A 229,890-nucleotide genomic window follows, 5' to 3' on the forward strand; every position below is an offset into this window, starting at 1 on the left:
TCAGGAACAGCCCGTCGAGAATGAAGTCGGCACGAAATTTCTGCCGCCCCTGTGCCGCCAGCAATTGCTCGGCCGGCATCGCGCGCAACGCCGCCAGCGTCGGCGCGCCCGCCGCTTGTGCGAACGCAGTGCCTGCCTGCGCGGCCTCGGCGAGTGGCTTGGGATGGAAGGTCGGCGGCAGCACGCCGCCACTTTCGCCGATCGCCCGGGCAAAGTGTGTGCGCGTCAGTGGCGAGGTCATCAGCACGCTGACCGACATCGATCCCGCGCTTTCGCCGGCGATCGTTATCCTTCCGGGATCCCCCCCGAACGTCTCGACATTGCGCCGCACCCAGTCGAGCGCCGCGGCCTGATCGAGCAGCCCGTAATTCCCTGCGGCGTGCTGCGGCGACTCCGCTGCCAGCTCGGGGGTCGCCAGGAAACCGAACACGCCAAGCCGATAGTTGATCGTCACCACCACCATGCCGCGCCGCGCCATGCTCGCGCCGTCGTAGCGCTTCTCCGATCCGTCGCCCGCGATCGCGCCGCCGCCGTGGATGTAGAACAGCACCGGCAATTTCGCCCCTCTGGGCGTGCCGGCGGGCATCCAGACGTTGAGCGTGAGGCAATCCTCGCTCGGCGCCGGCGAGCGGAACATCATGTCGGCGTAAAGCGGCTGCTGCATGCAGCGCGGACCGAAGCGATCGGCTGCGCGCACGCCCTGCCAGCGGGCGACGGGCTGTGGCGGAGTCCAGCGCAGCGGATCCACTGGTGGCGCGGCGTAGGGAATGCCGAGAAAGGCGGTTACCGGTGCGGGTCCGGCGACCGCCGTGCCCCGCAGCATACCATCTGCCACCGTTGCTTGCTGCGCGAGAGCCGGTGCCGCGATCAGTCCGCCGGTCATAGCCGCCATGCGCAATATCCGTTTCATTCGCGCTCCTCGCTCCCCACCGACTGGTTTTGCTCTGATATCGCTGTAGCTAGCGACAATCGCCCGCTCCAGCCAGAACGATGGGCGAACGGCTGGTTCGACGACGGGCAAGGGGGGCGCATGGTGCCTGATATCAGGTCCGTGTCCGGGCAATTCGATACAGTCTATATCAGCTTATCTGTACCTCTGGCGAGCGGTCGATCAAGAGGGCGAGATCCTCAAGAGCGACATCACCAAAACCAGAGACAAGCGTGCAGCGCTCACCTTCATCAAGAAGGCTGAAGCGTCACGGCAGGGCCGAGAAGATCACCACCGGTCTCTGTCGTGCCCAGGCGTGTCGTTCCATTGCGCATGTCGGCGTTAGCGGCCTAGACGGGTTTTGTTGAGGACGAAGAGGGATGAATATGGCGATGTCAAAAGCTGCGAAGGCTGTCGCGCTGGTACTGAGCCTGACCTCCACGACCGTTTGTCCAACCGTCGCGTCTACCCAAACGCTAGCAGTCCGCAGTATCGCCGTCGATGTGCGCGGCCAGTCCAAGCCGCGGGATCGAATGGCGCAGCTGTCGATCGGTTCGGACTTTCCCGGCACGCTAATCCGGGACGACAGTCTGGCACAGCTGCGGACGGTGCAGAAAGAGCTTCGTTTCCGTTACATCCGTTTCCACAACATCTTCGCTGACCAGCTGGGCACGTATCGCGAAGTGAACGGCGAGCCCGTCTACGACTGGCGCCGCATCGACTCCCTGTACGATCAACTGCTCGGCATCGGGCTAAAGCCCTTCGTTGAACTTGGCTTTACGCCCGACGCGATGAAGCAGTCCGACCAGACGATTTTTTACTGGAAGGGGAACACGTCCCATCCTCAGCCCGAGAAGTGGACAGCGTTGGTAGATGCGTTCGTCCGGCATCTGGTGGCACGGTACGGCGCCCATGAGGTCCGAAGCTGGTATTTCGAGGTCTGGAACGAGCCGAACCTGGACGGCTTCTGGGAAAAAGCTGACCAGTCCGCCTATTTCGATCTTTATGGTCGTACGGCGCGCGCCATCAAAGCGATCGACCCGCAGCTGCGCGTCGGCGGCCCTGCCACCGCTGGCGCAGCTTGGGTTCCCGAGCTCTTTGTCTATGCCGATAAGAACAAGCTGCCGGTCGATTTCATTGCTACCCACACCTATGGCGTAGAAGGTGGCTTTCTGGACGAGAAGGGTGAAGGCGACAACAAGCTGTCGCGCAACCCGGACGCTGTCGTACAAGATGTCCGCAAGGTGCGCGGTCAAATTGAGAGGGCGGGGCACTCCGGTCTACCGCTGTTCTTCACCGAATGGAGCACCAGCTACAATCCGCGTGATCCAATCCATGACGATTATTTCGGCGCAGCCTATATTCTGTCCAAGCTTCGCCGCACCGAAGCACTGGCGCAGGGCATGAGTTACTGGACGTTCAGCGACCTGTTTGAGGAGCCCGGCCCGCAGACTAGACCATTTGACGGCGGTTTCGGGCTGATGACGCCTCAGGGAATCCGCAAGCCTACCTGGTTCGCATACAAGTACCTTGCTGACCTCGGCGACCGCGAACTGCCGACACGGGACGACCAGAGCATCGCCGCGATGAAGGGCAACACGGTACAGGTGCTGGCATGGAAGGATGTGCTGCCGGATCAGCCCGTCAGCAATCGGCCGTTCTTCACCAAGGTGCGTCCGCCCGCCAAGGCGAAACCACTCACCGTTAGCGTTGCCGGCCTGAAACCAGGATCGTATCAGTTCCGGGTGCGTCGCACCGGCTTCAAGCAGAATGACGCTTATACGACGTACCTGGAGATGGGGCGCCCGGCCAAGCTGAGTGACGCGCAACTCCGCCAGCTGCAGTCACTGACAACCGATTCCCCGAAGGTCAGCACGGTTCGTGTGCGGGCCGACGGTAGGGCCGAGCTGAACCTGCCGATGCTCGACCATGATGTCGTCATGGTCGAGCTCAGTCCGCGCTGAGGACTGCGTCAGCTTTCGCCTTGACACTCCTGCTGCGGCGACGAACCCTGCCTTTTCCCCGACGTAATTTGCTCAAAGCTATGCTGGCCGGCTCGCTAGCGCCCGCCGCGCCGTTCCTCGCGGGCAACGCGGCTGATTCCCGTTCGGCCGGCCGGCGCCGCAACACCGGCACCGACGGGCAACGGAAGGCAGACCTCGGCGCGGCATGTTCCGCAACCCGATCGTCGCCGGTGACTATCCAGATCCCACCATCCTAAAGGATGGAGGTTGCGGCAGCGAATTGTGCCGGTGTTCCTCCGTCCACTTCTTCAGCAGCCCGCTGACCGGCCGAGCGTGGCTTGCTTACGTGCAATTTCGACAACGGCCATTCCTTCCTGGACAAGCTTCGCATGCCACTCGGCGGCGAAGTCTCAGCGAACGGTGGCTCAATCAGGTTTGTACCAAGTGAAGATGCCATATCTCATCGCGCCGCACCGGTATGCCAAAATCAAGCGGGGAAGGCTGAACACGAATAACCGGTTGCGCGAAGCCATTACTCGTGAGCGGGTGTTTCGGTCTGTTAAGACCGCGCGCGCAAACCGGCCGATGCAGATTGTCCAAGTCCGCGCCACCTGCCGCGAAACGTCCTGATACCCGATCGACAGCAGGCCGGCTTCATTTGCCCAACACTCATAGTCTTCGCGGGTACCCATGGAAGGCAAGCGACCTTCATGGCAGATCGGTTCCAGCAGATAGCGAACTCGCCGGACAGAAGCGTTCGATTCTGCCAGCCAGGCACATACAACGAGCCGCCCCCCAGGCTTCAGCACCCGTGCCGCTTCGGCGAAAAAGCGAGGCTTGTCGACCATGTGTTCGGTGCTCTCGATAGCATAGCCATGGTCAAATGTGCCAGCGGCCAAACCGTTGTCGAGCCAGTCGCGGACCAACAAATTCACGCCTGGATGTGCTGGCGCGTAGGAGGCCTGCATGACGGACAAGGTCAAGCCGGTGATCTCTGCCGAACGTGCTTGGGCGATGCGCCGCGCAGTGGCGCCATATCCGCACCCAATGTCGACCAGCCGATCGCCCGGCATCGGATCAAGAAGGTTAGAAACCCGGTCCGACAGGGCTTCTACTGCAGTTTCAGGAGGCTCGTTTCCCGTGATCCACAGTCCGTGATGGACATGTTCGCCCCAAAGAGCACGGTAGAAAGGATCAAGTTCATTGTAGTGATCGGCAACTGCGTGGGCGTCGGGATTGGAGCGTGCGACGATCATGCGCCTAGCTTAGCATCCTTCGAGATCCTGTCATCTATCAGTTACCGCTGACGATCCAGATTGACATCAGGCAGCGAGCATTTCATTTTCTAAGCTTATCGCGATATAAGAGCCGCGCTTACCAATTGATTTGCCTCGTTTACAAGCGCGACCCAGAAATTGATACTCGGGGACCGCTTTTGCCTGCGCAACTCCGCCCGTTTGTTCAGCTGCCGGTCCGTCCAACCCTACTGCGCCGCCAGATCGCGGAGGCGATGAAGACATGCTAAACAATCGTCCCGATAAGGGGAGTAGGACTATGCGGTTGATCCGACGAGTATCACGGCTGGCTGCCGTCGGCATACTTGCGCTGCTTTCCGAAGCCGCCGCCGCGAAAGCTGAGTACGAGATTGCGTTTGCAAGCTTCGCGCCCCTCGACAGCGACGTCTTTATAGCCGACGCGGACGGCACGAACGCCCGCCCGCTGCTGCCGCATCCGGAGTCGGACAGCAACGCAAGCTTTTCGAGCGACGGCAAATGGATCGTCTTTACCTCACGAAGATTTGGCTCCTCCGACATCTACCGCGTCCGTCCGAACGGGTCGAAGCTCGAAAAGCTGGTAGATCACCCGGCCTATGACGATCAGGCAGCCCTCTCGCCCGACGGGCAAACAATGGCCTTTGTCTCGAGCCGCAGCGGCAATGCCGACGTCTGGTTGCTCGACATGCGGACCCGCAAGGCCACGAACCTGACGGCCGCCGCCGGCGGTGATTTCCGCCCGTCCTGGTCCCCCGACGGTCAGTGGATCGCCTTCTCGTCGGACCGCACATCGTCGAATCCGCGGATTCCCGCCGGTGACTTCACGATCCGGCACTCTACCGAAATCTACATCATTCGGCGCGACGGTACGGGCCTCCGGCGCCTGTCGGTCGACGATGCATTTGCCGGGAGCCCGTCCTGGTCCCCCGATGGAAGCAGGCTGGTTTTCTATATCGCCCCGATCACCGAGGTCGCCAAAGTGACAGGCGCGCGCCGCTTGCGCGGCACGACGCAAATCGCGGCCATGGACATCGCCAGCGGCCAGCGAACGATCCTGACAAGCGGCGAGGGCGAGAAATGGTCGCCGCGTTGGGTGGTCGGGCAGTCCATCGCTTATGTCTCCGGCGGACCTGAAGGCGGGATCGAGCGCTCATCGGGAGTCCGAGGGGCACGCGGCGTCTTCACCAATCCGGCCTGGTCCCCGGATGGCAGCAAAATGGTTTTCCATCGCGACGTTGCGACGGCTTGGCCGCCCCACCATCGATGGGTCTCGCTGGATCCGCGGTTCGGGCTGGTGCGTACGGGGATCTTTCCATCCTATCGGCGTGATGGCACCCGGCGTGTGAGCAACGATCGGACCGCCGGCATCCTTCACAACGCGCTCCTCACCATGGACGCGGACGGATCGAACAGTACCGTCCTGTTCCGCGATGCCGACCGCAGCGCATTGGCCCCGGACTGGTCGCCGGACGGCCGCCGCATCGCCTTCGGTCTCGGCGGCTTCTTTCAGAACCAGACCGGTCCGGCACAAGCAGACATCGCGACCGTCAACGTCAGCGGAAAAGACCTCCAGCTTCTGACCAACGGCGACGGCAATTACGGGCTGCCGAGTTGGTCTGGCGATGGCCGACATATCGTCTTGCGCAAGGCGGGGAGCGACGGCAACGCACTTGAGATCGTCGACATCGCCAGCCGCTCCAAGCGCTCCCTGCTCGCCGGCGCCGCGCATTACAACTTTCCCGCATGGTCGCCTGTGACGGATCGGATCGCATTCACTGCCGACATTGGCGGGGATTACGAGATCTGGACAATTGGCGCTGATGGCACCGACCTGACCCGGCTGACTCATTCGCCCGGCAACGACGCCCACAACAGCTGGTCGCCGGATGGCAAGTGGATCGCGTTTGCCAGCGCCCGGCAAGGGTTCAAAGACGAAGCGCTGCTACACCGAGCGAACCCACAACCCTATGGCGAGATATACGTTATGCGTTCGGACGGAAGCGAGGCACACGCCTTGACGGACGAGCCTTACGAAAAAGGGACACCGGCTTGGCGACCGATCAGCCGTCATCGGTAAGCACTGTCACTTGCGGCGCCGCGGCTTGCTCCTCAAGCGGTGCCTGACGGCGGGACAGTCGCCGCCGCAGTAGGAAATAAGCGGCTCGGCATCGCACATATCGGATCATGTTTCATCGTTGGCTTCCTTGTTGTCGCCGGGTGTCGCTCACTGGGCTTGATCCCGTCCATCGCTATTATGCCGATCAGCCAGATCGCGACGCTACTCACGGTCGTATCCATGGCGGCGCTGGGTCTTGGAGTAGATGTTCGCACCGTCGCCAAGGCTGGTGGCCGCGTCACCGGGGCCGTGATCCTGTCGCTAATCGGATTTGGCGGAATCAGTTTTGGGTTGCTCGTGCGACTGCGCATAAATCGAGACTGAATAATAAATCGTTGGAAGCTACAATCGGCATTTGCGATCGCTGAGCAAGCGACGCCCGCTGAACCATTATGGTGTTTGACGGCGAGACCTTGTCTGACGCTACATCATAAGGGCTCAAGCGGGCACTGTCAGACCAAATGCACCGATCGTTAGGGGCGGGGCGGTAGGGGCGGCGAATGCCCCGCCCGCGCAAACCCGCCAGTCCGTTTCGCTACTTCAACTCGTCGCGGAGGTAATCCGGCTGCTGATAATGATGTACGTCCGCTTTCACTGAGCTTGCGCAACGTCGAGGACCTGCTGTTCGAGCGCGGGAGCGACATTTGCCACGAGACGGTGCGCATGTGGTGGAACAGGTTTGGCCCGATGTTCGCGGGCGATATCCGTCGGCAGCGCGCAAGTGCAATGCGCGGGTTCCGCCATTGGCGATAGCACCTGGACGAGATGTACGTGAAATTGAACGGAGAGATGGTCTACCTTTGGCGAGCGGTCGATCACGAAGGCGAGATCCTTGAAAGCTACATCACCAGGACCAAGGACAAGGAAGCGGCGCTTGCCTTCATGAAGAAGACGCTGAAGCGGCACGGCAGGACCGAGGCGATCACCACCGACAGGCTTCGCTCCTATGGGGCGGCGATGAAGGAGCTCGGCAACCCGGACAAACAGGAGGTCGGCCGCTGGCGCACAACTGCACTGCAGTAATGCGCGCATGTCAGTCATTCCGCAGCCACAGGCCAAAGCCTGAGACTTGCCGTGTCGAAAAACACCTGTTTGTCGCACATTCAAGGATCGCATAGCGCGGCTGCGATCGGGGAGGCATTTCCGATTAGGATCGACAATCAAGAAGGTTGGCGTCCTTCCGATGGATCCCATCAAGAGGATATATCGCCAACACCTGCCTATGGTTCGTTACCGAAAGTCACCCTAAAATGGATGGATGATATCGTACGGCAAGGTCGTATGGGTAACGGCGTCAACGCGGAGATGACAATGCTGGGTAGCATGAAGCGGATTTCACCCTTGGCGCTGTTCGCGACCATCGCAATGACTAGCGCCGCGTGGGCGCGTGATCTTCCGCAACTCGTTGAGAAGGAAGGCCGGCACGCGCTGATGGTCGACGGTGCACCGTTCCTCATGCTTGGCGTTCAGGCCAACAATTCGGCAAACTACCCGTCTCAACTCCCGACGGTGTGGCCCGCTATCAAGGCTGCGCACGCCAACACGTTGGAAATGCCGGTCGCTTGGGAGCAGATTGAGCCGATCGAGGGGAAATTCGATTTCTCCTTCGTCGACGAGTTGCTGAAGCAGGCGCGGGCGAACGACGTCAGGCTGGTCCTCCTGTGGTTTGGTACCTGGAAGAACAACAACCCGGACTACGCCCCGGAATGGGTGAAGCTGAACAACGCACGCTTTCCGCGTGTCATCAATGCGAAGGGCGAGGTGAAGAACTCGCTCTCGCCGCATTTCCGGGCGACACTGGAAGCGGATAAGCGCGCGTTCGTTGCCCTCATGCAGCACCTTAAGGCCGTTGATCAGGACCATAGTGTCATCATGGTCCAGGTCGAGAATGAGACCGGCACGTACAGCGCGGTGCGGGATTTTTCGCCCACGGCGCAGCGGCTGTTCAACCAGCCAGCGCCGGCCGAGTTGGTCAAGGCGATGCGCGCCAAGCCCGGGACCTGGCGTGAAGCATTCGGCAAGGACGCCGACGAGTATTTCCACGCTTGGCATATTGCCCGGTACGTCGACGAGGTCGCAGCAGCCGGCAAGCGCGCGCTTGCGCTACCGATGTACGTCAACGCCGCATTGCGCGATCCTTTCAAATACCAGGATCCGTTTACTTACTCCTCCGGCGGTCCGACATGGAACGTTCTGGACGTCTGGAAGACAGCGGCGCCCTCTATCGATGCCATCGCGCCGGACATTTACGACCGCGATAGTGCAAGGGTTCGCAAGACGCTGGACCAATACGGACGTGCGGATAATGCCTTGTTTGTTCCCGAAATCGGCAGTGACAAGGGCTATGCACGGCATTTTTACGATGTCCTTGGCCGGCAGGGCATCGGCTTTGCGCCGTTCGGCTTGGATTACTCAGGGTTCTCGAACTACCCGCTAGGGGCGAGGGTCGTGAATGCCCAAACCGTCGACAACTTTGCGGTCCATTACCGTCAATTTGCCCCGATGGCGCGAGAATGGGCTAGAATATCGTTTGAGAACAAGGTCTGGGGGGCGGGCGAGGCCGATGATCGCAGACCCGAAACGTTGCAGCTGGGCGATCGCTGGACGGCGACACTCACCTATGGCGAGTGGCAGATGGGAACGGTCGGTGACAGCTGGCTGGGCAAGGCCGATCCGGTACCCGATCGCGCAGACCCGGATGGCGGGGCGGTGATCGCGCAATTGTCGGCGAACGAGTTCCTCCTCGTCGGGCACCGCGTGCGCGTCCGGTTCGGCTCGGCAAAGGACGAACGGTTCATGCTCGCCAGGGTCGAGGAAGGGCATTTTCAGGATGGTCGATGGATCTTCGACCGCGTCTGGAACGGCGATCAGACCGGTAGCGGCCTCAACCTCACGACATTGCCGCAGGTGCTGAAGATCAAGCTGGCGAGCTATTAGCCTGCAGCGGCAGTGGGCCTTAATGCTCTGCCTGTAGACTGAGGTGGTTGGTATCTCGAAGCGGTGGCTTTCTAGATTGTAAACAGCGGGCGAGACGGCATCGGCGTTTCCAGAAACGACCAAATTTCGGGAATGTTCGCGTTGGCGGGAGGGAAACGGACAGCCAGCGTAAGGGAAACGGACAGCCAGCTTAAGGGAAGGCTGACGGCGCTAACCGACGGCGGCACCTATGAATAAGCGCGCGCGGATGGGTATCATGACCTAACGGTCGCGCAGGGCGCGTCTGACAATGCGTCAATCGAAAAGCGCCAGGGGCTACACGGGCGTCAGTAAATTGCCGCTGCGCTGCAACTGTTCGATGTCATGACGTGGGGGAGCCCCAAATAGGCGGGCATACTCGCGGTTAAACTGCGATGGGCTTTCATACCCTACGGCAAAACCCGCGCCGCTTGCGGTGGTGGCAGCTGACAGCATCAGGCGTCTAGCCTCTTATAATCGAAGTTGTTTTTGATACTCCAACGGCGTCATCTTCGTCACCGCCTTAAAATGTTCGTGCAGGGACGATGTGCTCATACCCGCGGCGTTGGCGATGTCGTCAATGCGCAACGGCCGGTCGAACCTCGAAGCGCTTGCGGCAGAGCTTGGCGCGAATGTCGCGTGGCACCGGTTGGATGTGACCGACGCGGCAAGCTTCGCCACGTTCGCCGATGCCGCGCAAGCCCGGTTCGGGCGCGTGGACGTGCTGATCAACAATGCCGGTGTGATGCCGTTGTCGCCCCTCGCCGCGCTGAAGCAGGACGAGTGGACACGGATGATCGACGTCAACGTTCATGGCGTGCTTAACGGGATCGCTGCCGTACTTCCTCGATTCATTGCGCAGAAGGCCGGCCACGTAGTGAACGTCGCATCGATAGCCGCGCATTTCGTGATGCCGAGCGCGGCCGTCTACTGCGCCACCAAATACGCGGTCTGGGCGATCACGGAAGGGTTGCGCCAGGAGCATGATGATATCCGCACGACTATCATTTCACCCGGGGTCGTGGCAACCGAACTGGGCAATGACATCACCGACCCGGATATCGCCTCGGCGCTGTCCACGTGGCGGCAGAAGTCCTTGACCTCCGACGCGATCGCGCGCGCAATCCGCTACGCACTGGAGCAGCCCGAGGGAGTGGACATCAACGAGGTCATCGTGCGCCCTACCGCAGCCGGCATGTAGGCGGCATGGCGGAACTCAGTCCGGGCAGACTTTCCGTCTGCCCGGACTGGTTGTCGAGGTTCGCGGCCGTCTGCTTTCGGCTAATGCATCGACCGGGTTCAGCAAATCTGGATCATCGAGGCGACTTGCGGTCAAGCCGCTGGCGACGCGTAGGAGCGTAGCTCATCGAGGATCGAATGCCGCGACGGGCGCCAACCAAGCGCACGTTCGGCGTGTTCGCCCGAGACCAGTTGATCCACGCAATCGCGTCCGCGAAGCCCCCCAACGCCTGCCGTGCCTCCTCCAACGGCCATGCCGCCACCCGGCCCTCGGTGCCTGCGCCCTCGCTGTCGGCGCGTGCAATATCGATCAGCGGGGTAGCGGCGCCGTGAGCGCCGTTGAATATCGGGGCTGCTGGCGCTTTTTCGAGCGCGAGCAGATAGAGGTCGGCTAGGTCATCGACATGCACGCACGTGCCAGGAGGGTAATTGACCGCGGTAAACATGCGGTTCGAACATATGGTTCATGTCCCTTCGGCAGGACGCATGAATGATTGGCCATACCTGGGGAGGGCGAACGCACTGCCCAAGGGCGTTTCCTGGGTCGTTTCGGACCCGCCGAGCGAGTGTTTACTGACCAATTATCTTCAGTGCTGCGGCCAGCGCATCCATATCGGCCATCGTGTTGAACAACGCTGGTGTCACCCGCACGCACGCGCCCGCTGCGGGGCCGTCGCGATAGACCGTGAAGATCCGAAACTCCTCCAGCAACCGCTTCGCCACCGCGATATTGTCTGCAGCGCTCGTCCTTCCCTTGAAGCGGAAGGACGTGATCCCGCCATGGAGCGCGGCATCGTCCTGGGTCAGGATCTCGATGCCGGCGAAAGGTCTGACCTGATCGACCCAGCGATTGCGGAGCGCAGCGAGGCGATTTGCACGGCGCTTGCTGCCGATCGTGTTTTGAAATGCCAGCGCCGCGGGGATCGTCAACGGCGCGGCGAAATCCACCGTGCCGGTGTGGATACGCGCGTTGATGGTGTCACGGTCGGACGCTGGGTTGGCCGGATCGCAATCGATCGCAGCGAGTGCGCCCTGCCGGATATGGATCGCGCCGACGCCCAGGGGCGCGCCGAGCCATTTGTGGCAGTTGATGCCGACATAGTCGCAATCGAGATCGGCAAGCGTCATGTCGAGCTGGCACCAACTGTGCGCCGCATCGACGATCGTGGCGATGCCGCGCGCGCGGGCCATCGCGGCGATCTCGCGCACCGGCAAGACAAGGCCGGTGCGGTGGCTGAGATGCGTCAGCAGGATCAGTTTCAGGCGCGGATTGGCCTCCATTGCGGACGCATAGGTGTCGATGAGCGACTGGCGCGTGGCGGGCTGGGGTAGGGCGATCTTGATGACCGACACGCCGCGATGGGCCTTGAGGCTGTCCATGCACGCCTGCATGCTGTCGTAATCGAGATCGGCATAGAGAACTGCGTCGCCGGGCGTCAGCGCGTTGTAGCCGAGGATCAGCGCCTTCAATGCCTCGGTCGCGTTGCGGGTGAAGGCGATTTCCTCTGCGGGCACCCGTACCGTCGCGGCCAACGCGTCGCGCGCGGCCATCCAGTCCTTCATCATGCCCCGGCGGGTGTAATAGCTGGTGTCGCGGTTCACCCGTTCGAGATTGCGTTCATATGCTTGCAGTACCGGCCGGGCCATCATGCCCCAATTGCCGTTTTCGAGCTGGATCACCTCGCGAGTGACGTCATACTGTGACGCTACGCCCTTCCAGAACGCTTCGTCCTGGGTCGCCGCCGGACGGGGAAACGCGCTCGCCGGAACCGCCGCGACGGCGGCGGCTCCGGTCAGGAACAGGCGGCGATCCAATGTAGCTGCGACGATACCGGACATCAGAAGCTCATCCCAATCCGCACATAATATTGCCCGCCATCGGTATCGTAGGGTGCGTTGCGCGAATAGATCAGGCCACGCACCGCCTGGTTCGTCGCCTCGTCCGGATAGGTGTTGGCGACGTTCTCCGCACCGACCCGCAACGTGAAATGCTGATCGAATTTGTAGGCTGCCGATACGTCGAACAGCGCGATCGATCCGAAGCGCTGGAACAGCTCCCCAATCGCGTTGCCGGTGACGTCGGTCCAGGCGCCGTAATAGCGCGCCCGTGCAACGAGCGAGAGCGCGCCGATGTCGTAGCCCAACGTCGCGGTACCATTATGCTTAGGCAGGCGCTCCTCGAAGATCCGCCGCTGGGTGTCGTTGGGGATCGCCGCGCTGGTGCCGCTGCGCACCTTGGTCTGGTTGTAGTTGTAGGCGAGGCTGAGATTCGCGCGGCCCGGCCCGACGCGGTGACCGTAGCCGATCACCGCATCGATACCGCGCGTGCGCGTATCGAAATCGTTGGTGAAATAGCTGACCGCGGTAAAGCGCTGCGGGTTGGCGAAGCTGGCTGGCACCGCAAATGTGCGCGACTGGCTGAAGCGGTTATCGACGTCGATCTGATAGAGGTCGACGCTCGCCGTCAGGCCGAAACGGCTCTGGAAGGTGAGGCCTGCGGTCCCGGTCTTCGACGTTTCGGGTGTCAGCGGCGTGGCACCCAACGCGATTGCGAGCGGATCCCTGGGTGACAGACGGCCCTGGTTAAAGACCTGCAACGTCGTCGTATCGAGCCCCTGCGTGGTCTGCGAGGTATTGAGCTGCGCCGGCGTCGGCGCGCGGAAGCCGGTGGAATAGGTGCCACGCGCTGCGATGCCCTTCACCGGTTCGAACCGCGCTGAAAGCTTGTAGTTGAACGTGTCGCCGAATTCCGAGAAATCCTCGTAGCGGCCAGCGGCCCCCAACGTCACCATCTCGATCGGCTGCCATTCCAGATCGACGTAGCCGGCGTAGCTGGTCTGGTCGAAGGTGCCGGCAAGCGCGGGGCTGAAGCCCGGAAAGCCGTTAGAATTGGGCGCGAGGCCGGTCGCCGCGCCGGCGCCGATGGCGTAGGATGCGGGATCGCCCGCCGAAACTTGATAAGTTTCGCGGCGACGTTCGGCACCGAACGCGACGTTGACCGGCTGTGCCGTGCCGACCGGAAGGCGATAGACGAAATCGGCGTTCAGATTGAATTCGCGCTGTTCGAGGCGACCGAGATAGAAGCTGGTCGGGCTTACCGGCCCGAGCGAGGCATTGAGGCTCTCGTTCAGCGTATAATCGATCCGGCTACGCCCGAACGCCGCGCTGAGATCGTAGCTGAACCGGTCACTCAGATCGCCGCGCAGACCGGTGTCGCCCTGATAGTCGCTGTACGTCGTGCCGAAGCGCGGCGAGAAGCCCAGCGGATAGACGGTGTTGAACGAAAAGCCCGGAAACGCGCTGCTGGCGCCGTACACGCTGCTGGTCCCGGCGGGATTGCGCCAGTTGAAATCGGTCACGCCTTCGCCGCTTTGCGCGGTGCCGAAGACGTACAGCTTAGCGGCGTCGCTGAACGCATAATTGGCATCGAGAGCGCCGCGGATACGCTCCTCATCGGGCTGGCCCCAGCGCTGTACCGGGGCCGGCACGGACAGGGTGGGGTTGGCCGCCTGGAACGCGATGGCGTCGGGACGTTGGCGCGTGCGCGATGTCGCTTCGCTATGATCATATTCGCCGGTGACGACCAGCGTGCCACGATCGCCGAGCGCGATGCCGCCCCGTGCGCCGGTCTGATATTCCTTACCGTCGCCCTTATAATACTGAGAATATTGGCCGAACGCATCCATGCCGGCGGTGTCGTCGAGGATGATATTGACGACGCCGGCGATCGCGTCCGAGCCATATTGTGCGGACGCGCCGTCGCGCAGCACTTCGATCCGCTTGATCGCGAGCGAAGGGATGCCGGCGAGATCGGGTGCCTGCGCCCCGCGCGTACCGAGCAGCGCGGAACGGTGATAGCGCTTGCCGTTGACGAGCACGAGCGTCTGGTCGGCGGACAGGCCGCGAAGGCTGGCGGGCCGCACGAACGCTTGCCCATCCGCCGCGGGAAGGCGCTGGACGTTGAACGAGGGCAGCAACTGCGCGAGCGTGTCGGACAGGTCGCCGGAAACGCTCGATCGCACGGCGTCGGCTGACAGGACGTCGACGGGCGCGAGCGTATCGAACTGGGTGCGCGAGCGATCACGCGTGCCGGTGACGACGATCTGGTTCTCGGTATCCGCCTGGTCCGAGGACGACGGCGAGGGCAGGTCCTGCGCCGTTTGTGCAAGCGCGGGCGTGCCGGCGAGCAGCGCGATCAGCGCGCTGCTGGTGATGAATTTCATGATGCCCCTGAATGTTGCCGACTTGGGTCCGTCGGTTCGAAGGGCAGCTAGGCTGGGCGCATTTCATCGTGATGGCGGGACGGCGGCGTTTCGATGACGCAGCGATCGCCGCTTATACCAGCTTCGAGGTCGCTGATTCTAGATGAACGAGCGTCCGGAGCCGGCGCGCGCTGCAAGGGCCTTGAACGTCCGCTACTGGGTCAAGCCGGCGGTGCCTGCCATTAGCTCAGACCCGATCTGCTGATCGACCGGCTATGCATTCTCGCTGCGCTCGCCGCAAACCTCTATAAACGCTCGAAGTGGCGGTGATGCGAGCCTGTTGGGATAGTAGAGCCGCGGGCCGTCGAACTCCGGCCAATGCTCAGGCAGGACCGGGACGAGCGATCCCCGGCGTAGGTCGTCTTCCAGCCAGTTTCGAAAAACGCAGATGATCCCCAAACCGGCTCGAGCATAAGCCAGGCCGGAATTGAGCGCATTCACGCCGAGCACCAGCTTCGTGACGGGCGTCACTTCGGCAGCAGCGCCGCCCTGCTGCAACCTCCACGGGATCAGCGAACCATTCAGCAGCCGGTAGCGGATCGCATCATGATAGGTCAGATCCTCAAGCGACCGCGGCATCCCCCTATGTGCGAGATAGTCCGGCGAGGCAGCCAGCCCGACCTCTTGTCGACGCGGGCCGATTGGCACCGAGATCATGCCCTGTTCCAGCGCGGTGCCGTAACGGATGCCTGCGTCGCACCCGTCGGCAACGATATCGACGAGACCGTTCTCGACGAAGATCTCGACGATGACGTCCGGGTGACGTTGCTGATATGCGGTCAGCAGTCGAGGAAGGATGTCCGGCATGACGGCGCCCGGCACGTTGAGCTTCAGTCGGCCGCGAACATGCTCTGCGCCGCCGGCCGTGTCGGCACAGGCGAGGTCAATGTCTGCAAAGAGCGGCGCGATACGATCCGCGAGTGCCCGCCCTTGATCGGTCGCGCGGACGCTGCGCGTGGTGCGCAGTAAGAGCGGTGTACCAAGTTCCCGCTCCAGCCGAGAGACGGTCGTGCTCACCCTGGACACCGCCATTCCCAAGCGTTGCGCCGCAGCACGGAAGCCACCGTCGTGCAGCACGGCAAGAAAGACTCTCAGATCATCGGCGCGGACATTGTTCGGCATGGAGAACGACCTGTTCCGGATTGCCCGGCTTATCATATGCCTGTGGATCAATCACTTCTGACCGCATCATCAGCCGGAGGCAATATGCTCATCATCACCGGAGCGACAGGACAGTTGGGGAAGAGGATCGTCGCCAATCTCCTGCGGCGTGTTCCTGTGCAGCGGATCGGCGTCAGCGTTCGCTCGCCTGACAGGGCAACCGACTTGGCCGCGCAGGGCGTTCGAGTTCGGCAGGGCGACTATGATCGGCCGGAAAGCCTGCGACATGCCTGGGAAGGCGCGGGGCAGGTGTTGTTGATCTCCTCCAACGCAGCGGCTTATGGCGGCGATCCGATCGCGCAGCACGCCAACGCCATCGCTGTGGCCAGCGACCTGGGTGTCGAACGCATCTTCTACACCAGCCAGATTTCCGCCTCGCCCACGTCGCTGTTCCCGCCGGGGCGGGATCATGCGGCAACGGAGGCGCTGCTGGCGGGGTCCGGAATCGCATGGACCGCGCTCCGCCACGGCTTCTACGCGCAAAGCCTGTTGGCGATGCAGGCAGAAGGGCTTGCGAACGGCAGGATCACGGCGCCTGCGGACGGCCCGGTAGCGTGGACAACCCACGACGACCTCGCTGCGGCGGACGCAGCGCTGCTTGCCGGCGATCAGGTCATTGACGGTCCGACCCCGCCACTGACCGGGCCGGAGGCCCTGAACCTTGCCGAGATTGCGCGTCTCGCGAGCGAGGTGCGGGAGATGCCAGTCGCGCTTACCCTGATCAGCCTGGAGAATCTCGATCTTCGCGCACGTGAGAACGGCGTTCCCGCCGGTGCTCGCGCGGTCATGCTGGGGTATTTTCGCGCAGCTGAGGCAGGCGAGTTTGCGGCGGTCGATCCGGCGCTCACCGCCATTCTTGGACATCGGCCGACTGGCATGCGTGAGTTTCTCGCAACGCACCTGCCAGGCGCGAAGCCGCGATGAACCTGCGCAACTTAGGGGTTTATCCCTGATCCTCGGCCGCCGTGGCGCTGCGCAGGAGGTCTTGAAGGGCAGACGATAGAAGGTCTGCGACACGCCTGATCCGGGCATTGCCGCGGACCTCCTCGCTCATCACCAACCAGACCGGCAACGCGCCCAATGTGATGTCGGCGTCCACCTGTTCGAGATCGGGATAGCGATTTGCCAGGACCACTTGCGCGATCGCGATGCCGGCGCCCGCGAGCAAGAGGTTCCAGGAAAGCATCGCATCATCGGTTCGAACAGCGAAGTCCTCGCGCGTGAGCGGAATGATACGCTCGGCGAAGGCGCGGATCAGAAAGTCGCCCCGATCGAGGCCGATCATATCATGGCGACGAAGGTCCTCGCTTGATATGACACGACCGCGCCGATCGAAATAGGACCGGGTCGCGAACAGCCCCAGTGGCGTATCGCCCAGCTTGCGGGCGATCAGCGCGTTCTGCGTCGGATCGGCCATGCGGATGGCGATGTCGGCGTCTCGACGCAGCAGGTTCTGGTTGGTGTCCGAGGCGACGATCTCGATCTGGATGCTCGGTTCCGCCTGCCGCACGGCTGCGACAATCGGTGGCAGCATCAGGTTGGCGACGATGACCGACGCCGTGATCCGCACGGTTCCAAACAGCTGTTGCGAGCGGCCCTGCGCCTTCAGGTTCAGCGCCTCGGCCGCCGCGCCCATGGCCCGGGCATCCTCGATCAGGCCCAGGGCCGCCGGTGTCGGGTCAAGTCCCTGCGCTGACCGCGTAAACAGGATCACCCCGAGCCCCGTCTCCAATTCCCGGATGTGTCGGCTCAATGTCGGCTGGGTTGCACCGATGCGCTTCGCGGCCGTCGATAGCGAGCCGCCCTCGACGACGGCGAGGAAGGAGCGGAGCAGCGCCCAATCGAGGCTATTCATTTTTGAAACGACCTAATGCCGAAATGCCGAATTACCCTGCGAAATTAGAGGGGCTACTTCGAGTAGGTCAACAACGAAGATCGCGGGGCCAGACCGGTGATCGATAAGCGAGAAGCGAGCACGCCATGAACATTGTCAGCACCAAGACCCAGTTCATCGAAACCGAAGGCGGCCGCGTCGCCTTCGAAGACACCGGCGGCAACGGCCCCGCCATCCTCGCAATTCCGGGCATGGGCGATCTGCGCTCTGAATACCGCATGATCCGGCCGCTCCTGCAACAGGCGGGCTACCGTGTGATCACGATCGACGCGCGCGGCTTTGGCGAGACCTCGGCAAAATGGAGCGACTATTCGGCTCGAGCCGTCGGCCGCGACGCCGTTGCGGTGCTCAAGCATCTTGGTACCGGTCCGGCGACGATCCTTGGAAATTCCTTTGCGGCCGGTTCGGCGCTCTGGGCGGCGCAGGATGCGCCGGAGCAGGTCACGGGTGTCGTGCTGCTGGGGCCGATCGTCCGCGATCTGGAGGCATCCTTCATCCAGAAGCTGTCGCTCAAGATCGGGTTCGCCGGACCGTGGAAGGTCGGGTTCTGGACGATGTACTGGAACACGCTGTTCCCGACGCACAAGCCCGCCGATCACGCGCAGATCAAGGCGGCGATCACGCAGAACCTGCGCGAGCCGGGACGTATGGACGCGCTGATGGCGATGCTCGCTTTGTCGAAGGCCGACACTGCCGCGATTCTCGAGCAAACCAAGGTGCCGACTCTTGTCGTGATGGGCACCAAGGATCCGGATTTTGCCGACCCGATCGAAGAAGCGCGCATGCTCGCCGGCAAAATGAAGGCGGAGACCATGATCGTCGATGGTGCCGGGCATTATCCCCATGCCGAGATGGCGGATCTCGTCGCGCCAAGAGTCGTGGCATTCATCGGCGGCCTTCCGGGGAACAGCTCCAAAGCTGCCGCACGCACGGCTTGAACCCGTCGCGCAAGACTCGAAGGAGGACCTGACTTGAGCACTTCACCCTATGGCGGCAACACGCTTCCCGGCGGCGTTCGCTCGCGCATGATCCACGGGGTCAACGGCCTCGACGTCCACATTCTCGAGGCAGGGTATCAGAGCCGGGGTCGGCCGCTTGCGCTGCTGCTGCACGGCTTTCCAGACCTGGCATATGGTTGGCGGCACCTGATGCCGATTCTCGCCGATGCCGGCTATCATGTCGTGGCACCCGACCAGCGCGGTTTCGGTCGCACCGCCGGCTGGGTGAACGACTATGACGCCCCGTTAGCGCCCTTCAGCCTCCTGAACGTCACGCGCGACGCGCTCGGCCTGGTGTCGGCGCTGGGCTACCAGCGAACGGCGATGCTGGTCGGGCACGATTTTGGTTCACCCGTCGCGGCCTATTGCGCGCTGGCCCGGCCCGATGTTTTCCCTTCAGTCGTGCTGATGAGCGCGCCGTTTCCAGGCGCGCCGGCGTTCCCGTTCAATACGGCGGAGAGCGGCGCGTCACCGGCTCAGCCGAACACTGCTGGTCAGCTGGCGGCCGCGCTGGCGTCGCTCAGCCCGCCCAGAATGCTCTACCAACAGTATCTGAGCACACGCGAAGCGAACGACGATCTTTCACGCCCCGCTCAAGGCGTGCACGCGTTTCTGCGGACGTTCTTCCACGTCAAAAGCGCGGACTGGTTGGGCAACAGCCCTCGACCGCTGGAAACGCCGACTGCCGAGGCGTTCGCGCAACTCCCCACATATTACATCATGGAGCGCGGCAAGACGTTGCCCGAGAACGTCGCCCCGTTCGAACCTTCGGCGGCCGAGGTTGCGGCGTGCCAATGGCTCACCGAACCGGAACTGGCTGTCTATACCGAGGAGTATAGCCGCACCGGTTTTCAGGGCGGCTTGCAGACGTACCGCGTCTATACCGATCCCGTCCTGACGGCTGAGCTACGCTTGTTCTCGGGCAGAACGATAGACGTCCCGTCGCTGTTCGTTGGCGGAAATAGCGACTGGGCGACTTATGTATCGCCGGGCGCCCTCGAAATGATGAAGACGAATGCGACAACGCGGCTGAACGCCATCCACCTGATCGAGGGTGCGGGCCATTGGATTCAACAGGAGCAGCCGGCGCGGCTCGGCGCGGTTCTCGTCGCTTTCGCCAATACGGTGCCCTCCGGATAAGCTGCGAGCGCGAAACGCTGCGGAGAAGGGCAGTGGCTCCGACTGCGCCGGCCTCGTTGATCGACAGGCGACGACCGATCTACTTATCAAGAATGCACAACGCCCCGATCAGCCTGTCGTACTTACGGAACGGGGCAGATGCCTATCCAGACAGGCTATTCAGGCGTGTGGCACGCGTCACAGACGAAGCGCCTCAACGCGCAGTGAGCCGGCTCAGCCGATCACGCCATCCGTCATATTGTAGTGATGCCGCGTGCCGAACGGCCCGTCGCCGACGACGTGCGGTCCATCGACTGACGTTCGGTAGGTGAACTCGGCATCTCCGCACCCGACTAAGGCACTCTCGTTACAACACGCTGATCGATCTTGCCGAACAATGGCACCCCATCCTCACTGCGAGCCTCCATGCGCAAACGGTCGCCGAACCGCATGTACTGCGTCACCGGCGCACCCTGCTCGATGATCTCGATCCCGCGACGCTCGGCGATGCAGGTCGATCCGACGGCGGCGTGATCCGCGTTCGATACCGTGCCCGAACCAATGATCGTGCCTGCGGGCAGGGCGCGCGTGCGCGCCGCGTGCGCGATCAGCTCGTGGAATCCGTAAGCCATTTCGCGGCCGTTCGGGCGGCCGAACAGCGCGTCGTTCCAATGCACTTCGAGCGGCAGGCATACCCGCCCGTCGCGCCACGCAGGTCCGAGCGCGTCCGGAGTGACCGCGACCGGCGCCATGCTGCAGGCGGGCTTGCCGTGGATCCAGCCGAACCCCGTCTTCATCTCGGGCATGGCGAGCGTCCGCAGCGACCAGTCGTTGATCTGCACGACGAGCCGGATGCGATGCAGCGCGTCCGCCGCGCCCGTGCCCATCGGCACCGCGCCGGTGACGACGCCGAACTCGCCCTCGAAGTCGATGCCGTGCGCTTCGCTCGGCAGGGGAACGTCGTCGTGCGGCCCGAGGAACTGGTGGGACATGCCCTGATACATCAGCGGCAGGTCGGTTTCGATCGGCGGCTTGTTGAAGGCGCGGTCCATCAGCGCGCCGTGGCTCGGGAAGGCCGACCCGTCGAGCCACTGCCAGGCGCGCGGGAGCGGTGCCGCCAGGCTGGCCATGTCCAGCGGTTCGCCGTCGCCTGCGTCGAGCCGGGACGCAATCGCGGCAAGCGCGTCGTGCTGCGTGTCCCAGGCGTCCAGCGCCGCCTGCATCGTCGGTAACGGCGCGGGCAGAAAGCGCGCATGGTCCGCGGAAACGATCACCAGCCGTCCGTCGGGGCCGCCTTCGCGCCGTGTCGCAAGCCTCATCATCGCGTCCCTTGTCTGTTCGTGCTTCGCCGACCCGACCGGCCGATCAGTCCTCGATGATGGCGACGGCGCGCGTCCACCCGGCCGAGGCGCCGCGGATCTTGTGCGGGAAGCAGCTGACGGTGAAGCCGTGCGCGGGCAACGCTTCGAGGTTGTGGAGCTTTTCGAGGTGGCAATAGCCGATGTCGCGCCCGGCCTTGTGGCCTTCCCAGATCAGCGAGGTGTCGCCGGTCTTGGCGACGCGCTTGGCGGTGTAGCTGAACGGCGCGTCCCAGCTCCACGCATCGGTGCCCGTGACCCGCACCCCGCGCGAGGTGAGATACATCGTCGCCTCATAGCCCATGCCGCACCCAGCGTTGAGGAAGTCGGGGCTGCCCAGCGCGCTGCCTGCGCGGGTGTTGATCAGGACGATGTCGAGCGGCTGGAGATCATGCCCGATCCGCTTCAGCTCCGCCTCGACATCGGCCGCGGTGGCGACATAGCCGTCCGCAAGGCCGCGAAAGTCGAGCTTGACGCCCGGCCGGAAACACCAGTCGAGCGGCACCTCGTCGATCGTGATCGCGCGCTCGCCGCCGTCCATCGTCGGATGATAATGCCATGGCGCGTCGAGATGCGTGCCGTTGTGCGTGGTCAGCGTGACGGTCTCGGCCGCGCCGAAGCCCTGTCCGCCCGGCAGCTGTTCGGCAGTGATGCCAGGGAAGAAGGGCTGCATCTCGGCCACCGTCTCGAGATGCGTCTGGTATGTGATCTTCGGTCGCATGAAGGGCGGATCGGCGACGGTCTCGTTGTCGAGCGTGATCGACAGATCGATGAAGCGACGGCTCATGATTCACCTCGGGCAGGGGCGGCGAGCGCGCCGCGGACCGCGATCGGCGTCACGATCGCCGACAGTACGGCCGAGAAGACCACCTTGATCGCAAGACCGGTCGTCGGCGGTATCGGCGCACCGTTGGCGAACAGCAGATACGCGCCGCCGCCGCCGATCGCCAGCGAGGCGAGCGCCAGCAGGAGCGCGCGCATGACGATCGGCGGGATCGCAGCCTTGCCCTTGCGCCCGATCAGGATGCCCGGGATGATCGTGCCCATCAGCGCGACCATGAAGGACTGCGGCACGAAATCGAACGCGAAGGCTTGCGGCGCGATCGGCCCGGACAGCCCGAACATCGCGAAGAAGAAGCCGAGCGTGATGGCGACGTTGATCGCCATGCTGAGCAGCGTTTCGCGCAGGATGATCGCCCGCGCGGTCATGCCGTCCGGCCGCCCAGCCGCTCGGCGAACCAGTCGGCGATATAGTCGCGGGCAAAGCTCATATTGTCCGCGCCGACATGCTCGACACCGCCTTCGCGCGGCGTGAAGATCTTGAGCTCGCGGTCGGGGCTGTTGACCAGCTGATCGAAGGATTGATGCGCGTATTCGAGCGCGATCTGGCGGTCGCGTTCGCCGTGGGTGACGAGGAACGGCACGCGGATCCGCTCCATCACGCCGTCCAGCGTCATGCCCTGCGCCTTTTCCAGAAAATCCTCCATGCCGTCGGCCCCGAAGACCCAGTGCACGTGCGACCAGTAATGCGGCACCGGGTTCTCGCCCTCGCGGCGCATCCGCTTCTGCTGCACTTCGGCCCAGTTGTGGTTGGCGCCCCACACCGCACCGGCGGCGAAGCGCGGCTCGAACGCGACCGCGCGCGGGGCGAAATAGCCGCCGAGCGAGATCCCGGTCATGCCGATGCGGCTCGCATCGACGAAGGGCTGCGTTTCGGCCCAATCGACCCAGCGCGACGCCCAGGCCTCGGCCTCGTGCGTCACCGGCAGGTCGTGCAGCCGGATCGCCTCGCCCGTGCCCGGCTGGTCGACGCAGAGGCACGATATCCCGCGCGCCGCCAACGCATGCGGCAACCACGAGAAGTACAGCAGCTCCTTCGTGCTATCGAGGCCGTTGCAGTAGATCACGAGGGGCGAGGGGCCATCGCCCGCCGCGCGCGTCAGCAGCGCCGACAGCTCGGCGCCCTGATAGGGGATCGTCACCGGCTCGACATTGTCCTTCGCCATGCGCGTGCCGCGGGCAAAGGAGTCGAGCCCTTTGGCATAGGTTTCCTGCCGGCCGTCGGAGCCATGCGCCTGCATCCGTTCGGCCACGCCGAAATAGAGTGCGGCGCGCTTCAGCTTCTCGCCCGCCGACAACAGCCGCCCGAGTGCCTCGTCCTCGGTGGCGAGCCCGACCAGCTTGTCCGCCATCTCGACCCAGGCGCGCATGAACACCGGCGTGCCGGCGTCGCCGCCCTGTGCTGCCGCCTCGCGGATCGGCTGGCACATGTCGATGATCTCGCCGATCCGCCCGCCGCTCTCCAGCGCGATCGCCAGGCTGAGATTCCAGATATAGTTCGGGAAATATTCGAACAATGCCATGGCTCAGACCGCCGCCGGCACGAACAGCCCGGCATCGGCTTCGGGATGCGGCATCGCCTGCGGGCCGCCGGTGCCGATCGACCACTGGTCCATCGTGCCCGGTCCGAGCGGATGCACGGTGTCCTTGTGGGATTCGAAATCGACCTCCTCGAGATCGGACGTGTATTCGACCGCGAAGCCGTTGGGCGTGGTGAAATAGCTGAAGGTGTTGTTCCCCGCGGTGTGGCGGCCGGGGCCCCATTTGATATCCGTTCCCATCTTCCGCAGGCGGGCGATGCCGCGCATCATGTCGTCGACCGTCGGCACGTCATAGGCGACATGGTTGAGGCAGGGCGGGCCGGGCAGGAACGCGATGCGGTGATGCGACGTACCGCAGCGCAGGAAGCACATGAAGTCGCCGAGCCAGTCGGACACCTTGAAACCGAGCACGTCGACGAAGAACGCGACCGCGGCCTTATGGTTGGGCGAGTGCAGGACGATATGGCTGATCTTCTTGGGGATGCCCTCCCAGCGGACCACGTCGCGCGCGGTGCCGCGCTCGACGTCGCTCGAAATCTCGTACGGCAGGCCATCGGGCGAGAAGAAGCGGAAGCCGTAGCCGCCGCCGGGGGCGGTCAGTGCCTGGGGCGGGAAGATCACCGTGCATCCCGCCTCGACGACCTTGGCATGCAGCGCGTCGACCTCGTCGCGGGTCGCGGCCGCCATCGCGATCACGTCGATACGGCGATCCTCCGACGCCCGGAGCCGGACGACGTGGTGTTCGTCATGCCCATGGCAGGCGAAATAGACCATGTCGTCGATCTCGCCGACTTCGCGCAGCTGCCAGGCATCGCGGTAGAATTCGCGCTCCAGCGCGACGTCGGGGACGCCGTAGCCGACATATCGAATATCATTCACTCGTGCCATGATGCTTGTTCCCGATACTGTGTGTCAGCGGTGATCAGATTGGTTGGGCGGTCAGTGCGAACATTTCCGCGGTCGCGCGGGCGTTGTCGACCGGCGGCGCCTGCCCCAGCTGGCCGCGGCAGATCGACAGCGACGTATCGACGATGTAGCGGCAGCGGGCGTAGCGACGCTCGCGATAGGCGGTGAACGCCGCCTCCGGATCGTCGTGCCGGTCGAGTTCTTCGGCGAGGACCAGCGCATCCTCGATCGCCATGCCGGCGCCCTGGCCGAGATGCGGGGTCGTCGCGTGTACGGCATCACCCAGCAGCGCGACGCGGCCCTTGTGCCAGTCGCCCTCCAGCATGAGCGTTTCGAGCGGGCGATACACCACGCCGTCATTGTCGGTGATCAGCGGGATCAGCGCCTGGATGGCGGGCGCGTGCCCGGCCAGCTTCTCGCGCATCGCCGCCGCCAGTTCCTCGCGCGGGTAGCGCGGGTTGCCGGGTTCGGGCGTGGTGACGTACAGATACATCAGCGTCGCGCTGATCGGTACCAGTCCCGCGCCGATCCGGCCGTTATAGACATGCAGCGAGTCCATCCCCGCGGGGCGCGGGAGATTGTAGCGCCAGACCGCCTGTCCGGTGAATACGGGCTTCGGCCCGTCGGGGAACAGCAGCGCGCGGGTCTGCGAATACAGGCCGTCGGCGCCGATCACGATGTCGAACCGGTCCTCGCGCCCGTCCGCAAAGCGCACGTCTACGCCCGCACCGTCGTCGACGAGCATCTCGACGGTCACGCCCAGACGGATGTCGACCCCGTCGGCGGCGGCGCGATCGCCCAGCACCTTGTGCAGCGCCCGCCGGCTGACGCCCACATTGGCGGGATAGCGCTCGATCAGCCGCGGCGACGGCACCTTGGCCACCATCGTCCCGTCGGGGGCATGGACCGACACCGTGTCGAATCCGACGCCCGCCGCGAGATAATCGTCGATCACGCCCAGCTCGGCCATCGCCCGCAGGACATTGCCCTGCTGGATGATGCCGACGCCGTACACCGTCCAGGTCGGGTCACGCTCGATCAGCGTGACCCGGTGGTCGCTGCGCCGCAGCGCGATCGCGGCGGTCAGCCCGCCGATACCACCGCCGATGACGAGAATGGAAAGCTGGCGCATCGTCAATTGGCTTCCTGCAGGGCGATCGGGGCGACGTCGGCGCGGTGCAGCGGAGATTGCGGGAGGCGCATCGCGTCAGAACTTCGCATTCACCCGCACGCCATAGGTGCGCGGTGCCGAGGTGGTGGCGGTCAGGGCAGAGGCGAGGCCGTAGATCGGCGTGTTGAGCACGATCCGGCGATCCTCGATGTTGCGGACGAACGCCGTCAGCTGCCACCGGTCGTCCGCCGGGCCGACACCGATCTGCGCGTTGGTGGTCCAGGTCTCGCCGACCAGCTCCTGCGGCAGGAACTCGACCTGAACGTAGCGGCTGGAGCGATATTGCGTGTCCACCCCGCCGACGAGCTTGAAGTCGCCGACGTTCACCGTTTGCTGCGCGCCCAGGTTGACGGTCCATTTGGGCGCGTTGAACGCCGGGAAGCCCGAACAGTCGATCGTGTAGATATTGCCCGTCAGCGTCTGTCCGCAGCCGGTTAGCGGTGGCGAGGTTCCGACCGGCTGGGTGAAGACGAAGCTGTCATAGCGTGTGTCGAGATACTGGACATTGGCGCTCAGCAGCGTGTCGCGGAACGGCAGGAACTCGATGTCCGCCTCGGCGCCCTTGATCGTCGACTGGCCGATATTCTGGCTGAACTGGCCCTGGTTGCCGTTGGCGTCGACCCCGACCCGACCGATCTGCTGGTCCTTATAATCCCACCAGAAGGCTTCGAGGTTCAGCTGCAGCTTGTTGTCGAACAAGCGGTTCTTCATGCCGATCGTGTAGGCGGTGATGAACTCCGGCGCGTAGCTCTCATACCCGGCGGCGAGCGAGAAGCCGCCCGAGCGATAGCCGCGCTCGACGCTGGCGTAGAGCAGCGAGCGGGCGGACACGTCGAACTCCGCGGCGGCGCGCCACGTCACCTCGTTGTTGCCGAGCGTCGTGTCGACCGGTGTCGCGACCCGCGTCAGGATCGCGCCGGTATTGCCGATCGGACGCGCCTGGCCGATCGGCGGCACGATGAAGGGCGCGGGCAGCTGGTCCATCGTCGCGGTGACCGGGAGCAGCGGCACGGTCGGGCAGCTGGGCACGCCGAAGGCATTGCGCGCCGTGCACACCACCACCAGCACGTCGGCCTGGCCGGCGAAATCCTTCTTGTCGTGCGTGTAGCGAACGCCGCCGATCAGGCGCGCGCGATCCGTGAGGTTCGCGGTCAACCGGCCGAACAGCGCAGCGCTCTTGGTCGACGAGTCGAAGGTCTGGTACGTATTCAGCGCCTGTTGCGCGAAGGTGTAGTTTCCCTTGATCTGCTCGTCGTACAGGAACGCGCCGAGGATGTAGTCGAAGGCGCCGATCCGCTTGCCGGCGAAGCGCGCCTCGAGGCTGAACTGCTCGTCCTTTTCGCGCAGATAGCCGACGAACGATGGTGCCGCGAACTTGTAGTCGAGCGAGGCGCGGCGATAGGCCGGGATGACGGTGAGCGTGCCCGCGCCGGTGTCCCAGGTCGCCTCGCCGTTGAAGCCGTAGAAATGGTTGTTCTGGTAGATGTCATCGTCGAGCGGCGCCGCGTTGCGTCCCGAGACGCCCAGGAACAGGGTCTGCCGGTAGGCCTGCGCCGCGGGATCGAAGATGCCGACCGAGCGATCCAGGCCGGAGGGGACGAAATTATAGGCGCCGGTCGCGCGGTTGAGCGCGTAGGATCCTTCGTAGGACGAGCCGATACCCTTGCCGCCGCTATGCGCGAAGTCGCCGCCGAGGCGGATCTGCAGGTCGGGGGTCAGCTGTACCAGGAGCTGCGCGCGCCCGGCCTGCGTCTTTTCGTCCGACGTGCCGTCGCTCAGATAGCCGCTACGGTCGGTCACCGTGCCCGACACACGAAGCGCGGCATTCGTGCCGAGCGGCACGTTGAGCGCGCCCTGCGCGGCGATCGCGTCGTAATTGCCGTAGCTCGCCACCACGAAGCCCGACGTCTCGCCGAGCCGGGGCTTGGCCGGCAGAATGTTGATCGCGCCCGCGGTGGCGTTGCGCCCGTACAGCGTGCCCTGCGGACCTTTCAGCACTTCGAGCCGCTCGAGATCGTAGAACAACCCCGATGTCGAGGTCGGGCGGCCCAGATACACGCCGTCATAGTTCACCGCGATCGCCGGATCCGAATAGCCGTTGACCGTGAAGTTGCCGACGCCGCGCAGGAAGAACGTCTTGTTCGCGCCGCCCGCGTCCTGGACGTTCAGCGACGGCACGATCCGGTTAAGGTCCGACGGCTGGGTAACGCCCTGGTTGGTCACCTCGCTGCCCGACACCACGTCGATCGCGATGCCGGCGCGCTGGGCGGTCTCCGAACGGCGCTGTGCCGTGACGATGATATCGGCCAGGCCCTCGTCTGGCGATGTCTGCGTTTGGGCGTCTACTATACGCTGACTAGTCCCGCTCCCGACGTCCTGCGCCTGGGCTGCGTGAAGCGACGAAAGCAGCGCAAGTGCACTACTCGCCATAAACCGGATCATCATCCCCACTCTCCTTTTGAGCCGATGTTTCCCGGCTTCGCATCTCATCTTGCAAATGCACCCATATCAGTCCAATTCTTACTTTTGATGCAAATGAAGAAACAAGATTGATACATGCGGCTCGACCGATTTGATCTGAATCTGCTGGTGGCGCTCGAAGTCCTGCTGACCGAGCGCAGCGTGACGCGTGCCGCCGCGCGGCTGAACGTAACGCAGTCGGCGATGAGCGCGTCGCTCAAGCGGCTGCGCGATGCCTTTCAGGACGATCTCCTGATCCTGCATGGCAAGATGATGGTGCCGACGCCGCACGCCCTCGCGCTGGCGCCTGAGATCGGCGCGGCGATCGCCATGCTGCGCAACCTCATCGCCTCGGGCTCGCGGTTCGACCCGGCCACGTCGGAGCGTCGCTTTCGCATCGCGGCATCGGATTACATCACGACGGTGCTGATCGTGCCGCTGCTGAAGGCACTGGAGACCGTCGCGCCGCGCATCCGCCTCGACATCACCTTGCCCCGCGAAGACACGTCCGACGGGCTGGCGAACGGCGTCTACGACCTGTCAATCACGCCGCCCGAATTCTCCGATGCGCGGCATCCGACGGAATTGCTGTTCGAGGAGCGCCACGTCGTCGTCGGAAGTGCGACGAACCCGTTGTTCCACCGTCCGCTGACGATGGAGGACTTCCTCGCCGCCGGCCATGTCGCCGTCCAGATCGACGGGCGCAACCCGCACATCGAGAACACGCTGCAGGACATCGGCGTCGTCCGCCGCGTCGAAGTGAACGCGCCGTCGTTCATCCAGGTGCCCTGGCTGCTCCCGGGCACGATGCGGATCGCGTTGATGCACGAGCGTCTCGCCCGGCTGATGGCGCCCGGGCTATCGCTTGCGCTCGCCGACCCGCCGTTTCGAATCCCGCAGATGCGCGAGATGATGCAATATCATTCGACCCGCGAACGCGACGAAGGGCTCAGCTGGTTGCGCGCGACGCTGCGCGACATGGCCGCGGACGGCGCCATCAGTTCGGGCCAGTAGAGCCGCATCGGATTGTCGATCAGCAATTTGTGCCGAAGCGCCGCGGTCGGCGCGATCCGCGGGATCATGTCGACCAGCGCGCCGTCGTCGGGGATCGATCCTTGCATGTTCGGATGCGGCCAGTCGGTTCCCCACAGCACGCGGTCCGGATAGTCGGCGACCAGCGGCGCGACCGCATCGGCGAACGCGGTCCATGGCGGCCCGGACGCGTCGAGCCGGTCGGGGCAGGTCACCTTCACGCTGATGTCGGCGCGGCCCTCCATCAGGTCGCGCAGCGCGCGCATGTCGGGACCGGCCGGGCCCTGAGCCACGTCCGGCCGGCCCATATGGTCGATCACGATCGGCACCGGGATCGCCTCCAGGAACGGACGCAGCTCGGCCAGGATATCCGCCTCGAAATAGACGAGGATGTGCCAGCCGAGCGGCGCGATCCGCCGCGCGACGTCGAGCAGGGGGGCCTTGGGCGCATCGTCCACCAGGCGCTTGAGGAAATTGAACCGGACCCCGCGGATGCCGCCGGCGTCGAGCATCGCGAGCGCGGCATCGTCGATCGCCGGATCGACCACCGCGACGCCGCGCGCGCGTCCGTCGGACCGCGCGATCGCATCGATCACCGCGGCATTGTCGGTGCCATGACAGCTCGCCTGGACGATGACGTTTCGCAAGAAGCCGAGCCGGTCGCGCAGCGCGAACAGCTGGTCCGGCCCGGCATCGGCGGGATGATATTTCGCCTTGGGCGAGAAGGGGAAGCGCGCCGCGGGACCGAAGACATGGCAATGCGCATCGATCGCCCCCGGCGGCGGCACGAAGCGCGGCGCCGACGGATCGGGATGCCAGCTGACGATGCCCCCCTTCATGCGAAGACCAGCCCGTCCATCAGCTTGCGCGCGGTGCGCAGCAGCGCCGCGCCGGTGACGGCGCCATCGGCATCGGTCTCGACAACAACGCTCATCTCCCCGGTCGGGTGTTCCACCGACAGCGTCTTTCGCGTGCCTGGCGGCACCACCGCGACCTCGGCGGCGGGCGATCCGGCGATCAGGCAGGCGGTCGCGACGCTGACCGCGCCGAGCACGCCGATCGTGGCATGCGCGCGATGCGGGATGAAGCTGCGCACGGTTATCGCGCCGCCATGCCGGGGGGCCGCGACGAGCATCATCTTGGGCACCGTCGCGTCGCGCACGTCGCCGAGGTTCATCAGCGGGCCAGCCGCCAGCCGGATCGCCTCGATCCGCGTCTTCAGCGCGGTATCGCCGTCCAGTTCGTCGCGCGTCTCATAGCCGCTCGCGCCGACATCGCTCGCCTTCATCACGACGCACGGCATGCCATTGTCGATCAGCGTGACGGGCACGCCCTCGATCACGTCCACCGCCTTGCCGGTCGGCAGCAACGCGCCGCAGGAGGATCCGGCGGTGTCGCGGAATTCCAGCGGGAGCGGCGCGGCGCTGCCCGGTACGCCGTCGATCCGCGCGTCGCCGTCATAGGTCGGAACGCCGCCCGGGGTCTGCACCGTGGCGACCGCGATCTGCCCGGTATTCTCCATGAAGATCGCGACCCGCGTCGTCCCGTCGGTCGCCGCCACCAGCCCGCGCTCGATCGCGAACGGGCCGATCCCGGCGAGGATGTTGCCGCAATTCTGCGCGTCGGACACGAGCGCCTGATCGACGAACACCTGCAGGAACAGGTAATCGATGTCGACGCCCGGCCGCTCCGATCGCGCCACGACCGCGACCTTGCTGGTCAGCGGATCGGCACCGCCCATGCCGTCGATCTGGCGCGGATCGGGCGAGCCCATGATCCTGAGCAGGACCGCGTCGCGCGCCGCCGGATCGGCCGGCAGATCCTCGCGCACGAAATAGCCGCCCTTGGACGTGCCGCCGCGCATCCACATGCAACGGATACCCTCAGACATAGGTCAGCCCGAGCGCGGCGAGCTTGCCGCGCATGTCGTAGATGTCGAGGCCGAGCTCGCCCGCCGCGAGGCGCTGGCGCTTGCTCTCCTCCAGCACTTCGCGAGCACGCGACTTTTCGGCGACCGCGACGGCCTGCGCGCGCGGTACGATGCACACGCCGTCATCGTCCGCGACGATCACGTCGCCGGCCTGCACCGTCGCACCGGCGCAGACGACGGGCACGTTGACCGATCCCAGCGTCGCCTTGATCGTGCCCTGCGCATGCACCGCGCGCGACCAGACGGGAAAGCCCATCTGCGTCAGATCGCGCACGTCGCGCACCCCGGCATCGATCACGAGGCCGCGACAGCCGCGCGCCATCGCGGAGGTCGCCAGCAGGTCGCCGAAATAGCCGTCGGTGGACAGCGATATGGGCGCGAGGACCAGGATGTCGCCCTCACGGAGCTGTTCTATCGCGACGTGCACCATCCAGTTGTCGCCCGGCGGCGCGGAGATCGTGACCGCGGATCCCGCGATCCGCGCCCCGGCATAGATCGGCCGCAGATGCGGCGCCATCAGCCCGGTGCGGCCCTGCGCCTCGTGGACCGTCGCCACGCCGGCGCGTGCGAGCGCGTCGATCGCCGCCTGCGGCGCCCGTTCGATAGTCCGCACCACGATCCCGCCCATGCCTGCTCCTTGCGCCGTCGTCGGTGCGGCATGACGCGCGGATCGTGCCGCGGGCCAATTCGGAATTGCCTGCCCACGATAAGATACTGTTATATCCGGCGCATGACGGTCGCGCTCGAGCATCTCAATCTGCGCCATCTGCGCGCCGTCGTCGCGGTCGGCGCGCGGGGCACGGTGACGGCGGCGGCGAACGATGTGGCGCTGTCGCAGCCGGCGCTGACGCAGGGACTGGCGAAGCTCGAAACGGCGCTCGGGCAGCCGCTGTTCGATCGCCACGCCGACGGGATGCGCGCCACCGACGCGGGCGCCATCGTGATCGCGCGCACCACCGCCGCGGCACGCTTGCTGGCCGATGCGACCCGTGCGATCCGCGGGCGCGGTGCGGCGCACGGCTTTGCGCGCGCCGACCTGTTGTTGACGATGACGCAGTTGCGCGCGCTCGCCGCGCTGGCGCGCGAGGGCAGCTATGTCGCGGCGGCGCGCGCCACCGGGGTGACGCAGCCGGCGGTGCACCGCGCAATCCGCGATATCGAGCGATTGTGCGGCGTGGCGCTGGTCGAACGACGCGGGCGCGGCGTGATGCTGACCGCGGCGGGCGTGCGGCTCGGTCGCGCGGTGCGGCTCGCGCTGGTCGAGATCGGCGCGGCGCTCGACGAAGTGGCGGCGCTGTCTGGGCTGGATCACGGACGTATCGCGATCGGGGCGATGCCGCTGGCGCGCGCCTGGCTGTTGCCAACCACCATCGCGCACTTCCACCGCGACGAGCCGCACATGGTGTTCGACGTCGCCGAGGGCGCCTATTCGGAACTGGTCGAGCCGTTGCGGGATGGCGAGTTCGACCTGCTGCTCGGCGCGCTGCGCGAGTCGCCCCCCGGGCCCGACCTGATCCAGCAGCCCTTGTTCGTCGATCGGCTCGCGGTCGTGGCGCGGGCGGCGCACCCCGTAATGCGCGACGGCCTGCGACCCGATCTGGCGACGCTCGCGACGCAGGCCTGGCTCGCGCCGCGTCGCGGCACGCCGCTGCGGCATTTGTGGGAAGGATTGTTCGCCGAATCCGGCCTGCCGTTGCCGCCGGTGTGGATCGAATGCGGATCGGTGATGATGCTGCGCGCGCTGATGCTGTCCGGCGATTATCTGACCTTGTTGTCGCCCGAACAGGTCGCGCCCGATCTCGACGGCGGCGTGCTGCGGCGGATCGAGCTGGACTCGCCCAGCATGCGGCGCACGATCGGGCTGACGGTGCGTGCCGGCTGGCGGCCGACCGCCGCGCAGGACCGCTTCCTCGCGCGACTGCGCGCCGTGGTCGCGACGCGGACTTCAGCATAATCAATGGCGGGGCGGCGCATCCTATTTGCCGGCGGCAGGCAGCGTGCGCCACGGACGAACCGCAGGCGATACCCGCGCTCTCGAACCGCGCCGGATCGCAACTGCCAAGCGTAGGAGACGGCATGCCCCTGGTGATCGATTGCCACGGCCATTACACCACGGCCCCCGACGCGCATACCGCGTGGCGCAGTGCGCAGCTCGCCGCCTTCGAGGCCGGCGTGGCGGCACCCGACTATCCGGTGATCACCGACGACGAAATCCGCGCCACGATCGAGCAGAACCAGCTTCGCCTGATCCGCGAGCGCGGCGCCGACCTGACGCTCTTCTCGCCCCGCGCCTCGGCGATGGCGCATCATGTCGGCGACGAAGCCGTCAGCATCGGCTGGTCGCGCGCCTGCAACGACCTGATCGCCCGCGTGGTCGCGCTGTACCCCAGCACGTTCGCCGGGGTCTGCATGCTGCCGCAATCGCCCGGTGCCGGGCTCGACGGGTCGATCGCGGAGCTGCACCGCTGCGTGGAGCAGCTCGGCTTCGTCGGCTGCAACCTCAACCCCGATCCCGGCGGCGGTCATTTCCGATCACCGCCGCTCACCGATCGCTTCTGGTCTCCGCTGTACGAGGCGATGGTCGCGCTCGACGTGCCGGCGATGATCCACGTCTCGGGCAGCTGCAATCCGGCGCTGCATGCGACCGGCGCCTATTACATCGCCGCGGACACGATCGCGTTCATGCAATTGCTCGAAGGCGACCTGTTCGCCGACTTCCCGACGCTCAAGTTCATCATCCCGCATGGCGGCGGCGGCGTGCCCTATCATTGGGGGCGCTATCGCGGGCTGGCGGACATGCTGAAGAAGCCGGCGCTGGCGGAGCATCTGATGCACAACGTGTTCTTCGATACCTGCGTCTACCACCAGCCCGGCATCGATCTGCTGGCCAAGGTGATCGACCATCGCAACATCCTGTTCGGCTCGGAGATGGTGGGCGCGGTGCGCGGCATCGATCCCGAAACCGGGCAGTATTTCGACGATACGAAACGCTATGTCGACGCGCTGGACGTGGATCCGGCGGCGCGCTCGGCGATCTTCGAAGGCAATGCCCGCCACGTCTTCCCGCGGCTGGACGCGGTGCTGACCCGGTTGGAGCAGGCTGCATGACCGATCCCAGCCCGGTGCGTATCGCCCTGGTCGGCGCCGGCGCGTTCGGCGAGAAGCATCTCAACGGGCTCCAACGGATCGACGGTGCGACGATCGCCGGCGTGGTCAGCCGGCCGGCCGAGCAGGCCGTTGCGGTCGCCGCAAAATACGGCGCGGCGTGGAGCTGCGCGGATCTGGACGAGGCGCTCGCGCGCGACGATGTCGATGCGGTGATCCTGTGCACGCCGACGCCGCTTCATGCGGAACAGGCGATCGCGTGCATGCGGGCGGGCAAGCATGTGCAGGTCGAGATTCCGCTGGCGGACAGCTGGGCCGATGCGCAGGCCGTGCTTGCGGCTCAGCGTGAGACCGGGCGGATCTGCATGGTCGGGCACACCCGGCGCTTCAATCCCAGCCACCAGTATCTGCACCGCAAGTTCGCCGCCGGTGATGCGCATCTGCAGCAGATGGACGTGCAGACCTATTTCTTCCGCCGCACCAACATCAACGCCAAGGGCGAGCCGCGGTCCTGGACCGATCACCTGCTCTGGCACCACGCGGCGCACACGATCGACCTGTTCGCATACCAGTCCGGGCGGATCGTCGCGGCGCATGCGCTGCAGGGGCCCCCGCACCCCGATCTGGGCATCGCGATGGACATGTCGATCCAGTTGCAGAGCGAAAGCGGCGCGATCTGCACGCTGTCGCTGAGCTTCAACAATGACGGGCCGCTCGGCACCACCTTCCGCTACATCTGCGACACCGGGACGTGGATCGCGCGCTACGACGATCTGGTCACCGGCCGCGAAGAGCCGGTCGATCTGCGCGGCGTCGCCGTGTCGGACAACGGTATCGAACTGCAGGATCGCGAATTCGTCGCGGCCATCCGCGAACGGCGGCACCCCGAGACATCGGTCGAGCGCGTGTTCGACTGCTACCGGGTGCTGGGCGAACTGGACCGTCAGTTGACCGGCGCAGCGCAGGCGTGCGCCACCAAGACGAGGGACCCAGCATGACCATGATCGCGACGAGCCATGTCGGCAGCCTGCCGCGCGGCCCCGAACTGACCCCGCTCCTGCTCGCGCGCGATGCGGGCGAACCCTATGACGCGCAGGCGTTCGATACGATCGTGCAGGCGGCGGTGGATGCCGCGGTCGCGGCGCAGGTCGCCGCCGGGGTCACGATCGTCAGCGACGGCGAACTTGGCAAGGTCGGCTATTCGACTTACATCATCGAACGCCTGTCGGGGTTCGGCGGGCATAGCGACCGCAAGCCCGCGCTCGATCTCGCGCCGCTGCCCGAGCTGCGCAAGAAGCTGGCGGCGATCATGGGCGCGCAGGAATTCACGCGTGCCGATTGCATCGCACCGGTCCGACTGGTCGATCTGCAACCGCTGAACGACGATATCCGCCGCTTCCGGACCGCGCTCGACCGGCACGGCGAGGGTACGCGCGCCTTCCTCAATTCCGCTTCGCCCGGGCTGATCACGGCGTTCCAGGCGAACGCCTTCTACCCGACGCACGAGGCATATCTGGCCGATCTGGTCGACGCGATGCGCCCCGAATATGAAGCGATCGCGGCGGCCGGGTTCGAGCTGCAGCTCGATTGCCCCGATCTCGCAATGTCGCGCCACACCGGCTATCAGGACATGGACGAGCGCCAGTTCCTCCGCACGATCGAGGCCAATGTCGAGGCGCTGAACGCCGCCACCGCCGGCATCCCGGCGGACCGCCTGCGGATGCACATCTGCTGGGGCAATTACGAAGGCCCCCACGACCACGATATTGCGCTCGAGCGGATCATCAATATCGTGCTCAAGGCGCGCCCGGGGACGATCCTGTTCGAGGCGGCGAATCCGCGGCACGAGCATGAATGGACGGTGTGGCGCGACGCCGGGCTTCCCGACGACAAGATCCTGGCGCCGGGGCTGATCGATACCTGTTCCAACTATGTCGAGCATCCCGAGCTGATCGCGCAGCGCGTCGAACGCTTCGCCGGCATCGTCGGCGCGGATCGGGTGGTGGCGAGCACGGATTGCGGCTTCGGCACCTTTGCCGGTTACGGCAAGATCGATCCGGCGGTGACCTGGGCCAAGCTGCGATCGCTCCGCGAAGGCGCGGACATAGCCGCCGCGCGACTGGGTTAGCGCATGCCGACACATGTTCGCGCTTGCGGATCGCAGGCGGCGGGACTAGCATTTCGCGTAAGTGAACGGTTCGCATACTAGAATTCACAAATGGCGCCCATCGGCTCGTTCGAAGTCGCGGTGCTGCGGGCGGATGGCTCTCTGGGAGGATCAGGATGAACAATGTGACGCCCGGCCTGGGCTATGACCCCGACGACCTCGCGGACATCCCCGGCACAACGATCTTCACGACCGCGAGTTCGCGCAAGGCGTATCATCTGCATCGTTTCTGTCATTCGCTCGGCAAGGCGGAGGGGCGCGCGGCGTTCAAGGCGGACGAAGCCGGCTATCTGTCCGGCTATGCGATGACCGAGCAGCAGCGCGAGGCCGTGCTGGCGCGCGATTACAACCGGCTGATCGCACTCGGCAGCAACTTCTACTTCCTGATGAAGCTGGCCAGCACCGACGGCTGGAGCGCGCAGCGCGCGGTCAGCACGATGAGCGGCATGAGCACCGAAGACTATGCGGCGATGATGATCGCCGGCGGCCGCTCGCCCGAGGGCAATCGATCGATCAAGGGGAAGTACTGACATGGCACGCATCACGGCAGGCGTCGCGACCAGCCACGTACCGGCGATCGGCGCCGCGATCGACCTCGGCAAGACGCGCGAGGACTATTGGCAGCCGGTCTTCGCGGGCTACGAGGCGAGCCGCGAGTGGGAGCGCGAGGCCAAGCCCGACGTCGTCATCCTGGTGTTCAACGATCATGCCACCAGCCTGATGCTCGATATCGTCCCGACCTTCGCGATCGGGTGCGCGGACACCTACAAGGCCGCCGACGAGGGCTGGGGGCCGCGGGCCGTGCCGGTCGTGCAGGGGCATCCCGAGCTGGCTGCGCACATCGCGCAGAGCCTGATCATCGACGAGTTCGACATGACGATCCTCAACGAGATGGACGTCGATCACGGCATGACCGTGCCGCTGTCGCTGCTGTTCGGCGAGGTCGATGCCTGGCCGGTGCGGGTTGTGCCGGTCGTGGTCAACGTCACGCAGTTTCCGCCGCCCTCGGGCGATCGCTGCTGGCGGCTCGGCGAGGCGATCGCGCGCGCGGTGGCCAGCTTCCCCGAAGATCTGAACGTCCAGGTCTGGGGCACCGGGGGCATGAGCCACCAGCTGCAGGGCGCGCGCGCCGGGCTGATCAACCGCGCGTTCGACAACGCCTTTCTCGACAATCTCGTCGACGATCCGCAGGCGCTCCGCCGGATCACGCATTATGATTATCTGCGCGAGGCGGGATCGGAGGGGATCGAGCTGATCATGTGGCTGGTCATGCGCGGTGCGCTCGGCCCCGACGTGGTGCAGCGGCACCGTTTCTATCACGTGCCGGCATCGAACACCGCGGTCGGGCATATGGTGCTGGAGGCGGCGTGACCGCGGTGCTGGACGACGCCGCGTGACCGCGGCACTGGACGACGCGCGGCGCCGGGCGATCGAGCAGGACTGCGCGCGCCTCGTCCATCTCTACGCGAATCTGAACGATGCGGCCGACTGGGCCGGCGTCGCGGCGCTGTACGACGAGCACGGCATGATGACGCGGCCGACCGCGCCCGATGCGCCGATCACCGGACGCGCCGCGATCCTCGCCGCCTTCGAGGCGCGGCCGCCGCGCGTCACGCGGCACATCTGCGCCAATGTCGTGATCGACGTCGACAGCGCGGACACCGCGCGCGGGGAGAGCGCGATGCTGCTGTTCACCGGGGCCGCGCTGCCGATCGTCGGGTCGTTCCACGATCGCTTCGTCCGGACCGACGCGGGTTGGCGCTTCGCCGAGCGGCGGGGATCCCTGCTGTTCCAGCCATGATCTGGTCGGGGCGCCGCGCCGCGGTATAAGCGGGCATGGCAGACACATCCGCACCGGCGACGGTCAAGTCGGCGATCCGCACGCTCGACATCATCGAATATATCGTCGCCCGGTCGCGACCGATGATGGCGCAGGAAATCGCCACCGCGCTGGCGATCCCGGTCAGCAGCTTGTCCTACCTGCTCGTCACGCTGACCGAGCGTGGCTATCTGACGCGTGAGGGGCGGCGGTACAGTGCGGGGCCGGGGCTGGAACGGCTGCAGGCGCACGCGCCCGCCTTCACGTTGACCGAGACGGTGGCGCCGCTCGTCCGCACGTTGCGCGTCCACCTGAACGAGACCTCATCCTTCTTCGTCCGCCGCGGCTGGCAGGTGGAGGCGCTGGCGACCGAGCCGAGCGAGCATGCGTTGCGCTATGCGGTGCAGACGGGGGCCACCGCGCCGCTGCACGGCTTCTCGGCGGGAAAGGTGCTGCTGGCGGCGTTGTCCGACGCGGATCTCGATCGCTATTTCGCTGAGACCGACCGCCAGGCCTTCACCGACACGACGATCGTGTCGGAAGCCGCGTTGCGCGCCGACATCGCGCAGATCCGCGAAAGCGGCATCGCGCGGACCCGCGAAGAGCATACGCCGGGCATTTACGGGCTGGGCCGGGTCGCGCGGATCGACGGGGCGGTGGTCGGCGCGTTCAGCGTGGCGATCCCCACGGTACGGTTCGACACCGATATCGAACGCCGCGCGACCGCGCTGTTGATCAAGACCGCCGACCTGCTGGCGTCTGGATAGCGCGGGGCGGGGTAGGGCGGGGGACGCACGCTGCGCCCCCGTCATCGTCTTCAGGCCGGCTGGCGGGTCCGCCAGCTGTCGGCATAGCTGTCGCGTGCGACTTCCGAATAGGGCACCGAGGCCACCGTCGTGTGGATCTCGGTCTGCACGTGCCGCTCGACGGTCGGCTTGCGCGTACCGCCATCGGGCTCGCCCCACAGCAACGTCACCTTGGTGCCGGGTTCGGCATGCTCCGCATCGAGCATCGCCAGCGTCAGCATCTTGCCCTCGTTGGCGCTGTAGCCGATCCAGGTCGACACGCCGACGATCTCGCCGTCGACCAGCACTGAGTCATACGGGTGCATCGAATAGACCGCGGACGGGAACTCCATGTATTTGGCGCGGTCGCCCTTCTGCAGCGCCGAACTGATCACGCGCAGCGCATCCTCGCTGTCGAGCGCCAGCGTCACCTTCTTGCGGTGCGGCTGGCCGGCCATCTTTTCCAGCGCCTCGCGACCGATGAAGTCGTGGTCGAACTTGACGAATGGACCGTATCCGAGATCCCACGGCGTCAGATAATAGCCCTCGACGCTGTCGGGAACGAAGCTGCCGCCGATCGACGCCTTGGCTTCGTAGGAATTCGCCCCCAGCCATTCGCGATAGGGCTTCAGCGCGTCGCCGGTGTAGATTGCCGGCAGCGGGGAGGGGATCCAGCCCGATTCCAGCGTGTTCGACGAATAGGTCCGGCCACCGACCAGCGCCATCCCGAAATCCTTGCCCGCCGCGATCAGCGCCTGACGGACCGTCTCGCCCTCCGCCCAGGGACCGAACAGCTCATAGCCCGGCTGGCCGGCCATCCCGTGACGCAGCGCGCGGACCGTGCAGCCCGCGATCTCGATCTTCGCCATGTGGAAGAATTTCAGGTCGGGCGGGGTCTGGCCCATCGCCTTTTCCAGCGTCTGCATGGCGTTGGGGCCCTGCAGCTGGAAACGGTAGGATTTGCGGTTTTCCGGATCGGGGCGGACCGCGGTGCGCTCGTCGCGCTCGGCCTTGACGTCCCATTTGCCGGTCTGGGCATGGTATTCGACCCATTCGATCACCGGTGCGCGACCGACCAGGTTGAACCGGTTCTCCTCGAGATAGAACAGGATCACGTCGCCGATGACATAGCCGTCGGGCGTGACGGGCACGAACTGCTTGGCGCGGTCCGGCACGAAGCCCTTGAAGCTGTTGACGCCGAGATGGTTGAGCATCGCCATCGCGTCGGGGCCGGACACTTCCAGGTCGACCATGTGATAGGACTGGTTGAACAGCACGCACGTCTTGGCCCAGGCCATCTGTTCGCTGCGCCAGTTCGAATATTCGGCGGGCACGCCGGGATAGGCGTTGGGGCCGGTCTGCTGGTTGCGCAACAGCTCGACGATGTCGCCGCTGTCGGCGAGCAGGCTCTCCAGGCTTTGGTCGGTCACGGACACGTTCCTCTCTTGATATGGACGTCGTTGGATATGGGCAGGGCGAGCCACTCCGCGACCGCGGCATCGAAGGCCTCGGGCGCCTCGGCGGGCAACATATGGCCGGCACCCGGGATCATGCGCAGGCGCGCGCCGGGAATTGCGGCGGCGATCTCGGCATGCTGGGGGGGCGGGCTCCACGCGTCCTCGCCACCGACCAGGACGAGCGTCGGGCAGCGGAGCGACGGCAGCAGGGATTCCACTTCGGGCCGACCGAGCAGCGCGGCGATCTGCGCGGCGAACGTGTCGACGCCCGCCTGGACGCACATCCGGTGCAGCGGTTCGACCAACGCCGCATCGCCGATGCGCTCGGGGGCGACCATGCCGGGCAGCCACCGATCGACCAGCGCCGCGGCGCCCTGGCGGCGACCGATCTCGAGCAGCGCGTGACGCCGCGCCGCCTCGCCGTCGCGCGGTTCGTGCACGCCGGTGCTAACCAGCGCCAGTCGCTCGATCCGGTCCGGCGCCAGGCGGATCATCTCCAGCGCGACGCGCGCGCCCATCGAATGGCCGAGCAGCGATATCCGCGGCGGGGCGGCGGCCAGCGCGATTTGCGCCATCCGCACGAGATCGTCGACCGGTCCGAACCCGTCGATCACCTGCGCATCCGGGAAGGACGCCCTCTGCGCGGCGAACATGCGCGCATCGCACAACAGGCCGGGGAGCAACATCAAGGGTGCCGCCGAAGCGCCGTGCATCGTCATCCTGTCCATCGGGCTTGTGAATTATTCTTGTATACGAAATATGTATCATCCATTATCCGGCTGGCAAGCAAAACATTGCGGTCGCCCGCTAGAAGGCGGCTGACGGACCTGGGGAGAGGATCATGCACATCACCGCGGCGCTGCACCCCGCCTGGGAACGATCGGCCCCCGACGTGATCACCGACGGCTATTCGCTCGAGATGACGGCGAAGGACGTCGCCGCCCTGCGCGCCGCGGCACCACGCATCACGCCCGACACGCCGATCGCAATCACCTTCCTGCCCGGCGAGACGATGGCCGCGCGGATCGAGGCGGCGGTGCTGGTCCGGTCGCTCGGGTTCGAGCCGATGCCGCATCTGTCGGCGCGCCGGATCACGTCGCACGCGGAACTGGAGACGATCGTCCAGCGCACCACCGCCGAGGCGGGCGCCAGGCGGATGTTCCTCGTCGCGGGCGATCCGCCGGTCCCCGCCGGTCCGTTCGCGGATACGCTGTCGCTGCTGCGGACCGGCCTGTTCGAGCGCCACGGGATCAGGGTGATCGGTATCGCCGGGCATCCCGATGGCCATCCGGCGATGAGTGGCGAGCAATTGTGGAGCACGCTGGAGCAGAAATGCGCCGACATCGCCGTGCGCGGCATGGCGCCGCTGATCGTCACGCAGTTCGGCTTCGATGCCGACCCGTTCCTTGCCTGGCTCCGCGAGTTGCGCCGCCGCGGCATCGACGCGCCGGTGCGGATCGGCGTACCGGGTCCCGCCGGCATCAAGACGCTGCTACGGTTCGCCGCGCATTGCGGCGTCGGCGCATCGGCGAGCGTCATGGCGAAATATGGCATCTCGCTCTCGCGCCTGCTCGGCACCGCGGGGCCGGACATGCTGGTCGACGCGTTCGCGCGCGGCATCGGCGCCGAGCAGGGACCCGTGCGGCTGCATTTCTACCCGTTCGGCGGGCTGGAGCGCACCGTCGACTGGATCGGCGGATACACCGCCGCCCATGCCCGGTGACGGGCACGCACATTCCCAGGAGGATGGTTTGACGGATATCTGTACACTGACCTTGTCGTGCGACGACCGGCCGGGGCTGGTCGCGACCGTGGCGACGTTCCTGGCGACGCGCGGCGGCAACATCCTCGACGCGCAGCAATTCGACGATCAGCAGACCCGGCGCTTCTTCATGCGCGTCGTGTTCGCGCTTACCGATCCGGCCTGGACGATCGACCGGGTCCGGGACGCGTTCGCCGCGACCGGCGCGCAGCACGCGATGGACTGGCGGCTGCGCAGCGCCAAGGACCGGCAACGCGTCCTACTGCTGGTCTCCAAATTCGACCATTGCCTGGGCGACCTGCTGTACCGGCGGCGGATCGGCGAGTTGCAGATGGACGTGGTCGGCATCGTCTCCAACCATCCGCAGATCGCGCTGCAGACGACGATGATCGGTGACACGCCCTATCACCACCTGCCGGTGACGCGCGACACCAAGCCCGAGCAGGAGGCGCGGATCAAGCGGATCGTCACCGACACCGGCGCCGACCTGATCGTGCTGGCGCGCTACATGCAGATCCTGTCGGACGATCTGGCGGGCTTCCTGGCGGGCCGCTGCATCAACATCCACCATAGCTTCCTGCCCGGCTTCAAGGGCGCCAAACCCTATCACCAGGCGCATGAGCGCGGCGTCAAGATGATCGGCGCGACCGCGCATTACGTCACCGCCGACCTCGATGAGGGCCCGATCATCACGCAGGACGTCGAGCCGATCAGCCATGCCGACACCGCCGAGGATCTGGTCCGCAAGGGGCGCGACATCGAGCGGCGCGTGCTGGCGGCGGCGGTCAGCCATCACCTCGACGACCGCGTGCTGCTCAACGGGTCGCGCACCATCGTCTTCCGGAACTGACGGTGCTGCGCATCGACGGCAAGGTGCTTGCCGGCACGGTCTCGGCCGAGACCGCCGCACGCGTCGCGGTGCTTGGCGACCGTCACGGCGTGGTCCCGGGGCTCGCCGTGGTGATCGTCGGCGAGGATCCGGCTAGCCGGGTCTATGTTGCCCGCAAGGTCGCCGAGACGGTCCGGGTCGGGATCCGATCTATCGAGCACCGGCTGGACGCGGCAACCGGGCAAGCCGATCTGCTGGCGTTGATCGCGGCGCTGAACGCGGATCCGGCAGTGCACGGGATACTCGTCCAGCTGCCGCTGCCGCCACAGATCGACGCTGCGCGGGTGCTCGATGCGATCGATCCGGACAAGGACGTGGACGGGCTCCATCCCGTCAATGTTGGCCGGCTGTCGACCGGTACCGGCGGACTGGTGCCGTGTACGCCACTGGGCTGCATGAAATTGCTCGACACGGTGATCGACGACTATCGCGGATTGGCGGCGGTGGTGATCGGCAAGTCGAACATCGTCGGCGGGCCGATCGCGATGCTGTTACTCGAACGCGAATGCACGGTCACGGTGACGCATATCGCGACGCGTGGACTGCCGTATATCATGTGCGGGGCCGACATCGTGGTGGCCGCCGCGGGCAGCCCACGACTGGTGCGCGGCGACTGGGTGCGGCGCGGCGCAGTGGTGATCGACGTCGGGATCACCCGTATCAGCGACGCGGCCGGTCGCCAGCAGCTGGTCGGTGACGTCGCGTTCGACGAGATCGCCCATGCCCGCGCCGCGACGCCGGTGCCTGGCGGGGTCGGGCCAATGACGATAGCGTGCCTGCTGGCCAACACGGTTCAGGCTGCCGAACGCGCCGCCTGCCGCTGAGCAGGCCGTGATCCGCGTTTCGACGTGTGCGAAACGCCGATACTGGGCGTCGCAGTGAGTAGTAGAAGAGTGCTTTCCGGTGCGAACTTCGGTGCGCCACAAGTAACCTGGTCTACTATATCTTATCTTGCCAACCTCCAGATCGCCGCTCGGAAAATCATGTAAGCGAACAATTCGTATATTGGAACTCGGAGAGGATGTTCGACTTTATCGGATCAGCGATGGCGAACCAGCGATCGACGCGATGACCGCGCGTGCGGTTCACGTCGCGCCGATCGCGACCCTCGATGGTTCGACGGTGCGCAGCGTCGTGATGTGGCAACTTGCTCAGTTCCGCATGACGACGATCTTCATTAATCCCGGATCGACCGAACTGCCCATGTTCCGCGACCTGCGGACGAGTTGCGCTACATATTGGGTCTTCAAGGGTCAGTCGTGCTGGGCATGGCCGACGGGTACGCGCACGCCAGCGGGCGTGCGGCGCTGGTCAACCTGCACAGTTCGGCCGGGGTTGGGCACGCGATGGGCCACCTGTTCACCGCATACAGCAACAATACCCCGCTGGTGGTGGTGTCCGCCGGGCAGCAGGCGTTCGATCCTGCCGTACGAACCGTTCCTCTACGCCGAACGGGCCACCAAAATGCCGCGTCCGTTCGTCAAATGGTCGGTTGAACCTGCGCGTGCCGAGGACGTGCCCGCGGCGATCGCGCGGGCCCACCTTCGTGTCGATCCCGATCGACGATTGGGATCGCGCATGTCCGCGATCGTGCCTTCACGCGTGGTGGGTCGCACCGCGCCCGACCCGTCCGCACTGGCTGAGGTCGCTGCAACGATCGCGGCAGCGCGACACGTTGCGATCGTCGCCGGGGCAGGGGTGGCCAATAACGGCGCGCAATCCGTTTCCCAAGGACCATGCGCTGTTCCGCGGTTTCCTGGCAGCGTCGCGCGAGGCGATCGTGCGCGATCTGCCGACGCGGATTGCGTGCTGGTGCTCGGCGCACCGGCCTTCACCTATCATGTCGAAGGCCGTGGGCCGTTCCTGTCCGCCGGTACGATGCTAATCCAGCTTGGTGACGATCCGGCGATCGCGGCGCGTGTCCCGGAAGGGCTGGCGATTATCGGCGATGCGCGCTAGCGCTTGAAGCGCTGGTTGGGGAGGTGCCGGCACGGGTGGGGACGCCGATTGGCGGAAGGCCGGCGGCGGTGGCGTCGGCGAGCGGTACGCTGACCGCTGCGTTGCTGATGGCGCGGCTTGCCAAACTCCGTCCGGAACGACTGGTGATCGTCGAAGAAGCGCCCAGCACGTGCGGGGCGATGCACGACCTGTTCCCGCAGGGCTCGAGCTACGTGAAGCGCGAGCGCACCGGAGTGGTGACCGCAGGCGCGATCGAGGCGCCGACTCAGCCGGCTTCTGACGAACCACTCCACTCCGCTGGCAAGTAACGGTCTTGATCGGACCGCTCACCTATTCCTCGGGTGTGCTCTTTAGCAATGTGCTCCGGGATTACGACCTTGGCACGCTGGCAGGCACCGGCAATGCAGCCGGACGCGGCAATCCGGCGGGGTGAAGAGTGTGACGCTGCCCAATAAGAGGCTTGTCGTCTCAGTCTCGCCGACGCTCACCCACTCGTGCCGACCGGCTTCACGATCGCGATAGACCCGGCGATTGCGCCGGCGCCGGTAGCGCGGGCCGAGAATTTCCTCAACGGGCAATGGACTTGGCTGACCGTTCGCTGCGCGACGACGATCGCGCCGACCCCGGCTCCCACGCTCTCCCATCCGGAACCGCCGCACCCGCCCTCCGATCCCGAGCCGCCGCAGTTCGTCCTCGCCAAGACCGAAGAGGACGCCGGCAAGGATTTCGACAAGACGGCTTTGCGAGCCTCGGCATTTCGTCCGACCGCCAGGCCGATGAGACGGCGTGGGACATCGACGCTTATCTTGGTTTCGATGCGCCGTTCCTGGGCCTTGGCAGCGAGCTTGAGCTCCAGCCCTTCGCCTCGCTCCAATATCACACTCAGAAGAAGGGCGATGACTTGGCCTTTGGTGGGGCGCCGATGTGGTATCCTGGCAATTCGGGCCACCTCGTGCGCCTCAAGGGCGCCTGGGAAAGCGACATCAATTTTCGTTCGAGCGTGTGGCGCAGCGATCTGGCCTTGACGCCGCCGCTGCTCGACTGGTGCGAGGAACAGAGCGTGCCGGGCAGCCGACCTGGCGCGTGCCAAGCTCCAGCCGAGCAAACCTGCGGACGCCGACTGGGAGGCAGACGCCCTGTGGTCGATCACCTGCACGTCGATGACGGCATCGCCCGGGCCACGGCTCAACTGGCGAAGCTCGTCGCGACCGGCGTGCAGCTCGGTGGCCGTGCGGTGATCAACACCTACCCGCTCGCTGCGTAACCGGTCCCGCGATGAACCAGACGGAAAACATGATGACCATGACCTACAACCTGACGTGGCTGGCCGCCGTTCCTGCGGGATGGCGGCCGACGCTGCAGGATACGGTCGAGCGGCTGCATGCGATCGATCCGACGATCCGGATCAGCCAGGCCAAGGAGAAGTTCGGCAGCCTGCGCATCCATATCGGTAGCGGCAGCGCCGAGGCCCATGCGATCTTCGATGCCGCCCGCGCCAAATCGGAACGCAGTTGCGAGCTCTGCGGTGCCGATGCCCGGCTCATGCGCATGCCCGACGGCTATTACTCGATCCGTTGCGCCTGCCACGCGACTGGTCTTGGGCCAGCTGAAGAGCCGCCGACAGTGACGTTCCGCATCGTGATCGACGGCGGCGGAAAAGACCCTGAGACGGAAGGAGATAACGAGACCTCCGACGACGGAGAGCGGTCGTGATGCGGCAAGGTCACCGCCGCCTAGGCGCGGACAGCGGCGCCGGGCGCAACCGATGGTGCAAGCGTCGAAGCACATCACGCGCACCGCAGCGATGACTGTCCTGTCGACCCGACCAGGCTTGGCGGCCAGCGCCCTCGACCCCGATGGAAACCGTCGTTCGCCTAAGCGTATCGTTGTGTTTGATCGAACAAGCCACGTCTGGATCGGCGGTCCCCGTGTGTACGGTTCAGTGCGCCAAGAGGTCGCAAGCGATCGTCATCTTGGCTGTACCCCAACATACCTGTCAGCATTCGACCCATATTGGCTTGTCGTCCGACGCAGCAGATAGGCAATTCATTTGTCTGCGCTCGGTCACCGCGTACAAACTCGGTTATCTCAGCATTCCGCTCGGGCGTTACGCCAACCCCTGGCAAAAGATCGGGCCGAGCTCGTCGCTGTCAGTTAGCCCGGGCTGAAATACCGGCGGCATCTGCCGTTGCGCGACGCAGGGGGCGATTGCGGTCTTTAATGCGCGAAATACTACGCCAAACATATGCGAAACCCCGAAATCGATCTCGAATTGCTATGCGACCAAGGCCTAATTGGGTGTCCTCGCGGGTTCGCTGATCAAAGACGGTCGGCGAAGATCGCGTGCCTATGGGGACACATATGTACGATCTTCGACTTGTTGCGGCGCTTGGCGTTCTGGCCGCAACCGCGACGCCGGCCTTGGCGCAGGACGCGGCCGATACCGCGCCGCCTTCGCCGATCACGATCAGCGGCTCGGCCACGATTGCCACCGATTATCGCCTGCGCGGCGTGTCGCAGTCCGACAAGGGCGGCGCGATCCAGGGTGGCCTGACGGTCGCGCACCAGAGCGGTGTCTATGTCGGCGCCTGGGGCTCGAACCTGTCGGGCTGGGGCACGTTCGGCGGCTCGAACATGGAGCTCGACCTGATCGGCGGCTACAAGCACAAGCTTGCCGACAACGCGACGCTCGACGTCGGGCTGACCTGGTACATGTATCCAAGCGGCGCGTCGAAGACCGACTATGCGGAAGGGTACGCGAAGCTCAGCGGCACCACGGGGCCGGCGACGCTGACCGCCAGCGTGTTCTACGCGCCGCCGCAGCAGGCGCTGGGCAAATGGTATCGTACCGGCGCCGATGCCGCCGCCGGCGTCTATACCGATGCGGGCGACAAGGAGGACAATCTCTACCTCACCGGTGACGGCGCGGTCGCGGTTGCCGGCACGCCGCTGACCGCCAAGGCGCATATCGGGCATAGCTGGGGCAATGACGGCCTCGGCCCCAACGCGACCAGCGCGGCACCGACCGGCGAATACTGGGATTGGTCGCTCGGCGCGGACGCCACGTACAAGAACCTGACGCTCAACGTAAGCTATGTCGACACCGACATCACGCGCCGCCGTGCCGCCTACCTCCAGCCGAGCTTCAGCCGCGGCCAGGACGGCAGCGGGTCGATCGCCGACGGCACCATCGTCGCCTCGTTCACCGCCGCCTTCTGAAAAGGATCATCCGATGCAGGATCTACTCTGGATAGCCGTGATGGTCGGGCTGGTGGCGGCGACGCTCGCCTATGTCCGCCTGTGCGACAACGCCTGAAGCCAAGGACGACATCATGAATCTCGACCTCTGGCTCGCCGCGATCGTCGCGCTCGGGCTGCTGATTTATCTCGTGGCGGTGCTCATCCGCCCCGAACGCTTTTAGGAGCGCGTCGTCATGACTATCCAGGGATGGATCCTGATCCTGGGCTTCGTCGGCATCCTGCTGGCGCTGACCAAGCCCGTCGGCCTGTGGCTATTCGCCCTCTACGAAGGCCGGCGTACGCCGCTGCACGTCGTGCTCGGCCCCGTCGAGCGCGGATTCTACAAGCTTGCGGGTATCGACCCGGCCAAGGAGCAGGGCTGGCGCCGTTACGCGCTGCACATGCTGCTGTTCAACGCCATGCTGATGGCGCTGACCTATGCGGTGCTGCGCCTGCAAGGCGTGCTGCCGGGCAATCCGCAGGGGCTGCCGGGGCTGCCCGAGCATCTCGCGTTCAACACCGCGGTCAGCTTCACGACGAACACCAACTGGCAGAGTTATGGTGGCGAATCCACCATGTCGAACCTCAGCCAGATGTTCGGCCTGACGATCCACAATTTCCTGTCGGCCGCGACCGGCATCGCGCTCGCCTTCGCGTTGTTCCGCGGCTTCGCGCGGCGCTCCGCGACCACGATCGGCAATTTCTGGGCGGATGCGACGCGCGTCACGCTGTACCTGCTGCTGCCGATCTGCGTCGTCTACACGCTGTTCCTGATCGCCAGCGGCGTGCCGCAGACGCTCGCGGGCACGGTCGACGTCGCCACGCTCGAAGGCGTCAAGCAGACGCTCGCGCTCGGCCCGGTCGCCAGCCAGGAAGCGGTCAAGATGCTCGGCACCAATGGTGGCGGCTTCTTCAACGCCAACTCGGCGCACCCGTTCGAGAACCCGACCGCGCTCACCAATCTGGTGCAGATGCTGTCGATCTTCGTCATCGGCTTCGGCCTGACCTGGACGTTCGGCAAGGCGGTCGGCAACACCCGGCAGGGCTGGGCGATCCTGTCGGCGATGCTCGTGCTGTTCCTGGCGGGCGTCACTGTCACCTATTGGCAGGAGGCGGCCGGCAACCCGATCGTCCACCAGCTGGGTGTCGCGGGCGGCAACATGGAGGGCAAGGAGGTCCGCTTCGGGATCGCCGCGTCGTCGCTGTTCGCCGTCGTCACCACCGCCGCATCGTGCGGCGCGGTCAACGCGATGCACGACAGCTTCACCGCACTCGGCGGCATGGTCCCGTTGATCAACATGCAGCTCGGCGAGGTCGTGATCGGCGGCGTCGGTGCGGGCATCTACGGCTTCCTGCTGTTCGCCATCCTCGCGGTGTTCGTCGCGGGCCTGATGGTCGGGCGCACGCCGGAATATGTCGGCAAGAAGATCGAATCCCGCGAAGTGAAGCTGGCGGTGCTCGCGATCGCGATCCTGCCGCTGGTCATTCTGGGCTTCACCGCGATCAGTGCCGTGCTGCCCGCGGGGCTGGCCGGGCCGCTCAACAAGGGACCGCATGGCTTCACCGAGATCCTCTACGCCTTCACCAGCGGCGTCGGCAACAATGGCTCGGCCTTTGCCGGTCTCACCGCGGCGACGCCCTATTATGACGGGTTGCTGGGTGTCGCGATGTGGCTGGGGCGGTTCTTCGTGATCGTGCCGATGCTGGCGATCGCCGGGTCGCTCGCCGCCAAAAAGTACACGCCGGAAAGCGCGGGGTCGTTCCCGACGACGGGCGTGCTGTGGGTCGGCCTGCTGATCGGGATCATCGCGATCCTGGGTGGTCTCACCTTCCTGCCGAGCCTCGCGCTCGGCCCCATCGCCGATCATCTCGCGATGATCAGCGGCAAAACCTTCTGACGGGATTGGCCAAAATGGCACGCACCCCTACCAAGTCGCTGTTCACGGCCGAGCTGATCGCACCTGCGATCGGCGACGCCTTCCGCAAACTCGATCCGCGGCAGCTGATCCGCAACCCGGTGATGTTCGTCACCGCCGTCGTCGCCGCGCTGATGACCGTGCTGCTCGTCATCGGGCAGGACGGGCTCAGCACCGGCTTCAAGCTTCAGCTCGTCGTCTGGCTATGGCTGACCGTGCTGTTCGGCACCTTCGCCGAGGCGCTGGCCGAAGGCCGCGGCAAGGCGCAGGCCGCGTCGCTGCGCGATACCAAGGCCGAACTCCGCGCCAAGCTGCTGACCGGGGTCGGCAAGACCTGGGAACTGGTCCCGTCCAGCCGTCTGACGGTCGGCGACATCGTCCTGGTCGAGACCGGCGACCTGATCCCCTCGGACGGCGACGTCGTCGCGGGGGTCGCGTCGGTCAACGAGGCGGCGATCACCGGCGAGAGCGCGCCGGTGATCCGCGAGGCGGGCGGCGATCGCTCGGCGGTGACCGCGGGGACGCGCGTCATCTCCGACGAAATCCGCGTGCGCGTGTCGGTCAATCCGGGCGAGGGGTTCCTCGACCGCATGATCGCACTGGTCGAGGGCGCCGAGCGGCAGAAGACGCCGAACGAGATCGCGCTGACGCTGTTGCTCGTCGGGCTGACGATCATCTTCCTGATCGCGGTCGGCACGATCCCGGGCTTTGCGGCCTATGCCGGCGGCAAGGTGCCGATCCCGATACTCGCCGCGCTGCTGATCACGCTGATCCCGACCACGATCGCGGCGTTGCTGTCGGCGATCGGCATTGCAGGGATGGACCGGCTGGTGCGCTTCAACGTGCTCGCCAAGTCGGGCCGTGCGGTCGAAGCCGCGGGCGACATCGACGTCCTGCTGCTCGACAAGACCGGCACGATCACGATCGGCGACCGCCAGGCGAGCGAATTCCGCAGCGTCGGCGGCGTCAGCCAGCAGGAACTGGCCGAAGCCGCCAGCCTCGCCAGCCTCGCCGACGAAACCCCTGAAGGCCGCTCGATCGTCGTACTGGCGCGCGAGAAGTTCGGCGTCACCACGACGGCGCTGCCGGTCGGCGCCGAGATCATCCCCTTCACCGCGCAGACCCGTATCTCGGGCGTGAAGGTCGATGGCGCGCTGATCCAGAAGGGCGCGGTCGATTCGATCCTCAAGGCGAACCCCGGGGCGGGCCAGACCGCGGCGGCGACCGAACTGCGCCGCATCACCGACGAGATCGCGCGTGCGGGCGGCACGCCGCTCGCAGTCGCACTCAACGGCCGGCTGCTCGGCGCGATCTTCCTGAAGGACGTGGTCAAGGCGGGCATCCGCGAACGCTTCGGCGAGCTGCGCACGATGGGCATCCGCACGGTGATGATCACCGGCGACAACCCGCTCACCGCCGCCGCGATCGCGGCGGAAGCCGGCGTCGACGACTTCCTCGCGCAGGCAACGCCCGAGGACAAGCTGGTGCTGATCCGCAAGGAACAGCAGGGCGGGCGACTGGTCGCGATGTGCGGCGACGGCACCAACGACGCGCCCGCGCTCGCACAGGCAGACGTCGGCGTGGCAATGAACACGGGTACGCAGGCGGCGCGCGAGGCGGGCAACATGGTCGATCTCGACAGCGATCCGACCAAGCTGATCGAGGTCGTGGGTCTGGGCAAGCAGTTGCTGATGACCCGCGGGGCGCTGACGACCTTCTCGGTCGCCAACGACGTCGCCAAGTACTTCGCGATCATCCCGGCGATGTTCGTCGTGCTCTATCCGGGGCTCGGCGTGCTGAACGTGATGCGACTGGGGTCGCCGGAATCGGCGATCCTGTCGGCGATCATCTTCAACGCGGTGATCATCCCGATGCTGGTGCCGCTGGCGCTGAAGGGCGTGGCGTACAAGCCGATGGCCGCAGGGCCGCTGCTCGCGCGCAACCTGGCGGTGTACGGCCTCGGCGGGCTGCTCGCGCCGTTCGTCGGGATCAAGCTCATTGACTTGCTGGTCGGTGGGTTGGGGCTCGCGTGAACCCAAAACCGCTCCGTCATGCCGGACTTGGTCCGGCATCCATGGTGCCGCGAACTCTCAGGCCTTTGAGTTTGCGGCACGATGGACTCCGTCATGCCGGACTTGGTCCGGCATCCATGGTGCCGCGAACTCTCAGGCCTTTGAGTTTGCGGCACGATGGACCCCGGAACAAGTCCGGGGTGACGGGTACGTTGCGACTGCGTTTTTCTAAAAATTCGAGGATTCTTCGATGACATCCGACTTCACCTCCGCCCTTCGCCCGGCGTTCGTCCTCACGATCCTGTTCGCGATCCTGCTCGGGATCGTCTATCCCCTCGCCATGACCGGTATCGGACAGGCGATCTTCCCCTCCCAGGCGAACGGCAGCCTGGTCACGGCCGGCGGCAAGGTCGTCGGCTCGACCGTGGTCGGCCAGGCCTTCACCAGCGACCGCTATTTCCAGACCCGGCCGTCGGCTGCCGGCAAGGGCTATGACGGCCTCGCCTCGTCGGGCTCCAATCTCGGGCCGACCAGCCAGGCGCTGGTCGACCGGATCAAGCCCGACGTCGCCAAACAGCGCGCCGGGGGCAATGCCGGGCCGCTCCCCGCCGACATGGTGACCGCATCGGGCTCGGGCCTCGACCCCGATATCTCGCCCGACACCGCGATGCTGCAGGCGGCGCGCGTCGCACGGGTCCGTGGGCTGCCGGTCGAGCGCGTCCGCGCGCTGGTCACCGCCAACACCGAAACCGCGCTGTTCGGCATCCTCGGCGAGCCGCACGTCAACGTCCTCGCGCTCAACCGCGCGCTCGACGCGAGCGGCACCGCGCGTTGAGCGAGACGGCGGCCAGACCATCTCCCGAGGCCCTTCTGCGACAGGCGTCGCAGGAGGGCCTTGGCCGTTTGAAGATCTTCCTCGGCGCGGCACCCGGCGTCGGCAAGACCTATGAAATGCTCTCCGAAGGCGCCGAGCGACGGCGCGCGGGCGTCGACGTGGTGGTCGGCGTGGTCGAGACGCACGGCCGCGCCGAGACAGAGGCGCTGACCCGCGGGCACGAGATCGTCCCTCGTCGCGGCGTCGCATATGAAGGCCACACGATCGACGAGATGGACCTCGATGCCATCCTGGAACGCAGTCCCCGGCTCGTGCTGGTCGATGAGCTTGCGCATACTAACGCGCCGGGCAGCCGCCATCCCAAACGCTATCAGGATGTCGAGGAGCTGCTGGCGGCCGGGATCGACGTCTATTCGACGATCAACATCCAGCACATCGAAAGCCTGAACGACGTCGTCGCCTCGTTCACCCGCGTCCGCGTGCGCGAGACGGTGCCCGACAGCATCCTCGAGGCGGCCGAGATCGAGGTCGTCGACATCCCGCCGGATGAACTGATCGAGCGGCTGAAGGCGGGCAAGGTCTATCTGCCGCAGGAGGCGACGCGCGCGCTGTCGCACTTCTTCTCCAAGTCGAACCTGTCGGCGCTGCGCGAACTCGCGTTGCGTCGCGCCGCGCAGGCGGTCGATGCACAGATGCTCGACCATGTCCGCGCGCTGGGCGTCGGCGGCACCTGGGCAGGGGGCGAGCGCATCGTCGTCGCGATCAGCGAACTGCCCGCCGCGCCGGGGCTGGTCCGCGCGACCAAGCGGATCGGCGACGCGATGCACGCGCCCTGGACCGCAGTGTACATCGAGACACCGCGCGCGCAGACCTTCGGCGAGGCGGAGCATCGCAGCCTTGCCGCGGTCTTCAACCTGGCGACGCAGCTCGGCGGGGCGGTCGCGACCGTGCCGGCGGCATCGGTGGTCGACGGCCTGAAGACCTTCGCGACCGAAGCCCGCGCGACCCAGCTGGTGGTCGGTAAGTCGACCCGCTCGCGCTGGTTCGAACTGCGCCACGGCTCGGTGGTCGATCGGATCGTCCGCGAGACACCGGGGGTCGCGGTCCACGTCCTGCCGACGGAGACCGGCGCCGCCGCGCCGACCGCGGGCAGGCGCACCGGTGGCTGGGGCAGCAAGGCTGGCTACGCCTGGACGACGGCGATGGTGGCCGGCGTCACGGGTGTCGCCAGCACGCTGTTCCACGTGCTCAACCTCGGCAATGTCGCGCTGCTGTATCTGTTGCCGGTGATGGCCGCGGCGAGCCTGTTCGGCCTGCGCACCGGGCTGTTTGCAGGCGTGGCCTCGTCGGTGGCGTACAATTTCTTCTTCCTGCCGCCGACCGGCACGCTGACGATCAACAATCCCGAGAACGTGATCTCGATCCTCGTGCTGCTCGGCATCGCGTTCGTCACCAGCCAGCTCACCTCGCGGGTCCGCGCGCAGGCCGATATCGCCGCTGCGAGCGCGCGGACCAACGCGGCGCTCGCGGGCTTTCTGCGCCAGCTGACGTCGCTCAACGAACCGGCCGCGCTCGCGCGCGCGATCTGCGAAGAGGTCGGGCGACTGTTCGGCGTGCGCGCGGTGACGCTGGTCGCGGAGGATACCGGGCTGACGGTGCAGGCGGCCAATGGCGTGGACTATCGGCTAGAGACGATGGAGATGGCCGCCGCGCAATGGGCGTACGACACCGGCACGCCCGCGGGTCGCGGATCGAGCACGCTGGCAGCGTCGGAATGGTTCTTCCAGCCGTTGCGCGCAGGCGAGCGGACGCTGGCGGTGCTCGGGCTGGCGCGCGAGGCGGGGGGCGATCCGGTACGGTCGGACCAGTTGCCGCTGCTGATGAGCCTGGTCGACCAAGCCTCGCTGGTACTCGAACGCGCGCGGCTCGAAGGCGAGATGCGCGATGTCGACGCGGTCCGCGAGCGCGATCGGTTGCGTGCGGCATTGCTGTCGTCGGTCAGCCACGACCTGCGCACGCCGCTGACCTCGGTGATCGCCGCCGCTGCCGAACTCCACCGCGGTGCGACGCCCGAGTTGATCGCGACGATCGAGAACGAGGCGGCACGGCTCAATCGCTTCGTCGGCAACCTGCTCGACATGGCCCGTGTCGAGGCGGGCGCGTTGCGCCTGCGCGTCGAAGCGACCGATCTGACCGATGCGGTGGCCAGCGCGGTGCACGATACCAAGCGCGTCCTCGAAGGGCATGCGATCATGTTGGAGGTCCCGCCCAACCTGCCGCTGGTCAACGTCGATCCGCAATTGCTGCATCACTGTCTGCTCAATCTGCTCGACAATGCCGGGCGCTACGCCGACCCGGGTACGCCGGTCATCATCCGCGGCGAACACCGCTACGACGTGCTGACCTTGTCGGTGATCGATCAGGGGCTGGGCCTGCCGCCCGGCCGGGAAAAGGAGGTCTTCGAAACCTTCCGCCGGCTGGAGGGATCGGACCGGGCGATGGGCGGGACGGGCCTTGGCCTTGCGATCGTGAAGGCGTTTGCTGAGGCCATGGGCATGACCGTGGAAGCGGCCAATCGCGACGACGACGTCCGCGGCGCGCGATTCAGCCTGTGCTTTCCCAAGACTCTCGTGGTTCGCGACAGCGACGGAGGAATGATCCTGTGAACGGGCTGACCGTGCTCATCGTGGACGACGAGCTCTATATCCGACGTCTGTTGCGCAATACGCTGGAGCGCGCCGGCTACACCGTCAGCGAAGCCGCGAATGGCGCCGATGCCCTGGCCGCTGCCGGGACGCTCCATCCCACCGCGATACTGCTGGACCTGGGTTTGCCCGACCGGGACGGCCTGGAACTCGTCGGGCTGCTGAAGCGGCTGGGAGACCCCATCATCCTGGTCGTGTCCGCGCGTGAGGCGACCGACCAAAAGGTTGCGGCGCTCGACCTGGGCGCTGACGATTACATTACCAAGCCATTTGATTCCGAAGAGATTTTAGCGAGACTGCGGGTCGCGCTGCGCAATCGGGGCGCAACGCCCGCCATGCCGACGATCCTTCGGTCGGGCGACATCGAGATCGATTTCGAACATCGCGTCGTCCGTAGGAACGGCGAGGAAACGCATCTCACGCGCAAGGAATACGACGTGCTGGCTACCCTGGCGACGGCGCCCGGCAAGGTGATCACCCACCAGCGGATCATGGATGTCGCCTGGCCGACCGAACAGGAAAAGCGCGTCGAGTATCTGCGAATCGTCGTCCGCAATCTCCGGTTGAAACTCGAGGGTACATCCGGAGTTGGAACCGTGATCGCGAATGAACTCGGAATTGGCTATCGTCTCCTACTTGATCGTTGATGAGGTGTTGCACACGGCGCCAAGCGATCGAAGGCTCTTAGTTTAGGGTACTTGTTGATTGGGATTCCGACGGCAGCAGCCAATCGACCGGCGCATCGAGGAGCCTTGATCGCAGGGGGCGTGTTTCGGTTCGGGCGAACATGACGGATTGTTCATAATAGCGCGTGCGGTATGATGGAGCATCATTCCGAGGACGTCGCCGATGCGCATTGCTCTATCCGCCCTTTTATTCTGCCTGCCGGTAGCCGCGCAGGGGCATGAGATTTGGATCGAACGCGATGGAGTGGGCGCTGCGCGGATCTATTTGGGAGAGCCGGGTGAGCCGATGCCGCCCGGTGGCGACCCCGAATTCGCAAAGTTGAAAGCGCCACATTTGCTATCGCATCCCAACGCGGTGCTCGTGCGCCGCACCGGGTTTCTCGAGGCCAAGGTGCCACCCGGCGACGTTCGCGCGTGGGACGATACGGTCTTCGCGCCCTGGGGGAAGGACGGCCAGAAGGAGGCTGTCGTCTATTACGCCCGCGCCGGGCGCGCCGAGGCCGTGGCCAAGCTGGCGTTCGAACTGGTTCCCCTGACTGCCAACGGATCGCGCTTCGCCCTTCTGCGCGAGAACACCCCGGTGGCTGGTGTCGAAGTGACAGTGTTCGCACCCGATCGGTCCAAGACCGTCCTGAAGACGGACGCTGCGGGAATGGTCGATGCGCGTCCCGCCGCGCGCGGTCGATATCTGTTGGTCGCCAGCAAGAAGGAAGACGGCGAAGCGACGCTTCCGGTCGGCGTGGTTCAGACCGTTTACCACATCACCACAACGTCTTTCGTCGTGCGTTGAGATAGCATTAGACCGATCGCGACCCGTCAATTGTGCGATCTGTTCTCTCGGTGGCGCTGGGCCCGACAATATTTTTCCTGACCTGTGCTCATCCCCACGTTCCGCTATGCGCGGGCGGGGCGGCGATCTGGGTTCGGCGCGCGGAGGAACGGACATGATCAACGAACAGCGGCCGGTATCGCGAACGCAGGCGACGCAGATCGCCACGGCTGGCGACGCTGCCTGGTTCGGCAGCCACGCCGACCGGCGTCTGCGGATCCGCAACATGGTGCCCGGTGAGTTCGACGACGTCACGGGGCCGGCTCCGGTCGGGATGGCCTGGCGAACGATCGTGCTCGAAGCGCAGCCCGGGGCGCGGAGTCGGCAGGCGATCGCCTTGCCGATCGGCACCGCGATCGACGACCTGGCGGACGAGGACCTGTTCGACCTGTTCGTGCAGGTCGCCCCGCCTGGTGCCCGCGACGTCATCGCCACACTGCGGCGGGTGAAATTGCCGCGAGTGTGAGGCGCCACGAAAAGTGCTCCTTCGGTGCTGCCGCGAACCTGTCACAATAGCGCTCTACTCGCGCGGCCGGGGTAGCGTACCGTCGCGCGATCGAACGACGTAGACGGAGCAGGGGCGCCCCGCGACCAAATCGAAGGGGAATTTCGTGACCAAACTCGCCGCCTTGCGGACCAGCTTCCTGTTGACCGGCGCGCTGACTGCGTTGGCGCTGTCCGGCGCCGCGCACGCGCAGGATACCGCCGCCCAGACTGACGCGGGCCAGGCTTCGACCGCCGAAGACGGTGTCGGCGACATCGTCGTCACCGCCGAGCGTCGGTCGGAGAACCTCCAGAAGGTGCCGGTATCGGTCGGCGTGATCGCGGGCGACCAGCTGCGCGATTACACCGCAGGCGGCGATGATACGCTGCTGTCGCTGTCGGGTCGCGTGCCCGGCCTGTATGTCGAGACGACGACCGGCCGGATATTCCCGCGCTTCTACATCCGCGGGCTCGGCAACATCGATTTCTACCTCGGCGCGTCGCAGCCGGTGTCGATCATCCAGGACGACGTCGTCCTCGAGCATGTCGTGCTGAAGTCGAACCCGGTCTACGACGTCCAGCAGGTCGAGGTGCTGCGCGGTCCGCAGGGATCGCTGTTCGGGCGCAACACGACCGCGGGCATCATCAAGTTCGATACCTACAAGCCGACCCAGACCTTCCAGGGCCGGGCGACGATGTCGGTCGGGACCAACTACACGACCAACCTCGACACCGGCTTCGGCGGGCCGCTGATCAAGGACCTGCTCGCATTCCGCATCTCGACTTTGGTCCAGCACCGCGCGAACTTCGTCGACAACCGCTACAACGGCCCGCTCAGCGCCGACAACACCCAGACGCCGCGCAAGAACGCGATGGGCGGCTTCGACGACCGCAACGTTCGCGGGCAGCTGCTGTTCACGCCGGGCGACAAATTCTCGGTCGACCTGTCGGGGCATGCGCGCTGGTATGACGGCACCTCAACGCTGTTCCACCGCGGCGCGCTCGTGAAGGGCTCGAACAATGTCAAGAACGAGCCGCGCGGGTCGGTGTCGCTCGACGAGGGTAACGACAACCCGCAGAGCTACAACACCTATGGCGGGTCGGCGCGGGCATCGTATGACTTCGGGGGAGCGGTGCTGACCTCGATCACCGCGTACGAGACCACCTCGGGCTTCAGCCGCGGCGATACCGATGGCGGCGCGGCGGCGAACTTCCCGGGTCGGCCGTCTTACGGTGAGAGCCAGGGCCAGATCCGCGATCTCGATCAGTGGACGCAGGAAGTGCGGCTCGCCAGCCCCGGCGGCGACCGTTTCAACTGGCAGGTCGGCGGGATGTATTTCGACAGCCGCGACATCACCGATTTCTATCAGCGCGGCTATTTCCTGGTTCGTCCCGACCTCAACGGCACCGGGCCGAACCCGAACAACTGGGTGCGGCTGCACAACGTCAACACGTCCTGGGCGGGCTTCGGTCAGGCCAGCTACAAGCTGGACGACCGGCTGACGGTCACCGCGGGCGGCCGCATCACCGAGGACAAGAAGCGCACCCAGCTGCTCAAGACCTCGGCAACCGCGTTGGGCGTCAACCAATATCCCGCAAGCGGCCGCCGCGACGTGACGCTGAAGGACACCCAGCCGAGCTGGGACGTCAGCATCGCTTATGAGGCAAGCCCGAACGTCAACCTGTACAGCCGCGTCGCGCGCGGCTTCCGCGGGCCGACGATCCAGGGGCGCTCGGCGGTTTTCAACTCGGACTTCACCACCGCGAAGTCGGAAACGATCCTGTCGTGGGAGACGGGCATCAAGACCAAGCTGCTCGACGACACGCTGACGCTCAACGGCACGATCTTCGGCTACCGGGTCAGCGACATTCAGCTGAACGGCAACGATGCCAACGGCAACGGCGTGCTGTTCAACGCCGACAAGGCGGATGCGTACGGCTTCGAGGGCGAGGCGAACTGGCGCCCGACGCGTAACCTGACGCTGGGGCTGGGTCTCAGCCTGCTCCACAGCGAGATCAAGGACACGCGCGTCTATGCGCAGGTCTGCGCGCTCAACGGCGTGGTGGTCTGCACGGTCGAGGATCCGACGATCAACCGGACGATCTTCGGGTCGCCCGCGGTGCTGGCGCAGATCAACGGCAACCCGCTGCCCAACGCGCCCGAGTACAATGTCGATATCACCGCGCGCTACGACCAGCCGATCGGCAATGGCGGCAACGTCTTCATCGCAGGCGACTTCAACATCCAGGGCTACACGCAGTTCGTGCTGTACAAGACCAAGGAGTTCACCGCGAACGGCAACTTCGAAGGCGGCTTGAAGGTCGGTTACGCAGCACCGGACGATTCCTACGAACTGTCGGTGTTCGCACGCAACATCACCAACGAGAAGAACCTGAAGGGTGTGATCGAGAACTACATGGCCGCAGTGTTCAACGAACCGCGCGTCATCGGCGTACAGCTGAGCGGCAAATTTCGCTGAACGAACAGGCGCGGTCGTGACAGCGACCGCGCCTTACTTTCCAAGACGAGACAATGACCGAGAAGCGCGACATGGGTCTGCGCTGATCGGGCTGTTCGCGTTTGCGTGGTAATGTCGGCGGCTGTGCCTGCCTGGCGTGCCATATGGGCACTGCAACTCTCCGGCAACTGGCTCCCTGAGTAGGATTCGAACCTACGGCCACTCGATTAACAGTCGAGAGCTCTACCGCTGAGCTATCAGGGACCGTTGCCGGAGGCGGCTCTATAACTGGCCGACCGGAGGATGCAAGCGGGTTTCCCCAAAAACATCGTTCGCGCGGCTCACGCCACGAACTGTTCCATCGTGATCCGGTCGTCGAGCGCGTGTTCGGGGTCGAACAACAGGGTCAGCTCGCGGGTGCGGTCCATGCAGATGTCGACTTGCGCAACGTCGCGGATCTCGCGCTGGTCGGCGACCGCGGAGACAGGCCGCTTGCCGGCGTCGAGCACGCGGATGCCGATCCGCGCCTTGTCGGGGAGGATCGCGCCGCGCCAGCGCCGCGGACGGAACGGGCTGATCGGGGTCAGCGCGATCATCCCCGAACCGAGCGGCAGGATCGGCCCCTGCGCCGACAGGTTGTACGCGGTCGAGCCGGCCGGGGTGGCGGCGAGAATGCCGTCGCAGGCGAGTTCGGGCAGTACGATGCGGTCGTTGACCGTCACCTCGAGCTTCGCGGTCTGGCGGGTTTCGCGCAGCAACGAGACCTCGTTGATCGCGGGCAGCGTGTAGGTGCGGCCATCGACGCCGACCGCGGTCATGCTGAGCGGCACGACCTTGAACGATTTCGCGCGCTCCAGCCGCCCCTCGAGCCCGTGGTGGCGCCATTCGTTCATCAGGAAGCCGACGGTGCCGAGGTTCATGCCGAACACCGGCACGACGGGCTGGCGACGGGCCAGCATCGCGTGGAGCGTCTGCAGCATGAAGCCGTCGCCGCCGAGTGCGATGATGACGTCGGCCTCCTCGACGCTGACCCACTCGCCCATATCGGCAAGCTCTGTCTGCGCCGCATGCGCGGCCGGGGCCGACGACGCCACCAGCGCCCGCCGCAGATAGGTCGTCATCCGCCGGTGACGCTCATGTGGCGCGCGACTGCGGGCGTACCGATCTGGAAGTCGTGGCGCTTGGGCTTGGCGTACAGCCCGGCGTCGATCGCGGCGTCGAGACCGGGGATACCGCCGTCGCGCAGCGCCGCCTTCAGGTCGACCTGGTCGTCATGGCCCAGACACATGTACAGCTTCCCCTCGGTCGTCAGCCGTACACGATTGCAGCCGTCGCAGAAATTGGCGGTGAGCGGCGAGATCAGCCCGAGCCGCGTCGGGCCGCCATCGACCGACCAGTAGCGCGCCGGACCGCCGGTGGTCCGCGCATCACGGGTCAGCGTGAATTGGGTGCCGAGGTCTTCGAACACCTTGGTCAGCGGCAGGAAACGGTCGGTCCGATCCTCGTCGACCGCGCCGAGTGGCATCGTCTCGATCAACGACAGGTCGAAGCCTTCGTCGCGGCACCAGGCGAGCATCGGTGCGATCTCGTCCTCGTTGAAGCCTTTGAGCGCGACCATGTTGATCTTGATCGCGAGGCCGGCGTCGCGGCCCGCCATGATCCCGGCAAGCACCTGCGAGACGTCGCCGTGGCGGGTGATGTAGCGGAACCGGTCGGGGTCGCGGCTGTCGATGCTGACGTTGACGCGGCGGATACCCGCATCGACCAGTTGGTCGGCATGCTCGGCGAGACGCGTGCCGTTGGTGGTCATCGTCAGTTCTTCGAGGCCAGCGCCGACGTGGCGCCCGAGCCGCTGGACGAGCTCGCCGACATCGCGGCGCACCAAGGGCTCGCCGCCCGACAGGCGGATCTTGGTCACGCCGCGGGCGATGAAGCGTTCGGAGACGACCGCGATCTCTTCCAGGCTCATGAGCTTGGATTTGGGCAGGAACGTCATCTTTTCGGACATGCAATATCGGCACCGCAGATCGCAGCGATCGGTCACCGAAATTCGCAGATAGCGAATGGTCCGGCCATGCGTGTCCACCATCGGCGTGGCGAGCGTGGCGGGGGCGGTGTTCATGGTATCGGAGCTAAGCTGCGCTGAGGGATCGAACAAGTGCGTTCCTGCATTGGCGGAGGCCGATGCCGCGGCTAGGCTCGCACCGATGGAAGACGGTGCGATCGAGTGTGTAGACATGCCTAAGGCAACGTCGCTGTTCGCGGTATCGTTCCGCAATCGCGACACCATTGCCGATCTAGCGGCGGGCGCCGGGTGGCAGGCGGACGTTCGCGAGACCGAGGATGACGTCGCTGCGGCCTATCTGGCGAGCGGCGCGGCGGTCGCCGTCGTCGACGCGCGCGGCGCCCTGGACCTGGGGCTGGCGGCGACGCAGGCGCTCGGCGGGCCGGTCGCGGCGAACGGCGATGCGCTGGTCGTGCTGGTGTCGGAGGTCGATGCCGATGCGCTCGGCGAATTCTTCGAACTGGGCGCGACGCAGTTCCTGCTGGATCCGATCGGCGACGGCGAGCTGGTCCAGGCGCTGCGCTTCGCCGGACGACATGCCGCGCGTGCGGCGGGAGTGCCGATCGAACGGCGGGTGGTGCCCGGCGGCTGGCGGCACGACCGCGATGCCGGCGACGCCCGGCGCTGGATCGCCGAGCGGCTTGCGGACGGGCGTCCGGTGGCGGCGGTGTTGATCGCGCTGTCGCGGCTGGATATCGTCAACGCCGCGCACGGCCGCCCTGCGGTCGATGCGCTGATCGAGGCGGCGATCCGGCGCGCGGATGCGGTCGTGTGCGAGCATCTGGGGGCAGCGGGCATGGTCGCGCGGCTCGGCGGTGCGGAGTTCGTGCTGGTGGCGGAGGCCGCGGGACCAGCCGTGACGCGGACGATCACCGCGCTCGACGCGGCGCTGGCGCGGCCGTTCGCGGTGGCGGATGCGCTCGCGATCCTGGGGTGCCGGTTCGGCGTGGCGGAGGCGCAGGCTGGGGAAGACGCGGCAGCACTGCTGCGACGGGCGAGCGAGGCACTGGTCGCGGCCAAGGCGAGCGACGGTGCGATGCTCCACATCGCGCTGCCCGACGGCGTGGTGCCGCTCGACGCGCTGGCGATCGACCTGCATCATGCGATCGAGCGAGACGAGATCGACATCCGCTTCCAGCCGCAGGTCGAGATCGCCAGCGGACGCGTCACCGGGGTCGAGGCGCTGGCGCGGTGGAATCACCAAAAGCTCGGGCCGCTGGGTGCCGACGCGCTGTTCGCCGCCGCCGATCGCGCTGACCTGGGCGTGGCATTGTCGGATCATATCCAGCAGCTCGTGCTCGCGCGCGCGACGGCGTGGCCCGCGGTGTTGGGCACGCTGAGAGTCTCGCTGAACCTGTCCGCCGCCGACATCGCGCGGCCGGGGTTCGGCGCGCTGTTCCTGGCGCGCGTCGATGCCAGTGGTTTCCCGCGCGGGCGGCTGACCATCGAGATCACCGAGACGGGGCTGATCGAAGACCTCACCGCGGCGTCGGCGCTGCTGGCGGAGTTGCGCGGGGCGGGGTGCCGGGTGGCAATCGACGATTTCGGGACCGGCTATTCAAGCCTTGCCTATCTGAAATCGCTGCCACTCGATTACGTCAAGATCGACAAGGCGCTGGTCCGCGACATCGACGGCAGCGCGCGCGACCGCGTCATTGTCGCCGCGGCGATCACGATGGCGCGGTCGCTGGGGATGGCGGTGATCGCCGAAGGGGTGGAGACGCCCGCGCAACTGGCGCTGCTCGCGGCGGGCGGGTGCGAGATCTATCAGGGTTTTTTGTTGTCGGAGCCGGTCGCCGAGGACGCGCTGGTGGAGTTGATGGCGCGGTGATTCTCGGTGTTACCTAATTCCGTCACCCCAGCGCAGGCTGGGGCCTTTTGCGGCTCCTGTCGCGCCCCTGCGGCATGAGATCCCAGCCTGCGCTGGGATGACGAATTTGGGGCGGGCTACCCCGCCGCCTTCGCCAACCCCTTCGACAGCTGCAACGCGCCGTGCAGCCGCGCCTTGGGGTCGCCCCAGGCGCGCTGGAGGACCAGCTTGCTGTCGGGCCTGAGCCGCGCGACCCCGTTGAGCCGCTCGACATAGGCGAGCAGCTTCTCGATGTTCGGCGGCGTGTCGTTGTGGAACGACACCAGCACGCCCTTCGGGCCCACATCGATCTTCGACACGCACGCCTTCTTGGCGTTCAGCTTGATCTCGATGACGCGGATGAGATTGTCGGTGGCGTCGGGCAGGGGGCCGAACCGGTCGATCATCTCGGCGGCGAACGCCTCGATCTCGCGCCCTTCCTCCAGCTCGTTGAGGCGGCGGTACAGCCCCATGCGCAGGTCGAGATCGGGGACATACTCCTCGGGGATCAGGATCGGCGCGTCGACCGTGATCTGCGGCGAGAAATCCTTCGGCCGCGTCGAGGCCAACCCGCCGGACTTGGCGTCCAGAATCGCCTCCTCCAGCATCGCCTGGTAGAGTTCGAACCCGACCTCCTTGATATGCCCGGTCTGCTCGTCGCCGAGCATGTTGCCCGCGCCTCGGATATCGAGATCGTGGCTGGCGAGCTGGAAGCCGGCCCCCAGCGAATCGAGATCGGACAGCACCTTCAGCCGCTTCTCCGCGGTGACCGTCATCTGCCGCTCGGGCGGCGTCACGAGATAGGCATAGGCGCGGGTCTTCGATCGACCCACCCGCCCGCGCAGCTGGTACAGCTGGGCGAGGCCGAAGCGGTCCGCGCGGTGGACGATCATCGTGTTGGCGCTCGCGATGTCGATTCCGCTCTCGATGATCGTGGTCGAGACCAGCACTTCGAACTTCTTGTCGTAGAAGGCCGACATCCGCTCCTCGACCTCGGTCGGCGACATCTGGCCGTGCGCGACAACGAAGCGGATCTCTGGCACCTGCTGGCGCAGGAAATCCTCGATATCGGGCAGGTCGGCGACGCGCGGCGTGACGACGAAGCTCTGCCCGCCGCGATAATGTTCGCGCAGGAGAGCCTCGCGCAGCACGACCGGGTCGAACGGCATGATGTAGGTCCGCACCGCGAGGCGATCGACCGGCGGGGTCTGGATCACCGACAGCTCGCGGATTCCCGACATCGCCATCTGCAGCGTGCGCGGAATCGGCGTCGCGGTCAGCGTGAGCATGTGGACGTCCGCGCGCAGCGCCTTCAGCCGCTCCTTGTGCGTCACCCCGAAGCGCTGCTCTTCGTCGACGATGACGAGGCCGAGCCGCTTGAAGTCGATGTTCTTCGCGAGCAGCGCGTGGGTGCCGATGACGACGTCGATCGTCCCAGCCGCGAGGCCTTCCTTGGTCGCCTTGGCCTCGCCCGCGGTGACGAGCCGCGACAGGCGCCCCATGTTCATCGGAAAGCCTTCGAACCGGCTCACGAAGTTGTTGTAATGCTGGCGCGCGAGCAACGTCGTCGGACAGACGACGGCGACCTGCTTGCCGCCCATCGCTGCGACGAACGCGGCGCGCAGCGCGACCTCGGTCTTGCCGAAGCCGACATCGCCGACGATCAGCCGGTCCATCGGCTTGCCCGCGGAGAGGTCGCCCAGCACGTCCTCGATCGCGCGGTCCTGGTCCTCGGTCTCCTCGTACGGGAAGCGGTCGACGAAGCTGGGATAGCCGCTCGAATCGGGTTCGAGCACGTCGCCGGGATGCAGCGCGCGTTCCGCCGCGGTCGCGATCAGTTCGCCCGCGATCTCGCGGATGCGCTCCTTCATCTTCGACTTGCGGCGCTGCCAGCCTTCGCCGCCGAGCTTGTCGAGTGACGCGCCTTCCTCGGACGAGCCGTAGCGCGACAGGACGTCGATATTCTCGACCGGCACATAGAGCTTGTCGCCGCCGGCATAGCTGAGCGCGACGCAATCGTGCGGCGACTTGCCGACCGGGATCGAGGTCAGCCCCTCATAGCGGCCGATGCCATGCTCGGTATGCACGACCAGATCGCCCGGCGTCAGCGTCGCCAGCTCGGCGAGGAACGCGTCCGCCGATTTCTTGCGCTTCTTGCGGTGGACCAGCCGGTCGCCGAGCATGTCCTGTTCGGTCAGGATCGCGACGCCCGGCGCGGTGAAGCCGTGGTCGAGCGGCAGCACGACCAGCGCCACGCCCGCGGTCTTGGCGGTATCGGCGACGGCGAGCGCCTCCTGCCAGCTCTCGGCATGCTTGCCGCCCTTCAGCCCGTGATCGGCGAGCAGATTGCCGAGCCGCTCCCGCGCGCCGATCGAGTAGCTGGCGAGGATCGGCCGCCTGCCGAGCTTCCGCAGCTTCGACAGGTGATCGACCACCGATTCATAGACGTTGCTTTGCGCGGCGCGCTCCGGCCCGAAATCGCGCGGGCCATCGACGCCGAAGTCGAGCACCGTCGCGCTCTCGGGTTCGTGGAACGGCGTCGTCACATGCGCGACCGTCACCGCAAGCCCGGCGGCCCATTCCTTGTCGTCGAGGTAGAGCGACTTGGCGTTCAGCGGGCGGAAGCTGCCCGGTTGCCCCGCCTCGGCGCGGCGGCGGTTGTCGTAATAGTCGGCGACCGATTCGAACCGGCTCTCCGCCGCCGCCGCGACGCCGGTGTCGCGGACCACGACGTCGTCGCTGCCGAGATGGTCGAACAGCGTCGCCATCTTGTCCTCGAACAGCGGCAGCCAATGCTCCATCCCGGCCATGCGGCGACCTTCGGACACCGCCTGGTACAGCGGATCGCCGGTCGCGGTCGCGCCGAAGGTTTCGCGGTAACGGCCACGGAACCGCTTGATCGACTCCTCGTCGAGCAATGCTTCGGACGCGGGCAGCAGGACGAAACCGTCGAGGCGCCCGGTGGTGCGCTGGTCCTGCGCGTCGAAGGTGCGGACCGATTCGATCTCATCGCCGAAGAAGTCGAGGCGCAGCGCCTGCTCCTCGCCGCTCGGGAACAGATCGACGATGCCGCCGCGCACCGCATATTCGCCTTGGTCGTGCACCGTGTCAGTGCGGACATAGCCGTTCGCCTGCAGCAACGTCGCAAGCGCGTCGCGACCGATCCGCTCGCCGGGCGCCAGCCGCGCGACGAGCTGGCGGACGCGGAACGGCGTCAGGACGCGCTGCGTCACCGCGTTGGCTGTGGTGAGGAGAAGCTGCGGGCCCTTCAGCTTACCCTGTAGCCTGTAAAGCGCGGCGACGCGCTCGGCCATGATCCGCAACGTCGGCGAGGCGCGGTCATAGGGCAGGCAGTCCCAGGCGGGGAACTGGACGATCTCCAGGTCAGGCGCGAAGAACGTCGCGGTCGACGCGATCGCGCGCATGGCGGATTCGTCGGGCGCGACGAACACCACGCGGGACTTCGCGGCGCGGGCGAGGTCGGCGAGGAGCGATGGCTGGAAGCCGGTCGGCACGCCGGACAGGGTGAGCGGGGCTTGCGCGGAAAGGATCGTCGTCAGGTCGGGCATAGGTTCTTCTCGTTCCCCGGCGGAGGCCGGGGCCCAGTTGGGAAGGCAGTCGTAGCTAGGTGCGGACGTCAATCATCGACGCCCCCCAACTGGGCCCCGGCCTTCGCCGGGGAACGGCTTTAGGCGGCTACTTTACCACCGTCACGTAATCGATATCGCGCATCGCCTGCATCATCGGGCCTTCCCATTCGGGGGGGCAGGGGATCGATCCGATCGCCCAGCCCATGATGTCGACGTCCTGTTCCTCCATCAGCGCCTCGAACCAGTCGAGTTGCTCGGGCGTCCAGCCCCGGCCATGGGTGGCGAAGAACCCGCCGATCATCATGTCGGCCTCGCGGGTGCCGCGGTGCGAGCTGCGAAAGCCCAGGCGCTTGAGGCGGGTCTCGTAATCCATGCGAACTCCAAACGCGAAGAGCCGGCGACCACTGGAAGGTGGCGTCGGCTGGGCTATAGGACGCAGATAGTCATGCGACCCGAAATCCTCAATCCGCTGTTCGCCGAATCGACTGTCCTCAAGGGCGTCGGCCCCGCGCTCGCCAAGCCGCTCGACCGGCTAGGGCTCGCGCGCGTGGTCGACGTCGCCTTCCATCTGCCTACCGGGTATGTCGACCGCCTGCCGCGCACCGAGCTGATGGCGAGCGACGCCGGGCGGATGATCACGATCACGCTGACCCCGCGCGACTATCGCAGCAGCGCGGGGCGGGGCCCAACGCGGGTCCAGGCGACCGACGTCCACGGCAACTATGTCAGCCTCGTCTTCTTCGGTGGCAGTTCCGGCTGGGCCAAGAAACTGCTGCCGATCGGCGAGGCCAAGCGGATCTCCGGCCGGCTCGACCAATATGGCCAGGAGCTGCAGATCGTGCACCCCGAGCTAGCCGAGGCGGACGATGCGCTGCCCGAGCGCGAGGCGGTCTACCCGCTGTCGGAAGGGCTGACGTCGCGCAAGCTGGCGGCGCTGGCGACGCAGGCGGTCGCGCGCGCCCCCGATCTGCCCGAATGGATCGAACCCGGGTTGAAGGCGAAGCGTGATTGGCCGGACTGGCATGCATCGCTCGTCCGCATCCACGCCGACCCGGCGGATGCGAAGGCACGCGAACGGCTGGCCTATGACGAGGTGTTCGCCAACCAGCTGGCGATGACGCTGGTCCGCGCGGACACGCGCAAGCGCAAGGGGAGGGCGTTGCACGGCGACGGTCAGCTGCGCGCGATGCTCGACCTGCCCTACACGCTGACTGGCGCGCAATCGCGTACCGTCGCCGAGATCGAGGGCGACCTGGCGCAAACCGCACCGATGCTGCGGCTGCTACAGGGTGATGTCGGGTCCGGTAAGACATTGGTCGCAGCGATGGCGATGCTGGTCGCGGTCGAGGCCGGCGCGCAGGCGGCGATGCTCGCGCCCACCGAGATCCTCGCCCGCCAGCATTACGAGACGCTGCGCAAACTCCTCGGCAGCCTGCCGGTCAACGTCGGCGTCCTCACCGGACGCGACAAGGGCCGCGTGCGCGAGGCGACATTGATGGGGCTGGCGTCGGGCGAGATCGACATCCTGGTCGGCACGCACGCGATCTTCCAGGACGCGGTCGGCTACCGCGACCTCGCGCTGGTGGTGGTCGACGAACAGCACCGTTTCGGCGTCGCGCAGCGGATGACGCTGCAGGCCAAGGGCATCGCCCCGCCGCATCTGCTCGCGATGACCGCGACGCCGATCCCGCGCACGCTGACGCTCGCGCAGTACGGCGAGATGGACGTTAGCCGGCTCGACGAGATGCCGCCCGGCCGCCAGCCGATCGAGACGCGGGTGATCTCGGAGGAGCGGCTCGACGACGTCGTCAACGCGCTCGGTCGGCATCTGGCGGACGGTGGCCAAGCCTATTGGGTGTGTCCGTTGGTCGAGGAAAGCGAGAAGAGCGACCTCGCTGCTGCCGAAATGCGCGCGGAAACGCTGCGCGCGCGGTTCGGCGAGAAGGTGGCTTTGGTCCATGGCCGGATGAAACCCGCCGAGAAGGACGCGGTGATGGCCGAGTTTTCCGCCGCGCGCACGGCGGTGCTGGTCGCGACGACGGTGATCGAGGTCGGGGTCGACGTCCCCAACGCGACGCTGATCGTGATCGAACATGCCGACCGCTTCGGACTCGCCCAGCTCCACCAGCTGCGCGGCCGGGTAGGGCGGGGGACGGGGCGATCGATCTGCCTGCTGATGCGCGGATCGTCGCTCAGCGAAACGTCGCGCGCACGGCTCGCGCTGATGCGCGAGACCAACGACGGCTTCCGTATCGCCGAGGAGGATCTTCGCCTGCGCGGTGCGGGCGAACTGCTCGGCACGAAGCAATCGGGCGAGATGGCGTTCCGTCTGGCGACGCCAGACATGATGGCCGACCTGCTGCAATGCGCGCACGACGATGCCCGGCTGCTCATCGACCGCGACGGCGGGCTGGAAGGGCCGCGGGGGCAGGCGGCACGCACTGCGCTGTACTTGTTCGACCGGGATGCTGGGGTGGCGCTCTTGCGATCGGGCTGACCGCGTCCCCCGTTCGTGCTGAGCGCAGTCGAAGCACAGGACGCAAGCGGAGGTCCTTCGATTTCGCTCAGGGCGAATGCCTGGGGGCGATGCCCTGCGCTAGGCGCGCAGCAGCGTCGACAGCATCCCGTAATAATCCGCCAGCGGGATTGCCTCATCGAAGGCGCAACCGATCCGTCCCCCGAGCACCCAGCGCACCGTCGCCGGTACTAGTCCGAGGATCGGCAGCTCGATGCCCAACGCATCGCCGACATTCGGCGCCGTCTCGCACCGCGCCATCAACCCGGTCGCCGAGATGTTGACGATCACTAGCTTCATCTCTGCGCTGTCAGCGGACGTCCCCCGCGTGCGATGCATGACCTCATCGCGCGGCGCACCGCGCGCATCCTTGTACGTCATCGCCGTCTGGCTCGACACCATGTCATGTCCCGCGTGATTGCCCCACCCCAGCGATACGGACCGGGATGTGAAGCAGGTCGGAACAGGCATGCTTAACGCGCTCTTCACCCCATTTGCGGTGCATTAGGTCGAAGGCGTCAGCATGCCGTGGCGCTTCTTGCCGAGGCTGAGCCGAACCGGTCCGGCGACGGTGATCGTCGCGGTCGCTTCGCGGAGAGCCTCGCCATCGACCCGCACCGCGCCCTCGGCGATCTTTCGGCGCGCTTCGCCGTTCGACGCGACGAAGCCGAGACTGACCAGCGCCTCGACGAGCCCGATCGACCCGCCGGCCACCACGAAGCTCGGCAACGCATCCCCTGACGCGCCTTCCTCGAACGTCTTGCGCGCGGTCTCAGCGGCCTGATCCGCGGCAGCCTGACCGCGGCACATCGCGGTCGCCGCATTGGCGAGCACGATCTTCGCCGCGTTGATCTCGGCGCCCTCGAGCGTCTCCAGCCGCGCGATCTCGTCGAGCGGCAGGTCGGTGAACAGCCGCAGGAAGCGTCCGACATCGCGGTCGTCGGTGTTGCGCCAGAACTGCCAATAATCGAAATGCGGCAGCTGGTCTTCGTGCAGCCACACCGCGCCCGCCATGGTCTTGCCCATCTTGCCGCCGTCCGCGGTGGTGATCAGCGGCGTGGTGATGCCGTACACCTCGGTTGAATCCATCCGGCGCGCGAGCTCGATGCCGTTGACGATGTTGCCCCATTGATCCGACCCGCCCATTTGCAGCCGGCAGCCGACGCGACGCGACAGCTCGAGGAAATCATAGGCCTGCAGGATCATGTAGTTGAATTCGAGGAAGCTGAGCGACTGTTCGCGGTCGAGGCGGAGCTTCACCGAGTCGAAGGCGAGCATCCGGTTGACCGAGAAATGCTGCCCGACGTCCCGCAGGAACGGGATATATTCGAGCGCGTCGAGCCACTCGGCGTTGTCGAGCATCACCGCATCGGTGGGGCCGTCGCCGAACGTCAGGAAGCGTTCGAAGATGCGGCGGATCGACGCGACGTTCGCCTTGATCCCGTCCTCGCCGAGCAGTTTCCGGGCCTCGTCCTTGAAGCTCGGATCGCCGATCTTGCCGGTCCCGCCGCCCATCAGAACGATCGGCTTGTGCCCGCTCTGCTGCAGGCGGCGCAGCAGCATGATCTGCACCAGGCTGCCGACATGCAGCGACGGCGCGGTCGGATCGAAGCCGATATAGCCGGGGACGACGCCCCTGGCTGCGAGCGCATCGAGCGCGGTCGCATCGGTCATCTGGTGGACATAGCCGCGCGTGGCGAGCGTCGTGAGCAGGTCGGATTGGTAGGTCATGCAGAGGCGGTTAGCATCGCGATGCCCGTCCCGTCACCCCACCCCTGATCGCTATCCTTTCCCTCGCTCGTCATCCCAGCGAAGGCTGGGATCTAAGGAGAAGTTCGCGACCGACAACCGGAAGATCCCAGCCTGCGCTGGGATGACGGAGTAGGCGGGGTTGCGGGGCGTTACGTTCGCGGCAGCTGGCTGGTCGGATCGACCGGCGTGCGGCCCTTGCGCAGTTCGAAATGCAGCTCCGGCCGATCCGCGAACCCGGTGTCGCCCGACAGCGCGATCGTCTGGCCGCGTTTCACCGCTTGGCCGCGCTGCACGAGCAGTTTGGACGCATGGCCGTAGATGCTGGTCCAGCCGCCGCCATGTTTCACGATCACCAGCCCGCCGAGCGCGGCGATGCCGTCGCCGACATAGGCGACTACGCCGTCCGCGGCGGCATGGATCGGAGTCGCCACCGGCACGGCGATCTTGATCCCGTCGTTGCGCTCGCCGCTTGCGCCGGACCCGAATCGCTTCACGACGCGGCCATCGACCGGCCACAGGAAGCCGCCGCCCGCGAGCCTGGCAGGCGCGGTCACCACCGCGTTGGAGGGGAGCACGCGGCGCGGCGTTCCGACCGGTCGGGCCGGCGCCTGGTTGCTGGCGAGCGCCGGCTCGCCGCCGGTCAGGATGTCGTCGATGTCGAGCTTGAACGCCGCGGCACGCTCGCTGCGGCTGGGGGCGTCGCCGTCCTCGCCGGGGATGACGATCCGCTGGTCGGCGCGCAGCACATAGGGTTCGGGCAGCGCGTTGGCGGCGACGATCTTCGACCATTCGACGCCGTACGCGCGCGCGATCGCGATGCCGGTCTCGCCGCGGCGGACCTGATGATAGCGTCCGGCTGGAATCGTCAGCCGCTGGCCGGTGCGGATCGTGTACGGCACCGCCAGCTCGTTGGCGCGCGCGATCGCCTCCAGCCCGGCGCCGGTACGTTCGGCCACGCGGCGCAGCGTATCGCCGGACCGGACGACATACACCGACTGATCGATGCGCTGCGCGTCCGCGCTGACCGGCCGCGCCTCCCAGGCGGGGCGCGGGGCGGGAAGAGTGGCGACGTCGCTACCGTCTCTGGCGACTGAGTCCTGGGCCGGTACGTCCTGCACCATCCGCGGCGGCGCGCGGTAGGGGCGGGTGGGCTGCGCCTCGCGCGGCGGACGATCGACGCTCGGAATACACGCCGCGAGCGCCAGAACCGGCAAGACCGCGGCGGCGCGCTTCACCGCGGGGTCAGCCGATCGAGCCCGCCGAGATAGGGCTGCAGCACTGCCGGGACCGCGACCGAACCGTCCGCCTGTTGATAATTCTCGATCACCGCGACCAGCGTGCGGCCGACTGCGAGCGCCGAGCCGTTGAGCGTGTGCACGAACCGCGTACCCTTCTCGCCCTCCGGCCGGTAGCGCGCGTTCATCCGCCGGGCCTGAAAATCGGTGCAGGTCGAACAGCTCGAAATCTCGCGATAGCGCGCCTGCCCGGGCAGCCAGACTTCGAGATCATAGGTGCGTGCCGCGGAAAAGCCCATGTCGCCGATGCATAGGAGCATGCGCCTGAACGGCAGCTGCAGCGCGTCGAGTACGCCCTCGGCACACTGCGTCATCCGTTCATGCTCGGCGTCGGACTGGTCGGGGGTGACGATCGAGACCATCTCGACCTTGTCGAACTGGTGCTGGCGGATCAGCCCGCGCGTGTCGCGGCCAGCGGCACCTGCCTCCGACCGGAAACAGGGGGTCAGCGCGGTGAAGCGCAGCGGCAGCTCGCCTTCGCCCAGGATCTTCCCCGCAACGATGTTGGTGAGGCTCACCTCAGCGGTCGGGATCAGCCAATGCCCCTCGGTGGTGCGGAACAGATCCTCGGCGAATTTCGGGAGCTGGCCGGTGCCGAACAGCGCCTCGTCGCGCACCATCAGCGGCGGCGCGACCTCCTCGAAACCATGCGCTGCGATGGTGTCGAGCATGAACTGGCCCAGCGCGCGCTGCAGCCGCGCGGCGGGACCGCGGAGCAGCGTGAAGCGCGCGCCCGCCATCGCCACGCCCGTCTCGAAATCGAGGCCCAGCGCCGGTCCGATCGTGTCGTGCTCGCGCGGTTCGAACGCAAAGTCGGGCTGCGTGCCGCGGGTGTGGACCAGGACGTTGTCGTCTTCGCCGCCACCCTGCGGCACGTCGGCGAGCGGCGCGTTGGGGATGATCGCAAGAGCGCCATCGAGCTCCTGACCGAGCCGGGCCTCGTCCGCTTCCAGCTTCGGCAATGCGTCCTTGAGCCCCGCGACTTCGGCCATCAGCGCGTCTGCGCGGGCGGAATCCTTTTGCGCCTTGGCTTGGCCGATCGCCTTGGACAGCTCGTTACGACGCGCCTGCGTCGCCTGCGCCTCGGCGATCAACGCGCGGCGCTGTTCGTCTAGCGAGGCCAACGCTGCCGCCTGGGGCGGCAGGTCGCGGCGGGCGAGGGCGGCGTCAAAAGCGGCGGGATCGTCGCGGATCAGGCGGATATCGTGCATGTCCGCGCTATGCCCAGCCACGCGTGGGCGCGCAACCCGGCCGACCGCCGAGGCGTTGAGGACGCGAGATGCACAGCCAAAGGAGAACTTCCCCGTGCAGATTCCCCCTAATTCCGTCGTACTCGTCGCGGACGGTCGCAAGCTGCTGTTCCTGCGCAACGAAGGCGACGCGGAATTCCCGAACCTTGTCGTTGAGACGGCGCAGGAGCAGGACAATCCGGCGACGCGCGACCAGGCGACCGATGCCGCCGGTGGTGCTTCGTCGACGCAGGGCGCCGCGCGGAGTTCGTTCGAGCCGACCGACTTCCATCAAATCGAGGAAGACCGCTTCGCCGCCGATGCCGCCGATATGCTCAAGCGCCGCGCGCTGGCCAACGACTTCGACTCGCTTATCGTCGTCGCGCCGCCGCGGACGCTCGGCGAGCTGCGCAAACATTACCATAAGGAGGTGAGCAGTCGGCTTGCCGGTGAAATCGGCAAGGACTTCACCGGACATCCGATCGCCGACATCGAGAAGGCGGTAAAGGCGGCCTGAACGCAAAGGGCCCGCCGGGGCGACCGGCGGGCCTTGTTATCGTAATGCCGGCACCGGTCCGGCAGGCGAATGGGTTAGGCCGCGACCGCTGCGGTCTTGGCGAACCGCTTGCGCGCGACCAGCGCCGCGGCGGCCGCGCCGAACAAAACCATCATCGGTGGAGCGGGAACCGGCGCCGGCGGCCCGCCGGTCGACCCGGTGCTCCCCGAACCGCTGCTCGATGCGCTCGACGCACTGCTGGCCGAGGACGCGCTGCTTGCTGACGAGGCGCTGCTGCCGTTCGAGCTCCACCCGCCGGTCGAGCTATAGCCGCTGGAGCTCCAGCCCTTGCTGCTCGAACCATAGCCGCTTGATCCGCTGCTTGCCGACGATGCGGACGAAGCCGAACTCGCGGACGATGCCGAACTGGCCGAGGACCCCGAGCCGCCCGAGGCGCCGCCGCCATGGCCGGGCTTGCCCGGATACCCTGGCTTCCCGGGATAACCCGGCTTCCCGGGATGCCACGGCTTGTCGGGGTAATCGCCGCCCGACGCGCTCGACGAACTGCCGCTGCTCGACGCGGACGATGCCGACGACGCACTGCTGCTCGATGCCGACGACGACGAGGAAGACGAGACGTCACCGCTGCTGGAGACGTTGCCGCTGCTGCCCCCGCTGGCGGACGAGACGTTGCCGCTGCTGCCGCCGCTGGCCGACGAAACGTTGCCGCCGCTCGATGTCGACGAGATGACGATGCTGCCGCTCGAGCCGCCGCTGCCGCCGAAGCCGCCGCCAAAGCCGCCCCCAAACCCGCCGCCGCCAAAGAAGCCACCGCCGCCGCCGACCACGACCGGAACGCCGCCACCGCCGCCCGAGAAGCCTTCGCCGATCGGTGCGGGCACGGGTACCGGCGCCTGGTTGGCGACGGTGACGACCGTCGGCGCGCATGCCGTGCGAGTCGTCGTGGTCACGACACGCCGCCGCGGCTTGCTCACCGAGGCGACGCGCACCGGGCGGTGGACGACCCGCTTGGTCATCTTGGTGTTGACCGTTCGCTTGGGCGTTTCGGCGATGTGCACGGCGCCGCCGCCGATCACTGCACCGCCGCACGCGCACGCGCACAATTTCGCCAAGGCCATCCGCACTGACATATCGTCACTCTTTCGTTGCTGGCGTTGGCGCCAGATCCCGGTTCACGGCATTGAAAGCCGTATCCGACCAAGTGCAAAACAAACCATTAAGTGCAACCGAATTAACCGTGTTTCGGCGGTTCGGCGCACCTATTTGCATCGATAACCAGCCATTCGGAGCGTTAACGTGCCGAGCTGGGACAGATTCGGCCGCAGCCGTTCAGCCGCAGTGCGGTAGCGAGATCGATAGCAAACGCAACGCATCCGCGCTGTGGCGCACGAATTGATCGTCAAATCGGTTCTATGTGCAACTTCCACAGCTTGTGATCATGGTTCGGGACGCCTATAGGCGCTTTCACCATTTGGGGGCGGTTCCACGGTCGGCGTCGCCGACGCGACGGGGCCAGAGGGAGAGTGGTATGGCGACCGTGATGAATCGGGTTAACGACACCAAGGACTCCGAGCCGGAAGCGGCCAACGACGAAGAAGGGTATCGGCCCGGCGCCGACGAACCCTTTATGAGCCTTCGGCAGCAAGCCTATTTCCGTAAGAAGCTGCTGGGGTGGAAAGAGGCGATCCTGCGCGACTCGCAGGAGACGCTGTCGCAGCTGCAGGTCGATTCGCTTCGCGAGGCGGACCTGACCGATCGCGCATCGAGCGAGACAGACTGGTCGATCGAACTGCGCACCCGCGACCGTCAACGCAAACTCGTCTCGAAGATCGAGGCGGCGATCCGTCGCATCGACGACGGTGAGTATGGCTATTGCGAAGTGACCGGCGAGCCGATCAGCCTCGCGCGCCTGGAAGCACGCCCGATCGCAACGATGACCGTCGAAGCGCAGGAACGGCATGAGCGCAACGAAAAGGTTTCGCGCGAGGACTGATCGGTAAGCATTTCGACACGCATTTTGGTCTACGCGTGTGATGGCCAACAAGCGGGGCGGCGGAACGACAATGGACATAGTGGACGGCTCGATCGGTCGGAGCGTGACCGAAGAAGACGGGGGCGTGCAGACCAAGCGCGCCACCGGCCGTGACAGCCTGTTCCTCGTCGCGCAGTTCCGCCTGTCAGGAGAGGCGAAAACCCGCGACGTTCGGGTCCGTAACTTGTCCGAAGGCGGCCTGATGATCGAACTCGATCGGATGATCGCAGTGGGCACCGCGGTCACGCTCGACCTGCGAGGGATCGGCGAGATCACGGGCACCGTGGCGTGGGGAACTGAGGGGCGTCTCGGAATCGCGCTCGATGCGCCGATTGATCCGAAAAAGGCGCGAAAGCCTGTCGGCGTCGGACGGCCACCAGCGGGGCCGTTCGTCGCGAAGGTTCCGCGCTGAGTCCTGGCACCTCCGGCAGAGCGAACCCCGACAAAGGCGCCAGCACGATCAGAGGCCGGTGAGTTCTTCCTTCAGTCGCAGCTTCTGCTTCTTGAGCCCCGCGACGACGATGGCGTCGGGCATCGGCCGGTGGATTTCCTCGGCGATCCGCCGATCCAGCACGGCGTGCTTGGTTTCCAGGGCTGTCTGATGCGTCGTCTGCATGGTGGGATACCTCCTGCATTCGGGTGGGGAGACGGATTAAACCATCGCGCCGGGCAAATGTCTGCATCGAAAACCGACCAAATCGACTGACGGAACGAATTTCTGCGACGACCTGATTCCGGTCGGGGATTTGTGCCGAATTGACCCTCGCGCGGCGCCGCGCGTTTGCTAAGGACGCGGCACGGCAGTGGGGGCGACGATGGACGAAGCGCAGTTGAAGGTCCGGCTCGACGGGATGCGGATCGAACACCGCGACCTCGACGACGCGATCGCCGCGCTGGGATTGGCGACAATTCCGGACCAACTCCAGATGGCGCGGCTGAAGCGGCGCAAACTCCGGTTGCGCGACGAAATCGCAATGCTGGAAGACCAGCTGGTGCCGGACATCATCGCGTGACTCCGTCCCGGACCGCGCCGTTTTGGCACGGTTTGGCAGCGTTCGGGCCGTTCGCCGCATGGGCGGTGCGGCTGGGGTGTGGCATGGGCGCGCCATGACCGGACGCAAACAGGACGCACATTTGAACCGCCGATTGCTCGACAGCCTATATGTCGAAGCGATGTTGTTGGCGGACGAAGCGCGCGCCTATTTCGACGAGGCGGGTCGCGCCGAACGCGACGCGCTCGACCCGTTGGTCCGAGTCAGCTTTTCTTGCGAGTCGCTCAAGGTCACCACCCGGCTGATGCACGTCATCGCGTGGCTGTTGACGCAGCGCGCGGTCCAGGCCGGCGAGCTCCCTGCCCGCGACGCGCTGGACCCCGCGCGTCGGCTGGGCGATGCGCCGGTCACCGAAGCCGCGTTGCTCGCGATCCTGCCGCCAAGGGCACGGTCGCTGATCCAGTCGAGTACCGATCTGCACCGCCGCGTCGAGCGTCTGGATACCGCGCAGGACATGCCGACAGCCGCCGACAGCCCGGTCCGCTCGATGCAGCGACGGCTGGCGGCGATGCTCTGACCGCTGCGGTCAGACCGCGAGCCGCGCCCGCGCCGCGCGATATTCACGCTCCAGGCGATCGACCCGGTCAGCGACGCTTTCCACCGTGGTCACCGCGCCGATTCCCTGGCCCGATCCCCAGATGTCTTTCCAGGCCTTGGGTTTGGCCGCGTTTCCGCCACCGAAATCCATCGTCTTCAGATCGCCCTCGGGCAGATTGTCGGGGTCCATGCCCGCCGCGCTGATCGATGCGCGCAGATAATTGCCGTGCACCCCGGTGAACAGGTTCGAATAGACGATGTCCGCCGCGCGCCCCGCGACGATGCCATCCTTGTACGCCTGATCCGCATTCGCCTCGGTCGTGGCGATGAACGGAGATCCGATATAGGCAAAATCCGCCCCCATCACCTGCGCCGCCAGCACCGCATCGCCGGTCGCGATCGATCCCGACAGCGCGAGTGGGCCGTCGAACCATTGGCGGATCTCCTGGATGATCGCGAACGGCGACAGCCGCCCGGCATGCCCGCCGGCGCCGGCCGCGACCGCGATCAGCCCGTCCGCGCCCTTTTCGATCGCCTTGCGCGCGAAACGGTCGTCGATCACGTCGTGCAGCGTGATGCCGCCCCAGCCGTGCACCGCGGTGTTCAGATCCTCGCGCGCGCCCAGCGAGGTGATGACGATCGGCACCTGCCATTTCGCGCAGGTCATCAGATCGCTTTCCAACCGGTCGTTCGACTTGTGGACGATCTGGTTGACTGCGAACGGGGCCGCCGGCCGATCGGGGTTCGCCCGGTTGTGCGCGGCGAGTTCCTCGGTGATCCGGTGCAGCCATTCGTCGAGCATCGCCTGCGGTCGTGCATTGAGCGCGGGGAACGATCCGACGATCCCCGCCTTGCACTGCGCGATCACCAGTTCGGGACCGGAGATGATGAACAGGGGCGACCCGATCACGGGGAGACGCAGACGGTTTAGAAGAGCGGGTACGGTCATCCCGCGTGCTTAGCGCAGCATGGCGGCAGTCGGCAATTGCGTCTGCGCGGTAAAGGCGTAGAGCGCCGTCATATCGTGTCACGGAGTTGATGTTTCATGAAGCTTGCTGTTGCTACCGCGCTGTTGTCGCTGACTGTTTCCTCCGCGGCGCTGGCTGCCGGACAATTGCCCAAGACCGTCGTTCCGATCCTTTACGACATCAACGTCAAGCCCGATGCCAAAGCCCTGACCTTTACCGGCAGCGAATCCGTGACGGTCGACGTCAAAGCGGCGACGCGGACCATCCAGCTCAACGCAGCGGGGCTGAACCTGTCCGCCGCGACCTTCGACGGTACCAAGGTCGCCTTCAAGACCGACGAGGCGGCGCAACTGCTGACGCTGACGCTGCCCAAGGCGGCGAGCGTCGGCCGGCACACGCTGACCTTCGCGTGGTCGGGTACGATCGGGCGCTCAGCGTCTGGCCTGTTCGCGATCGACTATACCAACACCGACGGCTCGGCCGCGCGGATGCTGGCGACACAGTTCGAGGCGCCCGACGCGCGCCGCTTCGCGCCGATGTGGGACGAGCCTGCGTTCAAGGCGAAATTCCGCCTCTCCGCCACCGCGCCAGGCACCGAACTTGCGTTCTCCAACATGCCCGCGACATCGGTGACCAAGCAGGCCGACGGGACGCAACTCTACCGCTTCGGCGAGACGCCGCTGATGTCGAGCTATCTGCTGTTCCTCGGCATGGGCGACATGGAACGCAAGACCGTGCAGGCCGGCAAGACCGAGATCGGCATCATCTCGCGCCGCGGCGTCGTCGACCAGGGCGACTTCGCGCTGGCCAATGCCAAGAAGCTGCTCACCTATTACAACGACTATTTCGGCCAGCCCTATCCGCTGCCCAAGATGGACATGATCGCGGGCCCGGGGTCGAGCCAGTTCTTTGGCGCGATGGAGAATTGGGGCGCGATCTTCTATTTCGAGAACGAGCTGCTGTTCGACGCCAAGCGCGCGACGGAGAGCAACAAGCAGCGCATCTACACCGTCGTTGCGCACGAGATGGCGCATCAGTGGTTCGGCGATCTGGTCACGATGGCGTGGTGGGACGATCTGTGGCTCAACGAGGGCTTTGCGTCGTGGATGGAGGGCAAGTCGAGCGGCGACCTGATGCCCACGTGGAAATCGGCCGCTGATGCGATCTCCGGGGAGCGCGAGACCGCGATGGGAATCGACGCGACCTCGGCGACGCACCCGATCATTCGAAAAATCGAGACGGTCGACCAGATCGGCGAGGCGTTCGATGGGATCACCTATTCGAAGGGCCAGGCCGTCATCGGCATGCTGGAATCGACGCTCGGCCCGGATGTCTTCCGCAAAGGCATCCGCAGCTACATGGCGAAGTATAAATACGGCAACACTGTCACCGAACAGCTCTGGGCCGAGCTGTCGGCGGCGGCGGGCAAGCCGGTCGCCGAGATCGCGCACGACTTTACGCTGCAGGGCGGCGTGCCGCTGGTGACGCTGACCGGCGCGCGCTGCACGAACGGTACGACGACCGCGACTCTGGCGCAGGGGCGGTTCGGGCTCGATGCGGCATCGAAGACTCCGCAGACCTGGCATGTGCCGCTGGTCGCGGCGACATTGGGCGGGGGACAGACATCCGCCATCGTCACCGGTCCGAAGACGAGCGTGACGGTGCAGGGTTGCGGGACGCTCGTCCTCAACCGCGGGAAGGGGAGCTACACGCGGGTCCTCTACGACGACGCGGGGCATGCGGCGATCGTGCGCGACTATGCCAAGCTCGATCTCACCGACAAGCTCGGTACGCTCGGCGACGATTACGCGCTGGCGGCGGGCGGCTATCAGGACCTGTCGCGCTATTTCGCAGTCACAGCGCAGGTCGGTGCGGCGGCCGACCCGCTCGAATGGTCGTCGGTCGCTGATGGTCTCGGCCGGATTACCGCGCTGTACAACGACACGCCGCTCGAGGCGCCGCTACGCGCCCGTTCGCTTGCGATCCTGTCGCCCGTGCTGGCGCGGATCGGGATGGATGCGAAGCCAGGCGAATCGCCGTTGGTCGGCAATCTGCGCGAATCGCTGGTCGGCCGCCTTGGCACCAACGGCGATCCCGCGGTCATGGCGCGTGCGCGGACCTATGTGGCGGCATTGGCGAAGGATCCTACCGCGATCCCGCCGGCGATCCGCCAGCCGATCCTGTCGACCTATGCGGTCAACGCGACGCCGCCCGAATGGGATGCGCTGCTCGCGCTGACCAAGGCGGAGACCAGCCCGGTCGCCAAGAACCGCTTCGTCTCGCTGCTCGGCAGCGCACGCGACGACGCTACCGCGACGCGTGCGTTGGCGCTGCTCAAGACCGATACGATCACGACCCCGCAAAAGGCCGCGCTGATCCGGGCGGTCGCGGCGCGGCACCCGGACATGGCGTTCGACTGGGCGGTCGCCAACAAGGCGCTGGTCGAAGGCTTCGTTGAGGAAAGCTCGCGATCGGGTTTCGTCGTCGGGCTCGGTGCCGGGTCGAACGATCCGCCGATGCCCGGCAAGATCACCGCCTATGCCAACGCTAATCTGCCCGTAGGGTCGCAGGGCGGCGCCAAGCGCGTCGTGTCGGGGATCGCGGTACGCAAGGCGACCGCCGAGCGCCTGCGGCCAGCGGTAACCGCGTGGGTCGGCCGCTGACGCCATGCGCACGACGTTCGAAGCCGCCGCGTGCCGCCTGTATCACCTGGATGATGCAGGCGAGGGCGGGGCGGCGACGACCTTGTTCTATGGTCCGATCGGCGAGGCGCTGACCATCGCAGCGCGGCAGCCAGAGGAGGTGCAGGCGGGCCTGTACCTGGCGACCGAAAACGACGTCGTCGCGTATCTGGATCTGGAGTAGCGACCGGCGCGGGTGCGGGTCAGCCGCCGAACCCGCGCCCCCCGAACCCGCCGCCAAAGCCGCCGCGGGAGATGACCGAGCTTCGTGACTGCACCCGTGTCGGCGCCGAGCGCGCCGACGGATTGAACGCGTCGGATCCGATCCGCGTGCGGCCCGTCGCATAATCGCGGCTGAGCCGTCCGCCCGCGCCACCGAAGTAATTGCCGTCGCGGTCGCGGTACATCGGCGCCCCACGATAGCCGTAACCACCACCGCCGTTGAGCATCTGGCCGACGATGAAGCCGGTCAGGAGCGGCGTGAAGAAGCTGCCATTGTTGCGTGGCTGGCACTGCGCCTCGCCGAACTGCGCTTCGCACGACGCGCGATCGTTGAAGCGCGGCGCGTTCTCGGCGTTCGCTTTCTCCGCCTGTGCGAACGCGGTGTCACACTGCGCCGCTGGAATAACGGCAGCCTGGCGGCATTCGGCGACAGTCTTGTAGCTCAGTGCGTCGACGGGCTTGCCGCCGACATCGCCGTCGCAGGCGGACAGCGATACGCCGGTGCCTGCGATTAGCGTGGTCAGGACGATGGATCTGGAGCGCTTCATCGGTCGGTCCTTCAGGCGGTCATGCAGGCGGCGTTGAGGATACCGACGCACAGCGAGATGCTGGCCATATAGGTGGCCGCCGCGATTTCGCCGCGAACGATCCGGTCGCTGAAGTCGCGCATCAGGAAATAGCGCACCACCGAAAACGCGACGATCTGGATCACGCCGGCCAGCAACGCCCACACCGCGAATTCCGCGAGGCTGACGGTGTGCGCGAGCGCCGACGCCAGCGGCAGGACATAGCCGAGCAACGCGGCGCCGAGGGTGATCGCCGCTGCGGTGTTGCCGTCGCGGATCAGCGTGCGTTCGTGATACGGCGTCGCCCATTGATAGACGATCTTGAACAGGATCGTGAACGCCCCGGCCGCGACGAAAGCGATCAGGAAGGCGAGCGCACTGGCGCCGAAACCATATTCGTCGATCATAAAGTCCCCCGTCAGGCCCGGAATTCGCCGAGCTCGAGCGCCACCCCTAGCATGATCTCGAACGAGACCTCACCCGCTTCGCTTTCTTGGTCGATCGCGAGCAGCAATTCGCGCCCGTCGCCAGGCAGGTCGCGGCCGAACAGCATGCAGGTCTGGAAGATCCGCCGGTCGACGATGCCGTCGCGGTCGTCGTGCAATTCCTCCCAGAACGTCACCGGGTCCTGCTCGCTCGCCTCGTCGCCGAACCAGACGCGACGATATTCGGGCAGTCCCTCGGCGGTGAAGGTGCGTGCCGACAGCCGCGACTTCCACGCTGGACGTTCCGCGGACGACGACGGATAGGCGCTGTCCCACGGCGCGAACACCGTCACGTCGGTGACGTCCTGGCCCTGCCGGTCGCTCGACACCGCCTGGAACATGATGTCGTCGTCGGTGTAGAAGCGGTGGATGAACCCGCCATCGTTGAGATCGACCAGCCCCTGCGCGACGATGACCAGCGTGTCGCGATCTAACGGTAACATCAGCTCGGACCCGAACCGCTGCCACGCAAGCGGATCGAGCATCACGGTGCGCCCCAGGGTCACGTTGCGGATGACGGGAAGTTCGGACGTTTCAAGCGCTTGCTTGCGACCGAACAGGCGATCGAACATGGGGCCCTCGCGGTATGTGTGTCCCAACGACATAGGGCAGATCGGGATCGTCCGCAAAGCATCCGTTCCCGTCCGAACGCACGAAACACGCGGCGCAACACTGTGGTACGCAGCTTGATCCCATCCTATGTGTGCGTAACCACGCCACGGGGAGTTCCTGCATGACCGAAACCTGGACCGTCCGCAGCCTGAAGGCCGCGCTCGATTCGTCCGCACCCGTCCGCGCCGGCGAGTTCACGCCGCGCATCGTCGAGGGTGCCGATCCCGTGCTGCTGGTCACGATGCACCAGCACGGCGATCTCGAACTGTTCGTCAACGTCAGCGAGGCTCAGATTTCCGCGTCCGTCCTGCTCTGGCCCTGCGACGAGCAGGAGGATCCGGCGGCGTTCAACACCTTCCTGCTCAAGACGCAGAAGCTGGTGCCGCTGTCGAATTTCGGCATCGGCAGCGTCGAGGGCCGCGATTATTACGAATTGTTCGGCGAACTCGCGACATCGAGCCCGCTCGACACGGTCGTCATCGAGCTGCGGACACTCGCCGAGAACGCGATCGACGCTGCAACCGACCTGCGCCACGCGCATATCCCCGCCGCCTAACCCAAAAAATCGGAGAGACTGGCATGGCCATCTGGAGCAAGATTTTCACCCTCGGCCGCGCCGGCGCGCACGAAGCCGGTGCCGCGGTCGTCGACGCGAACGCGCTGCGCATCCTCGACCAGGAGATCCGCGACGCCGACCGCGCGCAGGGCAAGGCGCGCGACGACCTCGCCGGCCTCGTCGCGCGCCGCCGCATCCTCGAGACCGAAGTCGACAGTTTCCGAGCACAGGTCGCGAAGTATGAGGCGTCGGCCCGCGTCGCGGTCGACAAGGGCAATATGGACCTCGCCCGCCAGGTCGCGCAGCGAATCGCCGATCTCGAACAGGACATCGCGCTGAAGGCTCCGCAGGTCGAGGACATGCGCGCCGCCGAGGAGAACATCCACACCGCGGTCGCGCAGACCGACCGCAAGATCGAGCAGCTCCGCCGCGAGGTCGACGTCGTCAAGGTCAACGAATCGGTGCAGAAGGCCCAGGCGTCGGTCGCGTCGGGCAGCATGGGGGCGGGTAACAAGCTCGGGTCGGCCGCCGACAGCCTCGCGCGCATCCGCGAACGCCAGGCGATCCGCGGCGAGCGGATCAAGGCCGCGGGCGAACTCGAGGATCGTCGCACCGGCGCCGACCTCGACGAGAAGCTGCGCCTCGCCGGTATCCTGCCCGGCCAGTCCTCCGCCGACGATGTGCTCGCCCGTCTCAGCGCGCCCGCCAAGCCCACGTTGCAGATTGAGCAGCGCGACGACACCAAGGACAGCTGAGCCCATGAAACGGATCGCGCTCGACCCCCGCAGCGATTGGCGGGCGCAAGCCGACGCGATCGGCTTCGTCTATCACGATACCGGGGGCGCGCCGTACTGGGACGAGAGCGCCGCCTACGCCTTCACGCTCGCCGAGATCGAGACCGATCTTGAGCCGGCCGGCGAACAGCTCCACGCGATGTGCCTCGACCTCGTCGACACTGTCGCGCGCGACCAGCAGTTGTTGGAACGGCTCGCGATCCCGCGCGAGCATTGGAACTTCGTCGCGGAGTCGTGGCGCAAGCGCGAGCCGACGCTCTACGGCCGGTTCGACTTCGCCTATGATGGGACCGGCCCGGCCAAGCTCTACGAATACAATGCCGACACGCCGACCTCGGTGTTCGAATGCGCGACCTTCCAGTGGATCTGGCTGGAGGAGCTGATCGGGAAGGGCGTGCTGCCCGCGGGGACCGACCAGTTCAACAGCCTGTTCGACAAGCTGCGCGACCGTTTCGCGCACATCTTCCCGACCGGCGGCTTCGTCCATTTCGCCGCCGATGCGACCGCGATCGAGGATCGCCAGACCGTGCGCTTCTTCGAGGATCTCGCGACCCAGGTCGGGATCGAGCCGAAATTCGTCGAGATGAAGCAGATCGGCCTCAACGGCGACAGCCGCTTCGTCGACGACGACGGGTTCGAGTTGCAGGCTGCGTTCAAGCTCTACCCGTGGGAATTCATGCTGCGGGAGGATTACGCGCCCAACCTCGCCAAGGCCGATGTCCGCTGGATCGAACCAGCGTGGAAATCGATCCTCTCGAACAAGGGCATCCTGCCGTTGATGTGGGAGCGCCATGCCGGTCACCCGAACCTGCTCCCCGCCTTCTTCGACGACGACCCCGCCGCCGCGATCCTCGGGCCGCGCTACGTCCGCAAACCGCTCTTCTCGCGCGAGGGCGCGAACGTCGAACTGGTCGAGGAGGGCCGCACCCGCACCGCGCTGGACGAGGGATACGGCGGCGAGGGCTTCATCCGCCAGGCCTATGCCCCGCCGCCGACCTTCGACGGCCGCCACCCGGTGATCGGCGCCTGGATCGTCGGCGATTCCGCAGCCGGGATCGGCGTGCGCGAAGACGACGATGTCGTCACCCGCAACCTCGCCCGCTTCGTGCCGCATTACATCGAGTCCGCAGAATGACCGACACCCGCGAACTCCCCCCGATGGAACGCCTGGTCGAACTCTGGTTCGACGCCGCGCGCATGGGCCGCGACGACGTGATCCCCGCGCTGCTCGCCGCCGGTGTGGATATCGAGGCGACCGATGCGAAGGGCTACACCGCCTTGGTCCTCGCCAGCTACAACGGCCAGGAGAGCACCACCGCGCTGCTCCTCAAGCACGGCGCCGCGGTCGACGGCGCCCAAGACGCGCAACGCAACACCGCGCTGATGGGCGTCTGCTTCAAGGGCTATCTCTCGATCGCCCGACTGCTGATCGACGCGGCCGCCGACGTGAACCGCCGCAACAGCGTCGGCCAGACCGCGCTGATGATGGCGGCGCTGTTCGACCAGAGCGCGATCATCGACCTGCTGCTAGCGGCGGGCGCCGACGCGGGCATCATCGACGCGGCCGGCAACACGGTCAAGACACTGGCCATCGCGCAGGGCAATTCAGAGTTGGCGGCGCGGTTCGCGGACTGACGCCCGCTACACCCACCCCGTCATTCCCGCGAAGGCGGGAATCCATCGCGCGACATTTTCCGGCCTCGAAGTTGGCTCGTTCGCTCGACCCTTCGCCTTACACCACAAGGTCCGCCCCAGCGGCATCATGGATTCCCGCCTTCGCGGGAATGACGGGGGGTTACGGGAACACAGCCCCCACATGCGCCTCTCCCCGAGCCGCCGCCAGGCGCACTTGCCGCTCGCGCTCCGCATAGCCCGCCCGCTGCGCCGCATCCCGCGCATCATGGCAAGCCGGGCAGCTCACCCCCTCCACGAACAGCGGCGAAGCCCGGTCCGCGACGCTCACCGGCATCCGGCACGCATGGCAAAGCTGATGCGTCCCCGGCACCAGCCCATGCCCGACCGCCACACGCTGGTCGAACACGAAACACTCCCCCTCCCACAGGCTCTCCGCCGCCGGCACGGTCTCCAGATATTTCAGGATTCCACCCTTGAGGTGATGGACATCGTCCAGCCCTTCCGCTTGCAAGAATGCGGTTGCCTTCTCACAGCGTATCCCGCCGGTGCAGAACATCGCGATCGTCGGGGCAGGGCCGTCGCCCACCAGCTCGTCACGATGCTCCCGAAACCATGCCGGGAAATCCCGAAACGTCTTCGTCGCCGGATCGCGCGCCCCCGCGAACGTCCCCACCCGCACCTCGTAATCGTTGCGCGTGTCGATCACGATCGTCCCCGGCGCCGCGATCAGCGCGTTCCAGTCCTCGGGCTCGACATACTGCCCAACGCCCGCCAGCGGATCGATGTCGGGCTCGCCCATCGTCACGATCTCGCGCTTCAGCCGCACCTTCATCCGGTGGAACGGCATCGCCGCCGCGCGCGACTCCTTGACGTCGAGCGTCGCGCAGCCCGGTAGCGCACGGATATGCGCCAGCACCGCATCGATTCCCGCGTCGGTCCCCGCGATCGTCCCGTTGATCCCCTCGGCCGCGAGCAACAGCGTGCCCTTCACGCCGTTCGCGCAGCACGCCTTGGCTAGCGGTCCCTGGATCGCGGCGATGTCCGCAAAGGGGGTGAAGCGATACAAGGCGGCGACGCGGATTGGCATGTCGTCCGTCGTCCGCTGGTCCAGAATGTCAGTCATCGCGGCCCATTAGCAAATCGCGCGCCGGATCGCGACGGCAGAACGGCCTGTCGCGCCGCCCGCGCTACCGGTATCGCACGCCAAACCACCATGCGCGGGATCGATCCTCTGCCCTTCGTCGCCCTCATTCTCGCCGGTGTCTTCTGGGGGCTCGGCTTCCCGCTCGGCAAGCTCGCGCTGCGCGAACTCGAACCGTCGCACATGGTTCTGCTGCGCTTCGCGGTCGCGAGCCTCGTGTCGCTGCCGTTCGCCTTTGCCAGCGCAGAGGCGCGCGCGTTGTTCCGGTCCCCGGTCGTGCTGCTCGCGGGCGTGCTGTACGGCGCCGGCTTCCTGATCCAGTTCGAGGGGCTGGCGAGCGTGACCGTCACGCTGGCCGCACTGCTGGTCGGCGCGATGCCCGCCTTGATCGCGGTCGCCGCGCGGTTGATGGGCGAACCGGTCAGCCGCGCATCGTGGATCGGCGTCGTCGCCGCCACGATCGGCGCGGCGCTGATCGCCGGAAAGCCCGGTTCGGCCGGCACGCCGATCGGCATCATCCTGTCGCTCGCCTCGCTGCTCGTGTTCCTCGGCTGGCTGATCATGGTGAAGCGCGTGCCCGTGACCAGGTCGGCGATGGCGGTGCCTGCGGTGATGCTGGTCGTCGCGACCGCGGCGATCCTGCCGGTCGCGCTGCTGCTGCACGGGCCGCCGCCGCTCGCGCTGTCGCCGGTCGCGTGGAGCGGCATCGTCGGGCAGGGGCTGCTCTCGACCTTCGTCGCGACCGCCGCGTGGCAATATGGATCGTCGCGTCTCGACAGCGCGACCGCCGGGGTGTTCATCAATATCGAGCCGTTGATGGGCGCGATGCTCGGCATCGGCCTGTTCGGCGACCCCGCCGGATTGCCGCTGATCCTTGGCGGCGTGCTGATCATCCTTGGCAGCATCATCGTCGTCCGCGGCGAACGCAGCGTCGCCGCGATCGAACGACCGATCTAGCCGGCGACGGGCAGCTTCACCGCGCCGTCGTCACCACGCTCGAGCGGGCCGTAAGCGACCACCGTTTCGAGCAACAGCGGCCCGCCATAGATATGCGGGAACAGCGCCCCGCCGCGCGACTGTTCCCACTTCACCGCGTCACCCAGCGCGTCGAGGTCGACCGCCGCGACGTGCAAATCACCCTGCCCGGCGAAATGCTTGTCGACCGTCTCGGTCAGCTGATCGGCGGTCGACAGATGGATATAGCCGTCCGCCAGATCCACCGGCGCGCCGGCGAAGCTGCCGCCCTCCAGCGTCGCCATCTGCGCCGCGGTCAGGACCTTATAGGCTACCGATTCGCTCATTCGCCGTCCTTCGGGCCCTCGGCCGCATCGTCGCCGATGATCGCGCCTGTGTCGGGCGCGATCTCGGGTGCGGCGTCCGCCAGGTTGATCTCGGCGTCTGCCTCGGTCTCCTCGATCCGGGCGGCGGAGACGACTTTCTCGCCCTTCGCCACGTCGAACAGCTTCACCCCCGCCGAGTTGCGGCTGATGACGCGCAGGCTCGCCAGCGTCGTGCGGATCAGCTTGGCCTGGTTGGTGACCAGCATCAGCTGATGGCCCTTCGCCGCCGGGAAGCTCGCCACGACCTCGCCGTTGCGGGCGATGTTGTCGATGTTGGTGATCCCCTGGCCACCACGTCCGGTCTGGCGATAGTCGTACGCGCTCGACAATTTGCCATAGCCGTTCGCGCAGACCGTCAGAATGAACTGCTCGCGATCCTTCAGATCGTTGAAGCGCTCGAGCCCCAGATCATGCTCGCCCTCGCGCTCACCCTTCCACGGCGCGAACTTCAGATACGTCTCGCGGTCCTGCGGGCTCGCCTCGACGCGGTGCAGCACCGACAGCGAGATGACTTCGTCTTCCGCCTTCAGCGTCACGCCGCGCACGCCGGTCGAGGTCCGGCTCTGGAACTCGCGGACGTCGTCGCCGGCAAAGCGGATCGCCTTGCCCAGCCGCGTCGCCAGCAGGACGTCGTCATGCGCGCTGAGTAGCGCGACGCCGATCAGCCGATCGTCGGAGCCTTCCTCGAAGCGCATCGCGATCTTGCCGTTCGACGGCACGTTGGTGAACGCGTCCATCGCGTTGCGGCGCACCGTGCCCTTGGCGGTCGCGAACATGACGTGCATCGCACCCCATTCGGCCTCGTCCTCGGGCAATGGCAGCACGGTCGAGATCGTCTCGCCCGGCGCCAGCGGCAACAGGTTCACCATCGGCCGCCCGCGCGTCGCGGGCCCACCCTCGGGCAGGCGCCAAACCTTGTAGCGATAGACCTTGCCGTGGTTCGAGAAGAACAGCACCGGTGTGTGCGTGCTCGTCACGAACAGCTCGGTGACGACGTCCTCGTCCTTCGTGGACATGCCCGCGCGACCCTTGCCGCCCCGCGCCTGCGCGCGGAACGTGTCGAGGCTGGTGCGCTTGATATAGCCCTGCATGGTCACGGTCACGACCATGTCCTCGCGCTCGATCAGGTCCTCGTCCTCGATCCCGCCGGCGAACAGCATGATCTCGGACTTGCGCGGGGTGGCGAACTCGTCGCGGACCTGGATCAGCTCCTCGCGCATCACCTCGTACAGCTTCGCGCGGTCGCCCAGGATCGCGAGCAGCTCGCCGATCGTGCTGGCCAGCGTCTTCAGCTCATCGCCGATCTCGTCGCGGCCGAGCAGCGTCAGCCGGTGCAGGCGGAGGTCGAGGATCGCGCGGACCTGGATCTCGGACAGGCGATAGACGCCGCCCTCCTGCTTGTCCTCGACCGCCTCGACCAGCGCGATATACGGCGCGATCTCCTCGACCGGCCATTCGCGCGCAAGCAGTTTCGCACGCGCCTCGGCCGGGCTCGACGAGCCGCGGATGATCCGGACGACCTCGTCCAGGTTGGTGACCGCGATGACGAGGCCCAGCAAGATGTGCGCCCGGTCGCGCGCCTTGGCGAGCTCGAACTTGGATCGCCGGGTGATCACTTCCTCGCGGAAGGTGATGAACGCGCCGATGATGTCGCGCAGGTTGAGAAGCTCGGGGCGCCCGCCGCGGATCGCCAGCATGTTCGCCGGGAACGACCCCTGCGCCGGCGTGTGCCGCCACAGCTGGTTGAGCACCACCTCGGTGGTCGCGTCGCGCTTCAGCTCGATGACGATCCGCACGCCTTCGCGGTTCGATTCGTCGCGGATGTCGCTGACGCCCTCGATGCGCTTGTCCTTGGCGGCCTCGGCGATCTTCTCGACCAGCGCGTTCTTGCCCTGCTGATACGGGATCTCGGTCAGCACGATCGAGCGCCGGTCGCCGCGCCCTTCCTCGACGATGTGCCGCGAACGGATGATCACCGAGCCACGCCCGGTTTCGTAGGCCGAGCGTGCGCCGGCCTTGCCGAGGATGATCGCGCCGGTCGGGAAGTCGGGGCCGGGGACGATCTCGAACAGCTCGTCGACCGTGATCGCGCCGTTTTCCATGTACGCGAGGCACGCGTTGATGATCTCGCCCAGATTGTGCGGCGGGATGTTGGTCGCCATGCCGACCGCGATGCCGCCCGCGCCGTTGACCAGCAGGTTGGGGAACCGCGCCGGCAGCACCGACGGCTCGCGTTCGGACCCGTCATAGTTCGGGATGAAGTCGACCGTGTCCTTGTCGAGATCGCCGAGCAGCGAGTTCGCAACCTTCGACAGCCGTGCCTCGGTGTACCGCATCGCGGCCGCCTTGTCCGGGTCCATCGACCCGAAATTGCCCTGACCGTCGACCAGGGGCACGCGCATCGACCAGTCCTGGCTCATCCGGACCAGGGCCTCGTAGATCGAGCTGTCGCCGTGCGGGTGATATTTACCCATCACGTCACCGACGATGCGCGCCGACTTGCGATACGCCTTGCCCGCGACGAACCCGCTCTCGTGCGCGGAGAAGAGAATTCGGCGGTGCACGGGCTTCAGTCCGTCACGGACGTCGGGCAGCGCGCGCGCGACGATCACGCTCATCGCGTAATCGAGGTAGCTCGTCTTCATCTCGTCGATGATGGAGATGGTGGAGATGCCGTTGGGCTCGCCGTCTGCGGGGGCGGCGAGGAGGGTCTCGTCGGTCAAATCTCAAGGCTTTCGGGTTGTGTCGATATGATGACACACCCTAGCCGAGGGGTCGGCTTCTTACCACCCCCGCGCGTGCGTACGCGAAGGGGTCACGGCGCGACCTCGACCCCGTCCCAGGCGAACAGCTTGCCGCTGTCGGGCGCGCGCAGTCCGTCGATGACGTCGAGCAACTGCACCGCTGCCCGGTCCGGCTTGAACAGCCGCCCCGGTGAGACATTGCCTTGGAACGGCCGCGACAGACCCGTGTCGACCGTCCCCGGATGAAGCGCCACGATGATCCCGCTCGAATTGCGCCGCTTGTCCTCGATCGACAGCGTGCGGACCAGCTGGTTCACCGCCGCCTTCGACGCGCGATACCCGTACCAGCCGCCGAGCTTGTTGTCGGAAATGCTCCCGACGCGCGCCGACAGCACCGCGAACACCATTCGCCCGGTCTTGGGCATCAGCGGCAGGACATGCTTGGCGACCAGCGCAGGCCCGATCGCATTGATCGCGAAGTTGCGCGCCATCCACACCGGGTCGAGCTCGCGCATCGCCTTTTCCGGTCCGCGGTCACCCTCGTGGAGCAGACCGGTCGCGACGACGACCAGCGTCGGCGATCCCTTGATCCGCCCTGCCGCAGCCGCGATGCTGGCCTCGTCCTCCAGATCGATATGGCGATCGCCGATGTCCGACCGCGCGAACCCCTGGACCGCGATACCCTCGTCGATCAGCGCCGCTTCCAGCGCGGCACCGATCCCGCCCGACGCGCCGATGATGACGGCGCTCATGCGCGCACGAACCGCCAATGGTCGTCGGTGCTGCCGGGTGCGTCATACGCATAGCCGTCGGTGTCGAACCCCTTCATCGCCTCGATATCCTCGATCCGGTGTTCGGCGAGCCAGCGCGCGACCATGCCGCGCGCCTTTTTCGCGTGGAAGCTGACGAACTTCTGCGCACTGCCCTCGCGGAAATCGATGGCGACGACGCGGACCGATGCGGGAAGCCGCCCATCAACCGCAGCCCAATATTCCTGGCTGGCGAGGTTCAGCACAACACCCGATCCGTCCTCCTCGACGTCGGCGGCAAGGACCTTGGCGATGCGGTTGCCCCACCAGTCGGTCAGCTTGGTTTTCCGCGGTGCCCAGCGCGTGCCCATCTCCAGACGATAGGGGCGCATCCGGTCGAGCGGGCGCAGCAGCCCGTACAAGCCCGACAGCATCCGCACATGATCCTGCGCGAATGCCACGCCTTCTTCCCCGAGCGACGCGACGTCGAAGCCGGTATAAACGTCACCGGCGAACGCGAACAGCGCGGGTCGCTCGGGCAGGGTGTCGAAATCGCGGAACCGATCGGCGTTGAGTTTTGCCAGTGCGGGCGAGATGTGCATCAGCTCTCGCAGCCGTTTCTGCGGCAATTTGGCGGCGGCGTGCGCGAGGGTTTCCGCCTCCGCGGCGAACCTCGGGGTGCTGGCCTCAAGCGCGGGCAGGGGAGTCTCGTAGTCGAGCGTCTTGGCGGGCGATAGAACAGCGATCATCCGTCCCGACTAAACGCGCCGGTGCGCGTGTTCAATCGGCGTTCACGCGGCGCCGGGCACGGAACTTAACAAGGGGTGTTTGCTTGAACAGCGCGAACCCCGTCCATATAGCGACGCACGCGCGTCGATGACGCATGAGGAGAGTGCACCCATGAAGACCGTATCGAAGCTCGCGCTGGCGGCCATTTTTGCGACGGGCGTGAGCGGAATGGCGCTGAGCGCGCCCGCTTTTGCCAAGGACAAGAAGGACGAGGCGAAGGCGCCTGGCCTGAAGCTTAGCCCCGACGTGCTGAAGCCCGCGCAGATCGCGCAGACCGCGATCAATGCTGGCGATTTTGCCACCGCCGAACCCGCGGTTGTACAAGCCGAAGCCGCGGTGAAGACCGACGACGACAAGTATATCGCTGCGGCGATGCGGTACGACCTCGAGCTGCGCAAGCTTGCCGCGACCCAGGCTGCCAACCCGAACGCGCCGATCAACGAAACCATTTTGGCCAAGCCGCTCGACACGCTGATCGCCAGCCCGAGCACCCCGGCTGCCGATCGCGGCCGCTATGCCTATCGTCGTGGTGCGCTCGCGTTCAACGGCAAACAATATCCGCAGGCGCTGCAGTATTTCGCGCAGGCGAAGCAGCTGGGTTTCAACGATCCGAACATCGGCTTGCAGATCGTAAAGGCGAAGATGGAAAGCGGCGACGTTGCCGGCGGCGCAGCCGATCTCGAGGCGACGATCGCGCAGCAGGCGGCTGCGGGCCAGAAGCCCGACGAGCAGCTGTATCGCTATGCGATCGCCAAGTCCTACGCCGCCAAGAAGACGCCCGAGACGATGGCGTGGCTGAAGAAATGGGTCACCGCGTATCCGACGGCGAAGAACTGGCGCGATACGGCGGTCCTCGTCGGCATCCAGCAGAACGCACTGGTGCCGATGGATGAGACCCAGAAGATCGACATGTTCCGCCTGATGCGCGCGACAAAGTCGCTCGCCGACCAGAACGATTATCTCGAATATGCCGACAGCGTGAACCGCCGTGGTCTGCCCAGCGAAGCGCAGGCCGTCGTCAAGGAGGGGATCGCAACGGGCAAGATTCCCGCCGCGAACTCGATGGCAAAGGCGCTGATCGCCGATACCACGACCGCCATCCGCAACGATGGTCCGATCGCCGCGATCGAGAAGCGTGCCGAGGGGGCCGCCAACGGTAAGCTCGCCGCAAGCACGGGCGATGTCTATCTGGGCCAGGACAATTACGCGAAGGCTGCCGCGATGTACCGGCTCGCGCTGACCAAGGGTGGTGTGGCTGCGGACGACGTCAACTTGCACCTCGGCATCGCGTTGGCGAAATCGGGCGACAAGGCAGGGGCTGCAGCAGCGTTTGCCGCGATCCAGTCGTCGCCGCGCAAGGAAACCGCCGGTCTGTGGTCGACCTGGATGGGTGCACCGGTCGCCTGACCGGTTAATCGACGGAAAAGGGGGGCGGCAGCGATGCCGCCCTTTTTTTGTGTCAGTCGACGGTGACGGGGATCCCCGACAGCGCCTTTGCGGTCCGGATCGTCAGCGACGTCTTCACGCTGGCGACGTTCGGCGCGGGGGTGAGGTGGGTGGTCAGGATCTCCTGAAAGCTCTTCAGATCGGCCGCGACGATCTTCAGGATGAAGTCGATCTCGCCGTTGAGCATATGGCATTCGCGGATTTCGGGAATGTCGGCGATGTGATGCTCGAACGCGGCCAGATCGTGCTCGGCCTGGCTGCGCAGGCTGACCATCGCGAACACGGTGATGGGAAACCCCAGTTTGGCCGCGTCGAGATCGGCATGATAGCCGCGGATCGCGCCGGCCTCCTCCAGCGCGCGGACGCGGCGCAGACATGGCGGGGCGGTCAGCCCCACGCGATCGGCGAGGTCGACATTGGTCATACGACCGTCGGCCTGCAGCAGCGACAGGATCTGGCGGTCGATCCGGTCTAAACTCATTGCGCACAACTCCTTGAGGACATCGCGAACCGCGATGCATTGACGCGCATAGCGATAAGATAATTGCGGGAAAACGCAATTGTCCCACATTGCAACGACATCAAATCAATCCTTTCTTAGGAGAATCGAGCGCGGTAGTGGCAACGCACGATGCGGCTTTCCACGAGCATCGTCGCGGGAGTGCGTGTGCGGTTCGACGACAGCCTAAAGACCGTGTTATCCGCCAATATGGCGACGGGCTTCGGCGCGCAGGCGGCATGGCGCCAGCTTGTCGACCTGATGGGCCGCGGGCGGGTTGCCGCCGACGGTCCGGCTATCGCGCGCCTTCACGCGCTGCGTGAAACGGTGCCCGCGCCGGTTCGTGCCGCCAGCGCTCGCGCGCTTGCCTTCGCGTCGCCAGGTGTCGAACTGGTGGGTTTCTTCGCCGAGGACGAACTGGCGATCGCCGCGCCGGTGCTGCGGATGGTTAGGCTCCCTGCCGAGGACTGGCTGGCGCTCCTGCCGCGGTTGACCCCGGTTGGGCGTTCGATCCTGCGCAACCGTCGCGATCTGCCGGCGGAAGTGGGGCGGGGGCTGCTGAGCTTCGGGTCGACCGACTTCATCCTTCCCGAGCCGAACCGTGATCCCGTCGAACGGCCCGAACCGAGCCTCGCGCCCGTCGAGAGTGCGGACGCTGTTCCCGCGCCGATCCCGCTGAGCGCAACACCGTTCATGGCGCTGGGCGACATCGCCCGCGGCCTTCCGGTGGTGGAGCAGGCATTCCGGCATGTCGCCGCCGAACGCGCAAGCGACCCTGCGCGCTTCGAGATTTCGGACCTGGTCGCGCGGATCGACGCCTTCAAGCGCGACCGAGTCGTCGCGCCGCTCGAACCGATCGCGCCATCCACGCAGGCGGACCGCTTCCGCTTCGAGACCGATTCTCTTGGCGTCATTCGCTGGATCGATGGCGTGTCGCGCTCCGCGCTGATCGGCGTCTCGCTCGGCCACGCCACGCTTCAGGGAGACGCGCAGGTCGACGGCATCGTCGCCGGTGCGCTCCGCCGCCGCTCGCGGTTCAACGACGCGCGGTTGCAGATCGGTGGCTTGTCGGATGCCGCAGGCTCGTGGCGCGTGTCCGGGGTCCCGGCGTTCGATCATCAGACCGGTCGGTTTACGGGCATGCGCGGCACGGCGCGACGGCCCCGCCCCGACGAAGTCGCCGAGCGGCGATCGGCATCGTCGCCGGTATCCGATTCGCTGCGCCAGCTCGTTCACGAACTTCGCACGCCGACCAACGCGATCGCGGGGTTCGCCGAACTGATCGAAACCGAATTGCTCGGCCCGGTCTCGCCGACCTATCGCGAGCGCGCGGTGGTGATCCGGACGCAGGCGGCGGAGCTGCTCGCGGCGATCGACGATCTCGACACCGCGGCGCGGATCGAGGGCCAGGCGCTCGAGCTGCGGCCGACCGTGGTGCCAGTGCTGCCGTTGCTCGAACGTATCGTTCGCGATCTCCAGCCGCTGGCGGATCTGCGCGGGGCGACGGTGCTGGTCTATCCTGGCACAGCCGATTGCGACATTGCCGGCGATGACCGCGCGGTCGAGCGGCTGGTCGGGCGGCTACTCGCCGCGCTGGTCTCGGCCTGCGACCGGGGCGAGCGGATCGGCATCGCGGCAACCGTGGCGGCGGGGCAGGTCACGCTTTCGGTCGATCGCCCGCAGGCGCTCGCGGCACATGCGGCCGATACGGCCTTCAGCATCGATGTCGAAGACGAGGTCGAGGGCGCGCCCTTGCTCGGGACCGGCTTTACCTTGCGGCTGGTGCAGAATCTGGCGGGCGAACTGGGTGGCGGTCTGACCATAGATGCCAACCGCTTGACATTGCGTCTGCCGGCCGCGTTCAATGCCGAAATGGGGCAGGCGTCCGACATTCTCCGGTGATTGCCGATAGCGCGTATCGCGTACCGCCGCCGTCCGACGCGCAAGCCATCGACTGGCCCGAATCCTTCGGGGCGCGGTACACCGTTTTCGTTGACGTGGAGGAAGAGTTCGACTGGCAAACCTCGTTCGACCGTGCCAATCGGGCGACGACCGCGATCGCGGCGCTTCCCGCCGCACATCGTCGCTTCGTCGATCATGGCGTTGCGCTTGCCTGCATGGTCGATCATCCGATCGCCACCGACCCCGGCGCCGTCGACGTTTTGCACCGGGTGGTCGCCGACGGCCGATCGGAGATCGGCACGCAGCTCCACCCCTGGGTCAATCCGCCGTTCGACGAAAGCGTGTCAGCGGTCGCCAGTTACGCCGGCAATCTGATGGGTACGCTCGAAGCCGCCAAGATCGACAGTCTGACCGCCGCCGTCGAGCGTGCGTTCGGGCACCGGCCGCGCGCCTATCGCGCCGGTCGCTACGGTATTGGTCCGCGCACGATCGCCTTGCTTGCCGAGCGGGGATACCGGATCGATAGCTCGATCCGGCCGGGTTATGATTACACGGCGGACGGCGGACCGGATTTCACGATGCTCGACAGCCACGCGTTCCGCACCGGGCCGGTGATCGAGCTGCCGCTGACGACGGTCTTTACGGGTCGATTGCGTCGGGGTGGCGCAAAGCTCCACGGCGCGCTAGGCAATGTGCCCAAAGCGCGGGGCGTGTTCGCGCGTTTCGGGCTGCTGTCGCGGATTGCGCTGACTCCCGAAGACATGCCGATCGCCGCCGCGATCGAAGCGGTCGATGTCGCGCTCGGGGAGGGCGTGCGCTTGCTCAATTTTTCGTTCCACTCACCGTCGCTCGCGCCGGGCCATACCCCGTACGTGCGTGATGCGGCGGATCTGGCGCGGTTCCACGGATGGTGGGAGACGATGGTGCGGCATCTGGCGCGCCGGGGCGTCGCCAACGCCTCGCTCGGAGAGATTCTCGCAGCGCTGGCCTAGCGGCGCAGCTCAATTCTACGTCGGTCGACGCACTCTGCGATCCGCGGTGAACTGTTTCGTCGCCAATGCGGCCTCGACGCGTCGCACCAGATCGTCAGGCTGGAACGGCTTGGTCAGGTAATCGTCTGCGCCGGCTTCCAACGCCTCGTCGGCCAGCCCCCCGCCGCGCTTCCCTGTCAGCATCAGGACCGGTGTCAGATAGGTTTCCGGCGCCTGTCGCAAGCGCTTCAGGATTTCCATCCCCGGCATTCCGGGCACGGCTCGATCGAGGATCACGAGATCGGGCCGCTTGAACGCGATGGTATCGTAAGCGAGCGTGCCGTGCCCGATCACGCCGACCAGATGGCCGGCCTGGGTCAGGATATCCCGGACGAGTTCGCCCGCCAGGTCGTCGTCCTCGACATAGATGATTCGAGCCATAACATCCTCTTCCAGCCAGCGGCATACGTGTCAGGCACGGCGCCACGGTCTCGATATGTCCATCGACCCGCTATCCTTAAAGGTCTGTAACGATGACGTGAATACCGTCCATCGGGGACGGTGTGCGACGCGGGCTCGTGTGGCCGCATCTTTGCAGCGACGGCGGCGTTCCGATTATTTGCTCGATGGTCGGGGAGACAGGATTCGAACCTGCGACCCCCTGGTCCCAAACCAGGTGCGCTACCAGCCTGCGCCACTCCCCGACGATCGAGCGGTTAGGCCGGGTGGGCGGGATGTGCAAGCCGCCTTGGTCGATCGGGCGAAATGAGTATCGCGCGCCGGTGCGTGGCGATGACGCGACAACCCGGGGTTCCGAACTCGGCCTGCGTGTGGCAGACACGCGGTCATGTGGGGAATACCAAAAGCGTCGAAGTGGTTGCGTCGTGGCGCTGTAACGTTGGCTGTCGTGCTGGCGGGCAGTGGTCCTGCAGTCGCGCAGGACGATTCAGGCTTTCAGGCGTATTTGATGACGCTGCGGCAGCAGGCGCTCGCCGAAGGCGTGACGCAGCGGACCGCCGACGCGGTATTTCCGACGCTCACGCTGAACGAGCGGGTAATCGAACTCGACCGGGCGGAGCCGGGGTCGACGACGACCAGCGCGGTGCCGGCGTTCGCGCCGTACAAGGCAAAGCATGTCGACGCGGCGCGGATCACGCGCGGTCGCAGCGCCTATCAGGCACAGCGCTTCCGGCTCGAGCGAATCGAGCGCGAGACCGGTGTCCCCGAATCGGTGATGGTCGCGATCTGGGGACATGAGACCAACTACGGCAGCTACACGGGCGATTTCGACCTGCTGCGCTCGCTGGCGAGTCTGGCCTATGAGGGCCGGCGCCGCAGCCTGTTCGCGGGGGAATTCATCGCGGGTCTGAAAATCCTCGATCGCGGCATTACGCGCGAGCAGCTCAAGGGCAGCTGGGCTGGTGCGATGGGCAACCCGCAATTCCTGCCGTCGATCTATCTGCGGCTCGCGCGCGACGGGGACGGCGATGGCCGCGCCGATATCTGGAACAGCCCAGCCGATACGCTCGCGTCGATCGGCAATTATTTCGTCGACGCCGGCTGGCGCGCGGGACAGCCCTGGGGCTTCGCGGTCAGCGTGCCCGCGCAGTTCGACCGGTCTCAGGTGCGCAACCGGCTCGTCTCGCCGCGCTGCCCACGCGTGTTCGAACGCCACAGCGGCTGGCGGACGATCGCCGAGTGGCGCGCGCTCGGCATCGTGCCGCAGGCGCGAAGCTGGCCGAACGATTCGGTGATGGCGACGTTGCTCGAACCCGACGGTCCCGGTGCGACGGCCTATCTTCTCACAAGCAACTACCGCGTCATTCTCGATTACAATTGCTCGAATTTTTACGCCCTCTCGGTTGGCCTGCTGGCCGATGCGGTCGAACGCTAGGATCCTCGTCATCGCGTTCGCGCTCGCCGGGTGCGGCGGGACGCGGCCTAGCGTCGGTGCCACGCTGCCGATCAGCGGCGCTTACGGCCAGTACCAGGAGACCGGACTCGCGAGCTGGTATGGCGAGGAGCTTTCGGGCAACCGGACCGCGTCGGGGGAAATGTTCGACGCCGGCGCGATCACTGCCGCGCACCGCACGCTGCCGCTCGGATCGTTCGTCGAAGTGACGTCGGTCGAGACCGGACGATCTATCCTGGTGCGGATCAACGATCGGGGGCCGGGACGTCGCGATCGAATAATCGACCTGTCGCGCGGCGCGGCGCGGATGCTCGGGACCGACCGCCGCCCGGTCGCGGCCGTGCGCGTGCGCGCGATCATGCCGACACGGCAGGACGCCGCGACGCTGCGCGCCGGTCATGCCGTCGCCGCGCGCGATCCACGTTTTACGCAAGCCGTCGCGGCACTGCCACGATCCGCGCAACTGCCAACGCTCCGTCCCGGCCACAGCTATGGGCTGCAGGTCGCCACCTTTTCGAACGAGGCGCGGGCGCGGGCGCTGGCCGAGCGGCTCGATGCACGGATCCTCGGCGGCGGCGGATTGTGGCGTGTCCGCCTCGGACCGTATGACGACCCGCAAAGCCTGCAACGCGCGCGTGACGCGGTCGCTGCGCGCGGCTATGGCGACGCGCAGGTCCTGGTTGAGGATTGAACGCTTGATATCGACCCCAATGCACGGAATTTCCATGAAGACGCTGATCGCCGCTCCGCTTGTCGCCCTGATGCTCGCGAACCCGTCGGTCGCCGCCGCGCCGCAGTTCCAGACCGCCGCGCCGATCGCCTATATGGAGGACCTGTCATCGGGCGCGGTGCTGTACGCGCGCGATGCCGATCGCCGCATGCCGCCGGCCTCAATGGCGAAGATGATGACGGTGTACGTCGCGTTCGACATGATCCGCAAAGGCGAGCTGAAGCTCGACCAGATGATGACCGTACGGCCTGAAACCTGGGCGAAATGGCATGGTCCGGCAGCGGGTTCGACGATGTTCCTGTCGTCGGGTGAGAGCGTCAGCGTCGCCAATCTGCTTTACGGCATTGTCACGCTGTCGGGCAACGACGCCTGCGTCGTGCTTGCCGAGGGCATTTCGGGCTCCGAGCAGGCGTTCACCGAGCGGATGAATCGCGCGGCTGCCGAGATCGGGCTCAAGAACAGCCATTTCGGGACGGCGAACGGCTGGCCGGACAATGGCGTCACCTATGTCACGGCGCATGACCTGGCCGATCTCGCCGCGGCGACGATCACCAACCACCCGGCGCTCTACAAGCAATTCTATTCGAAGCGCGACTTCACCTGGGGCAAGACGATGGGCGGCAACGCCATCACCCAGGCGAATCGCGACCCGATCCTCGGCCGCGTCGCGGGCGCAGACGGGCTCAAGACCGGCCATACCGAAGAGGCGGGCTATGGTTTCACCGGTTCGGCCGAGCAGGGCGGTCGGCGTCTGGTCATGGTCGTCGCCGGCCTGACGAGTTCGGCGCAGCGTAGTGAGGAGTCGGTGCGGTTCATGGAATGGGGCTTCCGCGCCTGGTCGTCGAAGCCGATCGTCGCCAAGGGCCGCAAGGTCGAAACCGCCGAGGTTCAGATGGGCGATTCATCGACCGTCGGTCTGGTCGCGCCAAAGGGGCTGACCGCCACGCTCCCCGCCGGCACGTCACCCAACCTCGTCGCCAAGGTCGTCTATAACGGCCCGATCAAGGCGCCGATCAAGGCGGGGCAGCATATCGCGGACCTGATCGTCAGCACGCCCGACGGGGTCGAGCAGAAGATGCCGCTGGTCGCCGAGAAGGATGTGGGCACGGCCGGCTTTTTCGGTCGCGCCTGGGCCGGGCTGACCGGGTTCTTCGGCTGATCCGGTGACGGCGATCCAGGGCAACGCGGCGGCACAGGCCGCGTTCCTCTCGGCGATGACGAGCGGGTCGCTGCATCATGCGTGGCTGCTGACCGGGCCGCAGGGTGTCGGCAAGGCGAGCTTTGCACGAATGGCGGCGATCCGCATGCTCGCCGACGGCGCGGGCGGGGCGGGCCTGTCGCCGGGGCTCAGCGTGCCCGCGGGACATCCGACCCGCGCGTTGGTCGAGGCGGGATCGCATCCTGACTTTCGCGTGCTGGCGCGCCTCCCCAAGGATCCGGAAAAGCCGGACCAGGATATCGCGCGCAGCATCACGATCGCGCAGGTGCGCACGCTGCAGCCGATGTTCGCCACCACGCCGTCGATGAGCAGCCGGCGCGTCGTGCTGATCGATGCGATCGATGATCTCGAACGCGGCGGCGCGAATGCGTTGCTCAAGAATCTCGAGGAGCCGCCCGCCGGGACGATCTTCCTGCTGGTCAGCCATGCGCCGGGCCGGTTACTCCCAACGATCCGGTCGCGGTGCCGACTGCTGCGGTTCGAAGCGCTCGCCGACGAGGACGTCGCGGCGGCGATCCGCGCGGTGCAGCCCGAAGCAGACGAGGCGGAGATCCAGACGCTGGTCCGCGTCAGCGACGGCGCACCGGGGCGCGCACTGCGCTACGCCGGGCTCGACATTGCCGCGATCGACGACGCCATCGCGCGGATCGCGGGCGAGGGGGATCGCGACAACAGCCACCGCCTGCGGCTGGCGAAGTCGCTCGGCGGAAAGGCGGCACAACCGCGGTACGAAGCGTTTCTCGACCGCGCACCCACATTCATCGCGCAGGCGGCACGGACGCGGTCGGGCCCGGCGCTGCGATCGGCGCTCGACGCGCACGCGGCCGCGCGCGACCTTGCAGGAGCCGCGATCGGCCTGTCGCTCGATGCGCAGGCGACGGTGTTCGAGATGGCGGGGATCGTCGCGTCGCTCAAGGCTTGACGCCGGGCTTCACCTGATCCGGCCGATGCTCTAGGAGCCGCGCATGGCCGACCCTTTCTATATCACCACCGCGATCAGCTACCCCAATGGCCGCCCGCATATCGGGCACGCCTATGAGTCGATCGCCGCGGACGCGATCGCGCGCTTCCAGCGCCAGGCCGGGCGCGACGTGCGGTTCCAGACCGGTACCGACGAACATGGGTTGAAAATGGTCCAGACCGCACGCGACCTGGGCAAGGACGTGCGCGCGCTGGCCGACGAAATGTCGAGCATGTTCAAAGCGATGTGCGATCGTCTTGGCGTGTCGTACGACCGTTTTATCCGCACCACCGAACCCGATCACCATCGCGCCAGCCAAGCCTTGTGGCAGGCGATGGCGGACAGCGGCGACCTGTATCTCAGCCGCTACGAAGGCTGGTATTCGGTACGCGACGAGGCGTTTTACGACGAGAAGGAACTGACCGGGGAGGGTGACGATCGCCGCTCGCCGCAGGGGACGCCGGTCGAATGGACCGCCGAGGAAAGCTGGTTCTTCCGGCTGTCGAGGTATCAGCAGCCGCTGCTCGACCATTTCGCCGCAAATCCCGACTTCATTCGGCCCGAGGGGCGCCGCAACGAGGTGATCCGGTTCGTCGAAGGGGGCCTGTCCGACCTGTCGGTGTCGCGTACCAGCTTCGACTGGGGCGTGCCGGTACCTGGCAGTCCCGGGCACGTGATGTACGTCTGGGTCGATGCACTGACCAACTATCTGTCGGGGGTCGGCTATCCCGACGACGCGCCCGACCGGCGCTATTGGCCGGCGGACCTGCATCTGATCGGCAAGGACATCGTGCGCTTCCACGCGGTCTATTGGCCGGCGTTCCTGATGTCGGCGAAGCTCGCGCTGCCGAAGCAGGTTTTCGGGCACGGCTTCCTGCTTCACCGTGGCGAGAAGATGTCGAAGTCGATCGGCAATGTCGTCGATCCCGGTGAACTGGCCGACGCATTCGGGGTCGATGCGCTGCGCTATTTCCTGCTTCGCGATGTCAGCTTCGGACAGGATGGCAGCTATTCGGCGGAGGCGATCGTCACGCGCGTCAACGCCGAGCTCGCGAACAGCTTTGGCAATCTGGCGCAGCGGACATTGTCGTTCATTGCCAAGAATTTGGATGGTGTTCTTCCCGGCACGGGTACGGTCGACGACGCAGACGGCATGTTGATCGAAGAGGTCGTCGTGGCGTGTGCCGCGTTGAAGGCCGGGTTCAACGATCTGGCGCTGTCGCAGGCGATCGAAGCATGGATGCGCGGTGTGTTTGCGTGCAACCAGTATATCGACGCACAGGCCCCCTGGGCGCTGCGCAAGACCGACCCGGAGCGCATGCACGCGGTCCTCAGGACTCTCGTGCGGGCGATCAGGATGTTAGCGATCGCGATCCTGCCGGTGGTGCCTGAGGCGGCTGGAAAGGTGCTCGATCAGGTCGGCGCCGACGCGCGCGACCATGCGGCGATCGATGACGACGGATGGTATGACCGGACCGCCGCCAGCGGGTTCCGGATCGCGCCGCCATTGCCGGTGTTTCCGCGGCTCGACATGCCGGCGGCCGCCTGATGCTCGCGGACAGCCATTGCCACCTCAATTATGACGGGCTGGTCGAGGACCAGCAGGGGGTGCTGGCGCGGGCACGGGAGCGCGGCGTGACCGCGATGCTCAATATCGCGACGCGGGAGCGCGAGTGGGACGCGGTCGTTGCGACCGCCGAACGGGAGCCCGATGTGTGGGCGACGATCGGCATCCATCCCAACGAGGCGGACGAGCATCCGACGATCGATGCCGCCCAGCTGGTCGCGCGTGCGCGGCACCCGCGCGTCGTCGGTCTCGGCGAAAGCGGGCTCGATTATTACCGCGACACGTCGGATCGCGAACGCCAGCAGGCGAGCTTCCGTGCGCATATCGCGGCGTCGCGCGAAACCGGTCTGCCGATCGTCGTCCATACGCGCGACGCCGAGGACGATACCGCTGCGATCATGGCGGAGGAGATGGGGAAGGGGGCCTATCCCGGCGTCATCCACTGCTTCACCGCCAGCGGAGCATTCGCCGACAAGGCGTTGGATATGGGTCTTTATATCTCGATCTCGGGGATCGTGACGTTCAAGAATGCGAAGGATCTGCAGGAAACCGCGCGGCGCTTGCCGATCGATCGGCTGCTGATCGAAACCGATGCGCCGTTCCTTGCCCCGGTGCCCAATCGCGGCAAGCGTGGCGAGCCGGCGTTCGTCGCCGACACCGCGCGCTTCCTCGCCGATCTCCGTGGCGAGTTCGTGGAGCATCTGTCGCAGCGCACCGCCGAGAATTTTCACACTTTGTTTGCCAAGACCCGCGCGTGAAAATCCGCATCCTCGGATCGGGAACGTCGTCGGGCGTGCCGAGGATCGGCAACGACTGGGGCGCGTGCGATCCCGGCGAACCGCGCAACCGCCGTACGCGGGTTTCCGCGCTGGTCGAGCATGACGGTACGCGGATCCTGATCGATACGAGCCCGGACATGCGCGAACAGCTGCTCGCCGCCGACGTCGACACGATCGATGCGGTGATCTGGACGCATGACCATGCCGATCACTGCCACGGTATCGACGATCTGCGGCAGGTGTTTCACGCCATGGGGCGGCCGGTCATCGGGTTTGCGCGACCGGCGACAGCCGCGGCGCTGGAGGCGCGGTTCACCTATGCCTTTCATGGCCGCCAAGGTTACCCATCGACGATCGATCTGCGCCCGTTGCCGGATCGGCTGACGATCGGTGGGATCAACATCCGTGTCACCGATCAGCCGCACGGCACCATCGAGGCGACCGGCCTGCGCTTTGAAGCCGGCGGCGTCTCGATTGGTTATGCTACCGATTTCAATATCATGACCGACGACATGCTGGCGTTGTATGACGGTCTGGACGTCTGGGTCGTCGACGCATTGCGACGCTGGCCACATCCGACGCATCCCGAACTCGCTGCCGTGCTTGGCTGGGTCGAGACCCTGAAGCCGAAGCGCACCGCGCTGATCCACATGGACAACAGCATGGACTATGCGACGTTGCGCGGTGAGTTGCCAGACGGCGTCGAGCCTGGATACGATGGACTCGTGCTGGGAGCGTGAGACTGACATGCGGCCAACCACTGATCACGTGTGAGTTTTACATAATGTATATTATCACTCTCGGATTGGCTCGCTCTAGCATGGCGCCTGCGCGATGATCGACCGGCTCGTTGCCGTGATGGCAAAGCTGCGCGATCCGGTCTCGGGCTGCGAATGGGATCGCGAACAGACCTGGGCGACGATTGCGCCCTATACGATCGAGGAAGCCTATGAGGTCGCCGACGCGATCGCACGCGACGATGTCGACGATATCAAGGACGAGCTCGGCGACCTGCTGCTCCAGGTGGTCTTCCACAGCCGGATCGCAGAGGAAGCCGGCGCCTTCACGCTCGCCGACGTCGTCACCGCGATCAGCGACAAGATGGAACGGCGCCACCCGCATATCTTCGGCGACGCCACAACGTCACCAGGATGGGAAGCCCTCAAGGCTGCCGAGCGCGGTGCCAAGACCGATGGCAGCGCGCTTGCCGGCGTCGCGCTGGGTCTGCCGGCGCTGACGCGCGCCGAAAAGCTGCAGAAGCGCGCGGCACGAACCGGGTTCGACTGGCCTGACGCAGCCGGCCCGCTCGACAAGGTCCATGAGGAGATCGCCGAGATCCGCGAGGCCTCTCCGGAAACGCTGGCAGAGGAGATGGGTGACCTGCTGTTCGCGGTCACCAATTGGGCACGGCATCTCGGGATCGACCCGGAAGCCGCTCTGCGCGCGGGCAACGCCAAATTCGAGCGCCGCTTCCGCGCCATGGAGGCGCAGGCCGGCGACGCATTCGCCGGCCTCACTCTCGCTGACAAAGAAGCGCTGTGGCAGGACGTCAAGCATCGCGGCGAATGAAGCGGTCGTAGTCGGCCTCCGACAACCGAACTTCATACGTCGTCTCAAGCCCGTCGACCCGCGTGTCGATCACCTCGCCATGTGCGTGGAGCCAGGCGGCCCCCGCCCCGTCGGTGGCGTCGATCGACAACCAATAGCGCCTGTGCGCGCCGGTGAGCTTGCCAGCAACCTGGTCCAGCAGGCCGGCGACCCCTTCCCCGCTCAGCGCCGAGATCGCGACGACATCCTCGCGGTGCGCGGCTTCGCCAGCGATCTCGTCATGGTCGGCCTGATCGAGCAGATCGAGCTTGTTCCAGACCTCGAACCGCGGGGTCGCCTCGTCGACGCCGATCTCCGCCAACACCGCCTCGACATCCGCGCGCTGCGCCTCGGTATCGGGGTGCGCGATGTCGCGGACATGGATCAACAAGTCGGCAGAGACGACCTCTTCCAGCGTTGCCTTGAACGCGGCGACCAGTTGCGTCGGCAGGTCGGAGACGAACCCGACCGTGTCGGACACGATCGCCTTGTCGATCCCCGGCAACTGAATCTGTCGCAGCGTCGGATCAAGCGTCGCGAACAACAGATCTTCCGCCATGACGTCAGCACCCGTCAATCGATTGAAAAGCGTCGACTTTCCAGCGTTGGTATAGCCGACCAACGCGATCACAGGCCATGGTGCGCGCTGGCGCCGTTCACGGTGAAGCCCGCGAGTCCGGCTGACCTGCTCGAGCTCGCGCTTGAGTTTGGCCATGCGGTCGCGGATCAGGCGGCGATCTGCTTCGATCTGAGTCTCGCCGGGACCACCCAGGAAGCCGAAGCCACCGCGCTGGCGCTCGAGATGGGTCCAGCTGCGCACGAGCCGCCCGGCCTGATAATCCAGATGCGCGAGTTCGACCTGAAGTCGACCTTCAGCGGTCGCGGCCCGCTCGCCGAAGATCTCGAGGATCAGCCCGGTGCGGTCGATGACCTTGGTGCCGAGCGCCTTTTCGAGGTTGCGCTGCTGGATGGGGCTGAGGCTCGCGTCGAACACGACAAGCCCCGCCTCTTCCATCCGCGCCTGCGCTGCGAGCATCTCGACCTGCCCGCTGCCTATCAGGGTCGCGGGCTTAGGCTGGCGGACGCGGTACGCGATCCGTTCGACGACTTGCACGCCGATGGCCGCTGCCAACCCGGCGGTCTCCGCGAGCCGCGCATCGGCATCTCGCGCCGCGTCGCCCTGATCCGGCAGCACGATGATGGCGCGCGTGCCGCGCGCAAATTCATCCCGGTCGCGATCGAACCCGTTACTCAAACACTCATCCTCATTCGTCTTCGGCCTCGTCCTCAGCCCCGTCATCGGCGGTTTCCCCTGCCAAGTTCAGCGGCCGCGACGGCTGGATCGTCGAAACGGCGTGCTTGTAGACGAGTTGCGCCATGCCTTCACGCTGCAACAGCATGCAAAACAGGTCGAACCCAGCAATGTGTCCCTGCAGCATGACGCCGTTGATCAAAAACATCGTCACGCTGTCTTCGGATTTGCGCACCGCATTCAGGAAGATCTCCTGCAAAAGCGGCTGCTTCTTCTGATTTTCTCCGACAGCCTCGAGGAGCGCGGAGACGTCCATTGGACCGGCCGGCATGATCGTCGAGATTGCATGCTTGTAGATCAGCTGCGACTGGCCGTCGCGGCGGAGAAGGACCGAAAAATTATCGAACCAGGTGACGATGCCCTGGAGCTTCACGCCCTTGACTAGGAACATCGTGACCGGCGTCTTTGTGCGCCGGAGAGCGTTCAGGAACAGGTCCTGGAGCGAGCCTTGCTTGTCGGCCAATGGGATAACCCTTGTTCTTGGCGGGACTTTGCCCGCGAGGCGCCGTTTCCCGGCGTCGGAGATGGACCGATTACCGGCCGCAGGCACAATCTATGGTCGACGAGGGGCTACGTCCAGACCGGCGACGGACTATTCGTCGCGGGTTTCGGTGATCCCGAGCAGCTTTAACTTGCGATGCAAGGCGGAGCGCTCCATCCCGATGAAGCTCGCCGTGCGTGAGATATTCCCTGAAAACCGCCGGATCTGGACGCGCAGATATTCGCGCTCGAACGTCTCGCGCGCCTCGCGCAACGGCGATCCCATGATTGCCGTCGCACTACCGCCGCCCATATCGCCCTGGTCGCCGAGTACTTCGGCGGGCAGCAGGTCGAGATCGATCCGCCCGATCCGGTCGCCCGGCGCCAGGATGATCGTCCGCTCCACGACGTTGCGGAGCTGGCGGACATTGCCCGGCCAGTCATAGGATTGCAGCGCAACCATCGCATCCGCCGCGATTTCCGGCGTCGGCACGCGGCGTTCCGCGGCGTAATGCGCGATGAAATGCTGAACAAGCGCAGGGATGTCCTCGCGGCGGTCGGACAGGGGCGGAATCGTTACCGGGACGACGTTGATCCGGTAATAGAGGTCTTCGCGGAACCGGCCCTCTGCAATCTCGAACACCAGATCGCGCGCGGTCGCTGACACGACTCGAACGTCGACCTTCACGACACGCGTACCGCCGACGCGCGTAAAGCTCTGGTCGGTGAGCGCGCGCAGGATGCGGGCCTGGGTTGCGATCGGCATGTCGGCGATCTCGTCGAGGAACAGCGTGCCGCCATGCGCCTGTTCGAACAGGCCGGGGCGAACGAGGTCGCCCCCCTCTTCCACGCCGAACAATTCCTCGTCGACGCGCTCAGGCGTCATGCGGGCGGCGCTGACGATAATGAACGGTGCGTCGGTGCGCTGGCTCCAGCCGTGCAACAGCCGTGCGGCGACCTCCTTGCCGACGCCGGCCGAGCCCATGATCAGCACGCGACTGCCGGTCGCCGCGACGCGCTTCAGCGTGGCGCGGACGCCGTTGATCGAACCCGAACTGCCGGTCAGGTCGGTTTCGCGGCCGACCGTCGCGCGTAGCGTGGCGACCTCACGGCGTAGCCGTTCGGTCTCGGTTGCCCGTGCGACCATCAGCAGCAGGCGTTCGGCCTCGAACGGCTTTTCGATGAAGTCCGATGCGCCGCGGCGGATTGCGGCGACTGCGGTATCGAGATTGCCATGGCCCGAGATCACCAGCACCGGAATGGACGGATCGCGCCGCTTGATCTCGTCGAGCAGTTCAAGCCCATCGAGCCGCGAACCGTGCAGCCAGACGTCGAGGAGCACCAGCGACGGGCGCCGTTCCGCGATTGCCTCTAGCGCGGCATCGCTATCGCCTGCATCGCGCGTCTGATACCCTTCGTCCTCCAGAACGCCGGCCACCAGTTCGCGAATGTCGCGTTCGTCGTCAACGACGAGAATATCGAGCGCCATTACATCATGTCCGGTTGCGAGTAATCGTGTCGAGCTGGCCCTCATGGGCCAGCTCCGGTGCGAATGCCCCCTGTTCGGCGGCTTGGTCGCCGCCTTGGTCGAGCGCTGCCAGCGCCCGCGTGTCGAAGAGCATCGTCACGAGCGTCCCACCGCCCGGACGATCGGAGAAGCCGATCGTGCCGCAATGTTCCTCGATGATCTTCTTGACGATGGCAAGCCCGAGCCCGGTGCCACGTGCGCGCGTCGTGACATAGGGTTCGACGATCCGGTCGCGCTCGGCGGGCAGACCGATACCGGTATCCGCAACCTCGATGCCGATGCTGCGGCCTGCTTCCTCGGTCAACGTCATCACGACGGCGTGGTCGCCTGCCCCGCGGCTCTCGATCGCCTCGACCGCATTCTTGACGATGTTGGTCAGCGCTTGCCCGATCTGGCGACGGTCGCAGACCAGGGTCGGACCAGGGACGTCGTGGATCAGCTGAAACCGGATACCCGGGTGCGCGACCTCGTGCAGGAACATCGCCTGGCGGGCGGCGTCGACCAGCGATTCCTCCTTGAACACCGGCTTGGGCATGCGTGCGAACGACGAGAATTCGTCGACCATGCGGCGCAGATCGGCAACCTGGCGGATAATCGTATCGGTTAGTCGGGCAAACGTCCCGTCTTCGGCGTCGATCTTGCTGCCATAGCGCCGCTGCAACCGCTCGGCGGCGAGCTGGATCGGGGTGAGCGGGTTCTTGATCTCGTGCGCGATGCGCCGGGCGACATCGGACCAGGCTGCGCGGCGCTGGTCGAGCAGTTGCTGGGTGATATCGTCGAAGGTCAGGATCGGCCCGGTCGCGGGCCGCGCGATCCGCACGGCGAGCGTACGAACCTCTCCCCCCTGCCCAACCTCGACGATCGCCTCGCGGTCGGTGCCGTCGACCATATTGTCGAGCTCGGGCGCGACGACGGATAGTTTGCGGCCGACCAGCCCGCCCGGCCCGGTGCCGAGCAACGCGGTGGCCGAATCGTTGGCGATCGTAATGGTGCGGTCGCGGCCGGTTGCGACCACGCCAGCTGACACGCCAGCCATCACCGCCTCGATCAACGCTCGGCGCCCGTCGAGCTGGCTGTTCGCGGTCACGAGTTCGGTATTCTGCTCCTCGAGCCGCCCGGTCATCTGGTTGAACGCGTTCGCGAGCGTTCCGACTTCGTCGCGGCTGCGCGGATCCGGCACACGCGCCGACAAATCACCTTCCGCAACGCGCCGCGCTGCGGCGACCAACTCGCCGACGGGCCTGACGAGGCGATCGGCAACCGCTAGCGCGATGGCAACCGCGACGCCCACGATCAGCAGCGAGATGACCAGCAACGCGGCGTGGAACTGAAGCTGCAGCGTTCGCGAGCGGGTCTGCAGTGCCCGATAATCGGCAACGATCGCATCGCCGCGCTTGAGCTGCGCGGCCAATTGTTCGTCGAAGATGCGGGCCGCGTAGAGATAGGTATGCGTCCCGTAATTGAGCGGGACGATGGCCCCGGCGCGATCATCGTTCTGCGTCGTGACCACCTTTGCGCCGCTATCGATCGCGCGCATTACCTCGGGAGACACGACGTTCTGCAGGGGGCGCCCATAGGGATTGAGCACGATCAGCGGGTCTTTTTCGTCGCGGCGGATGATCATCGCCTCCGAAAGCTCGCGCTTCACGGTCTGGAATAGCAGCCCGTCGGTGAATCGCTTGCTGTCGATCGCGTCTTCTTTGAGATAGCCGGCGAGATCGATCGCCATCGCCTGGGTTTCGCCCGAGACCCGGCTAATCTCGCGTTCGTAATTGCCGCGCGCGAGAGTGCTGGCGTTTTCGAGCATACTCCGCGCCTGGTCCGAGTACCAGAACTGCACGCCATATTGGAACAGCAGCGACGCAAAGATCGTGACGAGCAGCATTGGTACCGCGGCGACGACCGAAAACAGCGCGACCAGCCGGACGTGGAGGCGACCGCCCCCGCCGACCGGCGAGCGCGCGGCGCGACGCCGCGCGATGCGGCGACCGAACAGCATCATCATCGCGATCCCGGGAACCAGGTTCGCGACGAGCAGAAGCGCAATGAGCGGTGGCGCAATCAACCGATCCGGCGAACCCGAACCACTGATGACGAAATAGGTCGTAAGAGCCATCGCGACCGCGATCGCGACGACGAGCGCCTCGACCGCAGGAGTCACCGCAAACCGGTGCGGCAGGCCTTCATCGTCCATCGATTGCGTCGCGGCGGCGATCATCGTTGCTACAATACAACGACAACCGTTGCTGGGAAACCACATAATGCGCGATTTAACGCGGGCGGGGTTCCGGCGGTCGCCCCGTTTCCCCGCCAAGGCCAATCCCCAGCGTGTCCAGCCGCTTGCGAAGCGTGTTGCGATTGATGCCCATCGCCCGAGCCGCGCGTAGCTGGTTGTCGCCGTGACGCGCCAGCATCGCCTCGATCAGCGGGCGTTCGACCTCACCGATGACGCGGTCGTAGAGCGTGCCATCGTCGAGCGCGGCAGGGTTGTCGCGGGCGATGCGGTCGATCAAGGCGCGCACTGCATCGGCGATGTTCGCGTCACTGGCCTCACCGCCCGATACCGGCGTGCCGAGCATTGCCCGTATCGAATCGGCGCCGATGACCTCGTCGCGCGCGAGCACCGCCAGACGCCGCATCAGATTTTCGAGTTCGCGGACGTTGCCCGGCCAGTCGTAGCTGCCAAGGGCGGTGAGCGCCTCGTTGGCGAGTTGACGACGCGGAAGCCCCTGCGCGGCTGCGTGATCGAGGAAATGCCGGGCCAGCAACGCCACGTCCTGTCGCCGCTCCCGCAATGGCGGCAAGGTGACGGGCACGACGTTGAGCCGGTAGAACAGGTCCTCACGGAACTGGCCCGTCGCAACCTGCGCGGCAAGATCGCGATTGGTGGCGGCAAGGATCCGGACGTCGACGCGGATCGTCCGTGCGCCGCCGACACTGGTGAATTCGCCCGATTGCAGCACCCGCAGCAACCGGGTCTGCGCCTCCATCGGCATGTCGCCGATCTCGTCGAGGAACAGCGTACCGCCCGCCGCCTGTTCGAACCGTCCGGCATTGCGCGCCGCAGCGCCGGTGAATGCGCCACGTTCATGCCCGAACAACTCGGCCTCGATCAGCTCACGCGGGATCGCGGCCATGTTGATCGCGACGAACGGCGCTGGCCCGCGCGGCCCCAGATCATGGATCGCCCGCGCGACGAGTTCCTTGCCGGTACCCGATTCGCCCGAGATGAGGACGGTCAGGTCGTTCGACACGACGCGCGCGATCACGCGGTAGACGTCTTGCATCGCCGCCGACCGGCCGATCAGCGGCAGCGCGCTGTCCTCCCCCGGCCCTTGCTCCGACGTCAGGCCACCACGCGACAGGGCGCCGGTCACCGCGCGCGACAGCACGTCGAGATCGAACGGCTTGGGCAGATATTCATACGCGCCGACTTCGGCCGCGCGGACCGCGGTCGTCAGCGTGTTCTGCGCCGAGAGCACGATGATTGGCAACGTCGGAAACCGCGTCGCGACGCCGCGGATGTGATCGATGCCGTCGCCATCAGGCAGGATGACGTCGGTAATCAGCACGTCAGGAACGCCGCCAGCGAGTGACCGCTCCAGCGCCGCCAGCGAGTCGGCGACGGCGACGTCGTGTCCGCCCCGGCGCAGTGCCTGGGCAACGACGGTGCGGATCGCGGCGTCGTCGTCGACGACCAGAATCGTGCTCATGCGGACGCCCTTGGCAGCAGCAAACGCAGAACCGTCATCTCAGGCGTCCCTTCGCGGGCATATTGCACGATCCCGCCCATGTCGCGGGTCAGCTTGTCGACGAGAGCAAGCCCGAGCCCCTGCCCCTCGCGCCGGCCCGAGACGAATGGGTCGAACAGATGATCGGCGATGTCCGGCGGCGCGCCCGGGCCGGTGTCCATCACGCAGATCTCGATCGGCAGCATCTGGCGCGGTCGCCCTGGCGCCGTACTGATGGTGATCCCGTGGCGATAGGCGGTGGTCAGGATGATCCGTGAATCACGTGTGTCACGAACGGCTTCACGGGCATTCTTGAGCAGGTTAATGACGATCTGAAGCAGGGCGTCGCGGTTGATATGCGCGGCGGGCAACGACGGATCGAACCGTTCCTCGATCGTGACGCCACGCGCGAATCCGGCCAACGCGAGTTGCCGCGCGTGCGCCAGCAGCGGATAGATGTTCTCGCTGGCGAGCGGCAGCGGCCGGGTGTCGCTGAAATCCTGCATCCGGTCGATCAAGGCCGCGATCCGGTCGACTTCGGTGACGATGAGCGTGGTCAGTTCGCCCGCGCCGAGCAGTTGTGCCGCGCCGCGAATTCCGGACAGGGGGTTCTTGATCTCGTGCGCCAGCATCGCCGCCGCGCCGACCGCGGCGCGTGCCCCCGCTGCGCGGTCGACCGAATGGCCGAGACGGCGCGAGTTCGAGGCGGCATGCAGCGTGATCACGCGCCAGCCTGCATAGTCCGCGATCGGCGTCTCCGCGAAATCGACCCGGATCTTACCGGCATGCGCGGTCGCGATCTCGGTGTCGTACACGGCAAGCCCCTGCCCGTCCTGACTCGCAGCGTTTTCCAGCGGCGGGAACAGCGCGGCAAGCGGTTGGCCGAGCATCAGCCGCTCGGACAGGTTGAGCAACTGTTCGGCGAGTGCGTTGGCGTGCGCGATGCGATTGGCGGGGTCGACGACGACAACCGCAACCGGCAGCGCGGCGAACAGCTCGGCGAAGCCCGGCCGTTCGCGGTGCTGCGGTTCAGGCCGCGGCAAGCTGACGCCAGGGCGCGTAGAATTCGGCGAGCATCGCCTTGACCTGGTTCGGGTCAGGTACCTGGTTGACGCGGTTGCGGAATTCCGCCGATCCGTGGAGTCCGCGGGTGTACCAGCCGATATGTTTCCGGGCCATGTTGACCCCGGTCTCGATCCCGTAATGTTCGAGCATCGCTTCGTAATGGCCAGCGATTGCAAGATATTGTTCGTCGAGTGTCGGATCTTCGACGCGGCGTCCGGTCGCGAACCAGGACATGACCTGGCCGAGCAGCCACGGACGACCATAGGCGCCGCGTCCGATCATCAGCCCGTCGGCGCCGGACTGTTCCATCGCCGCTTCGGCATCCTCGATCGAGCAGATATCGCCGTTGACGATCACCGGGATACCGACGGCGTCTTTGACCTTCCGCACGAAACCCCAGTCGGCATTGCCCTTGTACATCTGGTTGCGCGTGCGGCCGTGAACGGTGATCAGCTTGACGCCGAGGTCTTCGGCGATCCGCGAGAGTTCGGGCGCGTTGAGGCTGTCATGGTCCCAGCCCATCCGCATCTTCAGCGTGACCGGCACGTCGACCGCCTTGACGGTCGCTTCGATGATCGCGGTCGCGAGCTTGACGTCGCGCATCAGCGCCGACCCGGCGTCGCCGTTGACGATCTTTCGGACCGGGCAACCCATATTGATGTCGACGATCGCCGCGCCGCGATCCTGGCTGAGCTTGGCCGCCTCCCCCATCTCATAGGGCGTGCAGCCGACCAGCTGCATCGAGACGGGTTCCTCCAGGCGATCCCAGGCCGATTTTTGCAGCGACTGGCGCGTTTCGCGGATCGCCGCCTGGCTCGCGACCATCTCGGTGACGTTGAGGCCCGAGCCATAGCGTCGCACGAGCGTGCGGAATGGCATGTCGGTGACTCCGGTCATGGGCGCGAGCACGACGGGGCTCTCGATCCGGACGGGGCCGATCTGGATTGGGGACAATGTGCGCATGGATGTGCCTGAAAAACGGGCATCCCGTAGCCCACGCCGGCTCTGGTGGCAAGGCGGGCGAGCGGCTAGGCACGGCGCATGACCGATACCGCGCGCACCACAGCCTTGATCGTCGCCGCAGGTGCGGGCGTACGCGCGGGCGGGACGATCCCCAAACAGTTCGCGCAGGTCGCGGGGCGCGCGATGATCGCGCATTCCCATGCAGCATTTGCGGCGCATCCGGGGATCGACCAGATCGTGGTCGTCGCGGCGCCGGGCCAAGGGCACATGGTCAGGGCCGTCTTAGGCGACGTGACGGTCGTCGTTGGCGGGGCAACGCGGCGCGAGTCGGTGGCGCTTGGGCTGACCGCGATTGCGGGTGCCACGCGCGTGCTGATCCACGATGCCGCCCGCCCTTTCCTGCCGAGCCGCGTCATCGACGCGGTCCTGGACGCGCTGGATACGCATGACGGCGCCACGCCCGTCCTGCCGGTGGCGGACACGCTGGCGCGCGGGACGGAACTTCTGGGCGAAACGGTTCCGCGCGCCGATCTTTATCGCGTCCAGACGCCGCAAGGCTTTCGCATGCCGATCCTGCAGGCCGCGCACGCCGCGTGGGATCCGTCGGAAGATGCAACCGACGACGCGCAGATGGTGCGGCGACTTGGCGGCAGGGTCGCGTTGGTGCAGGGCGATGCCATGCTCGAAAAAGTGACTCACCCGCAAGATTTCGCTGCCGCCGATGCGCGCGCCGCGATGGAGACCCGCACGGCGATGGGGTTCGATGTCCACCGCCTCGAGGTCGGCGAGGAATTGTGCCTGGGCGGCGTCCTTATCCCGCACGACAAGGGCCTGTCGGGTCATAGCGACGCCGATGTCGCACTCCATGCGCTGACGGATGCGCTGCTCGGTACGATCGCGGCCGGCGATATCGGCACGCATTTCCCGCCGAGCGACCCGCAATGGAAGGGTGCCGACTCCGCGCAGTTTCTGCAGCATGCGGCGACCCTGATCGCGGACAAGGGCGGCCGCATCGACTTCGTCGACCTGACGATCATGTGCGAGGCCCCCAAGATCGGCCCGCACCGCGCCGCAATGACCGCGCGGATCGCCGACTTGCTGGCGCTCACGCCCGACCGGGTGAGCGTGAAGGCGACAACCACCGAACGCCTGGGCTTCACCGGCCGCGGCGAAGGCATCGCGGCACAGGCGGTCGCCACCATCCGCCTGCCGGGGGCGCCACGATGAGGATCGCCGCCGCGCTCGCCGCCGTGGCACTTCTCGCCAGTCCTGCGGCCGCCCAGCAGCCCTGCATTACCGGGCCCGAGGCCGAGGCGCTGACTCTGGTAGCCCTGCCCGATATCATCCGCGAAACCGGCACCGTCTGTGCCGCGCAACTGCCGGCGACGAGCCTTGTCCGGCGCAGATCAAGCCCGTTGCTCAGTCGCTACCAGGTCGAGGCGGCACGCGCCTGGCCGGCGGCGCGCGCGGCGATCGTCAAGCTTAGCGATCCGGCGGTCGATGCGCTGCTCGACTCGGAATTCGCGCGCCCGCTGCTGACGTCGCTGCTGGTCCCGCAACTCGTCGGCCGAATCGCTACGCGCGATTGCGGCACGATCGACCGGCTGGTCGCGCTGCTGGAGCCGCTGCCGGCGCGCAACACCGCGGCCATCGTCGTGGAGACGCTGCGCTACCTGAAGGCCGAAAAGGCACGGCGCGGCGTCGTCGCGGTTCCCGACTTGCCGCTGTGCACCGCAAGGAGCCGTTGAGCCATGGATACCGTTCTTCCTGACGCCTTGGTCGAAGCCGCGCGTCGCGTGATCGAGCAAAACCGAGCGATCGGCCGCCGCGTCGCGGTCGCCGAAAGCTGCACGGGCGGTCTCGTTGCCGCGGCGCTGACCGAAATCCCTGGGTCTTCCGAAGTGTTCGAAGTCGGTTTCGTGACCTATTCGAACGATGCCAAGCTCGGCATCCTCAAGATCAGCTCGGACGTCCTCGAAACCTTCGGTGCGGTCTCGATCGCGGTGGCTTGGAGCATGGCGCAAACCGCGCTGCGCCAGTCGGGTGCGGACGTTGCGGTTGCGATCACGGGTATCGCAGGGCCCGGCGGCGGATCGATCAAGAAGCCTGTCGGTACGGTCGTGTTTGGCCGTGCGGAGAAAGGTGGCGATCCCGCCGACGTGCATGCGGACAAGAAGATGTTCGGCGACCTCGGCCGCGGAGGAATCCGCCTTCAGGCCGCGCTATGGGCGCTCGAACTGCTGTTGCCGGTGCCGGTGCCGGTGCCGCCCGCGCCGTAAAGCTGTGCGGCGCGCGTTTCGAATGCGCCGATCATCTTACGTAGCGCCGAGCCGAACACCTGGCCGGCGATCATCTCGAACATCCGGTTCTTGAACGCGAAGTCGACGCTGAAATCGACCGCGCAGCCGCCGGGTTCGGGCCGAAAACGCCACTCGTTGCGGAGGAACTTCAACGGACCCTCGATATATTCGACGGTGATCGTGTCGGGCCGCGACTTCTCGACGCGCGACGTGAAGGTTTCGCGCAGGCCCTTGAATCCGACGATCATGTCGGCGAGCGTCTGGGTCTCGCTGTCCGAGCGCACGCGCATCGCGCTGACCCACGGCAGGAATTCGCTATAGCGGCGCACGTCAGCGACCAGATCGAACATCTGTTCGGGCGTGTAGGGCAGATGACGCGTTTCCGAATGCTTCGGCATCAGACGTGCTCGAGCCCGACCCCCAGCTTCGGCGCCAATTTCGCCGCGCGCGCCGCGCGCATCCGTTCGAAGTCGTCGCCAGCGTGATAGCTCGACCGGGTCAGCGGTGACGAGGCGACCAGCAGGAACCCCTTTGCGCGCGCGATGGCGGCATAGGCGTCGAACGCCTTGGGAGGCACGAATTCGGCGACCTTGGCATGGCGCGGGGTGGGCTGAAGATATTGCCCCATCGTCAGGAAATCGATGTCGGCGCAGCGCATGTCGTCCATCACCTGATGGATCTCGAGCCGCTCCTCGCCCAGCCCGAGCATCACGCCCGACTTGGTGAAGATCGACGGATCATGCTTCTTGACGCTCTCAAGCAGCCGCAGCGAGGCATAGTAGCGCGCGCCCGGACGGATCGTCGGGTAGAGCCGCGGCACGGTCTCCAGATTATGGTTGTAAACGTCAGGACGCGCTTCGACGATCGACTCGATCGCGGCCTGTGCCTTGTTGCGAAAATCGGGGGTGAGGATCTCGATCGTCGTGGTCGGGTTCGAGCGACGGATCGCCTGGATGACCTTCACGAACTGCGAGGCGCCGCCATCGGGTAGGTCGTCGCGGTCGACCGAGGTGATGACGATGTGGTTCAGGCCCATCTGCGCGGCCGCGTCGGCGACGTTCTGCGGCTCCATCGCGTCGACCGCGCGGGGCATGCCGGTCTTCACGTTGCAGAACGCGCAGGCGCGCGTGCAGGTGTCGCCGAGGATCATGACGGTCGCGTGCTTCTTCGACCAGCATTCGCCGATATTAGGGCATGCCGCCTCTTCGCACACCGTCGTGAGGCTTTTCGAGCGCATCAACTCGCGGGTCTTGGCGAAGCCGACGCTGGTCGGCGCCTTGACGCGAATCCAGTCTGGTTTGCGCAGTCGGGGCTGACCAGTATCGGGAAGAGGGGCGAGCGGAGTCATCTCGTTCATCGTCGCGAGATAGCGATCCCCACCCGCCTAGACAACATAGATGCGGTTCGCGCCGGATTATCGGCAGGCAGGTCCGTTCGGCGCGTCAGTCGCCGAAAGCAGCGCGGGCGACCTTCTCAACGGCCGGATCGAGCGCCGGCGGGGCCATCGGCACATTGTCTTCCAAACGGTCGGCGATGGCGGTGAGCGCGGCGATGCGCGCGGCCTTCTTGTTGTTGCCGTCGATCGCGATCCAGGGGGCGGCGACGGTATCGGTGCGCGCGAACATGTCGTGCATCGCGTCGAGATATTCCGCCCGGCGCGACCGGTTGTGGTAATCGTCGAGACCGGTCTTCCACCGCTTCCAGGGATCCTCCAGCCGGTTCTTCAGCCGCTTGTCCTGTTCCTTCTGCGTGGTGTGGACGAAGAGCTTGATCAGCGTCGTGCCGTGCGCGACCTGCTGCGCCTCGAACGCGTTGATCTCGTCATAACCGCGCTGCCATTCGGCGTCGGTCGCGAAACCCTCGACGCGCTCGACCAGGACACGGCCATACCAGCTGCGGTCGAACACCGCGATCTCGCGGGCGGCCGGCAAGCGGGTCTCGAACCGCCAGAGGAAATCATGCGCCTTTTCCTCGGGCGACGGTGCCGAGATCGGGTAGACTTCGAAATGACGCGGGTCCCAGGCGGCGGTCATCCGCTGGATGATCCCGCCCTTCCCCGCGGCATCCCAACCCTCGAACATGACGATCGCGCGCTTGCCGTGGACGATGTGCGCGACCTGGATCCGCTCCAGACGTTCCTGGAGTTTGGCCAGTTCGCGCTTGTAATGACCGTCGTATTTCCGGCCGTCTTCATAGTCCGACAGGTCAATCGTCATGCGTCGTGCTCCGCTATCAGTCAGCCGGCGGTCGGGGCGACGGTCGTCCCCGGGCCCTTCGGGCCGTCGACGGTGACCTTGATGTTCAGCTCCTTCAGCTGCTTCGCGCTCGCATAGTTGGGCGCACCCATCATCAGGTCCTCGGCCTTCTGGTTCATCGGGAACAGCACGACCTCGCGGATGTTGGGCTCGCCCGCGAGCAGCATCACCATCCGGTCGATCCCGGGCGCCGAGCCGCCGTGCGGCGGCGCGCCGAGCTTGAAGGCGTTGATCATGCCGGCGAAGTTCGCGTCGACATCGGCCTGGCTGTAGCCGGCGATCTCGAACGCCTTGTACATGATCTCGGGCTGATGGTTGCGGATCGCGCCCGAGCTGAGCTCCACGCCGTTGCAGACGATGTCGTACTGATAGGCCAGGATATCCAACGGATCCATGGTCTGCAGCGCCTCCATCTCGCCCTGCGGCATGCTGAAGGGGTTATGGCTGAAGTCGACCTTCTTGGCGTCCTCGTCATATTCGAACATCGGGAAGTCGACGATCCAGCAGAATTCGAAGCGGCTCTCGTCGATCAGGCCGAGATCAGCACCGATCCGCGCGCGGGCGGCACCGGCGAGCTTGGCGGCGGCGAGTTCCTTGCCGGCGGCGAAGAAGATGCCGTCGTTCGGGCCGAGGCCCATTTCGGCGATCAGCTTACGGGTAGCTTCCTCGCCATGATTCTTGGCGATCGGGCCGCCGAGTTCACCGTTCTTCTGGGTGATGTAGCCGAGCCCGGCGTGCCCTTCGGCGCGCGCCCAGTCGTTCATGTCGGTGAAGAATTTCCGAGACTTGTCGGCGGTGTTAGGCGCGGGGATCGCGCGGACCACGTCGCCGCCAGCGACGATGCTCGCGAAGAGACCGAAGCCCGAATCGACGAAGTGGTGGCCGACGTCGTGGATCAGGATCGGGTTGCGCAGGTCGGGCTTGTCGCTGCCGTATTTCAGCATCGATTCGCGGTAGGGGATGCGCTGGAACGGCAGCGGCGAGACGGTGCGGCCCTTGCCCTGGAAGTCGGCGAATTCCTCGAACACGCCGTGCAGCACGGGTTCGATCGCGGCGAAAACGTCGTCCTGCGTGACGAAGCTCATCTCGAAATCGAGCTGGTAGAATTCACCGGGGCTACGGTCGGCGCGCGCATCCTCGTCGCGGAAGCAGGGGGCGATCTGAAAATAGCGATCGAAGCCGGCGACCATCAGCAGCTGCTTGAACATCTGCGGCGCCTGGGGGAGCGCGTAGAACTTGCCCGGATGCACGCGGCTCGGCACCAGATAGTCGCGCGCGCCTTCGGGGCTCGACGCGGTCAGGATCGGGGTCTGGAATTCCGTGAAGCCCTGCCCGTTCATGCGGTTGCGCAGCGAGGTGATGACCTGGCTGCGGAGCATGATGTTGGCATGCAGCCGCTCGCGACGCAGGTCGAGGAAGCGGTAGCGGAGGCGGATGTCCTCCGGATATTCGGCGTCGCCGGCGACCGGCATCGGCAGCTCCTGCGCGACCGACTGGACGGTGGCGCTGGTCGCGCGGATCTCGATCGCGCCGGTCGCGAGGTTGGGGTTCACCGCCTCGGCCGAGCGCGCGGTCACCTTGCCGGTGATCGTGACGACGCTCTCGTTCTTCAGCTTCTCGATGACCTCGAACACCGGGCCCGAGACGTCGGTGACGATCTGCGTGATGCCGTAGTGATCGCGCAAATCGATGAAGACCAGATCGCCGTGATCGCGCTTCTTGTGGACCCAGCCGGAGACGCGGACGTCTTCGCCGACATGCTCGGGGCGGAGTGCGGCGCAATTATGGGTGCGATAGGCGTGCATGGTTCTTCTCGGATTTACGTCGGTTCCAGCGGACTGGAGGACGGGAATAGGGATGGTTCGCGCTTCCCCCGTCACACACCGCTTTGTCAACCCGGCGGACCCTCGCTAAGGGGGGATCATGCATATCCATGACCTGATTTCCGACAGCGCCTCGCTCGCCAATCTCTGCACCCGCCTCGCGCAAGCCGACTATGTCTGCGTCGATACCGAGTTCATGCGCGAGAGCACCTATTACCCCGAGCTGTGCCTGATCCAGATCGCCGACGACAAGGAAGCGGCCGCGATCGACCCGATGGCGCCGGGGATCGACCTGAAGCCGCTGCTCGACCTGCTGACCGAGAATGAGGACGTGCTGAAGGTCGTCCATGCGGGCGGGCAGGACATCGAGATCATCTACAATTTGACGGGCAAGACCCCCTACCCGTTGTTCGATACGCAGGTCGCGGCGATGGCGCTGGGGCAAGGCGAGCAGATCGGCTATTCGAACCTGGTCGACAGCTGGCTGGGGATCGCGGTCGACAAGGGCGCGCGGTTTACCGACTGGGCGCGGCGGCCGCTGGATGCGCGGCAGATCGAATATGCGATCGGCGACGTGACGCACCTGTCGAAGATTTTCCCGAAGATGCTCGACCGGTTGCGGACCACGGGGCGCGGGGCGTGGCTGAACCAGGAGATGGAGCGTCTGGCCGATCCGGCCAATTACGCGAACGACCCCGATCTGGCGTGGAAGCGGGTGCGGATCTCGGGCCGGAAACCTGAGGTGCTGGGGCGGCTGAAGGCGCTGGCGCGGTGGCGCGAGCTGGAGGCGCAGGGCAAGGACCTGCCGCGCGGGCGGATTGTCAAGGACGAGACGCTGGGCGACATGGCCGGCCATCCGCCCAAGAGGCAGGCCGATCTGGCGCGCGTGCGCGGGCTGTCGGCGAGCTGGGCGGGCAACGACATTGGCGCGCGGCTGATCGCGGCGCTGGAGGCGGCCGAGCCGCTGGGCGCGGACGAACTGCCGCCGCGCGACGATCGCAAGCCGGGGCTCGGCAAGGAAGGCTCGCTGGTCGCCGACCTGCTCAAACTGCTGCTGAAGATCCGATCGCGCGACATCGACGTCGCGTCGAAGCTGCTGGCGCGGACCGAGGAGCTGGAGGCGCTCGCCGCGGGCGTGCGGACGGGTCTGCCAATGCTCGAGGGCTGGCGGTTCGACCAGTTCGGGCGCGATGCGCTGGACCTTGTCGAGGGTCGGCTGGCGTTCGCGGTGATCGATGGGCGGCTGAAGATGACTCGGACGGAGGACGTCGCATGAAGATATTGGGTCTGGCCGCGGTGGCGGCTGCGGTGTCTGCGTGCACGCCGGTCGAACTGCGCAGCCCGCCGGCCGCGCGCGTATGCAAGGCCGAAGCGCTCGGCGACCTGGTCGGCAAGCGCGCGAGTGATGCGCGCGGCGACGTGCTGCTGACGCGGTCGGGCGCGCGGACGCTGCGCTGGATCGCGCCGGATACGATGGTGACCAAGGATTTCCGTGAGGATCGCTTGAACGTTCATACCGACGACAAGGGACGGATCATCCGCGTCAGCTGCGGGTAGGCAGAAATCGTAAAGTCACAAAAGTCACGCCGGAGGGCTATGCTTCGCGTTGCGCTGACCCTGGGGTCTTGGTTGCCGGTCTAAGCTGCCGGGGGTCGCGCGAAAAATCCAACATTACCAGGGCGCGCGGCGGCCGTCAGGCCAGCACCAGCCCCGCCTTGCGGCCCAACGCATTCGCGAGTGCGGTATGCCGACGCTCCACCGCTTCACCGTAAAGGCCCTTGTCCTCGCGGCCGAGGTGCAGCGCGAGACGGGCGCCGTCGTCGGATAGGGTCGAGCGCTGGATCGGGCCGCCAAGGCCGCCGCTGAGGCGCTGACCCAGCCGGATCGCGAGACCCCAGATGGTCGCTTGACGAATCTCCGCCGGGCTCAGCAATTGCGCGATCGGGCCCGGCGCCAGCGCACTGCCGCCGAGGCTGGTATACAGTGCTTGCGCGAGCAGCGCGCGACCGGCGGCATCGATCGCCACCCAATTGCCGTGCAGCCCGATCTCGGCGCCGAGTTCCGCACGGAATTCGGGGTTCGCGCGCCAGCCGACATCGGCGAGCAGGCACGCGGCATGGCGGATCCGCGCCATCGCTGGGGCGTCGTTCGCGAACAGCGGCGCGATCCACGCGTCGAGCACGTCGCCGTGCTCGGGGAACCGGCCGAGCGAGCGCCCCTCGTCGCGCGCGGCCACGATCAGCGGGTCGAGCGCGCGCGTCGGCGCATCGAGCGCCTCGTACAACAGCCCCTCGCGCAGGCCGTAGGCGGAGACGACCGTCGTCCGGCTGCCGAGCTGGCGGACCACCACACCGAGCAGCGCGGTCGCGTCGGACAATGTCGCGATGCGTCCCGACGACAGCCCGTCGACCGCGCGCAGCCGCTGCTTGGACAGATGCGGGATGGTGCGACCGAGCCGGACGATCGTCGGCAGACTCATCGTGTAGTGATGGATGATCGGTAGCAGATAGTCCGACAGGTGCATGTCGAGCCGCGCGAGCGCGCGCCACGATCCGCCGACGAGATAGAGCGGGAGGCCCTGCCCCTTCCCCGCCCAGCCGGCCTCGCGGATCAGCTTGCCGACATGGCGTTCGAGCACCTTGCCGCGCCTGGCACGGATCGCGGCGATGCGAAGTACGCCGAGCGGAAACGACACGCGGTCCTCGATCCGCCCACCGCGGATTCGCACGAGTTCGAGACTGCCGCCGCCGAGATCGCCGACAATGCCATCCGCGTCGGGGATCGCCGAGAGCACGCCGTACCCCGCGGCACTCGCCTCTTGCTCGCCCGACAGAGTTTCGACCTCGAGCCCAAGCGCGGTCGCGGCGGCGATCAGTTCGCCGCCATTGCCGGCATCGCGCACCGCGGCGGTGGCGACGGTGCGCAGCGAACCGACCTCCATCTCACGCGCGACCGCGGCGAACCGGGTCAGCGCCGCGCGGGCCGTTTTCAGCGCGGACTTCTCGATCGATCCGGTCGCCGCCAGCCCGCGGCCCAGCCCGGCCAAGACCTTTTCGTTGAAATGGATCGCTGGCAGCCGCGCGGGCCCCTGATAGACCACCAGGCGGATCGAGTTCGAGCCGATGTCGATGATCCCGGTGCGGGCGTCGGGTTCGACCGATGCCGCTGGCTTGCCGAACAGGCGCGCGGCGACGTTCATGGCCGGGTTCAACGCTGGCGGCGGAGCGACAGGGTCGGAACGATCGCGCTGGTCGCGAGCGAGGCGCCGCGCCCGGAGAGAGACGGGTTGGTCATGAAATACCGATGCAGGTTGAACGGCCGGTCGCCCGGATCGACGCGCGTATAGCCGCCATCGGGGCCGAGATCCCAGCTTTGTTCGTTGTCGATCAGATTCGCGACCATCACCTGGTCCAGAATCTGGTCGTGGACGGTCGGATTGGAGATCGGCAGCATATACTCGACCCGTCGATCGAAGTTGCGCGGCATCCAGTCGGCGGACGAGATGAACAGCTTCGCGCCGTCATTGGGCAGCGCCTTGCCGTTGCCGAACGCCCAGATTCGGCTGTGTTCGAGGAAGCGGCCGATCACCGATTTCACACGGATATGCTCGGACAGGCCCGGGACGCCGGGGCGCAGGCAGCAGATGCCGCGGATGATCAGCTCGACCTCGACCCCCGCGCCGCTCGCTTCGTACAGCTTCTCGATGATCGCGGGATCGACCAGCGAGTTCATCTTGGCCCAGACACCCGCCGGCTTGCCCGCGCGGGCGTTGGCGATCTCGGCGTCGATCAGGTTGACGAGGTTGGGACGCAGGTCGCGGGGGCTGAGGCTCATCTTTGCCATGTCGACGGGTTCGACATAGCCGGTGATGTAGTTGAACATCTGCGCGGCATCACGCCCCACCGCAGGATCCGCCGTGAAGAAGCTGAGATCGGTGTATATTTTCGCGGTGACCGGGTGATAATTGCCGGTGCCGAAATGGCAGTAGGTGCGGAACGCCGAGCCTTCGCGGCGGACGACGAGCGAGACCTTGGCGTGCGTCTTCCAGTCGATGAAGCCGTACACGACTTGAACGCCGGCGCGTTCCAGCGCGGAGGCCCAGACCATGTTCTGTTCTTCGTCGAACCGTGCCTTGAGCTCGACCACTGCCGTCACCGACTTGCCCGCTTCGGCGGCGGCGATCAGCGCGTTGATAACCGCGGGCTGCTTGCCGGCGCGGTACAGCGTCTGCTTGATCGCGACGACGTCGGGGTCGGCCGCGGCCTGTTTGAGGAAGGCGAGCACCACGTCGAACGTCTCGTACGGGTGGTGGACGACGATGTCCTTCGACTTGATCGCGGCGAAGCAATCCCCGCCGAATTCGCGGATCCGTTCGGGGAAGCGCGGGGTGAAGGGCGGGAATTTGAGATCGGGGCGATCTTCGTCGACAAGCCCCGCCAGATCGACGATGCCGAGCAGATTGCCGCTCTCGGTGATGATCGCGTCGGCGCCGCCGAGCTCGTCCTTGAGCACCGCTGCGAGCACGTCGGGGATACCAGTCTCGAGCTCCAGGCGGATCACGCGGCCGCGGCGGCGACGCTTGATTGCGTTGGCGAAGTAACGGACGAGGTCTTCCGCCTCTTCCTCGATCTCCATGTCGCTGTCGCGCAGGACACGGAAGCTGGCGGCCGCGAGCACGTCGTAGCCGGGGAAGATAACCGGCGCGAACCGCTTCAGGATCGTCTCGATCGCGATGTAGCGCGCGGGGTCGCCGGGCAGCCGCACGAATCGCGTCGCCGTCGCCGGGATCATGATGAGTTCGCGGATCGGCTCGTTGTCCGACTTGCGGACGAGATCGAAGATCACCGACAGACCGCCGTTCATGATGAACGGGAAGGGGTGCGCGGGATCGAGCGCCTGGGGGGTCAGGATCGGGAAGATCTGTTCGCGGAAATGCGTTTCGAGCCAGGTGTCGGCCTCCGCATCCACTTCGTCGCGGCGGAGCGCGAACAGCCCGGCGTCGTCGAGCAGAACGCGCAGATCGCCCCACACCGCCTGTTGGCTGGCCATGAGGGCGTCGGCTTCGAGGATGATCGCGCTGAGCTGCTGGCCGGCGGTGAGCCCGTCCGCGGAGCGCCGATCGACATCCTGCGTCTGTTGGCCCTTCAATCCGGCGACGCGGACCATGAAGAATTCGTCGAGGTTCGACCCTGAGATCGACAGGAAGCGGAGGCGTTCGAGCAGCGGGTGCGCGGGGTTGCACGCTTCTTCGAGCACGCGGCGGTTGAAGGCGAGCCACGACAGTTCGCGGTTGAAATAGCGGTCGTTGGGGACCGATGCGGTGGGCGCGTCGTCATCTTCGGCGATGCGGACGATATGGGCTGGACGGTTCATCTGGCCTCGTCGGTAACGGGGGTTTGTTGCGATTTCGCGATCAGCCCCGCGGTCGCCAATGTGCTCCGCGCGAGGGCGATCGACAAGCGTTTGCGCGTTTCCATGACTTCCTGGTCGAGCGCGTCGATCGTGCGTTCAACGGCCACGTGGCTGCGTTCGATCCGTGCGACGAGCCAGTCGATCAGGTCGGGACGCGCATCGAGCCCGCGGCGGTGGAACAGATGGACCAGCAGCGCCTGCATCAGTTCGTCGTCGGGTGCGCCGATCGTCGCGATCGGACTGGCGGCGAGGCGCGAGCGGAGATCGGGCAGCTTGACCTTCCATTCGGGCGGCGCGGCGTCGGCGACGATCACCAGCGGGCGGTGCGTCTCCTGCGCGCGGTTCCACGCATGGAACAGCTGGGCTTCGGGCAGCCGCTCGGCATCATCGATGATCGTGCCGCCGCTCTTGGCCGCGAAGATCCGCGCCAGCAGGCTGCGACCCGATTTGCGCGGGCCGGTCAGCAGCGCGGTCATCACCGGCCAGGTCGCCCAATGTTCGAGCGTGTGCGCGGCGCGCGCGTTCGAGGGCGTGACCAGGAAGGCGTCGTCGCGAGGGTCGGCCGGCCACCCCAGCGGGAGCGCGATCTGGCTCATCCCGCGGTCGCGCTGTCCGTGGGCAGATCAGGCGGTAGCAACTGCGACACGCGGCGGATGCGCAGCGTCTGGCCCGCGCCGAACACCTGATAGCCGCGCGCTTCGAGCGCGGCCTTCAACGCCTCGGGATCGCCGTCATAGGTGACCCGCATCAGCGACACGCCACCGAGCGCGAGGCTGGTCGTCGCCGCGCTGCGGACGCCGGCGATACCGCGCAGCGCCGATTCGGTTGCGGACACGACCGAGGCCTGCGGGGTATCGAACTGGACGATGATCGGGATGCCGGCGCCCGTTGCCGCGGCAGCATCGCCGCCATCCTCGATGGTGCCGTCATCGGGGACTTCGTCGGTCACCACGGGTTCGGGCGCCGGCGGGGGCGACAGCGTCGGATCGGGGCGCAGATAGCCCGACCGCAACGCCCGCTGATAGATGTCGTCCATCCGCTTCACGCCGGCGTCGAGCAGCTGCGGCAAGCCGTCGGCGTTCCCGACGCGCAGCGTGAAGCGGCCGACGGTCTCGTTGTCGGGGCCGTGGCGCGCTTCGAACACCCCGATGATCGGGCCGCCGGGCCACTGCCGATACAGCGTCACCACCGGGATGAGCACGTCGTTGGCGCCGTATTGGTCGATGATCGTGCGCCACCAGCCGCGCCCCGGGCGCTGGATCTGGCCGATGTTGAGCAGAAGCGCATCGGGACCGCTGCCGGCGGGGCGGACGTAGTCCAGGCTCGAATTGCCGGTGCGGAACCGCGCCCAGGCCTGTTGCCAGGCGGTCGGCTGTTCGAACGCTCGGCCCACCCCGCCCGACCATTCGACCGGGATCACGAGCATCGGCGGCGAGCGATCGGAATAGGCCGAGATGCCGAGGATCGACCCGGCACGGCCACGATCGAACAGCACGCCCAGCTTGGCGATGTAGCGATCTGGACCGATCTGCTCATTTTCGACGACGATTCCCGAGACGATCGAATCGAGCGTGCCGTCGGAGACGAGGCCACCGCCGCCGCCGAGGCGCTTCGACAGTTGGACCCACGCCTTGCGCTGCGCGAGCCGCCAGCCGCCGAGCCGTGCGGCCTCGGCGGTCTTGCCGGCGACATCCACGGTGACGCCGCTGACCTCGTAGGCGCCGCCGCTGTCGACCGCCGCGGTGCCGCGACTGCCGCCTTCGATCTGGGCGATCACGGCACCGCCTCCGAGGACGAGAAGGGCAGCGGCGAGCGCGGCGGGAAGCGGACGAATACGGATCACGCGCGCCTTTTGGCGAAGCAGGCGTGGAAATCCAAGCGGGATATGGCTAGCAGGCCGCATGACCGACCGCGATAAACCCTACACCTACGCCCAAGCCGGCGTTTCGATCGCCGCGGGCAATGCCCTGGTCCGCGCGATCGCCCCCCTCGCCCGCTCGACGCGCCGCCCCGGCGCGGACGCCGATCTGGGCGGGTTCGGCGGGATGTTCGACCTGAAGGCAGCGGGGTTCGTCGACCCGCTGCTGGTCGCGGCGAACGACGGCGTCGGCACCAAGCTGAAGCTCGCGATCGAATGGGACCGACACGAGGGCGTCGGCGTCGACCTGGTCGCGATGTGCGTCAACGACTTGATCGTGCAGGGCGCCGAGCCGCTGTTCTTCCTCGATTATTACGCCAGCGGGAAGCTCGATGCGGCGGTTGCCGAGCGCGTCGTCGCGTCGATCGCGGAGGGCTGCAAGCAGGCCGGCTGCGCGCTGATCGGCGGCGAGACCGCCGAGATGCCGGGGATGTACGCCGATGGTGACTACGACCTCGCCGGCTTCTGCGTCGGCGCGGTCGAGCGCGAGAATGTGCTGACTGGGCGCGAGATCGCGGCGGGCGACGTGATGCTGGGGCTGGCGTCGTCGGGCGTGCATTCGAACGGCTTCTCTCTGGTGCGGCGGCTTGCGACCGATCGCGGGTGGAAACTGGATCGCCCTGCCCTGTTCGACCAGGACCGGTTGCTGATCGATCACCTGATGGCGCCGACGCGAATCTATGTCGCCAGCCTCTTGCCGCTGCTGCGCGCGCGGCGGATCAAGGGACTGGCGCACATCACCGGCGGCGGCCTGCTCGAGAATATCCCGCGGGTGCTGCCGGGTGGCGTGCATGCCATCGTCGATGCCGATGCCTGGACGCAGCCGCGGCTGATGGCGTTCCTGCAGGCGCAGGGGCAGATCGAGCCCGAGGAGATGGCGCGAACCTTCAACTGCGGGATCGGCATGGTCGCGATCGTCGCGGCGGACGAGGCCATGGCAATCACCGCCCACCTCGAAGCCGCCGGCGAGACGGTATTCGCGATCGGCCATATCGACGAAGGCACGCATGGCTGCACCGTGCGTGGGTCGATGGAGACGTGGAGCGCGCGCGCGGACTGGTCCGCCACGCATGGATAAGACCAAGGTCGGCGTGCTGATTTCCGGACGCGGGTCGAACATGATGGCGCTGGTGCAGGCATCGCGGGCGCCGAATTGCCCGTACGAGATCGCCGTCGTCGCATCCGACAAGCCGACCGCGGCGGGGCTTGGCTGGGCGTTGTCGGAGGGCATTCCGACCTTCGCGCTGTCGCCCAAGGGCATCGCCAAGCCGATCTACGAGGCGGCGATGGATGCGGCGCTGCGCGAGGCGGGCGTCGAGGTGATCGCACTGGCAGGCTATATGCGGTTGCTGACCGACTGGTTCGTCGAGCAGTGGCGCGACCGGATCGTCAACATCCACCCTTCGTTGCTGCCGAAGTACAAGGGGCTCGACACGCATGCGCGCGCGATCGCCGCGGGGGATGCGGTGGCGGGGTGTTCGGTGCATGTCGTGACCGAGGAACTCGATGCGGGCGAGGTGCTCGGCCAGGCCGAGGTGCCGATCCTTCCGGGCGACACCGCCGATACACTCGCGGAACGCGTGCTTGTCGCCGAGCATTCGCTGTATCCGAAGATCCTGGCGGAGTATGTGAGCCGATGACCGAGACGTCGCCCCTCAACCGTGTCCGCGCAGCGGCGCTCGTCCTGCCCGAATCGGCGGAGAAGGTTTCGCACGGGCAGCCGAGCTTCTTCGTTGCCGACCGTCAGTTCGCGCAGTTCCGCGACGATCATCACGGCGACGGCATGACAGTCGTTTGCGTGAAGACGGCGGACGCCGACCAGCAAGCGATGCTGATCGAGGCGAATCCGGCGGTGTATTCGCGGCCGTCCTATCTGGGGGCGTCTGGCTGGGTCGCGATGGACCTTGGCGGCGATGTCGACTGGGCGCTGGTCGAGGACCGGATCGCGCGGAGTTGGGAACTGGCGGCGCCGCGTCGCCTGTTGGAAGCGGGCGGACGATGAGCGAGACGCCAGCCGAGCGCAAGGAAGCGGCCGCGACGCGTCGCCGCTGGGTGTCGTTGGCCGAGGTGCTCGGCGTCACGGGCGCGCTGATCGCCGCGCTGACGCTGTGGATCAACTGGTCCGACCGCCGTGCCGATGAAGCCGACAAGGTGCGCACGCGGGTGGAGGAGCAGCAGGCGCAGATGCGCGTCGACCTGTCAGCCGAGGTGCGCGACGGCGGCAAGAGCTTGCTGCTGAAGGACGAGCGGCACGAGATCCAGGATGCGGTAATCAGCTTTCCCAAGGCGCTGGCCGTTGCCGCGCAGCATCCGCCCGCGGACCCGGTGATCGAGGCGAGCGCGTTCGACGATGCGTTGCTCAAGCTGACGGACGGCGGTGCGGACGAGCGTACCGGGCGATTGCCGGTGCTGCTGACGCTGCGGTATCTCGACGGCGACACGACGCGGACGACGCGCGGGATCTACGATCTGTTGTGGAAGACCGACGGGCGGATGCTGCGCGGTCGTGACCTGACGCTGACGGGGATGAAGGTGCGTCAGGTTCGCGGCACGCAAGGTCAGCTGGATGCGATCTGGGCACGGGTTAAGCCTTGATCGTTCTCCCGCGATCGCGGGAGTCCAGAAGCCTCACGAACTGCGTTCTGTAACCCTTGGCTCCCGCCTTCGCGGGAGATTTCCGCAGAGCTGCCCCGTTCAGACGCTCCGCGCGTAGACCGGGTCTTCGTGCGTCGTAGCGCCGACGGCGAACTGGCGGGTGCCGATCAGCTCGAAGCCCTGGCGTTCGTAGAAGACGTGGGCACGGTGATTGTGCTCCCAGACGCCAAGCAGCAGGCGGTCATGGCCGATGGCGGTAGCGTCCGCAAACGCTTGTGCCATCAGCGCGGCGCCCAAGCCGACGCCCTGTACCTGCTGCAGGATATAAATCCGGCGCAGTTCGATGTCGGTCGGTCGGATTTCGAACGGGAATTCCGGCTTGGTCAGCACGCTATAGCCGACCGGCGCGTGGCCGGGTTCGATCTCGGCAAGCGTGACGATCGTGGCGGGGTCGGTGACCCAGGCCGCGAAGGTCTCGGAGGTGTTGTGCTTGCGGCAATGCGCGACGAGGTCGGCGCCGTCCAGCACGGACGCATAGGTTTCGAGGAAGACGGCGGATGCGACGAGCGACAGCGCGAACGCATCGTCCGCGGTCGCGCGTCGCATCCGCCAGCGCATCAGCCGACGATTTCTTCGGGCTTGAAGAAATAGGCGATCTCGATCGCGGCGTTCTCGTCGGAATCCGACCCATGCACCGAGTTCGCCTCGATCGACTCGGCGAGTTCCTTGCGGATCGTGCCGGGCTCGGCGTTGGCCGGGTTGGTGGCGCCCATGATGTCGCGGTTGCGCTGCATCGCGTTCTCGCCTTCGAGAACCTGGACGACGACCGGGCCCGAAATCATGAAGCTGACCAGCTCGCCGAAGAACGGACGCTCCTTGTGGACCGCGTAGAAGCCCTCGGCCTGCTCGCGGGTCATCTGGATGCGCTTCGATGCGACGACGCGGAGGCCGGCCTCCTCGAGCATCTTGGTGACGGCGCCGGTCAGGTTGCGACGCGTGGCGTCGGGCTTGATGATCGAAAAGGTACGGTTCGCGGCCATGGCGGTCACGGGCTCCTGTCTGGAATGCTCTGGAAAAGTGGCGTCGCCCTAGAGCCGGACCGGTCCGAATGCAACCGGGGGAAGGATCGGATCCGGTTAGGCCGCCTGTTCCCATTTGCCGGCTTCGTCCTGTTTCCAGTAGCGGCGTTCGACGTCACCACGGTCGGAGAGAGATTTCCACGCGAGGCGCGCTTCGCGGATCGCCTCGTCGTCGAAGAAGTGGAAGGCGCGGTCGAACACTAGCGCCTCGTCGCGCCAGCGGCCGTCGACGATCGCGATGTGGCGGGCGCCGTTGGCGGGCTGGAGGTCGGACGTGATGAGGATCGGCTGGTCGGCGTCGGTCTCGCCGCCCGCCTGCGCGTGGGGCAGGAAGCTGTCGGGGGTATAGCTCCAGAGCAGGCGGTCGAGCGCGGTACGCTGGTCCTCGGAGTCCGCGACGATCAGCAGGCGAGCGCCGCTGGCGACGACCTTTTCCGCGATCTTGGGGAGCGCCCGGTCGAGCGGGGTGGCAGTGAGGTGGTAGAAGTCGACCTGCATATGTCCCCGTCCGTCATGCCGGATTCAGTCCGGCATCCATCGTGCCGCAAAATCTGGAGCAGTTGGTTTGCGGCACCATGGACCCCGGAACAAGTCCGGGGTGACGGTAGGGGTGGCTCAGCCCTCGAAATTGTCCGCGACGAACCGGTCGAGGAGGCGCACGCCGTAGCCGGTGGCGCCCTTGTCGTAGTTGGGGCCGGCCTTGTCGGCCCACACCATGCCGGCGATATCGAGATGCGCCCATTTCACGCCCGGATCGACGAAGCGCTGGATGAACTGCGCCGCGGTGATCGAGCCGGCGCCGCGGGGGCCGACATTCTTCACGTCCGCGATCGGGCTGTCGATGATCTTGTCATAGGCCGGCGACAGCGGGAAGCGCCAGAGCAGGTCGCCGGTCGCGCGGCCGGCGGCCAGCAGTTGGTCGGCGAGCGCGTCGTCATTGGCGAAGATACCGCCATGTTCGTGGCCGAGCGCGACGATCATCGCGCCGGTCAGCGTGGCGAGATCGACGATCGTCGTCGGCTGGTACGTCTTCTGCACCCAGGTGACGCAGTCGCAAAGCACCAGTCGCCCCTCAGCGTCGGTGTTGATTACCTCGATCGTCTGGCCGGACATCGACGTCACGACGTCGCCCGGGCGCTGCGCATTACCGTCGGGCATGTTCTCGACCAGCCCCATCACGCCGACGACGTTGACCTTCGCCTTGCGCGCGGCCAGCGCCTTCATCGCGCCGGCGACTGCGCCCGCCCCGCCCATGTCCCACTTCATGTCTTCCATGCCCGCGGCGGGCTTGATCGAGATGCCGCCGGTGTCGAAGGTGACGCCCTTGCCGACCAGCGCCAGCGTCGGGGCGTCCTCGCCTGCACCATTCCACTTCAGCGCGAGGATACGGGCTTCGCGGCGCGAGCCCTGGCTGACGCCGAGCAGAGCACCCATGCCGAATTCGGTCATCTGCGCTTCGTCGACCACGGTGATCTCGAGGCCAAGCCCCTCGACCTCCGCCGTGACCTTCTCGACGAAGCTTTCGGGGTAGAGGATGTTCGGCGGCGTGGCGACGAGCCAGCGGGTCAGGTCCATGCCCTGCGTGACCGCGTCCTGGGTGGCCCAGGCGGCGTCGGTGCCCTCGGGCGCGCCGGCGATGGTGACGGTCTCCAGAGTCGGCTTGGCCGTCTCCGCGAGCCTGGTGCGGTAGATGTCGTAGCGCCATGCGCGCTGGGCGGCGGCGGCGGCGAAGCGCGCGACCGCCGTCGGAGTCGGCTTGGCGTGGATCGCGGACAGGTCGACCGTGACGGCGGTTGCGCCCGAGGTCAGCAGCTTTGCGACGAGCGCGCCACCGGCCTTCTCCCAATCGGATTCGTCGCTGCCGCCGACGCCGATCAACAGCACCTGCCGGACATCGTCGCCCTGCGCGACGAACAGCTCGACGATCGCGCCGGCCTCGCCTGCGAAGCGCGCGGCGGTTGCTGCCTTTGCCGCCAGAGTCGCACCGTCCAGCTGACCCCAGTCGATCTGCGCGACGCCGTCCTTCTCCACCGGGAGGGCAAGGATCGCCACATCAGCGGCGGCGGTGGCGATGAAATCGATCTGCATGGGGTAGCCTCGGGCAACGGGGGGTTGGTCGGACGCTCTAGGCCGATGCAACGCCCCTGCAAAGCCGCCGATGTACCCGGGTGCGAGCGTGACGATTGCAGGCGCGGCCCGGTGGTGCGATAGGCCGGGCAGAATGCGGCCACGACGGTGACCGCAGATCGCCGCCAAAAGGGGTTGCTTCGAACCGTGTTGCGTATCGACCTGATGGCAGGCTGTGCCCTTTCGCTTGCTCTGCTGGCGGCGCCCGCCGCTGCGCAGGATTTCCAGAACCGCCCGGTCGCGCCGCCGGTGCAGGATGCGCCAGTCGCCAATGCCGCGGCCCCCGCGATCGGTGACGACCAGGTCCAGTTCAGCGCGACCGCGCTCGAATATGATACCGACGCCGACGTCGTCACCGCGACCGGCGAGGTCCGGATGTTCCGCCAAGGCGACCGGCTGCGCGCCGACAAGGTCGTGTGGAACCGCAAGACCGGCAAGGTCGTCGCGACCGGCAACATCGCGGTCACCAACCCCGAAGGTGACATCGCGTACGGCGACGAGATCAACCTGACCGATTCGCTGAAGGACGGCGTGGTCGACAACATGCTGGTCGTCCTCGAACAGGGCGGACGGCTGGCGGCGGCGCAAGGATCGCGAGATGCCAACGGCACCGTCGAGTTGCGCACCGCAGCCTACACGCCGTGCGCGGTGGCGACCTCGGCGGGGTGCCCGAAGGAGCCGACCTGGAAGATCACCGCCGTGCGCGTGACCTATCGGCCGGAACGTCAGCGGATCTATTACTCGGGCGCGCGGCTGCATCTGTTCGGCCTGCCGAGCTTGGCGCTGCCCAAATTCTCCAACCCCGTCGGTGGCGGTAGCGACAACGGGCTGTTGACGCCCAATTTCAACTACAGCCGCGTGAACGGCCTCGAATTCGCGCTGCCTTATTATTTCAAGCTCGCCCCGAACAAGGGGCTGACGATCACGCCACACGTCTACACCAGCGTGCTGCCGATGCTTCAGGCGGACTATTCGGCGCTCGGCACGCGCGGCGCGTTCCGGGTCAGCGCCTATGCGACCGAAAGCCGGCGCAGCGACGATTTGAACACCGCGGATCCAACCGATACCGAGCGCGCGTTCCGCGGCTATATCGATGGTATCGCCCGTTACCAGCTGTCGCCGAACTGGACCGCCAGCGGATCGTTGCGGCTGACCACCGACCGCACCTTCCTGCGCCGCTACGACATTTCGCGCGACGATCGGCTGCGCAGCACCGCCAGCCTGGAGCGGATCGACGACAGCAGCTATTTCGCGATCACCGGCTGGTACGTGCAGACGCTTCGCGTCAACGACCAGCAGGGCATGCAGCCGATCGCGTTGCCCGAGATCGACTATCGCAAGCGCATCGAAGACCCGCTGCTTGGCGGCAGACTGCAGCTGCAGCTCAACACGCTGGCGCTGACTCGGACCGACGGCCAGGATACGCAGCGCGCGTTCGCGTCGGCGCAGTGGGACCTGCGCAAGCTGACCAAATGGGGCCAGGAGGTCACCTTCACCGCGTTCGCGCGTGGTGATGCGTACAACACCAACGATACGCTCTCGACCGCGGTCGAGAGCTATCGCGGGGTCGAGGGGTTCCGCGGGCGCGCGATCGGTGCGCTGGCGGTCGACGTCAAATGGCCGTTCGTCGGCACGTTCCTGAACGGCACGCAGCGTTTCACGCCGCGCGTCCAGATCGTCGCGTCGCCGAAGATCGCGAACGCGACCCTGCCGAACGAGGATTCGCGCGCGGTCGACCTCGACACCAGCAACCTGTTCGCGCTCAACCGGTTCGCGGGGTACGATCGGTTCGAGGATTCGTCGCGCGCGACTTACGGGGCGGAATGGGCGGTCGACCTGCCCGGCTTCACGCTCGATGCGACGGTCGGCCAGAGCTATCGGCTCGACGCGCGGCCGTCGCTGTTCGCCGACGGGACCGGGCTCAGCGATCGGTTCTCGGACATCGTCGGACGCACCGAGCTGCGGTTCCGCGACTTCGTGTCGCTGACCCACCGCTACCGGGTCGACAAGGACAGTTTCGCGGTGCGCCGCAACGAGCTGGACGCGACGGTCGGCTCACGCGCAAGTTATGTGCTGCTCGGCTATCTGCGGCTCAACCGCGATATCTTCCCCGCGATCGAGGATCTGCAGGACCGCGAGGAGGTTCGTATCGGTGGCCGCGTGGAGTTCGCGCGCTTCTGGTCGGCGTTCGGATCGACCGTGGTCGACCTGACCAACAGGTCAGAGGATCCGTCGTCGCTGTCCGATGGCTTCGACCCGATCCGTCACCGGCTGGGGGTCCAGTATGAAGACGACTGCCTGCGTCTCGGCGCGACGTGGCGGCGCTATTACAACGACACCGGCGACGCACGGAAGGGCAACAGCTTCCTGTTGACGCTGGCCTTCACCAATCTCGGCCGCTAAGCCCGCGTTCAGCTATTATGGGCCAGTCCGCGCCGATTACGCGATGATGGGATTTCGACATCTTGAAGCATGAAGTTCGATTGAAGACGCGCGCGGGCAAGATGATCGGCGCGGCCGTGCTGGCGGCGCTGGCAACCACCGCGATCGCGCAGACGGTTCCCGACCAGAGCGTCCCCGACAATACCGGGCTCGATATCCCCGCGAACCTGCAGATCTTCGGCAAGGTCGACCCCAATGTCCGCAAGCCGACCGCGATCGTCAACGACAGCGTGATCACCGGCACCGATGTCGACCAGCGGGTCGCGCTGGTGGTGGTGGCGAACAACAACGCCAAGCTGTCGCCCGAGGATCGCGATCGCGTGAAGCTGCAGGTGCTGCGTCAGTTGATCGACGAGACGCTGCAGATCCAGGAGGCCAAGACCGCCGACATCGTGATCACGCCCGCCGAGATCACGCAGAGCTTCGACGCGGTCGCCAAGAAGTTCAACCGCACCCCCGCGGCGATGCGCGCGTTCCTGCGCGAAGAGGGCTCGTCGGAGCGGTCGCTCAAGCGCCAGATCGAGGGCGAACTGGCCTGGCAGCGTTATCTGCGCCGTCGCGTCGAGCCGTTCGTCAATGTCGGCGACGAAGAGGTCAAGGGCATCCTCGACCGCCTGCAGGCGGCCAAGGGTACCGACGAATTCAACCTCCACGAGATATTCCTGCGCAGCGATGCGGCCAACGGGCAGCAGGTGTTCGCCAACGCGCGGCAGCTGCTCGGCGAGATCCAGAAGGGCAAGCAGCCGTTCGAGGCGTTTGCCCGGCAATATTCGGAAGCGTCGACCAAGGGGGTCGGCGGCGATCTCGGTTGGGTGCGCGCATCGACGCTGCCCGCCGAACTGTCGCAGGCGGTGACGACGATGCAGGTCGGCCAGGTCGCCGGGCCGATCGAGGTCGCGGGCGGCTTCTCGATCCTGTACCTCACCGACAAGCGGCAGGTGCTGACCGCCGATCCGCGCGACGCGCGGCTCAGCCTCAAGCAGCTGACGCTGCGCTTCCCGCCCAACACCAACCAGGCGCAGGCACAGGCGCGTGCGGCGGCGTTCGCCAAGGCGACGCAGGAGCTGCGCGGGTGCGGCACGGTCGAGAAGGTCGCCGCCGGGATCGGCGCGGACGTGGTCGACAACGACACGGTCCGGATCCGCGACTTGCCGCCGCAGCTGCAGGAAATCATGCTGAAGCTGCAGGTCGGTGAATCGAGCCCGCCGTTCGGGTCGGCCGAACAGGGCGTGCGCGCGCTGGTGCTATGCGGGCGCGACGATGCGACCGCCGGTTCGTTGCCGAGCTCGGACCAGATCCAGGGTCAGCTGGAACAGCAGCGCGTCAACCTGCGCGCGCAGCAGAAACTGCGCGATCTGCGACGCGATGCAGTCGTCGAATATCGCTGATCGTCGCGCCGGCGCCGCAGCGCCGATCGCGGTCTCGATGGGCGATCCCGCCGGGATCGGCCCCGAGATCATCGCCAAGGCCTGGGCGGCGCGCCGCGACCATGCGCTGCCGCCATTCGTTGCGGTCGGCGACGCGCGAGCGATCGCGCGGGTGTGGTCGGGACCGATCGCGCGGATCGGCGATCTTGCCGAGACCGAAGCGGCGTTTGTCGACGCGCTGCCGGTGATGACGGTCGAGGATGCTGGCGAGATCGTCCCCGGGGTTCCCGATGCCGAGGGTGCGCGCTGTGCGCTGCATTCGCTCGAGCTGGCGGTGGGGCTGGTCCGGACCGGCGCAGCCCGCGCGCTGGTGACGGGGCCGGTGTCGAAGGCGCAACTCTACGCGATCGGGTTCAGCCATCCGGGCCAGACCGAGTTCGTCGCCGAACGCTATGGCATCGCGGGCGAGAATGCGGTGATGATGCTCGCGGGTCCCACGCTCCGCGTCGTGCCGATCACCACGCATGTGCCCCTCGCCCAGGTGTCGTCTCTGCTGTCCATCGAGCTGATCGTCGCCAAGGGCCGCGCCACCGCGCGCGGCCTGATCAAGAATTTCGGGATCGAGAATCCGCGGATCGTGTTCGCCGGGCTCAACCCGCACGCCGGCGAACAGGGTGCGATCGGCCGCGAGGAGATCGACATCCTCGAACCGGCGATCGCGATCCTGCAGGCTGAGGGTATCGACGCGGCGGGCCCCTTCGCGGCGGACACGCTGTTCCATCCACGCGCGCGCGCGACCTATGACGCGTGCCTGTGCTGCTATCACGACCAGGCGCTGGTGCCGATCAAGACGCTGCATTTCGACGAGGGCGTCAACATGACTCTGGGGCTGCCCATCGTGCGGACCTCGCCCGATCACGGCACCGCGTTCGGGATCGCGGGCAAGGATGTGGCGCAACCGGGCGCAATGATCGCGGCGATCGCGATGGCGGGTGAAGCAGCCGACCGGCGCGCGGCCGCCAAGTGACCGAGCTGCCACCGCTGCGCGAGGTGATCGCGCGCTATGGATTGAACGCGAGCAAGGCGCTGGGGCAGAACTTCCTGTTTGACGGGCAGTTGCTCAAACGGATCGCTGCGGTGCCGGGCGATCTGGACGGTACCGAGGTGCTGGAAGTCGGGCCCGGTCCCGGCGGGCTGACGCGGGCATTGCTGGCGGCCGGCGCGCGCGTGACCGCGATCGAGCGGGACCGGCGGTGCATCCCCGCGCTCGCGGAACTGAGCGAGGCCTATCCGGGGCAGCTGACGGTCATCGAGGGCGATGCACTCGCGGTTGATGCGCCATCGCTGTTCGCGGGGCGGCCGCATATCGTGTCGAACCTGCCGTACAATGTCGGCACTGCGTTGCTTGTCGGCTGGCTGTCGGGCGCGTGGGAACCGTGGTGGAAGTCGTGCACGCTGATGTTCCAGAAGGAAGTCGCCGAGCGGATCGTCGCCAAGACCAACGACGATCATTACGGACGGTTGGCGGTGCTGGCACAGTGGCGGAGCGCGGCGCGGATCGCGATGCCGGTGCATCGGTCGGCCTTCACACCGCCGCCCAAGGTGATGTCGGCGGTGGTGCACATTACCCCCCTGCCCGCGCCGGAGGGTGTCGATTTTGCGGTGCTTGAGCGGCTGACCGGCGCGGCGTTCGGACAGCGTCGGAAGATGCTGCGGCAGAGCGTGAAGGGGGTGTCGGGGGCACTCGACGGGCTGGAGCGGATCGGGATCGACGCGACACGGCGGGCGGAGACGATGTCGGTTGAGGATTTCGTCGCGTTGGCGCGGGTGGTCGGCTGAACCTCTCCCCTCCCTGGAAGGGAGGGGTCGGGGGTGGGTTGCTATCGTGGAACCGCCGCGTCCGCCCCCGAGCGACCCACCCCCAGCCCCTCCCTTCCAGGGAGGGGAGCGGGTCAGTCTTGTGAGGCGGCCGGCTTGGTGGCGACCTGCGCTGTCGTGATCGGCGGACCCTTGGCGATCACGGCCGCAAGCTGCGTCGCGTCGCCGCACTGCGTCTTGCACAGCGTCCTGATCTTGACGAGATTTTCGCGCGCACGGATCACTGCGCCCTTGGCGACGAGCGCCTCGCCCTGCCCGCGCAACGCGCCGACGTCGTTCGGTTCGAGCAGCAACGCCTCGCGGTAGAGGCGGATCGCCTTGCCGGGCAGCCCGCGCGTGTTGGCGACCTGCGCGAGGAGAACGAACGCGCCACGGTTGCGTGGATCGACGGCCAGCGCGGTCTCCAGCACGTCGGTCGCACCGTCGAGATTGCCGCTCGCGACCAACGTCCGACCTTGTGCCAACAACTGCAGCGACCGCGCGTCGATCTGATCATCGGGCCGCTGCCCGCTGAGCGAGGCCGAGACGCTCACCAGAGCCAATGCGGCGGCGATACCGACGGACGAAAAGCGCATGAGGGTCTCCAGACGAGGCACGCCCCGCGCTATCACGGGGCGATAAGCCGCGCGACAAAAAACCCGTCGGTACCGTCGCGGCCGGGTTCGAGACGGATGCCGTGCCCGTGTTTCGCGCCCGCGGGCAGAGTCAGCGGCGCAACCGTCCAACCGGGATGCGCGCCGAGGAACCAGGTCACCTGATCGGTGCCCTCCGCATCGAGCAGCGAGCAGACGATATAGACCAGCGCGCCGCCCGGGCGGACCAGCGCCGCGGCGACGCTGAGTACATGCTGCTGGGTCGATTGCAGTCGCGATACCCGGTCGGGGGTCAGCCGCCAGCGCGCCTCGGGATTGCGCCGCCACGTGCCGGTACCCGAGCACGGTGCGTCGACCAGCACGCCGTCGACGCGTCCTGCCCAATCGGCGAGTGCTTCATGCTCGCGGGTGGGGTTGAGGAGCATCGACTCCACGATCGTCGCGCCGGCGCGGGTCGCGCGGGGGGTAAGACGGGACAGCCGCATGCGATCGGTGTCGCAGGCGAGAATCGTGCCCTTGTTCTGCATCGTCGCGGCAAGCGCGAGCGTCTTGCCGCCGGCACCGGCGCACAGATCGACGACGCGCTCACCGGGTTTCGCCTGCATCGCGAGGCCGACGATCTGGCTGCCCTCGTCCTGCACCTCGATCGCGCCTTCGTTGAACAGCGGCAGCATCTCGACATTGGTGCCGGTCGGCAGGCGGATGCCGTCGGGGGCGTGCGGGGTGGCTCCGGCTTCGGGCAGCGCGGCCAGAACGGCGTCGCGGGACGTCATGAGCGTGTTGACGCGCAGATCGAGCGTGGCCCGGCCGGCGAGCGCTGTCAGCGCGGCGCCGTCGAGGCCGGAAGCGCGCAGGGTCTTGGAGAGCCATTGCGGCGCGACGCCGGGGCGGGCGCGCGGCTCGTCCTTGGCGATCGCGGCGGGGGCGTGGGTGGAGCCGTCGAAGGTCGCGGCGACTTCCGGGTCGGCGTCGGCGACGAGCAGCATCGCCGCGCGGCCGGTCTCGGGGCGATCGCCCGCGGCGCGGACCGCCGAATAAACCAGCTCGCGGACCGCTCGGCGGTCCTTGGAACCGGCATAGCGGCGGGTGGCGAAATAGCGCGCGATCAGCGTGTCGGCAGCAGCGCCGCCTTCGCGGGCGGCGGCGAGGATCTGGTCGAGGAGTTCGATGGCCGCTTGGGTGCGTGCTGGGGGAGTCACTTCTCCCCTCCCGTTTGCGGGAGGGGTTGGGGGAGGGCGTGTCGGGGAGCGTAAGTCGTCATGCCCTCCCCTAGCCCCTCCCGCGGGCGGGAGGGGAATTTTCTGCCGCCCCCTCTTTTCGTCACCCCAGCGGAGGCTGGGGTCTCTCACGGCTCCTGTCCCGCACTAGTCTCACGAGATCCCAGCCTTCGCTGGGATGACGGAATGGGGGAATGAGGGATTGGTTACCGCGTCGGGTAGTTCGGCGCTTCGCGGGTGATGGTCACGTCGTGGACGTGGCTTTCCTTCAGCCCGGCGCCGGTGATCTGGACGAACTGCGCGCGCGCCTGGAGGTCGCGGATCGTGGCCGAGCCGGTATAGCCCATCGCCGCGCGGATGCCGCCGACGAGCTGGTGGATCACGTCGCGCGCGGGGCCCTTGAACGCGACCTGGCCTTCGATACCTTCGGGCACCAGCTTCATCTGGTCCTTGATGTCGCCTTGGAAGTAGCGGTCCGCCGAGCCGCGGCCCATGGCGCCGACCGAGCCCATGCCGCGATAGGATTTGTACGCGCGGCCCTGGAACAGGAAGGTTTCGCCGGGGGCTTCCTCGGTGCCGGCGAGCAGAGAACCGATCATGCAGGCCGACGCGCCCGCGGCGAGCGCTTTGGCAAGATCGCCCGAGGTGCGCAGGCCGCCGTCGGCAATCACCGGCACGCCGGCCTTCAGCCCGACCTCGGCGCAATCCATCACCGCAGTTAGCTGCGGCACGCCGACGCCGGCGACGACTCGGGTGGTGCAGATCGAGCCCGGGCCGATCCCGACCTTGATCCCGTCGGCGCCGACATCGATCAGCGCGCGGGTCGCGTCGCCGGTGGCGACGTTGCCGGCGATCACCTGCACCGAATTGCTGAGCTTCTTCACCCGCTCGACCGCGCGCGCGACGTCGCGGTTGTGGCCGTGCGCGGTGTCGATGACGACGAGATCGAGCTCGGCATCGACCAGCGCCTCGGTCCGTGCGAAGCCCTTGTCGCCGACCGTGGTGGCGGCTGCGACGCGCAGGCGGCCGGCATCGTCCTTGGTCGCATTGGGATAGGTGACCGCCTTCTCGATGTCCTTGACGGTGATCAGGCCGACGCAACGATAGCGGTCGTCGACCACCAGCAGCTTCTCGATCCGGCGCTGGTGGAGCAGACGGCGGGCCTCTTCCTTGCCGACGCCGGTCGAGACGGTCGCGAGGTTCTCGTGAGTCATCAGCTCGGACACCGGCTGCTTCGGATTCTCGGCGAAGCGGACGTCCCGGTTGGTCAGGATGCCCACGAGCTTGCCGTCCGACTCGACCACCGGAATGCCGCTGATCTTGTGCCGGACCATCAGTGCCTGGGCTTCGGCGAGCGTCGCGGACGGCGCGATCGTGATCGGATTGACGACCATGCCGCTCTCGAAGCGTTTCACCGCGCGGACGGCGGCGACCTGCTCGTCGATCTCCATGTTGCGGTGGAGAACGCCGATCCCACCCAGCTGCGCCATGACGATCGCCATGTCGGCTTCGGTCACGGTATCCATCGCCGAGGACAGGATCGGGATATCGAGCGATATGCCGCGGGTGACGCGGGTCGCGGTGTCGGTCTGGCTCGGCACGATGTCGGATTCCGCCGGCACGAGCAAAACGTCGTCGAAGGTGAGGCCGAGGCGGATATCCATGGGGCTTGCCGGTTCCTGCGTGGGGAGGTGGCGCGCCATGTAACCAAAGCGGGCACGGACGGCTAGGCCCCCCGGGTCGCGCCGTGCTATATCGTTCGAACCAATTTGGGGGATTGTCTCTATGGGCTTGATCGCCGCCGCACTCGTGCTCGCACTGGTTCTCTTCTACCTTTTCACCAGCATCAAGATCGTCCGCCAGGGCTATCAATACACGATCGAACATTTCGGACGTTTCACGGCCGTGGCGCGCCCAGGGTTCAACTTCTACCCCGCGTTTTTCTACCGCGTCGGGCGGAAGGTGAACATGATGGAGCAGGTGATCGACATCCCCGGCCAAGAGATCATCACCAAGGACAATGCGATGATCTCGACCGACGGGGTCGTGTTCTTCCAGGTGCTCGATTCGGCTAAAGCAGCGTACGAAGTGTCGGACCTGTACCAAGCGCTGCTGCAGCTCACGACGACCAACCTGCGCACCGTGATGGGGTCGATGGACCTCGACGAGACGCTGTCGAAGCGCGACGAGATCAACGCGCGGCTGCTGAACGTCGTCGATCATGCGACGACGCCGTGGGGCGTGAAGATCACCCGAGTCGAGATCAAGGACATCCGCCCACCCGCCGACATCGTCAACGCGATGGGCCGCCAGATGAAGGCGGAACGCGAGAAGCGTGCGAACATCCTCGATGCCGAGGGGAGCCGCGCGTCGGAGATACTGCGTGCCGAGGGCCAGAAGCAGGCGCGAATCCTCGAATCGGAAGGGCGGAAGGAATCGGCGTTCCGCGATGCCGAGGCGCGCGAGCGTGCCGCGGAGGCGGAAGCGGCCGCAACCCGCGCGGTGTCACACGCGATCGAGGAAGGCGGCGCGCAGGCGATCAACTATTTCATCGCGCAGAAATATGTCGAGGCGATCGGCAAGTTCGCGACCTCGCCCAACGCCAAGACCATCCTGTTCCCGGTCGAGGCGACCCAGTTGATGGGGACGCTGGGCGGGATCGGCGAGCTGGCGAAGGATGCGCTGGCGGACCGCGTGCCGACGCCGCAGGTCAAGACCGAGCCCAAGCGGGGGCCGTTCGAATTGCCCAAGACGTGAGATGGGCGTGATCGATCCGCCGGTCGCGTGGTTGATCGCGGCTTTGCTGTTGGGAATCGCCGAATTGGCGGTGCCGGGCGTGTTTCTGGTGTTCCTCGCGATCGCGGCGGCGGTGACCGGCGTCGCCGTCTTTGCGCTGCCGGCTCTGCCCGTGGCGGCGCAGCTCGGGTCGTTCGCGGTGTGGAGCGTGGTGACGGTGCTGATCGGCAAGCGCTGGTATCGCGACTATCCGGTCGCGGGCGATCCGTTGCTCAATGACCGTGCGGCGCGGCTTGTCGGGCAACCTGCGGTGGTGGTGGTGCCGATCGAAGGCGGTGTCGGCCGCGTGCGGATCGGCGACGGCGATTGGCCTGCCAGCGGTCCCGATGCGCCGGCCGGCACGGCGATGCGGATCGTCGCGGTCCGGGACGGCGTCGCCGAGGTCGCCGTTCCCTAAATTAGGTTATCGGCCGCCGGATCGTCGCGCGCCAGGCATAGCCCCGATACAGCGCGGCAAAGTCGCTGGGCCAGCCGGATGCGGCTGCCGTGACCGCTTCGTGGAGATGCGCACGCGGCGTCACGTGCCAGCGGGCGAGCCATCCGAGCAACATTGCACGCCACCAGCTCGGCAAGCGCTCCTGCTGGCCGAAATCGACGATCGACAATTGCCCGCCCGGCGCGAGCAGAGCGACGCCCTGACGGATCGCGCCTTCCCAGTCCGGGATCATCGAGAGCGTATAGCTCATGAAGGCGCGGTCGAACCCGGAAAGGCCGAACGCCGCCTGTGGATCGACCTGCGTCGCATCGGCCTGGGCGAGCGTAATCCGCTCCGACAGCCCGGCGCGCGCGACGTGAGCCCGCGCGGTCGTCAGCATCGCTTGCGATATGTCGAACCCGTAGAATCGCGCGGCCCGCCAGCGCTGCGCCGCTACGATCAGGTTGCGCGCGGTGCCGCAGCCGACCTCGAGCACGCTGCCGCCTGTCGGGGGATCGAGGTCGACGATCAGCCGGTCGCGACCCAGCAGGTAATATTTGCGGGTCGCGTCGTAGATGTGGCGCTGCGTCGCATACATGCCGTCCATCGCGCGCGCATGATCGCGGGTCAGGCGGGCTCTCCGAGCAGATAGAGATGCGTGGCGCCGTACACCGCCGAGCGATCGCGCGCGCCGAGCCGCTGCGACTCGGCCGCCTGATAGCGCCAGCGCGACAGGATGGGGGCGGGGACGCGGCCGGGGACGATGTCGGGCTCGCCCGCGGTGCGGTACAGGATCCGCGCACCGGGTTTGGCGGTGCGCGTGATCTCGCTCCACAACGCGGTCAGTTGCGCGTCGGTCATCCAGTCCTGCGCGTCGAGCAGTACGTACCGGTCGAGCGACGCATCGGGACGGCTGGCGAGATAGTCGGTGAAGTTGGTATGCCGCACCTCGACGCGGTCCGCGCGCGCCGCCACGGCCGCGTGGTGCCGAGGCTGAAGATAGGGTGGCAGCGGCGCTTCGGCGTGCTTGCCGTAGCCGCGACCAAAGGCCTGCCAGGCGAAATAATTGTCCTGGATGGCGAAATCGCAGGCGAGCCGTTCGCAGCGGCTGCGCAGGACGTCGATCATCTGCCGATCGCCGCTCAGCTCGCCATATTGCGCGGGCGGGATACCGAGCCCGAACAGCGCGGCGGGCTGGCGCGCGAGCCAGCGGATGACCGGCGCGTCGAACAGCGGCGCGATCGACCGGTCGAAGATCCGGCGCTGGTCGGCGCGCGACGTCGCGGTGAGCAGGATGCGCGGATCGACGCCGTGCAGCTTGGCGAGAAGATGCGCGGTGCCGATGAAGCGCCCGAGCAGTCCGCTGCGGTAGAAGCCACGCGCGAACACGCCGATGCGGCGATCCCAGTAGCGGCGCGTCTGCGGATCGAGATGCGCGCGTAGGTCGCTGCGATAGACCGCGACATTGGCCTTGCTGTCGGCGGCGGCGAAGAAGCGGTGGAAGTCCGCCTGGTCGAGCCGCGTCGCGGCGGTCCGCTTCAGTGTGTTGAGCGCGATATGCGCGGGGTTCAGGTCGACTGCGGTGATCGCACGGGGATCGGCGGTGAGATAGGACAGGACGTTGCAGCCGCCAGACGCGATCGCGACGATATGGCAGTCGGGCGTGATCGCCAGCGCCTCCATGTCCGCGTCGGGGTCTTCCCAGATCTGCGGATAGACCAGCCCGCGGAACGCGAAGGTGAACGCGCGTTCGAGCAGTCCCTGTCGCGAGAGATGAGCATGGCGGTGAACCGCGGCGCGTACCGCTTGGTTTCCCGGAATATCGTGCACGATCGAGGCCATGTCCGCCCTTCCCTGTCGGTCTGCGGTCGGCTTTAGGACAAAGCGATGACGCAACGGCGACAGGCGCAAGACCGTGCGATGACGGTTAAGACATCGCGCTCGGCGCGGTCGATCTCCGGGTGCCCGGCCCGGTTGCACCCAAGCTGTTGAGCGCATGCGTGCTTTGCCCTAATCGGACAGTCCCACGGACGAGGATCGCCCCCGATAATGCCGGCAACGATCGCGCTCGTCGACGACGACCGCAACATCCTGACTTCGGTGTCGATCGCGCTGCAGACCGAAGGGTTTGTCACGCGCGTCTATTCGGACAGCGAGGCCGCACTGAAGGCGTTGACCGACAACCCGCCCGACCTGGCGATCTTCGACATCAAGATGCCGCGGATGGACGGGCTCGAACTGTTGCGCCGGCTGCGCGAGAAGAGCCAGATCCCGGTGATCTTCCTGACCAGCAAGGATGACGAGCTGGACGAGGCGTTGGGCCTGGCGATGGGGGCCGACGATTATATCGCCAAGCCGTTTTCGCAGCGGCTGTTGATCGCGCGGATCCGGGCGATCCTGCGGCGGTCGGAACCGGTTCAGGCGCCGGGCGCTGCGACGGAGGCAGACGCCGCCGGACCGATCGATCGCGGCCGGCTGAGCATGGACCCCGCGCGGCACCGCACCAGCTGGGGCGGCGAGCCCGTCACGCTGACCGTCACCGAGTTCCTGATCCTCGAAACGCTCGCGCAGCGCCCCGGGATCGTCAAGACGCGCAACCAGCTGATGGACGCGGCGTACCAAGACGACATCTATGTCGACGACCGCACGATCGACAGCCACATCAAGCGGCTGCGCCGCAAATTCCGCCAGGTCGACTCCGAGTTCGACGCGATCGAGACGCTGTATGGCGCCGGGTACCGTTTCTCTGACGACTGATCTCCTCGACGACGGCGCCGACGACGACGGCCGTGATGGCGGCGCGCGCGACCTGACGCTGCGCTGGTCGGGACAGATCTCGCTCACGCGGCGGATCCTGGCGGTCAACATCTTCGCGCTGCTGCTGCTGGCCGGCGGGTTCTTCTATCTCGATTCCTATCGGAGCCGGATCGTCGACAGCCGCGTAGAGCAGGCCAGTCGCGAAGCGCGGCTGATCGCCGAAGCGATCACCGCGGTCGCGCCGACGATGCGCGATCCGCTGCTCGTCCAGCTCGCCAAGGATACCGGGTCGCGGATCCGCCTGTTCGATTCGGCCAACCGGGTGGTGGCCGACACACGCGCGCTGGGAGTGCGCAATTTCGTGCTGCAGGATCCCGACAAGGACCCGTGGGACCAGACCGCGGCGCGGTTCCTGGACGCAGGAATCGACACGATCGTCATGGCGCCGCGCCCACCGCTCTATCGCGACCGCACCGCCGGCGCGCGCTGGCCCGACGTGCGCGCGGTGCGATCGCGCCCGGTGGTGGCCGCGACGGTGTGGCGGGCACCGGATCGGACTCCCGTGATCACCGCGGCGGCACGGTTGCCCGCTGGCGGCGTGCTGATGACCACGATCAACGCGCGCGACATCACCCGGACCGTGCGGATCGAGCGATTTCGCCTGAGTATCGTCCTGCTGGTCGTGTCGATCGTCTCGATCGTGCTGTCGCTGTTCCTGGCGCGGACGATCGTCCGGCCGCTGCGCCGGCTGGCGCGCGCGGCGGTGCGGGTGCGGCTGGGGCGCGCGCGCGAAGTGGTGGTGCCTCGCCTGCCGTCGCGCCGCGACGAGCTGGGGATGCTGGCGCGCGCGCTGTCGGACATGAGCCTGGCGCTGCGCGCGCGGATCGACGCGACCGAGGCGTTTGCCGCGGACGTCACGCACGAGATGAAGAACCCCCTCGCCTCGCTCCGTTCCGCGGTCGAGGGGCTGAGCCGGGTCAAGGATCCGGCGCTGCAGGCGCAACTGCTCGAGATCGTCCGCGACGACGTGCTGCGGCTCGACCGGCTGATCTCGGACATTTCGGAAGCCTCGCGGCTCGACGCGCAGCTGAGCCGTGCCCAGTTCGAGCCGGTCGACCTGCCAGCGCTGCTCGATGGTCTGCTCGAGCAGCGCACCGCACGGGGAATCGAGCGCGGCATCCGTATCCGCTTCGACCGTGATCCCGGGAGCGCGCTGATCGTCTATGGCGAGGGCGCGCGACTGGAGCGCGTTTTCGAGAATCTGATCGACAATGCGGTCTCCTTTTCCCCCGACGACGGGCTGATCGCGATCGCCGCGGTTGGGGACCGCGGTGCACTCATCGTGCGGATCGAGGACGAGGGGCCGGGCGTGCCCGAGGACGAACGCGAAGCGATCTTCCGGCGCTTCCAGTCGATCCGGCCGCAGAGCGAGGCATTTGGCCAGCATTCGGGGCTCGGCCTCGCCATTGCGCGGACCATCGTCGAAGCGCATCAGGGCACCATCATCGTCGAATCGCGCGAGGATCGGCTCGGCGGTGCCCGGTTCGTGGTCCGCCTGCCGCTCTCCGACCCGCGCTGAAGGAGCTCGTTCTGGTCGACCTGTCCTCTGAACGGCTGCACGCCACCGCCGTCGCGGTCGATGGCGTCGCCGTCTTGATCGAAGGGCCGTCGGGGGCCGGCAAGTCGGATCTGGCGTTGCGGCTGATCGATCGCGGCGCGGTGCTGATCAGCGATGACCAGACGGTGCTGGTGCGCGCGGGCAGGGTTTTGCATGCGCGGGCACCGGCGGAGATCGCCGGGCGGATCGAAGTCCGCGGGATCGGGATCGTCGCGATGCCGCACGTCGCCGACGTGCCGGTCCGCCTGCTGGTGCGGATCGGCGGCGGACCGGTCGAACGAATGCCCGATCGCGAGATACGCCGCGTCGCGGGTATCGAAGTACCGCAGATGCATATCGAAGCCTTTCACGCCTCCGCGCCGATCAAGGTCGAGATGGTCCTGCGCGGCGCCGAGGTTCTCGCGTGAGCCGCGACCGGAAGCACATCCTGCTGGTCACCGGCATGTCGGGCGCGGGCAAGTCGACCGTGCTGAAGACGCTCGAGGATCTTGGCTGGGAGGTCGTCGACAACCTGCCGTTGTTGTTGCTCGACCGGCTACTCGATGCGCCGTTGCCCGAGGGGTCGCCGGGGGATTCGCAGCCGCTCGCAATCGGGATCGGCGCGCGGACCCGTGATTTCGATCCCGAGCGAATCGTCGACCGGTTGCGCGACATGGTCGACCCGAACGGGCCCGAAATTTCGACGCTGTTCCTCGATTGTGCGGCGCCCGAACTGGAACGCCGCTATTCGGAGACCCGGCGGCGGCATCCGCTGGCGACCGACCGTCCGGCGATCGGGGGGATCGAGCGCGAACGCGCGTTGCTGCGGCCGCTGCACGATTGGGCCAACCGGCTGATCGACACCACGATGCTGAGCGCGAACGGTCTGGCGCAGATGATCCGCGCCGATTTCAGCGGCGCCGTGCTCGGGGAACCGACGTTGTCGATCCGCTCGTTCGGCTTTTCGCGCGGGCTGCCGAGCAACGCCGACCTCGTCTTCGACATGCGATTCCTGCGCAATCCGCATTGGGACGCGGTGCTGCGCCCGGGCACGGGCCTCGACGCCGACGTCTCCGCCTATATCGCCGCGGATCCGGCGTACGACGCCGCGGTCGGGCGAATCGAGGATCTGCTGCTGCTGTTGCTTCCGCGCTACAGGGCCGAGGGGAAAAGCTACGTGACCGTGGCCTTCGGCTGTACCGGTGGGAGACACCGGTCGGTTCACGTGGCGGAACGCGTTGGCGCACGGTTGCGCGACGCGGGATTTTCGCCCACGGTCAGCCATCGCGACCTGGGGGCCGCGCCGCAGGACTCGCTAGAGGGGCCGCCGGTCGGCACATGAGTATGAATCGTCTGATATGATCGGCCTAGTATTGGTGACTCACGGGCGACTCGCCGAGGAGTTCGTGACCGCAATGATCCACGTGGTGGGTCCGCAGGAACGAGTCGCGACGATCGCGATCGGTGCCGACGACGACATGGAAGAGCGGCGTGCCGATATCGCCGCGGCGATCGCCGAGGTCGACGCCGGCCGCGGTGTGGTCGTGCTGACCGACCTGTTCGGCGGGACGCCCTCCAATCTGGCGATCTCGCTGATGGAGCGTGGACACGTCGAGGTGATCGCGGGGATGAACCTGCCGATGCTGATCCGGCTAGGCTCCGCGCGCAAATCGATGACCGTGGTCGCCGCAGTCGCCGCCGCGCGCGAGGCGGGGCGCAAATATATCTCGGTCGCCTCCGAAGTGCTCGGCGAGGCCGCGGCATGACGGTCTCCAAGACGGTCCAGATCACCAACCGCCGCGGACTGCATGCCCGTGCCAGCGCCAAGTTCGTCACGCTCGCATCGTCGCAGGCGTGCGAGGTGCAGGTCGAGAAGGACGGCGCCGGATCGGTGACCGGGACGTCGATCATGGGCTTGATGATGCTCGGCGCCGCGATGGGGGATTCGATCGTGATTTCCGCCAGCGGTGACGGCGCGGACGCCGCGGTGGCGACGTTGGTCGAACTGGTCGAGGCCAAGTTCGGCGAGGATTGACCCGAGCGCGTCGCGGCGGAGCCGCGCCGTCGGCTGCCGCTTGAGCGGCACCGGCCGGGTGCGTCGTTTTCGCTTTGCGCGAGCCGGCGGCTAGCGCAAAGGCCTCCGCACCATGCCCCGCGAAATCACCGCCTTTTCGAACCCGCTCGTCAAACACGTCCGCGACTTGCGCGACAAGCGGCACCGTCGCCAGGCGGGCCAGTTCCTGGCCGAGGGGCTGCGCATCCTAACCGAGGCGCGCGAGACCGGGCGGCTGCCCCGGACCTTGTTCTACGCCGCGGCGAGTGCGAACCATCCTCTGGTCCACGCGCTGTCGATGGACGTCGAGGACGCGGGCGGGGAATCGATCCAGACGACGCCTGACATCCTGTCGAAGCTGTCGGGCAAGGATAACCCGCAGGCGGTGGTCGGCGTATTCGACGAATTCGCCCTCACTCTCGACGCGCTCGACCGTTCGAGTTCCGGCATCTGGCTGGTTGCCGAGCGGCTGCGCGATCCGGGCAATCTTGGTACGATCCTGCGCACCGGCGATGCGGTCGGCGCGGGCGGGCTGATCCTGATCGGCGAGAGCGTCGACCCCTTCTCGGTCGAGGCGGTGCGTGCCAGCATGGGCGCGCTGTTCACGATTCCGGTGGTGAAGACCGAGTGGACGCCGTTCCTCGACTGGCTGCGTGGCGGGCCGGGGCAGCTGGTGGGGCTCAGCCTCGATACAGACACCGATTACCGTTCGGCGACGTACGCCGCGCCGACCTTCCTGCTGACCGGCAACGAGGCGCAGGGGATGCTGCCGGAGATGGCGGCGGCGTGCGATACGCTGGTCAAGATCCCGATGCTCGGCAAGGCCGACAGCCTCAACGCCGCGGTCGCGACTGCGGTGATGGCGTATGAGGTGCTGGCGCAGCAGGGCGGCTGAGTTTGTGATCGATTCGCATTAATCCGCAGTGCCTTCCGCACGGTCAGCAGGAACGGCGAGCTTCGTAAGCGGGCGAACGGCCTGATCAACAAGAGGGGGGCTGTCGATGGCCTTGCCACCAGCATCCACATCGTACGCTTCCAAGCGTCGCGCTGAGGTTAGCACCTGGCTCTCTAGGCTACCGACAAAAGAATTATAGGCATTCATCGCGGTACCCAAATTCTTTCCGAGCTTGGAAACATGCTCGCCCATCGTCGCAAGTCGTTGATAAAGCTCTCTGCCCAGCTTTGCGATGTCGCGCGCCTGACGCTCCATGCTTTCCTGACGCCACACCCCTTCAACGGTCCGTGCAATCGCTACGAGATTGGTTGGTGTCGCTAGCAAAACGCGCCGGGTGAATGCATAATCCCAAAGCTCCCGGTCGAATTCTAGTGCCGCTGTTAAAAAATGCTCGCCGGGGATGAACATGACCACGTATTCTGGGGCATTATCGAACTGGCTCCAATACGACTTGTTTCCTAACGCCGTTACGTGATTCTTGACGGATGCAGCGTGCGAGGCGAGCCCGCGTTGCCGCTCGGCTTCATCAACTGAATCGAACGCATCCTGATAAGCGTTCAGTGAAACCTTCGCGTCAATAATTAGGGACTTACCTCCGGGGATACGAACGATTGCATCGGGCCGGAGCCTTCCACCGTCCCCGTCCGCCACGCTGACTTCCATTGCGAAATCGGTATGTTCGCTAAGTCCGCAGGTTTCGAGAACATTGCGCAGTTGCTGCTCGCCCCAGCGACCTCTAGCCTTCGGAGCGTTACGCAACGAATTGACCAGCTTAGCGGCCTCGGTGCTCACCTTCTCCTGTCCAAGGCGCATCTGTTCGATCTGACCTTTAAGATCACCGAAAGCGTCTCGCCGATCAGCCTCCACCTTAGCCACGCCTTCTTCGTATCGCTGTAGGCGCTCACTAACGGGCTGAAGCAATGATGCCAGTTTCTGACCCGCCGCTTCTTCCGATTGCCGAAAACGAGCATCCGCGCGGTCAAGAAAACTCTTTTGCGCAGTATCCAGCGCTTTCACGGCGGCGGCGTCAAACTGAAGCGCAACAGCTTCTTTCATCTCGTGGAGCTGCTGCAACGTCGTCAAATGCGCCGCCTGCCGTTCGTCGCTCTGCGCTCGAAGCGTGGCGAATTCTTGCCTAACGGCGTCGCGGTCGGCGCGGATCGTGGACAGGTCGGTGCGCAGGCGCTCTGCCTCCCCTGCCCGCTCGTCGTTCTGCGCGCGCAGCGTCGCGAGCGCTTGCAGCGCTTCGTTGCGCTCGCGTTCAACCGCGTCGCGCGCCGTGCGGACCAGTTCCGCATCGGCGGCGCGGGTCTTGGCGACGGCGAGGTCGCTGGTCAGCGTCTGCGCCTTGCGCGACGCCAGCAGCCACCCGAGCAGCAGGCCCAGCGCGAGCGCCAGGACGGCGACGATCACGAGCTCAACCATGACGGGTCGCCCCGCGAATGTTGCGAATGTTGAGGCGCGGAGCGTGTTTTGCGCGGAGGGCGTGTCTTTTCATGGTCGGAACATAGGACGAACGACAGCTGTAGGACAGCCGGAAAATCCAGCGCGCCGGGGGCCGATACCCTGCAAACGCCGGATTTAGTGGCGCGCGGGGTCGGTCGCGGTTATCCGCCCAAAGCCATGCAGCCAACCGACCTTCGCGTGGCCGTGTTCAGCGGCAACTACAATTACGTACGCGATGGTGCGAACCAGGCGCTCAACCTGCTCGTCGGGCATCTGCTGTCGCAAGGCGTGCAGGTGCGGGTCTATTCTCCGACGTCCAAACGCCCGGCCTTTGCGCCGACCGGCGAGTTGGTCAGCGTGCCGTCGCTGCCGCTGCCGGCCGGGCGCGGCGAGTATAAGATGGCGCGCGGATTGCCGGCCAGCATCCGGCGCGACCTGGATGCGTTCGCGCCCAATCTGATCCATGTCTCGGCACCCGATTTCCTCGGCCACCGCGCGCTCAGCTATGCGCGCGACCACGGGCTGGCGGCGGTCGCTTCGCTGCACACGCGGTTCGAGACCTATTTCCGCTATTACCGGATGGGGTTCTTCGAGCCCGTGATGGTGAAGATCCTGACGCGCTTCTACGAGCGCGCTGACGCGGTGCTGGTGCCCGGCCAGGGGATGGCGGACATCGTCCGCGACTGGGGCGTTACGACGCCGACCGCGATCTGGTCGCGCGGGGTGAATCACGACCGGTTCAATCCGTGCCGGCGGGATCTGGAATGGCGTCGCGGGCTCGGCATTGCCGACGACGCGGTCGCGGTTGGATTTCTCGGTCGGCTGGTCAAGGAAAAGGGACTCGACGTGTTCGCCGCGGTGGTGCGCGCGCTCCGCGACCGCGGGGTCGACCACAAGGTTCTGGTGATCGGCGAAGGCCCGGCGCGCGACTGGTTCGCGGATCAGGTGCCGGGGGCGGTGTTCGCCGGGTTCCAGTCGGGAGACGATCTGGGCCGGGCGGTCGCGTCGATGGATGTGTTCTTCAACCCCTCGGTGACCGAGACGTTCGGTAACGTGACGCTGGAGGCGATGGCGGCCGGCGTGCCGGTGGTCGCGGCGCGGGCGTCGGGCGCTATCGGGTTGATCGACGACGGGGTTACCGGGTTTCTGGTGCCGCCGGCCGATATCGCGGGCTATGCCGAGGCCATCGGGCGGGTCGTGACCGAGCCGGCTTTGCGTGCGGCGATGGGGCATGCCGGGCATGCCAAGGCCTCGGGGTATCAGTGGGACGCGATCAACCAGGCGGTGCTGGATGAATATCTGGCCGTAATGGCCGCGCATGGGGCTGAAACGGCGCCGGCTTAACGAGCGACCGTTCCCCGGCGAATGCCGGGGCCCAGATGGGACACAGAGGTAACGGAGGGCAGCCCGTCGTTACATGAACCTTCCCAACTGGGCCCCGGCCTTCGCCGGGGAACAGTTTGCTTCCTAAGTCTCGGCTCAGGCCGCCAGAAACATTTCCGGCGGCAGCGCCATCAGCGATTCCGCGCCGCCCTCGATCTTGCGGCGCAGCGCGCCCGCGTCGGGTAGGATGCGTTCGGCGAAGAAGCGCGCGGTGACCAGCTTGGCGTCGAGGAACGCGGTGTCGCCTTCACCCGCCGCCTTCAGCTTGGCGGCCGCGACAGCCATCCGCAGCCACATCGTGCCGACCGCGACGATGCCCATCAGCGTCATGTAGCTGTACGCGCCCGCACCGACATTCTCGGGGTTCTTCATGCCGTTGGCCATGAACCACATCGTCGCGGCCTGGAGCTGGCCGTTGGCCTTTTCGAGGTCGGTGGCGAACTGCGCGGTCGCCTCGACCTGCTTGGCGGCGGCGACGTCGTCGGCGACCAGCTTGAAGAACGCCTGGATCGCGCGGCCGCCATTCTGGGCTAGCTTGCGGCCGACCAGGTCCATCGCCTGCACGCCGTTGGTGCCCTCGTAGATCTGCGCGATGCGCGCGTCGCGGACATATTGCTCCATGCCCCATTCGGCGATGTAGCCATGGCCGCCATAGACCTGCTGGGAATTGGTCGCGATCTCATAGCCCTTGTCGGTGCCGTAGCCCTTGATGACCGGGGTCAGCAGGCCGATCAGGTCGCCGGCGAGCTGACGCTCTTCCTCGGTCCCGGCGGCGTGCTCGAGATCGGCCTGCAGCGCGGTCCACATGATCAACGCGCGAAGGCCCTCGGTCTGCGCCTTGGCTTCCATCAACATGCGGCGGACGTCGGGGTGGACGAACAGCGTGTCGGCCTTTTCCTGCGGCTCCTTGGGGCCGGTGAGCGCGCGGCCCTGGCGGCGATCCTGCGCGTACTGGACGGCGTTCTGATAGGCGACCTCGGCGATGCCGAGGCCCTGCAGGCCGACGCCCAGGCGCGCGGCGTTCATCATGATGAACATCGCGGCGAGGCCCTTCATCTCCTCGCCGACCAGCCAGCCGGTCGCACCGTCATAGTTCATGACGCAGGTCGAATTGGCGTGGATGCCCATCTTGTGCTCGATCGAGCCGCAGGTGACGTCGTTGCGCGCGCCCAGCGAGCCGTCTTCGTTGACCAGGAACTTCGGCACCACGAACAGCGAGATGCCCTTCGAGCTGTCGGGTGCGCCGGGCGTCTTCGCCAGCACGAGATGGATGATGTTGGGCGTCAGGTCATGCTCACCCGACGAGATGAAGATCTTGGTGCCCGTGATCGCATAGGAGCCGTCGGCCTGCGGCTCGGCCTTGGTGCGGATCAGGCCCAGATCGGTGCCGCACTGCGGCTCCGTCAGGTTCATCGTGCCGCCCCATTCGCCGGACACCATCTTGGGGACGTACATTGCCTTCTGCGCGTCCGACCCCTTGGCGATCAGCGCGGCGATCGCGCCGTGCGTCAGGCCCGGGTACATCGCGAACGCCATGTTCGACGAGATCATATATTCCTGGAACGCGGTCGACACGACGTGCGGCACGCCCTGCCCGCCATATTCCGGCTGGTTGCCGAGCGTCGCCCAGCCGCTCTCGACATATTGCTGATACGCTGCCTTGAAGCCGTCGGGCGTCGTCACGCTGCCATCGGCATGGCGCGTGCAGCCCTGCTGGTCGCCCGACAGATTGAGCGGAAACAGGACTTCGGCGACGAACTTGCCGCCCTCTTCAAGCACCGCGTCGACGACGTCGGGGCTGGCCGTGTCGAAGCCGGGCAGGTTGGCGTAGCGGTCGAGCCCGACGACATGGTCGAGGACGAAGCGGGTGTCGCGGACGGGGGGCGTGTACTGGGGCATGGATTATCCTTTGTCCTGAGCGCGGCCGGCTTCGAGCACGGCAACAAAAGCGGTGAGTTCGGTGATGGCAGCGTCGATGTCGCGCTTCTGTGCTTCGAGCAGCTCGATCCGCGCGCGGCCGCGATCGATCGCGACCTGGCGTTGCAGGCGGCGGCCGTCGCCGACATCGTAGAGATCGATCATCTCGCGGATCTCGCCAAGGCTGAAGCCGACGCGCTTGCCCCGCAGGATCCAGGCGAGCCGGGCGCGGTCGCGGTGCGAATAGATGCGCTGCGTGCCGCGGCGTTCGGGGTTGATGAGTCCCTCGTCCTCGTAGAACCGCAGCGCGCGTGCGGTGACGTCGAACTCGGACGACAGGTCGGAGATCGTGAAGGTCTCCTGCCCGTCGAGAGGCTCGATCACCGCATAGGAGGCGAAGGTCGTCATCGTCACGGCATGTAGCTGCCCTTTACGTCAACGTCAACTGCCGCAAAGGAGCGCCCCTTTGGTCGAGCGGAGCGCGCTCGCTTCGGCGCGCGACTCGCTCAGTCGATCGACGGTCAGCGCGGCGAGCGAGGCACGGCCGGTGCACAGCGCTTCACACGCGGTGGGAAGATCGGCGGGGAAGCGGATGCGATCGCCGTCGAACCGTGCCTCGAACCGGCATCCGCCGAACGCCACCATCAGTCGATCTCCCGATCGGCTGACCGTGCCCGACGCCGCGCACCCCTGATTGTCGCCATAGTCGACGGTGGCGCCGATCCGGCCGGTGCGATTGTCCGAATCGACGACGCAGACGCGGTCGGTGTCGCGCGCCCAACTGCCCTGGAGCGACGCGTTTGGGTCGGCGATCAGCCCGGCGCGAGTCGCGGCGGCCTCGAGTTGGGCGCCCGCGGTGTCGTTGGTCGTGGCTTGTTCGGTGCTGCCACACCCTGCCAGCAGCAGCGCCAGCGCGAGCCATCTCATTCGATCCGCACCAGACCGCCACCCTCGATCCGCCGGTAGAAGCAGCTGCGCGCGCCGGTGTGGCAGGCGGGGCCGGCCGGCTCGGCGATCACCCAGAGCGCGTCCTGATCGCAATCGACGCGGAGTTCGACGACTCGCAGAACGTTCCCGGATGTCTCGCCCTTCTTCCAGAGCTTGGCGCGGCTGCGCGACCAGAAATGCGCCTCGCCGTTCGCCTGGGTGGCGGCCAGGGCGTCGGCGTTCATGTGCGCGACCATTAGCACGTCGCCCGACCCGCGATCGGTGACAACCGCCGTGATCAGGCCGGCGGAATCATATTTGGGATCGAGCGTGAGCCCGGTTTCGCGTGGGTCGGTCATACCCTTCGTATAGCCGGATTGGCGGCCGATGCGACGGGTCGCGCACCGCATTCATGACAAACAGGCGACAAGTCGCGCAACCGTTCCTATATGGCGGCCTCCGCAGGACGTGAGACCCCGCCATGCTGACGACACACCCGTACGATGACGATAAGCTCCGCGAGGAATGCGGAATTTTCGGCGTTTCCGCCTCCGACGGCGCTGCCGCGCTGGTGGCGCTGGGCCTGCACGCGCTACAGCACCGCGGGCAGGAAGCCGCCGGTATCACCACCTTCGACGGGCAGCATTTCCATACGCATCGCGCGATGGGGCATGTGGCGGGCAATTTCGACCGCGACGATGTGATCCGCGCGCTGCCGGGCACCGTCGCCTGCGGGCATGTCCGCTATTCGACCAGCGGCGAGACCGCGCTGCGCAACGTCCAGCCGCTCTATGCCGAGCTGTCGACCGGCGGGTTTGCGATTTCGCACAACGGCAATATTTCCAACGCGATGCGGTTGCGTAAGGAACTCGTCCGGCGCGGATCGATCTTCCAGTCCACGAGCGATACCGAGACGATCATCCACCTGGTCGCGACGTCCAATTACCGGACGCTGCTCGATCGCTTCATCGATGCGCTGAAGCAGGTCGAGGGCGCCTATTCGCTGATCGTGATGACCCCCGAGGGCATGATCGCCTGCCGCGATCCGCTCGGCATCCGGCCGCTTGTGATGGGCAAGCTGGGCGATGCGATCATCTTCGCGTCCGAGACGGTCGCGCTCGACGTGGTCGGCGCGACCTTCGTCCGCGCGGTCGAGCCGGGCGAACTGGTGATCGTGCAAGGATCCGAGGTCCGTTCGATCCGACCGTTTGCGCCGATGGCCGCGCGGCCGTGCATCTTCGAATGGGTGTATTTCTCGCGGCCCGACTCGATCGTCGGCGATCATTCCGTCTATTCGGTGCGGAAGGCGATCGGCGCGCAGCTTGCGATCGAATCGCCGGTCGACGCCGATCTGGTGATCCCGGTCCCCGATTCGGGGACGCCCGCGGCGATCGGCTATGCGCAGCAATCCGGCATTCCCTTCGAGCTCGGGATCATCCGGTCGCATTATGTCGGCCGGACCTTCATCTCGCCGGGCGACCAGATCCGCCATCTGGGCGTCAAGCTGAAGCACAATGCCAACCGCGCGCTGATCAAGGACAAGCGGGTCATCCTGGTCGACGATTCGATCGTCCGCGGCACGACCTCGCTGAAGATCGTGCAGATGATGCGCGATGCGGGCGCCGCCGAAGTGCATATGCGGATCGCCAGCCCGCCGACGCGGCACAGCTGCTTCTACGGCGTCGATACGCCCGAGCGCGCGAAACTGCTCGCGGCGAAGCTGGATCTGGGTGGGATGACCGGGTTCATCCATGCCGACAGCCTGGCGTTCATCTCGATCGATGGGCTGTATAAGGCGTTGGGCGAGGCCAAGCGCGCCGATATCCGCCCGAAATATTGCGACGCGTGCTTCACGGGTGATTATCCGACGACGCTGACCGACCATGACGAAGGGTCCGAGGTCGACCAGTTCGCGATGCTCGCCGAGCGGGTGGTCTGATCGGCCACGCAGGAGCGCCCAAACGACGCGACGGAGAGACTGCTTGAAACCATTGACTGACAAACTCGCGCTCGTGACCGGCGCGAGCCGTGGCATTGGCGCGGCGACCGCGCTCGCGCTTGCAGCGCAGGGCGCGCATGTCGTGCTGACCGCGCGGACCGTTGGCGGGCTGGAAGAGGTCGAGGAGGCGATCCACGCCGCCGGGGGATCGGCGACGATCGCGCCGCTCGACCTGGCCGAGACCGATGCGATTGCCCGGTTGGCGGCGGCGGTGGGGGGCCGCTGGGATGCGCTCGACATCCTCGTGCTCAACGCCGCGATGCTGGGGTCGCTGTCGTCGGTGCCGGCGATCGATCCGAAGGAACTTGCGCAGATCCTGACGCTCAACGTCAGCGCGCAGGCGGCGCTGCTCGCGGTGTTCGACCCGATGCTGAAAAAGGCGCCGTCGGCGCGCGTGATCGGCGTGACGTCGAGCGTCGCGCGGACGCCGCGCGCCTATTGGGGCATGTACGGCGCGTCGAAGGCGGCGTTCGAGACATTGCTCGGCGCGTATGGCGACGAGATGGCCGAGATCAGCGGCATCCGCACCGCGATCCTCGACCCCGGCGCCACCCGGACCAAGATGCGCGCGCGCGCCTATCCGGGCGAGGATCCGAAGTCGGTGAAGGCGCCGGCGGTGGTCGCCGAGCGGATCGCGCGGCTGGCGATCGACGGGTTCGAGAACGGGTATTTCGAACGGGTCGGCTGATTTGCACCACCCCGGCGAAGGCCGGGGCCCAAATGGGACGGTCCGTGTAACGAAGGACCGTGCGCCATTACCTCTGTCACCCAATTGGGCCCCGGCCTTCGCCGGGGTGGTGTTGGGCTGATGGCTATCGCTTCACCAGCGTCACCTGCAGCACATCGATGCCGCCGCCGCGGAAGCCGCCTTCGCAGTACATCAGGTAATAGCGCCACAGCGCGACGAACTTCGCGTCGAGCCGCGCGGGCAGCCGCCCCTGCCCGGCCGCCGCGTCGAACGCGACCCGCCAGCGGCGCAGCGTCTCGGCGTAGTCCAGCCCGAACGCGTGGCGGTCTTCCCAGGCTAGCCCGCGCGCTTCGGCGCGCGCGCGGAAGCGGGGCTCGGAGATCAGCATGCCGCCCGGAAACACGTAGCGTTGGATGAAGTCGACGCTGGTCGCATAGGAATCGAACACCGCGTCGTCGATCGTGATGAACTGCAGCGCGACGCGCCCGCCGGGCTTTAGCGCGCGGGCGACTGCGTCGAGATAGGCGGGCCAATATTCCTGGCCGACGGCTTCGACCATCTCGATGCTGGCGACCGCGTCGAACTGCCCGGCGACGTCGCGATAGTCGGTCAACGCCACCGTCACGCCATCGAGGCTGGCTGCAGTCATCCGGTCGTCGACGAGCTTCTTCTGTTCCGTTGACAGCGTCAGCGCGTGGACCTTGCGCCCGCCGCGCGCGGCGAGCTCGGCGAACGATCCCCAGCCGCAGCCGATCTCGAGGATGGTGTCGCCCGGCGCGGTCCGGGTGCGGTCGAGTACCGCGCGCAGCTTGGTCTCCTGCGCCTGTTCGAGGGGCTCATCGGGGCGCGCAAACAGCGCGCTCGAATAGGTCATCCCGCGATCGAGCCAGGTCTCGTAGAAGTCATTGCCGAGATCGTAATGCGCGGCGATGTTGCGGCGTGCGCCATCGCGGTGGTTGCGCCGCAACCGGTGCCAGGCGCGTGCGCCGAGCTTGGCCAGACCGCCCGAGCGCGCTGCGTTGCCGAGCGGGATGCGGTTGCGCATGAACAGGTCGAACAGCGGCACGGGATCGGGGCTCGACCAGTCGCCGGCCGCCCAGCCTTCGTACCAGCCGACCGACCCCGCGGTCGCGAGCCGGACCAGCGCGCGCCAGCGGTGTACCGCGACGATCGGCATCGGTCCGTCGGCGCGACCGCCGAGCAGCCGTCGTGTCCCGTCGGGCAGCGACGCGTCGATGCCGCCGACATCCAGCCCGGCGTCGATCCGGTCGAGCAGTGCATGGAATATCGGCGCGACCGCTCGCGCGACGCGGCTGCCCTTCGGTGAGGTGGTAATAGCATGCCCCGCGTTCATCGCGGCGCTCCATGCAACGGGAGGGTGGTGAAGGGAAGGGCTTCCGCTCCCCTCCCGGAAAGGGAAGGGTTGGGGGTGGGTCGGCCGCTGAGTGCACGTGGCGACTGCCCCAAACCAACCCACCCCCGACCCCTCCCTTTCAGGGAGGGGCGCTACGCTGCCGCTCGCCCGGCCGCCAGCGCTCGCTCGCGTGCTTCGCGGTGGCCGATGATCTTGGCAGGATAGGCCTTTGGCCGCCGGCCAAATTCGTCCGGGTCGTGGATCGCGGCGTCGGGCACATCCTTCAGTTCGGGCACCCAGCGACGAATGTAATCCCCCGCATCGAACTTCTCCGACTGCGTTAGCGGGGCCATGATCCGCGAATACATGTTCGAATCGATGCCGGTACCCGCGGTCCACTGCCAGTTGACCGAGTTGTTGCCATAGTCGGCGCAGAGCAGGCAGTCCCAGAACCAGCGCTCGCCGCGGCGCCAGTCGATCAGCAGGTGCTTGATAAGGAAACTGGCCGTGATCATCCGCACCCGGTTGTGCATCCAGCCTGTGGTCCAGAGCTGCCGCATCCCGGCGTCGACGATCGGATACCCGGTCCGCCCCTGCTGCCAGGCGGCGAGATCCGCATCCGCGTCGGCCCCCGAACGCCAAGGGAGCGTGTCGAATTTCGGCCGGCCATTGGCGTCGGCATAATCGGGTATCGCCATCACGACGCCGTCGGTGAAGTCGCGCCAGGCGAGCTCCTTGCGGAATTTCTCGGCATCGCGGTGGCCGTCGACCGCGTGCCACACCGCGCGCGGGGAGATCTCGCCGAAGTGCAGATGCGGCGAGAGGCGCGACGTGCCTTCCTCCGCGGGCAGGTTGCGGGTCGCCTCATAGGCGTCGACCTTCTCGGCGAAGTCCGTCGCGCGCTCGTGCGCAGCCGCCTCGCCCGGCGTCCAATCCTCGCCGAAGCCCGTCGACCAGTCGGGCTTGGTCGGCAACAGCGCCCAGTCGGCGAGCGTGTCGCTCTTTGGCCAGGCGTCGGGCGCGGCGATCGTGTGCGGGACCGGCTCGGGCTTGGCCGGCGGCATCATCTGCGAGAGCGCGCGCCAGAACCCCGAATAGACCTTGAACGGCGTGCCTGCGCCGGTCCGGACATGCTCGGGCCGCGCTAGGTGATTGCCGTCATGCAGGCAGAGCCGATCGCCGAGCGCGTCCTCGGCCTTGCGCCACCAGGGTTCGTAATGGCGGATCGCGTCGATCTGTTCGGCGCCGGTTTCCTCCATGAGCGCCGTCAGCGTCTTCACCGCATCGCCGCGTCGCAGAATGAGCTTCGACCCCTTCTCCTTCAGCGCCGCCCCCAGCGCTTCGAGCGTGTGATGCAGCCACCAGCGTTGCGCGCCGCCGATCGCCCAGGTGCCCGGCGCGTCGTCGTCGAGGATGTACACGGGGATGACTGCGCCGGCCGCGGCGGCGGCGATCAAGGCGGGTTGGTCGTGGAGTCGAAGATCCTGGCGGAGCCAGAGAAGTGTGGTCATGCTTGCTCCTACGCGCTGAGCCGCGTCTGCGTTCCGGCGGCGTCCGCGAACGCCTGTCCCAAAGTCAGGATCGCGGCAACGTGGCGCTCGGCGATCGCCTGCGCATCGTCGCCATAGCCGCCGCCGACCGTGCTCGCGAGGGGAATGCAGCGCGTGATCGCCAGACCGGCGATGAACTGTTCGCGCCGTTCGAGGCCGCCTAGCGTCAACGCCAGCCGTCCAAGGCGGTCGTCCACGAACGGATCGACGCCGGCCTGATAGAGGATCAGCTCGGGCTGCATCTCGTCGAGCATCGGCACCAGCGTCGAATCGAGCGCCGCAAGATATCCGTCGTCGTCGACCCCGTCGGGCAGCGCCACGTCGAGCGTCGAACATGCTTTGCGCACCGGAAAATTCCTGGCGGCGTGAATCGAATAGGTCGCGATCCCGACATGCCCCGCAAGCAGCGCGGCGGTGCCGTCGCCCTGATGCACATCGCAGTCGACAACCAGCACGCGCTCGACGCGCCGTTCCTCGATCAACCGCACCGCCGCGACCGCAAGGTCGTTGAACACGCAATAGCCCGCGCCCGTGGTGGCGAGCGCGTGGTGGCTGCCGCCCGCAGTGTTAGCCGCGAAGCCGTGATCGAGCGCGAGGCACGCCGCCAGCCACGTCCCGTTGGGGACGATCGCGGCACGGCGCGCGACCGCGGGCGTCACGGGGAAGCCGATCCGCCGCTCCTTCTCGCGCGGCACGCGGGCCTCCAGCACTTCGGCGACATAGCCCGCGTCATGCACCGTCTCGAGCCACACCTGCGGCGTCGGCTCGGGCAGATGCCAGTCGATGCGTTCCCCTTGCGCGAGCAGCAGGTCGCGGATCAGCCCGTTCTTGTTCCAGCGATAGGTGGAGCGCGCAGGCGCGGCCGCGACATAGTCGGGATGATGGACGACACGGATCATCGACCCTAGGTAGGCATTCGCAGCGCTCGGAGACAGATGTGACCGACCTTCCTTATCGTCCCTGTGCCGGCGTAATGCTGATCAATGCCGAGGGGCGCGTATTCGTCGGCCAGCGGGTGGATACGACGCTGGAGGCCTGGCAGATGCCGCAGGGCGGGATCGACCCCGGCGAGGATGCGCAGGCCGCGGCGCTGCGCGAGCTCGGCGAGGAAGCCGGCGTCGCGCCGCATCATGTCGAACTGGTCGCCGAGGCGCCGGGCGAATTCACCTACGATCTGCCACCCGAACTGATCGGCAAGGTGTGGAAGGGCAAGTGGCGGGGCCAGCAGCAACGCTGGTTCCTCTATCGCTTCCTCGGCACCGACGCGGATATCGACATCGCCACCGAGCATCAGGAATTCCGCGCCTGGCGTTGGCTGGACCCGCGGGATCTGCCGAGCGTGATCGTGCCGTTCAAGAAGGCGTTGTACGAACAGGTACTCGCCGCCTTCGCGCCACATCTCGGCGCAACGCGGCAGGACTGAACGGTTCCCAATCCGCGGCACCGCCGCTACGGCAGCGCGGTGCGTCGCCTGTTGCTCCTTCTCGTCCCGTTGACCCTCGCGAACGCGGCGGACCCGGGTTCCGTCATGATCCCGGAGAACATCCGCGCGATGCTCGACGCCGCGCTGGAATCGGGCAACGAGGCGGACGTCTCGACGATCGTCAAATATGCCCGCGCCGCCGACCCTTTGAGTGGCGATGCCGTGCTGGCGATCGCGGAGAAGTGGAAGGCCGATCGCGCGGCGCAGCGGACCGCGGTGATCCGCCAAGCGAGCTTTCTCGACCTGTGGCGTGGCCGGGCCGAGGTCGGCGGCTATCTGACCACGGGCAATTCGGACACCGCCGGCGGCAGTGCGATTCTCGACCTCACGCGCGAAGGCCTGCGCTGGCGGCAGAAGTTCCGCGCGCAGGCAGATTATCAGTCGAACCAGAACGTCACCGTGCGCGAGCATTACCTCGCGTCGTACGAACCCAATTTCAAGATCGACGACCGCGCCTATGTCTACGGCGCGGCGCAGTATGAGAGCGATCGGTTCCTGGGCTACAACAACCGTTACTCGACGTCGGTTGGCGCGGGCTACAGCCTGCTCAAAACCGCGCGGACCAAACTCGACCTCGAGCTTGGGCCGGCCTATCGATACACCCAGTTCACCGATATGGTGGTGCAGAGCAGCGTCGCGGCGCGCGGGACGGTCGATTTCAGCTGGCGGATTACCAATGGGCTTTCCGTCAGCCAGATCGCGTCGGCCTATGTCCAGCAGGACAACAGCACGGTCAGCGGCACTACTGCGGTGACCGCGAAGCTGATCGGGCCGCTTTCGGCCGCTCTCTCTTACAACTTCCAGTATGAGAGCACGCCGCCGGTCGGATCGGTCTCGACCGATACCACCAGTCGTGCGTCGCTGGTGTACAGCTTCTAGCGGATCGTCCGGAGGGGGTGGTCGGCACCCCCCGGCTTGCTCTAGACCCGCCGGATGAGAGGACTTTCCACGATCGAACGCGACGCGATTGCGCGCGCGGGAGACGCACCGATGCTGGCGCAGGTCGAGGCCTGGGCCGCGATCAACAGCGGCACGCGCAACCTGCCCGGGTTGGCGACGATGGCGACGACGCTGGCGGACGCCTTCGCGGTGTTGCCGGGCGCGCTGACTTTGGTCGCCCCGGCTGCGGCCGAAGCCGTTGCGACGGATGGCGTCGTATCGGCGCTTGATCACGGGCAGCACCTTCATCTGTCGGTACGCCCGGAGGCGCCCGTCCGCATGCTGTTCACCGGGCATATGGACACCGTCTATCCGGTCGATCACCCGTTCCAGACGTTGCAGACGATGGACGACGGAACAGTCAACGGGCCGGGCGTCGCCGATATGAAGGGTGGGCTCGCCGTCATGCTCGCCGCGCTGCAGGCGGTCGAGGCGAGCGGCGCCGCGATCGGCTATGACGTCGTGATCAATTCGGACGAGGAAACCGGGTCCTTCTCGTCCGCCGCGTTGCTCGCGCAGGCGGCGCGCGGCAAGATCGCCGCGCTGACCTATGAACCCGCGCTCGCCGACGGCACGCTGGCCGGGGCGCGGGGCGGCACGGGCAATTTCTCCATCGTCGTCGAGGGGAGGAGCGCGCATGCTGGGCGCAACCCCGAGGATGGGCGCAACGCTGTCGTCGCGGCGGCGGATATCGCGGTGCGGCTGGCGAAAGTCGCGGGGCCGAAACTGGCGGTGAACCCGGCGCGGATCGACGGCGGCGGACCGAACAACGTCGTGCCCGACCGGGCGGTACTTCGCGTCAATTTCCGTCCGGCGACGCTCGACGACATCGAGAGCGCGCGAGCGCACATCGACGCCGTAGTCGCGCTGGTCGCGGTCGAGCATGATGTGCGGGTCAGCGTATATGGCGGCTTCAACCGCCCGCCCAAGCCGATCGACGCGGGCGCGGCGCGACTGTTCGATCTGGTTCGCGCGTCGGGTAGCGACCTCGGCCTAAACATCGCGTGGAAGGCGACCGGCGGGGTGTGTGACGGCAACAACATCGCGGCCGCTGGTGTGCCCGTGGTCGACACCATGGGGGTGCGCGGTGGCGCGATCCATTCGGTCGACGAGTTCCTGATCCCCGACAGCCTGGCCGAGCGCGCCGCGCTGTCGGCCGTCACCATCCTGCGCATCGCCGAGGGCCGCCTGTGAGTTTCCGTATCCGTGCCGCGGTCGATGACGATCTTCAGCATCTCTACGAAATGGCCAAGCTGACCGGGGGCGGGTTCACCAACCTGCCGCCGGATCGGCGCGCCTTGACCGCCAAGCTCGAACGCAGCCACGCCGCCTTCGCGCGGACCGAGGACGGCGTGCAGGACGAGCTGTTCGTGCTGATCCTGGAAAACGTCCAGACCGGCGAGGTGCGCGGCACCTGCCAGATCTTCACGCTCGTGGGGCAGAGCTGGCCGTTCTACAGCTACCGGATCGGCACGCTGACGCAGCATAGCAAGGAGCTAAACCGCACCTTCCGCGCCGACATGCTGACGCTCGCGACCGACCTGGAGGGCGCGAGCGAAGTCGGCGGGTTGTTCCTGCACCCGGGTGAACGCGCCGGCGGGCTCGGCCTGCTGCTCGCGCGCAGCCGATACCTGTTCATCAAGATGCACCGCGCGCGCTTCGCCGACCGCGTGCTCGCCGAGTTGCGTGGGATCATCGACGAGGCCGGCGGGTCGCCGTTCTGGGATGGACTTGCTGGGCGGTTCTTCGGGATGAATTTCCAGGACGCCGACCAGTTCAACGCGATCAACGGCCACCAGTTCATCGCCGACCTGATGCCCAAACACCCGATCTACACCGCGATGCTGTCCGAATCGGCACGCGCGGCGATCGGCCTGCCGCACCCATCGGGACGTGCGGCGATGCGAATGCTGGAAAATGAAGGCTTCGCGTTCGAGAATTACGTCGACATCTTCGATGGCGGCCCGACGATGACGGCGAAGACCGACAAGGTTCGAACCATCGCCGAAGCCCGCGCGACGCGGGTGGCGGCGATCGATGCCACGGGCGGCGTCGAATCGCTGGTCGCGTGCGGCACGCTCGGCGACTTCCGCTGCGCGTTCGGCGGGGTGCGGGAGGGCGACGACGGGATCGTGCTGGGCGAAGCGTGCGCGACGGCGTTGGGCGTAGGCGCGGACGACACGGTCACGCACGTGGCGCGAATATGATCCGGGAAATCAATTTCGACGGGCTGATCGGCCCGAGCCACAATTATGCTGGGCTGAGCCCCGGCAATCTGGCCGCTACGCGCAACGCTGGTGCGGTCGCCTACCCGCGCGCCGCCGCGCTGCAGGGGATCGCCAAGATGCGCGCGACCCTCGATCTGGGGCTGACGCAGGGGATAATGCTGCCGCACCGGCGGCCGAACCGGCTGTGGCTGGGGTCGCTGGCGACCGATCCGGCGACCGCCCCCGATCATCTGCGCGCGCAGGCTATGTCGGCCTCGGCGATGTGGGCGGCGAACGCGGCGACCGTCAGCCCGGCAGCGGATACGGCCGACGGGGTTTGCCATCTGACCGTCGCCAATTTGATGACGATGCCGCATCGCAGCCATGAGGCGCGCGAGACGCTGCAGCAGTTGATCGTCGCGTTCGCCGACCCCGCGTTCCGCATCCACGGACCAGTGCCGGCGCCGTTCGGCGACGAAGGCGCGGCCAATCATATGCGGCTGTGCGCGGCGCACGACGCACCGGGCGTCGAGGTTTTCGTGTACGGCGTCTCGGGCGGCCCCTACCCTGCCCGTCAGCACCGCGAAGCGAGCGAGGCCGTTGCCCGCGCCCATCGGCTGGATCCCGCGCGCACGCTGTTCGTCGCGCAGTCGGAAGCGGCCATCGCGGCGGGTGCGTTCCACAACGACGTCGTCGCGGTCGCCAACGAGCGCGTGCTGTTCGCGCACGAGCAGGCGTTCGCGGACAAGGACCGCTTTTACGCCAACCTGACGCGGATCATGCCCGAGGTCGAGATCGTCCAGGTCCCCGCCGACCGCGTAAGCCTAGCCGATGCGGTGTCGTCCTATCTGTTCAACGCGCAGCTGGTGTCGACCGAGGACGGCGCTACCCTGGTGCTGCCCGAGGAAGCACGCGCGAACGCCGCGGTATGGAACTGGCTGGAGGAGCATGTCGCCGGCAATGGCCCGATCCGCCGGCTGGAGGTGGTCGACGTCCGCGAATCGATGGCCAATGGCGGCGGTCCCGCCTGCCTGCGCCTGCGGGTCGTGTGCGCCCCCGCGACCGTCGACCCGCGGTTCCTGGTCGATCACGCCAAGCTCGACCGGCTCGCCACCGTCGTCGCTACGCATTGGCCCGAGACGATCGGCCCGGCGGAGATCTGCGATCCAGCGTTGATCGCTCGCATCGAACGCGCGCGCAGCACCCTGCTGGAAGCGCTCGATCTTGTCGGGTTAATTGACAGGTAACCACGTTCGTCCACGGCGAATCGTCGGAAATCCGCCATTGGCACGCGCTTTGCTTAACCATCGGCATGTGGCACCGCTTCACTCGGCTCTTCGTCATCAAGACAAAGTTCGAGGCGTTCCTCGTGATCTACGGGCTCGGGCTCGGCGCGGTCGAACGCGGGGTGCATTATCTGCAGCAATATCCGGGCTATGGCGGCTGGCTGCTGTTCGCCTGCTGCCCGATCGCGGTGTTCATGGCGGGAGGGATGATCCTCGATTCGCTCGAACAGCGCCGATCGGACTGATCGGCTTTCGCGGCCAACAGGATAAATTGGTCGCGCGCGCCGCTGTGGTGCTTATCTCTGTCAGCAATGACACTGACCCATCTCCAGCGCCTCGAAGCCGAGAGCATCCACATCCTGCGCGAAGTCGTCGCCGAGTCCGAGCGCCCGGTGATGCTCTATTCGGTCGGCAAGGATTCCGCCGTGATGCTGCACCTGGCGAAGAAGGCGTTCTTCCCGGCACGTCCGCCCTTCCCGTTGCTCCATGTCGACACGACGTGGAAATTCAAGGCGATGTACGATCTCCGCGCGCGGGCCGCGGCGGATGCGGGGATGGAGCTGATCGTCCATACCAACCCCGAAGCCGCGGCGCTGGGGATCAACCCGTTCGATCATGGCAGCCGCCACACCGACATGTGGAAGACCGAGGGGCTGAAACAGGCGCTGACCGCGGGCAGCTATGACGTCGCGTTCGGCGGCGCGCGGCGCGACGAGGAGAAGAGCCGCGCGAAGGAGCGCATTTTCTCGTTCCGCTCTGCCAACCATGGTTGGGATCCCAAGGCGCAGCGGCCCGAGCTCTGGCGGCTTTACAACACGCGCATTGCCAAGGGTGAGAGCATCCGGGTGTTCCCGCTGTCGAACTGGACCGAACTCGACATCTGGCAGTACATCCTCGCCGAGGGGATCGAGATCGTGCCGCTCTACTTCGCCGCACCGCGCCCGACCGTCGAGCGCGATGGGATGCTGCTGATGGTCGACGACGAGCGGTTCCGGCTGGCGCCGGGCGAAGTGCCGGTCGACCGCTCGATCCGGTTCCGCACGCTCGGCTGCTACCCGCTCACCGGCGCGGTGGAGAGCGAGGCGGCGACCCTGCCTGAGGTGATTCAGGAAATGCTGCTGACGACGACCAGCGAACGTCAGGGGCGTGCAATCGACCATGACCAGACGGCGAGCATGGAGAAGAAGAAGCGCGAGGGGTATTTCTGATGAGCAGCGTGCATTCAATCCTCCCCGATGCGGGGAGGTGGCAGCGCGCAGCGCTGACGGAGGGGGCGTTCCGCCGGACGCAGCGCTTGGGGACAGCCCCCTCCACCATGCTTCGCATGATCCCCCTCCCCGTGCCGGGGAGGATTTCATGACCGCCTACACCCCCGACACCCTGATCGCGTCGGACATCGACGCGTATCTCGACACCCACGCGCACAAATCGATGCTGCGGTTCATCACCTGCGGGTCGGTCGACGACGGCAAGTCGACGCTGATCGGCCGTCTGCTCTACGATTCGAAGACGATCTTCGAGGACCAGCTCGCCGCGCTCGAAGCCGACAGCAAACGCGTGGGCACGCAGGGGCAGAATATCGACTTCGCGCTGCTCGTCGACGGTCTCGCCGCCGAGCGCGAACAGGGCATCACGATCGACGTCGCCTATCGCTTCTTCTCGACCGAGAAGCGCAAGTTCATCGTCGCCGATACGCCTGGCCACGAACAATATACCCGCAACATGGTGACCGGCGCGTCGACCGCGGACCTGGCGGTCATCCTGATCGACGCCCGCAAAGGCGTGCTCACGCAAACCCGTCGTCACAGCTATCTCGCGCACCTCGTCGGCATCCGCGAGATCGTGCTCGCCGTGAACAAGATGGATCTGGTCGGGCACGACCAAGCCGTGTTCGACGCGATCGTCGAGGAGTATCGCGCTTTCGCGACCTCGATCGGGATCGAACGCTTCACCGCGATCCCGCTGTCGGGGCTGACTGGCGAGAATGTCGCGCAGCCCGCGGCGACGATGCCCTGGTATGGCGGCCCTCCGCTGCTCGCGCATCTAGAGACGGTGGCGATCGATGCGGACGCGCGTCAGGCGCGGCCGTTCCGGCTGCCCGTGCAATGGGTCAACCGCCCCGACCTCGATTTCCGCGCGTTCGCCGGGACGATCGCGAGCGGTGTCGTCCGGCCGGGTGACGCGGTGCGGATCGTCCCCTCGGGCAAGACCACGCATGTCGCGCGGATCGTGTCGATCGAGGGCGATCGCGCCGAGGCGTTGGCCGGCGAATCGGTCACGTTGGTGCTCGCGGACGAGGTCGACTGCTCGCGCGGCGACGTGATCGCCGCCGCCGATGCGCCGCCGGAGGTCGCGGACCAGTTCCTGTCGACGATCGTCTGGCTGTCCGACACCGCGCTCGTCCCCGGCCGCGGCTATACGCTGAAGCTCGGCACGCAGATGGTGGGTGCGACGGTACAGCCGCCGCGGCATGTCGTCGACGTCAACACCCAGGCTGAACTCTCCGCCAAGACGCTGCAGTTGAACGATATCGGCGTCGCCGAGGTCTTTACCGACCGGCCGGTGGTGTTCGAACCCTATGCCGACGGATCAGACCTCGGCGGCTTCATCCTGATCGACCGCGCGACCAATGCGACGGTGGCCGCGGGGATGCTGCATTTCTCGCTGCGCCGCGCGCAGAACGTCCATTGGCAGTCGATCGACATCACCCGTGTCGCGCATGCCGCGCAAAAGGGCCAGGCGCCGAAGCTGCTGTGGTTCACCGGGCTATCGGGGTCGGGCAAGTCGACGATCGCCAACCTCGTCGAGAAGAAGCTGCATGCGCTCGGCCGCCACAGCTTCCTGCTCGATGGCGATAATGTACGCCACGGGCTCAACAAGGATCTGGGCTTCAGCGATGCAGACCGCGTCGAGAATATCCGGCGGGTCGGCGAGGTCGCCAAGCTGATGACCGATGCGGGGCTGATCGTGCTGACCGCGTTCATCAGCCCGTTCCGCGCCGAACGGCAGATGGTTCGCGACCTGATGCCCGCGGGCGAGTTCGTCGAAATCTTCGTCGACACGCCGCTCGACGTCGCCGAAGCGCGCGACGTGAAGGGGCTGTACGCCAAGGCACGCGCCGGCGAGATCGCACATTTCACCGGCATCTCCAGCCCCTATGAGCCGCCCGAACGCCCAGACATCCGCATCGACACGCGGACCGAGAGCCCCGAGGCCGCGGCCGAGCGGATCGTCGAGCACATCATGGGCGTGTGGAGCCACGACCTGTGAGCAACGATGCGCAACTCGCCCGGTCGATCGCGTTGGAGGCGGGTGCGCTGCTCCAGCAGATCCGCACCCGCGGGGTGTCGGGCAAGGCATTGGGCGACATCGGCGACCGCGAGGCGAACACGCTGATCATCGCCCGGCTTCGCGTCGAGCGGCCCGACGATTTCGTGCTGTCGGAGGAATCGGTCGACGACCAGGCGCGCTGCACGGCCAGCCGGGTGTGGATCGTCGATCCGCTCGACGGCACGCGCGAATATGCCGAAGGCCGCGACGACTGGGCGGTGCATATCGGCCTGGCGATCGACGGCCGGCCGCGAATCGGATCGGTCGCGGTGCCCGCGCGTGGTGCGGTGCACACCACGGATGACGTCCACCTCCCCCTGCCCGCGGCGCAGGTACCGCCGCGGATGATCGTCAGCCGGTCGCGCGCGCCCGAGATCGCCAAGACGGTCGCGCTGGCGATGGGGACGCCGATGATCGCGATGGGGTCCGCCGGCGCCAAGGCGATGGCGGTGGTCGACGGTCGCGCCGAAATCTATCTGCACGACGGCGGGCAATATGAGTGGGACAATTGCGCCCCCGCCGCGGTCGCGCTTGCATCCGGGCTGCATGCATCGCGGATCGACGGGTCTCCGCTGGTCTATAATTGCTCGAACCCGCTGTTGCCCGACCTGCTGATCTGCCGGCCGGAGCTGGCCGAGAGCGTGCTGGCTGCGATCGCGGCGCAGCAGCGCCGCTAGCGCCGGCCGTGGTGGCGTTCGAGCGCGATCCCGGCGAGGTTCTGCGCGCGACCTATCAGGCGGATACGGACGCTGGCGAAGCCCTTCGCCAGATCGAGAAACCGGTCGCGATGGGCGGCGAGCTCGAGCATCCGGCATTTCGCGCTCCCTTTCGCCTGTCCGACGACCAGCGCCGAATCGCCGACCAGCCGGACATCGCGTAGGCCAAGCGTCGCCGCTACCGTCAACGCGTGGATTGCCGCCAGCCATTCGGCATCGCTGTTCGTGCCGAGGCCCGCATCGTCATCGAGAAAGGTCACGCCGCGCGCGACCACCGCAGTCTCCATCCGGCCGGGATTGGGCCGGCAGCCACCGTCGAAGAAGATTTTCACGTTACCCACGGTTGCGCGCTGGCCGTGTGGTCCAGGCCAGGATCGCACCGGCGGTCAGCAGCAGCATGCCGTTCCGCGCCGACCCGCGGCGCAGCGCGCCCAGCCCGCCTGCGGTCAGCAACGTCGCCGGCACGCCGATCCGCGGACCGATCATCCGCGTCGCCATGCTCACCTGACCACCGGTCACGATCAGCCCCGACCGCTGCGGCGCCGGGACCGCGGCTGGCTTTTCCGCCGTGGGCCCCCCGACGACGGTATCAGCGACCACCGCGCCGCGCTCGCCCATCGGTCGGGCGGGGCCCGTCGTGGTGTCCTTCGCGGTCTGATGCTCGAGCTCGGCGTTGAGCTCGGCGCCGAGCAGGAAGACATAGGCCGAGAGCCACAACCACGTGAGCAAGACGATCACCGCGCTGAGCGAACCATAGGTCGCGCCGTAATTGCCGAACCGCGAGACGTAGAAGCCGAACCCCAGGGTTGCGGCCAGCCATACCAAGGTCGCCGCGACCGATCCCGGGGTCAGCCAGGCCCATTTCGCCTTCTCGCGATTGGGCCCGAAGCGATACAGACATGCCGCCGCGGTCATCGCGATCAGCGCCAGCACGCCATAGCTGAGCAGCCGGATCCCGGTCAGCACCATATCCGGCGCATTCGGGATCAGGCTGTCGAGCAAAGCGAACGCGGCGGTCGACAGCGCGGCGGTCAAGGCGAGTACGACGGCGCCAGCGGTCACCCCGAGCGCCAGGAGGTTGAGCGCGACGAAGCCGCGCGTCTCGCGCTGCTCATAGGCGATGTTGAGCCCGGTGATCACCGACGACGCGCCCTTGGTGCCGCCGTACAGCGCGATGCCGAGCGCGATCAGCAGGCCGAAGCCCTTCTTGCCCTCCGACGTGCCGACCACCGTCGCCAGCTGGTCGCCGATCAGCCGCGCGGCGTCGTCGGGCAGAACGCCGAACAGCGCGCGGATGTTCGCCACGACGGTGCCGGTATCGGCGACCAGCCCGTAGATCAGCACGATCGAAGCGAGCAGCGGCACGATCGTTGTGAAGCCGTAAAAGGCGATACCTGCCGCAATCAGCCCGATATTGTCGTCGCCGGCCTCGGCCCAGCTGCGCTTGAGCACCTGCCACCACGCGCCGCGCGACATCGTCAGCGGGCTTTCGGCGTTCCGGTCGGCAGTCTGGGTCGGTGTGGTCGTCAAGTCGGGTCCCCTATCGTCCGGCAGCAAACGCCGGAGGGGGGCGCAAATGTCCGTCGCACCGTCTGTCTAAAGTTGCCGGAGTGCGCTCGCCGGGCGGGCGCTCAGGATCGGCCACGCGCCGAGCAGTCCGATCGCCATCGTCATCACCGCACCGCCGACCAACGTCGCGCCGACCACGCCGTAGTCGGGCAGCCATTCGAAACTGAACATCTGCGTCACGACATACCAGGCGCCGCCCAACCCGAGCAGCAGCGCGAGCGCTGACAGCACCACGCTGAGGAACGCATATTCGAGCGCCTGGACGCCAAGCACCTGCAGCCGGGTCGCGCCGAGCGTGCGCAGGATCACGCCGTCATAGGTGCGCGCTTCACGTGCCGCGGCGATCGCCCCGATCAGCACGGCGATCCCGGCGAGGATCGCGACCGAGGCGGCGGCGGTGATCGCTGTCGCCATCTGCGAGACGATATCGCGGACCTGGCCGATCACGCTGCGCACCTCGATCACCGAGACCGACGGGAAGCGCGGCAGCAGCGCGCGCATCACCATGCCCTCCTGCCCCGGGGGCAGGTCGATCGTCGCGGCGAGGTTGTGCGGCGCGTCTTCGATCGCGTTGGGCGAGAAGACCATGACATAGTTGAACCCGAGCGTGTCCCAGCTGATCCGGCGGAACGACGCGATCCGCGCGCTGCGCTCGACACCAAGCAGGCTGTAGGTGATCGGATCGCCGATCTTGAGGGCGAGCGCCTCTGCCAGCCGCGCGTCGATCGAGACGAGCGGCGGGCCGGCATAGCCACGCGGCCACCATCTGCCGGCGGTCAGCTCGCTCCCCTCGGGCAGGGTCGCCGCATAGGTCAGGCCCCGCTCCCCACGCAGCGCCCAGGCGCCTTCGGGCAGTGTCTTGAGATCGGCGACGCGCGTCTTGCCATAGCCGGTGATCGTGCCCCGCATTGCGGGCACGGTGCGGATCACCGGGTGGATCGCGACTCTCTCGATCGTGCGCCGGAACTCCGCTTCACGCGCGGGCGGCACGTCGAGCGCGAACAGCGCGGGCGCGCGCTGCGGCACGGTGCGGGTGATGTTGGCGTCGATGCTCGTGCGGATCGCGGCGAGCAGCACGAACAGGGTGAGCCCGAGCCCGAGTGCGACGACCAGCGTGCCGGTCCGCGCGCCGGGCCGGTACAGCGCGGCGATCGCGAGCCGCAGCAACGGTCGCCGCGGGCGCGGCAACAACGTCGCTCCCTTACGCACCAGCCAGCCGAACGCGGCGAGCACCAGCAGCACGCCCGCGACCGCGCCGAGGAACCCGGCGCTGAGCAGCGGCTGTTCGGCGGTGCCGAGCGCCAGCGCGACGATCGCCACGCCTGCGCCGACGACCCAAGGCAAGGTCCGCCGCAACGGCACCGGTCGCTGGCCGAACGTGCCGCGCAGCAGGCCCGCCGCCGGAACGCTGCCCGCCTCGATCAGCGGCGGCGCGGTGAAGGCCAGCGCGATCAGCATGCCGTAGGCGGCAGCGAGCGCGAGGGGCAGCGGCTGGACCGCGAAGCTGGGCGCGACCGGCAGCACGTCGCCCGCCAGCGTCACCAGCAAAGGGACGGCGAGGGCGCCCGCCACCAGCCCCGCGACGATGCCGATCGCGGAGACCACCGCGACCTGTAGCAGATAGATTCGCGCGATCATGCCCGAGGTGGCGCCGAGCACCTTGAGCGCCGCGATGCTCCCGCGTCGTGCCGCGAGATAGGAGGACACGCCGTTGCCGACGCCGATCCCGGCGATCACCAGCGCCGACAGCCCGACCAGCAGCAGGAACTGCCCCATCCTATCGATGAAGCGGTCGGCGCCCGGCGCGGCGCGATCGCGCGTCTTGGTCTCCCAGCCGCCCGCGGGGAACGCCGCTTTCATGCGGTCGGCGGCAGTCTTGGGCGACGCCGCCGCGGGCATGCGGATGCGGTATTTGCTTTCGTACAGGCTGCCCGGCTGGATCAGCCCTGTCCGCGCGATCCCGGCGAGCGAGACGATCGCGACAGGGCCGAGGGTGAAGCCCTCGCCGAGCCGGTCGGGCTCGGCCTGGATGATCCCGCCGACCGTGAAATCGGCGGAGCCGAGACGGATCGTTCCGCCGCGCGCGACGCCGAGCCGCTGCGCCAGCGTCGGCACGATCCAAACCGTCGTTGCGTTGCGGGCGGCCGCGGACCCGCCGCGCACCGCGAGCGTGCCGTACAACGGATAGACCGAGTCGACGCCCTTCAGCTGGACGGGCACGCTGGTCGTGCCGCGCACCGCCATCGATTGCATGCGCACGGTTTCGGATACCGTCCCGAACCGCGCCATCGCGGCGCGTTCCTGCGGCGTGGCGCTGCGTTGCGAGGCGGCGAATTCGACGTCGCCGCCGAGGATCGCGCTGCCGCGTCGTGCGAGTTCGTCGTCGATCGCCCGCGTCAGGCTGCCGATCGCCGCCAGCGCGCCGACGCCGAGGAACAGGCAGGCGAGCAGCAGCCGCAGCCCACGGAAGCGCAGATTGAGTTCGCGCCGCGCGAGCCGCCACGCCAGTTGCCAGTCGCTCACGCGGTGCGGTCCGCGACGATGCGGCCGTCGCCGAGCTCGACCACGCGGTCGCAGCGCGCGGCGAGGACGGGGTCGTGCGTGATGATCACCAGCGTCGCCCCCGCGGCCGCGCGGCGATCGAACAGCAGGTCCATCACCGCCGCGCCGGTCGTCGCGTCGAGATTGCCGGTCGGTTCGTCGGCGAACACCAAAGCCGGCCGCGGCCCGAGCGCACGCGCGATCGCGACGCGCTGTTGCTCGCCGCCAGACAATTGGGTGGGATAATGGTGGACGCGGTGGGCGAGGCCGACCGCTGCCAGCTCGGCTTCCGCACGCGCGAACGCGTCGGTGATGCCGGCCAGCTCCATCGGCACCGCGACATTCTCCAGCGCGGTCATCGTCGGCAACAGATGGAAGGCCTGCAGCACGATGCCGATCCGCCCACGCCGCGCCTTCGCCAGCGCATCCTCGTCGAGCGCGCCGAAATCGAGCCCGGCGACGGTCACCTGCCCGCCGGTCGCGCGCTCCAGTCCCGACAGGATCGCCATCAGCGACGACTTGCCCGACCCGGATGGCCCTAGGAGCGCGACGCTGGTGCCGCGGCCGATGCAGAGGTCGATACCCTTGAGGATCGCGGTCGCGGCAGTGCCGGTACCGAGCGTCAGCGTGACATCGCGCACAGCGATGACCATATCGTTGGCTGGTTCAGTCATGGAGATCATCATCTTGCAGCGAAAGCGCCTCTATGCGGCGGCGGCCGTGCTTCTCCAAGCGGCAGTGCTCGCCGCGTGCGACCAGACCGCGCAAATTCCTACACCCACATCCACCGCGACCGCTGGTCCCAAGGTGGCAGCGGTGCCGGCGCCGGCCGGACCGCCGCGACTTATCCTCGCGTTCGGCGACAGCCTGTACGCGGGCTATGGCCTCGACCGCGGACAGAGCCTGCCCGATGCGGTCCAGGCGCGGCTGCGGACCGACGGGGTCAACGCGACGATCGTCAACGCGGGCGTATCGGGTGATACCAGCGCGGCCGGGCGACAGCGCTTCGTCTTCGCGCTCGACAATCTGCCGCGCAAACCCGATCTCGTCCTCATCGGGCTGGGCGGCAACGACGTGCTGCGCCAGATCGGCCCCGCCGAAACACGCGCGAACATGACCGCGATGCTCGACGAACTGAAGCGGCGGAAGATCCCGGCTATGCTGACCGGGATGATGGCACCACCCAATCTCGGCGCCGATTATACGCGCGCCTTCAACAGCATATGGCCCGATCTTGCGGGCCAGTATCATGCTACGCTGTACCCGTTCATCCTCGACGGCGTGATCGGCGATACAGGGCTGATGCAGGCGGACCGGGTGCATCCGAATCCAAGCGGGGTCGCGAAAATCGCCGACCGGGTAGCGCCGATCGTTGAACGCTCGCTACCCAACCCAGCCCCTCCGTCATCCTGACGAACGTCAGGATCCAGGGTATCAGACGCCGTCCTGTTTGGCTCTGGATCCTGACTTTCGTCAGGATGACGGACAGCTATCGAGACGACGCGGTCACACCACGAAGAGCGTCACGCCCTCGTACTTGATGTCGTTCGCGTTGAAAATTTTGTCGGGCTGGAACGATCGGTCGGTGACCTCGACGTCGTTGAGCCCTGCGATCTTGAACGTGCCGATCTTGAATTCCTTGGGCGGCTGCCCCTCGCGCTCCAGCGCGACCGCGTCGACGAACACGTCTTCGTGGCGGGTGTAGAGGATGTGCGGCGCCAGGATCATCCGCGTCTTGTTGTAGGTGACGGCCACGCATTTGCGCAGCGCGATCGCCTGCAGCAGCAGCGTGTTGGCGTTGGACGGGACGGTCTGGCCGTCAGGCGTAGTAATCATGTTGTGCATCGCAGCAATTTAGGTCGCCCCGTCGTTCGCATGAACCCGCCCCCTGCCACAAGTCGAAATTACGGTGCCACCTCGTCGGTATGCACGTCGAAGCCCGCCAGCTGCGCCGGACCGAACGTGGTCGTCAGCGCGGCGTCGGTCGCGTCGCGGCCGCGCGCCATCAGGATCCGCCCGATCCGCGGCCGGTTGTGGCGGGCGTCGAACACGTGCCAGCTACCGCCCAGATAGACGTCGAACCACGCGGAAAAGTCCATCGGCGCGTCGATCGGCGCAATGCCGATATCGCCGAGATAGCCGGTGCAATAGCGCGCCGGGATGTTCATGCAGCGGCACAAAGTGATGGCCAGATGCGCGAAGTCGCGGCACACCCCCTGCCCCTCCTGATACGCATCCCATGCGGTCTTGGTCGATCGGGCATATTGATAGCCGAAGCGGATATGGTGATGGACGAAATCGACGATCGCCTGCACCCGCGCCCAACCCGTCGGGAGGTGCCCGAACAGCGACCAGGCGGTGTCCGACAGCCGGTCGGTCTCGCAATAGCGGCTGCCCAGCAGGAACAGCAGCACCGAGTCGGGCAATTCCTCGACGGTGTGCTGGACCGCGTCGGGGACGATCCGATCGGGTAGGCCGTCGTCCTGCACGGTGAAGTCGCACGACAGCGTCAGCCCGCCGGGGGGCACGGTTACGCGCGTGCAGACGTTCCCGAAGGCGTCGTTATAGTCGTAGATCGGCACGTCGGCGCTGGCCCGGATGCGGTGCGCGGTGACCAGGTCCTTGTTGCGCGAGGGGTGCAGGCTCAGCATCGCCATCATCGGCGTCGCGACCTCGGTCTCGAAACGGATATCGTACCCAGCCCGGATCAGCATATTGCCCGTCCCCCTTATGCGCGCAGTGGTAAGGCGACCGGTTCGGCCGCGCCCTGATCGACAGCAATGTCCACCGACACGGACATGTCGACGAAGCTTCCCGGAAATCCCGCCCAGGTCCCCGAAATCGGCACCGCCTGATAGATGTCGCGCGCGACCGCGACGCGGATGAGTCCGCGATTGCCGACGATGCCGTTGGTCGGATCGAACTCCACCCACCCCGATCCCGGCAGGTAGACTCGCACCCAGGCATGGGTGTTGCCGCCACCGGTGCGCTGCTCGCCGGGTTGCGGGCTGTAGACATAGCCCGACACGAACCGCGCCGCGAACCCGAGCGCGCGGACCGCCTCGATCATGAGCAGCGCATAGTCGCGACAGGTGCCTTTGCGCTTTTCGAGCGTCTCGGTCGGCGTCTGCGTGCCTTTTTCAGGGCGCGCGACATATGTGAACTCGCGTCTGATCGCGGCGGTCATGTCCGACAGGAGGCCGAGCGTATCGCTTTGCCCGTCGGTCCGCACGAACCGCCGCGCCCAGGCATCGACCCGCCGCTGCGGATCATGATGCTGGCGCTCGATCGAGCGCAGCAGATCAGGCATGTCCTCGGACGAATAGGTGAACGGGTAGCCGCGCGCATAATCTTCGATATCGACATGCTGCAGCTCGGCAGGCTCGTGCTGCAAGCGGATACGGCTGTCGAACACCAGCGTTTTCGCGCGTTTGTCGAACGTCGCGATCGCCACCGAATTGCCGAACACGTCCTGCAGCCAGCGGATGTCGCACGGCTCGGGCAGGATGGTCAGCTGCGAATCGACGACATGCTGATCATAGCTCTCCCGCGGGCGCACCATGATGCGATGCTCGCCAAACGCCACCGGGTTACGGTAGGTGTATGTCGTGACATGAGAAAGTGTGAGCAATGGCATCCAGGATATGTGTGGCATGAATGACGCGCCGCACCAAACACTGCTTGGCCCTGACGATGCGGCGCCAGCGCGCATTCTCAACCCAGGGGGTCGCTCGTCGTTTCTGTTGATCGGCGATCACGCCGGCAACGTCGTGCCGCGGGGGTTGGGGAAACTGGGCGTGACCGACGCCGATCTCGCGCGTCACATCGGCTGGGATATCGGCATCGGCACGCTGGGCGCGCTGCTCGCCGAGCGGATCGATGCGGTGTTCGTTCGCCAGACCTATTCGCGGCTGGTGATCGACTGCAACCGCAGCGCGGCCCAGCCCGACGCGATCGCTCCGGTCAGCGACGGCACGCCCGTCCCCGGCAACCAGGCGCTGTCCGACAGCGATCGCGCGCAGCGCTTCACCGAGATTCACGAACCCTATCACCGCGCGATCGCCGCCGAACTCGCGCGCCGCGATGCTGCCGGTCGCGAGACGGTCCTCGTCGCGCTGCACAGCTTTACGCCGTCGATGCGCGGGCACGATCGCCCCTGGCATATCGGCATCCTCCACGACCGCGGCGACACCGGGTTCGCGCAGGCGATGCTGCGGGTGCTCCGCGCCGAGCCGCAGCTCGTCGTCGGCGACAACGAGCCCTACCGGATGGATCAGATCGACTACACGATCCCGCGCCACGCCTATCCGGCGGCCCGCCGCTATGCTGAAATCGAGATCCGTCAGGACCTGCTCGATACGCCTGAAGGTTGCGAGCACTGGGCGGTGTTGCTCGCACGCATCTTGCCCGCAGCGTTGGGCGCTATGGCCTGAGATTGCGGATCGCGCCCGGGATCGCCGCGTCCACGCGGTCCGCCGTCCGACAGCGTTTGATGTGGCAAGTCCGTATGATACGCTCGATGTTCGCAAGAGAGGAAGTCCCGATTCCCTTCCACGACCGTTACCGTGCGCTGTTCGCCGCGATCGACGCCGGGTTCTGCATCGTCGAGGTCCTGTTCGACGGTGATACCGCCACCGACTATCGGTTCGTCGAGGTGAACCCGCAGTTCGAGACGCAGACCGGGCTTGTCGCGCCGGTGGGACGGACCATGCGCGAGCTGGTGCCGACGCTCGAGCGCTACTGGTTCGAACTTTATGGCCGCGTCGCGCGTACCGGCGAGCCCGAGCGGTTCGAGAACGCGGCCGAGGCGATGGGCCGGTGGTTCGAGGTCCATGCCTTCCGCGTCGGCGACGCCGCTGAACGCCTGGTCGCGGTGCTGTTCACCGACATTTCAGCCCGCCGCCGCGGCGAAATCGCCGTGCGCGAAAGCGAGGAGCGGCTGACCCAGGCGCTGTCCGCGGGCAACGGCATCGGCACCTGGAACTGGGACGTGGTTGAGGACCGGGTTACCGCCGACGATCGCTTCGCCCGCCTCTACGGCGTGCCGGCAGAGGTGGCGTCCACCGGCGCGCCGGTCGCGCAGTTCTTTGCCGGGATCCATCCCGACGATCGGTCGCGGGTCGAAGCCGCAATCGCGGATGCGATGGCGTCGGGCGACGATTTCTCTGAGGAATATCGGCTGTTGTCCGCTGAGGGCGCCATCCGCTGGGTCGCCGTGCAGGGCCGGTGTCAGCGTGCGCAGGACGGCACGCCGTTACGGTTCCCCGGGGTCAGCTTCGACATCACCCGCCGCAAACAGGCCGACCTGCGCCAAAAAGCCGCGCTGGAACTGCACGACGCGATCCGCGACGTCACCGACCCAGCGGAAATCGCCTATGCGGCATCCGGTGTTCTCGGTCGCACGCTCCAGGTAGCGCGCGTCGGCTATGGTGTGATCGACAAGACCGCAGAGACGATCACGATCGAACGCGACTGGAACGCGCCCGGCGTGACCACGCTGGCCGGCGTGCTCAAGTTCCGCGACTATGGATCATACATCGAGGATCTGAAGGCGGGCCGCACCGTCGCGATCGCCGATGTGCGCCGCGACCCCCGGACCGCGGCCACCGCGGAAGAACTGAGGGCGATCAGCGCCGCCGCGTTCGTGAACATGCCTCTGGTCGAGCAGGACGATTTTGTCGCGCTGCTCTACGCGAACCACGATGCGCCGCGCTGCTGGGACGAGGACGACCTGCTGCTGATGCGCGACGTCGCCGAGCGCGTTCGCGCCGCCACCGAGCGGTTGCGTGCGGAGGACGCCAGGCGCGAGAGCGAGGAGCAGTTCCGCGTCTTCGCCGAGGCGGTGCCCAACCAGATTTGGGCGGCGCGGCCCGATGGGCATCTCTATTGGTTCAACCAGCAGGTCTTCGCCTATGCCGGCGTCGATCACGCCGCGTTGAACGGCCCCGAAGGCTGGATATCGATCGTCCATCCCGACGACCGCGACCAGGCCGGCGCGAATTGGGCGGAGTCGCTCGCCGCCGGCACGCCCTATGGCACCGAGTTCCGCATCCGCAGCGCCGACGGCGGCCATCGATGGTTCCTGGTCCGCGCAGAGCCCGTGCGTGGTCCCGACGGAACGATCACCCGCTGGGTCGGCACCAACACCGACATCGACGACAGTCGCCGCCAGGCCGCCGAACTCGCGATGTGGAACGAGACGCTGGAGGACCAGGTCGCCACCCGCACGCGCGAACTGATGGCGGTCGAGGAAGCGTTGCGGCAAAGCCAGAAAATGGAAGCGGTCGGTCAGCTGACCGGCGGTCTCGCGCATGATTTCAACAATTTGCTGACCGGTATTACCGGCAGCCTCGAACTGCTCGGCATGCGGATCGCGCAAGGCCGGCTCAACGACGTCGAACGCTATTCGCTCGCCGCGCAGGGTGCCGCCAAGCGCGCGGCGGCGCTCACGCATCGGTTGCTCGCGTTTTCACGCCGCCAGACGCTCGATCCGCGGCCGACCGACGTCAACCGGCTGGTCACGGGGCTGGAAGATCTCGTTCGCCGCACCGTCGGCCCCGAAGTCGGGGTCGAAGTGGTCGCGTCGGTCGGGCTGTGGCCAACCTTGGTCGATCCGCCGCAGCTCGAAAACGCGATCCTCAACCTGTGCATCAACGCCCGCGACGCGATGCCGGGCGGCGGGCGGCTGACGATCGAGACCGCGAACCGCTGGATCGATGCGCGGACCGGCAAGCAGCACGATCTCGAGCCCGGCCAATATGTCTCGCTCTGCGTGTCCGACACCGGCACGGGCATGACCCCGGACGTGATCGCCAAGGCGTTCGATCCGTTCTTCACGACCAAGCCATTGGGGCTCGGCACCGGGCTCGGCCTGTCGATGATCTATGGCTTCGCACGTCAGTCAGGCGGGCAGGTGCGGATCTATTCCGAGGTCGGCGAAGGCTCGAACGTCTGCATCTACCTGCCCCGCCATCTCGGCGCCGCGGACGAGGTCGAGGTCGCGGCCGATCTGTCCGACGCACCACGCGCGCGTGACGGCGAGACGGTGGTGGTGGTCGACGACGAACCCACGGTGCGGATGTTGGTGACCGAGGTGCTCGAGGAGCTCGGCTACGCTGCGGTCGAGGCGGTCGACGGTGCCTCTGGGCTGAAACTGCTCCAGTCGGACATGCGCGTCGATCTGCTGGTCACCGACGTCGGCCTGCCCGGCGGGATGAACGGTCGCCAGATGGCGGACGCCGCGCGCCTCCATCGCCCCGACCTCAAGATCCTGTTCATCACCGGCTATGCCGAGAATGCGGTGGTCGGGAACGGCCATCTCGATCCGGGGATGCACGTGATGACCAAGCCGTTCGCGATGGAGGCCCTCGCCGGCCGCATCAAGGAACTGATCGCCGCGCCGTGAGGCTCCCTCGCGCGCTTCGCTTCTGTTACCCTGCCTCAACGTCTTTTCAGCCGGGACCGCCATGACCGACATCTTCCCCGTACCGACCGCCTGGGCCCGTGACGCCAAGCTCGACAAGGCCGGCTATGACGCGATGTACGAAGCCGCGGCGAGCGATCCTGGTGGGTTCTGGCTCGATCAGGCGAAGCGGCTCGACTGGGTCACCGAGCCGACGGTCGCGGGCGACTGGTCGTTCGCGCAGGACGATTTCCACATCCGGTGGTTCGCCGACGGCGCGCTCAACGTCACGGCCAACTGCATCGACCGCCACCTCGCGACGCGTGGCGATCAGGTCGCGATCATCTGGGAGCCCGACGCACCCGAGGAGGACGCGCGCCACATCACCTACCGCGAACTCCATGCCGAGGTCTGCCGCTTCGCCAACGTGCTGACCGGGCAAGGCGTCGCCAAGGGCGACCGCGTCACCATCTATCTGCCGATGATCCCCGAGGCGGCGTTCGCGGTGCTGGCCTGCGCGCGGATCGGCGCGGTGCATTCGGTGGTGTTCGGCGGTTTTTCGCCCGAAGCGATCGCCGGCCGTATCGAGGATTGCGGGTCGAAGATCATCATCACCGCCGACGAAGGCCGACGCGGCGGCAAGCGCGTGCCGCTGAAGGCCAATGTCGACGCCGCCGCCGAACGTGCGCCGGGGCTGGAACGCGTGATCGTCATCAAAGCCACCGGCGCCAATGTCGCGGTTCATCCGCGCGACGTGTGGTATCATGAGGCCGCAGCAAGCGTCGGCACCGACTGCGCGCCGGTCACGGTGGCCGCCGAAGACCCGCTGTTCGTGCTGTACACCAGTGGATCGACCGGGAAGCCCAAGGGGGTGATGCACACGTCGGCAGGCTATCTGCTCTGGGCGAGCTACACGCACGACCTCGCGTTCGACTATCGGCCGGGCGACGTGTTCTGGTGCGCCGCCGATATCGGCTGGGTCACCGGCCACACCTATATCCTCTATGGCCCGCTCGCGAACGGCGCGACGACGCTGATGTACGAAGGGCTGCCCAACTGGCCCGACGCCAGCCGGATCTGGCAGATCGTCGATCGCCACAAGGTCCACACGCTGTTCACCGCACCCACCGTGCTGCGCGCGCTGATGAAGGAAGGGAACGACTATGTCGCGCGGACCGATCGGTCGTCGTTGAAGCTGCTCGGCAGCGTTGGCGAGCCGATCAATCCCGAAGCATGGCGCTGGTATCACGACGTCGTCGGAGAGGGTCGCGCGCCGATCATCGATGCGTGGTGGCAGACCGAGACCGGGGGGATCATGATCTGCCCCCTGCCCGGCGCAACCGCGCTCAAGCCCGGCTCAGCGACCAAGCCGCTGCCCGGCGTGACGCTGCAATTGGTTGACGAGAAGGGCGAGGTGCTGGTGGGGCCCGCCGAGGGCAATCTGGTCATCACCGGCAGCTGGCCCGGGCAGATGCGCGGCGTCTGGGGCGATCCCGAACGCTTCTTCCAGGCCTATTTCAGCACCTATGCGGGCAAGTATTTCACCGGCGACGGCTGCCGCCGCGACGATGACGGCTATTACTGGATCACCGGGCGGGTCGACGACGTCATCAACGTCAGCGGCCACCGGATGGGCACCGCGGAGGTCGAATCGGCGCTGGTGCTGCACGCGCATGTTGCCGAGGCCGCGGTCGTCGGCATGCCGCACGACGTGAAGGGCCAGGGGATATACGCCTATGTCACGCTGAACGCCGGCGTCGACCATAGCCACGATCTGCACCAGGAGTTGCTGACCTGGGTGCGCCGAGAGATCGGTCCGATCGCCACCCCCGACAAGCTGCAATTCGCCCCAGCGCTGCCCAAGACCCGATCGGGCAAGATCATGCGCCGGATCCTCCGCAAGATCGCGGAGGGCGATATATCGACGCTCGGCGACACCTCGACGCTCGCCGATCCCGCGGTGGTCGACGACCTCGTCGCCAATCGCGTGGATTAATGGAGCATCTGCGTCATGGTGGCGACGACCTTGGTGCCGATATAGGGCTTCTGGAAGAAGATGCTGTCGCACGGCATCGCCAGGTCGCCCTGCAAGTGATGGCCCGAGGTAATGATCAGGTGGATCGGCGGCCAGCGCCGACGGATGCAGACCGCCAGCAGCGCGCCGTTCATCGATCCCGGCATGTCGACATCGGTGAAAACGATCCGGATATCGCCGCGCGATTCGAGGATGCGAACCGCTTCGTCGGCATCCTCGGCTTCGAGTGCGATGAACCCCGCATCCTCGATCATGTCGACCGCCAGCATGCGCAACAACGGCTCGTCCTCGACGACGAGGACGGCCAGGCTGTTCGGATTTCGTATCACGATAGTCCTCTCGGGACCCGGGTCGCACGATGCGCGGTGCACGTGGGGCGGACCGAGTAGACCGCGAAGGCAACTCGGCTCTAGCGGGTCAGTATATGGATAACGCCGCTAAGCCCCTGCCGTTCCTGCGAATCGGTTCGGATGTTCTACCCGTCAAATCCGACCCATACCGGGACTAGCTGAAGCCGATCCGCGACCCGCTCGCCAGTCGCGAGCGCGGTGTCGCCCCACCAGCCGGTCGGGAAGCCCCCGTCCCGCCCGGCGAGCGCCTCGGCACAGCGCAGCGCGACGATGCAGGTCAGGCTCTGCTCGCCGAGCGACCGCCGGAATGCGATCACCTGCGCCGCGCGCTCGCCGGTCACCGCGATCGGTGTGTAGGCCCCCTCGCTGAACACCGACGGATGCGCACGCCGCAGCGCGAGGAGCTGCGCGGTCAGCGCCAGCTTCGGATCACCACCATCCGCCAACAGCGCCTGCCGGCGGCGATAATCCACCGGCCGGCGATTGTCCGGGTCGACCAGGCTCAGATCGGCGCACTCGGTGCTCTGGTACAGGTCGGGCACGCCCGGCACCGTGCAACGGAGCGCGACTTGTGCGAGGCTGTTCGCGTGCGCCGCCGGCGCAATATGCCCGATAAAGTCCGCCACATCCGCGGTGAATACCGCCGATGCGAGAAGCGCGCGCGCGAGATCGTGGCAGCGCGTCTCATAAGCCGCGTCGGGCGCTTCCCACGACGATCGCAGCTTCGCCTCGCGGAGCGCCTTTTCCTGCCAGCCGACGACACGCTCGACAAAACCGGCCAGATCGCCGTCGTCGGGCCACGCGCCGACGATCGTTTGAAGGAGCATATAGGTGTCGCCGGGATCGACTCCGTCGGCATGCGGTGCGGCGAGCGCCTGCCACCGCGCGACGCGGTCGCGCCACAGATTCGGCAGTTCGCTAAGCACCGCGAGCCGCGCGCGGACGTCCTCGCCGCGCTTGTGGTCGTGCGTCGCGGTCGCGAGCATCGCATGCGGCCAGTCGTTCGCGCGTGCGGACATCGCATCGTGGAACGCCGCGATGCTGGTCGACAGATGCGCAGGGTCGAACCCGACATCGTTGCGCGAAAGCAGCCGGCCATAACGGTAGAAAGCGGTATCCTCGACCGCCTTGGCAGCGATCGGCGCGGACAGTTGCTGGAACCGGCGTACCGCCTCCGCCGCGTCGCCTGGCCCTTCGCCGGCCAGCCAGCCGAGCACGCGGTCGACCACCGCCGCCTCGCCGGGCGGCACGAACCGCTCGACCCGCGCCCGCGCCTCGGCGCGAATCGCGGTGTCGGCGGCCGGCGCCGCGGTCCCTGTGCCATAGGTTCGGTAGACCGGGAAAACCCACAGCAGCCGCTCGATCGCGCGGTGCAGCATGCCCTGGGTCAGCCCGTCGCACTCCGGCGACGACCGCGCGAGCGTGACGAAGGCCGCGACGCAGGCGCGCAGCTGCGCATCGAACTGCCACGCCAGCATCTCCTGGCGCGCGCGCAGTTCCTCGGGTGCGAATTCGGCGGGGCGTCCGCTGATCTCGGCCCAAAGCTCGCCGAGCGGTTCGGCACCCTCGGGGGCGTGGAGCAACCCTGCGACCTGCTCCATGAAGTCGTAGCCGCTGGTCCCGTCGACGCCCCAGTCCGCCGCGAGCGGCTCGCCGGGTGCGAGGATCTTCTCGATCACCAGATACGCACCCGGCCGGATCCCATCGAGGCGGCTGCGCAGCGTCCGGCAATAACCCGCGGGATCGGTGAGCCCGTCGACATGGTCGACGCGGACGCCGTCGATCAACCCTTCCGCATACAGCCGCAGGATCAGCGCATGGTTCGCTTCGAACACTGCCGGGTCCTCGGCGCGGAGGCCGGCAAGATCGTTGATCGTGAAGAAGCGGCGCCAGTTGAGCTCGTCGTTGGCGACGCGCCACGACGCCAGCCGGTAATGCTGCCGGTCGAACAGCGTGGCGAGATCGTCGGTCGCTGCGATCGCCTGGTCCTCGTTGCGGATCGGCAAGCGGTGTTCGCCGTACGCGACGACCTCATACCGGTCTCCCGCCTGCTCGACCGCGAGCGCACCACTGGCGATCGTCGCGGGGAGCGGTTCGCCAAGGATCGGGAGCACCAGCCGCTCGCGCCAGTCGATGTCGAAGAAGCGCGCATAGGCGCTGCCCTGCCCCTTTGCGAGCACGTCGTTCCACCATGCGTTGTCGCCGCCGGCAACGCCCATGTGGTTGGGGACGATATCGACGATCATCCCCATGCCGCGCGCGCGGAGCGCTTCGGACAGGCTGCGGAACGCGTCTTCGCCGCCGAGTTCGGGGTTGATCCGGGTGGGATCGACCACGTCATAGCCGTGCGTCGAACCCGCCCGGGCGGTGGTGATCGGCGAGGCATAGACGTGGCTGATCCCGAGCTTGTCGAGATAGGGCACCAGCACCTCGGCGTCGGCGAAGGTGAAGCCGTCATGGAACTGGAAACGATAGGTAGCGCGGGGAATCATGCGGTCCTGCCTGTGTTGATCGCGTCGATCCGCGCCGCGACCTCCGGCCGCGCGAGCAGCGCGTCGGTCGTGTCGGGCATGCGGCGACGCCAATTGGGGTGTTCGTCGATCGTGCCGGGAAGGTTGGGCTGTTCGACCAACCCGACCAGATCCTCGATCGGCAGGATGGCGAGCGCGCACGGGCTTTCCGCCATCCGCGTCAGCGCGATGTCGATCACGGGCGCGGGGTCATCTGGCGAGGGTTCGGGATCCCAGGTGTCTAGCGCGGCCCATAGCCGATGCCGATCCTCGACGCGGTTCGCGCGATCGCTGGCCTCGTCCGGCGCTTCCGATCGGCGCCCGAGCGCCCAGGTCCAGTCGATGTCGCGACCCTGCCACCAGCCAGCGATCGTCGGCAGGTCGTGAGTCCCCGTCATTGCCACCGCGTCGCGCGACCAGCGATCGCCCGGAATGAAGCCGTCGGCGTCGCGCTCAAACCACAGCACGCGCATGCCGAGCATTGCGCGTTCGGTCATCGCCTCGCGGAACCCCTCGGGCAGGGTCCCCAGATCCTCGCCGATCACGATCGCCTTCGCGCGTTGCGATTCGATCGCGATGATCCGCATCATGTCGGCAAACGGCATGTCGAGAAACGCGCCCTCGGTCGCGGACGCACCATCGGGTACGACCCACAACCGCCGCAGCCCGAAGGCGTGGTCGATCCGGATACCACCCGCCGATGCGAGCGCCGAGCGGATCGTCGCGACGAACGGCGCGAAGCCGTTGCGGTGCAGCGCGCGCGGATCGAACCCGGTTATCCCCCAGCTCTGGCCGTCGGGGCCGAGCGGATCGGGCGGTGCGCCGATCGACAGCCCGGACAGCAGATCACCGCGCCGGCTCCAGCCGTGGCTGCCGCCGGGGTCGAGCCCCACCGCCAGATCCGCGATCAACCCGATCCGCATGCCGGCATCGGTCGCCGCAGTCTGCGCCGCATCCAGCCCCGCGCGTGCGCGCCATTGCAGCCAGGCGTAGAACGCGACATCGTCCGCATGCTCGGCCGCGAACCGCTGCACCGCTTCGCCGTTCGAATCGCGGAACGCGGCCGGCCAGTCCTGCCATCCGGTAGCGCCGGTCAGCGCAAGGAAATCCGCATGGATCGCATCGAATTTCGCATGATCCTCGAGCGCCTCCCCACCCTCGGCGCGGAACGCGGCGAGCGGCGCGGCATCGGCTTGGGCACGGTCCCGATACAGTCTACGAAGCGCAGCGAGGCGCGCACGGATGCCGTGCTGCCAGTCGATCAACGCGGGCTGCGTGGTTGATGGCTCGTGCTCCGCATCCGCGAGCCAGACGTTGAGGAATTCGCGGCTCGACGGCGCATAGGGACTGAAGCGGCTCGCGTCAGTCGGGAACAACGCGTGCACCGGGCTGATCGCCAGCGCGTCGGCGCGCTTCTCTCCGAAAGCGCGCGCCGCATCTGCCAGCGAGCCGAAATCGCCGAATGCGGTCGGCCGTTCGCCGCGGAGCCCCGGAATTTGTACCGCAGGGCCCCACATCCGCGCCCCTGGCGCCGCGCCTGCGGCCGTGAAGCATCGCGGCGGTGCCACCGCAACGCGCAACTCGCGGCTGCCTTGTTGCAACCGGTGATATCCGGCGATCTCTATGCCCGTCTTTGCCAAATGCTCGATCGTTACCGACCGCCGCCCGCCGTCTTCGAACAGCAGTTCGGCACGACCGCTCCACCCCGGCAGCACGACCGGCCTGCCGACATCGACCGACGCGAACTCGCCGGGCGGACCGTCGTCCTCGCCAAGCGCATCCAAGATCGCACGCAACGCATCGTCGGACACCGTCTGCTTGCGGCCCCCCGCATCGGTCCAGTGCGGCTGGAGACCCGCGGCCAGCGCGCGCTTCTGCAGCGTCATCGATCCAACCCCACACGAACGCTTGCCGGCGCGCCGGGAACGCCGCTCTCGAACAGCGGCGTGTCTACCGCCGGGAAGGCGACGGGTTCGTTACCCAGATTGATCGCGATCGTCAGCACCGCGGCGTCCGCCATCCGCCAGCGCGCGACCACGGCCCCCCCGCCGATCGCCTCCGCTCCAAGCGGACGTGCGCCGAGCAATCGGGGAATGATCTCGCGGTGGCGGATCGCGAGAAGGTCGCGGTACAGCGAGCGCCACGCTTCAGCGTCCGGTCCGGGCTCGACCCGCGAGTGCTCGAACGTGGTCAGCGCATTCGGATCGGGGATCGTCTCGCGCGCTGCGGGATCAGCGAACGCGGCGAACTTGGAGAATTCGCGCCGCCGGCCTTCGCGCACCGCGTTCGCCAGATCATCCTGGAAATCGGTGAAGAACAGGAACGGCGTCTCGCTCCCGGTCTCGTCGCCCATGAACAACAGCGGGATCTGCGGCCCCAGCAGCAGCAACACGGTCGCGGCGCGCAATTTCTGCGGGTCGGCGAGCAACGTCAGTCGCTCGCCCATCGCGCGGTTGCCGATCTGGTCGTGGTTCTGCAGGAACGCGACGAACGCGGTCGGGGGCAGATGCGCGCTCGGCGTGCCGCGCGGCGTGCCACCATGATTGGGCGAGCCTTCGCCTTGATAGATGAACCCCTCGCCCAGACACCGCGCCAGCCGCTCGGCGGGGTGGTCGGCGAAGTCGGCATAATAGGCGCTATCTTCACTGGTCAGCAGGACATGCAGGACGTTGTGGAAATCGTCGTTCCATTGTGCATCGTAGCGGCCCGGCGCCAGACGCTCGGCGTCATTGTTTTCGTTCTCGAGCACGAGGTGCACTGGTCGGTCGGTGATCGTGGCACGGATTTCCGCCGCCATCGCGTCGAGGAACGCATCGTCGCGGATGGCGTGGACCGCGTCGAAGCGCAGCCCGTCGAACCGATAGTCGCCGAGCCACATCAGCGCGTTGTCGATAAAGAAGCGGCCGACAGGCTCGCGCTCGACCGCGACCGCGCCGCCCCAGGGTGTGTCGACCTCCGCGTCGAAAAAGTCCTGCGCATAGGCGCCCAGGTAATTCCCGTCGGGCCCGAAATGATTGTAGACGACGTCGAGGAACACCGCGAGACCGAGCGCGTGCGCGCGGTCTACCAGCGCCTTCAGCTGATCGGGCGTGCCGTAGCTCTCGGCCGGCGCATAAGGCAGCACGCCGTCATACCCCCAGTTGCGCGTGCCGCCGAAGGCACCGACCGGCATCAACTCGATCGCGGTCACGCCGAGTTCGGCGATCGCGGGCAGCGCCTCCGCAACGCCCGCAAACCCGCCCAGCGTTCCGACATGCAGTTCCTGAATCACCAACTCTTCGCGCGGACGGCCGCGCCAGCCGTCGCTGCGCCAGCGATAAGCGTCGGGATCGACGACCACGCTCCACCCGTGCACCCCTCCCGCCTGCGCGCGCGACGCCGGGTCGGGCACCGCGAGCGCGACATCGATCCGGAAGCGATAGCGCGTGCCGGGGCCCACCTGCGCCGTCGTCGTGAACCAGCCGTCGCTGGACCGCGTCATCGCCTGCCCGTCGGCGCCATCGATCTCGAGCGAGACCGCGTCCCGATCCGGCGCCCAGAGCCGGAACGTCGTCGTCCCGTCGGCATATCGCGCGCCCCAGCTCATGAGGCGGCGAGCGTCCAGGTCAGCACCACCGCACCCTGTTGCGCGACCTCGTAGCTCGCGCCGATTTCGGTCTCGCCCTGCGCAGGTTTTGCGCTGTCGATCAGCACCGTCCGTACGACTTCTGCCGGAGGCGGCATGTGGAAGGTCAGCGGGCCTTCCGAAGCGTTCAGCAGCAGCGATACCACCTGGATTTCGCCGCTCGGCAGCTCGGTCGCGCGGCGCATCGCCAGCGCCCGCCCGTTCGTGTTGTGCCAGTCATCCGGCGTCAACTGCACGCCGCGCTCGTCCCACCATTCGATGTCGCGAAGGCCATCCGCCGGCGTCTCGTCGCCATAGAGGAAATTGCCCGCGCGCAGCATCGGATAGTCGCGACGCAGCGCCACCAGCCGCGCGGTGAAGTCGATCAGCGCCTCGCCCTCGGGCGACTTCGCCTGCGCCCAGTCCAGCCAGCTGATCTCGTTGTCCTGGCAATAGGCGTTGTTGTTACCACTCTGCGTTCGGCCGAACTCGTCGCCGGCGACGAGCATCGGCGTGCCCAGCGACGCGAACAATGTCGTCAGCATCGACCGCATCACGCGCGCCCGGGTCGCATTGATCTCGGGATCGTCGGTCGGTCCCTCGACGCCCCAGTTGCGCGAGCAATTGTTGCTGTGGCCGTCGCGATTGTCCTCGCCATTCGCCTCGTTGTGGCGCTCCTCGTACGCCACGGTGTCGGCCAGCGTGTAGCCGTCATGCGCGCCGAGCAAATTGACGCTCGCCCATGGGCGACGCGCGCGACGGTCGAACAAATCGGCAGAACCCGTGAGCCGCGCCGCGAGATCGGCGCGCTGGGCATGGTCGCCGCGCCAGAATTTGCGCACCGTGTCGCGGTATTTGTCGTTCCATTCGGCGAAACTCGGCGGGAAATTGCCGAGCTGATAGCCGCCAGGGCCGATATCCCAGGGCTCGGTGATCAGCTTCAGCGGCGCGAGCACCGGATCCTGACGCAGCGCCTGGAAGAACCCGGCGCTCGGATCGAACCCGGTGTCGGTGCGCCCAAGCGTCAGGCCGAGATCGAACCGGAACCCGTCAATGCCGAAGCTGGTCGCCCAGTAGCGCAGCGAATCCGTCACCATCTGGATCACGCGCGCCTTGGTCAGGTTCAGCGTATTGCCCGTGCCGGTGTCGTTTATCGAGAACCGCGGCTGGTCTTTCACCAGTCGGTAGTAGCTCGCATTGTCGAGGCCGCGCCACGACAGCGTCGGCCCCTGCTCCGAGCCTTCGCAGGTGTGGTTGTAGACGACATCGAGAATGACCTCGATCCCCGCCGCGTGAAGGCGGCGGATCGAGCGGCGCAACTCGTCATGGCTGTCGGTCGCGAAATAGCTGCGTTCGGGCGTGAAGAAATTGAGCGTGTTGTAACCCCAGTAATTCCGGAGGCCCTTCTCCTGCAGGAACCGGTCCTGGATATAGCTGTGGATCGGCAGCAGCTCGAGCGCGGTGACACCCAGCCGCTTCAGATGCTCGATGACCTTGGGATTGCCCAGCGCCGCGAAGGTGCCGCGCTCGGAGGGCTGCACCTCTTCGAACAGCTTGGTGAGGCCCTTGGGATGCGCTTCGTAGATCACGGTTTCGGACCAGGGCGTGTTCGGCCGAACGTCGCGCGACCAGTCGAAATGGCTGTCGGTCACCACGCCCTTGGGCATCAGCATCGCATTGTCGCGACGGTCGAAGCTCAGATCCTCGCGCGGCGACTTCACCTGATACCCATACATCGCATCGGTCCAGCGCAGCTCGCCGATCATCGCCTTGGCGTACGGATCGAGCAGCAGCTTGTGCGGGTTGAAACGGTGCCCCTCTTCGGGCGCATAGCGGCCATAGGCGCGGTAGCCGTAGCTCAGGCCCGGCCCCGCATCGGGCAGATAGCCGTGCCAGACCTCGTCGGTCCATTCGGGCAGCGCATAGCGCTTCAGCTCGCGTCGGCCGCCCTCGTCGAACACGCACAGTTCGATCTTCTCGGCATTGGCCGAATAGACCGAAAAATTGACGCCGAGCCCATCGAACGTGGCGCCCAGTGGATAGGCCGAACCGGCTTCGAGCGTGTCGGGCAGAAGATGCAAGTGGGACCCCAATCGTCGTGAACCGCCGCCGACCGTATCGGCCGTGCGCGTGGTGGTGTGGAAACCCTCGCCGGCCGCCCTATGTTCCGGAGCCGATCGCCCGGCGGCGGGTTACGATCACGTGCCTTTACCCCAGGGAAATTCTGATGTGCAATTCCGAGATCCGTTCATGAGCGGCCCCGTCCTGTTTTCCGCGACCAAGGTCGGCGGGCTTGCGCTCGACAACCGCATCGTCATCGCACCGATGTGCCAATATTCCGCGGTCGACGGCTGCATGACCGACTGGCACCAGATCCATCTCGGCAACCTGGCGCTGTCGGGTGCCGCGTTGCTGACGATCGAGGCGAGCGCGGTCCTGCCCGAAGGCCGGATCACATACGGCGATGTCGGCCTGTACGACGACGCCACCGAAGCCGCACTGGCGCGGACGTTGGACAGCATCCGGCGCTGGTCGGACATGCCGATCGCGATTCAGTTGTCGCACGCCGGTCGCAAGGCGTCGTGCGAGGTGCCGTGGAAGGGCGGCGGCCAGATCGCGCCGGGTGCCCCGAATGGCTGGCAAACCGAGGCGCCGTCCGCGGTCGGCTTCCTCCCCGACGATACCGCGCCGACCGCGCTCGATCGCGACGGCCTTGCCCGGATCCGCGACGCGTTCGTCGCTGCTGCCACGCGCGCAGCGCGGCTCGGGATCGATGCGGTCCAGCTGCACGCCGCGCACGGCTATCTGCTCCACGAATTCCTGTCACCGCTGTCGAACCGCCGCGACGACGACTATGGCGGCAGCCTCGAAAACCGCATGCGCTTCCCGCTCGAAGTGTTCGACGCGGTCCGCGCGGCGTTCCCGGCGGATCGGCCGGTGACGATGCGGGTCTCAGGCACCGACTGGGTCGAAGGCGGCTGGGACATCGAGCAGACCGTCGCGTTCTCGAAGGCATTGGAAGCGCGCGGGTGCGCCGCGATGCACATTTCGAGCGGCGGGCTCGATGCGGGGCAGCAAATCCCGGTGGGGCCGAGCTACCAGGTCCCGCTCGCACGCGCGGTGAAGCAGGCGGTCGGCATCCCGGTCGTCGCGGTCGGGCTGATCACGGATTATGAGCAGGCCGAGGCGATCGTCGGCACCGGCGACGCCGACATGATCGCGCTCGCGCGCACGATCCTGTACGATCCGCGTTGGCCTTGGCACGCCGCGGCGCACTTGGGCGGACAGGTCAAGGCGGCGGACCAGTATCTGCGCTGCCAGCCACGGCGGTATAAGGACTTGTTCGCCTAACCCCCGTCACCCCGGACTTGGTCCGGGGTCCACCGTGCCGCAAACCAACCGCTCGGTGGTCGCGCGGCGCGGTGGATGCCGGACCAAGTCCGGCATGACGGAGACGCTCAGGCCCAGACCGCCGGCCCGGCGCTACTCAATGCCCGATCCAAGTAAAACGCGGCGCTGATCAGCGCGAGATGGCTAAACCCTTGCGGGAAATTGCCGAGGAACCGACCGTCCTGCCCGATCTCCTCGGCGAACAGACCCAGATGATTACCCTGTGCGAGCAGCTTCTCGAAATTGAGCCGCGCTTCCTCGATCCGACCGGCACGCGCGAGGCATTCCACGTACCAGAATGAGCAAGCGACGAACGTCCCCTCCTGCCCCGGCAAGCCGTCATCGGTGCGATAGCGATAGATCATGCCGTCGTCCGACAGCGCCTCGCCGATCGCATCCAGCGTCGCGCGCCATTTCGGATCGGTCGGGCTGACGAAGCGCACCAGCGGCATCATCAGCATCGCGCCGTCGACGACGGTTTCGCCCTTGCTACGGACGAACCGCCCAAGATCGTCGTTCCAGAAATTGGCCCAAATATCGTCGTGGATCGCGGTGCGGGTCTCCGACCAGCGCACCAACGGCGCGGGTAGCGATCGTTTCTGCGCCAGTCGTACCGCACGGTCGATCGCGACCCAGTTCATCAGCCGCGAATGGAGATATTCGCGCGGTGGACCCCGCACCTCCCAAATCCCCGAATCCGGGTCGCGCCAGGTCTCGCAGACATGATCGACCACGCGCGTGATCCCGACCCACGCGTCGCGCGAAATCGCCTCGCCATATTTGTTGCCGAGATAGGTGGCATCCAGCAGCGCACCGTAAATGTCGTGCTGGGTCTGCTGTTTCGCGCCGTTGCCGATCCGAATCGGCGTCGCGCCTTCGAACCCGGTGAGATGGTCGAGATCCTGTTCGTCCTGCACGTCCCCGCCGTCGAGCGCGTACATCACGCCGAGCGGCCCTTGGCAGGCCTGCACCCGGTCCATCGCCCAGTGCAGGAACGCGACCGCCTCGTCGCGGAAGCCAAGCCGGATCAGCGCATAGACGGTGAACGACGAGTCGCGAATCCAGGTCGCCCGGTAATCCCAGTTGCGCACGCCGCCGGGCGCTTCGGGCAGCCCGAACGTCGCTGCGGCCGCGATCGAGCCGTGTTTGCGAGAGGTCAGGAGCTTTAGGACTAGCGCCGAGCGATGCACCGTCTCGCGCCAGCGGCCGCGATAGTTCGATTGCCCACTCCAATCGCGCCAGAATGCGATGTCGGCGTCGACGATCGTCGCGATCGCGTTCTCGTCGCACACCGGATCGGCGACGTTGCCGAGCACCAGCGTGATCGTCTCCCCCGCCGCGATGTGCAGCACGGCGGTCAGATCACAGCCATCGGCGACGAGCGCGTCCTTGCCGTACAGCGTCAGCCCCAGACCGGCATCATGGTCGAACTGCCCGCGCGACGGGCCGTCCGACGGCTCCACCGACGCCGCGTAGCCCTGCCGACCATAGTCGAACCGGGGCGCGCACCGGATCCGGATCGTTGCCTCGCCGCGCGTGCAGACCAGCCGCCGGATCAGCCGCGACGATACCTCGCCTCCGGCGACGTCGACCGGCATCAGGTCGGTGAGTTCGATGCTCGCCGTGTGAGACATCCAGCGGGTCAGCAGGATGTTGGTGTCCGGCAGGTACATCTGCACGGTGCGCCCGCCCGGCAGATCCGGCGTGATCGAGAAATGGCCGCCCTTGCTCGGATCTAGCAGAGCCGCGAACACGCTGGGGCTGTCGAGGCACGGCCAGCAAAGATAGTCGACCGTTCCCGCGGTATTGACCAAAGCGATCGTCTCTAGGTTGCCGATCGCGCCGTGGTCGCCGATATCGGCTCCCGCTGCCGGCTCAGCCATTGTCGCGGAATTCCGGGTACAGGCTCATCGCGCCGTCGATCACCAGCTTGGCGCCGACGATATAGTCCGCCGCATCCGATACCAGGAACAGCGCGGCGCGCGCGACGTCCTCGGCATCGCCGACGCGGCCATAGGGGATGAGTTCGAGCATCTTGGCCGGATCGACATCGGCGTTGATCTCGGTCGCGATTGCGCCCGGCGCGACCGAATTCACGCGGATGCGCTCGGCGGCGACCTCCTGCGCCAGCGTCCGCATCAGCATCCCGCTGCCACCCTTCGACGCCGCATAGTTGGCGTGGCCTGCCCAGGGGATGACCTCGTGCACCGAACTGTTGAACAGGATCTTGCCGATCGCGCGCGATACGCCGCGGTCGCCCTGCTCGCGGAACCGCCGAACTGCCTCACGTGCGACGAGAAACTGACCTGTCAGGTTGACGTCGATCACCTTCTGCCATTCGGCCAGCGTCATGTCGGCGAACGCCGCGTCCTTCTGGAGGCCGGCGTTGGCAAAGACGATATCGACCGCGCCGTACCGATCGACCGTGGCAGCGAACAGAGCCTGCACTGCGGCTTCGTCCGACGTGTCTGCCTCGAAGACGAAGGCGGTGCCGCCGTCACGCTCGATTTCGGCAACGACCTCCTCGGCCTTGTCGTGGCTGCTGTTGTAGTTGACCGCGACGCTGGCGCCGGCCTTGGCGAAGGTGATCGCGGTGGCGCGCCCGAGGCCGGAACTGGCGCCGGTGACGATCGCCACCTGGCCCTTCAGGTCGATATGCATTGGTGGTCGCTCTCTCTGGCGGGATGATCGCTCCTCAACGCACCCCGGGCGCGGTTGCTCCGCCGCCGGCGCGCCAGCAATCTGCGTTAAACAATCAGGCTGATGTCGATCAGTACGTGCAACTTGCTGACATCGCCAGGCTTTGGACGTTCGACACCGTTACGGGGAATTTCCATGACCGACAGCACGACCAAGCCGGACGCAACTGCGCCCGAGCCGACCTTCGACACTGAGGTCGGCAATGGCGGCGAGCTTCACCAGATCGCGCGGGACGGCGGCGACGTCCTGACCACGCAGCAGGGCGTGCCGATCGCGGACGACCAGAACACGCTCAAGGTCGGCGACCGTGGTCCGCACCTGCTCGACGATTTCCACTTCCGCGAGAAGATCTTCCACTTCGATCACGAGCGTATCCCCGAGCGTGTCGTCCACGCCCGCGGCTATGGCGCGCACGGCACGTTTACGCTCAAGGAAAGCCTGGCGGACGTCACCGTTGCCAAGGTCCTCAGCGATGTCGGTGTCGACACGCCCATGTTCGTCCGCTTCTCGACGGTGGCGGGCAACAAGGGTTCGGCCGATCTGGCGCGAGACGTCCGCGGGTTTGCAGCAAAATTCTATACCCCCGAAGGCAATTGGGACATCGTCGGCAACAACATCCCGGTGTTCTTCATCCAGGACGCGATCAAGTTCCCCGATCTGGTGCACGCCGCGAAGCAGGAACCCGACCGTGGCTTCCCTCAGGCACAAACCGCGCACGATAATTTCTGGGATTTCATCAGCCTGACGCCGGAATCGATGCACATGATCATGTGGATCATGTCGGATCGGACGATCCCACGCGGCTTCCGCTTCATCGAGGGGTTCGGCGTCCACACCTTCCGGCTGGTCAACGCCGAGGGCAAGGGGACCTACGTCAAGTTCCACTTCAAGCCGAAGCTCGGCATGCAGTCGGTGCTGTGGAACGAGGCGGTCAAGCTCAACGGCGCCGATCCCGATTTCCATCGACGCGACCTGTGGAACGCGATCGACCAGGGTGACTTCCCCGAATGGGATCTGGGCGTCCAGCTGTTCGACGACGACTTCGCCGACAGCTTCGAATTCGACGTGCTCGACGCAACCAAGATCATCCCCGAGGAGCAGATTCCGGTCCGCATCATCGGCAGCTTCAAGCTCGATCGCCTCGTCGACAATTTCTTCGCCGAGACCGAGCAGGTCGCGTTTTGCACGCAGAACGTCGTACCGGGCATCGGCTTCACCAACGATCCGCTGCTGCAGGGCCGCAACTTCTCGTATCTCGATACGCAGTTGAAGCGCCTCGGCGGGCCGAACTTCACGCATATCCCGGTCAATGCGCCGAAGGTTCCGGTGAACAACTATCAGCAGGACGGCCACATGGCGATGCGCAACCCCAAGGGTCGCGTGAACTATGAACCCAATAGCTGGGGCGGCCCGCGCGAGAGCCCGACCCGCGGCTACAAGCACTTCCCGGCGCAGGAAACCGGCCGCAAGGCGCAGGTCCGTTCGGCGACCTTCGCCGACCATTACAGCCAGGCGCGCCAGTTCTTCATCAGCCAGGCCGAGATCGAGAAGAAGCATATCGGCGATGCGCTGACGTTCGAGCTGTCGAAGGTGGTCCGTGTCGACATCCGCGAAACGATGGTCGGTCACCTGCGCAATATCGACGAGGATCTGGCGAAGACGGTCGCCACCGGCCTTGGCCTGACCGCGATGCCCCCCGCCGCCAAGGCTGCGGTGGAAACGCGCCAGGATCTGCCGGCGTCCGATGCGCTCAGCATCGTCAAGAACGCGAAGGGCAGCTTCAAGGGCCGCAAGCTTGGCATCCTCGTGACCGACGGTGCATCGGCCAAGACGGTCAACGCGCTGGTCGATGCCGTCAATGCGGCGGGTGCGGTGCATGAGATCATCGCGCCGAAGGTCGGCGGGGCCAAGCTAGACGATGGTATGCTATTGCCGGCGGACCAGAAGGTCGATGGTGGTCCTTCGATCCTCTACGACGCTGTGGCGATCGTCGTGTCTGCCGACGGTGCAAAGATGCTGTCGAAGGACAAGACTGCGAAGGACTTCGTTAACGATGCCTTCGCGCATCTGAAGTTCATCGGCTATACCGCGGAGGCGAAGCCGTTCCTCGAAAAGGCCGGCATCGCCGACGAGGATATGGACGAGGGCGTGATCGCGCTCACGTCTGGCGACGCCAAGGCCTTCCTCGACACCTGCGGCCAGATGCGGCTGTGGGAGCGTGAGCTGGATGTCGATCTGGACGCCGCGGCGTTCCTGGCGCCCGACGCCGCTTGATTGGAAGCTGCGTACCAACAACCCGACCGCCCGGTTCATCCCGGGCGGTTGCGGTTGCGATACCGGTCAAGAACGAGGCCACCCATCTCGCCGGCTGTCTCGACGCGATCGACGTGGCGGCCGGGCGATACGCCGGGCGCGTGACGATCGTTGCATTGGCAAACGACTGTCATGACGACAGCCTTGCCATCCTCCGCGCCTGGCGTCCCCGCCACGCTATATCCGTATGGCGCGCGATATCGATGCTCCCCGGCGCTCGCCACGCCGGCTTCGCGCGACGCTTGGCACTCGACGCGGCATCCGACCTACTGGGCGCCGATCACGACCTGTTGTTGTCGACCGATGCGGACACCTATGTCGCGCCGGACTGGATCGAACGGACCGCCGCGCATCTCGATGCGGGGGCCGATGCCGTTGCAGGCCGCGCTTTCACGCTTCGTGACGACCGTGCCGCGCTCGGCGCGGACGCGCGTCATAGATTGAACCAGCTCGGTCGCTACTTCACCGCGCTCGATTATCTGCGTGCGGCGACCGAACCGGTTCCGCACGATCCCTGGCCGCGCCATTTCTACGAAGGCGGTGCGAGCATTGCGCTGTCGCTCGGTCTGTATCGGCAGATCGGTGGCGCGCCCACACCGGTCGTAGGCGAGGACCGCGCGTTATTTGACCGGATCCGCGCCGCTGGCGCGTGCGTGCGTCACCCGCTCGACGTCCGTGTGTTCACCTCTTGTCGGACGGCGGGTCGCGCCCGTGGCGGGATGGCCGACACCGTGGCGCGCTGGATCCAACAGCCGGCAGATGCGCCGTTGCACGAGGTATACCGGATGTCGGCAGCATTGTCGGCGAACGGCGCCCGACCCAGCGACCAGCTCAGTTTCCTGACTTTGCCGGCTGAGATCGCCGAAGCGCAAGGCTTGATCCGCGGAATCCGCTTAGGGCATCCGCCACAGATCGAGCCGGTACGCCTCGTGCCGGTCGCTGCGCTCGACCATGACGGGCTCCAGCGCGGCCAACAGTTCGGCAACGGCGTCGTCCGCGCCTTTGGGATAGTCCGTCTCGCCGGTCCAGTGGACGAGCAGCACCCGGCCGCCTGATCGCACCGCACCGCGCAAATACGCGCCCATCGCCAGTATGTCCGCACTGTCCCAGTAATAGACGACCTCCGACAACAGCACGAGATCGAACGTCCCGTCGGGTGCCTCCGCGGGCAGCCGGCGCTGCTCGATGGCGATCCCCGGCTGCTCGGCGCAGCGCGCGCGTGCCGCCGTGAGCGCGGTCGACGATACGTCGACCGCGAGCAACGCGTCGCAGCGCGCGCCGAGCTGCACGGTCAACACACCGTTCGCGCATCCGACCTCCAGAGCGCTTGCGAACCGGCCAAGTGGCAGGGCGGCGAGCGTCTCGCGATATTTCGCCGCCTCATACGGGCTCGTCTCGAAATCCCACGGGTCGCCCTGCTCCCGGTACAGCGTCTCGAAATAGTCGGACTCGATCGATCGTTCACGGCGCATGGCCAGCCTCCAGCAACAGGGTGATCGGTCGGTCCGCGAGCCGCAGCATCGCGCGCGGCAACCGGAAATTCTCGCGCGCGCCAACGATCCGGCCACCGAGCTGCGTGCGGTGGCAGCGGATCGCGCGATGCTGGCGCGGACGCCCCGCCGCTGTCGCCACCGATCGCGCCGCCAACCCGCGTACGCGCTCAGCGAGATCGGGCAGCGTCCATCCCCAAACGAGATAATAATAGAGGGACACGCGGCATCGCCGCGCGACCGCATGCGCCAGCGCCGCCGCCGCCTCATGGTCGCAATGCGGCTCGCCGCCCCAAGTGACCGCGATCCGCGTGACGCCACGCCGTCGGCACCATGCCGCCAACATTCTGACGCTGCGATCGAACGCGCGGTCCCCAGGCCCGCTCGGCGCGGCGTCGGACCAATCGAGATGCAACGGACTCGCCGCCCCGCGCAGCATGCGCAACGCCGCCCCGGCTTCCTGCGCGCGAACCCCGGCGATGCGACCCCCGCTCCAGCCCGGCGCATCGGGGTGCGATCCTGCGCCGTCGGTCAGGAACGCGGTATGCACCGTGCTGCCGGCTGCTGCGAGCGTGGCGATCAACGCGCCACAGCCCAGGCTTTCGTCGTCGGGATGCGGCGCCAGCACGAGCCACGCCCCGCCCCTTGCCCCCTCACGCACCGGCAACAGCCGCGCGCGGCGCAACAGCTGTCTCCACGCGCGATGCCCCGGTGCTACCACCAGCCATCCTCGCCCCAGTGATCCGCCTCCAGCCACGCTGCCGCGGCGCGGTCGCGGGCCTGGTCGGGCACCGGCTGACGCAGATACAGCCCCAGGTCGCGCGTGATCCGATCGATCCGGCTGCCGGCGAAGAACGAGGCGGTCCCGACGGTGCGCGCGGCCGTCTCCATCACCGCGAGCCCCGCCTCCTCGACGATCCCGCGGGTCATCAGCACCAGCGGAATCGCGCCCTCCGCCTGGGTCTCGGCCGCGTGCGCCGCCTGCCGCACCCACAGCGCCGCGCTTCGTGTCGCCGAGACGCATGCTCCGAAGCGCAGCCGCTGAATCGGATCGTCGCCCTTGCCGCTCTCGATCAGATGCGCACGCAGATGCCGCACCAGTGCCTCGACCGCACCAAGCTGCACCGCGGTGAACCGCCACGCCCCCGCACTGAACCGCGGCTCGCGTTCGTAATCGCCCGGCGCCCCGATCCGCTCCGCGGCGCTGACCGGCAGGCCCGAAAAATCGAACGTGCCGCTCTGCGTGCCGCGCATCCCGCGCACCCGCCAGCCGCTGTTGTCCGCGCGCGCGGACTTTTCCGCGATGTCGACGAGGAAAAGCTGCTTCGCACCGTTGGCATCCCGCGCGGTCACCAGGATCCGATCGAGATACCCTGCCCCCGTCGCGAAGCTCTTGGCGCCTTCCAACGTCACGCTACCGTCGCCAGCCGTGTTCAGCGCGAGTCCTGGCGCCGGTTCGGTATTCCAGACCCCGTAGATGCACCCTGCAGACACGTCCGCGGCGAGCGTTTCGCGTTGGGCGGCATCGCCGTAGGTCTCCACCAACTGCACCGCGTTGACGTGCCCCTCGTACACGCGACCGAGGCTCAGATCAGCGCCGCCAACCGCGCGCAATACGTCGGTCAGCGCGTCGGTCCGCACCTCCATCCGCGTGAATGCCGCAGTCGCACCGACTGCGTGGAGCGCCGCGATCCTGTCCGCGGGAAAGCACTCGTCGCCATTCACCTGGTCCCACGCCGTGGCGAGGCGGCGTACATCAGCGACGACGGATACGCATGCAGAAAAGGGCAGAGCCTCAAACCTTCGGATCGTGGGTACGCGTAGGCGGACAACGCAGCGAAGCCGCGAGCGTTGCGTCCTCCGGTTTACGCAGGCAGGCAGCATTTTGCCGAACCCACAAGACGATAGCTGGGATAGCGCCCCCCTAGTCGTCGATCGCCTGTTCGGCGCCGGCCGCGGCGCGGGCATACATCGCGGCGGCCTCGCGCTCACGCGGCGACTTGAATGCGACCCGCGGGTCCGGTGCATGACCGAACGCATGCAGCAGCGCCCATAAGGCGAACCGCCGCCCCGCTTCGCGCTCCGTTCCAAACGCGACCGCCACGCGGTCTATGCCGACATCGACCGCATTCTGGTCGAGCGCCTCCAGGTCGGTAGTCCCGAAATAATGATACAGCAGCGCGTCGAGGTCCATTGCGTCCGCATGCCGGCAGAGCAACGCACTGGCAAGGTTGCGATCCGTCGCCCCGGCATCTAGACGATACGCCGCAGGGAAGAGTGTCCGAGTGGTTTAAGGAACCGGTCTTGAAAACCGGCGATGGTGCAAGCCATCCGTGGGTTCGAATCCCACCTCTTCCGCCAGCCTTACCCGCCGCGACCTTCGCTCAGGCGATGTTTTTCACCGCGACGCCGTTGGCGATATAGGCTTCGAGTTCGCATTCGATCGAATCGATGCAGTCGCTCAGTTTTGCGCCAAGCAAAGGATTGTCGCCCTCATCCGCGATCCGCAGCGCTTCCTCTATGAGGAAGACCATCGACCTCAGTCGGGCGACTCGTTGCGCTTCGCTGTGCATTTGGGGCCTGAACCTTTCAAGTATCCACGTACACCTGTTGGACGCCCTTTAGAAGCGGCAAACGTTCGAAGGCCGGCACGACAAACTAAACTTGGCAGAGGGCAAGGGTTGCGTGCCTTGGCAGACCAGCGTGCGGCGTGGCACGGCGCGCGGATGACCGATCTCACCCTTCTCTACGAACATCCTGCGTGGTTCGTGCCGCTGTTCGCCGCGCTCGACCGTCGCGGCGTCGACTATAGCCGCGCGACGCCGGCGGGCGACTGGAACCCCGCCGATCGCACCGCACCCGCACGCGTGGTGTTCAACCGGATCGCGATGTCGAGTTTCCTACGGTCCAGCGAGCATCCGATCTTTCACACCATGGCGCTGCTCGACCATTGGCAGCGCTTCGGCGCGCGCGTCGTGAACGGCGCGCATGTGCTCGCGATTGACGCGTCGAAGGCGCGGCAATTGTCGCTGATCGCCTCGCTTGGGCTCGCGATACCGGAAACCCGGGTGGTCCACCGCGCCGCCGATGTCGTCTCCGCCGCGGCCACGCTCGCCTTCCCACTGGTCGTGAAGGCGAATATCGGCGGATCGGGCGCCGGCATCGTCAAGTTCGACAGCCTCGACGAACTGCGCGCCGCGGTCGCCGATGGCGCATTGCCGACCAGCGTCGACGGCGTGTTGCTGGTGCAGGACTATGTCCCCGTCCGCGGCGGCGCGATCACCCGGATCGAGACGCTCGACCGTGCCTATCTCTATGCGATCGACGTCGCGGGCGGCGGCGCGTTCGATCTGTGCCCCGCCGACGCGTGCGTGGTTCCCGGGTCCGGCATCTCGATGGCGTCGGCCGAGCCCCCTGCCGATCTCCGCGACGCCGCCGAACGCATCGCGCGCGCGGTCGATCTCGACGTCGGCGGGGTCGAGGTCATGATCGACGACCGCGACGGCGTGGCGCGCTTCTACGACATCAACGCGCTGTCCAACTTCGTCGCGAAGCCGCTCGATGTCCTCGGCTGGGACCCGCACGACCGGCTCGTGGATTACCTGATCGACACCATCGAAAAGGCCCGCTGATGCGCTATGGATATTGGACCCCCGTCTTCGGCGGCTGGCTGCGCAACGTGCCCGACGAGGGGATGGAGGCGAGCTGGGCCTATACCGAGGCGCTGACGCAGAATGCCGAGCGCTGGGGCTACGACCTGACGCTCATCGCCGAACTGAACCTCAACGACATCAAGGGCGTCGAACAGCCCGCGCTCGACGCCTGGTCGACCGCCGCCGCGCTCGCCGCGGTGACGGACTCGGTCGAGCTGATGGTCGCGGTCCGCCCCAATTTCCACCACCCCGCTTTGTTCGCGAAGGCGGCGGCGAACATCGACCGCATTTCCGGCGGCCGTCTCGCGCTCAACGTCGTGTCGTCCTGGTGGGCGGACGAGGCGAAGCAATACGGCCTGCAGTTCGACCAGCACGACGATCGCTACGCGCGCACCGCCGAATGGCTGACCGTGGTCGACGGGCTTTGGACCGAGGAGCGGTTCAGCTTCGAGGGCAGTTTCTACACCACCGAGAACGCGATCTGCGCGCCGAAACCCGCGAAGCGCCCGACGGTCTATGCCGGCGGCGAGAGCGAGAAGGCCAAGACGATGATCGCCGCGCAGTGTGACGCCTATGTCATGCACGGAGACCCCGCGTCGGCAATCATACCCAAGATTGCCGACATGGCCGCACGCCGCGAGGCCGCAGGCGGTGCGCCGATGCAGTATGGCATGGCCGCCTATGCGATCGTCCGCGATAGCGAAGCCGAGGCGAAGCGCGAGCTCGAGCGCATCACGACGGTCGCCGAGCTGCCCGCCGGCTATGCCAATTTCGACCAGTGGCTGTCGGGTACGCAGCTCGAGCGCGAATTGAAGATCCAGGAATATTCGGTCTCGAACCGCGGTTTGCGCCCGAATCTTGTCGGCACGCCCGAGCAGCTGAAGGAGCGGGTGGAGGAATATGCGGCAGCGGGCGTCGACCTGCTGCTGTTGCAGATGAGCCCGCAGGCCGAAGAGATGGAGCGGTTCGCGGTACAGGTCATGGGTTCGGCATGATTCGCCTTGTCGAAGTCGAAAAATGGTACGTGGGTGCCAGCGCTGCGGCGCTGTCCGGCGTCTCGCTGGATGTCGCGCGTGGCGAGGTGTTCGGCGTGATCGGCCAGTCGGGCGCGGGCAAGTCGACGCTGATCCGCCTGATCAACGCGCTTGAACGCCCGACTGTTGGCCGCGTCGAGGTTGACGGCACCAATATCGCGAGCCTCGCACCCGCAGCGCTACGCGTGCTGCGGCGGCGGATCGGCATGATCTTCCAGAATTTCGGGTTGCTTTCGTCGCGCACCGTCGCCGCGAACGTCGCCTTCCCGCTGAAACTCGCCGACCTGCCGCGTGCCGAGCGCGATGCCAAAGTGGCCGGGCTGCTCGCGCGGGTCGGGCTTTCCGACCAAGCCGACAAATACCCCGCGCAGCTTTCGGGCGGGCAGAAACAGCGAGTCGGCATCGCGCGCGCGCTCGCAACCGATCCGGACGTGCTACTCTGCGATGAGGCGACCAGCGCGCTCGATCCGGAGACGACGCGGCAGGTGCTTGCGCTACTTCGCGACCTCAACCGGGACCTCGGCCTGACCATCGTCCTGATCACCCACGAAATGGAGGTCGTTCGCGCCGTGTGTGACCGCATGGCAGTGCTTGACCAGGGCCGCGTTGTCGAGACCGGCGCGGTCGCCGACATCTTCGCCGCCCCGGCGCACGGTGCGACACAGCGCATGCTCGCGGCGTTGGCGGCATGAGCGCGCTGTTCGCGAACGTCGACTGGCGCGATATCGGCCAGGCGTGTCTGGACACGCTGATCATGCTCGGCGGATCGCTCGTGCTGACGATCCTGGTCGGCCTGCCGCTCGGCGTGCTGCTGTATCTGACCGGCGAAGGCCGGCTGGGGGAGAGCCGGCTGGGCCACGGCGTGATCGGAACGGTCGTCAACATCCTGCGCTCGATCCCGTTCATCATGCTGCTGATCATCATGATCCCGCTGACCGTCACGCTGGTCGGCACCTCGCTGGGCGTCGCCGGCGCGATCCCGCCGCTCGTCGTCGGCGCCGCACCCTTCTATGCGCGCCTGGTCGAGGGATCGCTGAAGGAAGTCGACCGCACCACGATCGAGGCGGTGCAGGCCATGGGCGCGACCACGCGGCGCATCGTCACCGGCGCGCTGATCCCCGAGGCGCTGCCCGGGCTGATCGCGGGCGCGACCGTGACTGCGGTCGCGCTGGTCTCGTTCACCGCGATGGCGGGGGTGGTGGGTGCCGGGGGCCTCGGCGATCTCGCGATCCGCTTCGGCTATCAGCGGTTCCAGACCGACGTGATGATCGTCACCGTCGTCCTGCTCGTCCTGCTCGTCCAAGCCATCCAGTTTGCCGGCGATGCCCTCGCCCGCCACTACACCAGACGCTAGGAAATCCGATGAACCGTCGTACCCTGATCGCCGCGCTGTCGCTGACCGCGCTCGCCGCCTGTTCGGGCGCCAAGACCGACGACGGCAAGACGCTGACCGTCGCCGCCACCGCGGTGCCGCACGCGGAGATCCTCGAATCGGTCAAGCCGACGCTGGCCAGGGAGGGCGTCGATCTGCAGATTCGCGTCTTCAACGATTACGTCCAGCCCAACCTGCAGGTCGAGCAGAAGCAGATCGACGTCAGCTATTTCGAGACCAAGCCGTATCTCGACGAGTTCAACGCCGCGCGCGGAACGCATCTCGTTCCCTATGCCGGTATTCATGTCGAGCCGCTCGGCGCCTATTCGCGCAAGTGGAAGAGCATCGCCGCGATCCCGCAGGGTGCGACGGTCGCGATCCCCAACGAGCCGAGCAACGGTGGCCGCGCGTTGCTGCTGCTGCAGAAGGCCGGGTTGATTCGGCTGAAGGTACCGACCAACCCGTTGTCGACGCTGCGCGATATCATCGCCAACCCCAAGGGCCTGAAGTTCCGCGAACTGGAGGGCGCTACCCTGCCGCGCACGCTCGGCGAGGTCGATCTCGCGCTGATCAACACCAACTACGCGCTCGACGCGAAGCTCAACCCGGTTCGCGACGCGCTGGTGATAGAAGATGCGAACAGCCCGTACGTCAATTTCGTCGTGGGCCTGCCCGGCGGCGAGAAAGACCCGCGCGTAGTGAAACTGATCGCGGCGCTCCGTAGCCCGGCGACCAAGGCATTCATCGAAAAGACCTACAAGGGCGCGGTGCTGCCGGCGTTCTAAAAAATCGTCATTCCAAACACTCGTCACCCCGGGCTTGACCCGGGGTCCCGCTACTCCGCCCCAGAAGCGGGACCCCGGGTCAAGCCCGGGGTGACGGGGAGGCTAGGCCGCGTATACCCGCGATGCCGTCACCCGCACCCCGGCTACATCCCCCGCCCGCGGTACCGGCCCCTCGCGCAAGTCGATCTCCACCGGCCGCGGGTCATCGCGCGTCGTCGCCTCGACCCGCCAACCCCCGCCGCGCGGCCGCATCGCGTCGATCCGCACCGCGAGCGTGCCTTCGGCCGCATCCACGATCTCACCCTGATGCGGCCGGAAATGCAGCTCCCCCGCCCCCTCGATCGCATCGGCTTCCACAGCGATTGGCGTGCCGGCATAAGACACCCGCCCGCCCGCCACCGTCACCGGCAGGCAGTTCGTCTCCCCGACGAACTGCGACACGAACGCCGTCGCCGGCGAATCATAGACTTCAGCCGGCGTGCCGACCTGTTCGATTTTGCCCTGGCTCATCACCACGACACGGTCGGCCAGCTCCAGCGCCTCCTCCTGGTCGTGCGTCACGAACACCGACGTCAGCCCCATCTTCTCGTGCAGATGCCGCAACCACCGCCGCAGATCCTTCCGTACCTGCGCGTCGAGCGCGCCGAACGGCTCGTCGAGCAACAGCAATTGCGGCTCGACCGCCAGCGCGCGCGCCAGCGCCACGCGCTGCCGCTGGCCACCTGACAGCTGCGCCGGGTAGCGCTTGCCGATCTCCGGCAGCTGGATCAGGTCGAGCAACTCCGCCACCCGCTGCGCGATATCGGCCTTGCCCGGCCGGTCGCGGCGTTTGCGCACCGTGAGGCCGAACGCGATATTGTCCGCGACCGTCATGTGGCGGAACAGCGCGTAGTTCTGGAACACGAACCCGATCCGGCGCTCGGCGGCCGGCGTATCGGTCATGTCGGCGCCATCGAACAACACGCGCCCGGCATCGGGGAAGTCGAGCCCGGCGATCATCCGCAACAACGTCGTCTTGCCCGACCCCGACGGCCCGAGCAGCGCGAGAAACTCCTTCGGGCGCGCCTCGAGGCTGACGCCGTTCAGCGCGGCGAAGCCCGAAAAGCGCTTCGACAGATGTTCGACGACGATACTCAATGCGCGCTCCTGGCGTGATGGTGGCCGAAGCGCCATTCGAGCACGCTCTTCAGCACTAGCGTGACCAGCGCAAGCGACGCGAGCAGCGAGGCGACCGCAAAGGCCCCGACGAAATCATATTCATTGTAGAGGATCTCGACATGCAGCGGCATCGTATTGGTGAGCCCGCGGATATGCCCCGACACCACCGATACCGCGCCGAATTCCCCCATCGCGCGGGCGTTGCAAAGCAGCACGCCGTACAGCAGCCCCCAGCGGATATTGGGCAGCGTCACGCGCCGGAACGCCTGCCACCCCGACGCGCCGAGCGACACCGCCGCTTCCTCGTCATCGCGGCCTTGCTCCATCATCAGCGGGATCAGCTCGCGCGCGACGAACGGGAAGGTCACGAACACCGTCGCCAGCACGATCCCCGGCACCGCGAAGATGATCCGCACATCATGTTCGATCAGCCACGGCCCGAACCACCCCTGCGCGCCGAACAGCAATACGAAGATGAGGCCCGAGACCACCGGCGACACCGAGAATGGCAAGTCGATCAATGAGATCAGCAAGCTCTTGCCGCGGAAATCGAACTTGGTGATCGCCCAGGAGGCGATCACGCCAAACACGCAGTTGAGCGGCACCGATATTGCCGCGACCAGCAACGTCAGCCGGATCGCCGCCAGCGCGTCGGGCTGGACGATCGCCTCGACGAACGCGCTCCAGCCCTTTGAAAAAGCCTGTGCGAACACCACCACGAGCGGCAGCACCAGGAACATCGCCAGGAACACCAGACCGACGCCGATCAGCAGCCGCCGGATGAACGCGCCCTCGCTGGTCGCGGACCGGCGGCTCATCGCGTACCCCGCTTGGCGCGCCACGCCTGCAACAGATTGACCAGCAACAGCATCGAGAAGGACGCGACCAGCATTACGCACGCGATCGCGGTCGCGCCCTGATAGTCGAACTGTTCCAACTGGGTGGCGATCAGCAACGGCGCGATCTCCGAGCGATACGGCATATTGCCCGAGATGAAGATGACCGACCCGTATTCGCCGACCCCGCGCGCGAAGGCGAGCGCGAACCCGGTCAGCAGCGCAGGCGCGATCGCCGGGAAGATGACGCGCGCGAACGTCTGCCACCGCGTCGCGCCGAGCGTCGCGGCCGCCTCCTCCACGTCACCGCCCAGATCGGCAAGCACCGGCTGCACCGTGCGGACGATGAACGGCAGCCCGATGAACACCAGCGCCACGACCACGCCGAGCGGCGTGTAGGCGACCTTGACCCCCAGCGGTTCGAGCAACGACCCGATCCAGCCGTTGCTCGAATAGAGCGACACGAGCGCGATGCCCGCGACCGCGGTCGGCAGCGCGAACGGCAGGTCGACCACCGCGTCGACCAGCCGCTTGCCCGGAAATTCGTACCGCGCGAGGATCCAGGCGATCAGCAACCCGAACACCGCGTTGATCGCCGCGGCCGCGAACGCGGCGCCAAAGCTCAGCCGGTATGCCGCCAGCGCGCGCGGCGAGAGCCCGACGGCGACGAACCCGTCCCAGCCCAGCCCCGCGGTCCGCAGGAAAATCGTCGTCAGCGGGATCAGCACGATCAGCCCCAGCCAGGCGAGCGTGATTCCGAAGGTCAGCCCGAACCCCGGGATCACCGACGCCCGACGCCATCCAGCCGCGGGCGCGGTCTCAGCCACCATGGATCAGCGCTTCGGCCCGGAGTAGATCGTATCGAACACGCCTCCATCGGCGAAGAACCGCGTCTGCGCCGCGTCCCATCCGCCGAAATCGCGGATCGTCAGCGTTTCGACCTTGGGGAACACGCTCGCATAGCGCGCCAGCACCGCCGCATCGCGCGGCCGGTAGTAATTCTTCGCGGCGATGTCTTGCCCCTTGGGCGTATACAAGAAGCGCAGATACGCCTCGGCGACCTTCTCGGTCCCGTGCTTCTTGGCGTTCGCATCGACCACCGCGACTGAGGGCTCGGCGAGCACCGAGATCGACGGCACAACGATGTCGAACTTGCCCTTGCCGAGCTCCTTCTCCGACAGCAGCGCTTCATTCTCCCACGCGATCAGCACGTCGCCCAGGCCGCGCTCGACGAACGTCGTCGTCGCGCCGCGTGCGCCCGAATCGAGCACCGGGACGTGGCCGAAAAGCTTGGCCACATAGGCCTGCGCCGCCGCATCGGAGCCGCCGCCGGCGCGCTTGCCGTAACCCCAGGCAGCGAGGAAATTCCACCGCGCGCCGCCGCTGGTCTTGGGGTTGGGGGTGATGACCTGGACGCCGGGCTTCACCAGATCGCCCCAGTCGCGGATGCCCTTCGGATTGCCCTTACGCACCAGCAACACGATCGTCGACGTATAGGGCGCGCTGTTGTCGGGCAGTCGCGTCTCCCAATTGGCCGGCAGCAGCTTGGCTCGTTTGGCGATCGCGTCGACGTCATAGGCCAGCGCCAGCGTCACCACGTCGGCACCGAGCCCGTCGATCACCGCGCGCGATTGCTTGCCCGAACCGCCATGGCTCATCTGGAAGCTCACCGCCTGCCCGGTCCGCTTCCGCCAGTCGGCCGCGAAGGCAGCGTTGACCTGTTTATACAGTTCGCGCGTCGGGTCGTAGGAGACGTTGAGCAGCTGGACGGTGCCCTTCCCGTCCTTGCCCCCGCCGGACGGCGACGAACAGCCCGACACCATGACGCCAAGCGCCAGCGCCAGTCCCGCCGTCCGAATTCCATAGCCCATGCGCGTACTCCCTTTGCTCCAAGAGCATATTCCCAGCGGCGATATAGGGAATATCGCCAATGATGAAGCGAACGAAAGATCAGCTTTGTTGCGCGGGGTTTTGCGCCGCTCGATCAATCGACGCGTTTCAGGTCCGTCGCATAGGCGGCGCCGCGCGCGCGGTAGGCCGCAGCCGACCGTTTCAGCGCCCCGATCTGCTCCGGCGTCAGCGTGCGGACGGCCTTGGCCGGCACGCCGACGATCAGGCTCGCCGCCGGAAACGTCTTGCCCTCCGTGACCAGCGCGCCCGCGCCGACCAGGCTGTCCGCACTGATCACCGCGTCGTTGAGCACGGTCGCGCCCATCCCGATCAGCACGTTATTGCCGATCGTACAGCCGTGCAGGATCGCGTGATGCCCGATCGTCACGCCTTCGCCGATCGTGAGCGGGCTGCCGGGATCCGAATGCAGCATCGCGCCCTCCTGGACGTTCGTACCTGCGCCCACCAGGATCGGCGTGTTATCCGCGCGGATCACCGCGCCGAACCAGACGCTCACTCCCTCGCCCAACCGCGAGTCGCCGATCACGTCGGCCGATGGCGCGATCCATGCAGATCGGTCTGTCGGCAGGGTCGGACGCTGGCCACCGATTTCGTACAGCGGCATCAGCGCCGCTCTGCCTTCACGCGCTGACGGAAGCGGTGGAGCAGCGGCTCGGTATAGCCGTTGGGCTGGTCGACCCCTTCGAACACCAGCGCGCGGGCGGCCCGGAACGCCAGGCTGGTATCCGCATGCCCCGTCATCGGCCGATAGAGCGGATCGTTGGCATTCTGCGCGTCGACCTTGGCCGCCATCCGCAGCAACGCGGCATCGACCTCGTCCGCCGTGCAGACGCCGTGCAGCAGCCAGTTCGCCAGATGCTGCGATGAGATACGTAGGGTCGCGCGATCCTCCATCAGCCCGATATCGTGGATGTCGGGCACCTTCGAACAGCCCACGCCCTGATCGACCCAGCGCACGACATAGCCGAGGATCCCTTGCGCGTTATTGTCGAGTTCCTCGCGGATTTCGTCTGGTGACCAGTTGCGCCCGTGCGACAGCGGGATCGTCAGCAGCCGATCAAGCGACGCAACCGGCTCCGCGCCTCGCTCGGCCTGCCGCGCGAATACGTCGACGTCGTGATAATGCGTCGCGTGCAGCGTAGCGGCGGTCGGCGACGGGACCCAGGCGGTGTTGGCGCCGGTGCGCGGATGGCCGACCTTCTGCGCCAGCATGTCCGCCATCCGGTCGGGTGCCGCCCACATCCCCTTGCCGATCTGGGCGCGACCCGCCAGCCCGCAGGCGAGCCCGATCTGGACGTTGCGATCCTCGTACGCCGCGATCCAGTCCGACGTCTTCATGTCGCCCTTGCGCTGCATCGCGCCCGCCCGCATCGACGTGTGCATCTCGTCACCGGTGCGATCGAGGAAACCGGTGTTGATGAACACGATGCGGTCCTTCACCGCGTGGATGCAAGCCGCCAGATTGGCGGACGTCCGCCGCTCCTCGTCCATAACGCCGACCTTGATCGTGTGGCGTGCGAGGCCGAGCAGATCCTCGACTGCGTCGAATAGCGCGTTGGTGAACGCCGCTTCCTCGGGCCCGTGCATCTTGGGTTTGACGATGTAGATCGACCCGGCGCGGCTGTTGCGGATCGGCCCCGTCGCATTGAGGTCGTGGAGGGCAATCAGGCTCGTCACGATCCCGTCGAGAATGCCCTCGGGCGCCTCGCTGCCGTCGGGCAGAAGGACCGCCGGCGTCGTCATCAGATGGCCGACGTTGCGGACGAACAACAGGCTGCGTCCGGGAAGCCGGAGGTCGCCGCCATCTGCCCCCGTGAACACGCGGTCCGGGTTGAGCGATCGCGTCAGCGTTTCGCCGCCCTTCTGAAAGCTGGCCGACAGGTCCCCCTTCATCAGCCCGAGCCAGTTCGCATAGGCCGCGACCTTGTCCTCGGCGTCGACCGCAGCCACCGAGTCCTCGAGATCGACGATCGTCGACAGCGCCGATTCGAGCACGACATCGGCAATTCCGGCCGGGTCATCGCGGCCGATGGGATGTTCGGGGTCAATCACAAGTTCGATATGAAGGCCGTTGTGCTGGAACAGTAAATTGCTCCCTGATCGCCCGACCAACTGCGCTGGATCAGCGAGACCAGGGTCGCCGCCCGCAAAGTCCGTCCACGATCCGGTCGCCAACGGCACAGCGCGGTCCAGAAACGCCTTCGCCCAGGCGACGACGGCGCCCCCGCGGACCGGGTCATACCCCTTGCCCGCCGCTACGCCCGGGATCGCGTCGGTCCCGTACAAGGCATCGTACAGGCTGCCCCACCGCGCATTCGCCGCGTTCAGCACGAACCGCGCGTTCAGGATCGGCACCACCAGCTGCGGCCCCCCCAGCGTCGCGACCTCGGGATCGACGTTTGTCGATGTGATCGCGAACGGCGCTGGCTCGGGGACCAGATAGCCGATTTCGGTCAGGAACGCGCGATAGCCCGCAGGATCGATCACCGCACCGCCCTGTTCGTCATGCCATGCGTCGATCTGCGCCTGCATCGCGTCACGCACTGCCAGCAGTCGCGCATTCTCGGGGGCGAATCGCGCATAGACGTCGGCGACCCCCGACCAGAACGCAGGCGCGGCGATCCCCGCGCCCGGCAACGCCTCGCCCTCGATGAACCGGACGAGTTCGGGTGCAACGCTCAGGCCTGCCTTGTCGATCATGTCGGTCATGGATCATCGCTCTGCTGTGGATCGCCCCCGATAGCGCATGTCGCAGCCAGACAGTAGAGCGTCGGTTTGGGCGCTCCGGCGATAATCCGCTGGCCAGACCACGCGGCGATTGGGCATGCAGCATCATGGCTTTCACCGACATCGCGACGCGGACCTACAATCACGGCTGGCGGCTCGATCCCGTCATCCGCAGCCTGCTCGATACCGATTTCTACAAGCTCCTGATGCTGCAGATGATCCGGCGGCTGCACCCGGACACGCAGGTCAGCTTCGCGCTCATCAACCGATCGCGCGGCATCCGGCTCGCCGATACGATCGACGAAGGCGAACTGCGCGCGCAGCTGGATCACGCGCGCACGCTGCGCTTCGCCAAGAAGGAGCTGATCTGGCTCGCGGGCAACAGCTTCTACGGCGAGGCCCGGATGTTCGCGCCAGACTTCCTCGCCTGGCTCGCCGATTTCCAGCTCCCGCCCTATGAGCTTCGCACGGTCGATGGCCAGTTCGAGCTGCATTTCGACGGCCCTTGGACGCACACCACGATGTGGGAGGTCCCCGCGCTCGCGATCGTCAACGAACTGCGCGCGCGCGCCGCGATGCGCAATCATGGCCGGTTCGCGCTCGACATCCTCTACGCGCGCGCCAAAGCCAAGCTATGGGACAAGGTCGAGCGCCTGCGCGAACTCCCCGACCTCGTCATTTCGGATTTCGGGACACGCCGACGCCACGGGTTCTTGTGGCAGCGCTGGTGCGTCGAGGCGCTCAAGGAAGGGCTAGGGGATCGCTTCAAAGGAACGTCCAACGTTCTGCTCGCGATGGACGCCGATCTCGAGGCGATCGGTACCAACGCGCACGAACTGCCGATGGTCGCCGCGGCGCTCAGTGACAGCGATGCCGACCTCGCCGATGCGCCGTATCGCGTGCTCGAGGAATGGCGTGCCTCCTATCACGGCAATCTGCTGATCGCGCTGCCCGACGCCTTCGGGACGACCTCGTTACTAGCGCGGGCGCCCGACTGGGTTGCAGACTGGACCGGCTTTCGCCCCGACAGCGCACCGCCGATCGCCGGCGGTGAGCAGATCATCCGGTGGTGGCAGGACAAGGGCCGCGACCCGCGTACCAAGCTGCTGATCTTCTCCGACGGCATGGATGTCGGATCGATCGAGGCGACCTATCGCCACTTCGACGGACGCGTGCGTACCAGCTTCGGCTGGGGGACGAACCTTACCAACGATTTCCGCGGCTGCGATCCCGAAGGCGGCGAAGCACTCGTGCCGATCTCTCTGGTTTGCAAGGTCGTGGCTGCGAACGGCCGGCCCGCGGTGAAGCTTTCGGACAACCCTGCCAAGGCCACCGGTGACCCTGGGGAAATCGCGCGGTATCTGCGCGTATTTGGCGACGGGGGTAGGGAGGTAAAGGCCGTTAGCGTCTGAGATTGCGGCGTTTACCGCAGCTGACTGTCTTTACTTCCCCGCCGATTGAAACCTGCGTTTCCCGGTCGTTGGTCGCGAGTCGACTGGCACACGACGCAGGTCCGCGCACCGGGAAGCGCCAGCCGTCGCGCCGGCGGGATCTCGTCGCCGCATTCCAGACAGTGCGTCTCTCCCTCGCCCGCCGGCATCCGTGCGCGCGCGCTCAGCACCGCATCCATGATCGTGTCGTCGATCTGGTCCTGGACCGCCCCATCCGGGGCCCAACCGCTTGCCATCTCCGCGTTCCGCCTATCGTTTTTGCTAGCTGTTATATGGTGTTGCGGCGTGTTTTTTCCAGATCGCGTTCGGTATGGCCATAGGCGAATGCAGCCCTCACGAAGCGGGCAGTGGCATCGGGCAGCGTGACCGGCAGCATATGCCCTCCCTCGATGGTTTCCATCTTGGCGCCGGGAACGATCGCTGCGGTGCGGTGGCCGTGCAGGCCAGGGTCGAGAATCGCATCCTGGCGCCCGAACAGGATGCTGGTAGGCACGCGCAGCTGGGCATAGCGCGGCACCATCTGTTTGAGGTCGGCATTCGCCCCGAACAGGTCGGCGGATGCTGCGGCGATCGCGCTGGGGCGTTGCGACAAGACGCCGCCGCCGCGAATACCGAAATCCTCCGGCGGCACCTCTGGCGCGAATACCGCGGCGAGCGATTGACGCGCGGTCAGTTTGCTCAGTGGCGTTCCGATCGTCTGCGCGAACACCATGCGCGCCGATTGCGGGACCATCGCCAGCCCACGGAAGCTGTCTGGCACGTTTCTCTGGATTTGCGTGAGCGGCGCGATCAGGGCGAGTCCGCGGACAAGCTCCGGGTGGTCGAGCGCCAGCGAGAGCGAGACCGCTCCGCCGAGCGAGTGGCCGACCAGAAGCGGGCGGTCGAGCTTCAATGCGACGATCAGTTCGGCGATCATCGCGGCCTGCGCGATCAATCCCGGTGTGGTGCCGACATCCGCCGTTGAATAGCCTGATCCAGGCCGGTCGACCACGATCACTCGGTGCGAGTCAATGAGATGATCGGGCAGCATGTAGCTGAAATTGCTCAATTGCCCGGCAAGTCCATGGATCATCACGATCGCCGGGCCGTTGCCCCTGTCGACGTAGTGCAACCGCCCACCGGTAACGCCGAGAAATTGGCCCTCCGCCGGGACCAGCGCCTCAGCGGCGCGCGCGACGCGGTTGGCGTAGAAGGCGAGGCCGAGCCCCGAGACGGTGGCCAGCATCGCGCCGCCGATCCATTTTTGTGCCGGTGGCGTCATATGATGTCGTTCCTGTCTGTCATGGTCGTTCAACGCACGACTCGTCATTCCGATCAGTTCCCGACGGTCGCGTGCCCCTCGTTATCCCGGCGAAGGCTGGGATCTAAGTGGGGCAAGCTCTGTGGCCCGCACCGGAAATGCCGCCCTGCACGGGCATGATGCAGGGGGAGACACCGGCCCGTCCTAGCCGACCAGCGCGAGCCGCATCTCCGACGTTTTCAGCTCGATCCCCGTAACGCCCGGCACGGTCTCGATATGTCCGGCGAGCTCCCCGTCGAGCAGGAAGTCGCGCCCCAGCAGGATCGTGATGTCGCCCGCCTTGACCCGCACCTCGCCCCGCGCGCCGCGATGCGCGGACAGCAGCTGCGACAGCGCGGCAAACGCGGACGGGTGGTCGATCGTCACCACCGCCTGGAACCGCGCGGTCGCGGCCAGGCTTTCGAACGGCTGAATGCGCTTGACGGACACGCGCGGCGTGTCTTCGCCCGGCTTGCGGTCGAGCTCGACGGTGATCAGCCCGCAGCCGCCGATCTTCGCGGCTTCTTCGAGATCGGCGGCGACCGCATCGTCGAAGCAGGTCGCCTGGAACTGACCACTCGCATCCGACAGCTGCGCCATCATGTAACGCTTGCCGCGTGCCGAGGTCCGCCAGCGCGCATCCTCGACCAGCACCGCCATCGTCGCGCCGGCCCGGCTGCCGTCGTCGGGAATGTTGAGCTCGCTCAGCATCGTATAGGCGCGCGCGCCGTGGCTGTTGGCGATGTGGCGGTGGCGGTCGACCGGATGCGACGAGAAATAGAAACCGAACGCCTCCTTCTCCTGCTCCATCCGCTGGCTGAGCGTCCAGCGCACCCCGGCCGGCAGCTTGATCGCGTCGCCCGCGGGCTCGGCGTCGCCGAAGAGGCCACCCTGCCCGCTGGTCTTCGCGTCGTGCGTCCGTGCGGCGATCGCAAGGATCGTCTCGGCGGTCGCGTGGATCCCAGCGCGGTTGTCCTCGATGCCGTCGAACGCGCCCGCCGCCGCCAGCGTTTCCAGCTGCCGCTTGTTGAGCAACCGCGGATCGACGCGCTTGGCCAGCGCATCGAGCGACCCGAACGGGCCGTTCGCGACCCGCTCGACGATCAGCTTCTCCATCGCGCCCTCGCCGACGCTCTTCAGCGCCCCGAGCGCAAAGCGCACCGCAAGGCCCTCACCCGCGGCCTCGACATCGAACTCCGCCTGGCTGGCATTGATGCACGGCGGCAGCACCGCGACGCCCATCCGGCGCATGTCGTCGACGAAGATCGCCAGCTTGTCGGTCTGGTGCAGATCATAGCACATCGACGCGGCGTAAAATTCCTCCGGGTGATGCGCCTTCAGCCACGCGGTCTGGTACGCCAGCAGCGCATAGGCCGCGGCGTGGCTCTTGTTGAAGCCGTAGCCGGCGAACTTGTCGATCAGGTCGAACAGCGCATTGGCTTCCTGCGCCTTGATCCCGTTGACCTTCAGGCAGCCCTCGACGAACCCCGCCCGCTGCGCGTCCATCTCGGCCTTCACCTTCTTGCCCATCGCGCGGCGCAGCAGATCGGCGCCGCCGAGCGAGAAGCCCGCCAGCACCTGCGCGGCCTGCATCACCTGTTCCTGGTAGACAAAGATGCCGTACGTCTCGGACAGGATCGGTTCGAGTAATTTGTGAGGATAGACAATGTCTTCGGTGCCGTTCTTACGACGACCAAACGACGGGATATTGTCCATCGGGCCCGGACGGTACAGCGAGACGAGTGCGATGATGTCACCGAAATTGCTCGGCCGCACCGCCGACAGCGTCCGCCGCATGCCTTCGGATTCGAGCTGGAACACGCCGACGGTGTCGCCCTTCTGAAGCAGCGCATAGACGCCGGCATCGTCCCATTCGAGCGCATCGAGATCGACGATCACGCCGCGCTTGGCGAGCAATTGCACGCCCTTTTGCAGCACCGACAGCGTCTTGAGCCCGAGGAAATCGAACTTCACCAGCCCCGCGCCCTCGACATATTTCATGTCGAACTGCGTCACGGGCATGTCGGACCGCGGATCGCGGTACAGCGGCACCAGCTCGCTCAGCGGCCGGTCGCCGATCACCACGCCGGCCGCGTGAGTCGACGAGTGGCGCGGTAGGCCCTCCAGCTTCATCGCCAGGTCCATCAGCCGGCGCACGCCGTTGTCGTTGGCATATTCGCGCGCGAGATCCGTCACGCCGTTCAGCGCGCGCTCCAGCGTCCACGGATCGGTCGGATGGTTGGGGATCAGCTTTGCGAGCCGGTCGACCTGGCCATAGCTCATCTGCAGCACACGGCCTGTGTCCTTGAGCACGGCGCGGGCCTTCAGCTTCCCGAAGGTGATGATCTGCGCGACCTGGTCGCGGCCATATTTTTCCTGGACGTAGCGAATGACCTCGCCGCGTCGCGTTTCGCAGAAGTCGATATCGAAATCGGGCATCGACACGCGTTCCGGGTTGAGGAAGCGCTCGAACAGCAGCCCCAGCTTCATCGGATCGAGATCGGTGATCGTCAGCGCCCAGGCGACGACCGAGCCGGCGCCCGAACCACGGCCCGGGCCGACCGGAATGTCGTGGTCCTTCGCCCATTTGATGAAGTCCGCGACGATCAAAAAATAGCCCGGGAAGCCCATCTGGATGATCACGTCGAGTTCGAAATCGATCCGGTCGCGGTACGGCTTACGCCAGTCGCCCTCCTGCTCGCCGTGCAGCTCAGTGATTCGGGCGAGGCGGCGCTCGAGCCCAGCATGCGCGTCGTCGCGCAGCATCTGCGCCTCGCCCGCCAGATCGCCCGCGAGCGTCGGCAGGATCGGCTTCCGGGACGGCGCCATTACCGCGCACCGCTGCGCGACGACCAACGTGTTGGCGATCGCCTCGGGCAGGTCGGCAAAATCCGCGTTCATTACCGAGGCTGGTTTCATCCACGCCTCGGGCGAGCTGCGGATCCGATCCTCACTCTCGACATAGGTCGAATGCGCGATGCAGAGCATGACGTCGTGCGCATCGCCGAACGCGCTTTCGGCGAAGCAGCAAGGGTTGGTCGCGACCAGCGGCAGGTTGCGGTCATAGGCGAGGTCGATCAGCGACTCCTCCGCCGCCATCTCGATCGCATCACCGCGCCGGCAGAGCTCGATATAGAGCCGGTCGCCGAACAGCGCCTCCAACCGGTCGACATAAGTCGCCGCCGCCCCCGGCTGGCTTTCGGCGTAGAGCCGCGCGACCGCCCCCTCGCCGCCCGCTGTCAGCGCGATTAGCCCCTCGGTCCGCCCCTCGAGCGCGGCAAAGTCGACATGCGCAGGCATCTCGATCGGACGGTCGAGATGCGCCATCGACACCAGCGCGCACAGATTGTCGTAGCCGGTCTCGTTCTGCGCATAGAGTGCAAGCCAGTCGAACGGCGCCGCGACGCCCTCGGGTATATCGGGACGGCAGACGCCGAGCATCGTGCCGATAATCGGCTGCACGCCGTCCTTCTTGGCGGCGTCGGAGAATGCCATCGCGGCGTAGAGCCCGTTGCGATCGGTCAGCGCAGCGGCGGGAAAGCCGAGCTTGCGCGCCTGTGCGGCGATCGCCTTGGGCTCGATCGCGCCGTCGAGCATGGTGTAGCAGGAGAAGTTACGAAGGGGCACGAAGCCGGAATGAGCCATCGCGCCACCCTACGCTCCAAGCCGGGATTCGGCTAGCGGTGTGGGGCGCGCTTCTCGACGAACCGTTCGTGCGCGGAGTCGGCCTCCCCCCCCCCCGGGGGCATCCCGACCAAAGTCAGGATGACGGTGCGATCACAGCAGCCCTTCGATATCCTTGCGGATGTCCTCGGGCTTGGTCGTCGGCGCGTAGCGATCCACAACCTGGCCGTCGCGATCGACCAGGAATTTGGTGAAATTCCACTTGATCCCCTTCGATCCCAGCAGCCCCGGCGCCTCCGCCTTCAACGCCTCGAACAGCGGCGACGCGTCCTTACCGTTCACGTCGACCTTGGCGAACACCGGAAACGTGACGTCATAGGTCAGCGAGCAGAAGTTCGCGATCTCCGCGGCGTCGCCGGGCTCCTGCGCCCCGAACTGGTTGCACGGGAAGGCCAGAACCTCGAACCCGCGCGCTGCATAGTCGCGGTACAAGGCCTCCAGCCCCTAATATTGCGGGGTGAAGCCGCATTTCGACGCGGTGTTGACGATCAGCAGCACTTTGCCCCGATAGGGCGCGAGCGAGGTCTCCGATCCGTCGGCGGCCTTGACGGTAAAATCGGCGATCGCGGTCATAGACGGTCCTCATGTCGTGCCAGCAGGAACGCCAGATTCTGACGCACGCCCGGCCATTCATGCGCGAGGATGCTGTAGACGACGGTGTCGCGCAAGCGCCCACCCGCCATCACCTGATGCCCGCGCAGTACCCCGTCACGCCTGGCGCCGAGCCGCTCGATCGCCGCCTGCGACCGGAGGTTGAGCGAATCGGTGCGGATTTGCACGCACTGACAGTCGAGCGCTTCGAACGCATGGGTCAGCAGCAACAGCTTCGCCTCGGTATTCACGCCCGTGCGCTGTACCGCCTTGGCGTAGAAGGTCCCGCCGATCTCGAGCCGGCGATGCGCTGGCGCCATCCGCATGAACCGCGTCGTGCCGACGACGGTCCCGCCAGCGTCCAGCACCGCGAACAGCCGCGCGCGCCCGAAATCCTGCTCGCGCATCGCTGCCGCCAGCCACTGGTCAGGCGCCTTCAGCAACGCCACGTTCGGGTAAAACGTATCCCAGAGATCACCCGCCGCGGCCGCGACGACCAGCGCGTCGAGGTCCGTCGCCATCAGCGGCCGCAACGTGACGTGCCGGCCGGCAACCGTCGGTGTATCGTTCCATAGGCTCATCGGGCCGGGGTACCGGGACGACCTGTCACCGGCAAGCGGGCAGGATCAGACGTCGCGCCTCTCGCGCTTCGTCGCCCCGACGACTTCGATGCCCTTAGTGCCGCGAAGATACGAGATGTCGAGGACCGCATGGTACGGCGCGACCATGGGCAGTCCGATGCCGGCCTGCGTCGCGACGACCTCGATCTCCCAATATTCGGGTTGCCTCACATAGATCAGCGGCGTCAGCTGCACCGTCATCGTCACCCAGGGCTTCTCTCCGCTGACGATCAGAAAATAGGTGCCGGGGATGATGCCGGGGGATATTTCGATCGATTCGAAGTCGATCACTCGGGAAGACCGTGGTGCCGGCAGCTTCTCCATCACATCCAGATCATGCTGTTCCATGAAAACGACTCCGCCAAGAGAAGAACAGGATTTGCAAAGACTAGTCGAGTCGACCTGACAATCAATCAATTATTGCAATACACCTTCGTGGAGTCTCAGCACACGGTCCATCCGCGCCGCAAGACGCTCATTGTGTGTCGCGACCAACGCGGCGGTGCCCTGTTCGCGCACAAGCCGGATGAATTCGGCGAAGACGATGTCGGCGGTATGCTCGTCGAGATTGCCGGTCGGCTCGTCGGCCAGCACCAGCGCGGGTTCATTGGCGAGCGCACGCGCGACCGCGACGCGCTGCTGTTCGCCGCCGGATAACTGGCTCGGACGGTGAGTCAGCCGGTGACCCAGTCCCAGTTGCGTCAGCAATTCGGCGGCCCGCGCGTCCGCCTTTGCCCGCGAGGCGCCGTGGACGAGCTGCGGCAACACGACATTCTCGGTCGCGTTGAAATCGGGGAGCAAATGGTGAAACTGATAGACGAAGCCGAGTTCGTCGCGTCGCACGATCGTGCGATCATGCGCGTTGAGCCTGGCCGCCTCGACTCCGGCGATCCGGATCGAGCCCTCGAACCCGCCTTCGAGCAATCCGACCGCCTGCAACAGCGTCGACTTGCCGGACCCCGACGGGCCGAGCAGCGCGACGATCTCGCCCGGGGCGATCGCCAGATCGATGCCACGCAGCACCGCGATCGTCTCGCCGCCCTGCGTGAAGCTGCGCGTCAGCCCCGTGGTCTGAAGGACGGGTTCGGGGCCGGCGGGGACCGCGGCACCGAACGCTAAGCCGCGGGTATCATTCATAACGCAGCACCTGCACGGGGTCGGTACTCGCCGCCTTCCACGCCGGATACAGCGTGGCGAGGAAGCTGAAGACGAGCGCCATCAACGCGATCACGACGATCTCGACCGGGTCTGGCTTCGACGGCAATTCGGTGAGGTAGCGGATCGAGGGATCCCACAGATTCTGCCCCGTCACGAACTGCACGAAGTTCACCACCGCCTGCCGGTAGAACAGGAACACAAAGCCCAGGCCTAGTCCGGCCACCGTGCCGAGCGCGCCGATCGTTGTGCCCACCACCATGAAGATCCGCATCAGCCCGCCGCGGTTCGCGCCCATCGTCCGCAGGATGGCGATGTCGCGCGTCTTCGCGCGGACCAGCATGATCAACGACGACAAGATGTTGAACACCGCGACCAGGATGATGATCGACAGCACGGTGAACATCGCCACCCGCTCGACCGCCAGCGCCTCGAACAATTGCGCGTTCATCGTCCGCCAGTCGGCGATCACCGCGCGTCCTGCGACCTTGTCGCCGAGCGGCGCTAGGATCTGGCCAACCTTGTCGGCATCGACCGTCTCTAGCTCGACCATGCCGACCGAATCGCCGAGCAGCAGGAACGTCTGCGCATCCTCGATTGGCATCAGCACATAGGCCTTGTCGTAATCATAGACGCCGATCTCGAAGATCGCGCCGACCGTATAGGTGACGATCCGCGGCACTGTACCGAACGGCGTCGCCTGCCCCTGAGGGCTGATCACCGAGATTTCCGATCCGACCTGCGCGCCCAGCGAATCGGCCAGCCCCGATCCGATCGCGACGCGCCCGCTCCCTTTCGTGATGCTAGACATCGACCCCATCACGATCTTCATGCCGTTCTGCGCGGTGCTGCGGATGTCGGGCACGCGCATGCCGCGCAGCAGGATGAACTCGGACCGTCCGTTATAGCTTGCGAACAGCGGCTGCTCGATCAACGGCACCGCGTTGGTGACGCCGGGCGTCGCCTTGGCCTGGGCGACGATCTCGCGCCAGTCGGGCAGCCGACCGCCGACACCCTGCACCACCGCATGGCCGTTCAGCCCGACGATTTTGTCGAACAGCTCGGCGCGAAAGCCGTTCATCACGCTCATCACGATGACGAGCGCGGCGACGCCCAGCATCACCGCGACCAGGCTGATCGAGGCGACGAGGAAGATGAACGCCTCACCCTTGCCCGGCAGCAGATAGCGCCGGGCAATCATCCGTTCATAGCGTGACAGGATCATGGGTGGTTCGATCTGGAAGGGAACTCAAGCGCAGGCTCTACGGCGCACGCCGCCGCGAGGCAACTGCGGCGCCGCTGTGGCGGAATCATCACAGGGTGCGCTCAATCGTGTCGCGCTTGCGGCAAACACCGTGACAAAGATCACTGTACTAACTAGCGAAACTCTTGCTGACACACAGGCAACGGCCGTGGTTCGGGGACTGCTTTTACGCCGCGTCGCAAGACGAAGGGCGAGAGCGCAAAAATGGGGGCTGACGAGCGATCGTCACGCAGGCGCCCGGGTCGGAAACGGCCCGGGCGTTTGCTTGTGCGCTGCACAAAATGCTCAGTTCCCACATGACCGAACCAGAACAAGGCGTCGGCGAGAGCCGGGAGCTTCCGACTTTCGGCTCCCAGCCGACAAGTGTGAACTTACGTTGCCGAACATGAACCGCGGGTTACCTCGTCGTCGATTGTTTCACCCGCCGGGAACGGCCAATTCCGGCCGACCTGCAGCGTTACGGTCGTGCCGGCGCGAAGCGAATGTTGGCGGTGCCCTCAGCCCGCACGGGCAGGAACAGTCCGCGGCCGGTGACCGCGATCGGCCCGTTGAACACGCGGTCGACATCCGCCGACAGCACGAAATCGCCCTCCCGGTGATTGGCGATCGCTCCGCGCGCGGCGTGCAGGACCTTGCGATACTCACCCGCGAAATCGTGCGTCAGCGCGCCGCGGATACTGTCCTGCACGCCCGAATCGTCGAACAACGCGAACAACAGGTTGACGGCGTGACTGTCGGTCTCGCCCGCGATCCGGACGTCGCGTGCCTGAACGACTTGCGACCCGGGATCGTTGTACGGCACCGCGGACAACCAGATTTGACCATGCGTGGGACCCACGACGCCGTTGCGCGGCTTGACCGTCGCCTTCACCCCGACCGCCAGATGCCCCGCCTCGGTCGCGTAGATCGTGACCTTGCCGAACGTCGCATCGACCGGCCCGACGCCGGTCAGCGAGATGCCTTTCGCCGCGAGCTTGCGCAGGGTGCGTTGCACCACGGGTTCGAGCTGCCGAAAATCGGCCAGTACCGGAATGTAGAA

The 229,890-nt window shown here is 66.6% G+C and carries 211 protein-coding genes, 3 tRNA genes and 5 pseudogenes (2 of these 219 only partly in view); 110 read left to right on the forward strand and 109 right to left on the reverse strand.

Annotated elements, in window-relative coordinates:
* Positions 1–892, reverse strand: partial view of a carboxylesterase/lipase family protein gene (locus U1701_RS05270; RefSeq protein WP_332781500.1) — the 5' portion only. It extends 668 nt beyond the left edge of the window; the window shows 892 of its 1,560 coding nt (coding positions 1–892); its start codon is at positions 890–892; its stop codon lies beyond the left edge, outside the window.
* Positions 893–1,091: 199 nt separating this feature from the next.
* On the opposite strand from U1701_RS05270, the pseudogene U1701_RS18680 reads away from it, so the two are divergent.
* Together U1701_RS18680 and U1701_RS05280 are read left to right on the forward strand one after the other, a co-directional pair.
* A pseudogene (locus U1701_RS18680) lies at positions 1,092–1,224 on the forward strand (DDE-type integrase/transposase/recombinase); the annotation flags it as partial.
* Between the two features lie 84 nt (positions 1,225–1,308).
* On the forward strand, positions 1,309–2,892 hold the full coding sequence (locus U1701_RS05280; protein ID WP_332781501.1) for a GH39 family glycosyl hydrolase: 1,584 nt from the start codon (positions 1,309–1,311) through the stop codon (positions 2,890–2,892).
* A 425-nt stretch (positions 2,893–3,317) separates the two neighbouring features.
* On the opposite strand, the gene U1701_RS05285 is transcribed toward U1701_RS05280, so the two are convergent.
* Entirely contained in the window at positions 3,318–4,148 is an 831-nt protein-coding gene (locus tag U1701_RS05285; protein ID WP_332781502.1) for a class I SAM-dependent methyltransferase, read from the reverse strand.
* A 298-nt stretch (positions 4,149–4,446) separates the two neighbouring features.
* Between U1701_RS05285 and U1701_RS05290 the strand changes: the two genes are divergently transcribed.
* From U1701_RS05290 to U1701_RS05305, 4 genes and pseudogenes are all read left to right on the forward strand, one after another.
* On the forward strand, positions 4,447–6,243 hold the full coding sequence (locus tag U1701_RS05290; protein WP_332781503.1) for a hypothetical protein: 1,797 nt from the start codon (positions 4,447–4,449) through the stop codon (positions 6,241–6,243).
* A gap of 39 nt (positions 6,244–6,282) precedes the next feature.
* A complete protein-coding gene (locus U1701_RS05295) occupies positions 6,283–6,606 on the forward strand; it encodes a putative sulfate exporter family transporter (RefSeq protein ID WP_332781504.1) in 324 nt (107 codons plus the stop codon).
* Between the two features lie 176 nt (positions 6,607–6,782).
* Positions 6,783–7,284, forward strand: a pseudogene (locus U1701_RS18685) (IS6 family transposase); the annotation flags it as partial.
* A 252-nt stretch (positions 7,285–7,536) separates the two neighbouring features.
* Positions 7,537–9,219, forward strand: a complete 1,683-nt coding sequence (locus U1701_RS05305) for a DUF5597 domain-containing protein (protein ID WP_332781506.1) — start codon at positions 7,537–7,539, stop codon at positions 9,217–9,219.
* A 315-nt stretch (positions 9,220–9,534) separates the two neighbouring features.
* On the opposite strand, the pseudogene U1701_RS05310 reads toward U1701_RS05305, so the two are convergent.
* Positions 9,535–9,837 (reverse strand): annotated as a pseudogene (locus U1701_RS05310) (helix-turn-helix transcriptional regulator); the annotation flags it as partial.
* Between U1701_RS05310 and U1701_RS05315 the strand changes: the two are divergent.
* Positions 9,809–10,438 (forward strand): SDR family oxidoreductase, encoded by a 630-nt coding sequence (locus tag U1701_RS05315; protein ID WP_332781507.1) that lies wholly within the window; start codon positions 9,809–9,811, stop codon positions 10,436–10,438. The pseudogene U1701_RS05310 and the gene U1701_RS05315 overlap by 29 nt on opposite strands.
* A gap of 112 nt (positions 10,439–10,550) precedes the next feature.
* On the opposite strand, the gene U1701_RS05320 is transcribed toward U1701_RS05315, so the two are convergent.
* From U1701_RS05320 to U1701_RS05335, 4 genes are all read right to left on the reverse strand, one after another.
* Positions 10,551–10,922: a hypothetical protein gene (locus U1701_RS05320; RefSeq protein ID WP_332781508.1), complete on the reverse strand. Its 372-nt coding sequence runs from the start codon at positions 10,920–10,922 to the stop codon at positions 10,551–10,553.
* 124 nt (positions 10,923–11,046) lie between these two features.
* A complete protein-coding gene (locus U1701_RS05325; RefSeq protein WP_332781509.1) occupies positions 11,047–12,315 on the reverse strand; it encodes an aminotransferase class V-fold PLP-dependent enzyme in 1,269 nt (422 codons plus the stop codon).
* Positions 12,315–14,699 carry a TonB-dependent receptor plug domain-containing protein gene (locus tag U1701_RS05330; RefSeq protein ID WP_332781510.1) on the reverse strand — a complete coding sequence of 795 codons (2,385 nt, stop codon included), beginning with the start codon at positions 14,697–14,699 and terminating at the stop codon, positions 12,315–12,317. The genes U1701_RS05325 and U1701_RS05330 overlap by 1 nt, the downstream gene beginning before the upstream one ends.
* A gap of 252 nt (positions 14,700–14,951) precedes the next feature.
* Positions 14,952–15,860: a LysR family transcriptional regulator gene (locus U1701_RS05335; RefSeq protein WP_332781511.1), complete on the reverse strand. Its 909-nt coding sequence runs from the start codon at positions 15,858–15,860 to the stop codon at positions 14,952–14,954.
* A gap of 84 nt (positions 15,861–15,944) precedes the next feature.
* Here U1701_RS05335 and U1701_RS05340 point away from each other — a divergent pair, with 84 nt between their 5' ends.
* Positions 15,945–16,823, forward strand: coding sequence for an NAD(P)H-binding protein (locus U1701_RS05340; RefSeq protein ID WP_332781512.1), 879 nt, complete (start codon positions 15,945–15,947; stop codon positions 16,821–16,823).
* Positions 16,824–16,842: 19 nt separating this feature from the next.
* On the opposite strand, the gene U1701_RS05345 is transcribed toward U1701_RS05340, so the two are convergent.
* Positions 16,843–17,754, reverse strand: a complete 912-nt coding sequence (locus U1701_RS05345; RefSeq protein WP_332781513.1) for a LysR family transcriptional regulator — start codon at positions 17,752–17,754, stop codon at positions 16,843–16,845.
* A gap of 125 nt (positions 17,755–17,879) precedes the next feature.
* Here U1701_RS05345 and U1701_RS05350 point away from each other — a divergent pair, with 125 nt between their 5' ends.
* The gene (locus tag U1701_RS05350; RefSeq protein WP_332781514.1) at positions 17,880–18,731 is read left to right on the forward strand and encodes an alpha/beta fold hydrolase; all 852 of its coding nucleotides are present in this window, start codon (positions 17,880–17,882) and stop codon (positions 18,729–18,731) included.
* An 87-nt stretch (positions 18,732–18,818) separates the two neighbouring features.
* A complete protein-coding gene (locus U1701_RS05355; RefSeq protein ID WP_332781515.1) occupies positions 18,819–19,931 on the forward strand; it encodes an alpha/beta fold hydrolase in 1,113 nt (370 codons plus the stop codon).
* A gap of 332 nt (positions 19,932–20,263) precedes the next feature.
* On the opposite strand, the gene U1701_RS05360 is transcribed toward U1701_RS05355, so the two are convergent.
* From U1701_RS05360 to U1701_RS05390, 7 genes are all read right to left on the reverse strand, one after another.
* Positions 20,264–21,229 carry a fumarylacetoacetate hydrolase family protein gene (locus U1701_RS05360; RefSeq protein ID WP_332781516.1) on the reverse strand — a complete coding sequence of 322 codons (966 nt, stop codon included), beginning with the start codon at positions 21,227–21,229 and terminating at the stop codon, positions 20,264–20,266.
* Positions 21,230–21,275: 46 nt separating this feature from the next.
* Positions 21,276–22,055 carry a cyclase family protein gene (locus U1701_RS05365; protein ID WP_332781517.1) on the reverse strand — a complete coding sequence of 260 codons (780 nt, stop codon included), beginning with the start codon at positions 22,053–22,055 and terminating at the stop codon, positions 21,276–21,278.
* Complete coding sequence (locus tag U1701_RS05370; protein WP_332781518.1) at positions 22,052–22,477, reverse strand: hypothetical protein; 426 nt, start codon at positions 22,475–22,477, stop codon at positions 22,052–22,054. Before U1701_RS05370 ends, U1701_RS05365 begins: the two co-directional genes overlap by 4 nt.
* On the reverse strand, positions 22,474–23,631 hold the full coding sequence (locus U1701_RS05375; RefSeq protein ID WP_332781519.1) for an alpha/beta hydrolase family protein: 1,158 nt from the start codon (positions 23,629–23,631) through the stop codon (positions 22,474–22,476). The genes U1701_RS05370 and U1701_RS05375 overlap by 4 nt, the downstream gene beginning before the upstream one ends.
* A 3-nt stretch (positions 23,632–23,634) precedes the next feature.
* Positions 23,635–24,537 (reverse strand): VOC family protein, encoded by a 903-nt coding sequence (locus tag U1701_RS05380; protein WP_332781520.1) that lies wholly within the window; start codon positions 24,535–24,537, stop codon positions 23,635–23,637.
* Positions 24,538–24,571: 34 nt separating this feature from the next.
* Complete coding sequence (locus U1701_RS05385) at positions 24,572–25,687, reverse strand: FAD-dependent oxidoreductase (protein ID WP_332781521.1); 1,116 nt, start codon at positions 25,685–25,687, stop codon at positions 24,572–24,574.
* Positions 25,688–25,762: 75 nt separating this feature from the next.
* Complete coding sequence (locus U1701_RS05390; protein ID WP_332781522.1) at positions 25,763–28,171, reverse strand: TonB-dependent receptor; 2,409 nt, start codon at positions 28,169–28,171, stop codon at positions 25,763–25,765.
* A 111-nt stretch (positions 28,172–28,282) separates the two neighbouring features.
* On the opposite strand from U1701_RS05390, the gene U1701_RS05395 reads away from it, so the two are divergent.
* The gene (locus U1701_RS05395; RefSeq protein ID WP_332781523.1) at positions 28,283–29,200 is read left to right on the forward strand and encodes a LysR family transcriptional regulator; all 918 of its coding nucleotides are present in this window, start codon (positions 28,283–28,285) and stop codon (positions 29,198–29,200) included.
* Here U1701_RS05395 and U1701_RS05400 read toward each other — a convergent pair.
* Genes U1701_RS05400 through ligK form a run of 3 tightly spaced genes read right to left on the reverse strand, consistent with a single transcriptional unit; the run spans position 29,107 to position 31,776 of the window.
* Entirely contained in the window at positions 29,107–30,057 is a 951-nt protein-coding gene (locus tag U1701_RS05400; protein ID WP_332781524.1) for an amidohydrolase family protein, read from the reverse strand. The genes U1701_RS05395 and U1701_RS05400 overlap by 94 nt on opposite strands.
* The gene (locus U1701_RS05405; protein ID WP_332781525.1) at positions 30,054–31,109 is read right to left on the reverse strand and encodes a 4-oxalomesaconate tautomerase; all 1,056 of its coding nucleotides are present in this window, start codon (positions 31,107–31,109) and stop codon (positions 30,054–30,056) included. The genes U1701_RS05400 and U1701_RS05405 overlap by 4 nt, the downstream gene beginning before the upstream one ends.
* Positions 31,102–31,776, reverse strand: a complete 675-nt coding sequence (gene ligK, locus U1701_RS05410) for a 4-carboxy-4-hydroxy-2-oxoadipate aldolase/oxaloacetate decarboxylase (protein WP_332781526.1) — start codon at positions 31,774–31,776, stop codon at positions 31,102–31,104. Before ligK ends, U1701_RS05405 begins: the two co-directional genes overlap by 8 nt.
* A gap of 102 nt (positions 31,777–31,878) precedes the next feature.
* On the opposite strand from ligK, the gene U1701_RS05415 reads away from it, so the two are divergent.
* The 8 genes from U1701_RS05415 to U1701_RS05450 all read left to right on the forward strand — a co-directional run bounded on the left by U1701_RS05415 (position 31,879) and on the right by U1701_RS05450 (position 39,006).
* Complete coding sequence (locus U1701_RS05415; protein ID WP_332781527.1) at positions 31,879–33,102, forward strand: LysR family transcriptional regulator; 1,224 nt, start codon at positions 31,879–31,881, stop codon at positions 33,100–33,102.
* Positions 33,103–33,224: 122 nt separating this feature from the next.
* A complete protein-coding gene (locus U1701_RS05420; protein ID WP_332781528.1) occupies positions 33,225–34,256 on the forward strand; it encodes an amidohydrolase family protein in 1,032 nt (343 codons plus the stop codon).
* 14 nt (positions 34,257–34,270) lie between these two features.
* The gene (locus U1701_RS05425) at positions 34,271–35,251 is read left to right on the forward strand and encodes a Gfo/Idh/MocA family oxidoreductase (RefSeq protein ID WP_332781925.1); all 981 of its coding nucleotides are present in this window, start codon (positions 34,271–34,273) and stop codon (positions 35,249–35,251) included.
* Positions 35,248–36,381, forward strand: a complete 1,134-nt coding sequence (locus U1701_RS05430) for a cobalamin-independent methionine synthase II family protein (protein WP_332781529.1) — start codon at positions 35,248–35,250, stop codon at positions 36,379–36,381. Before U1701_RS05425 ends, U1701_RS05430 begins: the two co-directional genes overlap by 4 nt.
* A gap of 155 nt (positions 36,382–36,536) precedes the next feature.
* Entirely contained in the window at positions 36,537–36,950 is a 414-nt protein-coding gene (gene ligA / locus U1701_RS05435; protein WP_332781530.1) for a protocatechuate 4,5-dioxygenase subunit alpha, read from the forward strand.
* A 1-nt stretch (position 36,951) separates the two neighbouring features.
* Positions 36,952–37,791: a class III extradiol dioxygenase subunit beta gene (locus U1701_RS05440; protein WP_332781531.1), complete on the forward strand. Its 840-nt coding sequence runs from the start codon at positions 36,952–36,954 to the stop codon at positions 37,789–37,791.
* Positions 37,792–37,813: 22 nt separating this feature from the next.
* Positions 37,814–38,221, forward strand: coding sequence for a nuclear transport factor 2 family protein (locus tag U1701_RS05445; protein WP_332781532.1), 408 nt, complete (start codon positions 37,814–37,816; stop codon positions 38,219–38,221).
* A gap of 35 nt (positions 38,222–38,256) precedes the next feature.
* A complete protein-coding gene (locus U1701_RS05450; RefSeq protein ID WP_332781533.1) occupies positions 38,257–39,006 on the forward strand; it encodes an IclR family transcriptional regulator in 750 nt (249 codons plus the stop codon).
* Positions 39,007–39,056: 50 nt separating this feature from the next.
* Here U1701_RS05450 and desA read toward each other — a convergent pair whose 3' ends face one another.
* Positions 39,057–40,454, reverse strand: coding sequence for a syringate O-demethylase (gene desA, locus U1701_RS05455; RefSeq protein WP_332781534.1), 1,398 nt, complete (start codon positions 40,452–40,454; stop codon positions 39,057–39,059).
* Complete coding sequence (locus tag U1701_RS05460; RefSeq protein ID WP_332781535.1) at positions 40,451–41,194, reverse strand: alpha/beta fold hydrolase; 744 nt, start codon at positions 41,192–41,194, stop codon at positions 40,451–40,453. The genes desA and U1701_RS05460 overlap by 4 nt, the downstream gene beginning before the upstream one ends.
* A gap of 128 nt (positions 41,195–41,322) precedes the next feature.
* Between U1701_RS05460 and U1701_RS05465 the strand changes: the two genes are divergently transcribed.
* The 18 genes from U1701_RS05465 to U1701_RS05550 all read left to right on the forward strand — a co-directional run bounded on the left by U1701_RS05465 (position 41,323) and on the right by U1701_RS05550 (position 60,277).
* The gene (locus tag U1701_RS05465) at positions 41,323–42,204 is read left to right on the forward strand and encodes a methylenetetrahydrofolate reductase (protein WP_332781536.1); all 882 of its coding nucleotides are present in this window, start codon (positions 41,323–41,325) and stop codon (positions 42,202–42,204) included.
* A gap of 28 nt (positions 42,205–42,232) precedes the next feature.
* Positions 42,233–43,093 (forward strand): formyltetrahydrofolate deformylase, encoded by an 861-nt coding sequence (gene purU, locus U1701_RS05470; RefSeq protein WP_332781537.1) that lies wholly within the window; start codon positions 42,233–42,235, stop codon positions 43,091–43,093.
* Complete coding sequence (locus U1701_RS05475; protein ID WP_332781926.1) at positions 43,090–43,956, forward strand: bifunctional 5,10-methylenetetrahydrofolate dehydrogenase/5,10-methenyltetrahydrofolate cyclohydrolase; 867 nt, start codon at positions 43,090–43,092, stop codon at positions 43,954–43,956. Before purU ends, U1701_RS05475 begins: the two co-directional genes overlap by 4 nt.
* Positions 43,957–44,400: 444 nt before the next feature.
* A complete protein-coding gene (locus U1701_RS05480; RefSeq protein ID WP_332781927.1) occupies positions 44,401–44,628 on the forward strand; it encodes a thiamine pyrophosphate-binding protein in 228 nt (75 codons plus the stop codon).
* On the forward strand, positions 44,597–45,091 hold the full coding sequence (locus tag U1701_RS05485; RefSeq protein ID WP_332781538.1) for a hypothetical protein: 495 nt from the start codon (positions 44,597–44,599) through the stop codon (positions 45,089–45,091). Before U1701_RS05480 ends, U1701_RS05485 begins: the two co-directional genes overlap by 32 nt.
* Before the next feature lie 35 nt (positions 45,092–45,126).
* A complete protein-coding gene (locus tag U1701_RS05490) occupies positions 45,127–45,399 on the forward strand; it encodes a hypothetical protein (protein WP_332781539.1) in 273 nt (90 codons plus the stop codon).
* A gap of 275 nt (positions 45,400–45,674) precedes the next feature.
* The gene (locus U1701_RS05495; protein WP_332781540.1) at positions 45,675–46,355 is read left to right on the forward strand and encodes a hypothetical protein; all 681 of its coding nucleotides are present in this window, start codon (positions 45,675–45,677) and stop codon (positions 46,353–46,355) included.
* An 11-nt stretch (positions 46,356–46,366) separates the two neighbouring features.
* Entirely contained in the window at positions 46,367–46,804 is a 438-nt protein-coding gene (locus U1701_RS05500; RefSeq protein WP_332781541.1) for a hypothetical protein, read from the forward strand.
* Between the two features lie 648 nt (positions 46,805–47,452).
* Positions 47,453–48,310, forward strand: coding sequence for a TorF family putative porin (locus U1701_RS05505; RefSeq protein ID WP_332781542.1), 858 nt, complete (start codon positions 47,453–47,455; stop codon positions 48,308–48,310).
* 113 nt (positions 48,311–48,423) lie between these two features.
* The gene (kdpF, locus tag U1701_RS05510) at positions 48,424–48,513 is read left to right on the forward strand and encodes a K(+)-transporting ATPase subunit F (protein ID WP_332781543.1); all 90 of its coding nucleotides are present in this window, start codon (positions 48,424–48,426) and stop codon (positions 48,511–48,513) included.
* 12 nt (positions 48,514–48,525) lie between these two features.
* Positions 48,526–50,229 (forward strand): potassium-transporting ATPase subunit KdpA, encoded by a 1,704-nt coding sequence (gene kdpA / locus U1701_RS05515; protein ID WP_332781544.1) that lies wholly within the window; start codon positions 48,526–48,528, stop codon positions 50,227–50,229.
* Between the two features lie 14 nt (positions 50,230–50,243).
* Positions 50,244–52,280 (forward strand): potassium-transporting ATPase subunit KdpB, encoded by a 2,037-nt coding sequence (gene kdpB, locus U1701_RS05520; protein ID WP_332781545.1) that lies wholly within the window; start codon positions 50,244–50,246, stop codon positions 52,278–52,280.
* A 229-nt stretch (positions 52,281–52,509) separates the two neighbouring features.
* Positions 52,510–53,094, forward strand: a complete 585-nt coding sequence (kdpC, locus tag U1701_RS05525) for a potassium-transporting ATPase subunit KdpC (protein WP_332781546.1) — start codon at positions 52,510–52,512, stop codon at positions 53,092–53,094.
* Positions 53,095–53,162: 68 nt separating this feature from the next.
* Positions 53,163–55,760: a DUF4118 domain-containing protein gene (locus U1701_RS05530; RefSeq protein WP_332781547.1), complete on the forward strand. Its 2,598-nt coding sequence runs from the start codon at positions 53,163–53,165 to the stop codon at positions 55,758–55,760.
* Between the two features lie 5 nt (positions 55,761–55,765).
* Positions 55,766–56,446 carry a response regulator gene (locus U1701_RS05535; protein WP_332781928.1) on the forward strand — a complete coding sequence of 227 codons (681 nt, stop codon included), beginning with the start codon at positions 55,766–55,768 and terminating at the stop codon, positions 56,444–56,446.
* A 202-nt stretch (positions 56,447–56,648) separates the two neighbouring features.
* Entirely contained in the window at positions 56,649–57,275 is a 627-nt protein-coding gene (locus U1701_RS05540) for a DUF4198 domain-containing protein (protein WP_332781548.1), read from the forward strand.
* Positions 57,276–57,429: 154 nt separating this feature from the next.
* Complete coding sequence (locus U1701_RS05545) at positions 57,430–57,780, forward strand: hypothetical protein (RefSeq protein WP_332781549.1); 351 nt, start codon at positions 57,430–57,432, stop codon at positions 57,778–57,780.
* A gap of 145 nt (positions 57,781–57,925) precedes the next feature.
* Positions 57,926–60,277 (forward strand): TonB-dependent receptor, encoded by a 2,352-nt coding sequence (locus tag U1701_RS05550; RefSeq protein WP_332781550.1) that lies wholly within the window; start codon positions 57,926–57,928, stop codon positions 60,275–60,277.
* A 168-nt stretch (positions 60,278–60,445) separates the two neighbouring features.
* On the opposite strand, the gene U1701_RS05555 is transcribed toward U1701_RS05550, so the two are convergent.
* The 3 genes from U1701_RS05555 to moaA form a co-directional block, all read right to left on the reverse strand.
* Positions 60,446–60,520, reverse strand: a tRNA-Asn gene (locus U1701_RS05555).
* A 77-nt stretch (positions 60,521–60,597) separates the two neighbouring features.
* A complete protein-coding gene (locus tag U1701_RS05560) occupies positions 60,598–61,377 on the reverse strand; it encodes an NAD kinase (protein ID WP_332781551.1) in 780 nt (259 codons plus the stop codon).
* The gene (gene moaA, locus U1701_RS05565; protein WP_332781552.1) at positions 61,374–62,378 is read right to left on the reverse strand and encodes a GTP 3',8-cyclase MoaA; all 1,005 of its coding nucleotides are present in this window, start codon (positions 62,376–62,378) and stop codon (positions 61,374–61,376) included. Before moaA ends, U1701_RS05560 begins: the two co-directional genes overlap by 4 nt.
* 115 nt (positions 62,379–62,493) lie before the next feature.
* Here moaA and U1701_RS05570 point away from each other — a divergent pair, with 115 nt between their 5' ends.
* Positions 62,494–64,152: a putative bifunctional diguanylate cyclase/phosphodiesterase gene (locus U1701_RS05570; RefSeq protein WP_332781553.1), complete on the forward strand. Its 1,659-nt coding sequence runs from the start codon at positions 62,494–62,496 to the stop codon at positions 64,150–64,152.
* Between the two features lie 116 nt (positions 64,153–64,268).
* Here the strand turns inward: U1701_RS05570 and mfd are convergent, their stop codons facing one another.
* The gene (gene mfd / locus U1701_RS05575) at positions 64,269–67,739 is read right to left on the reverse strand and encodes a transcription-repair coupling factor (protein ID WP_332781554.1); all 3,471 of its coding nucleotides are present in this window, start codon (positions 67,737–67,739) and stop codon (positions 64,269–64,271) included.
* Between the two features lie 127 nt (positions 67,740–67,866).
* Positions 67,867–68,133: an FAD assembly factor SdhE gene (locus U1701_RS05580; RefSeq protein ID WP_332781555.1), complete on the reverse strand. Its 267-nt coding sequence runs from the start codon at positions 68,131–68,133 to the stop codon at positions 67,867–67,869.
* Here U1701_RS05580 and recG point away from each other — a divergent pair.
* Positions 68,035–70,257 carry an ATP-dependent DNA helicase RecG gene (recG, locus tag U1701_RS05585; protein ID WP_503676861.1) on the forward strand — a complete coding sequence of 741 codons (2,223 nt, stop codon included), beginning with the start codon at positions 68,035–68,037 and terminating at the stop codon, positions 70,255–70,257. The two genes, U1701_RS05580 and recG, sit on opposite strands and share 99 nt — an antisense overlap.
* 99 nt (positions 70,258–70,356) lie before the next feature.
* On the opposite strand, the gene U1701_RS05590 is transcribed toward recG, so the two are convergent.
* From U1701_RS05590 to serS, 4 genes are all read right to left on the reverse strand, one after another.
* Positions 70,357–70,746 carry a PilZ domain-containing protein gene (locus tag U1701_RS05590; protein ID WP_332781557.1) on the reverse strand — a complete coding sequence of 130 codons (390 nt, stop codon included), beginning with the start codon at positions 70,744–70,746 and terminating at the stop codon, positions 70,357–70,359.
* Between the two features lie 33 nt (positions 70,747–70,779).
* On the reverse strand, positions 70,780–72,006 hold the full coding sequence (gene tyrS / locus U1701_RS05595) for a tyrosine--tRNA ligase (protein WP_332781558.1): 1,227 nt from the start codon (positions 72,004–72,006) through the stop codon (positions 70,780–70,782).
* A 170-nt stretch (positions 72,007–72,176) separates the two neighbouring features.
* Positions 72,177–73,148: a peptidoglycan DD-metalloendopeptidase family protein gene (locus U1701_RS05600; protein ID WP_332781929.1), complete on the reverse strand. Its 972-nt coding sequence runs from the start codon at positions 73,146–73,148 to the stop codon at positions 72,177–72,179.
* Positions 73,149–73,258: 110 nt separating this feature from the next.
* A complete protein-coding gene (gene serS, locus U1701_RS05605; RefSeq protein ID WP_332781559.1) occupies positions 73,259–74,533 on the reverse strand; it encodes a serine--tRNA ligase in 1,275 nt (424 codons plus the stop codon).
* Positions 74,534–74,627: 94 nt separating this feature from the next.
* On the opposite strand from serS, the gene U1701_RS05610 reads away from it, so the two are divergent.
* The gene (locus U1701_RS05610; protein ID WP_332781560.1) at positions 74,628–75,068 is read left to right on the forward strand and encodes a host attachment family protein; all 441 of its coding nucleotides are present in this window, start codon (positions 74,628–74,630) and stop codon (positions 75,066–75,068) included.
* Positions 75,069–75,142: 74 nt separating this feature from the next.
* Here U1701_RS05610 and U1701_RS05615 read toward each other — a convergent pair whose 3' ends face one another.
* Entirely contained in the window at positions 75,143–76,186 is a 1,044-nt protein-coding gene (locus tag U1701_RS05615) for a hypothetical protein (protein ID WP_332781561.1), read from the reverse strand.
* Positions 76,187–76,596: 410 nt separating this feature from the next.
* Between U1701_RS05615 and dksA the strand changes: the two genes are divergently transcribed.
* Positions 76,597–77,061, forward strand: a complete 465-nt coding sequence (gene dksA, locus U1701_RS05620; RefSeq protein WP_332781562.1) for an RNA polymerase-binding protein DksA — start codon at positions 76,597–76,599, stop codon at positions 77,059–77,061.
* Between the two features lie 103 nt (positions 77,062–77,164).
* A complete protein-coding gene (locus U1701_RS05625) occupies positions 77,165–77,512 on the forward strand; it encodes a PilZ domain-containing protein (protein ID WP_332781563.1) in 348 nt (115 codons plus the stop codon).
* A 48-nt stretch (positions 77,513–77,560) separates the two neighbouring features.
* Here the strand turns inward: U1701_RS05625 and U1701_RS05630 are convergent, their stop codons facing one another.
* Positions 77,561–77,716, reverse strand: a complete 156-nt coding sequence (locus U1701_RS05630) for a YdcH family protein (protein WP_332781564.1) — start codon at positions 77,714–77,716, stop codon at positions 77,561–77,563.
* 199 nt (positions 77,717–77,915) lie between these two features.
* On the opposite strand from U1701_RS05630, the gene U1701_RS05635 reads away from it, so the two are divergent.
* Together U1701_RS05635 and U1701_RS05640 are read left to right on the forward strand one after the other, a co-directional pair.
* A complete protein-coding gene (locus tag U1701_RS05635; protein ID WP_332781565.1) occupies positions 77,916–78,113 on the forward strand; it encodes a YdcH family protein in 198 nt (65 codons plus the stop codon).
* 94 nt (positions 78,114–78,207) lie between these two features.
* On the forward strand, positions 78,208–78,669 hold the full coding sequence (locus tag U1701_RS05640) for a DUF1465 family protein (protein ID WP_332781566.1): 462 nt from the start codon (positions 78,208–78,210) through the stop codon (positions 78,667–78,669).
* A 9-nt stretch (positions 78,670–78,678) separates the two neighbouring features.
* On the opposite strand, the gene U1701_RS05645 is transcribed toward U1701_RS05640, so the two are convergent.
* Positions 78,679–79,638: an NAD(P)H-dependent flavin oxidoreductase gene (locus U1701_RS05645; RefSeq protein WP_332781567.1), complete on the reverse strand. Its 960-nt coding sequence runs from the start codon at positions 79,636–79,638 to the stop codon at positions 78,679–78,681.
* Positions 79,639–79,734: 96 nt separating this feature from the next.
* Between U1701_RS05645 and U1701_RS05650 the strand changes: the two genes are divergently transcribed.
* A complete protein-coding gene (locus U1701_RS05650; RefSeq protein WP_332781568.1) occupies positions 79,735–82,320 on the forward strand; it encodes a M1 family metallopeptidase in 2,586 nt (861 codons plus the stop codon).
* Between the two features lie 4 nt (positions 82,321–82,324).
* The gene (locus U1701_RS05655) at positions 82,325–82,522 is read left to right on the forward strand and encodes a hypothetical protein (protein WP_332781569.1); all 198 of its coding nucleotides are present in this window, start codon (positions 82,325–82,327) and stop codon (positions 82,520–82,522) included.
* A 19-nt stretch (positions 82,523–82,541) separates the two neighbouring features.
* Here U1701_RS05655 and U1701_RS05660 read toward each other — a convergent pair whose 3' ends face one another.
* The 3 genes from U1701_RS05660 to U1701_RS05670 are packed head-to-tail and all read right to left on the reverse strand — an operon-like array spanning position 82,542 to position 84,183.
* Positions 82,542–83,108 carry a DUF1190 domain-containing protein gene (locus U1701_RS05660; protein WP_332781570.1) on the reverse strand — a complete coding sequence of 189 codons (567 nt, stop codon included), beginning with the start codon at positions 83,106–83,108 and terminating at the stop codon, positions 82,542–82,544.
* An 11-nt stretch (positions 83,109–83,119) separates the two neighbouring features.
* Positions 83,120–83,533, reverse strand: coding sequence for a DUF350 domain-containing protein (locus tag U1701_RS05665; RefSeq protein ID WP_332781571.1), 414 nt, complete (start codon positions 83,531–83,533; stop codon positions 83,120–83,122).
* Between the two features lie 11 nt (positions 83,534–83,544).
* Entirely contained in the window at positions 83,545–84,183 is a 639-nt protein-coding gene (locus tag U1701_RS05670) for a DUF2491 family protein (RefSeq protein ID WP_332781572.1), read from the reverse strand.
* 161 nt (positions 84,184–84,344) lie between these two features.
* Between U1701_RS05670 and U1701_RS05675 the strand changes: the two genes are divergently transcribed.
* Genes U1701_RS05675 through U1701_RS05690 form a run of 4 tightly spaced genes read left to right on the forward strand, consistent with a single transcriptional unit; the run spans position 84,345 to position 87,208 of the window.
* Positions 84,345–84,779: a YjfI family protein gene (locus U1701_RS05675; RefSeq protein WP_332781573.1), complete on the forward strand. Its 435-nt coding sequence runs from the start codon at positions 84,345–84,347 to the stop codon at positions 84,777–84,779.
* Positions 84,780–84,802: 23 nt separating this feature from the next.
* Positions 84,803–85,534 carry a PspA/IM30 family protein gene (locus U1701_RS05680; protein ID WP_332781574.1) on the forward strand — a complete coding sequence of 244 codons (732 nt, stop codon included), beginning with the start codon at positions 84,803–84,805 and terminating at the stop codon, positions 85,532–85,534.
* A 4-nt stretch (positions 85,535–85,538) separates the two neighbouring features.
* The gene (locus U1701_RS05685; RefSeq protein ID WP_332781575.1) at positions 85,539–86,708 is read left to right on the forward strand and encodes a glutathionylspermidine synthase family protein; all 1,170 of its coding nucleotides are present in this window, start codon (positions 85,539–85,541) and stop codon (positions 86,706–86,708) included.
* Entirely contained in the window at positions 86,705–87,208 is a 504-nt protein-coding gene (locus tag U1701_RS05690) for an ankyrin repeat domain-containing protein (protein ID WP_332781576.1), read from the forward strand. Before U1701_RS05685 ends, U1701_RS05690 begins: the two co-directional genes overlap by 4 nt.
* Before the next feature lie 160 nt (positions 87,209–87,368).
* Here the strand turns inward: U1701_RS05690 and trhO are convergent, their stop codons facing one another.
* Positions 87,369–88,331, reverse strand: a complete 963-nt coding sequence (gene trhO, locus U1701_RS05695; protein ID WP_332781577.1) for an oxygen-dependent tRNA uridine(34) hydroxylase TrhO — start codon at positions 88,329–88,331, stop codon at positions 87,369–87,371.
* Positions 88,332–88,421: 90 nt separating this feature from the next.
* On the opposite strand from trhO, the gene U1701_RS05700 reads away from it, so the two are divergent.
* Positions 88,422–89,306: a DMT family transporter gene (locus U1701_RS05700; RefSeq protein WP_332781578.1), complete on the forward strand. Its 885-nt coding sequence runs from the start codon at positions 88,422–88,424 to the stop codon at positions 89,304–89,306.
* On the opposite strand, the gene U1701_RS05705 is transcribed toward U1701_RS05700, so the two are convergent.
* The 4 genes from U1701_RS05705 to yaaA form a co-directional block, all read right to left on the reverse strand.
* Positions 89,303–89,650: a DUF952 domain-containing protein gene (locus tag U1701_RS05705; protein WP_332781579.1), complete on the reverse strand. Its 348-nt coding sequence runs from the start codon at positions 89,648–89,650 to the stop codon at positions 89,303–89,305. The two genes, U1701_RS05700 and U1701_RS05705, sit on opposite strands and share 4 nt — an antisense overlap.
* Positions 89,647–92,412, reverse strand: coding sequence for a DNA gyrase subunit A (gene gyrA / locus U1701_RS05710; protein WP_332781580.1), 2,766 nt, complete (start codon positions 92,410–92,412; stop codon positions 89,647–89,649). The genes U1701_RS05705 and gyrA overlap by 4 nt, the downstream gene beginning before the upstream one ends.
* Positions 92,413–92,504: 92 nt before the next feature.
* Positions 92,505–93,185 (reverse strand): SDR family NAD(P)-dependent oxidoreductase, encoded by a 681-nt coding sequence (locus U1701_RS05715; RefSeq protein ID WP_332781581.1) that lies wholly within the window; start codon positions 93,183–93,185, stop codon positions 92,505–92,507.
* The gene (gene yaaA / locus U1701_RS05720) at positions 93,182–93,931 is read right to left on the reverse strand and encodes a peroxide stress protein YaaA (RefSeq protein WP_332781582.1); all 750 of its coding nucleotides are present in this window, start codon (positions 93,929–93,931) and stop codon (positions 93,182–93,184) included. The genes U1701_RS05715 and yaaA overlap by 4 nt, the downstream gene beginning before the upstream one ends.
* Before the next feature lie 151 nt (positions 93,932–94,082).
* Between yaaA and U1701_RS05725 the strand changes: the two genes are divergently transcribed.
* The gene (locus U1701_RS05725) at positions 94,083–95,378 is read left to right on the forward strand and encodes a tetratricopeptide repeat protein (protein ID WP_332781583.1); all 1,296 of its coding nucleotides are present in this window, start codon (positions 94,083–94,085) and stop codon (positions 95,376–95,378) included.
* A 52-nt stretch (positions 95,379–95,430) separates the two neighbouring features.
* Here U1701_RS05725 and U1701_RS05730 read toward each other — a convergent pair whose 3' ends face one another.
* Positions 95,431–95,898, reverse strand: a complete 468-nt coding sequence (locus U1701_RS05730) for an Lrp/AsnC family transcriptional regulator (RefSeq protein ID WP_332781584.1) — start codon at positions 95,896–95,898, stop codon at positions 95,431–95,433.
* 150 nt (positions 95,899–96,048) lie between these two features.
* Here U1701_RS05730 and U1701_RS05735 point away from each other — a divergent pair, with 150 nt between their 5' ends.
* Together U1701_RS05735 and U1701_RS05740 are read left to right on the forward strand one after the other, a co-directional pair.
* The gene (locus tag U1701_RS05735) at positions 96,049–97,818 is read left to right on the forward strand and encodes a sensor histidine kinase (RefSeq protein WP_332781585.1); all 1,770 of its coding nucleotides are present in this window, start codon (positions 96,049–96,051) and stop codon (positions 97,816–97,818) included.
* Positions 97,815–98,810, forward strand: coding sequence for a polysaccharide deacetylase family protein (locus tag U1701_RS05740; protein WP_332781586.1), 996 nt, complete (start codon positions 97,815–97,817; stop codon positions 98,808–98,810). The genes U1701_RS05735 and U1701_RS05740 overlap by 4 nt, the downstream gene beginning before the upstream one ends.
* Positions 98,811–98,825: 15 nt before the next feature.
* On the opposite strand, the gene U1701_RS05745 is transcribed toward U1701_RS05740, so the two are convergent.
* Complete coding sequence (locus U1701_RS05745) at positions 98,826–99,230, reverse strand: response regulator transcription factor (protein WP_332781587.1); 405 nt, start codon at positions 99,228–99,230, stop codon at positions 98,826–98,828.
* Positions 99,231–99,416: 186 nt separating this feature from the next.
* Positions 99,417–99,493, reverse strand: a tRNA-Pro gene (locus U1701_RS05750).
* Positions 99,494–99,636: 143 nt separating this feature from the next.
* Between U1701_RS05750 and U1701_RS05755 the strand changes: the two genes are divergently transcribed.
* The 8 genes from U1701_RS05755 (at position 99,637) to mazG (ending at position 107,526) form a co-directional block, all read left to right on the forward strand.
* Positions 99,637–100,683 (forward strand): lytic murein transglycosylase, encoded by a 1,047-nt coding sequence (locus U1701_RS05755; RefSeq protein WP_332781588.1) that lies wholly within the window; start codon positions 99,637–99,639, stop codon positions 100,681–100,683.
* Positions 100,667–101,392 (forward strand): septal ring lytic transglycosylase RlpA family protein, encoded by a 726-nt coding sequence (locus tag U1701_RS05760; RefSeq protein ID WP_332781589.1) that lies wholly within the window; start codon positions 100,667–100,669, stop codon positions 101,390–101,392. Before U1701_RS05755 ends, U1701_RS05760 begins: the two co-directional genes overlap by 17 nt.
* A 34-nt stretch (positions 101,393–101,426) precedes the next feature.
* The gene (locus U1701_RS05765) at positions 101,427–102,590 is read left to right on the forward strand and encodes a D-alanyl-D-alanine carboxypeptidase family protein (protein WP_332781590.1); all 1,164 of its coding nucleotides are present in this window, start codon (positions 101,427–101,429) and stop codon (positions 102,588–102,590) included.
* 4 nt (positions 102,591–102,594) lie between these two features.
* On the forward strand, positions 102,595–103,572 hold the full coding sequence (locus U1701_RS05770; protein ID WP_332781591.1) for a DNA polymerase III delta subunit-related protein: 978 nt from the start codon (positions 102,595–102,597) through the stop codon (positions 103,570–103,572).
* 43 nt (positions 103,573–103,615) lie between these two features.
* Positions 103,616–105,160 (forward strand): methionine--tRNA ligase, encoded by a 1,545-nt coding sequence (metG, locus tag U1701_RS05775; protein WP_332781592.1) that lies wholly within the window; start codon positions 103,616–103,618, stop codon positions 105,158–105,160.
* A complete protein-coding gene (locus tag U1701_RS05780) occupies positions 105,160–105,936 on the forward strand; it encodes a TatD family hydrolase (protein ID WP_332781593.1) in 777 nt (258 codons plus the stop codon). Before metG ends, U1701_RS05780 begins: the two co-directional genes overlap by 1 nt.
* Complete coding sequence (locus tag U1701_RS05785; RefSeq protein ID WP_332781594.1) at positions 105,933–106,697, forward strand: MBL fold metallo-hydrolase; 765 nt, start codon at positions 105,933–105,935, stop codon at positions 106,695–106,697. The genes U1701_RS05780 and U1701_RS05785 overlap by 4 nt, the downstream gene beginning before the upstream one ends.
* A 94-nt stretch (positions 106,698–106,791) precedes the next feature.
* Positions 106,792–107,526, forward strand: a complete 735-nt coding sequence (gene mazG, locus U1701_RS05790; RefSeq protein ID WP_332781595.1) for a nucleoside triphosphate pyrophosphohydrolase — start codon at positions 106,792–106,794, stop codon at positions 107,524–107,526.
* Here mazG and hflX read toward each other — a convergent pair.
* The 7 genes from hflX to dusB are packed head-to-tail and all read right to left on the reverse strand — an operon-like array spanning position 107,507 to position 116,623.
* Positions 107,507–108,799 (reverse strand): GTPase HflX, encoded by a 1,293-nt coding sequence (gene hflX, locus U1701_RS05795; RefSeq protein WP_332781596.1) that lies wholly within the window; start codon positions 108,797–108,799, stop codon positions 107,507–107,509. The two genes, mazG and hflX, sit on opposite strands and share 20 nt — an antisense overlap.
* Before the next feature lie 10 nt (positions 108,800–108,809).
* Positions 108,810–109,406, reverse strand: coding sequence for an RNA chaperone Hfq (gene hfq, locus U1701_RS05800; RefSeq protein WP_332781597.1), 597 nt, complete (start codon positions 109,404–109,406; stop codon positions 108,810–108,812).
* Positions 109,407–109,448: 42 nt separating this feature from the next.
* Positions 109,449–110,825, reverse strand: coding sequence for a nitrogen assimilation response regulator NtrX (gene ntrX / locus U1701_RS05805; protein ID WP_332781598.1), 1,377 nt, complete (start codon positions 110,823–110,825; stop codon positions 109,449–109,451).
* A 4-nt stretch (positions 110,826–110,829) separates the two neighbouring features.
* Positions 110,830–113,082, reverse strand: a complete 2,253-nt coding sequence (locus U1701_RS05810) for a sensor histidine kinase (RefSeq protein WP_332781599.1) — start codon at positions 113,080–113,082, stop codon at positions 110,830–110,832.
* Between the two features lie 52 nt (positions 113,083–113,134).
* Positions 113,135–114,577 (reverse strand): nitrogen regulation protein NR(I), encoded by a 1,443-nt coding sequence (gene ntrC, locus U1701_RS05815; RefSeq protein WP_332781600.1) that lies wholly within the window; start codon positions 114,575–114,577, stop codon positions 113,135–113,137.
* Positions 114,574–115,638, reverse strand: a complete 1,065-nt coding sequence (locus U1701_RS05820) for a two-component system sensor histidine kinase NtrB (RefSeq protein WP_332781601.1) — start codon at positions 115,636–115,638, stop codon at positions 114,574–114,576. Before U1701_RS05820 ends, ntrC begins: the two co-directional genes overlap by 4 nt.
* The gene (gene dusB / locus U1701_RS05825) at positions 115,625–116,623 is read right to left on the reverse strand and encodes a tRNA dihydrouridine synthase DusB (RefSeq protein WP_332781602.1); all 999 of its coding nucleotides are present in this window, start codon (positions 116,621–116,623) and stop codon (positions 115,625–115,627) included. The genes U1701_RS05820 and dusB overlap by 14 nt, the downstream gene beginning before the upstream one ends.
* A 78-nt stretch (positions 116,624–116,701) precedes the next feature.
* Between dusB and U1701_RS05830 the strand changes: the two genes are divergently transcribed.
* From U1701_RS05830 to U1701_RS05840, 3 genes are read left to right on the forward strand one after another with little or no spacing between them, the layout of a single operon-like run.
* Positions 116,702–117,850: a bifunctional 2-C-methyl-D-erythritol 4-phosphate cytidylyltransferase/2-C-methyl-D-erythritol 2,4-cyclodiphosphate synthase gene (locus tag U1701_RS05830; RefSeq protein ID WP_332781603.1), complete on the forward strand. Its 1,149-nt coding sequence runs from the start codon at positions 116,702–116,704 to the stop codon at positions 117,848–117,850.
* A complete protein-coding gene (locus U1701_RS05835; RefSeq protein WP_332781604.1) occupies positions 117,847–118,371 on the forward strand; it encodes a hypothetical protein in 525 nt (174 codons plus the stop codon). The genes U1701_RS05830 and U1701_RS05835 overlap by 4 nt, the downstream gene beginning before the upstream one ends.
* A gap of 3 nt (positions 118,372–118,374) precedes the next feature.
* Positions 118,375–118,902, forward strand: coding sequence for a CinA family protein (locus U1701_RS05840; protein ID WP_332781605.1), 528 nt, complete (start codon positions 118,375–118,377; stop codon positions 118,900–118,902).
* Here U1701_RS05840 and U1701_RS05845 read toward each other — a convergent pair.
* From U1701_RS05845 to aspS, 4 genes are all read right to left on the reverse strand, one after another.
* Positions 118,836–119,321, reverse strand: a complete 486-nt coding sequence (locus U1701_RS05845; protein ID WP_332781606.1) for a type II toxin-antitoxin system RatA family toxin — start codon at positions 119,319–119,321, stop codon at positions 118,836–118,838. The two genes, U1701_RS05840 and U1701_RS05845, sit on opposite strands and share 67 nt — an antisense overlap.
* Positions 119,321–120,280 (reverse strand): lipoyl synthase, encoded by a 960-nt coding sequence (gene lipA, locus U1701_RS05850; protein ID WP_332781607.1) that lies wholly within the window; start codon positions 120,278–120,280, stop codon positions 119,321–119,323. The genes U1701_RS05845 and lipA overlap by 1 nt, the downstream gene beginning before the upstream one ends.
* Before the next feature lie 85 nt (positions 120,281–120,365).
* Entirely contained in the window at positions 120,366–121,139 is a 774-nt protein-coding gene (locus tag U1701_RS05855; protein ID WP_332781608.1) for a polyphosphate kinase 2 family protein, read from the reverse strand.
* Positions 121,140–121,159: 20 nt separating this feature from the next.
* A complete protein-coding gene (gene aspS / locus U1701_RS05860) occupies positions 121,160–122,983 on the reverse strand; it encodes an aspartate--tRNA ligase (RefSeq protein ID WP_332781609.1) in 1,824 nt (607 codons plus the stop codon).
* Between the two features lie 118 nt (positions 122,984–123,101).
* Between aspS and rnd the strand changes: the two genes are divergently transcribed.
* Positions 123,102–124,277, forward strand: coding sequence for a ribonuclease D (gene rnd / locus U1701_RS05865; RefSeq protein ID WP_332781610.1), 1,176 nt, complete (start codon positions 123,102–123,104; stop codon positions 124,275–124,277).
* A complete protein-coding gene (locus U1701_RS05870; RefSeq protein ID WP_332781611.1) occupies positions 124,274–124,558 on the forward strand; it encodes an I78 family peptidase inhibitor in 285 nt (94 codons plus the stop codon). Before rnd ends, U1701_RS05870 begins: the two co-directional genes overlap by 4 nt.
* A gap of 136 nt (positions 124,559–124,694) precedes the next feature.
* On the opposite strand, the gene U1701_RS05875 is transcribed toward U1701_RS05870, so the two are convergent.
* From U1701_RS05875 to U1701_RS05890, 4 genes are read right to left on the reverse strand one after another with little or no spacing between them, the layout of a single operon-like run.
* On the reverse strand, positions 124,695–126,200 hold the full coding sequence (locus U1701_RS05875) for a Ppx/GppA phosphatase family protein (RefSeq protein WP_332781612.1): 1,506 nt from the start codon (positions 126,198–126,200) through the stop codon (positions 124,695–124,697).
* Between the two features lie 8 nt (positions 126,201–126,208).
* Positions 126,209–128,374, reverse strand: coding sequence for an RNA degradosome polyphosphate kinase (locus U1701_RS05880; RefSeq protein WP_332781613.1), 2,166 nt, complete (start codon positions 128,372–128,374; stop codon positions 126,209–126,211).
* Complete coding sequence (locus tag U1701_RS05885; RefSeq protein ID WP_332781614.1) at positions 128,371–129,009, reverse strand: P-loop NTPase family protein; 639 nt, start codon at positions 129,007–129,009, stop codon at positions 128,371–128,373. Before U1701_RS05885 ends, U1701_RS05880 begins: the two co-directional genes overlap by 4 nt.
* The gene (locus U1701_RS05890; protein WP_332781930.1) at positions 129,006–130,253 is read right to left on the reverse strand and encodes a heavy-metal-associated domain-containing protein; all 1,248 of its coding nucleotides are present in this window, start codon (positions 130,251–130,253) and stop codon (positions 129,006–129,008) included. Before U1701_RS05890 ends, U1701_RS05885 begins: the two co-directional genes overlap by 4 nt.
* Positions 130,254–130,314: 61 nt before the next feature.
* On the opposite strand from U1701_RS05890, the gene purM reads away from it, so the two are divergent.
* The 4 genes from purM to U1701_RS05910 are packed head-to-tail and all read left to right on the forward strand — an operon-like array spanning position 130,315 to position 132,926.
* Positions 130,315–131,409 carry a phosphoribosylformylglycinamidine cyclo-ligase gene (gene purM, locus U1701_RS05895; RefSeq protein ID WP_332781615.1) on the forward strand — a complete coding sequence of 365 codons (1,095 nt, stop codon included), beginning with the start codon at positions 130,315–130,317 and terminating at the stop codon, positions 131,407–131,409.
* Positions 131,402–131,971: a phosphoribosylglycinamide formyltransferase gene (gene purN / locus U1701_RS05900; protein WP_332781616.1), complete on the forward strand. Its 570-nt coding sequence runs from the start codon at positions 131,402–131,404 to the stop codon at positions 131,969–131,971. The genes purM and purN overlap by 8 nt, the downstream gene beginning before the upstream one ends.
* Complete coding sequence (locus U1701_RS05905; RefSeq protein ID WP_332781617.1) at positions 131,968–132,333, forward strand: MmcQ/YjbR family DNA-binding protein; 366 nt, start codon at positions 131,968–131,970, stop codon at positions 132,331–132,333. Before purN ends, U1701_RS05905 begins: the two co-directional genes overlap by 4 nt.
* Positions 132,330–132,926 (forward strand): phage holin family protein, encoded by a 597-nt coding sequence (locus U1701_RS05910; protein WP_332781618.1) that lies wholly within the window; start codon positions 132,330–132,332, stop codon positions 132,924–132,926. Before U1701_RS05905 ends, U1701_RS05910 begins: the two co-directional genes overlap by 4 nt.
* 99 nt (positions 132,927–133,025) lie before the next feature.
* Here U1701_RS05910 and U1701_RS05915 read toward each other — a convergent pair whose 3' ends face one another.
* The 4 genes from U1701_RS05915 to U1701_RS05930 all read right to left on the reverse strand — a co-directional run bounded on the left by U1701_RS05915 (position 133,026) and on the right by U1701_RS05930 (position 136,093).
* Positions 133,026–133,532: a GNAT family N-acetyltransferase gene (locus tag U1701_RS05915; protein WP_332781619.1), complete on the reverse strand. Its 507-nt coding sequence runs from the start codon at positions 133,530–133,532 to the stop codon at positions 133,026–133,028.
* An 11-nt stretch (positions 133,533–133,543) separates the two neighbouring features.
* Positions 133,544–133,966 carry a nucleoside-diphosphate kinase gene (ndk, locus tag U1701_RS05920; protein ID WP_254685580.1) on the reverse strand — a complete coding sequence of 141 codons (423 nt, stop codon included), beginning with the start codon at positions 133,964–133,966 and terminating at the stop codon, positions 133,544–133,546.
* A 96-nt stretch (positions 133,967–134,062) separates the two neighbouring features.
* Positions 134,063–134,503, reverse strand: a complete 441-nt coding sequence (locus tag U1701_RS05925) for a DNA polymerase III subunit chi (protein ID WP_332781620.1) — start codon at positions 134,501–134,503, stop codon at positions 134,063–134,065.
* A gap of 117 nt (positions 134,504–134,620) precedes the next feature.
* On the reverse strand, positions 134,621–136,093 hold the full coding sequence (locus U1701_RS05930; protein WP_332781621.1) for a leucyl aminopeptidase: 1,473 nt from the start codon (positions 136,091–136,093) through the stop codon (positions 134,621–134,623).
* A gap of 204 nt (positions 136,094–136,297) precedes the next feature.
* On the opposite strand from U1701_RS05930, the gene U1701_RS05935 reads away from it, so the two are divergent.
* The 4 genes from U1701_RS05935 (at position 136,298) to rsmA (ending at position 141,780) form a co-directional block, all read left to right on the forward strand.
* Positions 136,298–138,535, forward strand: a complete 2,238-nt coding sequence (locus U1701_RS05935; RefSeq protein WP_332781931.1) for an LPS-assembly protein LptD — start codon at positions 136,298–136,300, stop codon at positions 138,533–138,535.
* A 62-nt stretch (positions 138,536–138,597) separates the two neighbouring features.
* Complete coding sequence (locus U1701_RS05940; protein ID WP_332781622.1) at positions 138,598–139,962, forward strand: peptidylprolyl isomerase; 1,365 nt, start codon at positions 138,598–138,600, stop codon at positions 139,960–139,962.
* Positions 139,940–140,968 carry a 4-hydroxythreonine-4-phosphate dehydrogenase PdxA gene (gene pdxA, locus U1701_RS05945; RefSeq protein WP_332781623.1) on the forward strand — a complete coding sequence of 343 codons (1,029 nt, stop codon included), beginning with the start codon at positions 139,940–139,942 and terminating at the stop codon, positions 140,966–140,968. Before U1701_RS05940 ends, pdxA begins: the two co-directional genes overlap by 23 nt.
* Positions 140,965–141,780, forward strand: a complete 816-nt coding sequence (gene rsmA / locus U1701_RS05950) for a 16S rRNA (adenine(1518)-N(6)/adenine(1519)-N(6))-dimethyltransferase RsmA (protein WP_332781624.1) — start codon at positions 140,965–140,967, stop codon at positions 141,778–141,780. The genes pdxA and rsmA overlap by 4 nt, the downstream gene beginning before the upstream one ends.
* 113 nt (positions 141,781–141,893) lie before the next feature.
* Here rsmA and U1701_RS05955 read toward each other — a convergent pair whose 3' ends face one another.
* The 3 genes from U1701_RS05955 to guaB form a co-directional block, all read right to left on the reverse strand.
* On the reverse strand, positions 141,894–142,394 hold the full coding sequence (locus U1701_RS05955; RefSeq protein WP_332781625.1) for a tetratricopeptide repeat protein: 501 nt from the start codon (positions 142,392–142,394) through the stop codon (positions 141,894–141,896).
* A 32-nt stretch (positions 142,395–142,426) separates the two neighbouring features.
* Positions 142,427–143,611 (reverse strand): RsmB/NOP family class I SAM-dependent RNA methyltransferase, encoded by a 1,185-nt coding sequence (locus U1701_RS05960; protein WP_332781626.1) that lies wholly within the window; start codon positions 143,609–143,611, stop codon positions 142,427–142,429.
* A gap of 224 nt (positions 143,612–143,835) precedes the next feature.
* A complete protein-coding gene (gene guaB / locus U1701_RS05965; protein ID WP_332781627.1) occupies positions 143,836–145,293 on the reverse strand; it encodes an IMP dehydrogenase in 1,458 nt (485 codons plus the stop codon).
* A 121-nt stretch (positions 145,294–145,414) separates the two neighbouring features.
* Here guaB and U1701_RS05970 point away from each other — a divergent pair, with 121 nt between their 5' ends.
* Together U1701_RS05970 and U1701_RS05975 are read left to right on the forward strand one after the other, a co-directional pair.
* A complete protein-coding gene (locus U1701_RS05970) occupies positions 145,415–146,386 on the forward strand; it encodes an SPFH domain-containing protein (RefSeq protein WP_332781628.1) in 972 nt (323 codons plus the stop codon).
* 1 nt (position 146,387) lies between these two features.
* Positions 146,388–146,822 carry an NfeD family protein gene (locus tag U1701_RS05975; RefSeq protein ID WP_332781629.1) on the forward strand — a complete coding sequence of 145 codons (435 nt, stop codon included), beginning with the start codon at positions 146,388–146,390 and terminating at the stop codon, positions 146,820–146,822.
* A gap of 1 nt (position 146,823) precedes the next feature.
* On the opposite strand, the gene U1701_RS05980 is transcribed toward U1701_RS05975, so the two are convergent.
* Together U1701_RS05980 and U1701_RS05985 are read right to left on the reverse strand one after the other, a co-directional pair.
* The gene (locus tag U1701_RS05980; protein WP_332781630.1) at positions 146,824–147,447 is read right to left on the reverse strand and encodes a class I SAM-dependent methyltransferase; all 624 of its coding nucleotides are present in this window, start codon (positions 147,445–147,447) and stop codon (positions 146,824–146,826) included.
* A gap of 20 nt (positions 147,448–147,467) precedes the next feature.
* A complete protein-coding gene (locus tag U1701_RS05985; protein ID WP_332781631.1) occupies positions 147,468–148,682 on the reverse strand; it encodes a BtaA family protein in 1,215 nt (404 codons plus the stop codon).
* Between the two features lie 207 nt (positions 148,683–148,889).
* Here U1701_RS05985 and U1701_RS05990 point away from each other — a divergent pair, with 207 nt between their 5' ends.
* The 7 genes from U1701_RS05990 to U1701_RS06020 all read left to right on the forward strand — a co-directional run bounded on the left by U1701_RS05990 (position 148,890) and on the right by U1701_RS06020 (position 154,142).
* Positions 148,890–149,597, forward strand: coding sequence for a response regulator (locus U1701_RS05990; protein WP_332781632.1), 708 nt, complete (start codon positions 148,890–148,892; stop codon positions 149,595–149,597).
* On the forward strand, positions 149,566–151,176 hold the full coding sequence (locus U1701_RS05995; protein WP_332781633.1) for a sensor histidine kinase: 1,611 nt from the start codon (positions 149,566–149,568) through the stop codon (positions 151,174–151,176). The genes U1701_RS05990 and U1701_RS05995 overlap by 32 nt, the downstream gene beginning before the upstream one ends.
* An 11-nt stretch (positions 151,177–151,187) precedes the next feature.
* Positions 151,188–151,622 (forward strand): HPr kinase/phosphorylase, encoded by a 435-nt coding sequence (locus U1701_RS06000; RefSeq protein ID WP_332781932.1) that lies wholly within the window; start codon positions 151,188–151,190, stop codon positions 151,620–151,622.
* Complete coding sequence (gene rapZ, locus U1701_RS06005; RefSeq protein ID WP_332781634.1) at positions 151,619–152,536, forward strand: RNase adapter RapZ; 918 nt, start codon at positions 151,619–151,621, stop codon at positions 152,534–152,536. Before U1701_RS06000 ends, rapZ begins: the two co-directional genes overlap by 4 nt.
* Positions 152,537–152,552: 16 nt before the next feature.
* Positions 152,553–152,960, forward strand: a complete 408-nt coding sequence (locus U1701_RS06010) for a PTS sugar transporter subunit IIA (protein ID WP_332781635.1) — start codon at positions 152,553–152,555, stop codon at positions 152,958–152,960.
* Positions 152,957–153,229 (forward strand): HPr family phosphocarrier protein, encoded by a 273-nt coding sequence (locus tag U1701_RS06015; protein ID WP_332781636.1) that lies wholly within the window; start codon positions 152,957–152,959, stop codon positions 153,227–153,229. Before U1701_RS06010 ends, U1701_RS06015 begins: the two co-directional genes overlap by 4 nt.
* A 112-nt stretch (positions 153,230–153,341) precedes the next feature.
* Complete coding sequence (locus tag U1701_RS06020) at positions 153,342–154,142, forward strand: TrmH family RNA methyltransferase (protein ID WP_332781637.1); 801 nt, start codon at positions 153,342–153,344, stop codon at positions 154,140–154,142.
* Between the two features lie 18 nt (positions 154,143–154,160).
* Here the strand turns inward: U1701_RS06020 and U1701_RS06025 are convergent, their stop codons facing one another.
* Positions 154,161–155,627 carry a DNA recombination protein RmuC gene (locus U1701_RS06025; protein ID WP_332781638.1) on the reverse strand — a complete coding sequence of 489 codons (1,467 nt, stop codon included), beginning with the start codon at positions 155,625–155,627 and terminating at the stop codon, positions 154,161–154,163.
* A 198-nt stretch (positions 155,628–155,825) separates the two neighbouring features.
* Here U1701_RS06025 and U1701_RS06030 point away from each other — a divergent pair, with 198 nt between their 5' ends.
* Entirely contained in the window at positions 155,826–156,992 is a 1,167-nt protein-coding gene (locus tag U1701_RS06030) for a glycosyltransferase family 4 protein (RefSeq protein WP_332781639.1), read from the forward strand.
* Between the two features lie 135 nt (positions 156,993–157,127).
* Here U1701_RS06030 and U1701_RS06035 read toward each other — a convergent pair whose 3' ends face one another.
* Genes U1701_RS06035 through hisI form a run of 4 tightly spaced genes read right to left on the reverse strand, consistent with a single transcriptional unit; the run spans position 157,128 to position 160,234 of the window.
* Positions 157,128–158,930, reverse strand: coding sequence for an acyl-CoA dehydrogenase C-terminal domain-containing protein (locus U1701_RS06035; protein WP_332781640.1), 1,803 nt, complete (start codon positions 158,928–158,930; stop codon positions 157,128–157,130).
* Between the two features lie 3 nt (positions 158,931–158,933).
* Positions 158,934–159,356 (reverse strand): MerR family transcriptional regulator, encoded by a 423-nt coding sequence (locus tag U1701_RS06040; RefSeq protein WP_332781641.1) that lies wholly within the window; start codon positions 159,354–159,356, stop codon positions 158,934–158,936.
* 33 nt (positions 159,357–159,389) lie between these two features.
* Positions 159,390–159,875: a hypothetical protein gene (locus tag U1701_RS06045; RefSeq protein WP_332781642.1), complete on the reverse strand. Its 486-nt coding sequence runs from the start codon at positions 159,873–159,875 to the stop codon at positions 159,390–159,392.
* Positions 159,872–160,234, reverse strand: coding sequence for a phosphoribosyl-AMP cyclohydrolase (gene hisI / locus U1701_RS06050; RefSeq protein WP_332781643.1), 363 nt, complete (start codon positions 160,232–160,234; stop codon positions 159,872–159,874). The genes U1701_RS06045 and hisI overlap by 4 nt, the downstream gene beginning before the upstream one ends.
* Positions 160,235–160,356: 122 nt before the next feature.
* On the opposite strand from hisI, the gene purF reads away from it, so the two are divergent.
* Entirely contained in the window at positions 160,357–161,814 is a 1,458-nt protein-coding gene (gene purF, locus U1701_RS06055) for an amidophosphoribosyltransferase (protein WP_332781644.1), read from the forward strand.
* A gap of 43 nt (positions 161,815–161,857) precedes the next feature.
* Entirely contained in the window at positions 161,858–162,562 is a 705-nt protein-coding gene (locus tag U1701_RS06060) for an SDR family NAD(P)-dependent oxidoreductase (protein WP_332781645.1), read from the forward strand.
* Between the two features lie 124 nt (positions 162,563–162,686).
* On the opposite strand, the gene U1701_RS06065 is transcribed toward U1701_RS06060, so the two are convergent.
* The 3 genes from U1701_RS06065 to U1701_RS06075 form a co-directional block, all read right to left on the reverse strand.
* Entirely contained in the window at positions 162,687–163,916 is a 1,230-nt protein-coding gene (locus U1701_RS06065) for a class I SAM-dependent methyltransferase (RefSeq protein ID WP_332781646.1), read from the reverse strand.
* Positions 163,917–164,068: 152 nt separating this feature from the next.
* A complete protein-coding gene (locus tag U1701_RS06070; protein ID WP_332781647.1) occupies positions 164,069–165,427 on the reverse strand; it encodes a cryptochrome/photolyase family protein in 1,359 nt (452 codons plus the stop codon).
* 8 nt (positions 165,428–165,435) lie between these two features.
* Positions 165,436–166,365 (reverse strand): histone deacetylase family protein, encoded by a 930-nt coding sequence (locus U1701_RS06075; RefSeq protein WP_332781648.1) that lies wholly within the window; start codon positions 166,363–166,365, stop codon positions 165,436–165,438.
* Positions 166,366–166,403: 38 nt separating this feature from the next.
* On the opposite strand from U1701_RS06075, the gene U1701_RS06080 reads away from it, so the two are divergent.
* From U1701_RS06080 to U1701_RS06120, 9 genes are all read left to right on the forward strand, one after another.
* A complete protein-coding gene (locus U1701_RS06080) occupies positions 166,404–166,889 on the forward strand; it encodes an RNA pyrophosphohydrolase (RefSeq protein WP_332781649.1) in 486 nt (161 codons plus the stop codon).
* Between the two features lie 105 nt (positions 166,890–166,994).
* Positions 166,995–167,828 (forward strand): DUF481 domain-containing protein, encoded by an 834-nt coding sequence (locus U1701_RS06085; protein WP_332781650.1) that lies wholly within the window; start codon positions 166,995–166,997, stop codon positions 167,826–167,828.
* A 54-nt stretch (positions 167,829–167,882) separates the two neighbouring features.
* Entirely contained in the window at positions 167,883–169,082 is a 1,200-nt protein-coding gene (locus U1701_RS06090) for a hydrolase (protein ID WP_332781651.1), read from the forward strand.
* Positions 169,079–170,095, forward strand: coding sequence for an arginine N-succinyltransferase (locus U1701_RS06095; protein WP_332781652.1), 1,017 nt, complete (start codon positions 169,079–169,081; stop codon positions 170,093–170,095). The genes U1701_RS06090 and U1701_RS06095 overlap by 4 nt, the downstream gene beginning before the upstream one ends.
* Positions 170,092–171,342 carry an N-succinylarginine dihydrolase gene (locus U1701_RS06100; RefSeq protein ID WP_332781653.1) on the forward strand — a complete coding sequence of 417 codons (1,251 nt, stop codon included), beginning with the start codon at positions 170,092–170,094 and terminating at the stop codon, positions 171,340–171,342. The genes U1701_RS06095 and U1701_RS06100 overlap by 4 nt, the downstream gene beginning before the upstream one ends.
* A 65-nt stretch (positions 171,343–171,407) precedes the next feature.
* Positions 171,408–171,626 carry a hypothetical protein gene (locus tag U1701_RS06105; protein WP_332781654.1) on the forward strand — a complete coding sequence of 73 codons (219 nt, stop codon included), beginning with the start codon at positions 171,408–171,410 and terminating at the stop codon, positions 171,624–171,626.
* A 66-nt stretch (positions 171,627–171,692) separates the two neighbouring features.
* Entirely contained in the window at positions 171,693–172,589 is an 897-nt protein-coding gene (gene cysD / locus U1701_RS06110) for a sulfate adenylyltransferase subunit CysD (RefSeq protein ID WP_332781655.1), read from the forward strand.
* A 148-nt stretch (positions 172,590–172,737) separates the two neighbouring features.
* Positions 172,738–174,651 carry a sulfate adenylyltransferase subunit CysN gene (gene cysN / locus U1701_RS06115; RefSeq protein ID WP_332781656.1) on the forward strand — a complete coding sequence of 638 codons (1,914 nt, stop codon included), beginning with the start codon at positions 172,738–172,740 and terminating at the stop codon, positions 174,649–174,651.
* Positions 174,648–175,388: a 3'(2'),5'-bisphosphate nucleotidase CysQ gene (locus U1701_RS06120; protein WP_332781657.1), complete on the forward strand. Its 741-nt coding sequence runs from the start codon at positions 174,648–174,650 to the stop codon at positions 175,386–175,388. Before cysN ends, U1701_RS06120 begins: the two co-directional genes overlap by 4 nt.
* On the opposite strand, the gene U1701_RS06125 is transcribed toward U1701_RS06120, so the two are convergent.
* From U1701_RS06125 to U1701_RS06140, 4 genes are all read right to left on the reverse strand, one after another.
* On the reverse strand, positions 175,385–175,768 hold the full coding sequence (locus tag U1701_RS06125; RefSeq protein WP_332781658.1) for a reverse transcriptase-like protein: 384 nt from the start codon (positions 175,766–175,768) through the stop codon (positions 175,385–175,387). The two genes, U1701_RS06120 and U1701_RS06125, sit on opposite strands and share 4 nt — an antisense overlap.
* On the reverse strand, positions 175,761–176,957 hold the full coding sequence (locus tag U1701_RS06130; RefSeq protein WP_332781659.1) for a YihY/virulence factor BrkB family protein: 1,197 nt from the start codon (positions 176,955–176,957) through the stop codon (positions 175,761–175,763). Before U1701_RS06130 ends, U1701_RS06125 begins: the two co-directional genes overlap by 8 nt.
* A 66-nt stretch (positions 176,958–177,023) precedes the next feature.
* Positions 177,024–179,519 (reverse strand): ABC transporter permease, encoded by a 2,496-nt coding sequence (locus tag U1701_RS06135; protein ID WP_332781660.1) that lies wholly within the window; start codon positions 179,517–179,519, stop codon positions 177,024–177,026.
* Positions 179,516–180,211, reverse strand: a complete 696-nt coding sequence (locus tag U1701_RS06140) for an ABC transporter ATP-binding protein (protein ID WP_332781661.1) — start codon at positions 180,209–180,211, stop codon at positions 179,516–179,518. Before U1701_RS06140 ends, U1701_RS06135 begins: the two co-directional genes overlap by 4 nt.
* Here U1701_RS06140 and U1701_RS06145 point away from each other — a divergent pair.
* Positions 180,210–180,950, forward strand: a complete 741-nt coding sequence (locus tag U1701_RS06145; protein ID WP_332781662.1) for an arylesterase — start codon at positions 180,210–180,212, stop codon at positions 180,948–180,950. The genes U1701_RS06140 and U1701_RS06145 overlap by 2 nt on opposite strands.
* 93 nt (positions 180,951–181,043) lie before the next feature.
* On the opposite strand, the gene U1701_RS06150 is transcribed toward U1701_RS06145, so the two are convergent.
* Genes U1701_RS06150 through U1701_RS06160 form a run of 3 tightly spaced genes read right to left on the reverse strand, consistent with a single transcriptional unit; the run spans position 181,044 to position 183,174 of the window.
* Positions 181,044–181,382 carry a hypothetical protein gene (locus tag U1701_RS06150; protein WP_332781663.1) on the reverse strand — a complete coding sequence of 113 codons (339 nt, stop codon included), beginning with the start codon at positions 181,380–181,382 and terminating at the stop codon, positions 181,044–181,046.
* 59 nt (positions 181,383–181,441) lie between these two features.
* Positions 181,442–182,251 carry a transglutaminase-like domain-containing protein gene (locus U1701_RS06155; protein WP_332781664.1) on the reverse strand — a complete coding sequence of 270 codons (810 nt, stop codon included), beginning with the start codon at positions 182,249–182,251 and terminating at the stop codon, positions 181,442–181,444.
* A 14-nt stretch (positions 182,252–182,265) separates the two neighbouring features.
* Positions 182,266–183,174: a transglutaminase family protein gene (locus tag U1701_RS06160; RefSeq protein ID WP_332781665.1), complete on the reverse strand. Its 909-nt coding sequence runs from the start codon at positions 183,172–183,174 to the stop codon at positions 182,266–182,268.
* Between the two features lie 16 nt (positions 183,175–183,190).
* Between U1701_RS06160 and U1701_RS06165 the strand changes: the two genes are divergently transcribed.
* The 3 genes from U1701_RS06165 to acs all read left to right on the forward strand — a co-directional run bounded on the left by U1701_RS06165 (position 183,191) and on the right by acs (position 188,935).
* Positions 183,191–183,970, forward strand: a complete 780-nt coding sequence (locus U1701_RS06165) for an N-formylglutamate amidohydrolase (RefSeq protein ID WP_332781666.1) — start codon at positions 183,191–183,193, stop codon at positions 183,968–183,970.
* An 86-nt stretch (positions 183,971–184,056) separates the two neighbouring features.
* Entirely contained in the window at positions 184,057–186,942 is a 2,886-nt protein-coding gene (locus U1701_RS06170; RefSeq protein WP_332781667.1) for a PAS domain-containing protein, read from the forward strand.
* Between the two features lie 61 nt (positions 186,943–187,003).
* Positions 187,004–188,935 carry an acetate--CoA ligase gene (acs, locus tag U1701_RS06175; RefSeq protein WP_332781668.1) on the forward strand — a complete coding sequence of 644 codons (1,932 nt, stop codon included), beginning with the start codon at positions 187,004–187,006 and terminating at the stop codon, positions 188,933–188,935.
* On the opposite strand, the gene U1701_RS06180 is transcribed toward acs, so the two are convergent.
* The 5 genes from U1701_RS06180 to glgX form a co-directional block, all read right to left on the reverse strand.
* Positions 188,932–189,303: a response regulator gene (locus U1701_RS06180; protein WP_332781669.1), complete on the reverse strand. Its 372-nt coding sequence runs from the start codon at positions 189,301–189,303 to the stop codon at positions 188,932–188,934. The two genes, acs and U1701_RS06180, sit on opposite strands and share 4 nt — an antisense overlap.
* A gap of 146 nt (positions 189,304–189,449) precedes the next feature.
* On the reverse strand, positions 189,450–191,816 hold the full coding sequence (gene treY / locus U1701_RS06185) for a malto-oligosyltrehalose synthase (protein ID WP_332781670.1): 2,367 nt from the start codon (positions 191,814–191,816) through the stop codon (positions 189,450–189,452).
* Positions 191,813–193,720 carry a 4-alpha-glucanotransferase gene (malQ, locus tag U1701_RS06190; RefSeq protein WP_332781671.1) on the reverse strand — a complete coding sequence of 636 codons (1,908 nt, stop codon included), beginning with the start codon at positions 193,718–193,720 and terminating at the stop codon, positions 191,813–191,815. Before malQ ends, treY begins: the two co-directional genes overlap by 4 nt.
* Complete coding sequence (gene treZ, locus U1701_RS06195) at positions 193,717–195,420, reverse strand: malto-oligosyltrehalose trehalohydrolase (protein WP_332781672.1); 1,704 nt, start codon at positions 195,418–195,420, stop codon at positions 193,717–193,719. The genes malQ and treZ overlap by 4 nt, the downstream gene beginning before the upstream one ends.
* Positions 195,417–197,519 (reverse strand): glycogen debranching protein GlgX, encoded by a 2,103-nt coding sequence (gene glgX / locus U1701_RS06200; RefSeq protein ID WP_332781673.1) that lies wholly within the window; start codon positions 197,517–197,519, stop codon positions 195,417–195,419. The genes treZ and glgX overlap by 4 nt, the downstream gene beginning before the upstream one ends.
* 169 nt (positions 197,520–197,688) lie before the next feature.
* On the opposite strand from glgX, the gene U1701_RS06205 reads away from it, so the two are divergent.
* Entirely contained in the window at positions 197,689–198,789 is a 1,101-nt protein-coding gene (locus U1701_RS06205; protein ID WP_332781674.1) for an NADH:flavin oxidoreductase/NADH oxidase, read from the forward strand.
* 107 nt (positions 198,790–198,896) lie between these two features.
* Here the strand turns inward: U1701_RS06205 and U1701_RS06210 are convergent, their stop codons facing one another.
* Positions 198,897–200,711, reverse strand: a complete 1,815-nt coding sequence (locus U1701_RS06210) for a glycoside hydrolase family 15 protein (protein WP_332781675.1) — start codon at positions 200,709–200,711, stop codon at positions 198,897–198,899.
* Positions 200,704–201,489, reverse strand: coding sequence for an SDR family oxidoreductase (locus U1701_RS06215; RefSeq protein ID WP_332781676.1), 786 nt, complete (start codon positions 201,487–201,489; stop codon positions 200,704–200,706). The genes U1701_RS06210 and U1701_RS06215 overlap by 8 nt, the downstream gene beginning before the upstream one ends.
* Positions 201,490–201,663: 174 nt before the next feature.
* On the opposite strand from U1701_RS06215, the gene U1701_RS06220 reads away from it, so the two are divergent.
* Together U1701_RS06220 and U1701_RS18690 are read left to right on the forward strand one after the other, a co-directional pair.
* A complete protein-coding gene (locus U1701_RS06220; RefSeq protein ID WP_332781677.1) occupies positions 201,664–203,802 on the forward strand; it encodes a catalase in 2,139 nt (712 codons plus the stop codon).
* A pseudogene (locus U1701_RS18690) lies at positions 203,799–204,236 on the forward strand (glycosyltransferase family 2 protein); the annotation flags it as partial. The gene U1701_RS06220 and the pseudogene U1701_RS18690, both read left to right, overlap by 4 nt.
* 498 nt (positions 204,237–204,734) lie before the next feature.
* On the opposite strand, the gene U1701_RS06230 reads toward U1701_RS18690, so the two are convergent.
* From U1701_RS06230 to U1701_RS06245, 4 genes are all read right to left on the reverse strand, one after another.
* Complete coding sequence (locus U1701_RS06230; protein WP_332781678.1) at positions 204,735–205,313, reverse strand: class I SAM-dependent DNA methyltransferase; 579 nt, start codon at positions 205,311–205,313, stop codon at positions 204,735–204,737.
* A complete protein-coding gene (locus tag U1701_RS06235) occupies positions 205,303–206,052 on the reverse strand; it encodes a PIG-L deacetylase family protein (RefSeq protein ID WP_332781679.1) in 750 nt (249 codons plus the stop codon). Before U1701_RS06235 ends, U1701_RS06230 begins: the two co-directional genes overlap by 11 nt.
* Entirely contained in the window at positions 206,046–207,056 is a 1,011-nt protein-coding gene (locus U1701_RS06240) for an acyl-CoA dehydrogenase family protein (RefSeq protein WP_332781680.1), read from the reverse strand. The genes U1701_RS06235 and U1701_RS06240 overlap by 7 nt, the downstream gene beginning before the upstream one ends.
* Positions 207,057–207,255: 199 nt before the next feature.
* Entirely contained in the window at positions 207,256–207,525 is a 270-nt protein-coding gene (locus U1701_RS06245; protein ID WP_332781681.1) for a hypothetical protein, read from the reverse strand.
* Between the two features lie 77 nt (positions 207,526–207,602).
* Between U1701_RS06245 and U1701_RS06250 the strand changes: the two genes are divergently transcribed.
* A tRNA-Ser gene (locus U1701_RS06250) sits at positions 207,603–207,692 on the forward strand.
* 23 nt (positions 207,693–207,715) lie between these two features.
* Here U1701_RS06250 and U1701_RS06255 read toward each other — a convergent pair.
* Complete coding sequence (locus U1701_RS06255) at positions 207,716–207,904, reverse strand: hypothetical protein (RefSeq protein WP_332781682.1); 189 nt, start codon at positions 207,902–207,904, stop codon at positions 207,716–207,718.
* Between the two features lie 117 nt (positions 207,905–208,021).
* On the opposite strand from U1701_RS06255, the gene U1701_RS06260 reads away from it, so the two are divergent.
* From U1701_RS06260 to U1701_RS06280, 5 genes are read left to right on the forward strand one after another with little or no spacing between them, the layout of a single operon-like run.
* Positions 208,022–208,963, forward strand: a complete 942-nt coding sequence (locus U1701_RS06260) for an ATP-grasp domain-containing protein (RefSeq protein WP_332781683.1) — start codon at positions 208,022–208,024, stop codon at positions 208,961–208,963.
* A complete protein-coding gene (locus tag U1701_RS06265) occupies positions 208,963–209,979 on the forward strand; it encodes an LLM class flavin-dependent oxidoreductase (protein WP_332781684.1) in 1,017 nt (338 codons plus the stop codon). The genes U1701_RS06260 and U1701_RS06265 overlap by 1 nt, the downstream gene beginning before the upstream one ends.
* Complete coding sequence (locus tag U1701_RS06270) at positions 209,976–210,710, forward strand: methionine ABC transporter ATP-binding protein (RefSeq protein ID WP_332781685.1); 735 nt, start codon at positions 209,976–209,978, stop codon at positions 210,708–210,710. Before U1701_RS06265 ends, U1701_RS06270 begins: the two co-directional genes overlap by 4 nt.
* Positions 210,707–211,372 (forward strand): methionine ABC transporter permease, encoded by a 666-nt coding sequence (locus U1701_RS06275; protein WP_332781686.1) that lies wholly within the window; start codon positions 210,707–210,709, stop codon positions 211,370–211,372. Before U1701_RS06270 ends, U1701_RS06275 begins: the two co-directional genes overlap by 4 nt.
* An 8-nt stretch (positions 211,373–211,380) precedes the next feature.
* Positions 211,381–212,175, forward strand: coding sequence for a MetQ/NlpA family ABC transporter substrate-binding protein (locus U1701_RS06280; protein ID WP_332781687.1), 795 nt, complete (start codon positions 211,381–211,383; stop codon positions 212,173–212,175).
* Between the two features lie 102 nt (positions 212,176–212,277).
* On the opposite strand, the gene U1701_RS06285 is transcribed toward U1701_RS06280, so the two are convergent.
* From U1701_RS06285 to U1701_RS06310, 6 genes are all read right to left on the reverse strand, one after another.
* The gene (locus U1701_RS06285) at positions 212,278–213,312 is read right to left on the reverse strand and encodes a sulfate/molybdate ABC transporter ATP-binding protein (protein ID WP_332781688.1); all 1,035 of its coding nucleotides are present in this window, start codon (positions 213,310–213,312) and stop codon (positions 212,278–212,280) included.
* Positions 213,309–214,151, reverse strand: coding sequence for a sulfate ABC transporter permease subunit CysW (gene cysW, locus U1701_RS06290; protein ID WP_332781689.1), 843 nt, complete (start codon positions 214,149–214,151; stop codon positions 213,309–213,311). Before cysW ends, U1701_RS06285 begins: the two co-directional genes overlap by 4 nt.
* The gene (gene cysT, locus U1701_RS06295) at positions 214,148–214,999 is read right to left on the reverse strand and encodes a sulfate ABC transporter permease subunit CysT (protein ID WP_332781690.1); all 852 of its coding nucleotides are present in this window, start codon (positions 214,997–214,999) and stop codon (positions 214,148–214,150) included. Before cysT ends, cysW begins: the two co-directional genes overlap by 4 nt.
* A 3-nt stretch (positions 215,000–215,002) precedes the next feature.
* Complete coding sequence (locus tag U1701_RS06300) at positions 215,003–216,040, reverse strand: sulfate ABC transporter substrate-binding protein (protein WP_332781691.1); 1,038 nt, start codon at positions 216,038–216,040, stop codon at positions 215,003–215,005.
* Positions 216,041–216,153: 113 nt separating this feature from the next.
* On the reverse strand, positions 216,154–216,684 hold the full coding sequence (locus U1701_RS06305; protein ID WP_332781692.1) for a gamma carbonic anhydrase family protein: 531 nt from the start codon (positions 216,682–216,684) through the stop codon (positions 216,154–216,156).
* Positions 216,684–218,789 (reverse strand): malate synthase G, encoded by a 2,106-nt coding sequence (locus tag U1701_RS06310; protein WP_332781693.1) that lies wholly within the window; start codon positions 218,787–218,789, stop codon positions 216,684–216,686. The genes U1701_RS06305 and U1701_RS06310 overlap by 1 nt, the downstream gene beginning before the upstream one ends.
* A 125-nt stretch (positions 218,790–218,914) precedes the next feature.
* On the opposite strand from U1701_RS06310, the gene pncB reads away from it, so the two are divergent.
* A complete protein-coding gene (pncB, locus tag U1701_RS06315) occupies positions 218,915–220,219 on the forward strand; it encodes a nicotinate phosphoribosyltransferase (RefSeq protein ID WP_332781694.1) in 1,305 nt (434 codons plus the stop codon).
* Between the two features lie 11 nt (positions 220,220–220,230).
* Here the strand turns inward: pncB and U1701_RS06320 are convergent, their stop codons facing one another.
* From U1701_RS06320 to U1701_RS06360, 9 genes and pseudogenes are all read right to left on the reverse strand, one after another.
* Positions 220,231–220,494: a DksA/TraR family C4-type zinc finger protein gene (locus tag U1701_RS06320; RefSeq protein ID WP_332781695.1), complete on the reverse strand. Its 264-nt coding sequence runs from the start codon at positions 220,492–220,494 to the stop codon at positions 220,231–220,233.
* Between the two features lie 32 nt (positions 220,495–220,526).
* Entirely contained in the window at positions 220,527–221,519 is a 993-nt protein-coding gene (locus U1701_RS06325) for an alpha/beta fold hydrolase (protein ID WP_332781696.1), read from the reverse strand.
* 183 nt (positions 221,520–221,702) lie between these two features.
* Positions 221,703–225,182, reverse strand: a complete 3,480-nt coding sequence (gene dnaE, locus U1701_RS06330) for a DNA polymerase III subunit alpha (RefSeq protein ID WP_332781697.1) — start codon at positions 225,180–225,182, stop codon at positions 221,703–221,705.
* A gap of 132 nt (positions 225,183–225,314) precedes the next feature.
* Positions 225,315–225,794, reverse strand: a pseudogene (locus U1701_RS06335) (glutathione peroxidase).
* Complete coding sequence (locus tag U1701_RS06340) at positions 225,791–226,393, reverse strand: GNAT family N-acetyltransferase (protein WP_332781698.1); 603 nt, start codon at positions 226,391–226,393, stop codon at positions 225,791–225,793. Before U1701_RS06340 ends, U1701_RS06335 begins: the two are co-directional and overlap by 4 nt.
* Before the next feature lie 45 nt (positions 226,394–226,438).
* The gene (locus U1701_RS06345) at positions 226,439–226,780 is read right to left on the reverse strand and encodes a hypothetical protein (protein ID WP_332781699.1); all 342 of its coding nucleotides are present in this window, start codon (positions 226,778–226,780) and stop codon (positions 226,439–226,441) included.
* A 69-nt stretch (positions 226,781–226,849) separates the two neighbouring features.
* Positions 226,850–227,569 carry an ABC transporter ATP-binding protein gene (locus U1701_RS06350; RefSeq protein WP_332781700.1) on the reverse strand — a complete coding sequence of 240 codons (720 nt, stop codon included), beginning with the start codon at positions 227,567–227,569 and terminating at the stop codon, positions 226,850–226,852.
* On the reverse strand, positions 227,562–228,812 hold the full coding sequence (locus U1701_RS06355) for a lipoprotein-releasing ABC transporter permease subunit (protein ID WP_332781701.1): 1,251 nt from the start codon (positions 228,810–228,812) through the stop codon (positions 227,562–227,564). The genes U1701_RS06350 and U1701_RS06355 overlap by 8 nt, the downstream gene beginning before the upstream one ends.
* 496 nt (positions 228,813–229,308) lie before the next feature.
* Positions 229,309–229,890, reverse strand: partial view of a DUF4403 family protein gene (locus U1701_RS06360; RefSeq protein WP_332781702.1) — the final stretch only. Its footprint extends 906 nt past the window's final position; the window shows 582 of its 1,488 coding nt (coding positions 907–1,488); the start codon falls outside the window, past its right edge; the stop codon is at positions 229,309–229,311.

It is taken from the genome of Sphingomonas rhamnosi, from assembly GCF_036663615.1.
In the GTDB taxonomy this organism is placed as follows: domain Bacteria; phylum Pseudomonadota; class Alphaproteobacteria; order Sphingomonadales; family Sphingomonadaceae; genus Sphingomonas.

Bases quoted from the DNA above. Each gene is read 5' to 3' on its own strand.
- U1701_RS05280 (WP_332781501.1), top strand. From the start codon at position 1,309: ATGAATATGGCGATGTCAAAAGCTGCGAAGGCTGTCGCGCTGGTACTG.
- U1701_RS05285 (WP_332781502.1), bottom strand. From the start codon at position 4,148: ATGATCGTCGCACGCTCCAATCCCGACGCCCACGCAGTTGCCGATCAC.
- U1701_RS05290 (WP_332781503.1), top strand. From the start codon at position 4,447: ATGCGGTTGATCCGACGAGTATCACGGCTGGCTGCCGTCGGCATACTT.
- U1701_RS05305 (WP_332781506.1), top strand. From the start codon at position 7,537: ATGGATGATATCGTACGGCAAGGTCGTATGGGTAACGGCGTCAACGCG.
- U1701_RS05315 (WP_332781507.1), top strand. From the start codon at position 9,809: ATGTCGTCAATGCGCAACGGCCGGTCGAACCTCGAAGCGCTTGCGGCA.
- U1701_RS05320 (WP_332781508.1), bottom strand. From the start codon at position 10,922: ATGTTTACCGCGGTCAATTACCCTCCTGGCACGTGCGTGCATGTCGAT.
- U1701_RS05325 (WP_332781509.1), bottom strand. From the start codon at position 12,315: ATGTCCGGTATCGTCGCAGCTACATTGGATCGCCGCCTGTTCCTGACC.
- U1701_RS05330 (WP_332781510.1), bottom strand. From the start codon at position 14,699: ATGAAATTCATCACCAGCAGCGCGCTGATCGCGCTGCTCGCCGGCACG.
- U1701_RS05335 (WP_332781511.1), bottom strand. From the start codon at position 15,860: ATGCCGAACAATGTCCGCGCCGATGATCTGAGAGTCTTTCTTGCCGTG.
- U1701_RS05340 (WP_332781512.1), top strand. From the start codon at position 15,945: ATGCTCATCATCACCGGAGCGACAGGACAGTTGGGGAAGAGGATCGTC.
- U1701_RS05345 (WP_332781513.1), bottom strand. From the start codon at position 17,754: ATGAATAGCCTCGATTGGGCGCTGCTCCGCTCCTTCCTCGCCGTCGTC.
- U1701_RS05350 (WP_332781514.1), top strand. From the start codon at position 17,880: ATGAACATTGTCAGCACCAAGACCCAGTTCATCGAAACCGAAGGCGGC.
- U1701_RS05355 (WP_332781515.1), top strand. From the start codon at position 18,819: ATGATCCACGGGGTCAACGGCCTCGACGTCCACATTCTCGAGGCAGGG.
- U1701_RS05360 (WP_332781516.1), bottom strand. From the start codon at position 21,229: ATGAGGCTTGCGACACGGCGCGAAGGCGGCCCCGACGGACGGCTGGTG.
- U1701_RS05365 (WP_332781517.1), bottom strand. From the start codon at position 22,055: ATGAGCCGTCGCTTCATCGATCTGTCGATCACGCTCGACAACGAGACC.
- U1701_RS05370 (WP_332781518.1), bottom strand. From the start codon at position 22,477: ATGACCGCGCGGGCGATCATCCTGCGCGAAACGCTGCTCAGCATGGCG.
- U1701_RS05375 (WP_332781519.1), bottom strand. From the start codon at position 23,631: ATGGCATTGTTCGAATATTTCCCGAACTATATCTGGAATCTCAGCCTG.
- U1701_RS05380 (WP_332781520.1), bottom strand. From the start codon at position 24,537: ATGGCACGAGTGAATGATATTCGATATGTCGGCTACGGCGTCCCCGAC.
- U1701_RS05385 (WP_332781521.1), bottom strand. From the start codon at position 25,687: ATGCGCCAGCTTTCCATTCTCGTCATCGGCGGTGGTATCGGCGGGCTG.
- U1701_RS05390 (WP_332781522.1), bottom strand. From the start codon at position 28,171: ATGATGATCCGGTTTATGGCGAGTAGTGCACTTGCGCTGCTTTCGTCG.
- U1701_RS05395 (WP_332781523.1), top strand. From the start codon at position 28,283: ATGCGGCTCGACCGATTTGATCTGAATCTGCTGGTGGCGCTCGAAGTC.
- U1701_RS05400 (WP_332781524.1), bottom strand. From the start codon at position 30,057: ATGAAGGGGGGCATCGTCAGCTGGCATCCCGATCCGTCGGCGCCGCGC.
- U1701_RS05405 (WP_332781525.1), bottom strand. From the start codon at position 31,109: ATGTCTGAGGGTATCCGTTGCATGTGGATGCGCGGCGGCACGTCCAAG.
- ligK (WP_332781526.1), bottom strand. From the start codon at position 31,776: ATGGGCGGGATCGTGGTGCGGACTATCGAACGGGCGCCGCAGGCGGCG.
- U1701_RS05415 (WP_332781527.1), top strand. From the start codon at position 31,879: ATGACGGTCGCGCTCGAGCATCTCAATCTGCGCCATCTGCGCGCCGTC.
- U1701_RS05420 (WP_332781528.1), top strand. From the start codon at position 33,225: ATGCCCCTGGTGATCGATTGCCACGGCCATTACACCACGGCCCCCGAC.
- U1701_RS05430 (WP_332781529.1), top strand. From the start codon at position 35,248: ATGACCATGATCGCGACGAGCCATGTCGGCAGCCTGCCGCGCGGCCCC.
- ligA (WP_332781530.1), top strand. From the start codon at position 36,537: ATGAACAATGTGACGCCCGGCCTGGGCTATGACCCCGACGACCTCGCG.
- U1701_RS05440 (WP_332781531.1), top strand. From the start codon at position 36,952: ATGGCACGCATCACGGCAGGCGTCGCGACCAGCCACGTACCGGCGATC.
- U1701_RS05450 (WP_332781533.1), top strand. From the start codon at position 38,257: ATGGCAGACACATCCGCACCGGCGACGGTCAAGTCGGCGATCCGCACG.
- U1701_RS05460 (WP_332781535.1), bottom strand. From the start codon at position 41,194: ATGCACGGCGCTTCGGCGGCACCCTTGATGTTGCTCCCCGGCCTGTTG.
- U1701_RS05465 (WP_332781536.1), top strand. From the start codon at position 41,323: ATGCACATCACCGCGGCGCTGCACCCCGCCTGGGAACGATCGGCCCCC.
- U1701_RS05480 (WP_332781927.1), top strand. From the start codon at position 44,401: ATGGCCGACGGGTACGCGCACGCCAGCGGGCGTGCGGCGCTGGTCAAC.
- U1701_RS05485 (WP_332781538.1), top strand. From the start codon at position 44,597: ATGCCGCGTCCGTTCGTCAAATGGTCGGTTGAACCTGCGCGTGCCGAG.
- U1701_RS05500 (WP_332781541.1), top strand. From the start codon at position 46,367: ATGAACCAGACGGAAAACATGATGACCATGACCTACAACCTGACGTGG.
- U1701_RS05505 (WP_332781542.1), top strand. From the start codon at position 47,453: ATGTACGATCTTCGACTTGTTGCGGCGCTTGGCGTTCTGGCCGCAACC.
- kdpF (WP_332781543.1), top strand. From the start codon at position 48,424: ATGAATCTCGACCTCTGGCTCGCCGCGATCGTCGCGCTCGGGCTGCTG.
- kdpA (WP_332781544.1), top strand. From the start codon at position 48,526: ATGACTATCCAGGGATGGATCCTGATCCTGGGCTTCGTCGGCATCCTG.
- kdpB (WP_332781545.1), top strand. From the start codon at position 50,244: ATGGCACGCACCCCTACCAAGTCGCTGTTCACGGCCGAGCTGATCGCA.
- kdpC (WP_332781546.1), top strand. From the start codon at position 52,510: ATGACATCCGACTTCACCTCCGCCCTTCGCCCGGCGTTCGTCCTCACG.
- U1701_RS05540 (WP_332781548.1), top strand. From the start codon at position 56,649: ATGCGCATTGCTCTATCCGCCCTTTTATTCTGCCTGCCGGTAGCCGCG.
- U1701_RS05545 (WP_332781549.1), top strand. From the start codon at position 57,430: ATGATCAACGAACAGCGGCCGGTATCGCGAACGCAGGCGACGCAGATC.
- U1701_RS05560 (WP_332781551.1), bottom strand. From the start codon at position 61,377: ATGACGACCTATCTGCGGCGGGCGCTGGTGGCGTCGTCGGCCCCGGCC.
- moaA (WP_332781552.1), bottom strand. From the start codon at position 62,378: ATGAACACCGCCCCCGCCACGCTCGCCACGCCGATGGTGGACACGCAT.
- U1701_RS05570 (WP_332781553.1), top strand. From the start codon at position 62,494: ATGCCTAAGGCAACGTCGCTGTTCGCGGTATCGTTCCGCAATCGCGAC.
- mfd (WP_332781554.1), bottom strand. From the start codon at position 67,739: ATGCCCGACCTGACGACGATCCTTTCCGCGCAAGCCCCGCTCACCCTG.
- recG (WP_503676861.1), top strand. From the start codon at position 68,035: ATGGGTGGCGAAGAACCCGCCGATCATCATGTCGGCCTCGCGGGTGCC.
- U1701_RS05580 (WP_332781555.1), bottom strand. From the start codon at position 68,133: ATGGATTACGAGACCCGCCTCAAGCGCCTGGGCTTTCGCAGCTCGCAC.
- U1701_RS05590 (WP_332781557.1), bottom strand. From the start codon at position 70,746: ATGCCTGTTCCGACCTGCTTCACATCCCGGTCCGTATCGCTGGGGTGG.
- tyrS (WP_332781558.1), bottom strand. From the start codon at position 72,006: ATGACCTACCAATCCGACCTGCTCACGACGCTCGCCACGCGCGGCTAT.
- U1701_RS05600 (WP_332781929.1), bottom strand. From the start codon at position 73,148: ATGGTGCAGGACGTACCGGCCCAGGACTCAGTCGCCAGAGACGGTAGC.
- serS (WP_332781559.1), bottom strand. From the start codon at position 74,533: ATGCACGATATCCGCCTGATCCGCGACGATCCCGCCGCTTTTGACGCC.
- U1701_RS05615 (WP_332781561.1), bottom strand. From the start codon at position 76,186: ATGGCCTTGGCGAAATTGTGCGCGTGCGCGTGCGGCGGTGCAGTGATC.
- dksA (WP_332781562.1), top strand. From the start codon at position 76,597: ATGGCGACCGTGATGAATCGGGTTAACGACACCAAGGACTCCGAGCCG.
- U1701_RS05630 (WP_332781564.1), bottom strand. From the start codon at position 77,716: ATGCAGACGACGCATCAGACAGCCCTGGAAACCAAGCACGCCGTGCTG.
- U1701_RS05635 (WP_332781565.1), top strand. From the start codon at position 77,916: ATGGACGAAGCGCAGTTGAAGGTCCGGCTCGACGGGATGCGGATCGAA.
- U1701_RS05640 (WP_332781566.1), top strand. From the start codon at position 78,208: ATGACCGGACGCAAACAGGACGCACATTTGAACCGCCGATTGCTCGAC.
- U1701_RS05645 (WP_332781567.1), bottom strand. From the start codon at position 79,638: ATGACCGTACCCGCTCTTCTAAACCGTCTGCGTCTCCCCGTGATCGGG.
- U1701_RS05650 (WP_332781568.1), top strand. From the start codon at position 79,735: ATGAAGCTTGCTGTTGCTACCGCGCTGTTGTCGCTGACTGTTTCCTCC.
- U1701_RS05655 (WP_332781569.1), top strand. From the start codon at position 82,325: ATGCGCACGACGTTCGAAGCCGCCGCGTGCCGCCTGTATCACCTGGAT.
- U1701_RS05660 (WP_332781570.1), bottom strand. From the start codon at position 83,108: ATGAAGCGCTCCAGATCCATCGTCCTGACCACGCTAATCGCAGGCACC.
- U1701_RS05665 (WP_332781571.1), bottom strand. From the start codon at position 83,533: ATGATCGACGAATATGGTTTCGGCGCCAGTGCGCTCGCCTTCCTGATC.
- U1701_RS05670 (WP_332781572.1), bottom strand. From the start codon at position 84,183: ATGTTCGATCGCCTGTTCGGTCGCAAGCAAGCGCTTGAAACGTCCGAA.
- U1701_RS05675 (WP_332781573.1), top strand. From the start codon at position 84,345: ATGACCGAAACCTGGACCGTCCGCAGCCTGAAGGCCGCGCTCGATTCG.
- U1701_RS05680 (WP_332781574.1), top strand. From the start codon at position 84,803: ATGGCCATCTGGAGCAAGATTTTCACCCTCGGCCGCGCCGGCGCGCAC.
- U1701_RS05685 (WP_332781575.1), top strand. From the start codon at position 85,539: ATGAAACGGATCGCGCTCGACCCCCGCAGCGATTGGCGGGCGCAAGCC.
- U1701_RS05690 (WP_332781576.1), top strand. From the start codon at position 86,705: ATGACCGACACCCGCGAACTCCCCCCGATGGAACGCCTGGTCGAACTC.
- trhO (WP_332781577.1), bottom strand. From the start codon at position 88,331: ATGACTGACATTCTGGACCAGCGGACGACGGACGACATGCCAATCCGC.
- U1701_RS05700 (WP_332781578.1), top strand. From the start codon at position 88,422: ATGCGCGGGATCGATCCTCTGCCCTTCGTCGCCCTCATTCTCGCCGGT.
- U1701_RS05705 (WP_332781579.1), bottom strand. From the start codon at position 89,650: ATGAGCGAATCGGTAGCCTATAAGGTCCTGACCGCGGCGCAGATGGCG.
- U1701_RS05715 (WP_332781581.1), bottom strand. From the start codon at position 93,185: ATGAGCGCCGTCATCATCGGCGCGTCGGGCGGGATCGGTGCCGCGCTG.
- yaaA (WP_332781582.1), bottom strand. From the start codon at position 93,931: ATGATCGCTGTTCTATCGCCCGCCAAGACGCTCGACTACGAGACTCCC.
- U1701_RS05725 (WP_332781583.1), top strand. From the start codon at position 94,083: ATGAAGACCGTATCGAAGCTCGCGCTGGCGGCCATTTTTGCGACGGGC.
- U1701_RS05730 (WP_332781584.1), bottom strand. From the start codon at position 95,898: ATGAGTTTAGACCGGATCGACCGCCAGATCCTGTCGCTGCTGCAGGCC.
- U1701_RS05735 (WP_332781585.1), top strand. From the start codon at position 96,049: ATGCGGCTTTCCACGAGCATCGTCGCGGGAGTGCGTGTGCGGTTCGAC.
- U1701_RS05745 (WP_332781587.1), bottom strand. From the start codon at position 99,230: ATGGCTCGAATCATCTATGTCGAGGACGACGACCTGGCGGGCGAACTC.
- U1701_RS05755 (WP_332781588.1), top strand. From the start codon at position 99,637: ATGTGGGGAATACCAAAAGCGTCGAAGTGGTTGCGTCGTGGCGCTGTA.
- U1701_RS05760 (WP_332781589.1), top strand. From the start codon at position 100,667: ATGCGGTCGAACGCTAGGATCCTCGTCATCGCGTTCGCGCTCGCCGGG.
- U1701_RS05765 (WP_332781590.1), top strand. From the start codon at position 101,427: ATGAAGACGCTGATCGCCGCTCCGCTTGTCGCCCTGATGCTCGCGAAC.
- metG (WP_332781592.1), top strand. From the start codon at position 103,616: ATGGCCGACCCTTTCTATATCACCACCGCGATCAGCTACCCCAATGGC.
- U1701_RS05780 (WP_332781593.1), top strand. From the start codon at position 105,160: ATGCTCGCGGACAGCCATTGCCACCTCAATTATGACGGGCTGGTCGAG.
- mazG (WP_332781595.1), top strand. From the start codon at position 106,792: ATGATCGACCGGCTCGTTGCCGTGATGGCAAAGCTGCGCGATCCGGTC.
- ntrX (WP_332781598.1), bottom strand. From the start codon at position 110,825: ATGGCGCTCGATATTCTCGTCGTTGACGACGAACGCGACATTCGCGAA.
- U1701_RS05810 (WP_332781599.1), bottom strand. From the start codon at position 113,082: ATGATCGCCGCCGCGACGCAATCGATGGACGATGAAGGCCTGCCGCAC.
- ntrC (WP_332781600.1), bottom strand. From the start codon at position 114,577: ATGAGCACGATTCTGGTCGTCGACGACGACGCCGCGATCCGCACCGTC.
- dusB (WP_332781602.1), bottom strand. From the start codon at position 116,623: ATGCGCACATTGTCCCCAATCCAGATCGGCCCCGTCCGGATCGAGAGC.
- U1701_RS05830 (WP_332781603.1), top strand. From the start codon at position 116,702: ATGACCGATACCGCGCGCACCACAGCCTTGATCGTCGCCGCAGGTGCG.
- U1701_RS05835 (WP_332781604.1), top strand. From the start codon at position 117,847: ATGAGGATCGCCGCCGCGCTCGCCGCCGTGGCACTTCTCGCCAGTCCT.
- U1701_RS05840 (WP_332781605.1), top strand. From the start codon at position 118,375: ATGGATACCGTTCTTCCTGACGCCTTGGTCGAAGCCGCGCGTCGCGTG.
- U1701_RS05845 (WP_332781606.1), bottom strand. From the start codon at position 119,321: ATGCCGAAGCATTCGGAAACGCGTCATCTGCCCTACACGCCCGAACAG.
- lipA (WP_332781607.1), bottom strand. From the start codon at position 120,280: ATGAACGAGATGACTCCGCTCGCCCCTCTTCCCGATACTGGTCAGCCC.
- U1701_RS05855 (WP_332781608.1), bottom strand. From the start codon at position 121,139: ATGACGATTGACCTGTCGGACTATGAAGACGGCCGGAAATACGACGGT.
- aspS (WP_332781609.1), bottom strand. From the start codon at position 122,983: ATGCACGCCTATCGCACCCATAATTGCGCCGCACTCCGCCCCGAGCAT.
- rnd (WP_332781610.1), top strand. From the start codon at position 123,102: ATGCATATCCATGACCTGATTTCCGACAGCGCCTCGCTCGCCAATCTC.
- U1701_RS05870 (WP_332781611.1), top strand. From the start codon at position 124,274: ATGAAGATATTGGGTCTGGCCGCGGTGGCGGCTGCGGTGTCTGCGTGC.
- U1701_RS05875 (WP_332781612.1), bottom strand. From the start codon at position 126,200: ATGAACGTCGCCGCGCGCCTGTTCGGCAAGCCAGCGGCATCGGTCGAA.
- U1701_RS05880 (WP_332781613.1), bottom strand. From the start codon at position 128,374: ATGAACCGTCCAGCCCATATCGTCCGCATCGCCGAAGATGACGACGCG.
- U1701_RS05885 (WP_332781614.1), bottom strand. From the start codon at position 129,009: ATGAGCCAGATCGCGCTCCCGCTGGGGTGGCCGGCCGACCCTCGCGAC.
- purM (WP_332781615.1), top strand. From the start codon at position 130,315: ATGACCGACCGCGATAAACCCTACACCTACGCCCAAGCCGGCGTTTCG.
- purN (WP_332781616.1), top strand. From the start codon at position 131,402: ATGGATAAGACCAAGGTCGGCGTGCTGATTTCCGGACGCGGGTCGAAC.
- U1701_RS05905 (WP_332781617.1), top strand. From the start codon at position 131,968: ATGACCGAGACGTCGCCCCTCAACCGTGTCCGCGCAGCGGCGCTCGTC.
- U1701_RS05910 (WP_332781618.1), top strand. From the start codon at position 132,330: ATGAGCGAGACGCCAGCCGAGCGCAAGGAAGCGGCCGCGACGCGTCGC.
- U1701_RS05915 (WP_332781619.1), bottom strand. From the start codon at position 133,532: ATGCGACGCGCGACCGCGGACGATGCGTTCGCGCTGTCGCTCGTCGCA.
- ndk (WP_254685580.1), bottom strand. From the start codon at position 133,966: ATGGCCGCGAACCGTACCTTTTCGATCATCAAGCCCGACGCCACGCGT.
- U1701_RS05925 (WP_332781620.1), bottom strand. From the start codon at position 134,503: ATGCAGGTCGACTTCTACCACCTCACTGCCACCCCGCTCGACCGGGCG.
- U1701_RS05930 (WP_332781621.1), bottom strand. From the start codon at position 136,093: ATGCAGATCGATTTCATCGCCACCGCCGCCGCTGATGTGGCGATCCTT.
- U1701_RS05935 (WP_332781931.1), top strand. From the start codon at position 136,298: ATGGCAGGCTGTGCCCTTTCGCTTGCTCTGCTGGCGGCGCCCGCCGCT.
- pdxA (WP_332781623.1), top strand. From the start codon at position 139,940: ATGCAGTCGTCGAATATCGCTGATCGTCGCGCCGGCGCCGCAGCGCCG.
- U1701_RS05955 (WP_332781625.1), bottom strand. From the start codon at position 142,394: ATGCGCTTTTCGTCCGTCGGTATCGCCGCCGCATTGGCTCTGGTGAGC.
- guaB (WP_332781627.1), bottom strand. From the start codon at position 145,293: ATGGATATCCGCCTCGGCCTCACCTTCGACGACGTTTTGCTCGTGCCG.
- U1701_RS05970 (WP_332781628.1), top strand. From the start codon at position 145,415: ATGGGCTTGATCGCCGCCGCACTCGTGCTCGCACTGGTTCTCTTCTAC.
- U1701_RS05975 (WP_332781629.1), top strand. From the start codon at position 146,388: ATGGGCGTGATCGATCCGCCGGTCGCGTGGTTGATCGCGGCTTTGCTG.
- U1701_RS05980 (WP_332781630.1), bottom strand. From the start codon at position 147,447: ATGGACGGCATGTATGCGACGCAGCGCCACATCTACGACGCGACCCGC.
- U1701_RS05985 (WP_332781631.1), bottom strand. From the start codon at position 148,682: ATGGCCTCGATCGTGCACGATATTCCGGGAAACCAAGCGGTACGCGCC.
- U1701_RS05990 (WP_332781632.1), top strand. From the start codon at position 148,890: ATGCCGGCAACGATCGCGCTCGTCGACGACGACCGCAACATCCTGACT.
- U1701_RS05995 (WP_332781633.1), top strand. From the start codon at position 149,566: ATGGCGCCGGGTACCGTTTCTCTGACGACTGATCTCCTCGACGACGGC.
- U1701_RS06010 (WP_332781635.1), top strand. From the start codon at position 152,553: ATGATCGGCCTAGTATTGGTGACTCACGGGCGACTCGCCGAGGAGTTC.
- U1701_RS06015 (WP_332781636.1), top strand. From the start codon at position 152,957: ATGACGGTCTCCAAGACGGTCCAGATCACCAACCGCCGCGGACTGCAT.
- U1701_RS06020 (WP_332781637.1), top strand. From the start codon at position 153,342: ATGCCCCGCGAAATCACCGCCTTTTCGAACCCGCTCGTCAAACACGTC.
- U1701_RS06025 (WP_332781638.1), bottom strand. From the start codon at position 155,627: ATGGTTGAGCTCGTGATCGTCGCCGTCCTGGCGCTCGCGCTGGGCCTG.
- U1701_RS06030 (WP_332781639.1), top strand. From the start codon at position 155,826: ATGCAGCCAACCGACCTTCGCGTGGCCGTGTTCAGCGGCAACTACAAT.
- U1701_RS06035 (WP_332781640.1), bottom strand. From the start codon at position 158,930: ATGCCCCAGTACACGCCCCCCGTCCGCGACACCCGCTTCGTCCTCGAC.
- U1701_RS06040 (WP_332781641.1), bottom strand. From the start codon at position 159,356: ATGACGACCTTCGCCTCCTATGCGGTGATCGAGCCTCTCGACGGGCAG.
- U1701_RS06045 (WP_332781642.1), bottom strand. From the start codon at position 159,875: ATGAGATGGCTCGCGCTGGCGCTGCTGCTGGCAGGGTGTGGCAGCACC.
- hisI (WP_332781643.1), bottom strand. From the start codon at position 160,234: ATGACCGACCCACGCGAAACCGGGCTCACGCTCGATCCCAAATATGAT.
- purF (WP_332781644.1), top strand. From the start codon at position 160,357: ATGCTGACGACACACCCGTACGATGACGATAAGCTCCGCGAGGAATGC.
- U1701_RS06065 (WP_332781646.1), bottom strand. From the start codon at position 163,916: ATGAACGCGGGGCATGCTATTACCACCTCACCGAAGGGCAGCCGCGTC.
- U1701_RS06070 (WP_332781647.1), bottom strand. From the start codon at position 165,427: ATGACCACACTTCTCTGGCTCCGCCAGGATCTTCGACTCCACGACCAA.
- U1701_RS06075 (WP_332781648.1), bottom strand. From the start codon at position 166,365: ATGATCCGTGTCGTCCATCATCCCGACTATGTCGCGGCCGCGCCTGCG.
- U1701_RS06085 (WP_332781650.1), top strand. From the start codon at position 166,995: ATGATCCCGGAGAACATCCGCGCGATGCTCGACGCCGCGCTGGAATCG.
- U1701_RS06090 (WP_332781651.1), top strand. From the start codon at position 167,883: ATGAGAGGACTTTCCACGATCGAACGCGACGCGATTGCGCGCGCGGGA.
- U1701_RS06100 (WP_332781653.1), top strand. From the start codon at position 170,092: ATGATCCGGGAAATCAATTTCGACGGGCTGATCGGCCCGAGCCACAAT.
- U1701_RS06105 (WP_332781654.1), top strand. From the start codon at position 171,408: ATGTGGCACCGCTTCACTCGGCTCTTCGTCATCAAGACAAAGTTCGAG.
- cysD (WP_332781655.1), top strand. From the start codon at position 171,693: ATGACACTGACCCATCTCCAGCGCCTCGAAGCCGAGAGCATCCACATC.
- cysN (WP_332781656.1), top strand. From the start codon at position 172,738: ATGACCGCCTACACCCCCGACACCCTGATCGCGTCGGACATCGACGCG.
- U1701_RS06145 (WP_332781662.1), top strand. From the start codon at position 180,210: ATGGAGATCATCATCTTGCAGCGAAAGCGCCTCTATGCGGCGGCGGCC.
- U1701_RS06140 (WP_332781661.1), bottom strand. From the start codon at position 180,211: ATGACTGAACCAGCCAACGATATGGTCATCGCTGTGCGCGATGTCACG.
- U1701_RS06150 (WP_332781663.1), bottom strand. From the start codon at position 181,382: ATGCACAACATGATTACTACGCCTGACGGCCAGACCGTCCCGTCCAAC.
- U1701_RS06155 (WP_332781664.1), bottom strand. From the start codon at position 182,251: ATGCTGATCCGGGCTGGGTACGATATCCGTTTCGAGACCGAGGTCGCG.
- U1701_RS06160 (WP_332781665.1), bottom strand. From the start codon at position 183,174: ATGCCATTGCTCACACTTTCTCATGTCACGACATACACCTACCGTAAC.
- U1701_RS06165 (WP_332781666.1), top strand. From the start codon at position 183,191: ATGAATGACGCGCCGCACCAAACACTGCTTGGCCCTGACGATGCGGCG.
- U1701_RS06170 (WP_332781667.1), top strand. From the start codon at position 184,057: ATGTTCGCAAGAGAGGAAGTCCCGATTCCCTTCCACGACCGTTACCGT.
- acs (WP_332781668.1), top strand. From the start codon at position 187,004: ATGACCGACATCTTCCCCGTACCGACCGCCTGGGCCCGTGACGCCAAG.
- treY (WP_332781670.1), bottom strand. From the start codon at position 191,816: ATGATTCCCCGCGCTACCTATCGTTTCCAGTTCCATGACGGCTTCACC.
- malQ (WP_332781671.1), bottom strand. From the start codon at position 193,720: ATGACGCTGCAGAAGCGCGCGCTGGCCGCGGGTCTCCAGCCGCACTGG.
- treZ (WP_332781672.1), bottom strand. From the start codon at position 195,420: ATGAGCTGGGGCGCGCGATATGCCGACGGGACGACGACGTTCCGGCTC.
- U1701_RS06205 (WP_332781674.1), top strand. From the start codon at position 197,689: ATGAGCGGCCCCGTCCTGTTTTCCGCGACCAAGGTCGGCGGGCTTGCG.
- U1701_RS06210 (WP_332781675.1), bottom strand. From the start codon at position 200,711: ATGGCTGAGCCGGCAGCGGGAGCCGATATCGGCGACCACGGCGCGATC.
- U1701_RS06215 (WP_332781676.1), bottom strand. From the start codon at position 201,489: ATGCATATCGACCTGAAGGGCCAGGTGGCGATCGTCACCGGCGCCAGT.
- U1701_RS06220 (WP_332781677.1), top strand. From the start codon at position 201,664: ATGACCGACAGCACGACCAAGCCGGACGCAACTGCGCCCGAGCCGACC.
- U1701_RS06230 (WP_332781678.1), bottom strand. From the start codon at position 205,313: ATGCGCCGTGAACGATCGATCGAGTCCGACTATTTCGAGACGCTGTAC.
- U1701_RS06245 (WP_332781681.1), bottom strand. From the start codon at position 207,525: ATGGACCTCGACGCGCTGCTGTATCATTATTTCGGGACTACCGACCTG.
- U1701_RS06255 (WP_332781682.1), bottom strand. From the start codon at position 207,904: ATGCACAGCGAAGCGCAACGAGTCGCCCGACTGAGGTCGATGGTCTTC.
- U1701_RS06265 (WP_332781684.1), top strand. From the start codon at position 208,963: ATGCGCTATGGATATTGGACCCCCGTCTTCGGCGGCTGGCTGCGCAAC.
- U1701_RS06270 (WP_332781685.1), top strand. From the start codon at position 209,976: ATGATTCGCCTTGTCGAAGTCGAAAAATGGTACGTGGGTGCCAGCGCT.
- U1701_RS06275 (WP_332781686.1), top strand. From the start codon at position 210,707: ATGAGCGCGCTGTTCGCGAACGTCGACTGGCGCGATATCGGCCAGGCG.
- U1701_RS06280 (WP_332781687.1), top strand. From the start codon at position 211,381: ATGAACCGTCGTACCCTGATCGCCGCGCTGTCGCTGACCGCGCTCGCC.
- cysW (WP_332781689.1), bottom strand. From the start codon at position 214,151: ATGAGCCGCCGGTCCGCGACCAGCGAGGGCGCGTTCATCCGGCGGCTG.
- cysT (WP_332781690.1), bottom strand. From the start codon at position 214,999: ATGGTGGCTGAGACCGCGCCCGCGGCTGGATGGCGTCGGGCGTCGGTG.
- U1701_RS06300 (WP_332781691.1), bottom strand. From the start codon at position 216,040: ATGGGCTATGGAATTCGGACGGCGGGACTGGCGCTGGCGCTTGGCGTC.
- U1701_RS06305 (WP_332781692.1), bottom strand. From the start codon at position 216,684: ATGCCGCTGTACGAAATCGGTGGCCAGCGTCCGACCCTGCCGACAGAC.
- U1701_RS06310 (WP_332781693.1), bottom strand. From the start codon at position 218,789: ATGACCGACATGATCGACAAGGCAGGCCTGAGCGTTGCACCCGAACTC.
- pncB (WP_332781694.1), top strand. From the start codon at position 218,915: ATGGCTTTCACCGACATCGCGACGCGGACCTACAATCACGGCTGGCGG.
- U1701_RS06320 (WP_332781695.1), bottom strand. From the start codon at position 220,494: ATGGCAAGCGGTTGGGCCCCGGATGGGGCGGTCCAGGACCAGATCGAC.
- U1701_RS06325 (WP_332781696.1), bottom strand. From the start codon at position 221,519: ATGACGCCACCGGCACAAAAATGGATCGGCGGCGCGATGCTGGCCACC.
- dnaE (WP_332781697.1), bottom strand. From the start codon at position 225,182: ATGGCTCATTCCGGCTTCGTGCCCCTTCGTAACTTCTCCTGCTACACC.
- U1701_RS06340 (WP_332781698.1), bottom strand. From the start codon at position 226,393: ATGAGCCTATGGAACGATACACCGACGGTTGCCGGCCGGCACGTCACG.
- U1701_RS06345 (WP_332781699.1), bottom strand. From the start codon at position 226,780: ATGGAACAGCATGATCTGGATGTGATGGAGAAGCTGCCGGCACCACGG.
- U1701_RS06350 (WP_332781700.1), bottom strand. From the start codon at position 227,569: ATGAATGATACCCGCGGCTTAGCGTTCGGTGCCGCGGTCCCCGCCGGC.
- U1701_RS06355 (WP_332781701.1), bottom strand. From the start codon at position 228,812: ATGATCCTGTCACGCTATGAACGGATGATTGCCCGGCGCTATCTGCTG.